Raw genomic sequence first — 228,536 nt, 5'->3', positions numbered from 1 at the left:
CGAACAACCCTACAGCCCGACCGTCACCGACCTTGGCAACCGCCATCCCGTCACCGCCGGATTGGCCGAGGAATGGACCGGCGACTGGGGCCGGTGGCTGCGCCAGATCGACCTCGACGCCAGCCAGGGCGACGGAGAGGTCGTGATGTCCGGCGTCGATGACCGCCCGCTTCTGATCCTGGACCGTGTCGGGGAAGGGCGGGTGGCGCTGCTGGGGTCCGATCATGCCTGGCTGTGGAATCGCGGCTACGAAGGCGGCGGACCGCAACTGGAACTGCTGCGCCGCCTTGCCCATTGGATGATGAAGGAACCCGAGCTTGAGGAAGAGGCGCTGACCGCCACCGCCACCGGCCAGTCCATGCAGATCATCCGCCGTACGCTGGAAGACAGCATCGGCCCGCTGACCATCACCCGCCCCGATGGCGAGACCGAGGAGATGACGCTGACCGAAACCCGCCCGGGCCTCTGGACGGGCGACTACACCGGGCCGGACATCGGGCTCTATCGCCTGTCGGAAGGCGACCTGGAGTCGGTCATCGGTCTGGGCCCGTCGGCCCCGCGCGAGTTCGAGGAAACCATCGCCGACGGCAGCGCGCTTGCGCCGCTGGTCGACAGCACCCGGGGTGGCGTGCGCGCGCTGACGGACGGTCTGCCGACGATCCGTGACGTGCGCCCTGGCCGCCCGGCTGCCGGACGTGGCTGGATCGGCCTGACCCCGCGCGACGCCTACGAGACGCGCGACGTGCGCCAGATCCCGCTGCTGCCGGAGTGGCTGGTGCTGCTCGTGGCTTCGGCGCTGATCCTGGGCGGCTGGCTGCGCGAAGGGCGCCGCTAGGGCCGGTTCACGCGATTGTTGGCTGATGTCATGGCCCGGTGGCCTCGTGCGCCTTGGGCGACCTCAGGGATCGCGCTACCATCGATAGCATCGATATGATCGGAGGACGCAGCATGACGACCCTCACCCGACGCAGCCTTTTGACCACCGCAAGCGCCGCACTTATTGCCGCCCCCGGCCTGATCCGTCCGGCGCGGGCACAGGGCCTTACGCCCACGCCAACCATGCGCGGCGGCGCCAATAACTATCGCGCCGGGGCTCCGATCGTTGACAAGATCGGCGGCGGCGGCTTCTGGATGTCGGGCACCGTCCGACGGGCCGGGGATGGCACTCCGCTGCCCGGTCAACGCATCCAGATCTGGGCCCATACTACCGAAGGACGCGAAAGCGATTGGCACAGCCATGGCGCCACGCTGACCGACGACAACGGCATTTTCCGGCTTGAGATGCCCCAGATCGTGCCGACCTTCGGCCAGCCGCACGGGCACCTTGCCTATGACAGTGAAGAGTACGAGACCGTTTTCCTTCGCCCGGTCATGCCAAGCCCGTCGGATCAAAGTCTCGAAGCGCATTTCGTCCTGCAACCGGCCTGACGTGCGCCGTCTGCCGACCTGGGTCATCTGGGCAATTCTGTCCGCCGTCATGGTCGCACCAACCCTTGCAGCCACACAAAGCCCGCTGCTGGCTTGGCGGGATCCCGTGCACATCACTGCCGGTCTGGCGGGCGTCGTGGCGCTGGTATTGCTGGTCGTCCAGCCGCTGTTCGGATCAGCCGACCTGCCAGGCCTGACAACCCTGCGGTCGCGCCGCCTGCACCGTTGGACGGGTGCCACGATACTGGCTGCGCTGGCAATCCACGTCGGCGGGCTTTGGATGACCAGTCCGCCCGACATCATCGACGCGCTGCTGTTTCGCGCACCGACACCTTTTTCGGTCTGGGGTGTGATCGCCATGGCGGCCGTCATAGTGACCGCCGCGCTTGCGCTCGGACGGCGCAGACTGGCCCCCCGCCACTGGCGGATCGCGCACGCTGTCCTGGCCCTGATTATCGTAGGCGGCAGCGTCGCCCACGCATGGCTGATCATTGGCACGATGGCAACGGTGACCAAAGGCGTGTTGTGCTGTGCGGTGGTCTTGGTGACGGCACGGGCGCTGTCGGGAATGCGCCTGCGCGCATCCCGAAACGGCAAACCCTAGGCGCAGACCTCGGCGATGGCGCGGGCAAGGCGCGGGATGTCTTCCTTGGACAGGCCCGCCATGTTCATACGGCCATCGCCGATGATGTAGATCCCGTGGTCGTCGCGCAGCGTCCGGATCTGGTCCGGCGTCGCGGTCAACCGCGAGAACATGCCGCGCTGCACCGCAAGAAAGGCATATTGATCCGACCCGGTCTCAGCCTGAAGTGCCGCGGCAAGTTCGCCGCGAAGGCTGTTGATCCGGCCCCGCATTTCCGACAGCTCGGTCGCCCATTCGGCGCGCAGCGCGCTTGAATTCAGGATCATCTCGACCACGCGGGCGCCGTGATCGGCGGGGAAGGAATAGGCAAGCCGGTTCAGCGTCGCGAGATTGCCCTGCACCACGGCCCGCGCGTCTGCATCGGCGGCGGTCACCAGGACCACACCGGCCCGTTCACGATAAAGGCCAAAGTTCTTGGAACAGCTGACGGCCACGATGACTTCGCCCAGTTCCTGCACCATGAGACGGGTCGAGAACGCATCCTCCGCGATCCCGTCGCCGAAGCCGAGGTAGGCCAGGTCGATCAGTGCCGTCACCTGCGCCGCCTTGAGGGTCGCCACGATCTCTTGCCACTGCGCGTCGCTCGGGTCGGCGCCGGTCGGGTTGTGGCAGCAGCCGTGCAGCAGCACCACGTCGCCCGCAGGCACGGCGCGCAGGTCTTCCAGCAGGCCGGTCATGTCCAACCCGTTCGCCTCGGCGTCGAAGTAGCGGTAGGTCTTCACGGCCATGCCCATGGCCTGCAGGATCGCCCGGTGGTTGGGCCAGCTGGGGTCGGGGATGTGCACGGTCACGCCGGGCCGGGCGAGCCGGATCAGCTCAAGCCCCTGCCGCACCGCGCCGGTGCCACCCACGGTGCCCGCCCCCGCCACGCGGTCCGCCGCCACCACGTCACCCAGCACCAGTTCGGCCATGGCGTCGATGAAGGCCGGATCACCGGCCAGCCCGGTGTAGCCCTTGCTGTCCTGTCCATCGACCAACTGCCGCTCGGCGGTCTTCACCGCCTGCATCACCGGGGTCACGCCCTGGCTGTTGCGATAGACGCCGACGCCCAGGTCGATCTTGTCGGTGCGGGGATCGGCGCGATACCGGTCCATGAGGGCGAGGATGGGGTCTTCGGGCTGCGGACGCAGATGTTCGAACACTTGGGGTAGCCTCAGGCGCCGGTGGCCACGGGAAGCGTGGGGAAGGCGCCCCATTCAGACCAGCTTCCGTCATACAGCGCGTGATTGTGATGCCCGCTGCGCTCCAGCGCAAGGCTCAGCACGGCGGCGGTCACGCCCGATCCGCAGGTGGTGATGACCGGCTTGCGCCCTTCCACACCACGCTCGGCCAAAATGGCCTTCAGCACCTCGGGGTCCTTCATCGTGCCATCTTCGTTCAGCACCTCGGTAAACGGCAGGCTGACCGATCCGGGGATATGCCCCTTGCGCAGGCCCGGGCGCGGTTCGTCTGCCTCGCCGCGGAACCGTTCACCGGACCGTGCGTCAAGGATCACCGTATCCGCCAGCTTGGACGCGGCCGAGACCTGCGTCACGTCCTTCACAAGGTGGTTCTGACGGCGCACGGTCATGTGGCGGTCGCGCACGACCGGCGGCATGTCTTCGACCGGATGCCCTTCGGCCTGCCATTTTGGCAGCCCGCCATCCAGCACGGCGATATCGTCCTGCCCCATCAGGCGGAACAGCCACCAGACACGCGCGGCGGAAAAGATCCCCGCGCCATCGTAGACCACGACCTGATGACCATCGCCCACACCCATGGCCCGCATCCGAGACATGAACTTTTCGACCGGCGGCGCCATATGCGGCAGATCCGATCGCAGGTCCGAGATTTCGTCGATGTCGAAGAACCGCGCCCCGGGAATATGCGCCGCGTCGTATTCGGCCTTGGGGTCGCGCCCGGCCGACGGCAGGTACCAGCTGGCATCCAGAATGCGCAGATCCGGATCCTCAAGATGGGCCGCCAGCCAGTCGGTGGAAACAAGCGTCTTCGGATCGTCCTGCATCTGGTCCTCTCCTCTCGGGTCTGGAAAATCCCTACAGGCGCCGGACCTTGCAGGCAAGGAGAATGCCCTTTTGCACCCCTTAACCGGCCTGTTTCAGCAGCCTTTGCTTCTGCCGGTTCCAATCCCGCTTGGCCGAGGTATCGCGCTTGTCGTGGTTCTTTTTGCCCTTGGCGATGCCGACCTTCATCTTCGCGATGCCGCGATGGTTGAAGTACAGGACCAGCGGCACGATCGTCATGCCCTTGCGCGCGGTGGCATTCCACAGGCGCGACATCTCTTTCCGGGACACCAGCAGCTTGCGGCGGCGGCGTTCGTCATGCTTGAACATCTTCGCCTGCTCGTAGGGCGCGATATAGCTGTTCACCAGCCACAGCTCGCCCTCTTCGACCGAGGCATAGCTTTCCGCGATGTTCGACCCGCCCTGGCGCAGCGACTTGACCTCGGACCCCTCAAGCACGATTCCGACCTCGAGATCCTCCTCGATCGCGTAATCGTACCGTGCCCGCCGGTTTTCGGCGATCACCTTGTAGTTCGGGTCTGATTTAGCCTGTGCCATGATCCGGCCTTCCTAGCCGCGTTGTTCCGTTGAGTCCATCTGGTCGATTGGCTCTTGGATTCAAGTCCTCAAAGGATATTCTGCATGTCGGACATATTTTCCACATCATTACGGAAGGAGACCGAAATGTTGGATACCATGAAACGCATCGTGCTGGCCAAGCGCCCCGAGGGCTTTCCCAAGGACGAGAACTTCCGCCTCGAGGACTCCGCGCTGCCGACCCCGGGCGAAGGCGAGGTCCTTGTCGCGTTGAAGTACATGTCGCTTGACCCCTACATGCGCGGCCGCATGGACGACGGCCCCAGCTATGCCGCCCCGGTGCCGATCGACGGCACGATGGAGGCCGGCGCCGTGGGCGAGGTCATCGCCTCGAACCACCCGAAATTCGCCGTCGGCGACCATGCGTTCGGCATGTTCGGCTGGGCCACGCACGGTTGCCTGCCGGGCGACCAGCTGCGCAAGGTGAACCCCGATCAGGCGCCAATCCAGACCTCGCTTGGCGTGCTGGGCATGCCGGGCTTTACCGCCTGGGCCGGGATGACCGCCTATTCGAAGATGAAGGCAGGCGAGACGCTGGTCGTCGGTGCCGCCACCGGCCCGGTCGGGTCGATGGTCGGCCAGCTGGCCAAGCAGGCCGGTTTGCGCGTCATCGGCGTCGCGGGTGGTGAAGAGAAGTGCAAGATGGCGGTCGAGACCTTCGGCTTCGACGCCTGCATCGATCACCGCGGCAAGGATGCAAAGGCCATGCGCGATGCGCTGGCGGCCGAATGCCCCGACGGGATCGACATCTATTTCGAAAACGTCGGCGGCCCGACCCTGGGCGGGGTCATCCCCCTGCTGAACCTGCACGCGCGGGTCATCATCTGTGGCATGATCGCCTGGTATTCCGGCGAAACGGACGAGACCGGGTCGATGGCCCTGCAGAAGCTGTGGCGCTATTCGCTGGTCAAGCGTCTGACCATCCAGGGCCTGCTGCAGACCGACCACGTCAGCCGGTTCGGCGAGTTCCTGAAAGAGGTCGGTCCCAAGGTCGGCGCAGGAGAGATCGCCTATGCCGAGGATGTCGCCGAAGGGCTGGAAAACGCCCCGCAAGCCTTCATGGGTCTGCTGAAAGGCAAGAACTTGGGCAAGCTGGTCGTCAAGGTCGGCTGAGATCGGGACGGGGGGCTCTGCCCCCCGGGCCCTGCGGGCCTCCCCCCGAGGTATTTCAGACCAGAAGAACTTCGGGCGGGAAGGTCAGGGCGCAGCCCTTACAGGAACAGTGCGACCATCTGCTGGGCCGAGGCCACGAGGCTGCCATCGGTGTCGCGCAATTCCATGTCCTGCACCGAATAGCCCTCGGCCGCCTGTTTCGACGTCGTGCGCGTCCAGAGCCAGTCCGTCCTGGCGGGCATCCGCGCCACATCCAGCGACCAGGTGATGGTCGAGATCGGCGCGCGTTCGGTGAAGGTCGTCATGGCGGCGGGCGGCATGCTGTCGGCGTTGCAGATCAGGGCGACCTCGGTCGACACGCCTTCGGTTTCGGTTAGCCGCGACCAGACGATCAGCTCGGGCCGGTCGGACCCCGAGATCAACTGATCGCCTTCGATGATCGTCGCATCGAAATTGCCGAAGAAGCTGGGAGCATTGGATCGGCGGACCAGCGGCACACAGCTGACGGGATCGGGCGTGGCGGGAACGGGCGCGTAGTCATGCACGACCTGGCTGGGGCGCGCGGCGCCAAAGACGAAGGTGATGCGCGCGCCAAGCGCGTCATCGCTGATGCAATCAACCTGAACGAAGCTGGCGGTGCGGCCCGCACGGATCAGCGTGACCTCGAAGCTCACCTCTTGCAGGATCGGGCGCAGGAAGGCGACCTGCATCGATCGCAGGTCGGGCAGGTCGGGCAGCGACTTGCGCGCGGCCGCAAGGGCCAGCGCCGCCGTGATGCCGCCAAAGGCCGTCCGCCCCTGCATCCAGGACGGTGTCAGGTGGGCTGTCAGGCGCGGCGCGGTGCCGGTCATGCCATCGATCAGCTGGGCCAGGGTGGGGGTGTCTGAGGTCATCGGGCTCTCTCATGCAAAAGGGCCGGGGTGCTGCCCCGGCCCTGATGGTCGTTCACTGGATCAGGCGGCCTGCGCCACGCGGGCGAGGTGATAATCGGTATCCCCCAGCTGCGCGTCGATCATGATGATCCGCTTGGCGTAATGCGATCCGGGGTATTCCCAGGTCATCGCGATGCCGCCGTGCATCTGGATCGCCTCTTCGGCCACCAGGCGACCGGCGCGGCCGATCAGGTTCTTGGCCATCGAGCAGTAGCGCGATGCATTCGGACCACCCAGTTCCGCCGCCGCCTTGATGACGATCGACCGGCTCTGTTCGATTTCCGTCAGCATGTCGACCGCGCGATGCTGCAACACCTGGAAGGTGCCGATCGGGCGACCGAACTGCTTGCGCTGACCAAGGTAGTCGACGGTCATCTTGTGCAGCACGTCCATCGCGCCCACGGCTTCGGAACAGAGCGCCACGATACCCGCGTTCACCGCGTCTTCGATGGCGGCCTCGGCCCCCTCGATCAGCAGCGTGGCGGGGGCGTCGTCCAGCACGACTTCGGCCGCGCCGGCACCGTCCATCAGCGCATAGCCGGTGACAGACGCATCCGCCGCCTTGACTTCGTAGACGTTCAGGCTGTCGCCGTCCTTGGCCGCGATCAGGAAGACATCCGCCGCCTGCCCGCCGTAGACGATGGACTTGCGGCCCGTCAGCTTGCCACCCTTGGCGGTGGTCGTCAGGCCCGACATGTCATAAGGCGCGTCCAGTTCCCCCAGGCCCACGGCGTATTTCGTGGCACCGGACAGAAGCTCTTCCTGATCCGCGCCAGCCGCGGTCATCAGGCGCGACGCCATCAACGCGCCCAGAACAGGTTCGGGGCAGATCACGCGACCCAGTTCTTCGAACACCACCGAGATGTCGAAACCTGCGCCGCCCATGCCGCCGGCCTCTTCTGGCGCGAGGGCAAAGAGCGCGCCAAGTTCGGTCAGCTCGGTCCATTTGGCGTCGTCATGGAAGGGGTCTTCGTAGGCGACCTTGTTGCGGTGTTCCACGGTGTACTTGTCGGCCAGGTAGCGCCGCAGGCTGTCCTGCAGCATCTGGCGGTCTTCGGTCAGATCAAAATTCATGGATCACAGCCCCAGCATGGTCTTGGTCAGGATGTTTCGCTGGATCTCGTTCGAGCCACCGAAAATCGACGTCTTGCGGTTGTTGAAGTAGCGCGCGGCGTTGTTGGCATGGCCGTCCGGCGCGACATCAAGGTTGGTGCCCGCCAGCGAGCCGGGGAAGGGTGCGGCGTTCGGGCCAAGCGCCCGACGTCCCAGATCCTTGAGCTCCTGGTTGATGACCGTGCCCTTGATCTTGAGGATCGAGGTTTCCGGCCCCGGCGCACCGTTCTTCTGCGCAGTGAACAGCATCCGCAGGTTGGTCAGCTTCATCGCCTCAAGGTCGATCTCGGCCTGGGCGACGCGGGCGGCAAACAGCGGATCCTCGGCCAGCGGCTTGCCGTTGCGGATGACCTTCTTGGCCAGTTCCTTGACCTCTTCAAGTTCCAGCATCGAGAAGCCGACACCCGCGATCCCGGTACGCTCGTGCGTCAGCAGGTACTTGGCGATCGTCCAGCCCTTGTTCTCTTCGCCGACGAGGTTGCCATAGGGCACGCGCACGTCGGTGAAGAAGACCTCGTTCACCTCGTGACCGCCTTCGATCAGCTTGATCGGGCGCACTTCGACACCCGGCGTCGACATGTCCACGAGGATGAAGGAAATGCCTTCCTGCTGCTTCACGTCCGGATCGGTCCGGCACAGGCAGAAGATCCAGTCGGCGTGCTGGCCAAGCGTGGTCCAGGTCTTCTGGCCATTGATCACCCATTCGTCCCCGTCACGCACGGCGCGGGTCTTCAGCGAGGCAAGGTCAGACCCGGCACCCGGTTCCGAATAGCCCTGGCACCACCAGTCGTCGCCGTTGAGGATGCGGGGCAGATAGTAATCCTTCTGCTCCTGCGTCCCGAATTTCTGCAGCACGGGACCCAGCATACCAAGGCCGAAGGGCACGATGCGCGGGGCATAGGCGGCACAGGATTCCTCGTCGAAGATGTGCCGTTCGACCGGACCCCAGCCGGGGCCGCCGTATTCCTTGGGCCAGGTGGTGCCCAGCCAGCCCTTCTTGTTCAGGATCGCATGATAGCGCTCCATGATCTCCTTGGTCAGTTCGCCACCGCGACGCACGGCATCGCGGATGTCGTCCGGCAGGTTTTCGGCAAAGAAATCCCGGACTTCCTGGCGGAAGGCCTCTTCTTCGGGGGTGAAGTTCAGATCCATTGCAACCTCCTCACTTATTCATGTCAGCGAATGTTGTGCCGTCTTCGGCCATCTTGCGCAACAGGTCGGGGACCTGCCAGTAGTTCGGGTCTTCCTTGGCGTAGGCTTCGATCCGGGCAACCAGTTCCTTCGCGCCGATGGAGTCCGCATAGTGCAGCGGGCCACCGCGATGACGCGGGAAACCGTAGCCGAAGAGGAAGACCATATCGACGTCGACGGGCCGCTTGGCGGTGCCGTCTTCGACCACGCGCGCCGCTTCGGAGATGAAGGCGGTCATGTAGCGGTCGACGATGTCCTGATCGCTGAAGGTCTTGGGCGTGATGCCCTTGTCGGCGCGAACCTCGTTGATGATCTCTTCGACCGCCGGGTTCGGCACCGGCGCGCCGGTTTCGTACAGGTAGTACCCCTTGCCGGTCTTGCGACCATAGCCTTCGCGTTCACAGATCAGGTCGGCGATGTCGCCGCCATAGCGTTCATTGGCGGGCAGACCTTCTTCCTTGCGGCGCTGGCGCGTCATGTAGCCGATGTCGAGCCCCGCGAGGTCGCCCACCTTGTGCGGCCCCATGGCCATGCCGAAGCCTTCCAGCGCGCGGTCCACGTCGGCGGGCGAGGCCCCGTCCAGAACGAGGTAGGAGATCACCTTGCCGTAGTGACCAAGGATCCGGTTGCCGATGAAGCCATCGCAGACCTGCGCCAGAACGCCGACCTTCTTGAGCTTCTTGGCCAGGGCAAAACCGGTCGCCAGCGCGTCGGGCGCGGTTTTTTCGCCCTGCACGATTTCCAGCAGGCGCATCACGTGGGCCGGGCTGAAGAAGTGCAGGCCCAGCACGTCCTGCGGACGGTTGGTCATGTTGGCGATGGCGTTGATATCAAGGTACGAGGTGTTCGACGCCAGGATCGCGCCCGGCTTGCAGATGGTGTCGAGCTTGCCGAAGATGTCCTTCTTGATCTCCATCTTCTCGAAGACCGCCTCGATCACCAGGTCGACATCCGACAGGTCTTCCATCGCCAGCGACGGCTCCAGCATGGCGAGCGCGGCATCGCGCTTGTCCTGGCTCATCTTGCCGCGCGACACGGCCCCGTCGAGGTTCTTGGTGATGGTCGCGACGCCACGGTCCAGACCTTCCTGCTGCACCTCGATCAGGCGCACAGGGATGCCCGCCATCAGGCACGAGGTGGTGATGCCCGACCCCATGGTGCCGCCGCCGATCACGCCGATCTTGTCCAGCGCCCGGGTTTCGCCCTTGGCCTCGGGGATGTTCGACACGGCGCGTTCACCGAAGAAGGCGTGGATCAGGCCGGACCGCTGCGGGGATTCGATGCAGCGCATGATGCGCTCGCGCTCTTCCGCCAGACCTTCCATCAGCGGCTTGGTCGAGGCCGCGATGGCCTTGACGCATTCCGCGAGGTTGATCAGGTGCGGGTTCTTCTTCTCGACCATGGCGAGGGTCGAATTGATCGCCGCCTCGTCCGGGGTCACGTCGATGTCGCCGGTGCGACGGGTCGGCAGGGTGCCCGCGATGACCTCCTGCCCCATGGCGATCGCGATGTCGCGCGGATCACCGGCCTCGACCACGCGGTCGATGGCGCCCTTGTCGACGCCCTCTTCGACCTTGGCGTGCCGGCCCGACACGGCGATGTCCAGCGTGAAGGGAATGCCCGACAGGCGCGGCAGGCGCTGCGTGCCGCCGGCGCCGGGGATGATGCCCAGCAGCACTTCGGGCAGGCCGAACTTGGCCCCCTTGAGCGCCACGCGGGCGTGGGTGGCCAGCGCCACCTCGTAACCGCCGCCAAGCGCGGTGCCGTGGATCACCGATACGGTCGGAATGGCCGAGGCCTCGAGCGCATTGCAGACCTCGGGCAGCGACGGATCCTTGCGCGGCTGGCCGAATTCGCGGATGTCGGCCCCCGCGATGAAGGTCCGCCCGGCACAATACAGCGCGATCGCCTTGGCCTTGCCTTCGTCGTTGATCGCCTTGAAGGCATCGACCAAGCCCTGCCGCACGGCGATCCCGGTGGCGTTCACCGGCGGGTTGTCGACACAGACCAGCGCGACCTCCCCTTCGTATCCGTAGCTGACGACGTCGCTGGTTGCGTTGGATTCGGCCATGGTAGTCCCCTCGGGCAAAACGGGTTTACATCAACGGGGGACCACCGCGCGCCTTGCGGCCGCCGGTTCCATCCTCCCTCATCGGGCCGAAAGGTAAGGGCCGCATCCCCTGAGGTCAATCCAGTGGAAAAGTGTTTTGCAGAGCAGAATTGCAAAACGCCGCTGCGTCACCCGGGGATGATTTCGAACTTCACCACGTCGACCATGCCGCGATCGGTGATCTTCAGCGCAGGGATCACCGGCAGCGCAAGGAAGGCCAGTTGCAGGAAGGGTTCGTCCAGCGTGACGCCCAGGGATTTCGCGGCCTTGCGCAGGTCGATCAGGCGGTCGTGCACCTCTTCGAACGGGCGGTCCGACATCAGGCCCGCCACCGGAAGCGCGAGTTCTGCCAGCACGGTCCCGTCCCGCACCACGACGAACCCGCCCTGCAGTTCGGCCAGCCGGTTGGCCGCAAACGCCATGTCCGCGTAATCCGCCCCCACCACCGCGATATTGTGGTGATCGTGACAGACGGTCGAGGCGATGGCCCCACCTTTCAGCCCGAAGCCTTTCACGAACCCCGTGGCGACATTGCCGTTCACCCCGTGCCGTTCGATCACTGCGATCTTCACCAGGTCACGGTCCAGATCGGGGCGCTTGTCGCCATCGGTGATCGCGATCTCTTCGCTCAGATGTTCGGTGATGATCTTGCCGGGGAGGATGCCGATCACGTCGGTCTTCGTCCGATTGCCCCCGGTGCGGAACTGGTCGGCACTGATCCGCGCGATCTTGACCGATCCCTGTCCGACCGGCGGCGTGATCCTGCGCGCCGCAAAGGCCGCATCATCCATCACGACCCCGCCCGACAACACCATCTGCGCCCGGCAATCCGTCACGTCGGACAGGCAGACGATATCGGCCCTCTTGCCCGGCGCAATCTGGCCGCGATCTTTCAGTCCGAAGGCCTCGGCCGCCGACAGAGACGCCGCGCGATAGACGGCCAGCGGCGACCGGCCCAGCCGGATGAGTTCGCGGATCATGTAATCCAGGTGCCCGTGTTCGGCGATGTCCAGCGGGTTCCGGTCGTCGGTGCACAGGCACATGTAGGCGGATGTCACATCCGTCAGCAATTCCTGAAGCGCGTGAAGATCCTTCGACACCGATCCCTCGCGGATCAGAACGCGCATCCCCTTCTGCAGCTTCTCCCGCGCCTCTTCGGCCGTGGTCGCCTCGTGTTCGGTCCGGATGCCGGCGCTGACATAGGCGTTCAGGCCCTTGCCGATCAGCTGTGGACAGTGCCCGTCGATGTGACGGCCGCGAAAGGCCTCAAGCTTGGCCATGCAAACGGGGTCCTGAAAGATAACCCCCGGATAATTCATGAACTCTGCCAGTCCGATAACCTGAGGATGATCCATCATCGGCACCAGATCCTCGGCCTCGATCCGCGTCCCGGCGGTTTCCATGTGCGACGACGGCACGCAGGACGAAAGGTTGACCCGGATGTCCATCACCGTTTCCGTTGCAGAATTCAGAAAATACTGAATGCCTTCGACGCCGATCACGTTGGCAATCTCGTGCGGGTCGCAGATTGCCGTCGTCACGCCACGCGGCCCGACGCAGCGGTCGAATTCATGCGGCGTCACCAGAGAGCTTTCGATATGCAGATGCGTGTCGATGAACCCAGGGACCAGCGTAAGACCGGCGACATCCAGAACGCGCCGACCCTCGTAGTCCGCGCCGATCCCGACAATCGTATCACCGCAGATCGCCACGTCGCCGTCGATCATGTCGCCCGTGACCATGTCCCAGACCCTGCCGCCGCGCAGCACCAGGTCGGCAGGCGCATCGCCACGCCCTTGCGAGATGAGATCGGACAGGGGTTGGGTCATAACGGGCCTCGCAGGTTGTGTCCCCGAATCCGACCGCACCGGCCCCTGATTGTCCAGCCGGAAGTCTCCCGTCACGCCGCGCCGGGTCACGAGACCTTTACCGCCCCGCGCCACAGGCCCATAACACGCTCAAAGGAGACACGAATGCCCCTCTTCGACATCCCCCCCTTCCCGACCGTTCCCGTGAACGGCGAAACCCAAGCCTACGCCGTTCGCCGGATTTTCTGCGTCGGGCGCAACTATGCGGATCACGCCAAGGAAATGGGCCACCAGCCGGACATGGAGGCGCCCTTTTTCTTCTGCAAGACGCCCTCGGCCATCTGCCTGGCGCCCGCGACGATCCCCTACGCGCTTGGCACCAACGACCTGCACCACGAGATGGAGCTGGTCGTGGCCCTTGGCACGCCCGCCTTCCGCGCCACCCGGGAGGAGGCCGAAAACGCCGTCTATGCCTATGCCTGCGGGCTGGACATGACGCGCCGCGACCGGCAGCAGGACGGCAAGGACAAACGCCGCCCCTGGGATTTCGGCAAGGATTTTGAACAGTCCGCCGTCATCGCCCCCCTGACCAAGGCCGCTGATTTCGGCCCGGTCGGCGGCCAGCGCATCAACCTGACCGTCAACGGAGAGATCCGGCAGGACGCCACGCTCGACCAATTGCTGCACGATATTCCGGCAGTGATCGCCTATCTGTCGACCTTCTATCACCTGGCACCGGGCGACCTGATCTACACCGGCACGCCTGCGGGTGTCGGCCCGGTCGTCGAAGGGGATGTCCTGCGGGGCGAGATCGAGGGGCTGTCGCCGCTCGACCTGACGATCGGTCCGAAGGAATAAGCGTCAGGCAGGCACGCGCAGCACGCGCGGCACCTTGAACTCGACGTTCTCCTGCGCGGTTTCGACGACCTCGACGGTCACGTCGAACCGCGCCTTCAGGGCATCGATCACCTCGCTCACCAGCACTTCGGGGGCCGAGGCGCCTGCGGTGATGCCGATGGACCGGATGCCTTCAAGCGCCCGCCAATCGATGTCGTCAGCCCGCTGCACGAGCTGTGCATAACCACAGCCGTTCTTCGCCGCGACCTCGACCAGACGGCGAGAGTTCGAGGAATTCGGCGCGCCGACCACCAGCATCGCGTCGATCTTGCCGGCCATGGCCTTCACGGCCTCCTGCCGGTTGGTGGTGGCGTAGCAGATGTCTTCCTTGTGCGGGCCGATGATGGCCGGGAACCGCGCCTGCAGCGCCGCGACGATGCCCTTCGTGTCATCGACCGACAGGGTCGTCTGGGTGACAAACGCCAGCCGCGTCTCGTCGCGCACCTGCAAACCCGGCACATCGGCCTCGGTTTCCACCAGCAGCACCTCGCCCTGCGGCAGCTGGCCCATGGTGCCGACGGTTTCGGGATGGCCCGCGTGACCGATCATGATGATCTGCAGCCCGGCCTCATGGTGCCGTTCGGCCTCGATATGCACCTTCGAGACCAGAGGGCAGGTGGCATCCACATAGATCATCTCACGCCGGGCAGCTTCGGCCGGGACGGTCTTGGGCACGCCATGGGCGGAAAAGATCACCGGGCGGTCATCGGGGCAATCGTCCAGCTCCTCGACAAAGACCGCGCCCTGATCGCGCAGGGCATCCACGACGAACTTGTTGTGCACGATCTCGTGCCGGACATAGACCGGCGCACCCCATTTCTTCAGCGCCATCTCGACGATCTTGATGGCGCGATCGACCCCGGCGCAGAATCCGCGCGGGGCAGCAAGATGCAGGGTGAGGGGCGGCTTGGTCATGGCGGTCTCCTTGACCCCGACCTAAGCCTTCGCACCGCCTGCGTCCAGATCAGCCGGGCCATGCAGGATCAGGAAGTCGTGCATCGCGGCTTTCGTGCGCGCCGCGATCCAGTCGGCCGTCGGCTCCGTTATGGCCCCGGTCACCCGCCGCACCTGCGCGTCGCCGATCAGCAGACTGAAATACCGTTCGGTCATCTGGCGCGGGTCATGATCGCCCAGCTGACCCTCCGCAATCCCGCGCTGCATCACCCCGGCGATCCACGGCCCGACGACCCCGCGCCCGGTTTCGGCCAGTAGCGCCCCAAGCACACCTGATCCATCCGCCGCCGCCGCTCGGTTCAACGCGACCGCCCGAGGCCCAAGCAGCATCGCCAGCAGGACCTGCCCGACCCGGTCAAGCGTCTGCGCGGCCGAGGCCCCCTTGCATTCATTCAACTGCGCCAGCACACCTTCGGTATTGCGGCGGATCAGGGCCTCGAACAAGCCGGACTTGTCGCCGTACCAGCGATACAGCGTCTCGTTCGATGCCTTCGCCGCCTTTGCCACCGCCAGCATGGTCAGGCCGTCATAGCCCTTGGCCTCAAGCACCGCATAGGCGGCGTCTTCGATTTCGGCGGCACGCCGGGCCCGTCGATCTTCGCGCATGATGAAAAACTCCTTGACCAAATCCGTAACGAATCTTACGGATATGTCAAAGCGTAACATTAATTACGGATTTGACATGACCATCGCAGCTTCCCGCCCCGCCCTTTTGACCGGACTGTCCCTGACGTCCCTGGTGCTGAACGGAGCGATCTTCGGTTTCTTCTATGCCTGGGTCTGTTCGACCATGTGGGGGCTGGACGCGGCCGACCCCCGGATCGCGATCGGCGCCATGCAGGCGATGAACGCCAGTGTGCGCAACGCCGTGTTCTTTCCGGCGTTCTTCCTGACTGGCCCGGTGCTGCTGATTACAGCCGTCATCGCGGCGCGCGCTGGACGGCGTGCATCTGCGCAGCTTTTTGCGGCGGCGGGGCTGCTGTACGTGCTGGGAGGAACGATCCTGACCATGGCCGTCAATGTCCCGATGAACGAGGCACTGGCGCTGGTCGATGTCCCCGCGACCCTGGAGCAGGCGCGGGCGGTCTGGGCGGACTATTCCGGCCCGTGGCAGGTCTTCAACCAGATCCGCACCGTCGCCTCCGGCGTGGCGCTTGGCCTGACCGGACTGGCGTTGCTGCGCCTGTGACCTGCGATGCAAAAGGGCCGGAGATCACTCCGGCCCTTTCAGTCATGTCTTCGACGGTCAGTCATTTGATGCCGACTCACGCACCCGCGGCTCGGCCGAGGGTTCGCGGGGCGGGCGGCCGATCACGTCGCGCAGGTCTTCCAACTCGATGAAGTTGTCGGCCTGGCGGCGCAGTTCGTCCGCGATCATCGGGGGCTGGCTGCGAATCGTGGACACCACGGAGACGCGCACACCCTGCCGCTGAAGGCTTTCCACCAGCGGCCGGAAATCGCCATCGCCCGAAAAAAGAACGATGTGATCGACACGCGGTGCAAGCTCCATGGCATCGACGGTAAGTTCGATATCCATGTTGCCCTTGACCTTACGACGGCCCTGGCTGTCGGTGTATTCCTTGGCTGGCTTGGTGACCATCGAGAAGCCGTTGTAGTGCAGCCAGTCCACCAAGGGGCGGATGGGGGAATATTCGTCGTTCTCCAGCAGTGCGGTATAATAAAACGCACGAACCAGTTTACCACGACGCATGAATTCCTGGCGCAACAGCTTGTAGTCAATATCGAATCCAAGTGACTTGGCGGCCGCATACAGATTCGATCCATCGATGAACAGCGCCAGCCGTTCGTCTTTGTAGAACATCTAAAACCTTTCCGAGTGCTGCGCCCGGAACCGTGAGTGTGAAAAAATAAATCGGACGCAATCACCGCTAGGATAGATGCAATTTGCGGGTGTATCAAGAACTTAGGCGGCCGCAAAAGAATAGGTATGACCCATAGTGACCTACCATCACCTCGTTGCCCTGGGGGGAAATCTGCCAAGCAACGGATTGAAAAGCGAAAATTTACTTCAATCTGTGGTTGAGGAAGTCCGCCGTCGACTAGGACCTGAGGTTGCAATGTCACACTGGTACCGCACCCCCGCCTTTCCGGCAGGCAGCGGGCCCGATTTCGTCAACGGCGCCCTCAGCCATGCCAGCACGCTGAATCCGGTCGACTTTCTGGCCGAACTGCACGGAATCGAACAGCACTTCGGGCGCATACGCCAAGACAGATGGGGACCGCGTACGGTCGATCTTGACCTGATCGCCTCTGGTAACGTGATTTTGCCCGACCGCGCCACCTGGCAGCACTGGCACGACCTGCCGCATGCGCGACAAACCGCTGAGACGCCCGACACGCTGATCCTGCCGCACCCCCGGATGCAGGACCGCGGCTTCGTGCTGGTGCCGCTGATGGACATCGCCCCCGATTGGCGCCACCCAGTCCTGGGGCGGACCATCGCCGAGATGCACGCGGATTTGACCGAAGATGACCTTGCCGGCGTGGAAAGACTGGCGGATTCGGGTTGTCAATAACGCACCTTGCGCGTATGAGAGCCTTTCATCCCCGATAACCCGGAGTGCCCTATGGCCCGTGTGACCGTTGAAGATTGCGTTGATAAAGTCCCGAACCGGTTCGAGCTCGTCCTGCTTGCCGCACATCGTGCGCGTGAAGTGTCGGCCGGCGCACCGATCACCGTGGACCGCGACAACGACAAGAACCCGGTCGTCAGCCTGCGCGAAATCGCCGAGGAAACCCAGTCCGCTGACGAACTTCGCGAACGTCTGATCGAAGCCAACCAGGCCCAGATCGAAGTGGACGAGCCCGAAGAAGACAGCATGGCGCTGCTGATGGGGTCCGAAGCGGCGGACAAACCGGCCGACGACGACATGAGCGAAGAGAAACTGCTTCGCGCACTGATGGAGGCGCAGGGCGGCCAGGGCTGACCTGCTTCGGGAAGGCGCGACCACGTGGATCTGAAGCCTGCCGATGATCTTATCACGCTGGTCCGCGCCTATAACCCCCGGACGAACGAACAACTGATTCGCGATGCCTACGACTTCGGCCGCGACATGCATGAAGGGCAGTACCGGAAATCCGGTGAGCCCTACTTCTCGCACCCCATAGAAGTCGCGTCGATCCTCGCGCAGCAGCACCTTGACGATGCCACCATCGTCACCGCCCTGCTGCACGACACCATCGAAGACACCAAGGCCAGCTATCAGATCGTGGCCGAGAAGTTCGGCACCGATATTGCCGAACTGGTCAACGGCGTCACCAAGCTGACCAACCTGCAGCTGAACTCGACCGAGACGAAGCAGGCCGAAAACTTCCGCAAGCTCTTCATGGCGATGTCGCGCGACCTGCGCGTGCTTCTGGTCAAGCTGGCCGACCGGCTGCACAACATGCGCACGATCCGGTCGATGCGTGCCGAAAAGCAGGTGCAGAAGGCCCGCGAAACCATGGACATCTTCGCGCCCCTTGCCGGGCGCATGGGGATGCAATGGATGCGCGAAGAGCTTGAGGACCTGTCCTTCAAGGTGCTCAACCCCGAAGCGCGCAATTCGATCATCCGCCGCTTCGTCATGCTGCAGCAGGAAACCGGCGACGTCATCGAACGGATCACCACCGACATGCGCGCCGAACTGACCCGCGTGGGAATCGGCGGCACCGTCACGGGCCGCGCAAAACGCCCCTACTCCATCTGGCGCAAGATGGAGGAAAAGGACCAAAGCTTCTCGCGCCTGTCCGACATCTACGGCTTCCGCATCATCACCGGGTCCGAAGACGACTGTTACCGCGTGCTGGGCGCGATCCATCGCCGCTGGCGATCGGTGCCGGGCCGGTTCAAGGACTACATCAGCCAGCCCAAGTCGAACGGCTATCGGTCGATCCACACCACCGTGTCCGGTCGCGACGGCAAGCGGGTCGAGGTGCAGATCCGCACCAAGGAAATGCACGAGGTCGCCGAAGCCGGGGTCGCCGCGCACTGGTCGTACCGCGATGGCGTGCCGTCGGAAAACCCCTTCGCCGTCGATCCCGCCCGCTGGATCACCACCCTGTCCGAACAGTTCCAGAACGAAGACGACCACGAGGATTTCCTCGAGGCCGTGAAGCTGGAAATGTATTCGGACAAGGTCTTTTGCTTCACGCCCAAGGGCGAGGTCGTCAAGCTGCCCAAGGGTGCGACGCCCATTGACTTCGCCTACGCCATCCACACCCGGATCGGGTCGGCCTGTGTCGGCGCCAAGATCGACGGCATGCGCGTGCCGCTCTGGACCCGCGTGAAGAACGGCCAGTCGATCGAGATCATCACCGCCGAGGGGCAGGAGCCGCAGGCGACCTGGCTCGACATCGCCACCACCGGCAAGGCCAAGACCGCGATCCGCCGCGCCCTGCGCGAGGTCGACCGCGAACGGTTCATCAAGCTGGGCTGGGAACTGGCCCGGTCCGCCTTCGAACACATCGGCAAGAAGGCCACCGACAAGGCACTGGAAACCGCTGCGGAAAAGCTGCGGCTCGACAGCCGCGACACCCTGCTGGCCCGGCTCGGCTCGGCCGAGCTTAGCGCCAGCCAGGTCGTTCTGACGCTTTATCCCAAACTCGTGCCGGATGATGGCGAAGGCGTCGCCCGTGACCGTGCGGTGATCGGCCTTGCCCCCGGCCAGAAATTCGAACGCGCCGCCTGCTGCCAGCCGCTGCCCGGCGAACGCATCGTCGGCATCACCTGGAAGGGGCGGGGCGTGGTGGTCCATGCCATCGACTGCCCGGTGCTGGGCGATTATGAGGATCAGCCCGAACGCTGGCTGGACCTGCATTGGCACGCGGGCAAGCACGCCGCGGTGAACCCCGTCACCCTGGCCGTGACAATGGGCAACGACGCAGGTGTCCTTGGTCGGATTTGCACATTGATCGGAGAGCAGAAGGCCAATATCTCGGATCTCAAGTTCATCGACCGGAAACCTGACTTCTATAGGATCCTGGTCGACATCGAATTGCGCGACGCGGAACATCTGCACAATGTGACCTCGGCCCTTGAGGCCGAGTCGGATATTGCTGCCCTGTCGCGCCACAGAAACCCGTCGGCGGCCAGGCCCCCAGCGCCCGCCCCGGCAGAGATCGGAGAGACCGTTGGTCTTCAAACGTCGCGATAGACGTCCTCTCTGGCAAATGGCTTTGGAGTTCATCTGGCCGCGCGGCGGCTGGGCCCGGGCGTTTCACTACGTCAAACACCGGATGCGGCGCCTTCCCGACAGCCCCGAAAAGATCGCGCGCGGCATCTTCGCCGGGATCGTCACGATCTTCACCCCCTTCTACGGTCTGCACTTCCTGACCGCCGCGATCATCGCCTTCATCGTGCGCGGCAATATCCTGGCCGCCCTGCTGGCCACCTTTGTCGGCAATCCGCTGACCTTCGTGCCGATCGCCATCATCTCGGTCCAGACGGGGCTGTTCCTGCTGGGCCGGCATCCGCATTCGGCCGGGCACGAAGATACCTTCACGCAGAAATTCTTCTATGCGGCACAGGATCTGAAAGACAATGTCTGGGCGCTGTTCACCGACAAGGACGCCGACTGGACCGCGTTGCAGGTCTTCTATCACGACATCTTCTATCCCTTCATGATCGGCGGAATCATCCCCGGGATCGTGGCCGGTCTGGCGGCCTACTACTTGTCCGTGCCGATCATCCGCGCCTATCAACACCGCAGGCGCGGCGCGCTGAAAGCCAAGCTCGCCGCGATCCGTGCCAAGGCCGACGCGGCCAAGCGCGCGAAAAACGACAAGGTCGACAAGGGACGGGAGACAGGGACATGACGGACGGCAAGCTGCGCCTCGGGGTGAACATCGATCACGTGGCCACCGTGCGCAACGCGCGCGGATCGGCCTATCCCGATCCCCTGCGGGCCGCCAAGATCGCGGAAGAGGCCGGGGCCGACGGCATCACTGCCCACCTGCGCGAAGACCGCCGCCACATCTCGGACGCGGATATCGAAGCCCTGATGGATGGCCTGACGCTGCCGCTGAATTTCGAAATGGCGGCGACCGACGAAATGCAGAAGATCGCCCTGCGCCACAAGCCGCACGCCGTCTGCATCGTGCCCGAAAAGCGCGAGGAACGGACAACCGAAGGCGGGCTTGAAGTCGCGCGCGAGGAAAACAAGCTGGCGCACTTCATCGCCCCGCTGCGCGAGGCCGGCTGCCGCGTCTCGATCTTCATCGCCGCCGACCAGCGCCAGATCGAAGCCGCGCACCGCATCGGCGCCGAGGTCATCGAACTGCACACCGGCGCCTACTGCGACTTCCATGCCGAAGGGGCCTTTGACAAGCGCGACGCCGAACTGGCCCGCCTGACCGACATGGCCACCTTCGGCCATTCCCTCGGGCTTGAGGTACACGCAGGACACGGGCTGACCTACGACACCGTGAAACCCGTCGCCGCCCTGCCGCAGGTGATGGAGCTCAACATCGGTCACTTCCTGATCGGTGAGGCGATCTTCCGCGGCCTCGACCCGGCGATCCGCGAAATGCGCAGGTTGATGGACGAGGCCCGCGAAACGGCCTGACCCGGCGTAGGGTGCGTGCTTGCACGCACCGCGCGCAGCGGCCCTACCGCGCCCCCGGCACCTCGGCCACGCCCAGCCCCTCGGCCTCGATCGCGCCCTTCAACCACGCGCGAAACCGCCTTTGCGGCACGCTCAGCGACCGGTCCTGCGCCGAGATCAGCCAATAGGCCGCGCCGGTTTCGCGCCAGATCGGGAAGGGCGCCACGATCTGGCCGCGCCGCAGCGCATCGGCGCACAGCGTTTCAAACCCAAGGAAAACGCCGGCGCCGGTCATCGCGGCATCAAGGCACAGCGATCCTTCCCCGAACTCAGGCCCGTCCGGCAGGTCGGATGCCGTGATCCCCTGCCCCGTCAGCCAATCCGACCAGCCGAACATCGCCTTCACGTCGCGGATGATCGGAACGCTGCGCAGATCGGCGGGCGTCCTCAGCCCCTCGGCCAGCTCGGCGCTGCAAACCGGCAGGATACGCTGCGGGAACAGCCGTTCGGCCTCAACCCCGGGATAGGGACCGTTGCCGATGCGGATCGCGAAATCCGCTGATCCGTCGCTTGGGTCGATCAGCCGGGTGTCGCTGTCGATGCGGATCCGGATATCGGGGTGCGCCCGGGTGAAATCGCGCAGCCGCCAGATCAGCCAGCGCGCCGCAAAGATCGGGGCACAGGACACGGTCAACGCGGTCTGGCGATCCTTGCGCGTTTCCTCAACAGCCGCAGACAGCCGTTCGAACCCTTGCCGCAAAAGGCGAAAGACCTCTTCCTGTCCCTCGGCGGCGATCATGCCACCGGGACGGCGATCAAACAGGCGCAGGCCAAGCGCGCCCTCCAGCCGACCGATCTGCTGGCTCACCGCGCCGGCCGACACGCCAAGTTCGCGGCCCGCAGCGGACAGGGACCCAAGGCGATGCACGGCCTCGGCGGCGCGCAATCCGTTCAGGGGGGCTCGGCTCAGCTCATCCATTCACAAAACCTAAAGCCATATGAAGATCCGCTGCAATTCATTCAGGCCGTGCAGCGACCATATACCACAATATCTTAAACACAGGAGAAAACCATGACCAACTGGTTCACAGCGCTTTTCACCCCCGCCGTGCATCCCGCGCCCGGCGATCCCTTCGCCCATCCCGACATCGCGCGCATGTCTCAGCGCGATCTGGCCGACCTGCCGCTGACCCCGCCGCCCGCACCCGGCGCAGGCCCCGCCGCGCGGCAGGCCACCCTGCCCCATGCCCGCGCGATCTTGACCTGACGCCGGACCGCCACAGCTTTCCCGCAACCCGGAGAAAGCACCATGACCAACCAGCCGACCCAAGCCGAACGCGACGTGATGCGCGATCTGATCGACCGCGCCCTGGACGAGGCCAAGGATGGCGGCAAGGCCGGGATCGCCGCCGCCGTGATGCGGGGCGACACGCTGATCGCGCGCGGCCTCAACGAGGTGCACCTGCGCCATGACCCCACCCGTCATGCCGAAATCGTGGCGATCTCTGCCGCGACCCGGGCGTTGTCGGACCCGGACCTGAGCGGCTGCACGCTGCTGACCACCCTGCAACCCTGCGAGATGTGCCTGTCCGCCATGCGCTTTGCCGGCATCCGGCGGGTGATCTATGCGGCCGGGCGGCCGGATGTGGTCGAAACCAAGTATTTCGCCTTCCCCGGACTGACGATCCCCGATTTCCGCCGCGCCGATCACGACGACTTCACCGCCATCGGCGGCGTCGACGAAGACCGCATCCGCCACATCTATGCCATGGGCGCCGACTGAGCCCCCGCTGACAAGCCCCGGCAAAGCCTGTAAGCGGGGACGGCAACAGGCAATGGACACCCCGCAATGATCCTTGGAATCGGCACCGATCTGGCAAACATCGACCGGATTCAGGCGACGCTCGACCGGTTCGGCGACCGGTTCCGCAACCGCGTGTTCACCGAAACCGAACAGGCCAAGGCCGAACGCCGCGCCGATGTCGCGGGCACCTATGCCAAGAGATGGGCCGCAAAAGAGGCGTGTTCAAAGGCACTTGGCACCGGGCTGCGCATGGGGATCTCGTGGAAGGACATGGCGGTGACCAACCTGCGCACCGGCCAGCCGGTGATGCATGTGACCGGCTGGGCCGCCGAACGGCTGGCGCAGATGACCCCCGCAGGGCATGAGGCCATCATTCACGTCACCCTCACCGACGACCACCCCTGGGCGCAGGCCTTTGTCGTGATCGAGGCGCGCCCCCTCTCCGACGGTTGATCAGCGCAGGCGGGCTGCTGCCTTGACACCCCCCGGCCCCGGACGCATGAACCCATCAGGCGTCGAGCAGAAGGACATCCGCAATGGCTGACGAAAACCAGGGCTTCATGGGGGCCGTCTGGGAAACCATCAAGACGATCTTCTGGGCGTTGATCATCGCCGGGGTCTTCCGCACGCTGTTCTTCCAGCCCTTCTGGATCCCCTCGTCCTCGATGAAGGACACGCTGCTGGTCGGCGATTTCCTTTTCGTGAACAAGATGGCCTACGGCTATTCCTACGCCTCCTGCCCGAACATCAAGATCGCGCGCTTCGGCATCGACATCGACGCGGACGACATCTGTGGCTTCCTTGACGGTGACAACACGCGCGTGCTGGCGGGTGAACCCGAACGCGGCGACGTCGTGGTCTTTCGCCACCCGGTCACGCACCAGGATTACATCAAGCGCCTGATCGGCCTGCCGGGTGACCGCGTGCAGGTCAAGGAAGGCCTGATCTACATCAACGATGAACCCGTCAAGGTCGAGGACGGCGGCACCTTCACCGAGGTGAAGGAAGCGCAAGGCCCCGAACGCCGTTTCCCCCGGTGTTCCAACGACCCCGTCGGCGAAGGCGGTCAGTGCGTCAAGGAACGCCAGATCGAGACCCTGCCCAACGGCGTGACCCATTCGACCCTGAACATCACCGACCGTGGTGACCTGGACACCACCAAGGTCTTCACCGTGCCCGAAGGCGAATACTTCTTCATGGGCGACAACCGCGACAACTCCACCGACAGCCGGGTCGCGCAGACCTCGTTCGGGGTGGGCTTCGTGCCCTACGAAAATCTGATCGGCCGCGCGGATCGGATCATGTTCTCCTCCGCCGGACGGTCGATGCTGTTCTTCTGGACCTGGCGCAGCGACCGGTTCTTCAAGGGTATCGAATAATCCCGCAGGCGACGCACCTGTTGGCACGGGGCGTCGCGGTGCTAGGATGCGCGGACGCTTCGGGGGACTGTGGTGAAACTGTCGGCTGAATTGAAAGAGTTCCAGCGCCGGATCGGGCATGACTTTGCCCGGCCCGAACTGCTTGTGCGTGCGGTGACGCATTCCTCGGTCTCCTCGCCGACGCGCGGCGACAACCAGCGTCTGGAATTCCTGGGCGACCGGGTGCTGGGCCTGGTCATGGCCGAGGCGCTGTTTGCCAAGGACATGGATGCCAGCGAAGGCCAGATGGCCCCGCGCTTCAACGCTCTGGTCCGGAAAGAGGCCTGCGCTGACGTGGCCCGCCAGGTCGATCTGGGCACGGTGCTGAAACTGGGCCGATCCGAACAGCTGTCGGGCGGACGTCGCAAGCAGGCGCTTCTGGGCGACGCGATGGAGGCGGTGATCGCCGCCGTATACCGCGACGCCGGGTTCGAGGCCGCGCGCGACCTGATCCTGCGTCTCTGGGGGGACCGCATCGACCAGGTCGAGGAAGACGCCCGCGACGCCAAGACCGCCCTTCAGGAATGGGCACAGGCGCGCGGCCTCCCGCCGCCCAGCTACGCCGAACTGGAACGGAAAGGCCCCGACCACGCCCCCGAATTCCGGATCGAGGCGCGGCTGAAATCCGGTCAGTCCGCCACCGCGACCGCCGGGTCGAAACGCGCCGCCGAACAGGCCGCCGCACAAGCGCTTTTGAAAAGCATCGGCCCGTCATGAAGATCGTCAGCCTGAACGCCTGGGGTGGGCGCCTGTTCGAACAGATGTCCGACTGGCTGGCCCACGAACAGCCTGATGTCCTTTGCCTGCAAGAGGTCGTCTATGCCCCCGGCAGCCCTTCAGCCTGGCTGGATTACCGCGATGACGGCCAGAACCTGCCGCAGCGCGCCGACATGCTCCGCGATATCCTGCGGGTGCTTCCCGATCACGGGGTGACCTTCTGCCCGGCGGCCTGCGGCACGCTCTGGCTGGGCGAACGGCCGATCCCGGCGCTTTGGGGGCTGGCGACCTTCCTGGGGCCGGAACTCACGGTGGTGGGCCAGCACCAGGGCTTTGTGCATGGCGATTTCTCACCCGCCGGGTTCGGCGCGCACCCCCGGTCGCGCACCGCCCATGTCGTGCGCGTCTTTCACCCCGAAGAAGGCGGTGTCACCATCGGCCACATGCACGGTCTGCGCGATCTGAACGGCAAGATGGACACGCCCGTGCGGGGCGAACAGGCCCGCAAGTTCGCGACCATGATCCAGGCCGTGCAGCAGCCCGGCGATCCGGTCGTGGCCTGTGGCGATTTCAACGTCCTGCCGGGGTCCGAGACCTTCCGCGTCATGACCCGTGTCGCGCCCTATAACCTTGTCACCCTGCGCGGCTATGACGGCACCCGCACGTCCTACTATCCGAAACCGCAGAGATGGGCGGACTACATGCTGGTCAACGGCCCGCTCAAGGACGCGGCCTTCGAGGTGGTGCAGACGCCCGAGATCTCGGACCACTGCCCGCTGGTGCTTCATACGGCCTGACAGTCCTGTGCTGCGCCCCTTACGACGGGCGCGGATCCCTGTCAGTGGTCGCCCCGGACCGTTTCCGCGCCGACGGATCATAGGGCGTCGACCAAAGATCCTGCCGCCCCTTCTGCCGGGCATCGGCCCGCCAATGCCGCTTACGCACCCCTTCGGGTTCGAATTGCAGATAGACCCCGCCCGAGAATTTCGGCCAATCGATCGCCATCCCCCGTCGCACCATTTCGGCCGACAGGTCCGTCCCGTCAGGCAGCAGGCATTTTGCAACGATCCGATCATAGGACAGCTGATCCTGCGGCTCGACGCGGATTTCCTTGCCTTTGCAAAGACCGATCAAGGTCCACTTCGATTTCTTGCCCCAAGGGTGCTCCATTTCCGGCGCATCGATCCCGAACAGGCGAATGCGCTGTTTCTTCACGATGATGGTATCCCCGTCGATCACCGTGCACCTGCCTGAAAATGCTGCGGGTTTCGTCGGCTCGGACACCGGAGGTCCAAGTGGGACACAGGGCGCAGGCCGTGGACCGGTCGGCCGTGATATCTCTTTCGGCAGGTCGATCGAGGTCGGCCTCCGCGTGGATCTGCGATCCCGTGGCGCCAAGAGTGCCACCACGCAAACCACCGCAAGCAATAATAAAATGAATTCCAAATCGATTCTCCCTAATGTCATTTTTGAAATGGCCTTATTGGGAGTCAATAAATCCACACGGAAACACCAAGTTTCCGGGATTATTCCTTGAAGCCGATGTCCCGGTTGGGGCTCTGCCCCCGGCCCTGCGGGCCTCCCCCGAGGTATTTCGGACCAGAAGAAGCAGCGTCAGGGGCGGCGCGCGTCGGGGTTCTGGCTTTGGTCACCGGAATCCTCTATGAGGCCCGGAAACCACCCAAGGATCGCCCATGAGCACCCGCGCCGGATTCGTCGCCCTGATCGGAGAGCCCAATGCGGGCAAGTCCACCCTGACCAACCGACTGGTCGGGGCCAAGGTCTCTATCGTCACGCACAAGGTGCAGACCACCCGCGCCCGCATTCGCGGCGTGGCGCTGGAAGGCGAGAGCCAGATCGTCATCGTCGACACCCCCGGCCTGTTCCAGCCGCGCCGCCGCCTGGATCGCGCGATGGTCGCCGCCGCATGGGGCGGCGTGGCCGATGCCGATATCACCGTCCTGCTGATCGAGGCGCATCGCGGCGTCACCTCGGGCGTGGAACGCATTCTCGATGTCCTGCAGGAGATGCCCAAGCATCGCCGCATCGCCCTGGCCATCAACAAGATCGACCGGGTCGAGGCGCCGCAACTGCTGGAGCTGACCGAGAAGCTGAACGCCGCCTACGATTTCGAACAGACCTTCATGATCTCGGCCGAAAAGGGCCACGGCGTGCAACATCTGAAGGAATGGCTGGCGGGCGAGATGCCGGAAAGCCCCTGGCTTTATCCCGAAGACCAGATCGCCGACCTGCCCCTGCGCATGATCGCGGCCGAGATGACGCGCGAAAAGCTGACCCTGCGCCTGCACCAGGAACTGCCCTACCAGCTGACCGTGGAAACCGAGGCCTGGGAGGAACGCGAGGACGGATCGGCCCGCATCGACCAGATCGTCTATGTGGCCCGTGACGGCCACAAGGGCATCGTGCTGGGCAACAAGGGCGAGACGATCAAGGCAGTCGGCAAGCTGGCGCGCGAAGAGCTTGAGGAATTCCTCGGCCGCCGCGTGCATCTTTTCCTTCAGGTCAAGGTCCGCACCAACTGGCTTGAGGAAAAGGAACGCTATTCCGAGATGGGGCTCGATTTCCGCGACGGGAACAAATGAGGCTGACGGCGCGGGTCTGGGTCGACGCCTACCTGACCCGCCTGCGCCTGCAGGACATCCCCGCCTTCGTGGTGGCCCATGGCGACGACACCGGTGGCGCGGTCCTGGTCAAGCTCGCGACGCTTGATGGCAAGGCGCAGGCCTTTCAGCGCAGTTTCGACATCATGACCGGTGCACGCCAGTGGATGACGCTGGCCGAAGGGGATGAGTCCGAGGTCGACGCGGCCATCACCCGCCAGCGCGGCTATGACCCCGATCTCTGGGTGATCGAAGTCGAGGATCGGCAGGGTCGTCACCTTCTGGACGAACCCGGGCTGTCGGACTGACGCGACCGCTATCTCGGCCGCACGAGCCGGGCGAGCGCGATCTGCATCAGCCCCGCGATCAGGAAAGCCACGGCAAGGATCACCGTCCAGCGCAGCACGCCATCCCAGCCGACCTGAACGGGGCTGGTGAAGAAATAGGGGTATTCCCCGTCGATCGCCCCCCGGCCCAGCGCGTAGCACACGTAGACGAGGGGCCAGAGCATCCACAAAAGCGCCGCCCGCACCCCCAGCCCGTCGCGCGGACCGAAGGCCAGCCACCACAGGGCCACCACCCCCGGCACGCTGCCATGCAGGCCGAGGTTGGCCCACCAGTCGAGCCCCGCCTTCGCGCCGTCCGTTTCGGCCAGGAGCAGGTGATAGACCACCCCCGTGATCGCGATCCAAAGCGTCACACCACCCAGCCAGACCGGCGCACGGACCCGACCCCGCACCGCCAGCACGGCATAGGTCACGGCAACCATCAGGTTCGTCAGGATCGTGAAGAACCGCGCCAGCCGCCACAGCGTGGCCAGACCACCATCCTCCGGGTTCTCGGCTTGGGTGACCAGCACCTGCGCACCAAGGCTGGCAAAGGCCATCACGGCGACCACAAGGGCAAGGAACCGGGCAAGGGGCGAAAGCGTCATGGCGGCAGGATTGCGCCAACTTGCCCTGCCGCGCAAGGGCACGGATAAAGGCGCATGGACTGGCGAGACGAAGGCATATTGCTGTCGGTGAAACGGCACGGGGAATCGGCGGTGATCGCCGAGGTCTTCACCCCCGCGCAGGGGCGTCACGCGGGCATCGTGCGCGGCGGCGCGTCGCGTCGGATGGCGCCGTTTCTGCAACCCGGGGCGCAGATGGACATCGCCTGGAATGCCCGTTTGCAGGAACACCTGGGTACCTTCGTGCTGGAACCGCTCAGATCACGCGCGGCGGTGGTGATGTCGAACCGCATGGCCCTGGCCGGGCTGAACGCGGTCACGGCGCTGTTGTGTTTCGCCCTGCCCGATCGCGAACCGCACCCCCGGCTGTATGCCCGGACCGAACAGCTGCTTGATCTGCTGGACCAGACCGACCTCTGGCCGCTGGCCTACCTGCATTGGGAACTGGCGCTGCTGGAAGATCTGGGCTTCGGGCTGGATCTGACCTCCTGCGCCGTGACCGGGGCGACCGACGGGCTGACCCATATCTCGCCACGCACGGGGCGGGCCGTGACGCGGGCGGGCGCGGGGGACTATGCCGACCGGCTGCTGCCTTTGCCGCCGTGCCTGTTGCGTCAGGGCGATGCACCCGACAGCGAAATCGCCGAAGGTTACCGGGTCACGGGCCATTTCCTGAACCAGCATCTTGCGCCCGATCTGGGAAGCAAGCCGCTGCCCGAGGCGCGGCAAAGGTTCGTCGATCTGTTCATGCGGGGGGTGGCGGCCTGATCCCGCTCAGCGCAGGGCGAGCACCAGATCAACCAGCGTTTTCAATGCCCTGTCATCAGCCACGTCGTCCGACAGCAGGCCCATGCCGACCTTGGCAGCATAGAGCGTGCGCGCGATGTCAGGGTTGGTCACGCCAAGTTCCCGCAGCACCGCCGACAGGTGCGCCAAACGCGCGGCGTCCAGTTTCGCCAGCTTCACGGCCGCCGCCGGGTCGGTGGCCGCCCAGCTGCGCATCGCGGCTTCTGTATCCGGATCACCGCCGAATCCCGTCTCCATCATGGTCTGCAGCTGCGCGACGGCTTCGGACTTCTCGGACGGGGTGGCGGGCAGCTTGGCCGTCAGGTCATGCCAGAAATCCAGCAGCGCCTGCCGATAGCCGGGAACATCATCGAAATGCCAGTAGAACGACCCCTTGGTGGTATCGAGCGCCCGCGCCAAGGGTTCGGCTTTCAGCGCCTCGGGCCCGGAGGCCGCGAGAGCGGACAGACCAGCCTGCAGCCAGTCATCGGCAGTAAGGCGTTGCTTGCGACTCATGCCCCCATGTTACCTCATCAACGCTGCCATGCAGCATTTTTCTGCGCCTGCAAAGAAAAGTGATCACATCGCCCCGATCATACAGAAATGTTGGCGGTTGACGAACCCTGCCGCGACCGGCCCAATTGCCGCCAAAGGAATTGTGCCCATGAGTTATGAATATTTCATTGCCAACTTGATCGTCTGCATCGCGCCGGGCCTTGGGGTGATCTACACTCTGTCGACATCGCTTGGCTCGGGCCTGCGCGCCGGGTTGTGGGCCGCGCTTGGCTGCACGCTGGCGACCGTCGTGCACCTGGCCGTCGCTCTGGCAGGGCTGGCGGCAGTTCTGCATACCTCGGCCGTTCTGTTCCAGACCATCAAGTTCGCCGGCGCGGCCTATCTTCTCTGGATGGCCTGGACGACGCTGCGGGCGACCGGCACGCTGGCGGTCGATCCGGACACCCGCGCCCGGGCTGACAGGCCTTGGCGGATCGTCCGGCGCGGCGTGCTGCTGAACCTTCTCAACCCCAAGCTGCCGCTCTTCTTCCTCGCCTTCCTGCCGCAGTTCCTGCCCGCGGGCACCCCCGACCCGACGCGCGACCTGATGCTGCTTGGCGCGGTGTTCGTCGCCACGACCGGCGGCGTCATGATGACCTATGCGCTCGCCGCCGGAACGATGCGCCGGTACATCGTCGGCTCCGAACGCGCCATGACCTGGCTGCGCCGGATCTTCGCCGCAAGTTTCGCGGCCCTCGGGCTGAGACTGGCGGCCGAACGGGCATGACCGCCGATGCGCGGACCCTGGCCGTCTATGACGAGGCCGCCCGGAAATACGGTCAAAGGCGCGGGCTCGATTGGGAGAACGATGCGCTCGACGCCTTCCTCGCTCGCCTGCCGCCAGACGCCCTCGTGCTGGATCTGGGCTGTGGTCCCGGCCATCATGCCCTGCGGATGATGGCCTCGGGTCGCAGCGTCGATGCGGTGGATGCCTCACCCGGGATGGTGGCCCGTGCCATCGACAGCGGGGTGCCCGCCCGCCTGGCCCGCTTTGACCAGATCGACGGCGATGCCCTCTATGATGGGGCCTGGGCCAACTTCACCCTGTTGCACGCCCCGCGCGATGCGGTGCCCGGACACCTGCAGCGCCTGCACCGCGCGCTGAAACCCGGCGGGGTGATCCATATCGGCTTCAAGGTCGGCACGGGCGAAGGGCGCGACAGCCTGGACCGGTTCTACACCTACTGGGAGGTCGCAGAGATGCATCGCGCTCTGGACCTCGCGGGCGTCATCGTGGATGAGGAGGTACGGCGGGGCAAAGGCACCGGCCTGGACAGCAGCCCCTTCGGATGGGCGCTGATGACAGGTGTCAAACGCCCCTGACCCGCGACGCGACATTGAACCGAGGACGGACATTTGGCCGACTATTTTGCCTTCACCGACGGAGCCTGCTCCGGCAATCCCGGCCCCGGAGGCTGGGGCGTGCTTCTTCAGGCGAAAGAGGGCGACACCGTCCTCAAGGAACGCGACCTGAAGGGCGGAGAGGCCGAAACGACCAACAACCGGATGGAACTGCTCGCGGCGATCAGCGCCTTGGAAACGCTAGGCAAATCAACCGCCATCACGGTCGTGACCGATAGCGCCTACGTCAAGAACGGCGTCACCGGCTGGATCCACGGCTGGAAGCGGAACGGGTGGAAGACCTCGAACAAGAAGCCTGTGAAGAACGTCGACCTGTGGCAGCGGCTGGACGAGGCGCAGGCGCGCCACCAGGTGACCTGGAAGTGGGTCAAGGGCCACGCCGGGCACCCCGAAAACGAACGCGCGGACGAACTGGCCCGCGCCGGCATGGCGCCCTTCAAGGGCTGAGACCTATCCCTTCAGCCCCCGCCAGAGGCTGAGCGCCAGATCCGACAGGTCCCCGGCGCGGGCCAGCAGGTGTTCGCGTTCGACCCCGCCGCTGTCAGCCCGGTCCATCCGCTCAAGCATCCGCATCAGCCGCCGCCGGTGCGTGCCCGTCGCCACCTGCACCGGATCCGCCAGCACCCCTGCAAAGGTCGTCACGATCGCCCCGATGACGGCAAGTGCCACCCCGGTCGCGACCACCTGCCAGACCGGCAGCGCGACCGGAAAGACCCCGTAGTAGAGCCCGCCAAGCGCTTGGCCCAGAGGAAACTCTGCCACCGCCTGAGCTTCGGCCCGCCGTTCGGCCATCGGCCCGGCCAGAGAGATCATGCCCGGCGTCGCCGTTCCGAACAGCAGCGCCCCGGTCCCAAGCACGAACAGCGTCGTCACCATCTCGGACACCGCGCTGCGGGTGGTGACGTAGGCGTCGATCGCCGTGCGTTCGGCCTCGACCGACGCGGTCACCAAGCCCTGCCCGCGCAAATCGGCCACCAGATCCGTCACCGCATCGGCCACCTTCACCGCCACGGCCGTCCGGAAAAACACCTGCCGCCGCCGCAACCATGACGCCAGCCCGGGCATCCGTCCCCATCCGGCCAGCAGGGCCATGAGGCGCGACAGCAGGAACGCCGGCGCCAGCACCACGTTGACCGGGGCCTTCACCAGATCCCAGCCAAGCGCGGCCCGATGCAGCCGCAGCGTGCCGCGCGCCCCGAACACCCGGCGCACGAAGGCGCGCACAAGATCGACCCGGGGATCGCGCACCTGGGACCTTACTTGGGACCGTAGGTCTGCCATAGCCAGATCAGCAGCAATGCGCCCAGAACCGCCCCGATGAGACCGGCAAACAGCCCCATGACCGACAGCAGAACCCGCACGACCAGCCCGCCGATCAGCGCGCCGCCCATGCCGATGGCGATGGTGACCGGGATCGACGCCTCGATCCGCATCATTCGCGTGGCCAGAAACCCTGCCGCCGCGCCCACGATCAGAAGCCAGATCACACCCATGCCGCACCCTCCGTTGACAGATCCAGAATGGGCACCTGCCCCGATGCTTTCAAGCACGGCGGCTCATTTCGTCTGAATTGCATCGCCCGAAACCCGACAGCTGCCCGCGCCAGACCAACGCCGACGATCCCGGCCCTGCCCGCCCTTAACAGCCTGCCTAAAGCCGAACGCCAGCAGGAATCGGATTGCCCCGCAGGAAATCCGCCGCGGATTGCGCGCCCTTGCCCGCCCGCTGCAGCCGCAGAAGCTGCACGGCGCCATCGCCGCAGGCCACGGTCAGCGCATCGTCCAGAACCTCGCCCGGCGCGCCCTGCCCGGCCCCCAGTCGCGAGCCCAGCAGCTTCACCCGCTGCCCCTCGACCTCGCACCAGGCGCCAGGGAAGGGCGACAGCCCCCGGATCAGCCGGTCGACCTCATCCGCCGGACGGGTCCAGTCGACCCGCGCCTCGGCCTTGTCTATCTTGCTGGCATAGGTCACGCCGTCCTCGGGCTGCACCTCCGCCTCCAGCTCGTCCAGCCGCGCCAGCGCCTCGACGATCAGACGCGACCCAAGCACCGACAGCCGGTCGTGCAGCTGATCCGTGGTCTCCTCCGCCCCGATCGACAGCGCCTCACGCAGCAGCACCGGACCTGTGTCCAGCCCTGCCTCCATCTGCATGATGCAGACGCCGGTTTCGGCATCTCCGGCCATGATCGCCCGGTGGATCGGCGCTGCCCCGCGCCAGCGCGGCAGAAGCGAGGCGTGGATGTTCAGGCACCCCCGCGCGGGCGCATCCAGCACGGCCTGCGGCAGGATCAGACCATAGGCCACGACCACCGCCACCTCGGCCTGAAGCGCGGCGAACTCGGCCTGCGCCTCGGCCCCCTTCAGCGACACCGGATGCCGGACATCCAGACCCATCTCGACCGCGCGCGCATGCACCGGGGTCGGTCGGTCCTTCTTGCCGCGCCCCGCAGGCCGGGGCGGCTGACAGTAGACGCAGGCGATCTCGTGCCCGGCATCGACCAGCGCCTCAAGCACCGGCACCGAAAACTCGGGCGTTCCCATGAATATGACGCGCATCCCGTCTCCCTTCATCTTGCCGGAAATACTCCGGGGAGCGCGAGGGGCAGCGCCCCTCGCCGCCGTCAGCCGAATTTCTTCGCCTTCCGCAGCAGCATGTCCCGCTTCATCTTGCTCAGCCGATCGAAATACATCCGGCCGGCCAGGTGATCGATCTGATGCTGCACCGATGTCGCCCAGAGCCCGACGAAATCACGCTCCTCGATCTCTCCGGCCTCGTTCAGGAACCGCACGGTCACCGCGCGCGGGCGTTCGATCTTGGCCGACACCCCCGGCAGGCAGGGCGAGGCCTCCTCATGCTCGCGCGGCTGCACGCTGGCATGCAGGACCTGCGGATTGGCCATCCGGACGGCCTGCCCCCGGCTTTCCGAGGCATCGACGACCGCCAGCCGCTGCATGACACCGATCTGCACGGCGGCCAGCCCGACGCCCGGCATCGCCTCCATCGTGTCGATCATGTCGGTCCAGATCGCGCGGATGTCGTCGGTCACCTCGGTGACCTCGGCCGCAGCAGTGCGCAGCCGCTTGTCGGGCCAGCGCAGGATCGGTCGGACGGTCATCGCAAGGCCCCGTAATCCGCCATCAGGGCGCTTCGGGCGACCAGCGGCACCCGGTCGAAGATGACCTTGCCGTCCAGGTGATCGGCTTCATGCTGGGCGCAGACGGCGTGGAAACCTCCAAGCTCGGCCTCCTGCGGCTGCCAGTCCGCATCGAACCAGCGCAACCGGATCCGCGACGGCCGCGACACCCGCGCCGACACGCCGGGGATCGACAGGCAGGCCTCTTCGTTGACCGAGGTTTCCTCGCCAAGCGGTTCGATCACCGGGTTCAGGCAGGCCACGGGGGTCTTCGCCCCTTCTTTCCAGGTCACATCCATGACGAACACCCGCTTCATCACACCGACCTGCGGCCCCGCCAGACCGCGACCGGGGGCGGCATACATCGTGTCGAACATGTCGGCGATCAGGCCGCGCAGATCCTCGCCCTCGGGCACGGGGGTGCAGACCTCGGACAGGCGCGGGTCAGGCCACTTCAGGATCGGCAGTACCGCCATGGCTCAGGCCCGGGCCCGTTCGCGTTTCATCTTCTGCGACTTGCGCGTCATCATCTGCCGCTTCATCGGCGACAGGTAGTCGATGAAAAGCTTGCCATCGAGATGGTCGATCTCGTGCTGCACGCAGGTCGCCCACAGCTTGTCGAAGGTTTCCGACTGCGGGTTGCCGTCACGGTCCATCCATTCGACGGTCACCTCGGCCGGGCGTTCGACCTCGGCGTATTGTTCGGGGATCGACAGGCAGCCTTCCTCGTACACCGATCGTTCATCCGATGCGGCGATAACCCTGGGATTGAACATCACCAGCGGACGCGGGCTCTCATTCTCTTCCTTGACGCAATCCAGCACAATCAGACGCGACATCAGGCCGATCTGCGGCCCGGCCAGGCCGATCCCGGGGGCATCGTACATGGTTTCCAGCATGTCGTCGGCCACCCGGCGCAGTTCGTCGGTGATGTCCGCGACCGGATCGACCACCTTCTTCAGGCGTGGATCGGGATGGATGAGGATGGGTCTGATCATGCCGGTCATGTAAGCGATGCCGCGCGGTCGCGCAATCTCTCCGGCACGCTGTCCATATATGCACAGACGGGTGTGACGCCGCGACCTTGCCCCCACCCCCAGAATGGCTAGCGTGCCACCAAGCCAACACAGGAAACCCCATGACGACCCACGACTTCGACACCATCATCGACCGCCGCGGCACCCACTCGGCCAAGTGGGACAAGATGGAGGCCTTTTGCGGCGTGTCGCCCGACGACGGGCTGGCCATGTGGGTGGCCGACATGGATTTCCGCCCCCCCGAAGCGGTGATCGACGCGGTGCGCGCCACGGCCAAGCTGGGCATCTTCGGCTATTTCGGCGACGACACCGAATACTTGGATGCGATCACCTGGTGGATGAAGACCCGCCACAACTGGGAGGTCGACCCGGGCCACATCTTTTCGACCCACGGGCTGGTCAACGGGGCGGGCCTGTGCGTCGACGCCTTCACCGCGCCCGGTGACAACGTGGTGATGTTCACGCCCATCTACCACGCCTTCTTCCGCGTGATCCGCGCCGCCGGGCGGGGCGTCACCGAACTGCCCATGGCGCTGACCGACAACCGTTACACGCTAGATTTCGCCAGCTATGACGCGATGCTGACCGGCAAGGAAAAGCTGCTGATCCTGTGTTCGCCGCACAACCCCGGCGGCCGTGTCTGGACCCGCGACGAATTGCAGGGCGTGCTGGACTTCGCGAAAAAGCACGACCTGATCGTCGTCTCCGACGAAATCCACCACGACCTGATCCTGCCCGGCCAGACGCATACGCCCATGGCAGTGCTGGACGGCGCGGCCGAGCGGCTGGTCATGATGACCGCCGCCACCAAGACCTTCAACCTGGCGGGCATGCACACCGGCAACGTCATCATCTCGGACCCCGACCTGCGGCGTCGGTTCGAAGACCGGATGGGGGCCCTCGGCATCTCTCCGAACGCCTTCGGCAAGCACATGGTGCCCGCAGCCTATTCGCCCGAGGGCGCAGCCTGGGTCGACGCATTGATGGAGTATATCGACGGCAACCGCCGGATCTTCGACGCAGGCATCGCCGCGATCCCCGGCGTGCAGTCCATGCCCCTGGAAGGCACCTACCTGTCCTGGGTCGACTTCGCCAACACCGGCATGTCCCCGACCGAGGTGCAGCGCCGCATCCAGAAGGACGCGAGGATCGCCGTGAACCAGGGCGAGACATTCGGCCTTGGCGGCGACACCTTCCAGCGCTTCAACCTCGCCACGCCCCGTGCCCGCGTCGAAGAGGCGGTTGAGCGGATGCAAAAGGCCTTTGCCGACCTGCAGTGATCACCCCAGGATCACCGCGATCACCCCGGCGACCGAGATCAGCGACCCGGCCAGCCCCCGCGGGCCGAGGCTGCGGTCGCCGTGGATCACCCGGTTCAGCCCGATGGTGATCAGCGGATAGGTTGCGACCACCGGCGACACCAGCACCACCTCGCCCATGCCGAGCGCGAGGTAGAGCATCACAAGCGCCGTCCCGTTGCACAACCCGATCAGCACGAACCACCCGATCCCCGCGCGCGCGCCGGGCGGGGTCTTCTGGCCCGACGCCAGTCGCGCGATCCAGACCACGGTCGAGGACATGAGGTAGGCGATCAGCGCCGCCCCGAAGGCCGACGGCCACATCAGCAACCCCAGTTTGACCACCGGCTGCACTGCGCCGCGCAGGAAAGCCCCCGCCAGGGGCAGCACCAGAAGCCGCAGGTTGGTCGACGGAATGCGCCGCGCCCGGTCCAGAGCCAGGAAGACCAGCCCGGCGCAGACGCCGAGGATGCCGATCCACTGTTGCGCCGACGGCAGCTCGCCCAGCAGCAGGATCGCCAGCCCGATCGCGAAGATCGGGGACAGGTTGCCCAACCCGCCCGTCAGGTTCGGGCCAAGCGCGCGGTTCGACACGAAGTTCAGCAGCGACACGAAGGCCGGATAGAATACACCGGCGGCGGCAAAGATCGCCACAGCCCGCCAGTCCAGCGTCGTGAAATCCACCGTCACAGGCGTCAGGATCAGGAACAGCAGGAACGATGACGGCACGCTGAACGACGCGCCCACCAGCGGCGACAGGGTCCGCAGCCCGAAGGTCGTCAGCACCAGACCAAGCGCCAGGAACACCGCCGCCCCGATCGACAGAAGAAAGATGACGATGTCCAAACGGCGGCTCCGGCTTTTCCGACAGGTTACTGATTCCCCCGTCCGCCGCGAGGCCAAAGCGCGGATGCAGCCCCGCCCGTGCAGCCGCGGTGCAGCACCAAGCGTTTGCGATTTCAGAAAAAAGAAACCCGGGCCGAAGCCCGGGCAAGTCCAACAGGGAGGTGCATATCAAACCCGGATATGCGCGGGATAGTTCCCGAAGGAATGTGAAAGCATGATATCATCATTCATCCGGCAAGAATAAGGCTGGAATTCCTTACCCGAATTCTCCTAATGGTTGTGGCTATTATGCCACCAGCCGATACCCTCCGCTTTCGGTGACCAGCAGGCGGGCGTTCGAGGGATCGGGTTCGATCTTCTGCCGCAGGCGGTAGATGTGGGTTTCCAGCGTGTGGGTGGTCACGCCGGCATTGTAGCCCCAGACCTCGTGCAGCAGCACGTCCCGCGCAACCACACCATCATTCGACCGGTAGAGGAACTTGAGAATGTTCGTCTCTTTCTCGGTCAGGCGGATCTTCTTTTCGTCCTCGGTGATGAGCATCTTCATCGACGGACGGAAGGTATACGGCCCAAGCTGGAACACCGCGTCTTCGGATTGTTCGTGCTGCCGCAGCTGCGCCCGGATCCGGGCCAGCAGAACGGGAAACTTGAATGGCTTGGTGACATAGTCGTTCGCACCGGCATCAAGGCCAAGGATCGTGTCGGCGTCGCTGTCATGGCCGGTCAGCATGATGACCGGCGCCTTCAGGCCCTGCTTGCGCAGCACTCGGCACAGCTCTCGCCCGTCGGTGTCGGGCAGGCCAACGTCGAGGATCACGAGGTCGAACAGGCTTTCCTTGACCTTCTGGGTCGCGCAGCTGCCATTGTTGGCTTCGAGGACGTCGAAATCCTCGGTCATGACCAGCTGTTCGCTCAGCGCCTCGCGCAGGTCATCATCGTCATCGACAAGCAGAATTCGTTTCAACTGTGCCATCGGGTACTCCTTCCACCGGCCGGGGGTGCCGGTGTCGATCACATGTGCGCGCTTCACGGCACCGGCAAGTTTTGCAACCATGCTCTCACGCCCTCGTGTCCCCCTGCATGGTTTTGTTTCAACTTTGCAATCCGGCGCATTACATAGGGGCTGACTGCAAAGGAAGCCCCATGTCCCTGATCCCCGACGATACCGAACGCCTGGCCCGCGCCCGCGCCGACCTGCGGATCGGCCTGCCTGTCGTGCTGCGCGATCAGGACCGGATGCTGCTGGTGCTGGCGGTGGAAACCCTGTCGCCGGAACGGCTGGCCGCACTGGCCCCCCTTGGCGGTACACCGCATCTTGCGATCACCGATCGCCGCGCCGGGACGCTCAAGGCGCGCGCCTATGACGGCGATCTGGCCCGGGTGGTCCTGCCCCGCGATGCGGATCTTGGCTGGCTGAAATCCGTCGCCGACCCGGCCGACGACCTGCGGATGCCCATGAAGGGCCCGCTGAACGCCCTGCGCGACGGTCCTGCGGATCTGGATCGCCTGTCCCTGCGCATTTTGAAAAGCGCGCGACTGCTGCCGGCCGCGCTGAACATGACCATCGACAGCGCGCCCGCCGACCTGACTGTCCTGAATGCAGCCGCCACCCGCGCGATCCTGGGCGAGGCCAGCCCCCTGCACCCTGCGATCTCGGCCCGGGTGCCGCTGGCAAGCTCCGAAAACGCACGCGTGCATGTCTTCCGCCCCGAGGATGGCGGCGAAGACCACTATGCGATCGAGATCGGGCGCCCCCCGCGCAATCAGCCCGTGCTCGCCCGCCTGCATTCGGCCTGTTTCACCGGCGATATCCTGGGGTCTCTCAAATGCGACTGCGGACCGCAGCTGCACGGCGCGCTGAACCAGATGGGCACCGAAGGGGCCGGCGTGCTGCTTTACCTGAACCAGGAGGGGCGCGGCATCGGCCTTGCCAACAAGATGCGCGCCTATTCGCTTCAGGATCAGGGCTTTGACACCGTCGAGGCCAACCACCGCCTTGGCTTTGAAGACGATGAACGTGACTTCCGGCTGGGCGCCGCGCTGCTGAGAGAGATGGGCTTCACCTCTGCCCGGCTGCTGACCAACAACCCCCGGAAAATCGCCATGATGGAACGCGCGGGCATCGCGGTTACCGAACGTGTGCCCTTGAAGGTCGGGCTGAACCCGCACAACGCCAATTACCTGGCCACGAAGGCGAAGAAGTCGGGGCACCTGCTGTGATGCGCCTGACGCCGCAAGGGCTGGCCTTTGCCGGGCGCGTGATTCCCTGCACCCACGGTCGTGGCGGCATCCGGGCGGACAAGCGCGAAGGCGACGGGGCCACACCGCGCGGGCTGCATCACATCGTCGGCTGCCTCTACCGGCCCGATCGCCTGCCCGCGCCCGCCCCATGGGCACTGCCGATTCGGCCGGGGATGCTCTGGTCGGACGCATCCAAGGATACGGCCTACAACCAACTGGTCCGCGCCCCCTACGCCCCCAGCCACGAAGTCCTGCGGCGGTCCGATCCGCTCTATGACATCATCCTGCTGACGGACTGGAATTGGCCCGAGGCCATCCCGGGCGCCGGTTCCGCGATCTTCCTGCACCAGTGGCGGCGCCCCGGCTTTCCGACCGAAGGCTGCCTGGCCTTCACACGCGCCGACATCCGCTGGATTGCCGAACGCGCGGCGCCCGGCACGCCGCTGCTGATCTAGTCGCGCGCGCCGAAGATTGCGGACCCGACCCGGACATGGGTCGCCCCAAGCGCCACCGCCTGTTCGAAATCGCCCGACATCCCCATCGACAGCCCCGTCAGCCCGTTGCGCGCCGCGATCTTCGCCAGAAGCGCAAAGTGCAGTGACGGCGTTTCCTCGACCGGCGGGATGCACATCAGACCCTTCAGCGGCAGGCCAAGATCCCGCACCTCGGCAATAAAGGCGTCGGCCTCGGTCGGCAGGATACCGGCCTTCTGCGGCTCCTCTCCGGTGTTCACCTGGATGAACAGGTCCGGGCACGACCCGATCTCGTCCGCGATCCGTGCGATGGTGGTGGCCAGTTTGGGGCGGTCTACCGAATGGATCGCCTGCGCCAGCTCCATCGCCTGCCGCACCTTGTTGGATTGCAGCGGGCCGATGATATGCAGGTCGATCCCGTCGAAATCCTCACGGAAGCCGGGCCACTTGCCCGCCGCTTCCTGAACCCGGTTTTCCCCGAACACGCGGTGCCCTTGCTCCAACACGGCCCGGACACGGTCGTCGGGCTGCATCTTCGAGACGGCAATCAGCGTCACGTCAGACGGATCCGGTCCGGCGTCGGTGGCGGCTTTGGCGATGCGGGTGGTGATATCAGACAGCGACATGGGCCAGAGATGCCACTTTGCCGGTGCGTCGTCCAGAATCGAAACGGGCAGAAACGAAATGGGCAGGCCCGAAGGCCTGCCCACGTAATCCTCTCAGGTGAGAAGATTAGAAGTTGAAGCGGACACCCAGGTCAGCTTTGGTGTCGCCGTAGGACTTCTCGACACCACCGCGGACGGATGCGCCGCCGCCGAGGCCGTAGACGAAGCCAACACCGTATGCAGTGTCTTCTGCGTATGCGTTGGTGTTGTTGTCGTCCTTCATGAAGTACGCCTGAACCGTGGTGGACGGTGCGACTTCGATGTTGGCGCCCAGACCGTAAACGGTGCCGGTGGTTTCGTTTTCAGCAACTTTCAGCGCCAGGGTGGCCGGGCCGAAGGTGCCGCCTGCGGTCACAACCCACTTGGTGTCGGTTGCGGCAGGGTTGGTGTTGTCAACAAATGCAGCCGCGAGGGTGTAGTTGTTGAAGGTGTAGGAAGCAGCAACTTGGGTCTGCTTCGCGCCAGCTGCGCCACCGTAGGACACGTGCAGGCCGAGACCGTTTGCGGAGTAGATGATTTCCGCACCCTGGGTCAGGCCAGCGCCGCCGCCGGAGTAGGCGTGGTTGTCACCGATGATCGCCGGGTTAGCAGCGAAGGACAGACCGGTCAGGCCGACTGCGCCGGTGTACAGGTTCGGCATCGAGTCAACAGCGCCGAGGATGTTGCCGACGGCAACGGTCAGGCCGTTGGATTCTGCGTACAGACGAGCGCCGTTGAATGCGCCGGTGCCGTTGGCCGGGTTTGCAGCCATTGCAGCGTTACGAGCGAACGCGGAACCGGTGGATGCGCGCATACGGATGCGGGCACCGAAGGTGACGCCAGCGTCGGACTCGGTTTCGATGTCGAAGTTCAGGTCCAGACGGTGGTGAAGGACGGTGGTGCCGCCAACTGCGCCAGCCGGATCAGCGTACAGCAGACCGAAGCGGCCCATACCGTTCATGTTGACGTTGGCGGAGTCTGCCGCTGCAACGCCTGCCGTCGCGATGATCGCGGTCGTGGCGAAGAGAATCTTTTTCATGGGTTTTCCCTCGATTTCACAAGTCAGCCCAGCCCGGTCCCCCGTCTGGGTATGACAGTCCTTTCGCTCTTTTGGCCCTTCCAATGCAAGCGATCCAAAATGGCCTCGATGTTTCCTCTGTCAGATGGTGCACGTTTGCCACAGTCGCTCGATCCGGCAAATCGCCTGAAACTGCGGGAACTTCTGCAGGCACACTTTGGAAATAAACAGGTACGTATATAGCGAAACAGTTGCGGCCCCTCCGCGTGTCGACTAGGAAACTTTGGACTGATTAACGGATGGGGACGGATATGTTCGCGAAGCCGATGACGAAATTTGCCCTGATTGCCGTGCTGGCCGTTTCCGTGGCCGCCTGCAGCCGCAACCGCGTCGCGACCCCGACACCGGACGCCCCAAGCTCGAACGGTGTCTTCTATGAAAACAGCGACACCAACCCCGGCACCACCATCTGGGAAGCCCTGCGCAAGGAAACCGACGACGGGTCCCGCGTGGCGGTCAACCGCTATCTCTGGAATGCCTCGCTCGAGGTTCTCGACTTTCTTCCCGTCCAGTCGGTCGATCCGTTTTCCGGCGTGATCGTAACCGGTTACGGCACCCCTCCGGGGGGTGGCCGCGCCTATCGCGCGACCATCTACGTCAAGGATCCCGCGCTGGACGCGCGGTCGCTGAACGTGTCGATCATGACCCGCGGCGGCCCCGTGGCCGAAGGCACGCAGCGCGCCGTCGAAGATGCGATTCTGACCCGCGCGCGTCAGCTGCGCGTGGCCGACAAGCGTCTCTGATCCACGACCAGGGGGGTCAAAGCGGCGCGCTGGCCAGCCGCTCGACCCACTCAAGCTGACGTGGCAGACAGGCCGAGGTAAGATCGTAGTTCCGCACGATGCAATCGCGTGCGGTGATCCCCAGCCGGTCGCGCATGTCCGCATCTTCCAACAACCGCACCGTTTCCTCGACCAACGCGTCGGGATCGAAAAAGTCCACCAGCCGCGCGTTCAGATCATGCCGCAGCGCGTCGACGACCGGCGCGGTCGAGGACGCCACGATCGCCGCCTCGCAGGCCATCGCCTCGAACAGCGACCACGACAGCACGAACGGATAGGTCAAATACAGGTGCGCCCGTGACAGCTGCAGCAGCGGCACGAACTGGGTGTAGGGAATCCGCCCCAGGAAATGCACCCGCGCCCAGTCTTCGTCCGAAATCCGGCCCCGTACCTCGTCGATGTAGATCTGTTTCCAGGTCTTCCCCTTGGGTGGATGGGCACCATAGCTGACCCCGTCACCGCCCACGACCAGAACCTGCGCCCCGGGGCGTTCCTTCAGCAGACGCGGCAGCGCCCGCATGAAGATGTGATACCCACGGTAGGGTTCGAGGTTGCGATTCACGAAGGTGATGACCTCGTCTTCGCGGGTCAGGACCTGTCCGTTCGGCAGCGGAAAGGCCACGTCGTCGTTCCGCACCAGTTGCCGCGTGTTGATCCCGTCGTGGATCACGTCGATCTTGTCGCGGAACGGCTGCGGAAAGGTGTCGGCCTGGAACCGCGTCGGGCTAAGTCCCATCTGCGCAACATCGAAGTGCAGATGGTTGTTGATGTTCTTCAGCCGGATCCGCAGCCCCTCTGATTCCTCGTCGCGCGACGGAAACTCGGGATCGAAGTTGATGTGCGGATAGTCGGTCAGATGGTAGAATTCGCAATACAGCCCCATCCGCGCCGACGGCCAGACATCCCGAAGGAACATCGACTCGCCCCAGCCGTGGTGCGCGATGATGATGTCGGGGGTATATCCCGCCTCTTTCATCTTGCGCGCTGCCCGGTAGCAGGATTCGCCCCGCGTCACCTTGCTGTCGAGATCCAGAACCCAGGGGTGCGTGCTTTGTTCGGACCGCTTGAGGATGCCATAGGGGATCAGATCGACCCCCTTCCAGCTTGTCCGTTCCTTCACGCGCAGGGTCAGCGCGGTGACCGAATGGCCCTGCGACGCCAGCGCGACCGAAAGATGTTTGAACTGCCCGGGGAAATTCTGGTGGATAAAGAGGATATTCATACGACCCGACAGCTTATTTCCCGGCATTATAATCTTGCGCCGGACCCTGCGCCAAGCGCGCGCCGCTCGCAAGCCTCTGGACCCTTGGGGCCGGGCCGCATATCACCCACGCCCAAGTAGATGCACAAATGACGCATGAGAGGACCGGCATGACGCGCTATTCCGCCGCCGAGATCGAACCGAAATGGCAAGAGGCCTGGGACGAGGCCGGGATTTTTCAGGCCCGCCGCGACGAGGCCAAGCCCAAGTACTACGTGCTTGAGATGTTCCCCTACCCCTCGGGCCGCATCCACATCGGGCATGTGCGCAACTACACCATGGGCGACGTGGTCGCGCGCTACAAGCGCGCCACCGGCCACAACGTGCTGCACCCCATGGGCTTCGACGCCTTCGGGATGCCTGCCGAAAACGCGGCGATGGCGAACGGCGGCCACCCCAAGGACTGGACCTATTCCAACATCGACACGATGGTCGGCCAGATGAAGCCGCTTGGCTTTTCGCTCGACTGGACGCGGATGTTCGCGACCTGCGACCCGGAATACTACGGTCAGCAGCAGGCGCTGTTCCTGGATTTCCTCGAAAAGGGCCTCGTCTACCGCAAGAACGCCGTGGTGAACTGGGACCCGGTCGACATGACCGTTCTGGCGAACGAACAGGTCGAGGACGGGCGCGGCTGGCGGTCGGGCGCGCTGGTCGAACGGCGCGAACTGACGCAGTGGTTCTTCAAGATCTCTGACTATTCGGACGAGCTGCTCTCCGCGCTCGATACGCTCGACCAGTGGCCCGCCAAGGTGAAGACCATGCAGGCCAACTGGATCGGCAAGTCGCGCGGTTTGCAATTCGCCTTCGGTCTGATCGACGCGCCGCACGGCTTTGACCGGGTCGAGGTCTATACCACCCGCCCCGACACGCTGATGGGCGCGTCCTTTGTCGGCATCTCGCCGGACCATCCGCTGGCGAAAGAGCTGGAGAAGGCCAACCCCGAGGTCGCGGCATTTTGCGAAAAGGCCCGTCAGGGCGGCACAACCGAGGAAGCCATCGAAAAGGCCGAAAAGCTCGGCTTCGACACCGGCCTCAAGGTGCGTCATCCCTTTGATACCGCGTGGGAACTGCCCGTCTATATCGCGAACTTCATCCTGATGGATTACGGCACCGGCGCGATCTTCGGCTGCCCCGGCCATGACGAACGCGACCACGAATTCGCAACGAAATACGGCCTGCCGATCATCGACACCTTCCTGCCGGTCGACGGCGATCATGACATCCAGTCCGCCCCCTTCGTGCCCGCCAAGTCGGAAAAGGTCCGCTACACACGCCTGATCGCGGGCGCGGAAATCCAGACCGGCGAAGAGGCCGTCAACGCCGCCGTCGACTTCTGCGAAAAGAACGGCGTCGGCCATGGCGTGACCAAGTTCCGGCTGCGGGACTGGGGCCTGTCGCGCCAGCGCTACTGGGGCTGCCCGATTCCTGTCGTGCACTGCGACGCCTGCGGCGTGGTGCCCGAGAAAAAGGAAAACCTGCCCGTCCAGCTGCCCGACGACGTCAGCTTCGACATTCCCGGCAATCCGCTCGACCGTCACCCGACGTGGCGCGACTGCGCCTGCCCGTCCTGCGGTGCGCCCGCGAAACGCGAAACCGACACGATGGACACCTTCGTCGATTCGTCGTGGTACTTCGCCCGCTTTACCGCGCCGCGCGCCGACACCCCCACGGTGAAGGAGGATGCGGAATACTGGATGAACGTCGATCAGTACATCGGCGGCATCGAACACGCGATCCTGCACCTGCTCTATTCGCGCTTCTTCGCCCGGGCGATGCACATCACCGGCCACCTGCCCGACAGCGCCAAGGAACCCTTTGACGCGCTCTTCACGCAGGGCATGGTGACCCACGCGATCTACCAGACGAAGGGCAAGGATGGCCGACCGGTCTATCACTACCCCGAGGATGTCGACCTGCGCGACGGCAAGGGCTTCCTGACGGACGGCACAGAGGTCGAAATTATCCCCTCGGCCAAGATGTCGAAATCCAAGAACAACGTCGTCGATCCGGTCGCGATCATCAGCCAGTACGGCGCCGACACCGCGCGCTGGTTCGTCCTGTCCGACAGCCCGCCGGAACGTGACGTGGAATGGACCGCCGCCGGGGCCGAGGCCGCGTCCAAGCACCTTGCCCGGGTCTGGCGCCTGGCCGCCGAACTGGACGACACCCCCGAGAACGAGGCCGAAGACACCGCCCTGCTGCGCGAGATGCACAAGGCGATCAACGACGTCACCGGCGGCATCGACAGTTTTGGCTTCAACGCCTCCATCGCAAAGCTTTACGGCTTCACCAACACCATCGCCAAGTCCAAGGCGGGCGCGGTGGCCAAGCGCATGGCCCTGAAAACATTGGCGCAGCTGATGTCACCCATGACCCCGCACCTGTCGGAAGAGGTCTGGGCGATCCTCGGCGGGGAAGGCCTGATCGCCGAAGCCCCCTGGCCGGTCGCGGACGAGGTCATGCTGGTCGACGACACGGTCACCCTGCCCATCCAGGTCAACGGCAAGCGGCGCGGCGAAATCACCGTGCCCAAGGACATGGACAAGGCAGAGGTTGAAAAGCTCGCGCTTGCGGATGAAGGTGTCCTCAGGACGCTGGACGGGGCCCAGCCCAAGAAGGTCATCGTTGTCCCCGGGCGGATCGTGAACGTTGTCATGTGATCGACGAACAGTGCTGATGATGCTGGCCGCCACACCGCTGGCGGCCTGCGGATTCGCACCGGCCTACGGGCCGCAGGGCGGGGCTCAGGCCCTGACCCGCGCGATCGAGGTCAAGGCACCGGTGACCCGGACCGACTACCTCATGACCCGCCAGCTCGAAGACCGGCTGGGGCGGACGGACGCGGGCGACTACCTGCTCGACTACACGCTGACGCTGGAAGAAGAGCGGATCGCGATCACCGCCAACAACATCACCCGCCGCTTCAACCTGATCGGGTCGGCCGACTATCGGCTGACCACGCCCGACGGCACCTTGATCACCAAGGGCAACGTCGAATCCTTCGTCGGCTATTCCACCACCGGGTCGACCGTGGCCACCCGCGCCGCCCGCGCGGACGCCGAAGAGCGGCTGACAACCATCCTCGCCGACCGCATCGTCACCCGCCTGATCGCCGCCGCCCCAACCCTGCCGATTCCCGGCGCATGAAGCTCTCTCCGCGCGACGCGAACGGCTATTTCGCCCGGCCCGACACCGACAGGATGGGCCTGCTGATCTATGGCATGGACGCCATGCGGATTGCGCTGAAACGGCAAGAGGTCATCGCCGCCCTCGTCGGCCCCAAGGGCGAAGAGGAAATGCGCCTGACCCGCCTGCCCGCCGCCGAGGTCCGCCGCGACCCGGCGATCCTGACCGATGCGATCAAGGCCGTCGGCTTTTTCCCCGGCCCGCGTGTCGTCTTTGTCGAGGACGCGAATGAAACCCACGCCGCCGCGATCCTGCCCGCGCTCGACGACTGGCGCGACGGGGATGCGCAGGTCGTGGTCACCGCCGGAAACCTGAAAAAGACCTCCTCGATCCGCAAGCACTTCGAGAACCACAAGAACGCCTACGCCGCCGCGATCTACGACAACCCGCCCACGCGCGGAGAGATCGAGGCCGAACTGCAGCGCGCGGGCCTGAAGAACCTCGGACAGGAGGCGCTGCGCGATCTGACCGCGCTTGCCACCGCGCTCGACCCCGGCGATTTCCGCCAGACGCTGGAAAAGCTGGTGCTCTACAAGCACGGCGATGACACCCCCGCCACGCCCGAAGACGTCGCCGCCATCGCCCCCGTGACGATCGAGGCCGAGGTCGACGACATGCTGGATATCGTCGCCGAATCGCGCACCGCCGAAATCGGCCCGCTGATGCAGCGCCTGCGCGGTCAGGGGATCGCACCGGTCACGCTCTGCATCGGGCTGATGCGCCATTTCCGCACGCTCTATGCCGTGGCCGCCGCGCCCGGTGGCCCGGGCGAAGGCATCAACAAGGTCCGCCCGCCCGTTTTCGGCCCCCGCCGCGACCGAATCCTTCGACAGGCCCAGACCTGGGGCGTGCACAAATCCCAGGCCGCTCTGACGGTGATCACCGAAACCGACCTGGCCCTGCGCTCTGCCGCGCAGACGGCCCCCGCCGGCGCGCTGGTCGAACGCGCGATGATCCGGCTGGCAATGATGGGGCGGCGCTGATCCCCTTCCCCCCGGTCCGGGCTTCCTCTGGTCCCATATCCTGGGGGGCGGCGCAGCGCGCCGGGGGGCAAGGCCCCCCTCTGACTTTGCCGCCAGCGCCGCAGATCCGCTGTAGCAATCGCGCCGGATTTCCTGTTGGCTGTCGTCAATCACCGGCCCCACGGCCGACACAGGGAGAGAGATCATGTACACCGTCATCGGCGCCCCGCGAAACCGCACCTTCCGCGTCATCTGGATGCTGGAAGAACTGGGCGAAGCCTACGACCGCAACCTCGCGAAACAGCACAGCCCCGACGTCTTGGAACATTCGGTCATCGGCAAGCTGCCGATCCTCGTCGACCAGGGCCATGGCATCAGCGACAGCGCGGCGATCCTGACCTACCTCGCCGACAAGCACGGGCGCTTCACTGCCCCCGCCGGCACCATCGACCGGGCCAAGCAGGACGCGGTCACCTTCCAGGTGCTCGACGATCTGGAAAGCATCATCTGGATCGCCACCCGGCACGGCTTCATCCTGCCCGAGGAACGCCGCTGCGCTGATCTGAAGGACAGCGCGAAATGGGAATGGGCCAGGAACCTGCAGGGGGTCGAGAAACGCTTCAAGGGTCCCTTCGTCATGGGGGATGACTTCACCCTCACCGACATCCTGCTGACCCATACGCTCAGCTGGGGCATGGGCGCGAAATTCCCCGTCGAAAGCGATGTGCTGACAGACTACGTCAAGCGCATGTCCGAACGCCCCGCCTATCAGCGCGCGGTCGAATCCGAAAAGGGCGGGGTCGCGGCGGCGTAATCCGCAGCCGCCCGCCCGGCCCACAGGCCCGTCGCAAGGCAGGCGGTCAGCAGGTAGCCGCCCGTGGGCGCCTCCCAATCCAGCATCTCCCCGGCGGCAAAGACGCCGGGGCGGTCGCGCAGCATCAGGCCCTGATCCAGATCGGCGAAGCGCAGGCCGCCCGCCGTGGAAATCGCCTGATCCATCGGCAGCGTGCCGTCATAGCGCACCGGCAGGGCCTTGAGCACGGGGGCCAGGTCATCCGGCAGGGGTCGCCCGAATTCCATCAGCAACGCCCGCTTCACCGGGTCCAGCCGGATTGCCCGCCGCAGATGCGACGACAGGCTGTCGCCCCGCCGCCGCCGCGCCAGTTTCTCGCGCAGCTTCTCCAAGGGCACGTCAGGCATCAGGTCCAGGGTCAGGGTCGCGCCCGCCCGCAGGGCCCGCGACACCGCGTAGACGCCTGCGCCTTCCAGCCCCCGGGCCGAGATCACGCATTCCCCGCGCGACGTGCGCCCACCCGCGCTTAGCGCCACGGCCTTCAGCGGCTGGCCGAACTGATCGGCCATCTTGTCGCTCCAGCCGACGGCGATCCCGACATTGGCGGGCTGGAACGGCGCGGAATCGAAGTGATCCGCCCAGGCCCCGTCCGACCCCAGGCGCGCCCAGCTGGCCCCGCCCATGGCCAGGACAGTGACATCCGGCGCGATGCGCTGCGTGCCGTCGGGCGTCTCGAAGACCGCCGCCGCACCGTCCCATCCGGTCCAGCGCCAGCGGGTCCGGACCTCGACCCCCGTCTCGGCCAACCGGCGCAGCCAGGACCGCAAGAGGGGCGAGGCCTTCATCACCTTGGGAAATACCCGCCCGGTCGACCCGGTGAAAAGCGATTGCCCCAGATCCTCGGCCCAGCCCTGCACTTCCGCGGGCCCGAAGGCCGCCAGCATCGGCGCCAGCGCGGGCGCGGCGTCCTCGAAGGCGGCCAGGAAGGTCGCCGGATCCTCGTCCTTGGTCAGGTTCAACCCGGATTTGCCCGCCATCAGCACCTTGCGCCCGAGGCTTGGCTTGGCGTCGGTGACAATGACCGACAGCCCGGCGCGGGCCATTGCCTCTGCCGCCATCAGGCCCGCCGGGCCGCCACCGATCACTAGTCCTGTCGCCATGCCGTTCTACCTGCGCAATGGGGCCGGGAATGACAAGGCCCACGCCGCCTGCCAGGATGCCCGCGATGTCCGAAGACCCGATCTGCCCGCTTTGCCTGCGCCCGATCCCGCATGGGGCGAAATCCTCGCTCCATCATCTCGTGCCCAAGCTGAAGGGCGGCAAGCACGGGCCGACGGTGCTGTTGCATCAGATCTGTCACAACGAAATCCACGCCACCCTGACCGAAGCCGAACTGGCCCGCGATTACGACACGCCGGAAAAACTCCGCAGTCATCCGAGGCTGGCGAAATTCGCGGCATGGGTGGCCAAGCGTCCGCCGACCTTCCATTCGAAGACGCCGGGGCGCAGACGATTGCGCTAGCCCCGGTAGCCCCGGCAGATCAGCTGCACATCCCCTTGATGCCCGCTGCGATCTCGGGCTTGGCGGCCAGCGTATCGGCACAGATGTCCCACGCGGTGTCCATCAGTGCGTCGGGTTCGACGATGCGGTCGACCAGACCAAAGGCCAGCGCTTCTTCGACCGGGATCTTCTGGCCACCCATCAGCATCAGCTTGGCCCGCGCGGGTCCGACAAGCGCCGCCAGACGCCCCGGATCCGACGGCTGCGGCAGATAGCCCAGCTTCATCACCGGATAGAAGAACTTGGAGCCCGGCACGGCCAGGCGCACGTCACAGGCCAGCGCCATTCCCATGGATCCGCCCGCCAACGTGCCGTTCAGCGCCGCCACCGACAGACCCGGCAGCGCGGCAATCGCCGTCGACAGCCGTTCCCACAGCGGCGACACGGCCAACCCGGCCCGCGCCTCGTCCAGATCGGCGCCCGCCGAAAACACCTTGCCCCGCCCGGTCAGGATCACGCAGCGCGCCGCCTGCGCGGCCTCGAAGGCCTCGGCCAATTCCTCCAGCATCACGCCGGTCAGCGAATTGGCCTTGTCGGGCCGGTTGATCGTGACGGTCCAGAGGTCGCCGTCCTGCGCGACCTCGATCATGCGATCACGCCGACAGCGCGGCGCACACCTTCGTCGCGCAGCGCGATTTCCTCGCCCAGATGCGCGTCGCCCTCGGGGCCGCACATCCACAGCAGGCACTTCGCGGGCCATTCGGGCGGGATGTGATCTTCCCACTCCAGCTGGCTGACCGGGTTCACGCCGCTGGCCTTGATATCGCGCTGCATCTGCGTCGCGACCGTGCCGGGCGACAGGCCCATGATCCGCAGCCCCTTGTCGGCGTTTTCCAGATGCGCCGCGCGGGTCAGCATCGCCGCCCCGGCCTTCGAGGTGCAATAGGCGCTCCAGCCCTCCAGCGGGCTATGTGCCGCGCCCGAGGAGATCGTGATGATCGTGCCGCCGCCCTGCGCCGCCATCACCGGGATCGCCGCGCGCATGCCGTTGAACACGCCCTTGATGTTGACGTCGATGACCTGCCCCCATTCGTCGGGGTCGGCTTCGGCCAGCGGGGTGATCGGCTTCAGCACGCCCGCGTTGCCGACCAGGATGTCGAGCCGCCCGAAGGTTTCGACCGCCGCGTTCACCGCCGCCTCGACTTCCCAGAAGCGCGAGATGTCGCAAGGCACGGCGATCGCCGCCTCGCCGATCTCTCCGGCCAGTTCCGCGATGGCGTCGCCGCTGCGGGCCAGCAGCACCACCTTCGCCCCCGCCTCGGCAAAGGCCCGCGCCGTCGCCGCGCCGATGCCCCGGCTTGCCCCGGTAATCATCGCCACTTTTCCGCTCAGATCCGTCATGACCTTTTCCTTCTCAATTCTGCGTCTTGTTGGTAGCCCTCGTCAGGCACCAAGGTAAAGATGTCCTGACCTTGACGGCGGGATCACTTGTCCCGATTCTACGCCCGACCGAGCTGAGGAGCGATTTCCGATGACGAAACCTTTCCGACGGGGCGCATTGGCCCTGCCCGCCACGATGATGACCCTGACCGGGACGGCCTGGGCGGATGTCACGCCACAGGATGTCTGGGCCCAATGGACGGCCTACATGGCCTCGTTCGGGTACGAACTGGAAAATGATCCGATCGTGGATGGCGCCAACCTGCGCCTGCCCGATTTCAGCATGGCCATGCCGGTACCTGCCGATCCGTCGACGGGCAAGGAAGGCGGCATCGTGCGCTTCCGGATGGGCGACATCGCCCTGATCGACCAGGGTGACGGCACCGTGTCGGTCGAGGTGCCTGCCAGCACGCCGATTTCGATCATCGGTGAAAGCGTCGGCGCCGAGAATTTCGTGGTGCGCGGCACAATGACATCCGCCGGCTATCGCACCGTCGCCTCGGGTCAGCCCGGCGACATCCTTTATGACTTCAACGCCGGGTCGATCACCTTCACGCTGGATGACCTGACCGAAGCGGACGGCCAGACCAAGACCCCCGGGGAATTCGAACTGTCGCTGCAGGGCGCGGCGGGGCAAAGCCGGATGAACACGCTTGGCGGTCCGACGCAGATGGATCAGACCCTGACACTGGCGCGGGTCACCTATGCCTTCGACATCCCCGAAATCGATGGCGCGGACACCGGCCACCTGAAGGCCGAAGGCGAACTGATGGGCGTGACCACCACGACCACCGGCACCATCCCCGCCACCTTCGACCCGGCCGCCGTGCCGCAGGCGCTGTCCGAAGGCTATGCCATGAAGGCCGACATGGGGTATACCACCGGCCGCTCCAGCTTCGATTTCGCCGAAGACGGCAAGGCGATGCGCTTTGCCTCGACCAGCGAGGGCGGGACGTTCACCGTCGGCATGGCAGCTGCAGGACTGGTCTATGAAATCGCCGCGCGGGGCATTGATTTCTCGCTCGAGGGCAGCGACATCCCCTTCCCGATCGCCACGACGCTTGCCGGGTTCGACCTTGGCGTCGACCTGCCGGTCCTGAAGGGTGACGCGCCGCAGGACTTTACTGCGCGGCTCAAGCTGACCGACCTGACCGTGCCGGAACCGCTGTGGATGATGATCGACGCGGCCGGGGCCCTGCCGCACGATCCTCTGACCGCCGAGATCGAGACAAGCGGCAAGGCCCGCCTGTTCGTCGACGTCTTTGATGAAGATGCCACCGCCGCACTGGTCGAAAACGGCCGCAAGCCGGGCGAGGTCACGACCCTGAACCTCGACAGCCTGCTGCTGAAGGCCGGCGGCGCGACCATCGCCGCGACCGGCGCCTTCGATGTCGACAACAACGCCCAAAGCGCCTTCAACCCCAAGATGCCTGCCTTCGCGGGGCAGGTCGACCTGCGCCTGACCGGCGTGACGACCCTGATCAGTACGCTGTCGCAGATGGGCCTGATCCCGGCGCCTCAGGCCATGATGGCCTCGGGGATGATCCAGCAGCTGGGCAAGCCCGAAACCGGGCCCGACGACGTGTCGGCCCTGATCGAAGTGTCCAAGGAATCGCGGATCACGATCAACGGCGCGCCGCTGCCGTTCTGATCCTGCACGACCTTTCTTGCAGGCGCGGGCCGGTCCTTCGGGATCGGCCCGCGGCCGTTTCCGCCCCCCTGCTCCGCACCCCCCGGAACACCCCCGGCCCTTGTGCGAGGGGGCATTCACCGCTACCTCAGTCGGACTGTCCAAGGATGTGCCGATGACCCAGACCCTCGCCGACCTGACCGCCCGCCTGCTTGATGCCGCCCGAAAGGCCGGCGCGGACGAGGCAGACGCCATGGCCCGGGACGGGTCCTCGATCTCGATCGGGGTGCGCGAGGCCAAGCTGGAAGAGGCCGAACGATCGGAAGGGGCCGAGATTGGGCTGCGCGTCATCCTGGGCCGCAAGCAGGCCTGCGTATCGTCGTCGGACCTGCGCGACACCGCACTTGAAGACATGGCCGCCCGCGCCGTCGCCATGGCGCGCGAAGCCCCCGACGATCCCAACATCGGCCTCGCCGCGCCCGACCAGCTGTCGTCGCTGCGCGATGCCGCATCGCTGGACCTGCACGACCCGACCGACGCCCCCAGCCCCGATGCCCTGATGCAGGATGCGCTGCGGGCCGAGGCCGCCGCGCGCGACGTCGAAGGCGTCAGCCAGGTGCAATCCGCCGGGGCATCCTATGGTGAAACGCGGATCTGGCTGGCCGCCACCAACGGCTTTGCCGGGGGCTACGCCCGCACGCACCGGCAGACCTATTGCACCGCCATCGCCGGGTCCGGCACCAGGATGGAGCGTGACAGCGACGGCGACATGCGCCTGCACCAGTCCGACCTGCGCAGCCCCGAGGAGATCGGCCAGCGTGCCGGCGACCGGGCCGTGTCGCGGCTGGGTGCGGTGCAGCCAAAGACCGGACGCTACCCGGTGCTTTACGACGAACGCATCAGCGGCGGCCTGATCGGCCACCTGCTGGGCGCGGTGAACGGATCCGCCATCGCGCGCGGGTCGTCCTTCCTGCGCGACAAGCTGGGCCAGCAGGTCCTGCCCCGCGGGCTGTCGGTGATCGAAGACCCGCACCGCCCGCGCACCAACGGGTCGCGCCCCTTCGATGCCGAAGGCCTGCCGACCGCCCGGCGCACCATCGTCGAGGACGGCCTGCTGACCGGCTGGACGCTGGATCTGGCCACCGCGCGCAAGCTGGGCATGACCGCGACCGGCAATGCGGCGCGCGGGTTGTCGGCCCCGCCCTCTCCGTCGAACTGGAACATCGAACTGACCGAAGGCACCGCCACCCGCGAGGACCTGATCGACCAGATGGGCACCGGCTTTCTTGTGACCTCGCTGATCGGGTCGACCATCAACCCCAACACCGGGGATTATTCGCGCGGCGCCTCGGGCTTCTGGGTCGAGAACGGCGAAATCGCCTATCCGGTGGCCGAGGCGACGATCGCGGGCAACCTGATCGACATGCTGGCCCGCATCATTCCCGCCAACGACGCCCGCCGACACCTGAGCCACGTCGTCCCGTCGATCCTGATCGAGGACATGTCCGTTGCCGGTCAGTGACACCGCGTCAGACCCGGCGCATGACCCGGCCGACGACCTTGCGCTGCTGATCGACGCCGCCCGCCGGGCCGGGCGCATCGCGCTGCAGTTCACCGGCACGACCGCGCGCCGGTGGGACAAGCCTGGCGACCTGGGTCCGGTGACCGAAGCCGACATCGCAGTCGACACCGACCTGCGCGAAAGCCTGACCGCCGCGCGGCCCGGCTATGGCTGGCTGTCCGAGGAAACGCCGGATGACGCGGCCCGCCTGTCCCGCGACCGCGTCTTCATCGTCGACCCGATCGACGGCACCCGAAGCTTCATCGAAGGCAACGACACCTGGGCGCATTCGCTGGCCGTGGTCGAAGGCGGCGTGACCGTCGCCGCCGCGATCTACCTGCCGGTGAAGGGCAAGCTCTATTCTGCCGCCACCGGGCGCGGGGCGCAGCTGAACGGCCGCCCGATCCGCGTGTCGCCGCGTGACCGGCTGACCGGTGCCAACGTGATCTCGGCCAAGCCGAACTATGACCCGCGCCACTGGCCGGGCGGGGTGCCGGACGTGCACCGCCACTATCGCCCCTCGCTGGCCTATCGCATGGCGCTGGTGGCCGAAGGCCGGTTCGACGCCATGCTGACCTTCCGCGACAGCTGGGAATGGGACATCGCCGCGGGCGATCTGATCCTGCGCGAAGCCGGTGCGCGGATCACTGACCGCCACGGCGCGCCGCTGCGCTTCAACAACGCGCACCCGCAGGTCGACGGGGTGGTCGCCGCCGGCCCCGGCCTGCATGACCACATTCGCACCGCCATGGGCCAGACGTAAGCCCTTCGGCAACCACGAAACCCCACGCTGCTTGACGCAACAGGCCAAATTCCGCAGGTTGCCCGCAAGCCCGACCGCCCTTTCAGGAGATGACACATGACGCAACGCCTGCACCTTGTCTTTGGCGGCGAACTCGTCGACCCCACGAAGAACGTGTTCAAGGACGTCGAAGACATCCACATCGTCGGCATGTACCCCAACTATGCCAGCGCCTATGACGCCTGGAAGGCCGAAGCGCAGCGCACCGTCGACAATGCCCACATGCGCTACTACATCGCGCATATCCACCGCCTGCGGGACGAAGAGGCCGCGGCATCCTCGACCGAAGAACTGGGGTAACACCACGTGCCATCCGCCGCGCGCAAGGCTGAAGGCGGCGCGATCGACAGACCTCCGCGCCCCCGCGGCCCGCTGATCTGGGCCCATGCCGCCGATCCCGACCGCGTTCAGGCGCTGATCCAGCTTGCCATCCGGGCCGAGGCACAGCGCCCCGGCCTGAACATGCTGATCACCGTGGCCGAGGACCGCGACCTGCCCGTCGGCCTGCCCCCGCATGTCCTGACAGCCGTCGCGCCGCGTGACCAGACCACCGACTGCACCGACTTCATGGCGCATTGGCGGCCCGATGTCGGCGTCTGGCACACCGGCCACCTGCGCCCCTCGCTGCTTGGCGTCGCGCGCCATGCGGACCTGCCGATGATCCTGGTGGACGCGACCGAGGAAGGCTTTGCCGAACCCCGCATGTCCTGGCTGCGCCGCAAGGACCGCTCGGCCCTGTCGGTGTTCGAGGTGATCTACGTGACCTCCGGCAACGCCGGGCGCCTGCTGACCCGCATCGGCGCCCCCGCCGACCGGATCGAGGTGACGGGCCACCTGCAGGAGGGCACCGCCGCCCTGCCCTGCAACGAAGACACGCGCACCGACATGGCCGAAACCCTGGCGACCCGCCCGATCTGGCTGGCCGCGATGGTCCAGCCCGACGAATTCCCGACCGTGATCGAAGCGCACCGGCAGGCGATCCGCGCCGCGCACCGTCTGATGCTGATCCTCGTGCCGCTACGCCCTGAAGACGGGGATGTCATGTGCACCTCTCTCACCGATCAGGGACTGCGCCACATCCGCTGGTCCGATGGTGGCTATCCCGAGGAAACGACCCAGGTCCTGATCGCCGACACCTTCGGCGAGATGGGGCTGTGGTACCGCCTGTCGCCGGTCACCTTCATGGGGTCGTCGCTGACCGCAGGCCATGGCGGGCGCGATCCGTACGAACCCGCCGCGCTTGGATCCGCGATCCTTTATGGCCCCAATGTCAGCCGCCATATCCAAAGCTATTCGCGTTTTGCCCGCGCCGGTGCCGCCCGGATGGTCAAGGACGCCGCGACCCTGTCGGCCGCCGTGCTGCGGCTCAACGCGCCCGACCAGGCCGCCGTCATGGCCCAGGCCGCGTGGGAGGTCGCGACCGAAGGCGCCGAGGTCACCGACAAGGTGCTCGAGCGGCTGGAAACCATCCTCGACCGAAGGCCGCAGCGCCATGCAAGCCCCTGACTTCTGGTACCACCCGCCCGGGCTGCGCGCCCGCCTGCTGTCCCCGCTTGGCGCGCTCTATGCCGCTGCCACGGCGCGCAGGCTTGCCCGCACCACGCCGCAGCGCGTCGGCGTTCCGGTGATCTGTGTCGGCAACCTGAACGCAGGCGGCACGGGCAAGACCCCGACGGTGATCGACCTGATGATGCGGCTGTCGTCGCGCGGCATCGCGGCGCATGTCGTGTCACGCGGCCACGGCGGGTCGCTGGAAGGCCCGATACAGGTCAACGAACGCAACCATACGGCAGCGGATGTTGGAGATGAGCCTTTGTTGCTGGCCGCCTTCGGGCCTGCGTGGATCGCACGCGACAGGCTGGCCGGGGCGCAGGCCGCCGTCGCCGCCGGGGCGCAGGCGATCATCTTGGATGACGGGTTTCAGAACCCCGCGCTGGCCAAAGATCTGTCGATCATCACGGTGGATGCGGCCAAGGGGTTTGGCAACCGGCTTTGCCTGCCCGCCGGCCCGCTGCGCGAACCGGTCGAGGTCGGACTGGCCCGGGCTGATCTGGTCCTGTCGATCGGAAACCCTCAATCACAGCAAAGCTTTGCCGCCGCCAACCCCACCATGCCCCTGCCCCATCTGACGGCCTCTCTCGATCCCTTGCAGACGGGGATGGACTGGACGGCAACGCCGTTCCTGGCCTTCGCGGGCATCGGCCACCCAGAGAAATTCTTTGCCACCCTGCGCGGCCTTGGCGCGTCCCTTGTGCACGCCGAGCCGCTGACAGACCACCAGCCCCTGACACCCGCGCTGATGACGCGGTTGGAAGCCGACGCCGCCCGCCTTGGCGCCCAGCTTGTCACGACCGAAAAGGACGCGACGCGCCTTCCTGCGGCCTTCCGACAGAAGGTGCTGACGCTGCCCGTACGCTTGCGTATTGACGATGACTCCGCGCTGGTCGCGGCATTGGATCGGCTCTTCCCCGCTTGACCCTGCGATGCCACGGGGCCAACTCTGCCGCATGACAAAGACGCTTCTCTCTCTCGGGCACGGGTATTCCGCCCGCGCGCTCGCTCCGCTTCTGCTGGCCGACGGCTGGACGATCCATGGAACCACCCGGTCACCCGACAAGGCCGAGGCGCTGCGGGCCGAAGGCGTGATCCCGCATGTCACCCCCGGCGATCTCTCCGCCCCGCTGGCGGTGGCGACGCACCTGCTGATTTCGGCCGGGCCGGATGCCGAGGGCGATCCGATGCTGCGGGACCTGCGCGATCAGATCACTGCAATCGCCCCGCGGCTCGACTGGGCGGGCTATCTGTCGACCACCGGTGTTTATGGCGACCATCAGGGCGGCTGGGTCGACGAGGACACGCCCCTCACCCCCTCGACCCGGCGCGGGCAGTGGCGTGTCGCGGCCGAGGCCGAATGGCGGGCAATCCCCGGCCTGCCGCTGCACATCTTCCGCCTTGCCGGCATCTACGGCCCCGGACGCGGCCCCTTTGCCAAGGTGCGCAACGGCACCGCCCGCCGCATCGTGAAACCCGGCCAGGTCTTTTCGCGCATCCACGTCGAAGACATCGCCCAGACCCTCGCCGCATCGATCGCGCGGCCCGATCCGGGTGCGGTCTACAACCTGTGTGACGACGACCCGGCCCCGCCACAGGACGTCATCGCCCACGCCGCCGCCCTTCTTGGTCGCCCCCTGCCCCCCGAGGAGGACTTTGCCACCGCCGAGATGACCCCCATGGCCCGGAGTTTTTATGCCGAAAGCAAGCGGGTCCGGAACGATCGCATCAAGCGGGATCTGGACGTCACGCTGAAATACCCCACCTATCGGGAAGGGCTGGCAGATCTGCTGACCCGCGAGACAGAATAAAGCGATGGAAGGGCTGAACCCGATGACCGCATCAGGCGTTACCCGGGTATGAGCACGATGGCCATGACCCAGCCCCCCACGCCGCACCGCCTTGGCCCGCCCGAGTCGATCCGCAGCCTTTCCGACATCCTTGACGCGCTGGACGACGCCGGAACGGGCGACACCGTGACCATCCGCGAGATCCTGGAAGAAATCGGCGTGCGGTCCTTCGCCCCGATGATCCTTGTCCCCGCGCTGATCCTCGTGTCGCCGCTGTCGGGGATCTTTGGCCTGCCCACCATTGGCGCGACCTTCATGCTGCTGGTCACGCTGCAGAAGCTTCTGGGGCGGCGCCACGTTTGGCTTCCCGAATTCCTGAAGCGTCGGAAAATTGCGACACATCGTCTGAAGAAAGCGGTCAGCTGGCTGCGCAAGCCCTGCCGCTGGATCGACAACCGCACCCACAAACGCCTGACGATGCTGGTATCCCGGCCCGCGAACATCGCGACACTGCTGACCATCGTGGCGATCTGTTCAGTGATCCCCTTTCTCGAGGTGCTGCCGATGGTGACCTCGATCTTCGCCGGCGCGATCTCGATGTTCTCGATCGGATTGCTGGCGCGCGACGGGCTGTTCATCGTGCTGGGCTACGCCCAGACAGCCGCCAGCGCCACGCTGGTCCTGTGGCTGCTGACGACCGCAGCGGGCGGCTGAGGGGCGCTGCCCCTCTTGGCCTGCGGCCAATTCACCCCGAGGTATTTGCAACCAGAAGAAGCCGGTCAGGCCTTGCGCTTGACCTGCGCGACGCCCAGCACATCCAGCACCTTGGCTTCGATGTCCGAGGCATTCATGCCCGCCACCGCGTACATGTCCGCCGGGCTGGCCTGGTCGATGAAGATGTCCGGCAGGACCATCGACCGGAACTTCAGCCCCGCATCGAAGATGCCTTCGTCGGACAGAAGCTGCGCGACATGGCTGCCGAAACCGCCAATGGCGCCTTCCTCGATGGTGATCAGCGCCTCGTGATCGGCGGCCAGCTGCAGGATCAGGTCGCGGTCCAGCGGCTTGGCAAATCGCGCGTCGGCCACCGTCGGGCGGATGCCCTTGGCCTCGAGCGCCTCGGAGGCGGTCATGACTTCGGACAGGCGGGTGCCGAAGGACAGGATCGCGACGCGCGCGCCGTCTTGCACCATGCGACCCTTGCCGATCTCAAGCGGGGTGCCCTTTTCGGGCAGTTCGACGCCCACGCCTTCGCCGCGTGGATAGCGGAAGGCGATCGGGCCATCGTCGTGGGCATGGGCCGTGGCAACCATGTGCTTCAGCTCGGCCTCGTCGGCGGCGGCCATGACGACCATGCCCGGCAGGTTGGCCATGTAGGCGATGTCGAAAGATCCGGCATGGGTCGCGCCATCCGCGCCCACCAGCCCGGCGCGATCGATCGCGAAACGGACGGGCAGACGCTGGATCGCCACGTCATGAACCACCTGGTCATAGCCGCGCTGCAGGAAGGTCGAATAGATCGCGCAGAAGGGCTTCATCCCGCCTGCCGCCAGACCGGCGGCAAAGGTCACGCCATGCTGTTCCGCGATACCCACGTCGAAGGTGCGCGACGGATAGCGTTCGGCCATGAGGTTGAGCCCCGTGCCATCCGGCATCGCCGCCGTCACGGCGACAACCTTGGGGTCTTCCGCCGCCAGCCGCACCAGTTCCTTGCCGAAAACCGAGGTATAGGAGGGCGCGTTCGACGGCGCCTTCTGCTGCTTGCCCGAGACGAGGTCGAACTTGGCCGTGGCGTGGCCGCCATCCTTGGCCTGTTCGGCGGGGCCATAGCCCTTGCCCTTCTTGGTCTGGACGTGGATCAGCACCGGCCCATTAGCCCGCGCCTTGACCGTGCGCAGCAGCGGCAGCAGCTGGGTCATGTCGTGCCCGTCGATCGGGCCGATGTAGGAAAATCCCAGCTCTTCGAACAGGGTGCCGCCGACGGTCATGCCCTTGAGCATCTCTTTCGCGCGCTTCGCCCCTTCCTGGAACGGCGAAGGCAGCAGGCTGACCGCGCCCTTGGCGGCGGCCTTGAACTCCTGGAACGGCTCACCCGCATAAAGGCGCGACAGGTAGGACGACAGGGCGCCCACGGGCGGGGCAATCGACATGTCGTTGTCGTTCAGAATGACGATCAGGCGCTTTTTCAGGTGGCCCGCGTTGTTCATCGCCTCGAACGCCATGCCGCCGGACATGGCGCCGTCGCCGATGATGGCGATGGCGTCGCCCAGACCCTCGGGCGGGGTGCCGCCCAGATCGCGCGCCGCGGCAAAGCCGAGCGCGGCCGAGATCGAGGTTGAACTGTGCGCGGCACCAAAGGGGTCGTAGGGCGACTCGGACCGCTTGGTGAACCCCGACAGCCCGCCCTTCTGACGGATCGTGCGGATGCGGTCGCGGCGTCCGGTCAGGATCTTGTGCGGATAGCTTTGATGGCTGACGTCCCAGATGATCTTGTCGCGGGGCGCGTCCCACAGGGCATGCAACGCGACGGTCAGTTCGACCACGCCCAGGCCCGCGCCAAGGTGGCCGCCGGTTTCCGACACGGCGGCGATGGTTTCGGCCCGCAGCTCGTGCGCGACCTGGCGCAATTCGGCGTCCGAGAACCGCTTGAGGTCCGCCGGGCTCTGGACCGTGTCCAGCAGGGGGGTATCGGGTTTCTGGCTCATCCTGCCCTCCCGGGCGCCGCTAGCTTTGCCGCGAGATAACGAAGCGGGCCGCCTCTCGCAAGCATTCGGCGTCCTTGCCATAGACAGATAGGGCGTCACAGGCCGAGGTCACCAAGCGGTCGGCTTCGGCCTTGGCCCCATCAAGTCCCAGCAGTGACACGAAGGTCGCCTTGCCGGCCTCACCATCCTTGCGCAGCCTTTTGCCGGTCTCGGCCTCGTCCCCTTCGACATCCAGGATGTCGTCGGCGATCTGGAAGGCAAGGCCAAGCGCGCGGGCATAGGCGCCAAGCGCCGCCGTGTCGTCCCCCGCCATGACCGGCCCGGCCTGCGCCGACCATTCGATCAGCGCGCCGGTCTTCTTGGCCTGAAGGTCGGTGATCTGCGGCAGGGTCAGCGGCACCGGCGCAGTTTCGGCGGCGATGTCCATCGCCTGCCCCTGCACCATGCCCTGCCCGCCCGCGGCCCGCGCCATCCCGGCGGTCAAGGCGACAACCCGGTCGGCGGCCAGCGGCATATGCGCCAGCAGATCGAAGGTCAGCGTCTGCAGCGCGTCACCGACCAGCACGGCCGTCGCCTCGTCCCATTTCACATGCACGGTCGGCAGACCCCGGCGCAGGTCGTCGTCGTCCATGCAGGGCAGGTCGTCATGCACCAGCGAATAGGCGTGCATCGCCTCGATCGCCGCCGCCGCATCCAGGGCCGCGCTTGGGTCCACCCCGTGCAGCGCCGCCCCCTCACAGACCAGGAACGCCCGCAGCCGCTTCCCGCCCGAGGACGCATGACGCATCGCATCGCCGATCCGCCCGTCCATCGGGGCCAGGGCAGCATCCAGCCGGGCGGTCACATCCGCCGCAACCTCGGCAATCCGCCGTTCGAACATGTCAGAGCCCTGCGGCAGGCCGGGTGCCCGTGGCGGTGCCATCGGCGTCCGCGGTGATCGCCTCGACCTTCTCTTCGGCGGCCTTCAGGCGGTCCTCGCAGCGCTTCTTCAGGGCCGCGCCGCGTTCGTAAAGCTTGATCGACTGTTCCAGCGGCACGTCGCCGCGCTCCAGCTGGCCGACGACCTGCTCAAGCTCGCGCATCGCCTCTTCAAAGGTCATCTCTTCGACGGGTTTCTGATCGCTCATCGCGCGGCTCCTCAGGCTCGGGTCGGGCGCACCATAGTGCGGCGCGCGGCGGGGTTCAACGCGCCGCGGCGATCAGTTCGTCGACATGCACCGAAGCCGAGGCCGCAAGGGCCGGAAGGTTGTATCCCCCCTCGAGGCAGGAGACGATCCGCCCGTCGCAGACCCGGTCCGCCAGCGCGGTCAATTCGCGCGTGATCCAGGCGAAATCTTCGGTTTCCAGCGACACCGAGGCCAGCGGATCGTCCTTGTGCGCATCGAACCCGGCCGAGATGAACAGCATCTGCGGCGCGAACTTCTCGATCATCGGCAGGATCCGGCCGGTCATCAGTTTCCGGTACAGATCGCCGTCGGTTCCGGCCGACAGCGGGATGTTGGTGATCTGCCCATGCGCGCCGCGTTCATGCTGCGCCCCCGTGCCCGGATACAGCGGCATCTGGTGGGTCGAGATGAAGAGCGCCCGGCTTTCGTCCCACAGCAGATCCTGCGTGCCGTTGCCGTGGTGGACGTCGAAATCCAGGATCGCCACCCGGTCGAGGCCGTGGACCTCAAGCGCGTGACGGGCTGCGATGGCGACGTTGCCGAACAGGCAGAACCCCATGGGCGCCTCTTTCTCGGCGTGGTGCCCCGGCGGGCGGGTGGCGACGAAGGCATTGCCGACCTCGCCCGACATCACCATGTCGACGGCCCGCACCGCGCCGCCGACTGCGCGATAGGCGGCGGTCAGCGACCCCGGCGACATCCAGGTGTCGGCATCCAGCTGCACCGTCCCGTCCGAGGGCGCGGCGCCCTTGATCCGGTCCAGATGCGCCTGCGGATGGCACAGCAGGATCGCGGCATCCTCGCCCATGGGCGCCTCGACCCGCATCAGGTCCTTGCCCTCAAGCGCCTTGAGCACCTCGTGCAGGCGCGCCACCTGTTCGGGGTGGCCGTCGGGGGTCACGTGACCATGGCAATCGATATGGGTGATCAGGGCAGTGGTCATGGGGTCCTCCGGTCTGTCGGGCGCTCAGTCGTGCACCAGCATGTAGCCTTCGCCGCGCACGGTCTGAAGATAGCGGGGCTGTTTCGGGTCGGCTTCGATCTTGCGGCGCAGCCGGGTGATCTGGACGTCCACCGCACGTTCCTGCGCCTGCCCATCCTTGCCGGCACCCCGCCCCAGTTCCTCGACCAAGCGGGTGCGCGACAGCGGCTCTCCGGGATTGGCGGCAAAGATGCGCATCAGCTGCACCTCGGTCCCGGTCAGGCGGACCGGATCGCCCGCGTCGAACATTTCACCCCGGTCGATGTCATACCGGACCTCGCCCATGGTCAGCACCTTGGGCGCGACCTTTTCCGGCTGCGGCTCGGGCATACGGCGCAGGATGGCGTTGATCCGCAGCAGCAATTCCTTGGGTTCGAACGGCTTGGCCAGGTAATCGTCCGCCCCGGCCTCAAGCCCCGCGATCCGGTCGCTCGTCTCGTCCCGCGCGGTCAGCAGAAGGATCGGCGTGCTCATCCCCTCGCGCAGCGACCGGGTCAGCGACAGACCATCCTCGCCCGGCATCATCACGTCCAGCACGATCAGGTCAAACTCCAGCCCCGCCAGCAGTCGCCGCGCATGGGCCGCGTCGCGGGCAGCCGAGACAAGGAAACCGCTTTTCTTCAGATACCGCGCCAGCAGGTCGCGGATCCGTTCGTCGTCGTCGACGATCAGCAGATGCGGCATCGGATCGGACAAGCTCACCCCTCCCTCAGGGCGGTATATAGCCGTCGCAGCTCCGGGTCCATCATCGCCTCCAGCACCGTACGGAAGCCCGCGACCGCCTCGGGCCCAGCCTTGCGATAGGCCGCGCGCATCTGCGCCCGCTGCGCTTCGGACAGTTGTGTCTCAAGCGCAGCGCCGTCTTCGGTCAGGTAGAGGTGACGTTCACGCTTGTCGGCCTTGCCGACCCGGCTTTCCACCAGCCCATCGTCGATCAGCGTCCGCAGCACCCGGTTCAAGGACTGCTTGGTCACGCCAAGGATCGCCAGCAGGCGGTTCACGTTCATCCCCGGCGACCGGCTGATGAAATGCAACGCCCGGTGATGCGCCCGGCCATAGGAAATCCCTTCGAGGATCTGGTCAGGCGCCGCCGTAAACCCCCGGTACGCAAAGAACATTCCCTCGATCCCCTGCCGCAGCTGTTCGTCGGTCAGAAACAGAAGGCTCTCGCCTGTGTGGGTGTCGCTCATTCTTTCCCCCGGCGGTCAGGATCACGTTTCCGGCCACATTACGTCAGCCTTGTTGACATTCCAAGGACCAACTGTTAGCGAGTCGGCAGTTTAGGCGCAACAAAATGTCCAGATCGGCCATTTCAAGCGCAACAAATGGAAAGGTGAGGAAGATGGAAGGCGCTTACGACGATCGCGACGGCAAGATCTGGATGGACGGCAAACTGGTCGAATGGCGGGATGCCAACGTCCACCTGCTGACCCACGGCCTGCACTACGCGTCCTCCGTGTTCGAAGGCGAACGCTGCTACAACGGCAAGATCTTCAAGGGCGTGCAGCATTCCGAACGGCTGAAGAAATCCGCCCAGTGGCTGGATTTCGAGATCCCCTACACGGTCGAGGAAATCGAAGCCGCGAAATACTCCATGCTGGAAGCCAACGGCTGGACCGACGCCTATGTGCGCGCGGTCGCCTGGCGCGGTGCCGGGGAAGACATGGGGGTCAGCGCCCGCCGCAACCCCGTCCGCCTGGCCATCGCAGGCTGGGAATGGGGCAACTACTACGGCGACGCCAAGATGAAGGGTGCCAAGCTCGACATCGCGAAATGGAAGCGCCCCTCGCCCGAGACCATCCCCGTGCACGCCAAGGCCGCCGGTCTTTACATGATCTGCACCATGTCCAAGCACGAGGCCGAGGCCAAGGGCTGCTCGGACGCGCTCTTCATGGATTACCGCGGCTACGTGGCCGAAGCGACCGGCGCCAACATCTTCTTCGTCAAGGACGGCGAAGTGCACACGCCCAAGCCTGACTGCTTCCTCAACGGGCTGACCCGCCAGACGGTGATCGGCATGCTGGAAGACAAGCAGATCAAGGTCCACGAACGCCACATCATGCCGGAAGAGCTGGAAAGCTTCGAACAGTGCTGGCTGACCGGCACCGCGGCCGAGGTCACCCCCGTCGGCCAGATCGGCACCTACAACTTCGAAGTGGGCGCGCTGGCCAAGGACATGGTCCAAAGCTACGAAAAGCTGGTGCGGGAATAACCTGCACCCGCCACACCGACTAAGCGAAAGGCGCGGGAGACCCCCGCGCCTTTTCCGTATCATCTGCGGCGACTGCTCAGCCTACGCTGATCTCGACATCCACATTTCCGCGCACGGCGTTGGAATAGGGGCAGACCGCATGGGCGGCGTCAGCCAGCGCCTGCACCACGTCCCGTTCCAGCCCCGGCGCCGTCACCTTCAACGCAACGGTCAGGCCAAAGCCCCCGGCCTCGGTCTTGCCGATGCCAACAGTGGCGGCAACGGTCGTGCCTTCGGGCAGCTTGCCGACAGACTTGTCCTGCCGGGCCACCAGCCCAAGCGCGCTTGAAAAACAGCTGGCATAGCCGGCCGCGAACAGCTGTTCGGGGTTGTGGCCCGCACCGCTGCCGCCAAGTTCCTTGGGCATGGCAAGATCCAGCACCAGCGCGCCATCAGCGGCCGTGACCTTGCCGTCGCGACCACCGGTTGCGGTGGCTTCGGTGGAATAGAGGGGGGTGATGGACATGGGGTTCTCCTTTTAATCGCTCACGTTTATATCGTGTACGATATATTTGGTCCGCAGGCGCCCTGGTCAACCCTTGCGATCATATCGCGCACGATTTATTTTCGACAGATGGACGACACACCTCTCGGCACCCAGGACCTGATCTGCTTCGCGCTCTATTCCGCGAACAATGCGATGAACCGGCTGTACCGCCCGCTTCTGGCGCAGCTGGGCCTGACCTATCCGCAGTATCTTGTGCTGGTGTCGCTATGGGATCGGGACGGCAAGACCGTCGGCCAGCTTGGCGCCGAACTGGGGCTGGAATCGAACACGCTGACCCCCCTGCTCAAACGCATGGCCGAGGCTGGGCTGGTCACCCGCACCCGCGCAGATGCCGACGAACGGGTCGTGGTGATCGCGCTGACCGACAAGGCGAACGGGCTGAAAGCCGAGGTCGCGGACCTAGCCGCCTGCGTGTTCGAGGCAACGGGCCTGACGCTGAAGGATGCCCGCCGCCTGCGCGATCAGGTCTTTGCCCTGCGGGACGCGATCGAACATCGCGATACGCGCGCGGACTGACCCACCCCCAAAAACGACACCGCCCGGTGAGGACACCGGGCGGGACTGATGTTGGGATGGCAAGGCCGATCAGCCGGGCGACATGCCCCGCAGCCGTTCGCTCCGCCGCCGCAGCAGTTCGACCGTCGCCAGCAGCATGATCGAAATCACCACGAGGATCGTCGCCACCGCCAGGATCGTCGGAGAGATCTGTTCACGCAGGCCGATGAACATCTGCCAGGGCAGCGTCTTCTGCGCGGCCGAGCCGACGAACAGCACCACGACCACCTCGTCGAACGAGGTGATGAATGCGAACAGGCCCCCGGAAATCACGCCCGGCAGGATCAGCGGCATCTGCACCCGGAAGAAGGTCGTCACCGGGTCCGCCCCCATGTTCGCCGCAGCGCGGGTCAGCGACCGGTCGAACCCGACCAGGGTCGCCGTCACGGTGATGATGACGAAGGGAATGCCCAGCACCGCGTGCGCCAGGATCACCTTGATGTAGCCGACCAGGCTTTTCGACATGCCGACCGTCTCTTCCAGGAAGTTGCCGAGCGTCGAGTAGAAGAAGAACATCCCCGTGGCCGAGATGATCAGCGGCACGATCATCGGAGAGATCAGGATCGCCATGATCGCGCGACGGCCCGGCACGTGGCTTTGCGACAGGCCGATCGCCGCCAGCGTACCCAGGGACACCGACAGGATGGTCGCGATCGGCGCGATGACCAGCGAATTCTTCAGCGCCAGCTGCCAGTCCGAGGTCTCGAAGAAGTCCCGGTAATGCTTCAGCGAATAGCCTTCGGGATCCAGCCGCAGCATCTCGGGCGTGAAGGTGAAGAAGTCCTCGGCATTGAACGACAGCGGCATCACGACAAGGATCGGCGTGATCAGGAAGATGAAGATCGCCCCGCAGATGAACAGGAAGAAATTCCACCACAGCGTCTGCCCCGGCGTCGCGTAGATCGGCACGTCATCGCGATAGGCCCCGCGCCCGATCCAGTAGGCGAACCACGAGATGATCGCGCCGATGATCACGCCCCCGACGGCACCGCCCAGCCCTCCGAACAGGAAGCCGATCACCGCAAAGCCGATGATCACCACCCAACGGCCCGTGGCCTTGGACGGCACCATGGTGTTCAGGACGTATCCAAGCACGGCCCCGATCACGGTGCCCAGCAGCAACCCGATCCACGGGGATCCGACGACATTTCCTGTCAGGAAGCCAAGGATCAGACCCAGCCCGGCCACCATGGGCAGGGTGAAGGTCATCATGTTGGGCGTACCCTTTTCGACGGTAAGTTCGCTCATCTCTCTTACCCCAGCTTCACGTTGTCGATGCCGACGATCCGGTCGTAGGCCCAGTAAAGCACCAGCACGACCACCAGCAGGATGGTCCCCAGTGCCGCCGCCAGACCCCAGTTGAGCGACGACGAAATATGATAGGCGATCCGGTTCGAAATGAACGTGCCCGTGTTACCGCCGACGATTTCCGGCGTGATGTAATAGCCGATGGCCAGGATGAAGACGAGGATCGACCCCGCCCCGATGCCCGGCACCGACTGCGGGAAATAGACCCGCCAGAAGGCCGTCCAGTTGGTCGCGCCCAGGGATTTCGCCGCGCGCAGGTAGCTGGGCGGGATGGTCTGCATCACCGAATACATCGGCAGGATCATGAACGGCAGCAGGATGTGCGTCATCGCGACGATCGTGCCGAACTGGTTGTTGATCATGGTCAGGCGCGCGTCATCCGCCACCAGCCCCAGCCAGACCAGCACGTCGTTCACCACGCCCTGTTGCTGCAGCATGACCTTCCAGGCAGATGTCCGCACCAGAAGCGATGTCCAGAAGGGCAGCAGCACCAGGATCATCAGCAGGTTCGCGACCCGCATCGGCAGGTTCGCCAGCAGCCAGGCCACCGGATACCCCAGAAGGATGCACGACCCTGTGATGACCAGCGACATGAACAGCGTCCGCTTGAACAGCACGCCATAGATCTGCTGGTTCTCGGGGCGCGATTCCAAACCCTCGGGCGTCACCTGCATGTCCGCCGCATTGGCGAAATAGCCCGGTGTCACGCGCGGGGAATAAAGCTGGATGGTCTTCCAGACCTCCGGGTCCAGCCAGTCCTCGTCGGCATCGGCGAATTGGTCACGCAGCGACACGGTCTCGAATTCGCCCACGGCCGCCGCGGCGGCGCGCAGCCGTTCCGAGGCTCCGGTGACCTCGGCCCCCTGGCTCAGTTCGTAGTGAAGCGCGGTGTAGACGAAATCCGGCACGTCCTCTTCCAGGACGGCATCGCCTTCCTCGACGTTGAACTCTTTCCAGCGCGCCCAGGCGTCGGCGGTCAGCGGCAGCTCATCGGCGGCCGGGCCGTCCAGCATGGCGGCGAAGGTCTGCGGTGCCTCCCATTCGGGGTTCAGCGCGACGAACTGGTCAGCGTAGATGTCGGTGTCGAACCGATCGACCCGGCGCCCGGTCTTGCGGAACAGCGACGACACGCCGGTCAGCTCATAGTTCAGACGCGTGCCCAGCCGGGTGTGCTCCTTGCGCTCGGCGGCGAACCACATGTCGACGTAGAAGGCCGTCCAGACGTCGTCGCCCGGCAGCTCCTGCGCGTCATGGTCCCAGTCGCCCAGCACCTCGACCGTGGCGGGCAGCGTGTCGGCGACGATGTCATTCTTTACCGACCGCAACAGCATGTCCCCGATCGGGATCACGAAGGTGACCAGCACGAAGATCAGCAGTGGCGCGATCAGCATCAGCGCGCGCAGTTTCTGGCGACGCAGAGCGCGGGCCAGGGATTTCTTCAGCGGCGTGCCGTCCGCGGCCAGCATCGGGCCTGCATTTGTCTCGGCCATGTCAGACCCCCTCCACGAGGATGATGTCACTTTGGGCGGTGGCGTGACGGATCTTCACCACCTCCTGGTATGCGTCGGAATGATAGGCGCGCTTGGCGTCCTCGAAGCTGGGGAATTCGATGACCACGTGGCGGTCCTTCATCGGACCTTCGGGCGCTTCCGAGGCTCCGCCGCGAACGATGAATCGTCCGCCGTAGCCTTCGAGGATGGGCGTATCCCGTTCCACGTATTCCTTGTAGGCCTCAGGGTCTGTCACCGTGATATGGCCAATGATGTAGCCTTTCGGCATGGATCGTCCCCGTTGTCTGCCGCGTTGTCGCGGTCGTTATAGGTGTGGTCCGGCGACAGGGCCGCCGGACCGGTAGGGCGGGGGGTCACCCCGCCGCTACGACCTTATTGTGCCAGCCAGGCCTGGAACTTCGCGTCGATGTCGTCGCGATAGTCAGCCCAGAACTCGTAGTTGTAGAGGAACGTGTTCGTGGCGTTGTTCGGATCGGTCGGCATGTGCGGCGCCATGTCGATCCCCAGTTCGGCGTGCTGGCCGACCAGCGGTGCGGAAGACGCACGTGCCGGACCGTAGGAGATGTACTTGGCCTGGTCCGCCAGACGCTGCGTGTCGGTCGCGAACTTCACGAAGTCCTTGACACGGGCCAGACGCTCTTCGCTCAGACCGGCGGGAATGATCCAGCCGTCAAGGTCGAACACCTGCGCGTCCCACAGCATGGCAACCGGCTGGTCCTGCTCTTCGATGACCGAGAACAGACGCCCGTTGTAGGTCGACCCCATGACGATTTCGCCATCGGCCAGCAGCTGCGGCGTGTCGGCACCGGCGGACCACCAGATCACGTCGTCCTTGATGGTGTCGAGCTTGGCCAGAGCGCGGTCCTGACCTTCTGCGGTCTCAAGCACGTCATAGACTTCGTCCTTCGCGACACCGTCGCAAAGCAGGGCCCATTCCATGTTGTTGATCGGACGCTTTTCCAGCGCGCGCTTGCCCGGGTAGGTTTCGGTGTCGAACACCGCGCAGACCGAGGTCGGCGGCGTGTCACCGACCATGTCGGTGCGGTAGCCGAAGGTGGTCGAATAGACGATCTGCGGAATGAAGCAGTCAGACACGAGCAGGTCGCCGAAGTCGTCGGACGCCTTGGAGCCGTCGTCGCCGTCGGCCAGCACTTCGTCCGCGTCGATTTCCATCGCCAGGCCTTCGTCGCACAGGCGGATGGCGTCGGATGCCACCACGTCAACGAGGTCCCAGGTGATGTTGCCGGCTTCGTTCATCGCGCGCAGTTTCGCCACGGCTTCGGCCGAGGATTCGTCCCACACCACGTTCACGCCTTCGTTCGCGGCCTGGTAGGGCTCGACATAGGCTTTCTGCTGCGACGACTGGTAGGCACCGCCCCAGGACACGAGCGTCATGTCGGATGCCATGTGGCTTTCGGCAAAGGCTGCGCCTGCGGCAACCGTCAGCGCAGTCGAAGCCAGAAGGGTCTTGGTCAGTTTCATACTGGTCTCCCTGTATTTATCCCGTTTCGGGTTTGCTTAGCCCTGCGCCACGGGTCGGACGCATAGGCTACCGTGATCGGCGCCAAGGGGCACCGAAACTCGATCTCAGGCGTCCAGCGCGCGGCAGTCTTCGGGCATCCACCCGATCTCGATCTGCTCGCCGGGCTTCAGACGCCGCTGGTCGGGGGCATTCCGTGTCTTGATCACGAAATCCTCGCGACCCGCCACGCGCAGACGCGTGCGGAAAATATCGCCCATGTAAATGAATTCCAGAACCTCGGCCTTCAGCGTATGGGCATCGGGGTTCAGCCGGTCGCGGTTCATCTCCACCCGCTCGGGTCGGATCGACACCAGCGTCTTCTCGCCAGGCTGCGACACGTTCACCGGCTTGGCGTCGATGATCGACCCGTCTTCCAGCTTGACGGTGCAATGATCGCCACGGATCTCCTGCACCACGCCGTCCAGCGTGTTGTTCTCGCCGATGAACTGCGCGACGAAACTGTTCTGCGGGCTTTCATACAGCTGATCCGGCGGCGCCAGCTGCTGGATCCGCCCGTCGTTGAACACCGCCACCCGGTCCGACATGGTCAGCGCCTCGGTCTGGTCGTGCGTCACGTAGACCGTGGTGATGCCCAGGTCATGGGCAATGCGGGTGATTTCGAACTGCATGTGTTCGCGCAGCTGCTTGTCCAGCGCGCCAAGCGGTTCGTCCATCAGCACCAGTTCAGGCTCGAACACCAGCGCCCGCGCCAGGGCGATCCGCTGCTGCTGGCCGCCCGAAAGCTGCGCCGGACGCCGCCCACCGAACTCGCCCATCTGGACCATGTCCAGCGCGCGTTTCACCTTGGCTTCGCGATCCGACTTGCCCATCCGCCGGACTTCCAGCGGGAAGGCAAGGTTCTCGGCCACCGTCATGTGCGGAAACAGCGCGTAGTTCTGGAAGACCATGCCGATCCCGCGCTTGTGCGGCGGGATATTGTTGATCGGCCGGCCGTCCAGCTTGATCTCGCCGTGCGTCGCGGTTTCGAACCCCGCAAGCATCATGAGGCAGGTGGTCTTGCCCGATCCGGACGGTCCCAGCATGGTCAGGAACTCGCCCTTCGGCAGGCTCAGGTTGAGGTCTTTGACGACGAGCGTCTCGCCATCATAGCTCTTCTGGACGCGTTCGAATTCAACGAACGCGTCAGCGCTTTGTGTGTCAGCCAAAACTGGCTCCCCGTTGTCGTGCCGCGGCTTTTGCCGCTGTTCTTCCTCCAGTAAAGACCGCGCACATGCGGCCTTGCAACCGGAACACGGCACTTTTTTCGCGTTTTGCGACTTATTTCTGCGCCGTGCAGGGCCTTAGCTAGCCCGACGGCGCAGAAAGTCACGTCAGCCAAGAACCTCTTTCACGGCCTTGGCCGTCTTCTCGGCCACTTCCGCGGCCTCCGACTCGCTCAGGCAGAAGGGCGGTGCAAAGCCCAGGATGTCGCCCTGCGGCATCGCCCGGCCGATCACGCCCTGTTCCAGCAGCGCGGCCGCAACCCGGGGCCCGACTTTCTCGGACGGATCAAAGAAATCGCCCGCCTCGACGTCCTTCTGGAATTCGACCGCCGCGATCATGCCTTCGCCGCGCACTTCGGCGACATGGGCGTGCCCGCCGACCGCATCCTGCAGCATGGCGTTGAACTGACCACCGACACGTCCGGCAGCCTCGACCAGATTCAGCTCGTCGATCAGCCGCAGGTTCGCGACACCCGCCGCCGCCCCGATCGGATGCGCCGAATAGGTCCAGCCATGGCCGATCGGCCCGTTCTCGTCGGTGCCCTGTTCCAGCACCTTCCACATCTTCTCGCCCACGATCGATCCCGAAAGCGGCGCATAGGCCGAGGTCAGGCCCTTCGCGATGGTGATCAGATCGGGCCGCATCCCATAGTGATCCGACCCGAACATCGTGCCCAACCGGCCAAACCCGGTGACGACCTCGTCCGCGATCAGCAGGATGTCGTGCTTGTCCAGCACCGCCTGGATCGCCGGCCAATAGCCTGCGGGCGGCGGAACGATCCCCCCGGTGCCCATCAGCGGCTCGCCGATGAAGGCCGCGATCGTGTCCGCGCCCTCGCGCTCGATCAGCGCCTCAAGCTCGGCCACCAGGTGCGCGACGAAAGCCTCCTCGCTCATGCCCTTGTTGGGGCGGCGCAGGTAATAGGGTGCCTCGGTGTGCACCACCTGCGCCAGCGGCAGGTCGAATTTCTTGTGAAACAGCTCAAGCCCGGTCAGTGACCCGGTCATCAGGCCCGACCCATGATAGCCGCGCCAGCGCGAGATGATCTTCTTCTTTTCCGGCCGACCAAGGATGTTGTTGTAGTACCAGACCAGCTTCACGTTGGTCTCGTTCGCGTCCGACCCGCCCAGGCCAAAGTAGACCTTGCTCATGTTGGCGGGCGCGCGCTCCAGCACCATATGCGCCAGCGTGATCGAAGCCTCGGTGCCATGCCCGACATAGGCGTGGTAATAGGCCAGCTCCTTCGCCTGCTCGGCGATGGCATCCGCGATCTCGGGGCGACCATACCCGACGTTGACGCAGTAAAGCCCGGCAAAGGCATCCAGCAGCTTCGTGCCGTCGCGGTCCTCGATATGACACCCGCTCGCGGTGCGGATCACCCGGTTCGCCGCCTCGCCGCGCGCATGTTGCGCAAGGTGGGTCGAGGGGTGAAAGAAGGCCTCGCGATCCCATTGATCCAGTTGGTCGTTCCGCAGCATTTCCGGCTCCTTTCGCTTCATCTTGCCCGAAATACTCCCGCCGGAGGCACGCTTGCCATGGCGGGATTTCGGTCAATTCTTGCCCCAACACCTCGCATTCCAGCGCCGGGACTGCAACTCACCCGCCCCGAACCGCCCGCATCCCTTGACGTGGACGACCCGCGATGGTCGGGTTCGGACAACCGCTGCCCCGGCATACGGGCCAGTATGCAGCGAATCGAAAGGCCCCCGCATGATCCCCAAGACCATCCCCTTCTCTGCCGCCGAATATGACCGCCGCCTTCAGAAGACCCGCGCCGCGATGGAGAAAGCGGGGATCGAGGTGCTTTGCGTCACCGACCCGTCGAACATGGCCTGGCTGACGGGCTATGACGGGTGGAGCTTTTATGTCCATCAGGGCGTCGTCGTCTTCCTGGACGCCGAACCCTGGTGGTGGGGCCGGTCGCAGGACCGCAACGGGGCCATCCGCACGGTGTGGATGGAGGACAGCCGCTGCTATGGTTATGCCGACAACTTCGTCCAGTCGACGGAACGCCACCCGATGGAGGACCTGGCCGCCCAGCTGCGTGCCATGGGTGTCGCGACCTCCCGCATCGGGGTCGAGATGGAGAATTACTACTACACCGCAAAGGCCCACGCGGTGCTGACCCACGAACTGCCCGACGCGACCTTCATCGACGGCACCGCGCTGGTGAACTGGTGCCGCACCGTGAAATCGGCCGAGGAACTTGCCTTCATGCGAAAGGCCGCGCGGATCTCCGAAAAGATCGTCGACGGCTGGCTCGACCGGGTCGAACCGGGCGTGGCCAAGAACGCCGTGGTGGCCGAGATCATGCGCGACGCGATCCTCGGCGTGGATGACGCATGGGGCGATTACGCCGCCATCGTGCCGCTGCTGCCCTCGGGCACCGACGCCGCCGCCCCGCACCTGACCTGGGATGGTCGCCCCTTCCAGGAAGGCGAAGCGACGTTCTTCGAGATCTCCGGCTGTTACCGCCGCTATCACATCCCCTTCTGCCGCACCGTCTTTCTTGGCGAACCGCCGGAGCTCTTCAAACACGCCGAGGCCGCGCTGGTCGAAGGGCTGGAGGCCGGTCTGGAAATGGCCCGCCCCGGCAACCGCGCCTGTGACGTGGCCAACGCCCTTGCCGCGCCGCTCGAGGCCGCCGGGATCACCCGGGGCGCCCGCTGCGGCTATCCGATCGGCCTCAGCTATCCGCCCGACTGGGGCGAACGCACGATTTCGCTGCGGGCCGAGGACGAGACGATCCTTGAGCCTGACATGACCTTCCACTTCATGCCCGGCCTCTGGATGGCGAACTGGGGGCTCGAGATCACCGAATCCATCCGCATCACCGACGACGGCCCCGCCGAATGCTTCTGCGACCGCCCGCGCGAGATGTTCGTGAAGAAATGACCGACCTGAAGACCACGACGGACCTGCTGGGCGACCTGATCGCCCTGCCCACCATCTCGGCCGACAGCAACCTGGAAATGATCGCCCTGCTGGCCAACCGGCTGGGCGATCTGGGCGCGCATATCGACATCCAGACCGACGCGACCGGCACCAAGGCCAACCTGCTGGCCCGCATCGGACCCGAGGAACCCGGCGGCATCATGCTGTCCGGCCACACCGATGTGGTCCCGGTCGAGGATCAGGACTGGAGCTCGGACCCGTTTGCCATGCGCGAAGCCGACGGGCTTCTTTATGGCCGTGGCACCTGCGACATGAAGGGCTTCATCGCCGCCTGTGTCGCCATGGCCCCCCGCTTTGCCGATCAGGACCTACGCCGCCCGGTCACCTTTGCCTTCACCCACGACGAAGAGGTCGGCTGTCTTGGCGCGCGCAACCTGCAGGACATCCTGCGCAACAGCGACACGCGGCCCAGCCTCGCCATCATCGGTGAACCGACCGAAATGCGGATCATCGAAGGGCACAAAGGCTGCTGCGAATACACCACCCGCTTCACCGGGCTGGAAGGGCACGGCTCGCGGCCCGAACTGGGGGTGAACGCCGTCGAATACGCCACGCGCTATATCACTCGGCTTCTCGACCTGCGCGATGCGCTGCGCCACCGCGCCCCGCCGGGATCGCTCTTCGAACCGCCCTGGACTACGATCAACGTCGGCCGTCTGCACGGGGGCCATGTGCACAACGTCATCCCCGGACTGGCCGAGGTCGATTGGGAAATGCGCCCCGTTGCCGACGCCGACCAGACCTTCGTGAAAGAGGAAATGGCCCGCTACGTGGCGGACACGCTGCTGCCCGCGATGCGCCGGGTCGACCCCGACGCCGACATCGTGACCGAGGTGATCGGAGAGGTCGCGGGGCTGGAGCCGATGGAGCCCAATGCCGCCCGCGATCTCGTGGCGCGCCTGACCGGATCGAACGGCACCGACCTCGTGTCCTTCAGCACCGAGGCGGGGCTCTTCCAGCAGCTGGGCATGTCGGCGGTCATCTGCGGCCCGGGGTCCATCGCGCAGGCGCACAAGCCCGACGAATTCATCGCGCTGGACCAGATGGCGCAATGCCTGACGATGCTGGACCGGCTGGCGGATCAGATCGCGGCATAGACACGCGACGCGAGCCGTGCATCGCCGGGTCGCGGCAGGGCGATGCAACCGATCGATAGCAGCGCTTTATCCTGGCCAAGGTAGCACACCGATCGAGCGGGACCGCCAATGGCTGCCAATCGCCGTGCCGGGGGGCGGCCCGGCGATGCACGGCGGGGCATGCGCCCCTTGGCTCCGTGCGAGTACGACCCTCAGGGCAACGCAATCTCACCCACGACCGCAACGATGCCTTCGGCGAACAGCCCTGCGAGGACCGGCAGGATCAGGCTCGACCCCATGCGCAGGGCGATGAACTTCCAGCCCATGATCGGGGCCTCGTAGGCCAGCATCCGGTGCATCGCGAAGACCGACCAGCCCGCCACCAGCGCCACCATCTGCGGCACCCCCGCGCCTGCGTGCATGAAGACGATCGCAATCGGAAAGGAGGTCATCGGCCCGCCCGGCAGCAACCCTCCGACCAGCGCGGCGGTGATGATCCCCGCAAGCCCCGAGGTCGGGCCGATCAGCCGCGTCATCTGTTCGACCGGGATAATGTGGATCAGGAAGGACGCGGTCAGCAAGGCCAGCGGCAGCCGCAGCGACAGGGTCTTGGCGATGCCAAGCGCCGACACGCCGCCCTCTTTCAAGCCGACGACGCCCTCGCGCCGCCAGACCATCACCGCCAGCACGATGACCGCCAGCCAGACAAGGATCAGCGGTCCGTTCATTCCGCCCGCCCCGCAGGATCATCCAGCCGGAAGGCCGACCACCGCCCCAGCCGCCTTGCGATCAGACCTGCGATCACCGGCAAGGGCAGGCAGACCACGAACCGCAACATGGTGAACTCAACACCCAGCAGGGGCAGTTCCCAGACGATCAGCCGGTTGAACCCCAGAAGCGACCAGGCCGAGATGAAGGCGATCAGCGCGCCGGCATCCGCCCCGGCGATCCACAGCGCATAGACCATCGGGAAAGAGGTGAACGGCCCGCCCGGCGTCAGCAGCCCGGCGAGCGACGCCAGAAGAAGGCCGGTCATCCCCGACGACCCGCCCAGCCAGCGCGCCACTTTCTCGCGGCTGACCAGTCGCGTGACCAGCCCGCCGATCAGCAGACCCGCCGCCAGCTGTGGCAGCACCACCAGCAGCAGCGTTCCGGCCCGTTCGACCGACTCCCAGACCGCACCGCCGCCGAAACGGGCATAGGTGATGCCGCCGGTGATGGCGGCCAGGGCGGCAAAGACGATATCTGTTCTGGCGATCTTCATGGCTGTCCGTCATGGCCCGGGGATAGGCCCCGCCATGGTCCGGCCAACCTGTCAAAGCCCGGGGCGGAATTCAATGACTCAGTCATGCAATTCCGCAGGGCGACATCCCCTTCCCGGTCACGGGCCCGGTCACGGGCCCGCATCCGGGAAGGGGCAAGGGTATCTAGAGGATCAGGCCGACGCCCAAAGCCCGGCGTCCTTCACCGCCTTCATGCCCTCGTCCAGCGACTGCACGGCGCGGTCGATCAGCACGTCGATCTCACCCTTCGAGATCACCAGCGGCGGAGAGATGATCATCCGGTCGCCCACGTGCCGCATCACCAGGTTGTTGGCGAAACACCGTTCCCGCACCATGTAGCCGACGGTGCCGGCATCGGCTGCAAAGGCCGCCCGCGCGCCCTTGTCGGGGGTCAGGGCGATGGATCCCATCATGCCGACGATCTTGGCCTCACCGACCATCGGGTGATCGACCAGCGCCTCGAACTTCTCTTTCAGATAGGGGCCCGTCTCTTCGCGGACGCGATCGACGATCTTTTCCTCTTCCAGGATCCGCAGGTTTTCCAGCGCCACGGCCGAGGCCACGGGATGCCCGGAATAGGTGTAGCCGTGGTTGAATTCGGTCGCGCCGATCACCGCCGCGATCTCGTCCGACACGATCGACCCGCCGATCGGCTGATAGCCCGACGACAGGCCCTTGGCGATGGTCATGATGTCGGGCGTCAGGTCCAGCGTCTGCGACCCGAACCACTGGCCCGTCCGGCCAAACCCGCAGATCACCTCGTCCGCGATGAACAGGATGTCCCGCTCGCGGCAGATGCGCATGACCTCGGGCCAGTAGGTTTCGGGCGCGACGATCACGCCACCCGCACCCTGCACGGGTTCCGCGATGAAGGCCGCGACATTGTCTTCGCCCAGCTCGTCGATCTTGCGCTCAAGCTGGCGGGCGCGTTCCAGCCCGAAGTCTTCAGGGGACATGTCGCCGCCCTCGGCCCACCAGTTGGGCTGGTCGATATGTTCGATGCCGGGGATCGGCAGACCGCCCTGCGCATGAATGCCCTTCATCCCGCCAAGCGACCCGGACCCGACGGACGACCCGTGATAGGCGTTCCAGCGCGAAATCACGATCTGCTTGTTGGGCTTGCCCTTTTCGGCCCAGTAGGTGCGCACCATCCGCAGGTTGGTGTCGTTCGCCTCGGACCCGGACCCGGCAAAGAACACGTGGTTCAGGTTGCCCGGCGCCAGTTCGGCCAGCTTCGCCGACAGGGCGATGACCGGCACATGCGAGGTCTTGAAGAAGGTGTTGTAGTAGGGCAGCTCGCGCATCTGGCGCGCCGCGACTTCGGCCAGCTCGTCCCGGCCGTATCCGATGTTGACGCACCACAGGCCCGCCATCGCATCCAGGATTTCCTCGCCTTCGCTGTCTCGCAGCATCACCCCCTTGGCCGAGGTGATGATCCGCACGCCCGATTGCGCCAGATCGTCCTGAGTCGAGAAGGGGTGCATGTGATACGCAGCATCCAGCGCCTGCAATTCGGCGGTCGGAAGGTGGTTGGTGATCTGCTGCATGAAAATCTCCCGTTTTGCGATTTGCGGCGACGCTACGCCCGGAAACCGGAAAACGCCATATTGCCAGATGTCGAATTTGTTGATTGGATCGGCCCCCGAGGACGCTACCTCTTTGACGTCCAAGGGAGATCAAAATGACAAAATCACTCATCGCGCTGACCGCCGCCATGACCCTCGCCACCGGGGCCATCGCGGAAGAGGTGCATGTCTACAACTGGTCCGACTACATCGACGAAGAACTTCTGACGAAATTCGAGGAAGAAACCGGCATCGATCTGGTCTACGACGTCTTCGACAGCAACGAACTGCTGGAAACCAAGATGCTGGCAGGCGGGTCGGGCTATGACGTCGTCGTGCCGACCGGCACCTTCCTGCAGCGCCAGATCATGGCCGGGTCGTTCCAGCCGCTCGACAAGTCGAAGCTGCCGAACCTGGAAAACATGTGGGACGTGATCCAGAAGCGGACCGACACCTACGATCCGAACGGCGATTATTCGATCAACTACATGTGGGGCACCACCGGCATCGGCGCCAACGTCGGCAAGGTGAAGGAGATCCTGGGCGACGACGCACCGCTGAATTCGCTGGCACTGATCTTCGATCCGGCCATCGCCGAAAAGCTGTCGTCCTGCGGCATCCACCTGCTTGATGCCCCGACCGAGGTCATCCCCGCCGCGCTGACCTACGCCGGCTGGGAAGGCGGCCCGGACGATCACTCGCCCGAGGCGCTCGCCAAGGCAGAAGAGGTCGTCGCGGCCGTTCGCCCCTACATCCAGAAGTTCCACTCGTCGGAATACATCAACGCGCTGGCCAACGGCGACATCTGCGTCGCGCTCGGCTGGTCCGGTGACGTGCTGCAGGCCCGCGACCGCGCGGCCGAGGCCGACAACGGCGTGGAAATCACCTACGAAGTGCCATCGGAAGGTGCACTGATGTGGTTCGACCAGATGGCGATCCCCGTCGACGCCCCGAACCCCGAGGCCGCGCATACCTTCCTGAACTTCATCATGGATGCGCAGAACATGGCGGCGGCGTCGAACTACGTCTACTACGCCAACGGCAACAAGGCCTCGCAGGATCACCTGATCGAGGACGTGATCGGCGACACGGCGATCTACCCGGACGCGGCGACGCTCGACAACCTCTACACCGTCACGCCGTTCGACGTTAAGGATCAGCGGAACCTCACCCGCAGCTGGACCAAGATCAAGTCCGGCACCTGATCCGATCCGACGACAAGACCGGCCCGCGCGACCAACCGCGCGGGCCAATTCCAGACCCGAGTCCCCATGCCCCAAACTGTCTTCGCCCCCTGGGACGATCCCGCCGAAAAACCTCTGATCCAGTTCAAGGGGGTGACCAAGAGGTTCGGCGACTTCACCGCCATCGACAACATCGACCTCGACATCTACGCACGCGAATTCTTTGCCCTTCTCGGCCCCTCGGGCTGCGGCAAGACCACGCTGATGCGGATGCTTGCGGGGTTCGAGACCCCGACCGAAGGCAAGATCCTTCTGTCCGGCCAGGATATCGGCCCCGTGCCGCCCAACCAGCGCGCCGTGAACATGATGTTCCAAAGCTATGCGCTGTTCCCGCACCTGACGATCTGGGACAACATCGCCTTCGGCCTGCGCCGCGAAGGCCGCGACAAGGCGGCGATCGAGGCCCGCGTCGAAGAGATGCTGAAGCTGACCCGCCTGGCCAAGTTCGCCAAGCGCAAGCCGCACCAGATTTCCGGCGGCCAGCGCCAGCGCGTCGCGCTGGCCCGCAGCCTCGCCAAGGCCCCGAAACTCCTCCTCCTCGACGAACCGCTCGGCGCGCTCGACAGGAAACTGCGCGAGGAAACGCAGTTCGAACTGATGGACATCCAGGAAAAGACCGGCACCACCTTCGTCATCGTCACCCACGACCAGGAAGAGGCGATGACCGTCGCCTCCCGCGTGGCGGTGATGGACGAGGGCAAGCTGATGCAGGTCTCGACCCCCGACGCGATCTACGAGGCGCCCAGTTCGGTCTACGTCGCGGATTTCATCGGCGACGTGAACATCATCGAGGGCAAGGCACACCAGACCGGCACCAAACTGCAGATCGACTGGGCCGAAGGCCAGCCGGCGCTGTCGGCCACCACCACCAAGAACTTCGACCTGGGCCAGACCTGCTACATGGCGATCCGGCCCGAAAAGATCGCCATCTCGGCCGACCGCCCTTCCGGGGCCAACGTCCTGCAGGGCGAAATCCTCGACATTGCCTATCTCGGCAACATCTCGACCTATCACGTCAAACTGCCGACCGGTCACGTGATCAAGGCCCAGCAGGCCAACACCCGCCGCATCTCGCGCCGGGAATTTACCTGGGAAGACAAGGTCTGGATCAGCTGGACCGACACCGCCGCCGTGGTGTTGGCGCAATGATCGGGCCGACCACAGGACCCCGGAGGCCGCGATGCGCCGCCTGATCCTCATCGCCATTCCCTACCTCTGGCTGCTTGCGCTGTTCCTGATCCCCTTCCTGATCGTGGTGAAGATCAGCCTCTCCGACACCGCGCTGGCCCGGCCCCCATATTTCCCGCAGCTGGATCTCGCGACCGGCTGGCAGGGCTTCGTCGATTTCCTGCGCGAGCTGGATTTTGAAAACTTCACCTTCCTCACCACCGACGACCTCTACTGGAAGGCCTACCTCTCCTCGCTCAAGATCGCGCTGATCTCGACCGCCCTGACGCTGCTGGTGGGCTTCCCCATCGCCTATGCCATGGCCCGCGCACCCGAGGAATGGCGCCCCACGCTAATGATGCTGGTGATCCTGCCCTTCTGGACCTCCTTCCTGATCCGCGTCTATTCGTGGATGGGAATCCTCAGCCAGGGCGGTCTGCTGAACTCATTCCTGCTCTGGCTCGGACTGATCAGCGAACCGCTGACGATCCTGAACACCGACACCGCCGTCTACATCGGCATCGTCTACACCTACCTGCCCTTCATGATCCTGCCGGTCTACGCCGCGCTGGAAAAACTCGACGGCTCCCTGCTCGAGGCCGCCGAGGACCTGGGCTGTTCGCGCACCTCGGCCTTCTGGCTGATCACCGTGCCGCTGTCGAAACAGGGCGTGATCGCGGGCTGTTTCCTGGTCTTCATCCCCGCCATGGGCGAATTCGTGATCCCCTCGCTTCTGGGCGGATCGCAGACTCTGATGATCGGCAAGGTCCTGTACGAGGAGTTCTTCTCGAACCGCGACTGGCCCGTGGCCTCGGCCGTGGCCGTTGTCCTGCTGCTGATCCTGATCATCCCGATCGTGCTGTTCCAGCGCAACGAACAGAAACAGCGGGAGTCCGAAGGATGAGACGTCTTTCCGGTTTCAACGTGGTCTCCCTGACCCTGGGGTTCACCTTCCTCTACCTGCCCATGGTCATCCTGGTGATCTATTCGTTCAACGAATCCAAACTGGTGACCGTCTGGGCCGGCTTTTCGACCAAGTGGTACGGAGAGCTGATGCGCAACGAGGCCTTCCTCGACGCCGCATTGGTGACCCTCAAGGTCGCGGTGATGACCTCGACACTTGCCACGATCCTCGGCACCTGTGCCGCCTACGTTCTGGTGCGCATCCACCGCTTTCCCGGCCGCACGCTTTTCGCCGGCATGACCTATGCCCCGCTGGTGATGCCCGACGTGATCCTGGGCCTGTCGCTGCTGTTGCTCTTCATCGGCATCGGGCTGGATCGCGGCGTGCTGACCATCGTGCTGGCCCATACGACCTTTGCGATGTGCTATGTCTCGGTCGTCGTGACCTCGCGCCTCGTGGCCTTCGACGAAAGCCTCGAAGAGGCCGCGCTCGACCTCGGCGCCACCCAGTGGGAAACCTTCCGCCTGATCACCCTGCCCATCATCGCGCCCGCCGTGATCTCGGGCTGGCTGCTGTCCTTCACCCTGTCGCTGGATGACCTGGTGATCGCCTCGTTCACCGCGGGCCCGTCCTCGACCACCCTGCCGATGAAGATCTTCTCGGCCGTGCGGCTGGGCGTCTCGCCGGAAATCAACGCGCTGTCGACCATCATGATCGCGCTGGTGACCGTCGGCGTCATCACCGCCTCGCTCATGTCGAAAAGCGCCGCGATCCGGAAGGCCAAGGACGAAAAGGCCGCCGCCCGCGCGTGACCTGGCGCGCCTAACCTAAGGGGCCGGTCGATCCGGCCCCGCACCCCGCCGCCAGGCCATTTCGCCCAAAAAATCGGCACCCCGACCCCCTGACACAATCTGATGCCTTGAATGAGGGCAACCCCGCCCCTGCCTTGACTTGCACACAGGTCCGGGTTCCCACTGGTATCCGGACACCCGTCGGCCCGGGCCGACTCGCCTTCTCAAGACAGGTCACGCGACATGAAACACACCCTCTCCCTCTCTGCCCTGGCGCTGGCCGCCACGGCCGCCACAGCCCAGGCCGAAACGCTCGTCGTCTCCTGGTGGGGCTACAACGGCGAAAAGCTCAACGCGAACATCGTCGAACCCTTCAAGGCAATGTGCGGCTGCGACATCGTCTTTGAAACCGGCAACAACTCGGACCGCCTGGGCAAGCTGACCGCGCGCGGCGGCAAGGGCGTCGACGTGATCTTCCTGACCGACAGCTACAGCCAGGTCGGCATCGAAAACGGCGTCTTCCAGGAATTCGACCGCTCCAAGCTGTCCAACATCGGCGACCTCTACGACATCGCCCAGGACCCGCAGGGCGGCTATGGCCCGGCCTATACCGTGGGGCGCATCGGCATCGTCTACGACAGCGCCAAGCTTGAACCGATCACCTCCTGGGGCGACCTGTGGCGCGAAGACCTGGCCGGCCAGATCTCCCTGCCGAACATCACCACCACCGCAGGCCCGATGTTCGTCGTGCAGGCGGGCAAGCAGGCCGGTGTGAACGCCTATGAAGACGCCGACGCCACCTTCGCCAAGATCGAAGAGATCAAGCCGAACACGGTCAAGAACTACAACACCGGCTCCGAAATGGTGAACCTCGCCTCGACCGGCGAAATCACCGTGACGATGACGCAGGACTTCACCCTGCGCTCGCTGAAAGAAGCCGTGCCGACCATGACCTGGGCCAAGCTTGAAGACGGCGACATCGCCGTGCTCAACACGCTCAACATCCCCACGGGCGCCGAAAACGTCGACCTGGCCTACAAGTTCATCGACTTCGTCCTGTCCAAGGACGTGCAGCAGATCCAGGCCGAACAGGGCGTCGACGCGCCGATCAACAAGACGGTCGAACTGTCGGCCGAAGACGCGGCCAACTGGACCTACGGCCAGGACCAGATCGACGCGCTCAACACCATGGACTACGCCAAGATGAACACGGCCAAGACCGACTGGATCGACCGCTGGAACGAAATCTTCGGCATGTAAGCGACCCGGGGGCGCGGCCCGCCTGCGCCCCCACCCCCGGCTTCATCTTGCCATAAATACTCACGGCGCTTCCGTCGCCATCCCGGACGACTATCCAGACTGATGACTCCCCGCCTCCGTGCCTGGGCGCTTTCCGCCCCCGCCCTGTTCCTCGTTGCCCTGTTCCTCGGCCTGCCAGTGCTGTCGACGCTGGCCACGACCTTCGGCGACCCCAAGGGCCCCTTCGCCCAATACGCCGCCTTCTTCGACTCGCGCTTCCGCATGACCGTCCTGTGGCGCACGATGGAGGTCGCGGTCATCACCACCACGATCTCGGTCATCGTCGGCTTCATGACCGCCTGGGTCGTCGCCAAGTCGCCCGCGCGGATCAAATCGCTGCTGATCATCGCCGCCGTCTTCCCGTTGCTGACCGGCGTGGTCGTGCGGTCCTTTGCCTGGCTCATCATCCTCGGCAAGAACGGCATCCTGAACGACACGCTCCTCTGGCTCGGCCTGATCTCGGAACCGCTGTCAATGCTCTACACGCAGTTCTCGGTGACCATCGCCATGGTCTACCTTTTCGTGCCGCTGATGATCCTCACCCTCGTCGGCGTGCTTGAAGCCATCCCGCAGGACCTGACCGAAGCCGCCGCCTCGCTTGGCGCGACGCCCGCCGCGGCCTTCCGGCAGGTGGTGCTGCCCATGGCCGTGCCCGGGCTGATCGTGGGCTCGGTGCTGGTCTTCACCGGCTCCTTCACCTCCTACGCCACGCCGCAACTCCTGGGCGGAGAGCGTCAGATGATGATGGGCACCTTCCTGTACCAGCGCGCCATGGTGACCTTCGACTGGGTGGGGGCCTCGACCATCGCCGCCGTCATGGTCGTCGTGACGCTGACCACGGTGCTTGTGATGTCGAAACTCGCCCGCAGACTGAACCCGGTGGCCGGCTGATGAAAACGCATCCCCTTCTGATCGCCTTCGCGGTCCTGACCTTCGCCTTCCTGATCGGCCCGCTGATCATCATCATCGGCACGTCGCTCTCGAACACCTCCTACCTGACCTTCCCGCCCGAAGGCCTGTCGCTGAAGTGGTACGAGAACATCTTCGAAATCTCGGCCTTCCGCCGCACCATGGTCACGTCGTTCATGCTGGCGGTCGGCGGCACGGCGCTGTCGATGCTGATCGGCATCCCGGCGGCCTATGCCATGGCGCGCTACCGCTATGAACTGCCCGCCTTCCTCGGCAACATCTACGTCCTGCCGATCCTGATCCCGGAAATCGTGCTGGGCTTTTCGCTGATGAAATCCGTCGCCGTCGGCATGGACTTTCCGATCATGGCGGCGCTGCTGGTCGGGCACGCCCTGCTGGTCCTGCCCTACTGCGTCCGCGTGGTTGGCGCCTCGCTCAACGCCTTCGACTTCTCGATCGAAGAGGCCGCCGTGTCCCTCGGCTGTCCCCGGTGGAAGGCCTTCTTCACCGTGGTCCTGCCGAACGTGCGTGCCGGCATCATCGCGGGTTTCATCCTTGCCTTCATCACCTCGCTCAACGACGTGTCGATCTCGATCTTCCTGACCGGGCCCGGCGTCTCGACCCTTCCCATCCAGCTGCTGGCCCATATGGAGCAGTTCTTCGACCCCACCATCGCCTCTGTCTCGGTCCTTCTGATGTTCGTGACCGTCGGCGTGATGGCCATCGTCGAACGCACCCTCGGCCTCACCTTCCTGACGAAATAGCCATGACAGTTTCCCTCTCCCTCTCGGGCATCACCGCCCACTACGGCACGACCAAGGTGCTCGAAGATCTCGACCTGCACGTCGGCGAAGGCGAACTGGTGTCGCTGCTCGGCTCGTCCGGCTGTGGCAAGACGACGACGCTGCGGCTGGTCGCGGGGTTTCTTGAACCGACCACCGGGTCGATCAAGCTGGGCGATCGCGACCTGACCCGCCTGCCCGCCCATGCCCGCAACATCGGGCTGGTCTTCCAGACCTATGCGCTTTTCCCGCATCTCACCGTGCGCGACAACGTGGCCTTCGGGCTGAAACAGCGCGGCATCGGCGGGGCCGAACGTCGCAAGCGCGCCGACACGATGATCGACCGCGTTGGCCTTGGCGACTTTGCCGACCGCTATCCCGCCAATCTGTCCGGCGGGCAGCGTCAGCGCGTCGCGCTGGCGCGCGCGCTGGTCATCGAACCGCCGCTTCTGATGTTCGACGAACCCCTGTCGAACCTCGACGCGAAACTGCGCGTCGACATGCGGGTCGAAATCCGCCGGTTGCAACAGGCCAATGGCACCACCGCGGTTTATGTCACCCACGACCAGGAAGAAGCCTTCAGCATCTCGGACCGAGTGGCGATCATGAATGCGGGCCGGATCATGCAGCTCGACACGCCCGAGGTGCTCTATTCCCGCCCCGCCAATGCTTTCGTCGCGGATTTCGTCGGGTTCGAAAACATGATCCCCCTGCGCGCCGTGGCCGAAGCGGGCGACGCCGTGCGCGCCGAAATGCCCGGCGGCGGTGTGCTGACCCTGCCCAAGGAACACTTCACCGTGCCGTCGAAGGAGTTCATCCTCGCCACCCGGCCCGAAGGGCTGCTGGTCGCGCCTGCGGGCGACGGCATCCCGACGACGCTAGGCTTGCGCACCTACCTTGGCCGCGCCTACCAATACCAGTGTGATACCCCGGGCGGAGAGATCAAGGCCAACGGTCCCCTCGCCCAGCCCTTTGAAAGCGGCACGAACGCCGTGCTGATCCCGCAACCCGAACAATGTTGTCTGCTGCCCGCGTGAGTGACCCCCTGATCCTTCACAACTGCCGCCTGCTGACCATGGACGCAGAGCTGACCGATTTCTCGGGCGGCTGGATCGAGATCACGGGCGACACCATCACGCGGCTCGGCATGGGCACGCCCCCGCCGGGCAACCGGATGGACATGGGTGGCGACCTGATCATGCCCGGCATGGTCAACCCGCACTGCCACATGTCGATGACCCTGTTCCGGGGTCTGGGCGAAGACGTGGATGACCGGTTGTTCCGCTACATCCTGCCGCTGGAACGGGGGCTGATGACCGCCGATCTGGCCGAGGCCGGCGCGACGCTGGCCGCGGTCGAGATGATCCGCGGCGGCGTCACCACCGTGGCGGACATGTATTATTTCGAAGACCGGATCGGGCAGGTGATCGACCGCGCGGGCATGCGCGGCATCGTCGGTCAGACGCTGGCCAACTTCGAGGCCCCCGACCACAAGACGATGGACGAAGGCTTCGCCCGGCTCGACGCCTTGGCGGATCTCTACAAGGATCACCCCCGCATCACCGCCTCGGCCGCGCCGCATGCGCCCTATTCGACCGGCATCGAGGTGATGGAGAGGGTCGCCGCATGGTCCGACGCCCACCCCGATAGCCCCGTCCAGATGCACCTGGCCGAAACCAAGCCCGAACTGGACTGGGCCGCCGAACAGGGCGCCACCACGGTTGAACTGACCGACCGCGCGGGCCTGCTGACCGACCGCCTGATCGCCGCCCATGTCATGTACCCGACCGAGGACGACATGGACCTGATCGCGGAATCCGGCACCCATGTCGCCTATAATGCGCGATCAAACGGCAAGGCCGGGCGCGGCGTCGCCCCGATCACGGCCCTGCGCGCGCGCGGCGTACAGGTCGGCATCGCCACCGATGGCCCGATGTCCGGCAACACGCTTGATCTGTTCAGCCAGTTCGCCCCGGCGGTGATGTTCCAGAACATTGCGCAGGGCACCCGATCGGCACTGTTGGCGCAAGACGTGGTCAGGATGGCCACGATCGAAGGCGCCGCGACCCTGCGGATGGACGACCGCATCGGATCGCTGGAACCCGGCAAGCAGGCCGACCTGATCCGCGTTTCGATCCGCGACCCGCGCCAGCAGCCGATCTACGACATCTATTCGATGCTGGTCTACGCCACCATGCCGACGGACGTGCAGGCCACCATGGTCGCGGGCCATTGGCTGATGCAGGACCGCACCGTCGCCACGCTCGACGTCGACAAGACGCTCGCCGATTTCCTCCAGACCGCGCGCCTGTTCAAGATCAACATGGCCAAGCTCGACATCGGATCCTGACATGACCTCCAAGACCACCGCCATCATCGACACCGACCCCGGCATCGACGATGCCATCGCGATCCTCTACGCCCTGCGTCACCCCGACCTCGACATCGCCGCCATGACGACGGTTGCCGGCAACATCGGGCTGAAGGTCACCACCACCAACGCGCTCAGGATCGCCACCCTCGCCGGGGTGCCCACGCCCGTGCACTCCGGCGCCGCCGCACCTCTTGGCCGCGACCCCCGGCCCGAGATCGGCATTCACGGCAACGACGGGCTGGGCGGCGTGACCTTCCCCGACCCGGCCACCGGCCCCGCCAGCAGCTATGCCGTGCCCTATATGGTCGACGCGCTGATGACCGCGCCGGAAAAGACCATCGACCTCTTCTGCCTCGCCCCGCTGACCAACATCGCCACGCTGATGACCATGGCGCCCGAGGCCCTGCCCCGCGCCCGTCGCATCATCGCCATGGGCGGCGCGGTGGACGAACCCGGCAACATGGGGCGTGGAGAGTTCAACCTGGCCCATGACCCCGAAGCCGCCGCGATGGTCCTGCACGCGGGCCTCGACCTGACGCTGATCCCGCTGGATGCCACCCGCCAGTTCCGCGCCGGGGCCGACTTCCTGGCCGACCTGCGCGCCACCGGCAAGGCGGCCGCCGTGGCCTCCGCCGACCTGATCGACGCCTATTTCGTGCAGACCGAACACCAGGCCCGGGGGTCGGTCAGCCGCCCGCTGCACGACCCCTGCGTGCCGCTCTTCGCGCTGCACCCCGACCTGTTCCGCATCGAAACCCGCCACCTGGAGGTCGACCACGACGGCGCGCTGATCGAAGGCCCGCACCCGATCCAGGTCGCCATGGGCGTCGACGCCGACGCCCTGCGTGCGCGGCTTTGCGAAGGTCTGGCGTGTTAGGACAGCTCTTCTTCCACCACCGCGCGCCAGAAGGTCACGCCATGGGGAATACAGGTATCGTTGAAATCGTAGTTGGTGTTGTGGTGCGTGCCGTTCACCCGCGTCTCGCCCATGCCCAGCCAGACATAGCACCCCGGCACGCGGCTGCCGAATTCGGCAAAGTCATCCCCGGCGGTCGAGGGCGCAAAGCTCTCCCTCAGATGCGCCTCACCCATACGCTTGCGTATGGCATCTCGCGCCACGGCCACCGGCCCGGCGGCGTTCACCACCGGCGGGATGCGTCGAATGAAGGTATAGTCGGCGTCGATCCCGAACCCCGCCGCCACGCCCCGCGCATGGCGTCCGATCGCCTCTTCCAGCTGGTCGCGCACCGCCACCGAATAGGCCCGCGCCGTGCCGCCCACCCGCACGACCTCGGGGATGACGTTCAGCGCGTTGAAATTGCCGGCCTCAAGCGCACAGGCCGACACCACCGCCGGTTCCAGCGGATCGACCTCGCGCGCGACGACGCCATGGACCTGCGCCAGGAACACCCCCGCCGCCGTCACCGCGTCGCGCCCCTGATGCGGCTTGGCCCCGTGCGACCCGATCCCGCGGAAGTTCACCGTCCAGCTGTCCGAACTGGCCAGCTGCGGCCCTTCGACCGCCGCAACGACGCCCAGATCCAGCCCCGGCATGTTGTGCAACCCATAGGCCGCATCCACCGGGAACTGATCGAAAAATCCGTCCGCGATCATCCTGGCCCCGCCGCCGCGCCCCTCTTCGGCCGGCTGGAACACGAAATGCACGGTGCCGGAAAAATCGCCATCCCGCGCCAGCGCCTCGGCCGCGCCCAACAGCATCACGGTATGCCCATCATGCCCGCAGGCATGCATCTTTCCCGGCACGGTCGAGGCATAGTCCAATCCCGTCTCCTCGGGCATGGCCAGCGCATCCATGTCCGCCCGCAGCATCACCGCCCGGTTGCCCGATCCGCGCCGCAGCGTGCCGACAACCCCCGTGCCACCCAGCCCCCGCGTGACCTCGATCCCCGCCGCCGCCAACCGGTCGGCCACGATGGAGGAGGTCCGCTCTTCCTCGAACCCAAGCTCGGGGTGGGCGTGCAGGTCGCGGCGCAGGGCGGTCAGCTCGGCCAGCGTGTCGGGGGTCATTTCGGTCATGGGGGATCCTTCGGAATGGGACGCCCAAGGCCTAGCCTGTCTGACCCGCGCGGTCCACGCACACCGGCGCTTGCACGGCGCAACGCCCAAAACATCCGCAGTCATCCCCGGAATCCGCTCACATGAGAACCGACGTCTGGCAAACCCTCCACACCGATCTGACCCCCGGCGTGCAACCGGATCAGGAAACCTATGCCGTGCCCTTTGGCCCGCATCAGATCCTTCTGCCGATCCGCCAACTGGCCGACGGGCGCGGCGTGGCCTCCCTGATCGTCAACCAGGCCAGCTTTGCCGTCCTCGACGCCCTTGCCGACACACTGACCGCGAAACTCGCCGCGCACCGGCCCGACATCATCATCGGCGTGCCCACCCTTGGCCTGACCCTGGCCGAAGCCATCGCCCGCCGTCTGGGTCACACCCGCATGGTACCGCTCGGCACCTCGCGGAAGTTCTGGTACGACGACGCGCTGTCGGTCGATCTGAAATCCATCACCACGCCCGGCGGCGGCAAGCGGCTTTATGTCGATCCCCGGATGCTGCCGCTTCTGTCGGGGCGCCGTGTTGCCGTGGTCGATGACGTGCTGTCCTCGGGCGCCTCCATCGCCGCGACCCTTCGGCTGCTGTCGTTGATCGACGTGACGCCGGTCGCCATCGGCGCCGCGATGCTTCAGGGCGAGGGCTGGCGCGAGCGCGTCGGCACCACCCCGGTCGAAGGCGCCTTTGCCACGCCGACCCTGACGAAATCCGCCCAAGGCTGGTCATGACTGAAATTACTGCAAAATCAGAAACCATTATCCGACAGGATCTTATCGACGTCGCCCTGGGCCGCACCCCTGCCGATACGCTGCTACGGATCGGCCGGTTGCTGGACACCAACACCGGGCTCTGGCGCAGCGATGTCGAGGTCGCGATCCACGGCACCCGCATCGCCTATGTCGGCCCGCGCGGAACCTTCCCCGGCACCGCGCACCGCACCGTGGACAAGCCCGACCTCGCCGCCGTGCCCGGCCTGGGCGAAGTGCACAAGCACATCGAATCGAGCCACGTCACCCCGGAATACGAGGCCGCCCTGGTCATTCCCCACGGCAACACCTGGACCTGCGAGGCGTCGCACGAACTTTCCAACGTCCTGCCCGACCGCACACTCGATTTCTGGCTGGCCCCCGCCCGCGCGGGATCGCCGCTCAAGATCTTTCCGCTGCCCGGCTCGGCCGTGCCGCCGACCGCCTGGGAACACGGCGCGCACCTGGACGGCAGCGATCAGGCGCGGTTCCTGACCGAAAGCCTGATGACCGCCGGCCTGGACGAGGTCATGGACTGGCCCGCCGTGCGCGACCGCGACAACCCCGCGCATGACCGGCTCTGGTGGATGATCGAGGCAACCTGGAACGCCCGCGCCGTTGTCGAAGGCCACGCCGCCGGCATCCGCGATCTGCCCAATATCAACGCCTTCGCCGCCTTCGCCGCCTCGGATCACGAGGCATGGACGGCGGAAGAGGCCTTTGACAAGCTGCAAGCCGGCCTCTTCGTCGAAATCCGCATCCATACCGGGGCCGAGATCATCAAGGGCCTGCTGGACCGGGGCCTGAAAGATTGGTCGCAGGTCGCGCTCGCCACCGACGACCGCCCAGCGCAAGAGGTTCTGGCCCAGGGCGCCACCGACCGCAACGTCCGCATGGCGATCGACGCGGGCCTGCCGCCCGAGGTCGCGATCCAGCTGGCCACGATCAACCCCGCCCGCCACATGCGCCTGACCCCCTGGGTCGGATCGATCGCGCCGGGCCGCTTTGCCGATCTGGTGCTGCTGTCGGACGTGGCGAGGTTCGAGATTGCCGAGGTCTGGGCCAACGGCCAACACGCCGCGACGGGTAATGCCTACCTGCTTGACGTGCCGCAGATCGACTGGCCCGATTGGGCGCGTCAGACCGTGAACATCGGCCGCGTGCTGGTGGCTGATGACTTCGCCATCCCCGCCGCCGAGGGGCGCGACACCATGACCGCCGCCGTCCTGCGCCCCTTCCATTGGACCGACGATTTCCTGACCTTCGACCTTTCCGTACGTGACCGTATGGTTCAGCGCGACCCGACCCGCAACATCACCAAGTTCGCCATCGTCGACCGCTTTTCCGGCACCGGAGCGGTGTCCAAAATGTTCTGGCTTGGCTGCGGCCCGCAGGACGACGACACCGCGCTGTGTTGCTCAATGGCGCATGACAAACACAACATCTGGTGTGTTGGATCCTCGGACGCCGCCATGGCCCTCGCCGTCAACACCTGCGCCGGGATGCAGGGCGGCTGGGTCCTTGTCCATCGCGGAAAGGTCACCGCCACCGTCCCCTACGAGATCGCAGGCCTGATGACCGCGCGCCCCGCACAGTCCCTCGCCGCAGACATGGAAGCACTCTATGCCGCAGGTGCAAAGGTCACCTGGATGTATGAGCCAAGCTTTCACCCCCGATGGTCCGAAGGCTTCCCCGAACGGCTGGGCTTTGCCACGCTGACCTGTTCGCCCTGGCGCTGGAACCTCGTCGCCCCCTCGGCCCACGCACCGCAGGGGCTGGTGCAGGTCCAGACCGGCGAAACGCACCCGGTGGTGTGGTAACCCGCCCCGCAGCGCCGCCTAGCCGAACACCGCCGAATATTCCTCGCGCAGGGCCTTTTTCTGCACCTTGCCCATGGTGTTGCGTGGCAGCTCGGCCACCACGACCACCCGCTTGGGCTGCTTGAATTTCGCCACCCGGTCGGACAGCGCCGCGCTCACGGCCTCGGCCGTGGTATCGCCCACGACAACCGCCACGACACCTTCGCCGAAGTCCGGGTGCGGCACGCCGATCACCGCGCTTTCCACCACACCGGGCAGGTCGTCGATGACCTCTTCGATCTCTTTCGGATAGACGTTGAACCCGCCCGAGATGATCAGATCCTTGGCCCGGCCGACGATGGTCACATACCCCTCGGCGTCCCGCGTGGCGAGATCGCCGGTGATGAACCAACCGTCCGCGCCCAGCTCCTCCGCCGTCTTCTCTGGCATCTGCCAATAGCCCTGGAACACGTTCGGCCCGCGCACCTCGATCACGCCGATCTCGCCGGTGGCGACCTCCGCGCCGCCCTCCATGATCCGCAACTCGACCCCCGGCAACGGGAAGCCCACGGTGCCCATCCGCCGTTCACCATCATAGGGGTTCGAACAGGACATGTTCGTTTCCGTCATGCCGTAGCGTTCCAGCACCCGATGGCCCGTCCGCGCCAACCACTGCTCGTGCGTGTCCACCAGCATCGGGGCCGAGCCCGAGATGAACAGCCGCATGTTCGCGGCCAGTTCGGGCGTCAGCCGGTCGTCGGCCAGCAGCCGGGTGTAGAAGGTCGGCACCCCCATCATCGCGGTCGAGGACGCCATGGCGGCGATGATCGCATCCGGGTCGAACTTCGGCAGGAAGACCGTCGACGCCCCGGCAAACAGCGCCACGTTCGTCGCCACGAAAAGCCCGTGCGTGTGAAAGATCGGCAGCGCATGGATCAGCACGTCTTCGCGGGTGAAGCGCCAGTAATCCCGCAGCATGTCCGAGTTTGACGCCAGGTTGCCGTGGCTCAGCATGGCGCCCTTCGACCGCCCCGTCGTGCCCGAGGTATAAAGGATCGCGGCAAGGTCGTCGTCGCCGCGCGGCACGGCGGCAAAGCCGGGGTCCACCGGCAAAAGGTCGATCAGCGTGCCGGTGCCGTCGCCGCCCAGGGTCAGGCAGCGGGCCGATGACAGCGGCGCGATCTCGGCCTCGCGCGCCGGGTCGCAGACCACCACGCGCGGGGTCGCGTCGCCCAGGAAATAGGCAACCTCGGGGCCGGTGTAGGCCGTGTTCAACGGCAGGAAGACCCCGCCAGCCAGTACCGTGCCGATATACAGCTGGATCGCCTCGATCGACTTGTCGACCTGCACCGCCACCCGGTCGCCCGGCTGCACACCCTGCGCCACCAGCGCCGCGGCCATCTGCTCTGCCCCGTCGAACAAGGCCTGGTAGGTGACGTTCGGCAGGCCCGGGCGATAGGCGAAGACATGATCCGGGGTCAGAACGGCGTGACGGGCCAGCAACCCGCACAGGTGGTTTTCTTGATACATCGCGGCCTCCGCTCGGGTGCGTTCGGGCGCATAAATGACCCCGGGTGGGGGAAATGCAAGACCGCACTGGCGATTGACCCGGGCAGTGCAGCGTGCGCAAGAAGGGGCACCAAACGGACCGGACCCAGATGCAACCCCTACGCGGCATTGCCTATAAACTCACGGCGGTGATGTGCTTCATCGTCATGCAAGCCCTTGTGAAATGGGTGTCCACGGACATCCCGGCGGGTGAGGCCGTGTTCTTTCGGTCGCTTCTGGCGCTTCCCATCATCATCGTCTGGCTCGCCATGCGCGGTGATCTGCGCACCGGTCTGCGCGTCGCCAACCCGATGAGCCATGTCTGGCGCGGGTTCATCGGAACCATCGCCATGGGATCGATGTTCGCAGGCCTCGCCTTTCTGCCGTTGCCCGAGGTCACGGCGCTGACCTACGCCATGCCGCTGCTGGTGGTCATCTTCGCCGCCATGTTCCTGGACGAACGGGTCGGCGTCTTTCGTCTTGGCGCGGTTGCCCTGGGCCTTTTCGGCGTGCTGATCATCCTTGCGCCGCGCCTGACCGCACTGGAAGGCGACACTGTCAAGACGATGGAGGCCATCGGGGCCATGATCGTGCTGTTCGGCGCGGTCTGCGGCGCGCTGGCCCAGATCTTCATCCGCAAGATGGTCCAGACCGAAGAAGTCTCGGCCATTGTTTTCTGGTTCTCCTGCACCTCCACGTTGATGGCGCTGCTGACGATTCCCTTCGGCTGGGCAATGCCCACGCCCATGCAGTTCGCCGCCCTGATCCTGACCGGGCTGGTCGGCGGGATCGGGCAGATCTTCCTGACCTCCAGCTACCGATACGCCGACGCCAGCCTTGTTGCGCCGTTCGATTATGCCTCCATGCTGTTTGCGATCCTCATCGGGTATTTCATCTTTGCCGAGGTCCCGACGCTTCAGATGCTGCTAGGCGCGGCGCTGATCATCCTGGCGGGCATTGCGATCATCCTGCGCGAACGTCACCTTGGCATCCGGCGGGAAAAGGCGCGGCAGGCCAAGCTGCCGGGCGGTTGAAACCGACCGGGTCCCTACAGATACCCCTCTGATCTAAAGCTGAATTCACAGCCCTTCCCGACCACCAGGTGGTCGTGCACGGTGATGCCCAGAACGCCGGTCGCCTCGACGATCTGACGGGTCATGTCCACATCGGCCTGGCTTGGCGTCGGATCCCCCGACGGATGGTTGTGCACCAGGATCAAGGCCGAAGCGTTCAGCTCAAGCGCGCGCTTCACGACCTCGCGCGGGTAGACGGGGACGTGATCCACCGTCCCCTTCGCCTGCGGTTCATCTGCGATCAGCACGTTCTTGCGGTCCAGGAAAAGGATACGAAACTGCTCGGTCTCTCGATGGGCCATGGCGGTCTGGCAATAATCTAGCAGCGCCTGCCACGAGGACAGGACCTGTTTCCCGATCACCCGGTCGCGCAGAAGCCGTTGCGCCGCAGCCTCGATCAGCTTCAGTTCGGCCACGATGGATGGACCGACGCCTTTGACCTTCCGCAATTCGGCCTCGGGCGCGGTGATCACGCCGTTGAAGGTGCCGAACCTGTCCAGCAGCGCGCGGCCAAGCGGTTTCATGTCACGGCGGGCGTTGGCGCGGAACAGGACCATCTCAAGCAGCTCATAGTCCGGCATGGCATCCGCCCCGCCCGTCAGGAACCGGTCGCGCAAACGCGAGCGGTGATCACCGATATAGGACGGCACCCGGGCAGGCGGCGCCGCAGCTTGCGCCCCCGCGAAAAGCGGCATCGGCGATTCCTGCATTGAGCGATGGCGTGACATGCGCCCACATTCGGACACAGAACTTAAGAACGCCCTAACAGCGGCCAGATAAGTAGAACTTATGGAAATCAAAATGGATCATAAAATCTGATCCAATTGATAAACAAAAGAAAAAGGGCCGCGCCCAAGCGCAGCCCTTTCAATGCCGTCCGCAGCAGATCGCGGCCTCAGCCCTTCATGGAATCCCAGAACCCGCGCACGGATTTCAGGAAATCCTTGTTCTCGGGACTGTTGTTTTCCGACTGGTCCTCGAACTCTCGCAGCAGTTCCTTCTGGCGCGATGTCAGGTTGACCGGCGTCTCGACCGCGAGTTCGATCATCATGTCGCCCGCCGCACCGCCACGCAGCGCAGGCATCCCCTTGCCGCGTAGGCGCATCTGCCTACCGGATTGAGATCCCTCGGGAATTTTGACCCGGCTGCGGCCGCCGTCGATCGTCGGCACCTCGATATCGCCACCAAGCGCGGCGGTCGTCATCGACACCGGCACGCGGCAATAGAGGTTCGGCCCGTCCCGTTCAAAGATCTTGTGCGGCTCGACCTCGATGAAGATATAGAGATCGCCCGCAGGACCCCCGCGCATCCCCGCCTCGCCCTCACCGCCAAGACGGATGCGGGTCCCGGTTTCGACCCCGGCCGGGATGTTCACCGACAGCGACCGGTCGCGTTCCACACGTCCCTGGCCACCGCATCCCTTACAGGGATTCTTGATGATCTGGCCCGCGCCGGAACAGGTCGGGCAGGTGCGTTCGACCGTGAAAAAACCCTGCTGCGCCCGCACCTTGCCCATACCGGAGCAGGTCGGACAGGTGGCCGGTTCGGACCCGCCTTCGGCACCCGATCCGTTGCACTGGGTACAGGCGACCGAGGTCGGAACCTGGATGGTTTTCTGCAGGCCTTCATGCGCCTCTTCCAGCGTCACGCGCAGGTTGTAGCGCAGGTCGGACCCACGGGTTGCCCGGCGACGTCCACCGCCGCCCGGTCCGCCCCGTTGCCCCATGAAGTCGCCGAACAGGTCGTCGAAGACGTCCGAGAAGGCCGAGGCAAAGTCGCCCTGCTGGCCGCCCCGCGGGCCGCCGCCGCCCATCCCGCCTTCGAAGGCCGCATGACCGAACCGGTCATAGGCCGCCTTCTTGTCGGCATCCTTCAGGCATTCATAGGCTTCGTTTGCTTCCTTGAACTGCTCTTCCGCGGCCGGATTGTCCTTGTTCCGATCGGGGTGCAGTTCCTTGGCCTTCTTGCGATAGGCCTTCTTGATCTCGTCGTCGCTGGAGCCCTTGGGCACGCCCAACACGTCGTAGTAGTCACGTTTTGCCATGTGGGTGGTCTCCCCCTAGGAACGGATAGGGCCGGCCCGCCCGAAGGTGAGCCGGCCCCAGAGGTTCCCGCGTGCGATATTACGCACGCTTGTTGTCATCCAGATCCTCGAAATCGGCGTCGACGATATCGTCGTCGTTCGAAGGACCATCGGCAGGCGCGGGTTCGTCGTCACCGTCTTCCGACTGCGCCTTGTAGATCGCCTCGCCCAGCTTCATGGCCGCTTCGGTCACGTTCTGGATGCCGGACTTGATCTTGTCGGCGTTGTCCGACTCGAGCTCGTCCTTGAGGGCGGCGATGGCCAGTTCGATCGCCTCGATGGTCGACGGATCCACCTTGTCCGCATGCTCTTCCATCGACTTCTCGGTCGAATGGATGAGGCTTTCGGCCTGGTTTTTCGCCTCGACCAGTTCGCGGCGGCCCTTGTCGGCCTCTGCGTTCTCTTCGGCGTCCTTGACCATCTGTTCGATGTCCGCATCGGACAGACCGCCAGAGGCCTGGATCGTGATCTTCTGTTCCTTGTTCGTGCCCTTGTCCTTGGCCGAAACAGACACGATGCCGTTGGCGTCGATGTCGAAGGTCACTTCGATCTGCGGCAGACCACGCGGCGCCGGCGGGATGTCCTCGAGGTTGAACTGACCGAGCATCTTGTTGTCGGCCGCCATCTCGCGTTCACCCTGGAAGACCCGGATGGTCACGGCGTTCTGGTTGTCCTCGGCGGTCGAGAAGACCTGGGACTTCTTGGTCGGGATCGTCGTGTTGCGGTCGATCAGCCGGGTGAACACGCCACCAAGCGTTTCGATGCCAAGCGACAGCGGGGTCACGTCCAGAAGAACGACGTCCTTCACGTCACCCTGCAGAACACCGGCCTGGATGGCGGCGCCAAGCGCGACCACTTCGTCCGGGTTCACACCCTTGTGCGGCTCTTTCCCGAAGAACTTGGTCACCTCTTCGATGACCTTCGGCATCCGGGTCATACCGCCGACCAGAACCACTTCGTCGATGTCCGAGGTCGACAGCCCGGCGTCTTTCAGCGCGGCCTGGCACGGCTTCATCGAGGATTTGATCAGGTCGCCGACCAGCTGTTCCAGCTTGGAGCGGGTCAGCTTCATGACCATGTGCAGCGGCTGGCCGTTGGAGCCCATGGAGATGAACGGCTGGTTGATCTCGGTCGACTGCGAGGACGACAGTTCGATCTTCGCCTTCTCGGCCGCTTCCTTGAGACGCTGCAGCGCCATCTTGTCCTGAGTCAGGTCGACCGAGTGCTCTTTCTTGAACTCGTCCGCCAGGTAGTTGACGATCCGCATGTCAAAGTCTTCACCGCCAAGGAAAGTGTCGCCGTTGGTGGATTTCACTTCGAACAGGCCGTCGTCGATTTCCAGGATGGTCACGTCAAAGGTACCGCCGCCAAGGTCATAGACCGCGATGGTGTGGCTTTCCTGCTTGTCGAGACCATAGGCCAGCGCGGCAGCCGTCGGTTCGTTGATGATCCGCAGAACTTCCAGACCGGCGATCTTGCCGGCGTCCTTGGTGGCCTGACGCTGCGCGTCGTTGAAGTACGCAGGCACCGTGATGACGGCCTGGGTCACTTCCTCACCGAGGTAGGATTCAGCGGTTTCCTTCATCTTGCCGAGGATGAAGGCCGAGATTTGCGACGGCGAGTATTTCTCGCCTTTGGCTTCCACCCAGGCGTCGCCGTTGCCGCCATCGATGACGTTGAACGGCAGGTTCTTCTTGTCCTTGGCCAGATCCGCGTCGTCCGAACGACGGCCGATCAGGCGCTTGACGCCGAAGACGGTGTTGGTGGAGTTCGTGACAGCCTGCCGCTTGGCAGACTGGCCGACAAGGCGTTCCTCGTCGGTGAAGGCCACGATCGACGGCGTCGTGCGCGCACCTTCAGAGTTTTCGATGACCTTCGGCTGCGAGCCGTCCATGATGGCCACGCAGGAGTTGGTGGTGCCAAGGTCGATACCGATCACTTTGGACATGTTTTCAATCCCTTTCACTTAAGGCGATACAACCGGAGACGGACCCGTTACGGCATCCGCCACCGTCCGAGGGACGGCGGCCAGCTGCCTGTCCGCCGCGCTTCTGGGCGTATATAGGTAGGGGTAGGAAGGCCTGCAAGCGGCCTGTTGACCCCCATTTGGTAAAAATCGAAGCTTGCGACCGCCACACAACAAGGCCACGACACCCCCATGCCAGCCCCAACCCTCCGCCTGCGCGGGTTCGACATTCACAAGCAGTATCTTGATCCTGCGGCGCAAAAGGCGCTGATCGACGCGCTGCGCCCGGTGCTGAAGGCGGCCCCGCTGTTTTCGCCAACGACGCGCTTTGGAAAACAGATGTCGGTACGGATGACCTCGGCCGGAAAATACGGCTGGTATTCGGATGCGCGGGGCTATCGCTATGAATCGCACCATCCGAACGGCCAGCCCTGGCCCGCCATTCCCGACCCGGTGCTGGCGATCTGGCACGATGTCACCGGCCACGACCGCACCCCGGATTGCTGCCTGATCAACTACTACGGCGACGGGGCGCGCATGGGCATGCACCAGGACCGGGACGAGGCCGATTTCACCTGGCCGGTGCTGTCGGTGTCCCTGGGCGACGACGGCCTGTTTCGCATCGGCAACGAAGAGCGCGGCGGCAAGACCGAGTCGATCTGGCTGGAATCCGGTGACGTGGTTCTGATGGGCGGCGCCGCGCGCCTGATCCACCACGGCGTCGACCGCATCCGCGCCGGATCGTCGCGCCTTCTGCCCAAGGGCGGGCGGATCAACCTGACCTGTCGCGTGGTGGATTAGCGCTTCGCGTTCCAGCTGACCGAGGCGTGGCGGCGCGTGAAAAATTCGCCCATCAGCCCCAGCATGATCAGGCCCAGCCCGACGAAGAACGGGTACTCCAGCGACGAATTGTGCGGCGTGTAGTTCAGGAAGACATAGCCCCGGCACTGGTCGATGGCGTGGAACAGCGGATTCCAGTCGAACATGTTCACCATGTAGGCGGGCAGCGCGTTGGCCACGAACATCTTGCCCGAGGCGATCATGTTCGCCCGCTGGTAGATCTGGGTGAAGATGCCGACGAACTGCGGCGCCCAGGGCTTGGCCGCCAGCAGTACAAGGCCGATGCCGATGCCGGTGAACCAGGCCATCAGCAGCATACCGAAGGCATAGACCGGCTGGTCGATGGTGATCTGCACGAAGACCACGTCGTAGACGAACAGGATCAGCACCAGCGTCAGCACCTGGATATACAGCGTCGACAGCGCCGCCGCCCCGATGGTGACGGCGGTGTTCATCGGCGCGTGCTTCATCATGCCGGATGTTGAATTCTCGGCCCCTGCTACCGCGCCAAGCGTCTTGACGTGTGTCATGAACAGGAAGACGCCCGACATGATGTACAGCAGGAAATCCCCCCGGATCGTATTGCCGCGCATCCCGAGGATTTCGAACATCAGGTAGAAGGTCAGGACGAAGACAACCGCCTGCACCATATTGATCGCGATCGAGGCCAGCGCATTCTGATGCGTCTTGCGCACCGAATGGACGGCGGCGTGATAGACCAGCTCTGCTATGGCAACGGCCGAGGACAGACGCGACCGGTGAACCCTCTGCTCAAACATTTCGATGCCTAACTGAAGATTGCCCGAGGATTGCAGGGAATTCTTGCCGATCCCTTTCCCACGCAGCATAACGTTGCGCGTCACTCATGGCAATTCACACGAACCGGGCCGACCCGGCAGGAGCAGACCTTGGATTACGCGAAACTTGAAACCGTCATGCGGCGGCTGGCCCTCGAGGCCGGCGACAAGATCATGGAGATCTACAACTCGGACGATTTCGAGGTGAAGACCAAGTCGGACCAGAGCCCGGTGACCGAAGCCGACGAAGCCGCCGACGCGCTGATTTCCGCCGGCCTTCGCGCGGCCTTCCCCGATGTGACCCTGATCACCGAGGAACAGGCCGCGACCCACAGCGAAAAAGCCAAGGATTTCCTGATCGTGGACCCGCTGGACGGCACCAATGAATTCGTCAACCGGCGCGGCGATTTCACCGTCAACATCGCCTGGGTCGAAGGCGGCGTGCCGGTGCGCGGCGTGGTCTATGCCCCGGCCCGCGACCGCATGTTCTATACCCGCGCCGACGGATCCTCGGTCGAGGAAAGCGCGCCCTTCGACCATGACGCCCCCGGCGCCCTGACCCCGATCCGCGTGGCCGAGGCCGACAACAGCGCCCTGCGGGTCGTGGCGTCGAAATCGCACCGCGATCAGGCGACCGACGACTACATCAACCGCTATGCCACCGCCGAGGCGAAAAGCGCCGGCTCGTCGCTCAAGTTCTGTCTTGTCGCAACGGGCGAGGCGGACCTTTACCCCCGCATCGGCCGCACCATGGAATGGGATACCGCCGCCGGCCATGCGGTCGTCACCGGCGCGGGCGGCCAGGTTCTGAACTTCGACACGCTGGAACCGCTGGCCTATGGCAAGGACGGCTACGCCAACCCCTTCTTCATCGTGACGGCCCCTTCGGTCGACCTGAAGCAGGGCTGATCCCGGGGCTGATCGGATGACCACACCTCCGGTCAGTGTCATCGTCGTCAGCCGGGGCCGGGGCGAAAGCCTTGGCCTCACCCTTACCGGGCTGAGCCGCCTGTTCCACGACCATTACGAGATCGTGGTGGTCGCCGATGCCGAGGGGCAGGACGCCGTGCGCCGCGCGGGCCTGCAGGACGAGGTCAAGGTCGTGCCCTTCGCCGACCCCAACATCTCGGCCGCGCGCAACCGGGGCATCATGCAGGCCGCCGGAGAGATCATCGCCTTCATCGACGACGACGCCGTGCCCGAGCCCTCGTGGCTCAGCTATCTGACCGCGCCGTTTACCGACCCCGAGGTCGCCGCCGTCGGAGGCTTTGTCATCGGGCGCAACGGGATCAGCTTTCAGTGGAAAGCGTCCAGCGTCGATCACACCGGATCCGCGACGCCCCTTGCCGTCGACGAAACCCGCGCCACGGCCCTGACCCCGCCCGCCGGTCGCGCCATCAAGACCGAGGGCACCAACATGGCCTTCCGCCGGTCGGTGCTGGCCGGGTTGGGCGGTTTCGATCCGGCGTATCGGTTCTTTCTTGACGAAACCGACCTGAACATGCGGCTGGCCAAGGCGGGATACGTGACGGCGATCGCACCGATGGCCCGCGTCCATCACGCCTTCGCCGCCTCGCCGCGCCGGGCGGCATCGCGGGCGCCGACGGACCTGTTCGAAATCGGCGCCAGCCTCTCGGTCTACCTGCGCCGCCACTGCCCGGTGGCCGATCGCGCCCATGTCGTGGCAGCCTTCACCAAGGCGCGCGACCGGTCCCTGATCGATCACATGGTGGTCGGTCGGCTGGAACCCCGCGATGTCAGAAGGCTGCGGCGACGGTTGGCCGAAGGCATCGCCGCAGGGCAACAACGCCCCCTGACACCGCTGCCGGACCTGGGCCATTCCGCCGCCGCGTTCCGCCCCTTTGAAACGCGCATCCGTCAACCCTCCGTCACGATCGCCGGCCGCATCTGGCAGGGCCGTCGCCTGCGGGCGCAGGCCGCGGCCAAGGCGGCGCAGGGCGCCTGCGTCAGCCTTTTCCTGCTAAGCCACACGACACGTCGTCATCGGGTCCGGATGCGCCCGGATGGGGTCTGGGAACAGACCGGCGGACTCTGGGGTCGCAGCGACAGACGTACAAAAATCATGCGATTGACCACGTTCAGGAAACGCATAAGTAAAGAAATACAAAGAATATCCCTACTTCGCGGCTTGTGACCGGAAAATACGTTGAAAACGGCCATAATCGTGCCTTTGTTTGCCCCCGGAAAGAGAATTTCCGCTGCATACGGAAGAAACCGTCGCAAACGACTGACATCTATTGGTCCATGTCATACAGTCGCCTACATAGCAGAATGAGTTGGACATGAAGAACAAGATCACCAAAGCCATCTTCCCGGTTGCCGGCATGGGAACGCGGTTCCTGCCCGCGACCAAGTCCGTTCCGAAAGAGATCATGTCCCTCGTCGACCGGCCGCTGATCCAGTACGCGATCGACGAAGCCCGCGCCGCCGGCATCAAGGAATTCATCTTCGTGACCTCGCGCGGCAAGGGCGCGCTTGAGGACTACTTCGACCACGCACCGCAGCTGGAAGCCGAGCTCAAGCGCAAGGGCAAGAAGGACCTCCTCGAAGAGGTCAAGAACACCAACATGGACAGCGGCGCCATCGCCTACATCCGCCAGCACAAGCCGCTTGGCCTGGGCCATGCGGTCTGGTGTGCGCGGCGTCTTGTCGGCAACGAACCCTTCGCGGTCATCCTGCCCGACGACATCATCGCAGCCGAGAAGCCCTGCCTGCAGCAGATGGTCGAAGCCTTCGCCGAAAATCCCGGCTGCATGGTCGCCGCGATGGAGGTTCCGAAGGACCGGGTCAGTTCCTACGGCGTGCTCGACCTCAAGGAAGATCACGGGTCGCTGGTGTCGGTCAAAGGCATGGTCGAAAAGCCTGCGCCGGGCGAGGAGCCTTCGAACCTTGCCGTCATCGGCCGCTACCTTCTGACGCCGCAGATCTTCAAGAACCTGAACTCCAAGCAGACGGGCGCCGGCGGGGAAATCCAGCTGACCGACGCCATCGCGCAAGAGATCACCGAAGGCCGCGACGTCTATGGCTACCGTTTCCAGGGCCAGCGGTTCGACTGCGGCTCCAAGTCCGGCTACCTGCAGGCGACCGTGTCCTTTGCCCTGTCGCGCCCCGATCTGCGGGATGACCTGATGGGCTTCCTGCACGAAGTCGTCGCCATGGACAAAGCCGCGCAGTAAGGGCGGATCATGAAGAAGGTTCTGGTCACTGGCGGTGCGGGCTATATCGGGTCGCACGCCTGCAAGGCCCTGCGCGCCGCCGGGTTCGAGCCCGTCACCTACGACAACCTTGCCACGGGCTGGCAGGACGCGGTCAAGTTCGGGCCGTTCGAACAGGGCGACCTGCTGGACCGCGCCCGCCTGGACGAGGTCTTTGCCACCCATCAACCCGTCGCCGTCATGCATTTCGCCGCGCTCAGCCAGGTCGGCGAAAGCATGAAGGAACCCGGGCTTTACTGGCGCAACAACGTGCAGGGGTCACTGACCCTGTTCGAAGCTGCCGTGGCCGCCGGGTGCCTGAACGTCGTCTTCTCGTCGACCTGCGCAACCTATGGCGATCAGGACAACGTGGTTCTGGACGAAGACAGCGCCCAGTATCCGATCAACGCCTACGGCGCCTCGAAACGCGCGATCGAGGACATCCTGCGCGACTTCGAAGCCGCACATGGCCTACGCCACGTCATCTTCCGCTATTTCAACGTCGCCGGCGCCGACCCCGAGGGTGAGGTGGGCGAATTCCACCAGCCCGAAACCCACCTTATCCCCCTGATGCTGGACGCGATTGACGGCAAACGTGACGCGCTGACGATCTTCGGCACGGACTACGCGACGCCGGATGGCACCTGCATCCGCGATTATGTCCACGTTTGTGATCTGGTCGATGCACATGTTCTTGGGGTAAACTGGATCATGGACGGCAAGCCGAGCCGGGTGTTCAATCTGGGCACCGGGTCCGGGTTTTCGGTCCGCGAAGTTATCGACCATTCCCGCGCGGTCACCAACAGGGCCGTGCCCTACAAGGAAGGACCGCGCAGACCCGGGGATTGCACCAAGCTGGTATCGGGATCGACCCGCGCCGAGGCCGAACTGGGCTGGCGTCCGACCCGATCAACGCTTGAAACCATGATCACCGACGCCTGGCGGTGGCATCAGACTGGCCACTACGACAAATAGCATCCCGCCGACCCGCCTGATCGATGTGACCCGCCTTGCCAGTCGGCCGGGGCGGCAGTTGACCGGTATCGACCGGGTCGAACTGGCCTACCTGCGCCATCTGGTCGAACTCGAGGCTCCGATCATGGGGCTGGCCCGGGTGTCGATCGGCTATGTGCTGCTGGATCGTGGCGGGCTTCTGTCCTTCCTGCATCGCCTGCAGGGGCGCACGCAATGGGGCAGCACCCGGTTCATCTTCCGCTTTGCCCGTCGCCTGTCGCCCCTTCAGCGCCGGGTGCATAGCGACCTGTGGCGGCTGGCCGCGCACCGCGTCGTGGGGCGCAAGCTGCCGCGACTGCTCGACACCCTGTCGGACGAAGTCGCCTATATCAACGTCGGCCATTCGAACCTGACCGAACACACCCTGTCGTCGATGGATGCCCGTCCGCAGACGAAGATCACCGTGATGATCCACGACACGATCCCGCTGGATCACCCGGAGTACACCCGTGTCGAGGCCGTCGACAGGTTTCGCGGGCTGCTGCGCCGGTGCCTGCACCACGCCGACCTGATCCTGTGCAACAGCCTGCACACCCGCGAAAACGTGCAGCGCCACATGGCCGAACTGGCCCGGGAAGATGCCGAGATCGCGGGCGACACCGACCCGAGCGACGAGGCCGTGACCGCCGCCCTGCCCCGGATGATCGTCGCACCGCTGGCTATCGACGCCCCGCGCCCCGACGCCGTGGCCCTGCCGCCCGACCTGCCGGAAAACCGGCCGCTGTTCCTGATCCTCGGCACGATCGAACCGCGCAAGAACCACAAGCTGCTTCTGGATATCTGGGAAGGCTGGGACGAGGCCGAGGACGGACCCCGCCCGGTGCTGGGCATCGTCGGCGCGCGCGGCTGGCAGAACGAAGACCTGTTCCACCGGCTGAACACCACGCCGCTGCGCAACGTCGACGTCTTTGAATGGCCCGACCTCAGCGACAAGGCCGCCAGCGCCCTGATGGCCCGCGCCAATGCTCTGCTGTTTCCCAGCTTTGCCGAAGGCTATGGCCTGCCCCCGGTCGAGGCCGCCGCGCTTCAGACCCCGGTGATCAGCGCCGACCTGCCTTCGGTCCGGGAAGCGCTTGGGGATTTCCCAGTTTACCTTGACGCGAACGACAGCTACTCTTGGAAAAAGGCCATAAAGAGCCGTGTAGAGGTTGGACGGTCAGTGACCGAGGGGATGCGGGGGCATATCACCCCCTACTGGGAAGAGCACTTCAAGGTCGCCTTAAGGATGACCTGATAGCCTGACCCCGGACCCGACGGCTCTGGTCTGGAAGGGCGGGCGTTGAGCATCGTTTCGTCATATCGCCTGAGGCTCCAGCGGCGACGCTGGCTGATCCGCGCCGTGCGCAAACGGCGGGAGCTGTCTTCTGTCGCCAATCGCACCCGGCAGATCCGCAAGTCCGACGTGCTGCTGTTCTGCACCTTGCGCAACGAACGCATCCGCCTGCCCTATTTCCTGGACTACTACCGCCAGCTTGGGGTGACGCATTTCCTGTTCGTCGACAACGACAGCAGTGACGGCAGCCGTGATTACCTGGCCGCTCAGGACGACTGTTCGGTCTGGTACACCCGGCGCAGCTACAAGCGCGCGCGCTTTGGCATGGACTGGATGAACTGGCTGCTGTTGCGCCATGGCCACGGCCACTGGTGCCTGACGGTGGATCCCGATGAATTCTTCGTCTTCCCCTTCTGCGACACCCGGCCCATCCAGGCGCTGACCGACTGGTTGGACGCATCGTCGATCAAGTCGTTCTCGGCCATGATCCTGGACATGTATCCCAAGGGCCGCATCGACGCCCAACCCTACCGCGAAGGCCAGAACCCGCTGGAAATCGCCGCCTGGTTCGACAGCGGCAACTACGTGATCGAAAAGAACCCCCGCTACGGCAACCTGTGGATCCAGGGCGGCCCGCGCCAGCGCGTCTTCTTCCCCGACCAGCCCGAGCTGGCCCCGGCGCTGAACAAGATCCCGCTGGTGAAATGGGAACGCAAGAACGCCTATGCCTCGTCGACGCACATGCTGCTGCCGCGCGGGCTGAACCTGACCTATGACGAATTCGGGGGCGAAAAGGCCTCGGGCCTGCTGCTGCACACCAAGTTCCTGAACACCTTTGCCGACAAGGCCAAAGAAGAACTGACACGCGGCCAGCATTACTGTGCCTCGGTCGAATACAAGGCCTATGCCGACCTGATCGGCGACGATCCTGAACTGTGGTGCAAGTGGTCCGAGAAATACATCAACTGGCGCCAGCTTGAGATCCTTGGCCTCATGTCCAAAGGAAACTGGGCATGAGCGTCGGGATCGTCATGCTGGTCCACGCCGATCTGGACCGGGCCGAACAGGTGGCGCGCCACTGGTCCGCGGCCGGCTGCCCGGTGGTGATCCACGCCGACGCCAACGTCCCCGCCCGGACGTTCCGCAAGTTCGTCAAGGCGCTGTCGGATATAGACACGATCCAGTTTTCGCCCCGCCATCGCTGCGAATGGGGCACCTGGGGCATCGTCGCCGCAACCCAGTCGGCGTCGGAACAGATGCTGCGGTCGTTTCCCGACGTGCGGCACGTCTACCTTGCCTCTGGGTCGTGCCTGCCGCTTCGCCCGGTGCAGGAGCTGATCGACTACCTCGCCGCCCGCCCCCGCACCGATTTCATCGAAAGCGCGACGACCTCGGACGTGCCCTGGACCGTGGGGGGGCTGGACAGCGAACGCTTCACCCTGCGCTTTCCCTTCTCATGGAAGAAACACCGCCGCCTGTTCGACGGTTATGTCCGACTCCAGCGTCGCATCGGGCTGAAGCGGAAGATGCCGAACGGGATCGTGCCGCACCTGGGGTCACAGTGGTGGTGCCTGACCCGGCAGACCCTGTCGGCCATCCTGCAAGATCCCGAACGCGACACCTATGACCGGTTCTTCAAACGCGTCTGGATCCCGGACGAAAGCTATTTCCAGACCCTCGCGCGGCTGTATTCGGGGCATATCGAAAGCCGGTCCCTGACCCTGTCCAAATTCGATTTCCAGGGCAAGCCACACATCTTCTATGATGATCACCTTCAGCTTCTGCGACGGTCGGACTGCTTTGTCGCCCGCAAGATCTGGCCCCGTGCCGACCGCCTGTACGAAGCGTTCCTGACGGATGAAGCCCATGCGATGAAGCGGACCGAACCCAATCCGGGCAAGATCGACCGCATCTTTTCCAAAGCCGTCGAACGCCGCACGCGCGGCCGTCCCGGGCTTTACATGCAAAGCCGCTTCCCCCGGAAGAACTGGGAAAACGGCATGACCGGGGCCAAGTATTCGGTCTTCCAGGGCTTTACCGAACTGTTCAGCGATTTCGAACCCTGGCTGGCCCGCGCCACCGGCTGCAAGGTGCACGGGCACCTGTTCGCGCCCGACCGCGCGCAGTTCTCGTCCGATCAGAAGGTGATCAACGGGGCGCTGTCGAACAGCGCCGCGATCCGCGACTACCGTCCGCAAGCCTTTCTGACCAACCTGATCTGGAACACCCGTGGTGAACGCCAGTGCTTCCAGCACGGCCCGGTGGACAGGCAGGGCGCCGCGATGGCGATGGCGCGCGATCCCAATGCGCAGATCTCGGTCATCTCGGGCGCCTGGGCCGTGCCACTGTTCACGTCCAACCGCGATTTCGCCGACCTGAGGACCGAAGCCGCGCGGCTGCAGAAGATCGAATCCGAATTCCTCGACAAGCTGCGGTCTCCACTGGCGAAGGCACGCATCCGGATCTGGACCATGGCCGAGTTTGTCGAAAACCCGATGGAGCCGCTGCAGCTGATCATCGACGAACTGGGCGCCAAGAACGCCCGCCGCCTGACCGAAGCCCCGAAGATGGTGAACCTGCAGGGCTTTGGCCAGTTCCTCCAGAACCTCAAGAACCAGGGAATGCACCCCTACCTGATGGGCGATTTCCCGACCGACCCGGCGACGCACCGCCCGGGCCGGACCAACCAGCGCAAACCCTATCTGGTGAAGAAATAGATGCCTCAGTTCGACTACTTCGTTGTCTTCGCCGAAATGCGCACCGGGTCGAACTTTCTCGAGGCGAACCTGAACGCCTTCCCCGGCCTCGCCTGCGTCGGAGAGGCCTTCAACCCGCATTTTCCCGGCTATCCCAACAAGTCCGACTGCCTGGGTATCACGCTGGATCAGCGCGAGGCCGATCCGCACGCACTGATCGACGCGGTCCGGGCGCAGGACAGCCTGACCGGGTTCCGGTTCTTCCACGACCACGACCCGCGCGTGCTGGACCCGATCCTGACCGACCCGCGCTGCGGCAAGATCATCCTGACCCGCAATCCGGTCGACAGCTATGTCAGCTGGAAGATCGCGCAGGACACGGGCCAGTGGAAACTGACCGACGTGCGCCGCCGCAAGGACACCGCCGCCGTCGCCTTCGATGCCGACGAATTCGAAGCGCATATGCAGCAGCTGCAGGACTTCCAGGTCCGCCTGCTGAACGCCATGCAGGTGACCGGGCAGACGCCCTTCTATGTCGCCTACGAAGACCTGCAGGACGTGGCCGTGATGAACGGCCTGGCGCGCTGGCTGGGGCAGGTCGATCAGCTGGACAGGCTGGACGACAAGCTGAAACGCCAGAACCCTGCGCCGATTTCCGAAAAGGTCGCGGATTTCGACGGGATGCAACAGGCGCTGGCCCGGCTTGACCGCTTCAACCTGAACCGCACGCCGAATTTCGAACCGCGCCGGGGGCCGAACGTGCCGTCGTATCAGGCCGCCGCGAAAACGCCGCTGCTCTACATGCCGGTGCGCGCAGAGATCGACCGCCAGGTCTCGGACTGGCTGGCCGGGCTGGACGGTGTCGACAAATCCGATCTGCCGGGCAAGTTCACCCAGAAGACCCTGCGCCAGTGGATGCGGCGCAACCCCGGGTTCCGCAGCTTTGCCGTGATCCGCCATCCCGTGGCACGCGCGCATTCGGTCTTCTGCAACCGCATCGTCAAGACCGGCCGTGGCGCCTATGGCGAAATCCGCCAGACCCTGCGCCAGAAGTACAAGCTGCCGATCCCCGGCCGCAACGGCGATGACCCCTACCCGGTCGAGGATCACCGCGACGCGTTCAAGCTGTTCCTCGATTTCGTGAAGGCGAACCTGAGCGGCCAGACCTCGATCCGCATCGATCAAAGCTGGGCCACGCAAGCCAGCGTCATCGAAGGCATGTCCGCCTTCTGCCTGCCCGACATGATCCTGCGCGAGGACGAACTGTCCGACGCCCTGCCGGCTCTCGCCCGCAAGGTCGGCCACCCGGACCCGGCACGGCCCAGGGCGGCGCCCGAAGACCAGCCCCATACGCTGGCGTCCATTTACGACGCCGAGATCGAACAGAAGGCCGCCGACGCCTATCAGCGCGACTATCTGCTGTTCGGGTTCAAGGGGTGGGCTTAGGCGGTCAGGCCGCCTGGGTGTTCTGATCCGAGGTCAGAAGCGCATAAAGCGTGGCGGCGTCCTTGTTGGCGCGCAGCTTCTTGCAAAGGTCGGGATTGCGCAGCGTCCGCGACACCAGTGCCAGCGCCTTGAGGTGTTCGACCCCGGCTTCCTGCGGCGCGAACAGCGCCATGACGATGTCGACGGGCTGCCGATCGACCGAATCGAAATCCACCGGCTTTTCCAGCAGGATGAAGGCAGCGGTCATGTCCGTCACATCGGACAGCCGCGCATGCGGCAGGGCCACGCCGTGGCCCACGCCGGTCGGTCCAAGGGATTCCCGTTCCATCAGCGCTTCGATGACCGCCGAGGAATCGTAGTCGTAGGTCGACTGTGCCAGGTCACCGATGTCGTGCAGAAGACGCTTCTTTGACGAAGCCGAGGCGATAACCTTTACCGCCTCGGGCTTGAGGATCTCAGATAGGGCCATTGTGTCCTTACGCTCGGCGCGGGCAGCCCCGCGACCTCAATTCCTGGGGTCTATCCAGCCAATGTTGCCGTCGTCGCGACGATACACGACATTGACCCCGTCCTTACCCTCATTTCGGAAGACGAGAACCGGCACTCCGGCCAGTTCCATCTGCATCACCGCCTCGCCAACGGAGAGAGAGGGGATCTTGGCCTCCATCTCTGCCACGATGATCGGCTGCAGGGATTCGGCTTCTGATTCCTCGTCGTCCTTCTCAGCGGCGAGGATATACGAGGACGCGCCAAAAACTTCAACCGGCTCGGCCCGCTGTTTGTGGTGGTCTTTCAGACGCCGCTTGTAGCGCCGCAGCTGCTTGTCCATCTTTTCGCAGGCTTCGTCAAAAGCGGAATAGATTTCAGTGGCATGCGCCTTGGCCGAGGCATTCAGACCGGAACTGAGATGCACCGTGGCCTCGCAGACGAATTCGTGGCCCGACTTGGAAAAGACGACGGCGGCATCGGTTGGTCGCTGCGAATACTTCTCCATGACCGACCCGAGTTCGGTCTTCACATGGGTCTGCAGGGATTCTCCAACATCAATGTGTTTGCCAGTGACTTCGTAACGCATTCCGTATCCTTTCATCACAAGTCGCGCAGGCGCTACCGGGGCCAGGGGCCCCGGACGTCAGCGTCGAATGCATCGGAAAGACACTTGCGGCTCCTTGATCTCGCGCAAGAAACGCAAGGATGTTTCAGAACGGACCAAGAGGTTCGCGAGTGTCATACTTTATATGAAAGTACGCCAGCCTTCCCTGTCAATGGGCTCGCTATGTCGTGGTTGTCAAAGGCTTGCGACCGCCGGGGCGGTTTCACGAAATCCGGAAACTGTCGCCAAGATAGACGCGGCGGACGTTTTCGTTCTGCACGACCTCTTGCGGGGTGCCCGACATCAGCACCTTGCCGTCATGCAGGATATAGGCGCGGTCCACGATCTCGAGCGTTTCGCGGACATTGTGGTCGGTGATCAGCACGCCGATACCGCGCGTCTTCAGGTCGGCGACAAGATGCCGGATATCCGAGACCGAGATCGGGTCGACCCCGGCAAAGGGTTCGTCCAGCAGCAGGTACTTGGGATCGGCCGCAAGGCAGCGCGCGATTTCCACCCGCCGCCGTTCCCCGCCCGACAGCGCCATCGCGGGCGCGCGGCGCAGGTGTTCGATGGAAAATTCCGACAGCAGTTCTTCAAGCCGTTCGCGCCGCTTGTGGCGGTCGCTGTGCGTGATGTCGAGGATGGCCGAGATGTTGTCCTCGACCGACAGCCCGCGAAAGATCGACATCTCCTGCGGCAGGTATCCGATGCCCAGCCGCGCGCGCCGGTACATCGGCAGGCCCGTCACGTCGCGGCCGTCGATCTTCACATGCCCGCCCTCGGGCGTGACCAGCCCGGCGATCGCGTAGAAGGTCGTCGTCTTGCCCGACCCGTTCGGCCCCAGCAGGCCCGCGACCTCGCCCTGCGCCACCGACATCGACACGTCGCGGATCACGACGCGCTTCTTGTAGGATTTGCGCAGGTTCTCGATGCGAAGTCCGCCGGACGACTTGTCGCCGTCGTGGATCTGAAGGTCGGGTGCAGCCAAGGCCTAGTCTTTCTTCTGGTTGAGGATCGTGCGCACACGTCCCTCCATCTGCGCGGTGCCGGAGGTCAGGTTCACCACCATCCGCTGGCCCGACAGGGTCGACTGACCCTGCACCAACAGAACGTCGCCCTGCATCACCACGTTCCCCGCGTCGATGTCGTAATCCGCCTGCTGCGCTTCGGCCGCGTCCTCTCCGGACACCAGCGTGACACCGCCGGTCGCCTGCATCTTGCTGATCCGTTCACCGTCCTCGTCGTAGACGACCAGAACGCGCGGCGCGGCCAGGCGCATGTCGCCCTGCACGATCACCACGTTGCCCAGAAACTCGGCCGTGCCGTCGGCTTCGCTGACCTTCAACTCGTCGCTCTCCACCTCGACCGGGGCTTCCGGGTCGGTGGTGCCGGACCCGAAGGCCGTTTGCTGCGCGGCCGCCAGCACGGGCAGCAGCGACAGAAGCGCAATCGCCAGAAGTCTGAAAAGGGTCATCTCAAATATCCTCATTCGGATCGGGGGAGGTATACCAGCTTGACGCCATCGGTGAAGTGCAATTGCGCATCGCCGCCCTGCTCGCTTGCCCGCAGCACCATGCGACCGGCAACAAAGCGCCCCGGCGGTCCCTCTCCGTGCACCTCGCCTTCGGTTTCGGCATATAGCTCGTCCATCCCGGCGGTCAGCTTCTCGGTCTCGACGCGGTAGCCCTGCGACGACACGATGACGACGCCGCCCTGCAGCTCGGCCTCGCCGCGGGTCTGCGCCATGGTGGCGGTGTCGGACCGGAACGTGATCGTCCCGCCCGAGGTCAGGTCGATCCGCGCGCGCACGTCATCGGCCTGCACCGATCCCAGCCCTTCACCGATCGGCCGGGCGGTTTCGGCGACGAAGGCGATCAGGTCGCCATCCTCGGTGGCCCCGGCAAAGGTCGGCCGCAGCACCCGTTCGCGCAGCCCGTCCTCGCCCGGCTGGATATCGGCAAAGGGCAGGTCCTGACGCACCTCCTGGGTGCGCGACAGAAGGAATACGGTGGACAGCAGGCCAAGCGCCGCCAGCGGCAGGATGATCTTCAACCCGCCGACCAGTCGCGAATAGCGATCGCCCGCCAAGGCGGCCTAGCCCCGCAGCGGGCGGTATGCCGCCCGGACCATCATGAATGCGCGAAGATGTCGGTGTCGGGCCAGCCCATCAGGTCCAGCTTGGCCCGCATCGGCAGGAAATCGAAACAGGCCTGCGCGACCTCGGTCCGGCCTTCGCGGGCCAGCCGCGTGTTCAGCTCGTCCCGCAGGCGGTGCAGGTACAGCACGTCGGACGCGGCATAATCCAGCTGGGCGGGGGTCAGATCTTCGGCCCCCCAGTCCGAGGATTGCTGGACCTTCGACAGGTCCACGCCGATCAGTTCCTGCGTCAGGTTCTTGAGCCCGTGGCGATCCGTGTAGGTCCGCACCAGCCGCGAGGCGATCTTGGTGCAGTAGACCGGCGCGGCCAGCGCCCCGAAGGCGTTGAACATGGCGGCGATGTCGAACCGCCCGAAATGAAACAGCTTGAGCACGTTCGGATCTTCCAGCATCCGGCACAGGTTCGGCGCGTCAGTCTGGCCAAGCGCGACCTGCACGATATGCGAATGCCCGTCGCCGCCCGACATCTGCACGACGCACAGCCGGTCCCGATGCGGGTTCAGGCCCATGGTTTCGCAGTCGATGGCGACAACCGGACCCAGATCCAGCCCGTCGGGCAGATCGCCCTTGTAAAGATGATTGGTCACATGAAGCTCCGTCACGGTCTGCGCCGGGTCTAGCGCCAGTATGACACGGTTGCAATTCACCCTGCCGTCACATTCCATGTCCCCGCGCGGAGGAGCGCCATTCATAAGGCAACCTTATCAAAACCATCAGGCGACTGCGGGTTAAACTGATACAACACCCCTGATAGGGTCTGCGCGACGGCCGGATACCCGGCCAGGACCAAGCCAGTTTTCAGCTAAGGGAGAGACAGCAATGGACGGCAACGACATCTCAGGCGGCAAGTGCCCCGTCATGCACGGGGGCAATACCACGACCAAGGTCTCCGTGACGGACTGGTGGCCGAAGACGCTCAACCTCGACATCCTGCACCAGCATGACGCCAAGACCGACCCCATGGGCCAAGACTTCGACTACCACGAAGCGCTCAAGTCGCTCGACATCGACGCGCTCAAGCAGGACATGCACGCGCTGATGACCGACAGCCAGGACTGGTGGCCGGCTGACTGGGGTCACTATGGCGGGTTGATGATCCGCATGGCCTGGCACGCGGCCGGGTCCTACCGTCTGGCCGATGGCCGTGGTGGCGGCGGCACCGGCAACCAGCGGTTCGCCCCCCTGAACTCCTGGCCCGACAACGCGTCGCTCGACAAGGCGCGGCGTCTGCTGTGGCCGATCAAGAAGAAGTACGGCAACGCCATCTCCTGGGCCGACCTCTTCATCCTCGCGGGCAACATCGCCTACGAATCCATGGGCCTGAAGACCTTCGGCTTCGGCTTTGGCCGGGCTGACATCTGGGGCCCCGAGATCGACATCTACTGGGGCGCCGAACGCGAATGGCTGGCCCCGTCAGATGAACGGTACGAAGACGTCGGCAAGCCCGACACGATGGAAAACCCGCTGGCCGCCGTGCAGATGGGCCTGATCTACGTGAACCCCGAAGGCGTGAACGGCAATTCCGACCCGCTGGCGACTGCCGCGCAGGTCCGCGAAACCTTTGCCCGCATGGCCATGAACGACGAGGAAACCGCGGCCCTGACCGTCGGCGGCCACACCGTCGGCAAATGCCACGGCAACGGCGATGCAGGCGCGCTTGGCCCCGATCCCGAGGGCGGCGATTTCCACCTGCAGGGCTTCGGCTGGGACAACCCGGCGATGGATGGCAAGGCGGCAAACGCCGTGACCTCGGGGCTTGAAGGCGCCTGGACGACCGAACCGACCAAGTTCGACGACGGCTATCTCAAGCTGCTCTTCGGCTATGAGTGGGAGCTCAGGAAATCCCCCGCAGGCGCCAACCAGTGGGAACCGATCGACATCCGCGAAGAGGACAAGCCGGTCGATGCCAGCAACCCGTCGATCCGTCACAACCCGATCATGACCGACGCGGACATGGCGATGAAGATGGACCCGACCTACCGCGCCATCTGCGAAAAGTTCGCCGCCGATCCGGCCTACTTCCGCGACACCTTTGCCCGCGCCTGGTTCAAGCTGACGCACCGCGACATGGGCCCCAAGGTCAACTACATCGGCCCCGACGTTCCGGCCGAGGACCTGATCTGGCAGGATCCGATCCCGGCGGGATCGACCGGCTATGACGTCGCGGCCGCCAAGGCCAAGATCGCGGCATCGGGCCTCAGCCAGTACGACATGGTCACCGTGGCCTGGGACAGCGCCCGCACCTATCGCGGGTCGGACATGCGCGGCGGCGCCAACGGTGCCCGCATCCGCCTGGCCCCGCAGAAGGACTGGGTCGCCAACGAGCCCGAGAAACTGGCCCGCGTGCTGTCGGTGCTTGAGCCGATCGCATCCGAGGTCGGGGCATCGCTGGCCGACATCATCGTGCTGGCCGGTGTCGTGGGTGTCGAACAGGCGGTGAAGGCCGCCGGTTTCGCGGTCGAGGTGCCCTTTGCCCCCGGTCGCGGCGATGCCACCGCGGAACAGACCGACGCCGACAGCTTCGACGTGCTTGAACCGCTGGCCGACGGGTTCCGCAACTTCCAGAAGAAGGACTACGTGGTCAGCGCGGAAGAGCTGCTGCTGGACCGTGCCCAGCTTCTGGGGCTGACCGGACCCGAGATGATCGTGCTGATCGGCGGGATGCGCGCCATGGGCGCCACCTACGGCGAAGGCGATCTGGGTCTGCTGACCGACCGCAAGGGTGCGCTGACCACCGACTTCTTCGTCAACCTGATGGACATGGCGTACAAGTGGGTTCCGGCCGAGGGCGACACCTACGAGATCCGCGATCGCAAGACGGGTGATCTGAAGTGGACCGCCTCGCGCGTGGACGTGGTGCTTGGATCGAACTCGATCCTGCGCGCCTACTGCGAGGTCTACGCCCAGGACGACAACGCCGAGAAGTTCGTGAAGGACTTTGTGGCGGCCTGGACCAAGGTGATGAACGCCGACCGCTTCGACCTGTGATCCCGGCTTGATCCGACACACTGACGCCGCCCTTCGGGGCGGCGTTTTTCGTAGGCTGCAGGGCATCGGCTTTGCGCCCCGGCCCCGAGACGGCTACGACTAGCTGCATCGCCATCAAGGACAGGCCCATGACCCCCGACGCCAGCACCTCTTCACAAAGCTATGTCGCCGACCCGCGCAACAACCGCGTGCACATCTACGTCAACGGTCAGTTCTGCAAACGTGACGAGGCGAAGGTGTCGATCTTTGACGCGGGGTTTGTCCTTGGTGACGGTGTGTGGGAAGGGCTTCGCCTGATCAACGGCAAGCTGCTAGCGCTGGATGACCACATGGACCGCCTGTACGAGGGCGCCAATGCGATCCAGCTGGATATCGGCATGGACCGCGAAACGCTGATCCGCGAAATCCGCCGCACGCTCGACCATCACGGCATGACCGACGGCGTGCACATCCGCCTGATGATCACCCGCGGGCTGAAATCCACGGTCAACCAGGACCCCCGGTTCATCACCGGCGGGCCGACCGTGGTGATCGTGGCAGAATACAAGCAGCCCAACCCCGAGCTGAAGGCGCGCGGGCTGAAGCTGATGACCTCGACCATCCGCTGTTCGACCCCGGATGTGTTTGACCTGCGGCTGAACTCCCATTCCCGGCTGAACTTCATCCAGGCGTTGATCCAGGCGATCAACATGGGCGCGGACGAGGCGCTGATGCTGGACGACCGCGGGTTCGTCGCCTCGTGCAATTCCACCAACTTCTTCGTCTTCCGGGGGGACGAGCTTTGGACTTCTTCCGGCGCGTGCTGCTTCAACGGCATCACCCGCAAGACCGTCATCCGCCTGTGGCGCGAGGCCGGCTTTACCGTGCGCGAAGGCGATTTCACCCTGGCCGAAACCTATGCCGCCGACGAAGCCTTTGTCACCGGCACGCTCGGCGGCATCACGCCCGTGTCGATGATCGACGGCCGCCCGGTCGGGCAGGGCTTGCCCGGGGCGATGACAACGCGGCTGATGGACCTTTACGACGCCTACCTGGCCGCCTGATCCAGCCAGGCCTCGATCGCTGTCACCTCGGCCTCGACCTCGGTCTCGACCCCGCCGGCAAAGGCGCGGAAAGCATCGAGGTTCAGCGGGTTCACCACCGTCAGCACCGGCACGCCACGGTCCAGCGCCAGCGCGATGGTTTCGGCAAAGCCCCGGCCCTGCGCCTCTTGCGCGCCGAACTTGTTGAGGATGAAGATATCCGCCCCTCCCCGCACCTGGTCGGTCACATAGGCAACACCGCCTTCCAGCGCATCCAGGTCCATCCGGCAGCCGCGCGATCCGCGCCCCAACTTCTGCGCAATGGGAAAGGTCGGCCCGTCAGGCAGGCAGTGCAGATCCATGTCGCAGGGATGCGCCCCGTCCTCGGGCGCGCGCACCTGCACAAGGCCCACAACACGCAGCCCCCGCGCCTGCAACCGCGCCGCCAGATCGGCCAGCACCGCGTTCGGCACGCCGCGATCCGCGCTATGGATGTATCCCAACATGCTGTTCCCCGTCATGTCGGCCACCTTCCCCCCGACGCCGGGCGGGTGCAAGGGGCGTCTGCGGGGACGTCGCACCCCGGCCTTGCCGCCCATCAGCGCGGCGTTTTCAGCACATCGCCCAGAACCATCGCCACCGCGCGGTCACGCAACCGCGCCTGCCCGTCCTTCGAATAGATCGTCTTGCCGAACAGCGCGGAAAACGTGGCCTTGTTGGACACGTTGAACACCGACAGGGCCGAGATCTGCCAATGCAGTTCGGTGGCGTCGATGTCATCGCGAAACACACCCGAGGCCTGCCCCCGCGCGATCAGCGCCTCGAGCCGGGTGATGGCCTCTCGGTTCACGTCCCGGACGACGTCCGAGGCCCTGAGATACCGCGCGTGGTGCACGTTCTCGATCATCACCATGCGGATGAAGTCCGCGTTTTTGCGGTGATGGTCGAAGGTGAAGGCCACCAGTTTTTCCAGTGCCTCGACCGGCGACAGGTCGGCAAGATCCAGCTTTTCCTCCAGCGCGCGCACCTTGGCATAGGCGGCCTCCAGCGCGCGGACATACAGCCCTTCCTTGTCGGTGAAGTAGTAATAGATCATCCGCTTCGACGTGTCGGTCCGCGCCGATATGTCGTCGATCTTTGCGCCCTCCAGCCCGCTCTTGGCGAACTCTGCCATGGCGGCCGTCAGGATATCGCGCTTGACCCTCTCGGGGTCCTGCTTCCACCCCGACTTCACTTTAGAACTTTTTCCCAAGGACTTGCACAAGCCTCACCATCGCAACCCTCATGGGTGGCGATGCGGACCTTACCTGAAAATTTCACAACGTGTGAAATATGTGCAGCAAAACACTGCCACAGCGCACGGCCCGGATCGGACCCAGGGGCGCGACGTCACCGGGCCCTTGCGCCCGAACCACGCCCGCCCGGTGCCGCGATGATCCGTCGGGGGTGGCCACACTCAGCCACCCCAGGACCATGTCAGTTCGACAGACCGGCCTTCAGCGCGGTCATCCCCTCGGTCACGCCGTCGAAGTTCAGGCGAAAGACCAGCGGTTCGGCCCCAAGGCGTGGGCGGTACCCGGCAAAGACCTCGGCCCCGTCTTCCAGCGCGCCAAGCGCCTCCATGTCCACCGGCAGCAGACCTTCGCACAGTTCGCGCGAACAGCTTTGCCAGACAAAGCTCTGCCGCTCTTCGCTGTCCTCGGGCTTGAAGGCAAAACCCGACGGGAAGAACACGCCGTTCGGCACCCGCGCGGCCATGTAGCTGGTGCTGCCGTCGCCCGACCAGAAGGCCAGGATTTCGGCAAGAAACTGGTTGTCCGCGCTACGCACCAGCGTCTGGCTCAGCACGCAGGCGGTTTCGTTGACGCCAAGCGCCTCGCAAGTGACGGTCCAGGCGCCATAACGCGCGCCGTTGCGCACCGGTGCCGGGGTTGCGACCGCTGTCTCCTGGGTCGCGGCGGTCGTGTCGGCTTCCTGCGCCGGCAGGACGGTGGCGCCAAGCGCCAGTGCAAGGGAAAGGCCAAGGGTTCGAAGGTGGGACACGGGAAATTCTCCGTTCTGGGTCAAAAGGTCATGGAAAGCGAAGCGCCGATCACCAGATCGCGGCTGGGATTGGCCCAGCCGGTGATCCCGGTCTTCAACGGCTTCGCGACGTAGATGTCGCCGAACACGGTCTGCTCGGCGACGAAGCTGACACCAAGGCCGACGCTGGCGGCCATGCCCAGACCGACATCATTGCGGTCATAGGCCTGCCCGGCATCGAAGAAGGCAAAGGGCCGAAGCCTGATCCCCTGCCCAAGGTCAAAGGGGGTCAGCGTCTCGATCTGCGTGCGCAGGTAATAGCCGCTGTCGCCCGAACTCAGGCTGGTGGGATAGCCGCGCACCGCCGACGGGCTGGTCACGGTGAACTTGCGCTGTGACGGCATCACCCCGCTCAGCCGTTTCTGCCCCGAGGCCGTGACCGACGCGACAAGGTCTTCACCGATCGCGACAGAGGCGAAGATCGTCGACTGAACCGCCGAATATCCGATGTTCGACGCCGGGGTCACCGCATCGTCGTACCGGCCCGCCAGAAACCTTGGCGACAGGGTCAGGCTCCAGCCCTCGCCCGCGCGGTAGTAGGACGCGCCGATCGATACCTCGGTGCCGCGATGGCCCAGGGTCTGCACGCCAGCCAGCCGCGCGATTTCCTCATAGCCCGACAGCCCGAAGGTCAGCGACAGGCGGCGCGCCGGCTCCACGATCAGCGGCTGGGTATAGGTCATATCCGCCGTCGTCTGCTGGCCGGTCAGCGGGGCGCCGGTGACGTCTTCAGTCACCGTGTGGCTGAAGCTGAAGCCCAGCAGCCCGCCGCCCGGCGTGATCGTGCGGGCATAGCCGATGGTCCCGGCCTTCGATCCTTCGCGCAGTTGCAGCGTCAGCGACAGCGGGTCGTTCCAGCCGGTCAGGGACCGCACCGTATGCGCCAGGCTCAGCTGCGGCCGCCCCGACGAGACCGAACCATAGTTGTCCAGCGTCACGACCGTCGTGTGACGTGGCTGATCCGGCTGCAGGACCGTGATGTCGGTGGTGCCATAGCTGGCCCCGGGCGCGAACCCCAGCTGCAGGGGCAGGCTGTCGGTCAGGCTCATCCGCTGGACCTGCGCTTCCAGAACCCGGTTGTCCGCCAGATCACCCGGCGCGGCCGCCATACGGAAGCGGATGTAGTCATCCGACAGAAGACCGGGCGAGGCACCGATCTGGCCGACCCGCGCCTCCAGCAGCTCGACCGTGGCCCGGCCGCCATCCACCCGGCGCAGCACGGCCTGCGCCGTGGATATCCCCCGCTCGGCATAAAGTTGGTTGAAGGCCTGCGGGATCGCGGCCAACCCCTGAAGGGAATAGCGCCGCCCGATCAGCCCGGCCTCGACCCGCGCCAGATCGTCAGGTGACAGGTAGGCCGAGCCATTGGCAAGCACGACGTCCCGCACCACGTATCCGCGCGCCACGGCCTGCCGGGCGGGTTGCGCAGTCGGGGTCCTATCCCGCGCCTGTGCGGCCGCTTCGGCGGCAGCCGCGGCCTGACCCGCATCGGACGGCGCGGCGGTTGCGCCCTCGGGCTGCGCGTCGACCGCGCTGCCGGGGTCAAGCGTGACCCCCTGCGCCAGGGCCGGGGCCGCACCCAGGGCGATCAGGGCCGCGAGGCACGCGGATAGTTGCACTGAACGTGTCATGTGGCGGGGTCGTCCGATACCTGTCTTCACCCCAGACCTAGCAAACCACGGGTCGTTTTCTTGAACGTTTGCAGCCCCTTCCGGGATTGACGCACGAGATGCGGCAATTCCGCCACATGCGTTGCGACCAAAGGCGTGACCGGATCTCACGTCGCGTCGTCCTGTCCGTCACTGCGCTCGCCCTCTTCATCCTTCTCTTCGTCGTCCTCGTCGCTGTCATCTGCCTGATCATTGATCACGCTGGCCGGATCCGCCGCAGGATCGATGCCTGCATCCTCCTCCGTCGCGCCACGGACCGGAGCCGGAGTCGCACCCGGACGCGAGAGCACCCCACGCGGGCTCAGCCCCTTCGGCGCGAACGGGTTGCTGAACCCTTGCCGCGTGATGCCCTGCGCCACCGGCAGTTTGGCCACGACACCATTTCCACCAGAGTTGTCACCGCCGACCGATCCACCGGTGTTGCCCGCGCCAGACCCGTTGTCCCCGACGGAATTGTCTCCACCGTCAGACCCACCGTCCCCGCCGGAGTTGTCACCACCGTCAGAGCCACCATCCCCGCCGGAGTTATCGCCACCATCAGACCCGCCGTCCCCGCCGGAGTTGTCACCACCGTCAGACCCGCCGTCCCCGCCGGAGTTGTCTCCACCGTCAGACCCGCCGTCCCCACCGGAATTGTCTCCACCGTCAGACCCACCGTCCCCGCCGGAGTTATCGCCGCCATCGGATCCGCCGTCGCCACCAGAGTTATCGCCACCGTCAGACCCACCGTCCCCGCCGGAGTTATCACCGCCATCGGAACCACCGTCGCCACCGGAGTTGTCACCGCCGTCAGACCCGCCGTCGCCGCCAGAGTTATCGCCGCCGTCAGAGCCACCATCCCCGCCGGAGTGGTCTCCGCCGTCAGACCCACCGTCCCCGCCGGAGTTATCTCCGCCGTCAGAGCCACCATCCCCGCCGGAGTTATCACCGCCATCGGACCCACCGTCCCCGCCGGAGTTGTCACCACCGTCAGAGCCACCATCCCCGCCGGAGTTGTCTCCACCATCAGACCCGCCGTCGCCACCGGAGTTATCACCGCCGTCAGACCCGCCGTCCCCGCCGGAGTTATCTCCGCCGTCAGAGCCACCATCCCCGCCGGAGTTATCACCGCCATCGGACCCACCGTCCCCGCCGGAGTTGTCACCACCGTCGGACCCGCCGTCCCCGCCGGAGTTGTCACCGCCATCGGACCCGCCGTTTCCACCAGAGTTATCTCCACCGTCGGACCCACCATCACCGCCGGAGTTGTCTCCGCCGTCAGACCCACCGTCCCCGCCGGAGTTGTCTCCGCCGTCGGACCCGCCGTCCCCGCCGGAGTTGTCTCCACCGTCGGACCCGGCGTCTCCGCCGGAGCCGCCGCCCGTGCTGCCGTCATAGGCTGCCACGTTGAAGGTCGGATAGAGCGCGCGGCTCTGCAGGTCCTTGCCAAGCGTCGGATGGGTGTCGAGGGGAGCATCCCGGCCCCATTCGCCGACGTTTTCACTACCCGCGTCGATATCGACGTCAACAGGGGTGCCCAGCAGGGCGATGTCGAGCGCACCGGTGGCCGTCACCGCAACCGATCCCGTGTCCGAGACAAGGTAGCCGAAGGTCAGATCGCCGTCAGCGGCGACCGCGATATCACTCCGCGCGGCCATGTCGATCCGGCTGGACGCCTGCGTCTTGAGCTGCAGCGGACCGTCCATGCCAATCCCGCCGGCGAAGGAAGTGAGGGTGACGTGCCCGCCCTCCGCGATCTCGATCGCGGCGTTCGTGTTGATGTCACCCGAAATCGTGCTGACCACGGTCAGCGCCCCGCCACGGCGGCTGATCGGACCCGACAGGATGACATCGCCGTCCGCCAGGATATCCAGTACCTCGCCGCTACCGCCGAGGTCGCCAAGAACGATCTGCTCGCCCAGCGCGCGGATATGTCCGGTGCCGCCGTCCGCGGTCACCGACAGGGTCCCGGCCTTGACCTGAACCGGGGTGTCGGCCGAACCGATGGACTTGCCGGCCCGCAGGGCGATGGTGCCGTCCGCGATGATGCTGTCGATCTGCAGATCCTGGCTGGCCGCAAAGCTCAGGTCCGCGCCATTGACGCCGATGAAGCGGACCGCGCTGCCGTTCAGGCCCTTGATGGATCCGGCCTCGGAAGAGCCTGCCGTCAGGCTGGCCGTTCCGGCAAATGTCAGGACGGCGTCGTCCCCGGCCAGGATGTCGCGTGCGGCGTCTAGCGTCACGCCGACACCCGCGCCGAACCCGGCACTGGTCAGGATCCGGATATCCGCCGGACGCCCGCTGTTGCGGGTGGTCAGCGACAGGTCCGAGACATCGACGACGGAGGCATCGAGGCTCAGGTGGTCGCGCCCCAGCACGTGCACCATCCCGCCGGTCTTCAGCCGGGACAGGCGCATGTCGCGGTCGGCCTCAAGATAGCTGTGCAGCACCGTTGCGTCCTGCGCGGTCAACCTGAGGTCGGCCGCGTCGATCCGTAGGCTTTCGACGTCCGTGCCGATGCGCCCCTGTGCGGTGATGTCGGCCGTCGCGTCGGTGTCGAAGGACAGCCAGTCCGACCCGCCGGTGATCCCGCCCGCGATGTCCAGCGTCAGGCCGGCCCGGCCCTGAAGATGCGTCTTGGTCAGGCCGTCATCCAGCCCGAGGGTTTCGACCAGCGTCAGACCGCTGCCATGGGTGGTCAGATGGGTGATCGATCCGGTCGAGGCGATGCGCCCGACTTTGATATCGGTGCCGGTCAGGCCAAGCGCGACCGGACCGCTGGCAAGCGCATTGACGGTCCCGCCAGCCTGGGTCAGGCGGATGTCGAAGGTCGCGCCGGACTGACCGCCGATGCCGGAGGCGCGCAGATCGACCGAACCGGCCAGGATCTCGTCATTGTCGCGACCGTCGGCGTCCCCGATGTGACTGTTGGCGGCGTCGATGGACAGGTGGCCCGGCGTATAGATTTCGGCAATCGCGATGTCGTTTTTCCCGGCGCCGAGGTAGATGTCGCCAAGGGCCCGGGCCGCCAGCGTCCCGCCCTGCGCCACTTCGACCTGAAGCGCGGTCTGCGCCGACCCGATGCCGCCACCCGCGGCTTCGAGGTTGATGTCCCGGCCGCTGACACCCGCCGCGCCGGTCACACCAAGGATCGCACCCGAGCTTTTCAGCGTCGCGTCCAGTCCGGCGGACAATTCGGTCAGCGTCACATCGGTTTCGCTGCCCAGGTAGACGTTGTTGACGGCCCGCGCGATCACCTGCCCGGTGGCCTCGATATCAAGGTCATCGTTGCGTTCGATCACGACCCGGTCGTCCTGCAGATGCACATCCGCCTTCGAGGCCGAGAAGAGCCAGAGCCGTTCCTGCGTCGTCAGCTTGCTGCCTGCCATCTTCACCAGCGGAGCCACCGCCTCTCCGATGTCGCGGGCGGAGTTCAGGGTGATGTTGTGGCCGACGATGTTCGGCTCTTCGATGTTCAGCTGCGTGTCGGTGACCGGCAGGATCAGGTCGGCGCGGAATGCGGCTTCCAGTTCGGTCGTCGTGAAATAGGCCGACTTCTTTAGCGCCTCGATATCGTCCAGCGTCATGGCATAGGTGTAGTCGGCGTCGAACTCGGCATCCGTGTACCGTGCGGCGTTGTCGTGGAACCAGCGGTTGCGGGCCTCTTCCTGCGCGGCGATGGCGTTTTCGGTCATGCCGTTGGCGATCATCGCGTCGACCTGCGCCTCGGTATAGGCGAAGGGGTTGGTATCCTTGTTGTAATCCTTGTGGCTGGTGTCGCCGTTCTCGGTGACGGCCAGCATCGCCCACCAGTCGAAATACTGCTGCGTCCGCAGGTCTGTTTCGCGTTGGACGATCGGGTTGGTCGACGCCTTGTCCAGCGCCATCGCGGTCTGGATCTGGGTCCGGGCGGCGTCGGACAGGGTATGTGCATAATCGCGGTCATAGCCCAGACCCGCGAAACGGGCCGCATCGCTGTGGAAGGCGGCGGTGCGGTCATCGACGATGGACTGGATCTTGGCGTCGTCCGCCCCCTTGGCCCGCAGTTCCCGTTCTTCCAGGCGCGACAGGCTCAGCACGATGGCGGGGTCATAATCCTTGACCTCCACGACCTTGCCGAACTCGTTCCGCACGACAAGGTTTTCCCAGAAGGCAAAGTAGCCAGCGTCGAAATCTGCTTCCACCGCGGCCACGGCGGCGTTCAGTTCTGCCTTGGTCACGTCTGTCAGGCTGGCGTCGTCGATCAGCTGCAGTTCTTCCCACAGCGCCGCCAGAAGCGCGGCCTGCGCGCGGCGGTCGGCGGTTTCGCGGCGGTCTTCGTCGTGGATCGACAGCGCTTCGGTCGTCAGGGTCACGTCGCCCGTCGTCGACACGATGCTTTCGACGTTCATCTGACCCGAGGTGCTGACCAGGTCGATATCGCCGTATGCCTCGGCGCGAAGCTCATCTGTCGCGGTGATGTCCAGCTGGGCCAGCGGGTTGCGGCTGACCGGGTCAAACCCGATGACGCCGGTTTCGGCCAGCAGGTCAACGCGGCCCCCGTCGATGGTCCCGAGGGTCGCGATGGCCAGGCTGTTCGGGATGATCGACCCCTGCGCCTCAAGCTGGACATCGCCCTGCGCTGCGGCGGTCACGTTGTTGATCCGCAGGTTGCCGGTGCCGTTGCGCAGGCGAATGTCGCCCTGCGCGGTGACCGAGACACTGACGTCATCCCCCGACAGCAGCGCCACGGTATCGCCGATGGCGGGCGTCGCCGCGCCGATCAGTTCGTTCCGATAGACTGTCTGGCCGGGTTCCAGATCGGCGCCGGTGACGCGGCCAAAGATGTCGCGCGCCGCGACGGGGCCGGTGATGCGATAATTGCGCGGCTGGAACGAGGACGGAGAGGCGCCGCCGACGGATCCGCCGGCCGTGATGCCCAGGCTGCCCGCCGTCAGTGTCACGTCGGGGCCAAGCGTCAGCACGTCACCGCCCGCATGCACCTGCACCGATCCGGTGCCGACGCGCACGGCTTCGCCGAACAGCACCGAAGCGGGGGTATCCACCGTCACCCGCGCCGACGGACGGCCCGAGATCGCGATTTCGACCGGGTAATCGGCGCGCAGGCGGTGCGTGTAGGTCCGGCGTTCGACAAAGGTCTCGATCGCGCGGTATTCGCGCTCACGCTCTGCGTGGGTCACCCACCAGAGAGCGCCGTTGTGATCCCACTCGGGATCCTGATCCCCGACGGGCGTGTAGACATAGTCAAGGATGTCGCGATCGGACGAGAACTTGTACTGGTTCGCCGTCAGATCGACGTTCTGGTTCGCCAGCTGGACATAGCCGACCTCGGGCTTGTCCTCGAGGAAGACGGTCGTGATGTCGTCGTCGCTGATGGCCCCGACGCTGTAGACCTCGGTCACGATGGCATTGTCCTGGTTGGTCAGGCGGCGCTGCACTTCGCGGATGGTCCGGGTGCGGGTGACGTTGGTGTCGGTTGCATAGGTGTAGAACCAGGCCAGGTCATCCATCGGGTTGTAGACCGACGGATCGGCGTTCGGATCCGAAAGGACCAGCCCGCTACCGGTCGAGCCGAGGGTCTTCTGCAACTGGCCATCCTGACCGATCTTGAAGGTGGTGACCGTGTAGCCGCCGAAAGCCCCCGTGATCGGGTGGGTCTGTTCCTTGAACCGGTCGATGATCCGCACGACCCCTTCGACACCGCCTTCGGGCCCGAGGTCGATCTTGGCAAATTCCAGATCCCGCGCCGACGTGCTTGTGACCGTAAGGCGGCCATAGCCATGCGCCGCTTCGATCCGGCCGTTCCCGGTCGAGGCGATCTTGCCCGAGATCTCGATATAGCCACCGCGGGTCTCGACGCCGCGCAACTCAAGCCGGTCGGTCGCGGCGTTGTAATCCACCGACACGTTGCCGGTGATATGCCCTTCGCCGTCCAGCCCATGGACGGGGTGGTTGGCCACGACATCGACGTTGGTGTCGTCGTCACTGCCGACCGCCGTGCCACGCAGCGGACGGTACAGTTCGGTCAGGCCGGGGCCCGCGTTGTCCAGCACCGTGTCGATCGAGGCGTCGATGTTCACGGTCCAGTCGGTGATGCCCGACTTGATCAGCCCGTCGATGTTCAGCGTTTCCGCATAGATGAAGATCGACCCGACTGCCGTGACCGATCCACCCGGCTCGGCCAGGTCATAGGCTTCGTACTGCGGAATGATATTGGCAAAGAGAAGGGCATTGCGCGCCTCCTGCTCGGTCATGTCCGGATTGCGCCGCATCAGGTTGTAGATCAGGTTCTGATAGGACTCGTAGCTGTCGAACAGGTCCGAATAGGCATTGACCGGGTTCTGCGGCAGGTGCGTCAGCGGATCGGACGGCGCGAGGAAGAAGTCACCGCCCGAGTCGATGTTGATCGAATGCGCGTTGATGTTGCCGCCGAAGACATAGACCGACCCCTCTTCGGTGCGCAGGGTGACATCGCCCATCAGGTTGTCGACGTCGCCCCGGACATAAAGATCGGCGGTCGGACCGCTCGACACGGCATGGTTGTTGCGCAGGTTGATCTGCGGCGGGGTGATGTCGGTCGGGCTGGCCGCGATCTGGGCGAAGGTCGGCTGCGTTGCCCCCCCGGCCAGCGGATTGCGCGATGCGCCCCGGGCGATCAGGTCCGCATTCGTGAAGACCGAGGCGTTGTTGTACAGGATCTCGCCCGCCGTGACGAAGGGGATCTCCATGTCGTGCACGTCAAGGCTGAGGCCCGTGTTGTTGATCACCTCGATCAGCGCATCGCCCACGGCGCGCAGGTTGCCCGTGCCGACCAGGTAATCGCCGGTGATGTCGATGTTGCCGCCCCGGGCGTAGACGTTGTTCAAAACGGCAAAGTCGGTTTCAACCAACCCGTTGGTCGACTGCAGGTAGGCCAACCGCGCGTTCAGCGCCGCGATCTGGGTATCCAGCGTGTCGTAGGTGTCCGATCCGGCGGCATAGGCGTTCCGCAACGCGGTCAGCTCGGCGATATAGGACTGAAGGCGCTGACCGATGTTGCGGTCGAAATCGAAGGTGACCTCGATATCGCCGTCGATATCTAGAAGCAGATCGTCCTCATCCGCCACTTCTCCGTCCCCGATGCCGGGCGCATAGTCGATCACCAGGCGTTGCGAGGCAAAGGCGCCGGCCGTGATGCTGCCGTCGACCTGGACGCCGGCTGACCCGGTCTCGATGACCTCGCCGCCTTCGCGGGCCAGCGAAACGTCGTCGGCCCCGATCAGATCGCCAAAGAAGTTCGCCACGGCCTCGGCCGCCTCGGAATAGGCGTCGATGGCATAGCTGTAGGCATAGGCATCGGTCAGGCCGTCTCCGGCCCGCAGCGCCACGTCGCCCGCTGCCTTCAGCAGCATGCCGTTGCGCACGCGGATCGCATTGGTCTGGTCCGTCTGCGCCAGCGCGACCGGGTCCGAGGCCAGCGGGATCGCCGTCCGATTGTGAACCCGCGCCTCGGCGTGCTGTTGAACCGTCTGGACGCCGTTCAGGCTTTCACCCGACAGCACCGCGATGGACCCGCGCCGCGACACGATCTGGCCCGACGCAAGGTCGATTTCGTTTGCGTGGCGGAAGGTCGTCGTGGCGTCGACCTGCCCATGCCCGGCCGCGCCATAGGTGCGGATATACCCTTCCGACACCATCAACGCGTCGGACCGGTTCGACACCGTCACATCGCCGTTGGCCGCGATGGTCACACCGTCCAGCGCGATCCGCCCGGTCGACCGGGTGGCCGCATCGGACAGGTCGCCGACGACCAGTTCGCTGACCAGCTTGGGCAGGGCCACCAGCCCGCCCATGTCACCGGTCAGGCGGTCGGTCAGGTCATAGCTGTTGCCCATGGCGATCGTGACGAAGCCCTGGTCCTGCGTCGGATCATCGCTGGTCGGCACCTGCGTGATGGTGACCCCCGGCCCAAGGTCGATCAGCGCCGTGTTGGTCACGCCGGTGCGCGACGACAGGGCCGACACCCCGATCGCCCCGTAGGTGCCCGTCGTGCCGTTGAAGTCGATCGCCCGCTTGAAGACCGAGGTATCGGACGAAATCGTCACCCGCTTGGCGATCAGGTTCGACCCGACCTCAAGCAGGCTGTCGGAGGTCACGAGGTTCCGCTGGCTGGTCGCGCCGAAATCCGCGAGCGACACGGCAAGGCTGTCCGAGTTGCTTTCGAAATCGACGTTGCGGTCGGTGCGCAGGATGATTTCCTCGGCCTCGATACCGGCCCCGCTAAGGTCAAGCCGGGTGACCGTGTCGATGTTCAGCCGCAGCAGCGACCCGAAGGCCGTGACGATACCGCCCTTGCCCGCCACCGCGTTGCCGAACAGGTAGGCATCGCCGCCCGCCACGGCCTCGAACCGGCCACCGACCACCGCAGTGCTTGTCAGGCGGATGTCCATCAACGCCTCTGAGGTGTCATCGGCCCGCGCGATATTGCCGCCGATGCCGACTCCGCCGAAGAACTTGCCCTTGGACAGGTATTCCAGATCGCTGGCGTTGCGTGTCTCGGCGACGAAATCACCGGTCAGCGCGACCTCGCCCAGGTTGAGGAACGTGCGCACCGAACTGTCGTTCAGCGCGTCCGCATTGGCCCCACCAAAAGCCCCGGCCGCTACGGTCGTCGACCGGGTCGAGGCCACGACCCGCGACCGGTCGCCATCAGGATCATTGTCGGTATTGAGCAGCGTGAACCCCGCCCCCGCCAGCTGCAGCGCGGTCGAGGTGATCAGCGTATTGCTTTCACGGTTGGCCCGGGCGTTGTTCACCCCCGTCGTGCCACCGCCACCGACGTTGCCCTTGGCATCGGCCATGACGTTGCCCGCATTGATCGCCGTCACGCTGACGTCGCCCGACAGCACGGCCGCGCCAAGCGACACCTGCACGTTCGACCGGTCGCGCGCGACCGCGTTGGTCGCGCCGATGGCGATGGCCCCGGCGGCCAGCAGATCGACGTCGGATTTGACCTCTCCGTAACGGCGGGCCGCGACCTCGACCGTGTCACCCGACAGGGACGAGGCGCCCTGCAGCGTGACCCCGATCGAGGAGTCGCGGAAGGCGTTCGACACCGCCACCCCCGCACCGATCCCGGCGACGGCCACGGCTGTGACCTTGGCCCGGGTTGCGGAATTTTCCTCGGCAAAGACCGACAGCGCACCGCCCGCCCGCAATGTGACGTTGGGCGCGACGGTCACGGCCAGTTGCCGACCGATCCGGATATCGGCGACGCCCGCGCCGCTGGCGATCAGCCCGCCCGACCCGGCGATGGCTTCGGGATTGCCGTCGTCCACGGTGGCGGTCGCTCCGACCGAGAGATCCCCCTGGGTCTGCAGCACGCTGCGGCTGCCGATCAGCGTTTCGATCTTGGTCCCGCGCCGCACCAGCGCGACACCGTGGGTCGCCGAAATCGCACCGCCCGACACGCCGCCCGCCAGCAACTCGAGCGTGCCGCCTTCGTCTGCAGTGACTGCGGCGCTGTTGGCGCGGATGGTGACATTGTCGCCGATGCGGGCCTGGATCACGTCATCGCCCGGGCCGTTGAATTCGTCGTCGAGGCTCAGCGCCTGCTGTTCGCTCACGACCTCACCCAGCAGCGCGTCGATCAGGCTGTCGCCCAGGCCGACGGAATAGCTGGGCTCGTCCTCGGCCGTGGCCGGATCATTGCTGCTCTCGAAGGGGTTGTCGGCCAGTGCCGCATCCGCATCATCGATGGCTGACTGCGCATCTTCGATGTTCTCGGCATCGTCGGTGACACGGATCGGCTTGCCATAGGTCAGCAGGATCCCCGACCCCTGGAAGCTGAAGGCGCCGCCACCACCCGAAACCACGGCCCCCTTGAAGCTGCGGTCGCCATAGGCGTCGACGGTCAGCGCGCCGGTGATGTCGATCTGCGCCTGATCGGCGATCTCGGCCTTCACCTCGTTCCGCATGGAGGTGATCGCCGCCGCCGCGCCCACGGCCGCGAACCCGCCGCTCTGGGTCATGACGAAAACGTCCTGCCCATAGCTCTGGCGGGCCTTCACGTTCAGATCGACGGTGTTGCGGCTGTCGACCCGGGTGAAGGCGCCAAGGCGGGCGATGACCTTCTGCCGCGACGCGGTGTAAAGCCCCGCACCCGCGACGCCCACCAGTCCGCCACCCGATCCGACGATCGCCTGGTTGACGGGAACCAGCCCATTGCCCGAAGGCGCCTGGACACGGTTCGGACGGTCTTCGAACGGCAGCATCTCGGCCTCGGCCAGCACGTCGACGGTGCGGCCGGCATCCAGCACCACGGCATCCGCCGTGCTGGTACCGTCCAGCGTTCCGGCCCGGACCTCGTCCCGGCTGTTGAGGATCACGAGCGTGGACCCGACCCCGACCAGACCGATGCCGGCCGATCCGGCGTTCTGCTGCATCTTGCGCGGTGCCCGCGCGCGAATGGCGATGTCGCGGTCCGCACTCAGGTCGCTGTCGCGGATCCAGGCATCGGTGGTCGACCGGGTGATACCCAGCTGCCAGACCCCCGCGATGCCCGCGTAGATCCCCGCCCCAAGCGCACCGCTGGCGGTCACGATGGATTCGGGCGTCACGGCCTCGACAGTGATATCGCGCCCGGCGGTGACCTCTGCACGGTCGATGAAGGCCTCGGTCGTCTTCTCGATCAGCATCAGTTCGTGCAGGGCACCGACACCGGCGGTCAGACCGCCGCCAAGCGCAAGGTTCACGGTGCGCAGCGCGGTGGCGTTGCCGGCAAAGACCTCGACATCGGCGTTGGTGCTGGAAACCTCGGGCGTCCGCGGCCCCTCTGCGGCGATCTTGGCCGTCACGGTGTCCTGCACCAGCATGAAGGGCAGCTGCAGCCCCATGCCAAAGCCGCTCGACAGGCCGCCGACGAAGGCGACGGTGTTGAATTCGGTCGCATTGTCCGCAACCACGGCCACGCCTTTGCGGTTCTCGGTCCGCCGCGTCAGGTAGTGGTCGGGATATTCGTCATCCACGGCGTTGTTGCGGCCCACGGTGTTGAACCCGTTGCCGTTGCCATGACCCGCCACGGTGCTGTTGCCCCGGATGATCGCCACCACGGTCGACCGCGACCGGATCGCCCCGATCGACACCCCGATACCGGCCGATCCACCATAGGTCAGCCCGCCGCCGACCTGATCGAAGTTCCCGAAGAAGCTTTCGTTGCCGCCGCCCACGGTATCCAGACGACCGCCGTTCAGCGCCTCGACGACGACGGTGTCCTCCGCCGTGACGGTGCTGTCGGCGATTTCCGCCAGCACTGTGTCTTCCTTGAGGGTCATCGCCGCCGAGCCGACCACCCCGACCGTCATGCCGATCGATCCGCCAACCGCGCTGGTGACCACCTTGGTGGTGTTGCGCGCGGCGACCTGCGCGTCGGACCCGGCGCTCAGGGCCGCGTCCTCGACCTGCGCGGTCGTGATCCCGCGATCCCAGGCCAGCGCAAGCCCGCCGCTGACCGCAACCGTATCCGCCACCGACACGGTGTAGGCGAGGCCCGCGAGTTCCTGGCTTCGGGTGGCCAGCAGGGTCGCCCGACCGCCGGCCTCAAGCGATGAATTCCCGCGCAGGCGCGTTTCCACTGCTGCACGGCTGAACATCAGCCCGTTCGCCGCCGCCACCGCCGTGCTGCCGGTGGACCCCCCGGCCGAGATCGACACCGACAGCGCGCGGGTGTCATCGCGCGACGACAGGCTGGCCGCCCCGCCCGCCGCGATGACGGCACCGTCTTCGATCAGGGTCGAGGTGCGGGCATGCAGTTCGCTCAGCCCGATGGTCGCGCCAAGGGCCACGTCTTCGCCGATCGCCAGCGCGCCGCCGATGGCCCACATCCGGTTGTCCGACAGGCTGTCCATCGACAGCGATCCGGTCCGCAACGTACCGCCGCCATGGATACGCGACCGTACCCACTGGGCCTGCCGCGACACGGCCCCGCCTGCGCCCACGGCGTTGCCAAGGAAGGCCGCCCCGGCCGATCCGGTCATCGTCGCCGTGGTCGACCCTGCCGACAGCTGCGTCGCGCCGGATACGCCGATCGACTGCGTGCGGCTCAGGTCAAGGTCGGCCTCGACCATGCCGCCGACGCGCACCCAGCTCAGGCCGACGCCGATGGAATAGCTGCTGTCGCCTTCGCCGTCCCCGTCACCGCTGTCGCCATCCGCGCTGTCACCCGCACCGTCAAAGGCATCGCCCCCGGCACTGTCATCGGGCGCATCGACTTCATTCTCGCTCTCCGCGTCATCACCGGCGGCCTCGTCGGCCTTGGGCAGGATGTCGCGTTTGACGATCTTGAATTTGCCGGTCTCCTCGTTCCGGGAAATCGTCCACTTGTCGATGATCCCCGATACGAACCCGATATCGAGCCCAAGCGACATCGCACCCGTCACCGCATCGGCCTTGCGCGCATCCAGTGCGGTCAGGCTCAGGTCGCCACCGATGGTCAGCTCGTCCGCCGTGACGGCCAGACGCGCCACGATCGACGTCTCGCGGGTCAGATCCAGCTGCGGCAGGCCGATCCCGGTCGTGTCGTCCACCCAGTCGCGCACCGTGCCATAGCCCGTCTCGATCGCGTCGCGCAGCAGCAGGCCGCGCTCGTCACCGTCGATCTGCGGCAGGTCGTCGGGGCGCTGGCCGTAATCGACATAGGCAAAGCTGCCGACGCCGCCAAAGCTGCCGCCGACGGTGACGCCGATGCCCACGGTCAGGACCTTGGTCGAATTCCGCGCCGTCAGCGCCAGGTCGCCGCCGGTCGAAATCGCCGAAACCCCGGTGATCCGTGCGGCCGTGGTGCCGTGGAACTTGAAGATCCCCGCACCCAGACCCACGCTCGACGATGCCCGGTTGTCACTGCCCTGCGCCGCGAAGAACTGATCGTCGCGCGTGGCCGTCAACGCCAGGTTTCCGCTGCCGTCAAACTGGCTTGCGACCAGTTCGGCTACCACGTCGCGGGCATCGGTGATCCAGCTGACATTCGCCTGGAAGGCATTGTCCGACGACCCGCCGTTGCGCCCGATGACCACGTTCGACGCCTTGGTCGCCGACAGCGCGCGGACGGCCGTGTCACCCGCGCCGCCAAGCGACGACCGCAGCGCCCGGGCAATCACGTCCCGCTTGTAGAGGTCCAGCGACACACCGCCCGACACGCCCGTGCCCTCGTTGATCGCATTGCCGTTGACCAGCAGGTCGCGCTGCGTGGCATCCGTGGCGGTCAGCCCAAGCCCGCCGCGCACGGTGGCATCGGTCACCTGGGCCCGCGTTTCGCCAACCGCGTCCAGCAGGGCGAAGAGCGTCGCGGCGGTATCCTCGGCCTCGCCGTCGCGCAGGGCGATGACGTGGTGCAGCGTTTCGCTGGTGGCACTGGCAGAGGACCCGGCGGCGCGGATCTCTCCGCCTTCGACCAGGGCCAGCACCGACGACGCGTGCCGCGTGATCGCATTGCCGAAGGTGCCCGCGCTGTCGGCATAGGTCTTGGCGTCCTGACGGTTGTCGACCGTTGCGGCCTCGCGCGCCGTGATGTCGACACTGTCGAATTCCAGAAGCCGGGATTCCTCGACCTTGGCGGTGGTGGTCCAGCTGTTCGCGATTACCCCGACCGGAACGTTGGCCGCCATGTCCGAAGACCGCTGCCCCGCCACGATCAGCGACCGCACGTCGCCGGTCTGCGCCGCCGTGACATGTGCCGTACCGCGCGCAGTGTGGTGGTCGATGATGCTGTCGACGATCCAGGCCGTCGTCGTCCGGCGATCCACCTGCGCGGTGACCGACAGGCCCAGCCCGAAATCACCGGCCGACGTGCCCAGGAACCCGACCTGCGCCAGGTTCGTCGTGGCGTTCTTCGCTTCGACCGTGATGTCGTCCAGGCTGTTGCCCTGCCATTCGACGGCTTCGTAGATCGCCTGCGTCGTCTGGGTCAGCAGGTTCACCACGACCGAGGCATTCAGCTGGATCGTGAAATCGCCGCCGGTCGAGGCCGCGACGGACAGCACGTTGCGCTTGGTCTCGGCCTCGATCTCGAACGCATCGCCCGAAATCACACCGCCGGTGTGCCGCGCCGTGACGGTTTCCGCGCGCAGGGTCGAGGCATAGGAGATCCCGATGCCGAAGGCACTGTTGTCTTCGCCACCCGACCCGTCGCCGGAGTCGTCACCCGCATCGCCGCCTTCATCCGCCGCCTCGTCCGGGATCGGCGTGTCGCTCATGTCGAGATCATTGAGAAGCGACGACGCATCTTCTTTCGTATCGTCCCCGGTGGCCTCGGCCTTGGCTTCGTCCACCGCCTCGACCGACAGGGACCCCGCGATGGCGGCGGTATGGCCCTTGAGCTGCGCGCCAAGCGCCGCATCGCCCACGCCGAACAGTCCCGAGGTCTGAAGCGCCGACACGTCCGATCGACCCAGATGCAGCGCGGCCGCGCCGACAAAGCTGAAGTCGTTGCCCGACCCGCCGCGCCCCGCCGCCGTGGCGATCAGATCACCGCTGTCCTGCGCCACGACCTGCGCGTCGCCGTCGTTCATCACCCGGTCCGACCCGATGTTCAGCGCCGTGACGGAGGTCTTGATCCCCGAAATCGAGGCCGACCCGGCCAGCCCGACGCTGCCACCCGCCCCGACGCTCGCCCCCGAGGCCAGCCGCGCCGCGGCCGTGTTGCTGGCGGTGACGGTCAGCCCGTCCAGATCCAGCGCGCCGGTCGTGGTCAGCCCGGCGGCGGACCGATTCGTGCCGAAGACCCCAGCGAAATCTGCGGCGAAGGCCAGCCCGAAGGATTTGTCCGACACCTCGTCCTTGTCGGTCTCGTCGCTGGTTGTCTGCTCGCCCAGACCCTCGGCATGCTCGGCCTCGCGATCAGCGGTCAGGTTGCCCGGCAGGCTGATTTTCTCAGGCGACTTGTCCTCCGGATCGGCATCGGGATCCTCGGGAGCCTCTGGCGTCTTGCGCGCCTCGCGTTCGGCCTCAAGCCCGCTTGCACCGGCCGTGGCGCCTGCCGCGCTCCAGCCGGCGGTGGTCGAGGTCACGGTGGCGGTCCCCAGATCCATGGCGACCCCGGTTGTCGCGGCGGGGCTGTCCGCCAGCGCTTCCCCCGACTGATCCCCGACATTGGCGGTGGCCAGCCGGTCGGCAAAGACCAGTCCAAGGCCAAGGCCAAAGCCGACCTTGCCCGCCTGCGTGCCCGCCCCGCCAAGCGCCAGCAACTTGGCACTGTCCGTGGCGGCGATCTGCGTGGTGCCCGTGACGGTCAGCGGCGTGTCGTCGTCCAGCCGCGCGATGGCGCTGCCCTTGTGGTCGATGATCGCGACGCCCGCGTTGAAGGCGAACCCGTCCGCTCCGCCGAAGGACTTGGCCGTCGTCAGGGCGGTAATGTCGTTCACAGCCGAAATGGACAGGCTGCCCAGGGTCAGCGGGGCGGCGGTGGCGTTGACCTCGGCCCGGGTATCGACGCGCGACCGCACGTATTGCAGCGCACCGCCCAGCCCGAACTTGCCCACGTCCTGCGCGGTCTCTTCGCGCTTGTCGTCCTGGGTCTTGTCGGGATCATCCTCGGCCTCGTCCTCCGGGGCCTTCGCGGCGGCGGCGGGAATATCGCGCAGGGTGATCACGCCGCCGCTGGTCTGGGCCGTGACCGACAGGCTCCCGGTCGACTGGGCCAGCGCACCGTCGGCAACGCGCGCCGTGGTGGTCAGGTCATAGCTCTGCAGCCCGACGTCGAAGACGAACCCGACGTTGGCCTCGCCCTCTGTCCGGTTGGTCACGTTCCAGGCGTCACGATCCAGCGTCAGGGCCGGATCCGGCATCAGGTCGTCGGCCAGCAGCCCCGCCGCATCGACGGTCCCGACGATGCTGTCGCCGCTGTCGGTCAGCGCCTGCTCAAGCGGCGCGATGGCCGGATCGGGCAGCCGCGTGCGTGCATCGAGCGTGAGGCTCTGCGCCGTGCCACCGGCCTTGGTCGTGCCGAGTTCGGCCAGCGTTTCCATCTTGCCGAAACCAAGCGACACCGACGCCATGAACCCGAACGACGTGCCGTCGACCGATCCCGCCCGGGTCATCGTCAGCTTGTTGTAGGCCTGCACCTGGTTCAGCGCCGACAGCGTGGCGCCTGTCGCCCCGCCGAACAGCTGCGCGCCCCGCAGGTCATAGGCCCGGTCGGTCCCGGCATCCACGCCGGCCCCACCGATCAGCGCCCGCACCGTGCTGTCGTGCCGGTCGATGTTGACGGCGACGGCAAAGGTCGGCGCGGTCCGGGCCTTCTTGTCGTCGTCCGGCGCATCGCCCGCGTCGGGCGCGTCGCCTTGGGCCGGGGCGGTGATGTCTTCGTTGGCGCTGTCGGTCACGTCGGCCAGCGCGTTCATCAGGCCCGCGTTGTCGACCCCGGCGGGACGCCCCTGCCGTCCGACGGTCTTGGGTTCGCGTTCACCCTTGGCACCGGCCGGGGTGTCGGTGTCGCCGCCTTCTGCCGCCTCGTCCTCGGCGATCTTCGCGTCCAGGTCTTCGGGCGTGAAGGCGCCTGTTGTCGTCACCGCCGTCGCGCTGAATCGTTCAAAGACGTCCGACGCCCCAAGCGTCGCCGCGCCCGATGCGGTCGTGCCGACCGACCCGCCGAACAGCAACGCCGTGTCCGACTGTGCCAGCGACACGATCCCGGCCCCCGCCAGGATCAGCGACGAACTGTCCGAGGCGATCGCCGACAGTTGCACGTCATGGGTCGTATCCGCCTTGATCGCCACACCGGCCCCGCCCGTCAGGACCGACACAGCTTGGTCATGATCGGTGTCGACCTCGACCCGGTTCAGCGCATCGCGCAGCGACAGCACGCCCGCCACCTTGAACCGGCTCTGGTTGTCGACCCGCGCCGCGACCTCCTGCACCTCCTGCACGCGCGAGGTCACGTTGATGCTGCCGTTACCCGAGGCAGTGACGACGCTGCGATCCAGCTTGACCAGACCGCTGGTCCGACTTTGCGCAAAGCTCAGCCCGACCGTCCCCGAGGACGCGTCGACCACGGCCTGGGTGCGCGCAAGGCTGGTGATGTCGATGCGCCCGGCGGTGAATTCGCCGTCGGCTTTCACCGTATCCGCATCGCGATCCACCAGCAGAAGACTGTCGCGGATCAGGGTGCGGCTGTCGGCCTCGACCAGGGACGGGGCGATCGCGATATCGACCCCCTTGAAGCCCTGCCCCTTCTCTTTCTGGTCCGGGGCGTCGCCGCCGGATCCGTCGCCCGCGTCGGGGGCCTGATCCGGCACCGTCCCGGGATCCTTGGCCTGATCGGCGGCATCGGTGAACTGGTTCGACACCTTGTCCATCTGCTGCCCGCCGCTCGATTCCGCACCGACCGCATCGCGTGCCGCCAGAACCGTCACCGACGAGGTCGCATTCGCCTCGGACGCGATTTCAAGAACCCGGCCGCGCGTGTTGTCGGAACAGATGCCATCGATGCAGAAGTCGTCGTCCCCGCCGCCTTCGCCCTCGCCTTCACCACCGCCAAGGTCCAGTTCGAATTCGCCTTCGCCGAAACCGCCCTCCAGCTCGCCCAGATCACCTTCCCCGCCTTCGCCGAAGCCGCCATCGCCACCGCCTGTGCCGGGCGTGCCCCAGAACATGCCGTTGGTGATCGAACTGTCGGCGACCTCGGTTTCCGCATCGATGCGCATCCGGTTGAAGCTGGCGCTGACCGCCACGCCCCAGCCGTCTTCGGCATGGCTGCTGCGGCCGGTGACGATGACGTCGAAGACGCTTTGATCCCGGGCGCTCAGCCGCGACAGGGCCGGGTCCGTTCCGTCGAACTCCTCAAGACCGCTTTCGTAGAAATAGAGCGCCGACCCCAGCATCCGTGCCGTGGTCGAATGATCGACGAAGGCAAGCCCAAAGCTGCCCGCGATCCCGACACCGTCCACCGCCACAGCATTGACGGCCGAGGCCTGCCCGTACTGGACGTTGGTCAGCGCATCGAACGTCGCGGTCGCGCCAAAGCCCGTGGCCACGTCGGCGCCTTCCATCAGCAGACTGGTCGTCGTCTTGCCGAAGGTGCCCGCGAAATCGCCCGAGAAACTGAAGGTGCGCTTCGCATCACCGCCACCCGAACCTCCGCCCGTCCCATCATCGCCATTGCCCGCCGCCGCCGCGATGGCATCCGCCTGATCGCCCAGCAGGTCTTCCCCGATGTCGACGCTTTCGGCCTTTTCGGTGTTCGCGTCGGTTTCCTCGGGCGCCTCGGCCTCGGGCGCGTCCGGGTCCGTGGGCGCGTCTTCCGGCTCTTCCGGCGCCTCGCGATCCTGCGACGACGCCGTGCCTGCCGCGAGAACCGAGCCGCTGGTTTCCGCCAGCACGCTGATGTCGCCGTCGACATTGACCCGCGAACTGGTCAGCGTCGCCCGCGTCGTGCGGTCGGTCAGGTTGATCGCGACGCCGATCGCAAGGTTGTTCTTCGCCCCCTTTGTACCCGATCCGGCCAGCGTCACGACGCTGGATCCGTCGACCGCGGCAATCGACACGGACTTGTCCGAAAAGGCGATCTCGTCAGCGTGGTTGAAGGCCTGCGTCACCGCCTTGTAGCGCGTGATGGCAAGGCCCGCGTTCAGGCCGGACCCGCCGTCGTCGTTCATCGAATGCGCCCGGGCGGTGTTCACCACCAGCAGGTCCTGATCCGACCGCTGTTCGACCTCGTGCATCCACAGCCGGGCTGCGTCGCTGACCGTGGTCTTCGCCTCGGCATTGATGATGGCCAGCCCGATGGCCGCCCCAAAGCCCGCCTTCTCACCGCCGGTCGAGGTGCCGGGCGCCCCGGCGCCCAGGACGATGTCGCCCCGGTTGGCCGCGTGGATGCGGATCGCGGCGTCGGCGTTCAGATCCGACAGGCTGCCTTCCGGACGATAATAGTCTTCCTGTTCCAGCGTCGCGGCATTCACGGTCACATCGGCGGCAAGCTTCATCCGCACGAGGAAGCCGTTGACGCCGATCCCGATTTCCTTGCCCCGCCCGGTGGTTTCGGACACGAACATGCGCGCGTCCGTCGGACTGGCCGCGACCTCGTCCTCGGCGCTGTCGGGGTCTTCGGGGGCGTCGCTTGCATCGGGGGCGGCTTCGGGCTTGCCGTCGTCGTCGCCGTCCACGGCATCGCCGGTCAGGGACGCCCGACGGCCATCCGCGATCCCGCCGATCCGACCCTTGCGGCCCTGTTCGCCCTCGGCTTCGTCGTCCTCGGCCTCGGCATCCCCGGCGTCGCCCTCGCCCGCATCGCCTTCACCGCCGGCACCTTCACCCGCATCCGGCGCGGGCTCGGCATCGGCGCCCTCGGGGTTGGCTTCGGTTTCGACCAGCGCCTCGCGATAATCGCCCCACCAGTCGCCCACGTCGGCGCGGCCCTCTGTCTCGGCAAAGCGGTTCTCGGCGATCACCTCGATATCCGACACGGCGCGGATCTCGGCGCCGTATTGATCAAGGCCACCGTCGTCCAGAAGCACCTCGGCCTGCGACTGCCAGTCGGCATAGCCAAGTGCGATCAGGATCGCAGTCTCGCCGCTCTGCGCCAGGTCCTCTTCGCTCTCTCCGGTCAGCTCGCCCGGGGTCTCGGGATCGCTTTCCGGCACCGACCCAAGCTGGGTGATCGTCTCGACCCGGATGTCTTCGAAGACATTGCGCGCCGCGACCACCACCGTCGGATCAGAGGCCAGGTCGACCTTGGTGTGATCGCCGTAGAACTGGCCGCCTGACCGGCCATAGGACCCGTCAGCGATGGCTTCCACCTTGGGCGCATGCAGCGACCGAAGGGTGCCGTCCGGCGCCTCGTACTGGAAGGTCGTGCTGCCGAAGTTGACCGTGGTCTGCGTCCGGTGACCGGACAGGTTGACCGACACGCCAAGCCGACCGTCATTGGAATCCCCGCCCGAACCCGCGCCGCCGCCGGACAGGGCATTCAGCACCGCGCTCGACGGATCCATCGCCGCCGCGATGTCCAGCGCCAGATCGACCGCCACATCCTGCTGCGCCTGCTGCTCTTCCGGCGTGATCTCCTGATCTGCCGCATCCGGGGAAACCGCCGCCACGGCATACCGCCCGCCGCTGACCCGCGCCCGCGACCCGAAGGTTTCATAGGTGGTGGTTGCGGTGATGCTGGCGTGACCGGCCTCTCCGGCGATGACGCCGCCGAAATGGGTTTCGGTCTTGGTGTCGTCGATCGACAGGCTCAGCGCGATGGCGCGGGTCTGATCGTTGGTCACCGCGTCCGATTTCAGCACGATGTTCTTGACGGTCTCCGACGCGATCTCAAGCCCGCCCTGCGACACCAGAAGCGCATATTCCCCCTGATCGAAGTTGGGCGACCACGGCAGATAACGGTTCACATCCGGATCGCGGCTGGCGTTTTCGTCAAAGCCAAGCGCCGGGCGCGCGCCATTCACGATCACCGTCGCCCGCGACCGCCGGATCGAGGCCGCGATGGCCAGGTTCATCGCCGCGACCTCGGCACTGTCGGCATCGCCCTGCAGGCCCGACTTGGCGACCATCCGGTGATCTTCGTTCACCACCGCCTTCACCTTGATGTCGCCCGCGTCGATGGCGCTGTCCTGGAAGATCGTCGTGGCCACCGTGTTGCTGGCCCCGATGGCCAGCGCGAGGTTGGAATTGGCCGGCTCGATATGCAGGACGGTGGTCGCCTCTGCGATCACCTCGGCCTCGTTGAGGGCGCGGATATAGCTGCCGTCGATCTCGATCAAGGCCTTGGCCTGCTGGAAACTGGGCAGGACGGAGAAATCGATATCCGGCAGCAGGTCGACAAGCCCGTCGACCACGCTTTTGGCCATGGCGTTCAGATCCGCCGCACCGGGAATATTGCCGTTCGGATCGATCAGCCCGTTCACATAGGCATCCGCCGCCGTTTCGATGTCGACAAGGTTGTCCTTCAGCGCGACTGCCGTCAGCCGGACGTTCGCCCCCATGATCAGCGCCCCGGTGGCCGAGATCCGCGCCGACCCGAGAGGTGAGGCATTGCCCGCGCTGTCGCCCGAAGCATCGTCCTGCCCCGACAGGCTGTCATTGCGGCTGGCCAGAATCAGAACATCGCCCCCCGACTTTCCGTCGGCGGCGAGCGCGATGATCTCGCTTCCCTCTTCCAATATGATGTGTGGCGCCGTCATCGTCAGGTTGCCGACACTGTCGCTGCCAACCAGGTCGATCCGCGATCCGGCGGTCAGGGTGATCGTTTCGGTCGCCGTCAGGATCAGGTCGCCGCCGTTGGTGTCGCGATCGTTGATCGTCAGGGTCAGCGGATCGATCAGGACCGTGCCGCCGTCACCGGCCTGCGACCAGACGTCCAGCTCGCCCAGGGCCTCGACATGGTTGTGCGCGCTGAATTCGATGAACCCGCCGTCGCCCGTGCCATGCGCCACCGCGCTGACCACCGCGCCCTCGTCCAGAACCGCCGCGTCGCCGCCGAAGATGATGATCGTGCCGCCCTGGCCCGCCCCTTCGCCATCCGCCCGGATCCGCGCGCCCGGACGCAGTTCGATCCGGTCGGAATTGCGCACCGAAATCGACCCGCCGGATGCCCCGTTGCGCGCCGTGACCTGCGCGCCGCTGCCAAAGATCACGCCACGATGGCCTTCGATGTCGATGGCGCCCTGACCACCGTTGATGATCTCTCCGGCCGACAGGGTGCCGCCGACGATGACCTGACCACCTGCGCGCAGCCCGATGCGGCTGCCCGCCTCGACCCGGCCCTGGATGTCGATCGATCCGTCGCCAAGCGGCGCGGTGCCGCTGACGATCCCCTGGACATGGCTGCCGCTGATCCCGCCCGACAGCGCGCCGTCCATGAACCCCTGGCTCGGGGTGCTCATCGACACCGATCCGCCGCGCACGACACCGTTCGGCCCGACGACGAATCCCTGCGGGTTGGCCAGGTACATGTTGCCGCCGACCTGCCCGCCCTGCATCGACTGGACCACGCCGTTGATCTGGCTTTGCGACCCGTTGATCAGGTTGACGGTCCCCGCCGTGCCCGTCGGCGCATGCAGGTTCACCGTCTGGCCGGACCCGACATTGAACGACGAGAACGAATTGACGCCGTGCCCCTGGCTGATCGTCTGCGTGGTGACGTTGGTTGTGGTGCCAGTGACGGACACGCCGGTCTGCGTTTGTCCGTCACTGACGACCTGTGCCGCGACCGGTTGAATACTGGACGAGGCAATGATCAAAGCAGCCAGGTACCCCCGAAGAGGCCGACCAATGGATTTTCCCGCGCCAATGGCTTGGGTCAAATGTCCCGGTTGCTTCATAAATGCATAACTTCAAATACAGGTTCACACCCAGACAAGGTGCGTGGCAGCGCCGCGTCCGGTCAATCAAGCCGCGCTCTCAATTGGTTAACCAACGCAGGTTTTCACGATTTTTCTTGAGCTTCCGCAGTCATGTACCACAAATGGTGTATGACCATTTCAGACCAGGCCAGCCATTCTGCGGCCGAACGCAAAGACCAATTGATCGAAGCGATCTACCGTATCGCCCTTGATTCGCAGAGCTACGACACCTTCATGGATCGTTGGGACGCCTACGTCGCGGAACGGATCGAATCCCGCACCGAAGACGGCGTGGCCGAGCTTGAATCACACTTCGCCATCGCCTCGCGACTGCTTGAGGAAACCATGCCCCCGCCCACGGCGGACGGACATTCAACCCTCGCCCCCGGTGACAACCGCAGCGCCCCGCGCTTCCTGATCGACGGGCGCGGCATCGTGGTCTGGTACAATGCCGCTGCCGAACGGCTGTTCCGGTTCCGCCGGGGCGACACGCTCGACCGGCTGGACCTGCCCGAGGACCGGTTGCAGGGCCTGCGCGACATGGCCGCCGCCGTGGCCAGTCCCGCCGGCGGGCGGACGCTGCGGCCGCAGGTCTTCCCGATGCCCTCGGGCAAAAGCGACCGGCCGATGCATTTCCAGGCGCGCGTGATCACGGAAGGCACCGGCGACGAGCTGATCATGGTCTCCAAGCTGTCGACCGTCTGGCCTGCCGGCACGGTGCCCCTGCTGCGCGAAAACTTCGGACTGACCCAGGCCGAGATCGACGTTTGCGAAGGCATCGCCGACGGCAATTCCGCGGCCGAGATCGCCGAGATGCGCGGCGCCTCGCTGGCCACGGTGCGCACCCAGATCAAGAAGATCATGGCCAAGACCCGCACCACCGCGCAGCCCGAACTGGTCCGGCTGCTGCACCTGCTGGCGCGGATCGCGGTAGACAACCCCGACCGTGCGCCGCTGATGCCGCAGGGCGCGGGCCTGCGCCGGATCACCCTGCCCGACGGCCGCGTCATGCCGGTCGAAATTCACGGGCCCGACACCGGGACGCCGGTGATCTTCTTTCACGGCATGCTGGATGGTAACGCCATCACCGATCACTGCCGCGACCTGCTGTATGAACACGGCCTGCGGTTTCTCTGCCCGGTGCGCCCCTGGTTCGGCGCCGCCGATCCCGATCACGGCGACATCACCACCAGCCCCGACCGCTTTGCCGCCGACGTGCTTGAGATGATCCGCCAGACCGGGCTGGACCGGCCGATCCTGCTGGGCCACATGGGCGGCGCGCTTTATGCCTATGCGACGGCCGCTGCCGCCGAACCCGGCCAGATCGCCGGGATCGTGTCGGTGGCCGGCGGCGTCCCGATCCTGGGTCCGGGGCAATTCGCCACCATGTCGGCCCGCCAGCGCGTCGTGGCCTATACCGCCCGCTACACCCCGCGCGTCCTGCCCTTCATGCTGCGCGCCGGCATCCGCCAGATGCGCAGCGGGGGCGAACGCAAGTTCCTGATGTCATTGTACGAAAATTCGCCCGACGACCTGCCGTCCGTGGTCGATCCCGAGGTGCAGGAGATCGTGCTGAACGGCTATCGCTTCACCACCGCGCGCGGCCACCGCGCCTTCGAGATCGACAGCCGCCACGTCGTCACCGACTGGTCACGCTACATGGTGGGCTCGGACGTGCCGATCCGGATCGTGCATGGCGAAACCGACCCCGTGGTGTCGTCCGACTCGGTCCGCGCCTTTGCCGAACGACATGCGGATCGGGTGGTGCTGAACATGTTGCCCTCGACCGGGCAGCTGCTGTTCTACCGGCGCCCGGACCAGGTCGTGCAGGCCATCCGCGCGCTGCGCAATCAATCGCAGGCCTGAACCGCGTCCCAGCTTCGGGTGAACCCCATCAGCGATACCGGCAGGATCAGCGCCCGCGATCCCGGCAGGGGCCGGAAGGCAAGGAACACCCGCTCGCCCCGCTGCAACCGCGCGATCTCGGTCGCCGACACGGCGCCGCTGGCCAGGCACGTCCGGTCATCGCAGAACTGCCACGCCAGACCGACCGCATCGTCGCGACCGGCATGGGTATAGGCAATATCGCTGGCCAGATCCGCGCCAAGCGGCACCCGGACCGTCACGGTGGCAGGCACCGCCGCATCGTTCCGGTCATAGAACGCCAGCGTCGCCAGCCCGGATCCCGGTTCCTTCAGCCCGACGCTGGTGGTCGCCACGCACCCGCCCTGCCCCTTCAGAACGGACCAGTCCCGATGCGTCTGCACTTCTTGCGACAGGGCGGGGGCGGCGGCGAAACAGGCGATCAGGGCAAGGCGTCTCATGGCCGGACTGTCGTCACGACGGGGCACATGTGTCAAGCTGCAGCTGCGCGGCGGCATCTGGCGTAAGTCTTGGAATATCGGGGGAGTTTTGCGAACTGCGAAGATCCTGAGATCTCCGCAGTTGGTGCCCAGAAGAGGACTCGAACCTCCACGGCCTTGCGGCCACTGGCACCTGAAGCCAGCGCGTCTACCAATTCCGCCATCTGGGCACGAAACTGCGTGAGGCCGCGATGTAGACTGAGCCGAAGGGGGTGTCAACGGCCATTTGCGGCTTTTTTACCCCGAAAGTCATATCGCCTTGCCCGAGTGCCATCAGAGGGGTAGGTACAGGGTCACAAGACGAAGGATAGCAGGGGTTTGCGCATGACCGGGCTTGTCACCATCTTCGGCGGATCGGGCTTCCTCGGGCGATATATCGCCCGCCGCATGGCGAAACAGGGCTGGCGCGTGCGCGTCGCGACCCGCCATCCCAACGATTCCATGTTCGTTCGGACCTACGGTGCCGTCGGACAGGTCGAACCGATCTTCTGCAACATCCGCGACGACGCCTCGGTGCGGGCGGCGCTGACCGGCGCGCAGGCCGTGGTGAACTGCGTCGGCATCTTGTCAGAGAAGGGCAAGAACGGCTTCGACGCCGTGCAGACCGAAGGCGCGGGCCGCATCGCGCGCCTTGCCGCGGCGGCCGGAATCACCCGGATGGTCCAGATCTCGGCCATCGGCGCGGATGCCGACAGCGACAGCGATTATGCCCGCACCAAGGCCGAAGGCGAAGCCGCCGTGCTGGATCACATGCCCGGCGCGATGATCCTGCGCCCCTCGATCCTGTTCGGGGCCGAGGACGAATTCTTCAACCGGTTCGCCGGCATGGCGCGCATGACCCCGATCCTGCCGATGGTCGGCGGCAATACCAGGTTTCAGCCGGTCTACGTCGACGACGTGGCAGCCGTGGCCGAGATGGGCGTGCTGGGCACCGCACCGGGCGGCATCTACGAACTTGGCGGGCCCGAGGTCCGCACCTTCCGCGAGCTCATGCAAGACATGCTGGCCGTGGTCCACCGCCGCCGCATCCTGCTGAACCTGCCGGTGTTCGTCGCGCGGATCATGGCGTTCGGCCTCAGCCTCGTGCAGGCGGTGACCTTCGGGCTGATCCACAACAACACCCTGACCGCCGACCAGATCGTGAACCTGCAAAGGGACAACGTGGTGTCCGGCGACCACAAGGGGTTTGCCGACGTTGGCATCACCCCCGTCGCGGCCGAGGCAATGCTCGACAGCTATCTCTGGCGGTTCCGCCCCTCGGGCCAGTACGACGCGATCAAGGATTCGGCAAAGAACCTGCGGGCATAATTGGCGCGAGCCGCGCAGCGTCTGCCCAAGGGGAGGCGCTGGCGCGGTATGGCCTCTCGATTTATGGCACCGTGATAGCGCGCCGCCCAAGATCTTTACTGCGGTGAAGAAGCGCCTGCCCTGGGGGCGGGCAGACGCTGCGCGGCGGCTTCGCCGCTGCTTCGCGCGGAAACAAGAGCCAGTTGGTCGATACGCACTCGGCCCTACGGCCAGGCCCACCAGATCAGCCCCACGCCCAGCACCACGCGGTAGATCACGTAGGGCGTGAAGCTGACCGACCGCAGCAGCCGCATCATCAGCGTCAGCGCCAGAAGCGCCGACACGAAAGCCAGCGCCGTCGCGATCGCCAGATCCGACAGCTTGCCCAGATCATGTTCCTTCACCACGTCCACGCCCAGCAGCGCGGCCGAGGCCAGGATCACCGGGATCGACATCAGCATCGACACCTTGGCCGCATCCGTCCGCCTGTAGCCCATGAACCGCGCGCCGGTGATCGTGATGCCCGACCGCGACGTGCCGGGGATCAGCGCCACCGCCTGCCACAGGCCCAGCAGCCAGGCTTCGCGCAGGGTCCAGTCCTGCGCCTCCTTCACCTCGGCGCCCTTCTGGTCGGCCCACCACAGCACCACGCCGAAGATCAGCATGGTCCAGCCGATCACGAAGGCCGAGCGCATCAGGTCTATCGCGCCCGTGGCCTTGAGGATGAAGCCGATGACCACCGCCGGGATCGTCGCGACGATCAGCAGGAAGGCCAGCCGCGCGCCCGGCGTGTCCAGCCTGCCGCGCAGCAGCCGCGGCAGGCCCGCCACGGCCTCGCGCACGTCGGACCAGAAGTACAGAATCACCGCGCCCAGGGTCCCCACATGCACCGAGACATCCAGCGCCTGACCCTGATCCGCCAGCGAAGTAAGCTGGGGAAGAAGAATCAGGTGCCCCGAGGACGAAATCGGCAGAAACTCCGTGACGCCCTGGATGACGGCCAGCAGGATCAGTTGAAACAGGGGCATGGGGACACCTTTCGCCTTTGCTGCCGTGTTTAAGCCTTTGATGGGATATGGGAAGAGAGATGTAAGGTCCGGTTCGGACCAAAAATCGACCGCGACTCATTCGTTTTTCGGGGATGCCGCGTCGAATTCAGAAAAATAAGTCAGCACTTATGACTTTTCTTTTCCCCAGGCTTCCTCTAAGAACCCCTCAGCAAGCAGAAGCGAGGGATTCCGCGTGGCCAAGCAACCGATGTTGAAATTCGTGACCGTGAACCGCGACATGCCTGAAAAGCGTGACGCCGAGGCCCGGAACAAGGACTTCAACGAAATCTATGCAGAATACGCGGCCACCAAGGCGGAAGAGCAGGCCTCGCGCTGTTCCCAGTGCGGTGTGCCTTACTGCCAGTCGCACTGCCCGCTGCACAACAACATCCCCGATTGGCTGCGCCTGACCGCGACCAATCGCCTGGAAGAGGCCTACCAGGTCAGCCAGGCGACCAACACCTTCCCGGAAATCTGCGGCCGCATCTGCCCGCAGGACCGTCTGTGCGAAGGCAACTGCGTCATCGAACAATCCGGCCACGGCACCGTCACCATCGGCGCGGTTGAAAAGTACATCACCGACACGGCCTGGGAAAATGGCTGGGTCAAACCGGTGACCCCCTCGATCGAGCGCAAGGAATCGGTCGGCATCATCGGCGCGGGCCCCGGTGGCCTTGCCGCCGCCGACATGCTGCGCCGCGCCGGCGTGCAGGTGACCGTCTATGACCGTTACGACCGTGGCGGCGGGCTGCTGACCTACGGCATCCCCGGCTTCAAGCTGGAAAAGGACGTCGTGATGCGGCGCATCGACCAGCTGGAACAGTCGGGCGTCGAATTTATCATGAACACGACCGTGGGCGAGGATATCTCTTTCGCCGACATCCGCGCCAAGCACGACAAGGTCATCATCGCCACCGGTGTCTACAAGACCCGCGAACTGACCCAGCCCGGTAGTGATGCCAAGGGGATCGTCCGCGCAATCGACTACCTCACCGCTTCGAACAAGGCGTCGAACTTTGGCGACAAGGTCCCCGAGTTCGAAAGCGGAGAGCTGAACGCCAACGGCAAGAAGGTCGTCGTGGTCGGCGGTGGCGACACCGCGATGGACTGCGTGCGCACCGCGATCCGCCAGGGCGCGACCAGTGTGAAGTGCCTCTATCGCCGTGACCGCGCCAACATGCCGGGATCGCAGCGCGAAGTGCAGAACGCCGAGGAAGAGGGCGTCGAATTTGTCTGGCTGTCCAACCCGCTGGATTTCTCGGGCGATGCGGTGTCCAGCCTGACCATCCAGAAGATGCGCCTTGGCGCGCCGGATTCCTCGGGACGCCAGTCCCCCGAACTGATCGAAGGCTCGGACTACGTCGAAGAGGCCGACCTGGTCATCAAGGCGCTTGGGTTCGAACCCGAGGATCTGCCGACGCTGTGGGATCAGCCGGAACTGGCCGTGACCCGTTGGGGCACCATCCGCGCCGAATTCGGCACCGGCAAGACCAGCCTCGATGGTGTCTATGCAATTGGGGACATCGTCCGCGGCGCCTCGCTCGTCGTGTGGGCGATTCGCGACGGCCGGGACTGCGTGGCGGCCCTGCTGGACGATCTGACCGCCGAAAAGGCGGTCGCGGCCGAATAAAAAGCCTGCGCTTTCAGGCGCAAGCAAAGAAATCTCACCGCGCGGTGGCCGCCGACAGGCAACACCCCGCATCCCCGTAGTAATGTGATCCCAGCAAGAAGGCCCGGATCAATGGCTCAGGAAAAGACAGGACAGTGCATGTGCGGCGCGGTGAAATTCACCGCGCTGACCGACGCGCTCACGTTCCAGATCTGCCATTGCGAGATGTGCCGCCGCTGGACCGGATCGGCCTTCATGGGCGTCTCTGTTCCCAATGACGGGCTGCGGTTCCAAGGGGTTGCACATATCCGAACGCTGCAAAGCTCGGACTGGGCCGAACGGGCCTGGTGCGGGCGCTGCGGATCGACCCTCTACTACCGGCTCACCGGCGATACGGCCACGACGACGGAACTGTCGCTTGGCCTGTTCGACACCCCTTCGGATTTCACGCTCGAGGAAGAGATCTTCATCGACCAGAAGCCCGGATCCTACGCCTTTTCGGGCGACCATCCCCGCGCCACACGCGCCGAGGTGATGGCAAAGCATGGCGTAAGCCTCGATTGATTTTCCGCCCCCCGGGGCCCCGTTTCGAAAGGAACCTCGCATGACCAAGTATGATGCCGACTGGGTGCGCGCCGAAGAGGCCAAGCGCAAGTGGATGGCCGAAAACGGCATGTATTCCGAGACCGAGGAACATTCGTCCTGCGGCGTCGGCCTCGTCGTGTCCATCGACGGCAAGGCCAGCCGCAAGGTTGTCGAAGCCGGGATCAAGGCGCTCAAGGCGATCTGGCACCGGGGCGCGGTCGACGCGGACGGCAAGACGGGCGACGGCGCGGGCATCCACGTCCAGATCCCCGTCCCCTTCTTCTATGACCAGATCAAGCGCACCGGCCACGAACCCCGCGCCAACGAACTGATGGCCGTGGGCCAGGTCTTCCTGCCCCGCACCGATTTCGGCGCGCAGGAAGTCTGCCGGACCATCGTCGAATCCGAAGTGCTGCGGATGGGCTATTACATCTACGGCTGGCGCCATGTGCCGGTCGATGTGACCTGCCTGGGCGACAAGGCCAACGCGACCCGGCCCGAGATCGAACAGATCCTGATCTCGAACTCCAAGGGCGTGGACGAGGAAACCTTCGAACGCGAGCTCTACGTGATCCGCCGCCGGATCGAGAAAGCCGCCGCCGCCGCGCATGTCGATGGCCTCTACATCGCGTCGCTGTCCTGCCGGTCGATCATCTACAAGGGCATGATGCTGGCCGAACAGGTCGCCGTCTTCTACCCCGACCTTCAGGACGACCGGTTCGAATCCGCCTTCGCCGTCTATCACCAGCGCTATTCCACCAACACCTTCCCGCAGTGGTGGCTGGCCCAGCCCTTCCGGATGCTCGCCCACAACGGCGAGATCAACACGATCAAGGGCAACATCAACTGGATGAAGTCGCACGAAATCCGCATGGCCTCCGGCACGTTCGGAGAGCTGGCGGAAGACATCAAGCCGATCATCCCGTCGGGCTCGTCCGACTCGGCCGCTCTGGATGCTGTTTTCGAGGTTCTGGTGCGCGCAGGCCGGTCCGCGCCGATGGCGAAGACCATGCTGGTGCCCGAATCCTGGTCCAAGCAGGCGATCGAACTGCCGCAGGCCTGGCGCGACATGTATTCCTACTGCAACGGCGTGATGGAGCCCTGGGACGGCCCCGCCGCGCTGGCCATGACCGACGGTCGTTGGGTCTGTGGCGGTCTGGACCGCAACGGCCTGCGCCCGATGCGCTATGTCGTGACCGGGGACAACCTGCTGATCGCGGGGTCCGAGGCCGGCATGGTTCCGACCAACGAAGGCACCGTGCGCGAAAAGGGCGCGCTTGGCCCGGGTCAGATGATCGCCGTCGACATGAAGGTCGGCAAGCTCTACCACGACGTTGAAATCAAGGACAAACTGGCGGCCTCTCAGCCCTTCGGCGAATGGGTCGGCAAGATCACCGACCTTGAGGAAGAGCTGTCCAAGATCGACGAAAAGGCGCTGTTCGAAGGCGCCGACCTGCGCAAGCGGCAGATCGCGGCCGGCTACACGATCGAGGAAATCGAAAACGTCCTCATCCCGATGGCCGAAGACCGGAAAGAGGCACTGGCGTCGATGGGCGATGACACGCCCTCGGCCGTGCTGTCGAACAAGTACCGCAACCTCAGCCACTTCTTCCGGCAGAACTTTTCCCAGGTGACCAACCCGCCGATCGACTCGCTTCGCGAATTCCGCGTCATGTCGCTGAAGACCCGGTTCGGCAACCTGAAAAACGTGCTGGATGAATCCTCGGCCCAGACCGAGATCTTCGTGCTGGACAGCCCCTTTGTCGGCAACGCCCAGTTTGAAGAGCTCAAGACCCACTTCAACGCTGGCCTGTCGGAAATCGACTGTACCTTCCCCGTCGATGGCGGCCCCGAGGCGCTGCGCACCGCGCTGAACCGCATCCGCGCCGAGGCCGAAGAGGCCGTGCGCTCGGGCGGCGGTCACATCATCCTGACGGATACCCTGCAGGACGAGGGCAAGGTGCCCATGCCGATGATCCTGGCGACCTCGGCCGTGCACAGCTGGCTGACCCAGAAGGGCCTGCGGACCTTCTGTTCGCTTGGCGTCCGGTCTGCCGAATGCATCGACCCGCATTACTTCGCGGTGCTGATCGGCTGTGGCGCGACCATCGTGAACCCCTACCTTGCCGAGGACACGCTGGCCGACCGCATCAGCCGCGGCCTGCTGGACATGTCCCTGACCGAGGCCGTCGCGGCCTATCGCGAAGCCATCGACCAGGGCATGCTGAAGATCATGTCCAAGATGGGCATTTCGGTCGTGTCGTCCTATCGCGGCGGCCTGAACTTCGAAGCCGTGGGCCTCAGCCGCGCCATGGTTGCCGAATTCTTCCCCGGCATGACCTCGCGCATCTCGGGCATCGGCGTCTGGGGCATCCAGAAGAAGGTCGCGGGCATTCACCAGAAGGGCTGGCTGTCGGGTCTCGACGTCCTCCCGATCGGTGGCTTCTACAAGGCGCGCAAGTCCGGTGAGACGCACGCCTGGGAAGCGCAGACCATGCACATGATGCAGACGGCCTGTAACCGCGCGTCCTATGAGATCTGGAAGCAGTACAGCGCCCGGATGCAGGCGAACCCGCCGATCCACCTGCGCGACCTGCTGGCGATCAAGCCGCTTGGCAACGCGATCCCGCTGGAAGAGGTCGAATCCATCACCTCGATCCGCAAGCGGTTCGTGACGCCGGGCATGTCCCTTGGTGCTCTCAGCCCCGAAGCGCACAAGCTGCTGAACGTCGCGATGAACCGCATCGGCGCGAAATCCGACAGCGGTGAGGGCGGCGAGGATCCGGCACACTTCGTGCCCGAACCCAACGGCGACAACCCGTCGGCGAAGATCAAGCAGGTGGCGTCGGGCCGGTTCGGCGTGACCGCCGAATACCTGAACCAGTGCGAAGAGCTTGAGATCAAGGTCGCCCAGGGTGCCAAGCCCGGCGAGGGCGGCCAGCTGCCCGGCATGAAGGTCACCGACCTGATCGCCCGTCTGCGTCATTCGACCAAGGGCGTGACGCTGATCTCCCCTCCGCCGCACCACGACATCTATTCGATCGAGGATCTGGCACAGCTGATCTACGACCTCAAGCAGATCAACCCGACCGTGAAAGTCACCGTGAAACTGGTGGCCTCCTCGGGCGTGGGCACGATTGCGGCGGGCGTGGCGAAGGCCAAGGCCGACATCATCCTGATCTCGGGCCACAACGGCGGCACGGGGGCCTCCCCGGGCACGTCGATCAAGTTCGCGGGTCTGCCGTGGGAAATGGGCCTGACCGAAGCGCATCAGGTTCTTGCCATGAACCACCTGCGCGACCGCGTGACGCTCAGGACCGATGGCGGCCTGCGCACCGGTCGTGACATCGTCATGGCCGCGATGATGGGGGCCGAGGAATACGGCATCGGCACCGCAGCCCTGATCGCCATGGGCTGCATCATGGTGCGTCAGTGCCAGTCGAACACCTGCCCCGTCGGCGTCTGTACCCAGGACCCGGCGCTGCGCGAAAAGTTCACCGGCACGGCGGACAAGGTCGTGAACCTCATCACCTTCTATGCGCAGGAAGTGCGGGAAATCCTTGCCTCGATCGGCGCACGGACGCTGGACGAGGTCATCGGCCGCGCCGATCTGCTGAGCCAGGTCAGCCGTGGGGCGGATCACCTGGACGATCTGGATCTCAACCCGCTGCTGATCACGGTCGATGGGTCGAAGAACATCGTCTACAACCGCGACAAGCCGCGCAACGTGGTGCCCGACACGCTGGACGTTGAAATCGTGCGCGACGCCGCACGGTTCCTGAAGGACGGCGAAAAGATGCAGCTGTCCTACGCGGTGCAGAACACGCACCGGTCCGTCGGCACGCGCACCGCATCGCACATCGTCCGCAACTTCGGCATGCGCAACGCGCTTCAGCCCGACCACCTGACGGTCAAGCTGAGCGGGTCCGCCGGTCAGTCGCTTGGCGCCTTCGCGGCCCCGGGGCTGAAGATCGAGGTGATGGGCGAGGCCAACGATTATGTCGGCAAGGGCCTGTCGGGTGGCATCGTGGTGGTGCGCCCGCCGATGGAAAGCCCGCTGACCGCCGCCGACAACACGATCATCGGCAACACGGTTCTGTACGGCGCGACCGACGGGTACCTCTTTGCCGCCGGACGTGCGGGCGAACGCTTCGCCGTCCGCAACTCGGGCGCGAAAGTGGTGATCGAGGGCTGCGGATCGAACGGCTGTGAATACATGACCGGCGGCACCGCGGTGATCCTCGGGTCGATCGGGCCGAACTTTGGCGCGGGCATGACCGGCGGCATGGCGTATCTCTATGATCCCGAGGGCAAGACGCCCGACATGATGAACATGGAAACGCTGGTCACCTGCCCGGTCACGGTCGAGCACTGGGAAACCCAGCTGCGCGGCATGATCGAACGCCACGTCGCGGAAACCGGAAGCCGCAAGGCCACCGACATCCTGCAGAACTGGGACATCGAGAAGGCGAACTTTGTCCAGGTCTGCCCGAAGGAAATGCTGGTCCACATCCCGCATCCCCTGACGATCGAGGAAAAGGCCGTTCCGGCAGAGTGATCGGACCGGAACCTGCCGAAGGGCCCGTCAGAGCGATCTGGCGGGCCCTTTGCCTTGCGGGTCACTGCATCCCCCGGCCCGCCACAGGTCGCAACCCACTGTCGCCACCTGCCGAAATCGCGCTAGGCTGAGGGGGACGACAGCCGGATCCCCCATGCGCCTGCTTTATGAACATCGAAACCCGCCCCGGACCGGGCTGAAGGCCGCGCTGATCCTTGCGGGGATCGGCATCGTGGCCATGCAGGTGATCGCGCCGACCGAAGGGCTTTGGCGAACATGGGGGCTCTGGGCGCTGGCCTCGTCCCTGATGCTGGCGGGGGTGGCGCTGTTGATGCTGCCGCCGATCATCCACATCTGGATCACCCAGCGCGAGGTGATCCTGCATCCCCTGCGCCTGCATCGCCGCATCCCGGTGCAGCACATCCATGACCTGAGCCTGTCCGACGCCTCCTCTGACGGGCCTGTCCTGACGCTGAACCTGCGCAACGGTGAACAGGTCGAACTGGAAAGCTGGGCCGGCGACCTGAAGCGGATTGCCGCGATCCTGCAGTCGCTTGGCGCCATGGGGCCGCCGGACATGGACCTTGACCCCGCCGGTCAAAAGGCGGGATAGGGCGGGATGGCCAGACGCACCACCCGCAAACCCAGCCGCACGACCGGCCGCAAAAGCCCTACGCGCACCCGGCCCCGCCCGCTGCGCTGGCTGCGGCGCTGGATCCTGCGCCTTGTCCTGCTGGTTGCGGGACTCGTCCTGTTTGCGACGGGCCTTTACACGATCGTGAACCCGATCACCGGCCTTTACATGAAAACCGAAGAACTTCGCCTTGGGTCGATCGACCAGGAATGGGTGGATTTCGATCAGATCGCGCCGGTCATGGCCCGATCCGTCGTCGCTGCCGAAGATGCCAATTTCTGCACGCACTGGGGCTTTGACATGGCTGCGATCCGCAACGCCATCGACGCGGGCGGCAATCGCGGCGCCTCGACCCTGACGCAGCAGGTGGTCAAGAACGTCTACCTCTGGCACGGGCGCAACTGGACGCGGAAGGCGCTTGAGGCGCTGATGACTCCGGTGGTCGAACTGGTCTGGTCGAAACAGCGCATCCTCGAAGTCTATCTGAACATGGCCGAGTTCGACGAAGGCGTGTTCGGCGTGGATGCCGCGGCTCATCACTATTTCGGCATCGGGCCCGACGAGCTTTCGGCGCGACAGGCGGCGCTGCTGGCCGCGATCCTGCCTTCGCCCAAGCAGCGTTCGGCCAGCCGCCCCACGGATTTCGTCAGCAGGCGCGCTTCGGCGATCATGGACGGGGCCGCGACGATCCGCGCGGATGGCCGTGCAGCCTGCTTCGAGGATTGAAATCCACCCGCGCAGAAGGCTAAGTGACCCACAGCCATTTTAAAGATTGACCATGCTGACCCTGTACCACGTTCCCCTGTCCCCGTTCTGCCGCAAGGTTCGCCTCTCGCTTGGTGAGAAACGGGTCGAAGTCCAGCTGGTCGAGGAACGCTACTGGGATCGCGACACCGATTTCCTGCGCCGCAACCCGGCCGGCAAGGTGCCGGTGCTGAAGACCGAAGGCCGTTACATGGCGGAAAGCGCGGCGATCTGCGAATGGGTCGAGGAAGTCTGGCCCGAGCCCGCCCTGATGCCCGCCCGCCCCGAAGACCGCGCCGAGGTGCGCCGCCTGATCGGCTGGTTCGACGACAAGTTCCACAAGGAGGTCACCGCGAACCTTCTGTACGAACGCGTCAACAAGAAGCTGATGAAATCGGGCTATCCGGAAAGCAAGAACATCAAGGCCGGTGCGCAGAAGATCAAGTTCCACCTGGATTACATGAGCTGGCTGCTGGACCACCGTCGTTGGCTGGCCGGCAATTCGATGACGCTGGCCGATTTCGCCGCCGCCGCGCAGCTGAGCTGCCTCGACTACATCTCGGACGTGGACTGGAACCGGTCGCAGAACGTCAAGGACTGGTACGCCAAGATCAAGTCGCGCCCGGCCTTCCGGTCGATCCTGGCCGATGTCGTGCCGGGTTTTCCGCCGCCCGCCCATTACGCCGATCTGGATTTCTGATCGCGGAGGCCCCGTGCTAGGACGGATGGGGGCGCTGCCCCCGTCGCCTGCGGCGACTCCCCCGGGATATTTCTGGCAAAAAGAACATGGGCGATCTGAAACAAAAGCTGGTGGATCAGGCGCAGGCCGAAGGCTTTGACGCCGCGCGGATCTGTCGGCCGACCGACATCCCCCTTGCCCCCGCGCGTCTGAAGACCTTTCTGGAGGCCGGGTACCACGGGCAGATGGGCTGGATGGCCGAGCGCACGCAGTGGCGCGGCGATCCGTCGGCGCTCTGGCCCGAGGCGCGATCGGTGATCATGCTGGCCGAGAATTACGGCCCCGAGGAAGATCCGCTGGCCCTGCTGGAAACGCCGGACCGCGCGGCGATTTCCGTCTATGCCCGCAACCGCGACTACCACGACGTGGTGAAGAAACGGTTGAAACGATTGGCGCGCTGGCTGCTGGCCGAAGCCGGATCGGGCGAGGTGAAGGTCTTTGTCGACACCGCCCCGGTGATGGAGAAACCCCTGGGCGCCGCCGCCGGGCTGGGCTGGCAGGGCAAGCATACGAACCTGGTGAGCCGCGATCTGGGCAGCTGGTTCTTTCTGGGCGCGATCTTCACCACGCTGGATCTGGCGCCCGATGCGGCCGAAGTCGATCACTGCGGTTCCTGCCGCCGCTGTCTGGATGCCTGTCCGACCGATGCCTTTCCCGCGCCCTATCAACTGGATGCGCGGCGCTGCATTTCCTACCTGACGATCGAACATGCCGGCCCCGTCGACCCCGACCTACGCGCAGGCCTGGGCAACCGCATCTATGGCTGCGACGACTGCCTGGCGGTCTGCCCCTGGAACAAGTTCGCCGAGGTCGCGCGCGAGGCGAAGTATCACGCGCGGGATGCGCTGGTGGCCCCCGCGCTGGCCGATCTGGCGGCACTGGACGACGCCGCGTTTCGTGCGATGTTCAGCGGATCGCCGATCAAGCGGATCGGGCGCAACCGCTTTGTCCGCAACGTGCTTTATGCCATCGGAAACAGCGGCGATCCGGCCCTGGCCGAGGCTGCCCGTCCGCATCTGAACGACCCGGACCCGGTGGTGGCGGACGCCGCGTCCTGGGCGCTTGGCCGTCTTGCCCCCCTTTGAAACCGTGCCTGCACGGTCCATATCTGTGCTCAAGGCAACCGGAGGACCCCATGCCAACATATGCCAAGACCGACGAGGCGCTGGCGCGTCTCACGCCCGAAGAGTATCGGGTCACACAGGAAAACGGCACGGAGCGCCCGGGCACCGGCCCCCTGCTGAACGAAAAGCGCCCCGGGATCTTCGTGGACGTCGTGTCCGGTGAGCCGCTGTTCGCCTCGGCCGACAAGTATGACAGCGGCTGTGGCTGGCCCAGCTTTACCAAGCCGATCGAACCGGCGCATGTCGCGGAACTGCGCGATACCTCGCACGGGATGATCCGGGTCGAGGTGCGGTCGACCCATGGTGACAGCCACCTCGGTCATGTCTTTCCCGACGGGCCTGTCGATCGCGGCGGGCTGCGCTATTGCATCAACTCGGCCTCGCTGCGCTTTGTCCCGAAAGAGGAGATGGAGGCCGAAGGCTATGGCGATTACATCGACCAGGTGGAGGACATCCGATGACTGAAGCACGTGCTGTTCTGGCGGGGGGCTGTTTTTGGGGCATGCAGGACCTGATCCGCAAGCTTCCCGGCGTTCTGCGCACCCGCGTGGGCTATACCGGCGGGGACGTGGCCAATGCCACCTATCGCAACCATGGCACCCATGCCGAGGGGATCGAGGTGATCTTCGATCCGGCAAGGATCACCTATCGCCAGCTGCTTGAGGTGTTCTTCCAGATCCACGATCCGACCACGCTGAACCGGCAGGGCAACGACATCGGGCTCAGCTATCGGTCGGCGATCTACTATGTCGACGAGGATCAGAAACAGGTCGCCGAAGACACGATCGCCGACGTCAATGCCTCGGGTCTCTGGCCCGGCCGGGTGGTGACCGAGGTGGAACCCGTCGGTGAGTTCTGGGAAGCCGAGCCCGAGCATCAGGACTACCTGGAGCGCATTCCCAATGGCTATACCTGCCACTTCCCGCGTCCCGACTGGGTGCTGCCGCGCCGCGCGGCGGAATGATCCAGGACCCGGGCCAGATCGGCCCGGGTCTTTTCGTATCGGGACCTAGAACTCGGTCCAGTCCGCATCCGACCCGCCAGATATCGACGCGCCATTGGCAACCTGCCGCGCTGGTGTGGCGACGGGCATCGCCGTCGGCGGGGTTATGGGGGCGACCATGGCCGCCGGGCTGCGGGCCCGGCCGATGTGGAACCGGCTGACCGCGGCGTTCAGCGACGCGGCCTCGTTCGACAGCGACACGCTGGCGGCCGAGGTTTCTTCGAACATCGCCGCGTTCTGCTGTGTCACCGCGTCCAGTTCCTGCATGGTCGTCTCGATCGCGGTGATCGTCGTTGCCTGTTCGGCCGCAGAGCCCGCGATGGCGGATATGTGGTTCGCCACTTCGGACACCGAGGTTGTGATCCGCGACAGGGCCTCTCCGGTTTCGCGGACAAGCGAGACACCGTTGACCACGTGGCCATTCGATTCCTCGATCAGCTGCTTGATTTCACGGGCGCTGTCCGACGACCGGGCCGCCAGTGCCCGCACCTCTGTCGCCACGACCGAAAAACCGCGCCCGTTTTCACCCGCCCGCGCGGCTTCGACCCCCGCGTTCAGCGCCAGCAGGTTGGTCTGGAAGGCGATTTCATCGATGACTTCGGTGATCCGCGAAATGGCGAGGGACGATTGTTCGATGGCCGACATCGCCTCGGTCGCGCGGCCGACCACCGTGCCCGAATCCGTCGCATGCGTGCCCGCTTCGGCGACCACGCGCTTTGCGTCCACCGCCGCCTCGGCCGAGGACCGGACGGCGGCCGAGATCTCCTGCATGGCGGCAACGGCCTCTTCGAGGCTGGCGGCCTGGCGTTCGGTGCGCGCCGCCAAATCATTGGCCGCGGCCGAGATCGACTGGCTTTCCGACGACACCAGCGCGGCGTTGTCGGTCACGCTGCCCACGGTTTCGCGAAGTTCACCCACGGCAGAGTTGAAGTCCTGTCGCAGCTGGTCGTGTTCCGCGCCGAAGCTTTCCGTGATCGACACGGTCAGATCACGCCGGGCCAGCCGGGCCGCGGCGTCGCGCATGTGCTGCACGATCTCGCGCTGAGCATCGAGGATGCGACGGCGTTGTGCCATTTCGGCGTCCCCGACGCGCTTCGCCTCGGCGTTGGAGCGGGCCACTTCGGCGTCCATGTCGACCCGCTGCCGGATCGCGATGTAGAGCACCGCGGCCTCCATCACCACGATGGCGCCGTGCAGGGCGGTTCGTTCCAGGTTTTCCAGCACGTCGGTCGACGGATAGATCATGCCGGGCAGGGCAACCGAGAGCACGCCGTGATGCAGCGCGATCACGCCCGCCGAGGCCAGGATCACCCGCTGATCCGCCATCGCCATGGTCACGGCCAGCAGCGCGAAGAACAGCATGTGGCTGTCGATCTGCCAGGGGTGGCCGGTCAGCGCGGCGGTAAAGGCCATGGCCTGCCCGATCAGGCCAAGCGCCGCCGCAACCCGGGCGGACGACCCCGCCCCCAGTGATCCCGCATGGCCGCCAGCCGCGGCGATCACCGCGAAGATCAGCACCGGCACAGGCGCATTGCCCGCCAGAAAGGCCGAGATCGGCGCCAGCGGCACAAGGACCCAGGCGGCCAGGGCGATCCGTCGCTTGGCCTGATCCTGCGCCACGGCAAAGGCGTTGTCTGTCATGTCACCTCCCACCCGCAGAGCGCGGATATGGCTTCTCCGTCAAGAACGACCCAAGCCCCGGCGGCACGCAGGCGGTCGGGGAAGTCCGGGGTATCGGATGTGGCGAACTGACCCAGAACAGAGGCCTCGGGCCCGATCGGCCGCCCCCCGGCGTCCCCTATCACGGCCAGGGCATCGCGCCAGGGCGGGGTCACGACCAGCAGCATGCCATCCGCACCCGCAGGCAGGGTCAGCAGCGACAGGAAGGGGCCCACGAGGGCCATCGACAGCCCAAGGGTCCAGGCCAGATATGTGCGCCAGTTCATCACGCCGACCGGCATAGCGCCGAAAAATTGCCACCCGGTTAAGCCGAACGCGCAGGAAACGGACTTGCCCCGCCCCCTTGCCATGCTAGGCAGGACCGGCACAAAGACCGGAGCCGCCCATGTCCTTCACCCTCGCCACCTGGAACATCAACTCCGTCCGCCTGCGCGAACCGCTGGTTCTGCGCCTGCTGCAGGAAGAAAGCCCCGACATCCTGTGCCTGCAGGAATGCAAGTCGCCGGTCGACAAGATCCCGGTCGAAGGATTCCGCGCGCTTGGCTACACCCACATGATCGCGCGCGGCCAGAAGGGCTATAATGGTGTGGCGATCCTGTCGAAACTGCCGATCGAAGACGCAGGCGACCGCGATTTCGCCGCGCTTGGCCATGCCCGCCACATCGCCGGCCGGCTGGAAAACGGCGTCACGATCCACAATTTCTACGTCCCCGCCGGCGGCGACAAGCCGGACCGCGAGATCAACGTGAAGTTCGGTCAGAAGCTCGATTACCTGACCGAGATGCGCGACTGGTTCCATGGCGAGAAACCGGAAAAGGCGATCCTCGTGGGGGACCTGAACATCGCCCCGCGCGAAGACGATGTCTGGGATCACAAGAAGTTGCTGAAGATCGTCAGCCACACGCCGATCGAGGTCGATCACCTGGGCGCGGTGCAGGACGCGGGCGGCTGGGTCGACGTGACCCGGCAGGACATTCCCGAGGGTAACCTCTATTCCTGGTGGTCCTACCGTTCGCCCGACTGGGACGCGGCGGACAAGGGGCGGCGGCTGGATCACGTCTGGGCCACGCCAGACATTTCGAACGCCGCCCACGGCTCGCGCGTGCTGCGGCATGTGCGCGGCTATGACCAGCCTTCGGACCACGCACCGGTGCTGGCGACGTTCGACCTCTGACCGCGCGGTGGCGTCCGGGCCGGAAGCCTCCGGCGGGAGTATTTTCGGCAAGATGAAGCAACGGCGCGGTCCGGCTTCCTCTGGTCCCATATCCCGGGGGCGTCCGCAGGACGGGGGCAGAGCCCCCTGACAGCGACGCCTTGGAAACCGGCGTCCTGCGGTCCATATAGGGGGCAACGACGGAATTCAGCCGGGAGACGGACGATGATCGAACTGGGCGGCGCGCAACAGACACCCCCCGCAGGCGACCTTATCAAGGACGTCACCGAAGCAAACTTCATGGCCGATGTCGTCGATGCCTCGAACGAGGTGCCGGTGATCGTCGATTTCTGGGCGACCTGGTGTGGCCCCTGCAAGACGCTTGGGCCGATGCTGGAAAAGGCCGTGACTGCCGCGAAGGGCGCGGTGAAGATGGCCAAGATCGACGTCGACCAGAACCAGCGGCTGGCGCAGGCGCTGGCGCAACAGGGTCTGCCGCTGCAGTCGATCCCGACCGTCGTGGCCTTTGTCAAAGGACGGCCCGTGGACATGTTCCAGGGCGCGGTGCCTGCGTCGGAAATCGACGCCTTCATCAAGCGGGCGATCGAAGCCGGGGGCGGCGATTCCTCGAACGGGCTGGATGACGCGGTCGCCGCCGCGGAAGAGATGCTGGAGCAGGGTGCTGCCTCGGACGCCGCCGAAACCTTCGCCGCGATCCTGCAGGAAGACCCGATGCACGCCCGCGCCTATGCCGGGCTGGTCAAAAGCTATATCGCGCTTGACCAGGTCGACCAGGCCGAGGCCGTGCTGAACGGCGCGCCCGCCGAGATCAGCAAGACGCCCGAACTGGAAGGCGCGCACGCGCAGATCCAGCTGGCCCGGCAGTCCGCAAACGCAGGCCCGGTGGCCGAGCTTCAGGCGCAGGTCGAAGCAGAGCCGGACAATCACCAGGCCCGGTTCGACCTGGCCCAGGCGCTGCAGGCCAGTGGCGACACCGCGGGCGCGGTTGATCAGCTTCTGGACCTCTTCCGCCGCGATCGCGAGTGGAACGAGGCCGCCGCCAAGGCGCAGCTTCTGACCATTTTCGACGCGCTGGATGCCAAGGATCCGGTGGCGCTCGCGGGGCGGCGGAAACTGTCTTCGATGATATTTGCCTGAACCGGGTGGGGCGCTAGATGTCGGGAATGATCAGACCTTCGGATCTTCCTGACGTCATCCCCGTCTTCCCGCTGCCCGGAGCCCTGCTGCTGCCCCGGGCGCGGCTGCCGCTGCACATCTTCGAACCGCGATACCTGGCGATGCTGGAGGACGTTCTGAAGACGCCCGAGCGGTTGATCGGCATGATCCAGCCCGATCCGAACCCCAAGGCCACCGCCCCCGCCGACGGACCTGCCCTGCAAAAGATCGGCTGTGCCGGGCGGCTGACGCAGTTTTCCGAAACCGAGGATGGCCGGTATTTCATCACCCTTTCTGGCCTGTCGCGGTTCCGGATCCAGAACGAAGTCGACGGCTTCCCGCCCTATCGCCGCGCCGCCGTGTCCTGGGCCGGGTTCGAGGGCGACCTGGGCCAGCCGATCGCCGATACCGACTTTGACCGGGACCGCTTTTTCGCCCTTCTGTCGCGCTATTTCGTCGCCAAGTCACTCGATACCGACTGGGACACGCTGAAAGATGCCGACGACGAGATGCTGATCAATTCGCTGTCGATGCTTCTGAACTTCGACCCCGAGGACAAGCAGGCCCTGCTTGAGGCACCGTCGCTGACCACGCGGCGCGAAACCCTTGTCACCCTGATCGAATATGCCCTACGAGGGGGCGACGATCACGGGATGATGCAATGACCGACCAGACAGAAACGCCACTGTTCGACCGCCGCATGCTTGAGGCGCTGGTCTGTCCGCGTTCGAACGCCACGCTGCGCTATGACGCCGAGGCGCAGGAACTGATCTCGCCCACGGCGAACCTGGCCTATCCGATCCGCAACGGCATTCCGGTGATGTTGGTGGACGAGGCCCGCGTTCTGGACGACTGATCCGGCCTATCGCATCAGGTCGGGCAGATCCCCGGTCAGGCCGGCGGCTTCGCGGATGAAGGTCCGGCGCAGGCGCGGCATGGCGTTGATCGCCCCCATCCCGATATCCCGCGCCGCCCGCAGCAGCGGATTGTCCGACGAAAAGAGCTTGTTCGACATGTCTGTCGCCAGCGCCAGCGAGGCCGTGTCGAAGCGCCGCCATTCCTGATAGCGGCGCAGCACCGTCAGCGCGCCGATGTCTTCGCCCCGCGCCCGCGCCTCGGACAGGACCTGCGCCAGCGCACCGATGTCGCGCAGCCCGGCGTTCAGACCCTGCCCCGCGATCGGATGCATCCCATGCGCCGCGTCGCCCACCAGCGCCAGCCGCGCGGCGATGAAGTCGTTCGCCACAGTCAGGCTGAGCGGATAGGTAAACCGTTTGCCCGCCAATGAAATCTCGCCCAGGAAATCCCCGAAGCGGGGCCGCAGCACCTGCAGGTAGCTCACGTCATCCAGCGCCTGGATCTGCGCCGCGCGGTCCTTGGATTCGGTCCAGACGATCGAACTGCGATTACCGGGCAGCGGCAGGATCGCCAGCGGGCCGGGCGGCATGAAATACTGATGCGCGACACCGCCGTGGGGCTTTTCATGGTCGATCGCGCAGACCAGCGCGGTCTGTCCGTAATCCCACCCGGTGCGCTTGATCCCGGCCCGTTCCGCCGTACCGCTGCGGCGCCCGTCGCAGCCGATCAGCAGCGCGCCGGTCAATGTCCGGCCCGAGGCAAGCGTGACCCGCGCCCCCGTGTCGTCGACCGCCTGCGCCACGACCGTTTCACCGCCCAGCACGGTTATCAGGTCGCTCTCGGCCATGGCCTCTGTCAGGGCGCGACGCAGGTAGCGGTCCTCGACCATGTGACCCATGGGGCCTTCCTCGATCTCGGCGTGGTCGAAATGCAGGAAGAAGGGCGAGGGCGCCTCTCCGGCGCGGCCGTCGGTGACCTTGATTTCAAGCATCGGCTGGCTGTGCGCCGCCACGCGATCCCAGACCCCGATGCGCCGCAGCAACCGGACCGAGGCCAGCGCCAGCGCATAGCCCCGCCCGTCGAACCCGTCGTCGCCGCGTGTTTCGGCCGGCAAGGCATCGATCACGGTGACGCGCAGCCCCGACAGGGCCAGCGCAAGCGCCGTGGCCGGGCCGTTCAGCCCGCCACCGACGATCAGGATATCGCTGTCATGGTCCATGGCGTGGAATATGCCCCAAGGCGCGGGATTGTCCATGCGCCGCACTGCCGCTACCGTCGCGCAAAATATCCGGAGGGATCTTCATGGACGACTGGCGGTGGATGAGCGCGGCAGACCTGGGCCGCGCAATCGGGGCGGGCACGATCGACCCGGTGGATCTGACCGAGGTCTACCTCTCTGCCATCGATGCCCATGAACACCGCGACCGGATCTATGCCCGCGTGACCCACGACCGCGCCCGCGCCGAAGCCCGCGCCGCCAGTGCCCGCGCCAAGGCCGGGACGCGCAAATCGCTGCTGGATGGCGTGCCGGTGTCTTGGAAGGACTTGTTCGACACCGCGGGCATCGCGACCGAGGCCGGGTCCGCCCTGCTGAAGGGGCGCACGCCCGAGGCCGACGCGCGGGTTCTGGCGGTCGCCACCGCCTTTGGCCTGGTCTGCCTGGGCAAGACGCATATGTCGGAACTGGCCTTCAGTGGCATCGGCATCAACCCGGTCACGGCCACGCCGCCCAACCGCCACAACCCCGACTGGGTGCCGGGCGGATCATCGTCGGGCGCGGCGGCGTCGGCGGCCTTCGGGCTGGCGGCGGCAGGCATCGGCAGCGACACCGGCGGATCGGTGCGCGTGCCCTCGGCCTGGAACGACCTCGTGGGGCTCAAGACGACCTCGGGTCGGCTGTCGCTGGACGGCGTGGTGCCGCTGTGCCTGTCGTTCGACACCATCGGCCCGCTGTCCCGGTCGGTCGAAGACTGCGCGCAGCTGCTGGCATTGATGGAGGGCACGACGCCCGTGGACCTGTCGGGCGCGTCGCTTGCCGGGCGGCGGTTCGGGCTGCTCAACACCATCGCGATGGACGGTGTGCGCGACGACCCGCGCCGGGCCTTTGACGCAGCCGTCGACAAGCTGCGCGCCAAGGGGGCCGAGATCGTGTCGGTCGACGCGCCCGAGGTCACGCTGGCCATGGACCAGACGCCGCTGTTCGCCGCCGAAGGCTACGGGCTGTGGAAGGACACCATCGAAAGCGCGCCTGAAAAGATGTTTGACGAGATCCTGGCCCGGTTCCGCAACGGTCAATCCATGCTGGCATCGGAGTTCGTCAGCCGCTGGCAACTGCTGCACCAGGCCCGCGCCAAGTGGACCGCGCGGGTCGCCGGGCTGGACGCGGTGCTTTTGCCGACCTCGCCCATTCTGCCGCCGGATCGCGACCGCATGATGACCGACAGCGCCTATTACGTGCAGGAAAACCTGCTGGCCCTGCGCAACACCCGCATCGGCAACGTGCTGGGCCTGTCGGCGCTGACCCTGCCCACGGGCACGCCCGCCTGCGGGCTGATGATGATGGGACGTCCGGGGGGCGAAGACGCGCTTTTGCGCCTTGGTGCCGCGGCCGAGAAGGCATTGGCGTAAATGCCACAAAGCCCTCTGTGGGTGGGTTCTGCTCTGGACTGGGACACCAGATTTGGATTATCCTGATCCAAACGGGGCGTGAATGATCCCGATCCAGAGGCAGTATTGATGTTCCCCGAGCGGTTTTCGAACCTTCCGGCTTATGCGTTCCCGCGCCTTCGTGCGCTATTGGAGAGCCATGCCCCGGGCGGTGATATCACCAACATGACGATTGGGGAGCCCAAGCACCCCTTCCCCGACTGGCTGCCGCAGGTGCTGGCCGACAACGTCGCCGACTTTGCCGTCTATCCGCCGAACGACGGTTCGCCCGAACTGTTGCAGGCGATTTCCGACTGGATCGCACGCCGCTATGACGTCACGGTGGTGCCCGACCGGATCATGACGCTGAACGGATCGCGCGAGGGGCTATACAACGCCGCCATGGCGCTTTTGCCGGAAACCAAGCGCGGCAAGACCCCGACCGTCCTGATCCCCAATCCCTTCTACCAGGTCTACATGATCGGCGCGCTGTCGGCCGGGGCCGAACCGGTCTTTGTGCCCGCGCTGCGCCAGACCGGGTTCCTGCCCGACTACGGCAGCCTGCCGACCGAGGTGCTGGACCGCGCCACCGCCGCCTACATCTGTTCGCCCGCCAACCCGCAGGGCGTGGTGGCGGACCGGACCTATTGGAAAGACCTGATCGCGCTGGCCGAAAAGCACGATTTCACCATATTCAGTGACGAATGCTATTCGGAAATCTACCGCGACACGCCCCCCACGGGCATCCTTGAGGTCGCGCAGGAAATGGGCGCCGACCCCGAGAAGATCGTGATCTTCCAGTCGCTGTCCAAACGGTCGAACGTGCCGGGCCTGCGGTCGGGCTTCATCGCGGCCGGCCCCGAAAGCATCAAGCGCCTGCGGCAGCTGCGCGCCTATTCCGGCGCGCCACTGCCCCTGCCGTTGCAGCGGGTGGCCGAAAAGTTGTGGGCGGACGAAGACCACGTGGTCAGCAACCGCGCGCTCTACCAGGAGAAATTCACCGAGGCCGACCGCATTTTCAGCGGCGTGCCCGGTTACCAGGGTCCGGAGGGGGGATTTTTCCTCTGGCTGCCCGTGAAGGACGGCGAACAGGCAACGCTGGACCTTTGGACCAAGACGGGGATCCGGGTGCTGCCCGGCGCCTACCTCGCCCGCGAGGTCGACGGCGAAAACCCCGGAAAACCCTTTATCAGGGTCGCAATGGTGACCCCAAAAGAAGAGATGGCGCAGGCGCTGATCACGCTCCGCGATCATCTGTACCAGTGAGGACGAGGCAACATGGCATTTCAGACACGCGGCGGCGATCCCCTGTTCGATAGCGACATGCAGGCATCGATCGAAAAACGCGGCAAGGAACTGGCGGGACTGGTCCTGCTGCTTGTCGGTGTCATGGCCGTGCTGCTGATCGCCAGCTACACGCCCGACGATCCGTCGTGGCTGTCCGCCCATGATGCGCCGGTGCAGAACTGGATGGGCCGTTTCGGCGCCGCCATCGCCGCGCCGATGTACATGGTCATCGGTGGCGGCAGCTGGGGTGTTGCCATCGTCATCCTGGCCTGGGGCCTGCGCCTTGCACTGCACCAGGGCGCGGACCGTGCCGTCGGGCGGCTGATCTTCGCCCCGATCTGGATCGCCCTGCTGTCGATCTATGCCTCGACCATGGTCCCCGATCAGGACTGGTCGCACCGCTTCGGCATGGGCGGCCTGTTCGGTGACACCGTGCTGGGCACTGTTCTGGGCGTCGTGCCGGTCGGCCCGTCCCTGACGCTCAAGATGATCGCGCTGGCGCTGGCCGGGCCGGTCATCGCGCTTGGCCTTTATGTCACCGGCTTCTCGGGTCCCGAACTGCGTCGGATCGGGCGCTACCTGCTTGTTGGCGTGATCATGATCTACGCCTTTCTGATGCGGGCCGCCGGCAAAGGCGCCGTGGGGGCCTTCCAGACCGCCGCGCACCTGCGCCAGATGAACCGCGACCGCAGCGAACGCCGCCGCGCCGCCGCCGCCGCAAATGCCTATGCCACGGCCTATGAGGACGACGACGCGCAGCCCTGGTCGGACGCGGACGAGGAACACTGGGCCGCCCCTGACCCGTCGATGGAACGGCCGCGGATGCGCGACCGGATCCCGTCCCTGATCCGCCGTGCAGAGCCCGAACCCGCGCATCAGCCGATGCCCGAGCCCGAGCTGCTGGAGCTGGAACCGCTGGCCTATGAGCCCGAAGCGCCGGGCAGCGACCGCATCCGCGCCCGCATCGCCGAGGTCGTCCGGTCGCGTGGCGGTGCCGCCCAGCCCGACCCGCAGCCCGCGCCGCCCGCGCAGGACAAGCCGCTGACCCGTGGTCGTGGTCATGGCCCCCGCCCGCTGATCGCCAATACCCTGCGTCGCAGCGAACCACCGCTGACGGCCGCGCCCGCCGCAATGCCCGCCGAACCGCCGCTGACCGCGACGCGCAGCGCTGCACCGGCCCAGCCCGCGCCCGCGCAGGCCACAGCCGCCCCGACCCCGAAACCGGCGCCCGCGCCGATGCAGGCCCAGCCTGTGGCCCAACCGGCGGTCCCGGCAACGCCCCCTGCCCCCCCTGCCCCGCCGCAGGCCGACCCCGTCGCATGGCAGGACGAGGCCGAGACCTATGCCGACGACGGCTACACCTACGACGATGACGCCTATGGGCATGAAAACATGTTCGTCGAAGAGGACAGCCCCGCGCCGCAGCCCGCATCGACCCCCGTTCAGCGCGTGGCCCAGCCCGCCGCCGAACGGCGCAGCGTTGTCCAGCACCAGCCGCGCAAGGCCATCGTGCCTTCGACCCGCGCCAAGCTGGAATCGCAGCCGAGCCTGCAGTTCGACGATCCGCAGACCGATTACGAACTGCCGCCGCTGAACCTGCTGAGCGATCCAAAGAATGTCGAACGCCACGTGCTGTCCGACGAGGCGCTGGAAGAAAACGCGCGGATGCTGGAAAACGTGCTGGATGACTATGGCGTGAAGGGCGAAATCGTCAGCGTCCGCCCCGGCCCCGTCGTCACCATGTACGAACTGGAACCTGCGCCGGGCCTCAAGGCCAGCCGTGTCATCGGCCTGGCCGACGACATCGCGCGGTCCATGTCGGCCCTGTCGGCCCGCGTGTCGACCGTGCCGGGCCGGTCCGTCATCGGGATCGAACTGCCCAACGAAAAACGCGAGATGGTGTCCTTCCGCGAAATCCTGTCGACCCGCGATTATGGCGACGGCAACCAGAAGCTGCCGCTGGCGCTTGGCAAGGACATCGGCGGCGACCCGGTCGTCGCGAACCTGGCCAAGATGCCCCACCTTCTGATCGCCGGGACCACCGGGTCGGGTAAATCCGTGGCCATCAACACGATGATCCTGTCGCTGCTGTACAAGCTGACGCCCGACGACCTGCGTCTGGTCATGATCGACCCCAAGATGCTGGAACTGTCGGTCTACGACGGCATCCCGCACCTTCTGTCGCCCGTTGTGACAGACCCTAAAAAGGCGGTTGTCGCCCTGAAATGGGTCGTGGGCGAGATGGAAGAGCGGTATCGCAAGATGTCCAAGATGGGCGTCCGCAACATCGACGGCTACAACGGCCGCGTCGCGGATGCGTTGTCGAAGGGCGAGATGTTCTCGCGCACGGTGCAGACCGGGTTCGACGACGACACCGGCGATCCCGTGTTCGAGACCGAAGAATTCGCGCCCAAGAAGATGCCCTATATCGTCGTCATCGTCGACGAGATGGCCGACCTGATGATGGTCGCGGGCAAGGAAATCGAGGCCTGCATCCAGCGTCTGGCGCAGATGGCGCGGGCCTCCGGCATCCATCTTGTCATGGCGACGCAGCGCCCCTCGGTCGACGTGATCACCGGTACGATCAAGGCGAACTTCCCCACCCGGATTTCCTTCCAGGTCACGTCCAAGATCGACAGTCGGACGATCCTGGGCGAAATGGGCGCCGAGCAGCTGCTGGGCATGGGCGACATGCTGTACATGGCCGGCGGGTCCAAGATCACCCGCTGCCACGGCCCCTTTGTCAGCGACGAAGAGGTCGAGGAGGTCGTGAACCACCTCAAGGCCTTTGGCCCGCCCGACTATGTCGGCGGCGTGGTTGAAGGGCCCGACGACGACAAGGCGGACGACATCGACCTGGTGCTGGGCCTCAACACCGGCGGCAATACCGACGGTGAGGATGCGCTGTACGATCAGGCGGTTGCGATCGTGGCCAAGGACCGCAAGTGCTCGACCTCCTACATCCAGCGGAAACTGGGCATCGGCTACAACAAGGCCGCGCGCCTGGTCGAGCAGATGGAGGACAACGGCCTCGTCACCCCTGCGAACCACGTCGGCAAGCGCGAGATCCTGGTGCCCGAGCAGTAAGCTGCTTCTGAGCAGACCATAGAGGACGCCCGGCGACACCGCCGGGCCGCCCCCCCCCTGCCCCACTGTTACGGAACACTGACCGCAATGTGAGAGTTGGCCTCTGGTACGTGACACGACCAAGGCCTAATTTCATCGCATGAAACCGCTTCGCATCCTGGCCGCTTCGGCCCTGACCCTTGCCCTCGCCGCGCCTGCCGCCTGGGCCGAGAAACTGTCGCTGAACGATCTGTCGGCCTATCTGAACGGCATCAAGACGGCGCAGGCCAAGTTCACCCAGATTGCCGATGATGGCACCGTGGCGACCGGCACGCTGTATATCGCGCGGCCCGGGCAGATGCGGTTCGAATACGATCCGCCGAACGAATCCTACGTGATCGCCGACCACGGCGCGGTCGGGATATTCGACGCCAAGGGCGACCCCCAGCCCGAGCAATACCCGCTGAACCGGACCCCGCTCAGCATCATCCTCGACAAGACCGTGAACCTGGGCCGCGCCAACATGGTGACCGGCCACCGCGAAGACGGCCCGTCGACCATCGTGACGGCGCAGGACCCGAAGAACCCCGAGTACGGCTATATCGAGCTGGTCTTCACCGGCAACCCGACGCAGCTGCGCCAGTGGGTCGTGCATGACGACAGCGGCACGGCGACGACGGTTGTTCTGGGGGACATGAAGACAGGCGTGCGGCTTGCGCAGAACCTGTTTGATTTCAACATCCAGCGCGATCTCAACCGCTAGGACGGTGTCAACGGGGCAGGCCTTCCCTGCCCCGGCGACGGTTTAACGGTGACGACAGGTCGCCAGCTGGCCCGCGTACATGTAGGACCGCGCCTCGACCCGCTGCGACACGTCGACAAGCCAGGCCTTGGATTTCCAGGTACCGCGGGCATAGCCGGTGTGACCGTCGTGATAGGCCAGGTACTGGTTGCGCGCATCACTCATCGGGATGCCAAGGCGGTCGCGGGTCTTGGTCATGTACCAGCCCATGAAGTCCGTCGCGTCGTTGATGTTGTTGCGCCGGGCGCCACGGTTGCCGGTTTCCTGGCGGTATTCATCCCAGGTGCCGTCCAGCGCCTGGCTGTAGCCATAGGCCGAGGACTGCCGCCCCATGGGAATGACCCCAAGCGCATAGCGATGCGGGGTGCGGGCGTTGCCGTCGAATTTGCTCTCCTGGTGGATCATCGCCATGATGACATGCGTCGGCACGCCCCATTTGCGATGCACGCGCTGGAAGGCCCGGGCATAGGGCTTTCTCTCCTGCAACAGGAGACAGGCGTTGTCCAAATTGCGCGGCGTGCCTTTCGGCCCACCACAGGATGCCACGATCATAAGGATCAGGACGGCGCTCAGCGCTCGTTTCATCTGCTCTTGCCTCGTTCCGATGTGTCTGACGCACGTTTTGCCGGACCATAGCAAATTCGCCCAAAAGGGTGAATCACATTTTGGCAAGGTCAGAGCAGAACCGCCAGCAACAGCGGCAGGTAGGCCACCGACAACAGGGTCGAGGCCACGACCAGCCCCGCCACCGCCTGGCTGTCCGCGCCGTACTTTTCTGCCAGCAGGTACGAGGTCACGGCGATCGGCGTCGCGATCTGCAGGACCAGCACCGCGAAGGCCACGTCATCCAGCTGGAAATACAGGCCGACGCCCCAGGCCACCGCCACGCAGATCACCATCTTGGCCACCGACATGACCACCGCGATCGCCATGCTGCCCGGGGTCAGACGGGCCACCGCGACGCCCAGGGTGATCAGCATCAGCGGAATCGCCATCTGACCGATCAGGTCCAGCGTGTTGGTCAGGAACACCGGCGTCTGCCAACCCTGCCACAGGAACAGCCCGCCCAACACCGTGCCCCAGACCAGCGGTTCCTTCAGCGCCTTGAGAGCGGATCCGCCGCCCGACACGATCCAGATGCCGTAGGTGAAGGACCAGATCGCCATGACCGCAAAGACCACGACCGCATAGCTCAGCCCCGTCTCGCCAAAGGCGAACAGCGCCAGCGGCAGGCCAAGGTTGCCCGTGTTGCCAAAGACCAGCGGCGCCTGGTAGGTCCGCTGGCTGCGTCCCGTCGCCCAAAGCACCAGCGCCACGATCACAGTCAGCGCGCCGTAGGCCACGACCGAGGCCAGCGACAGCGCGGTCAGCGCCTTGGGATCGATCTTGGCCTGCATCAGCGCGACGAAGATCAGGCAGGGCACCGACAGCGTCATCGCAAGGCGCGTGACGAACTCCACCCTGTATTCGAAGCCGGCCTTGACCCAGACAAACCCGATCGCCGCCAAAAGGAAGACTGGCGCGACAATTTCAAGCACTGTAAAGGCGAGTTCCACAGAGTGTTTCCTTAATTTCCGGTTACTTTGTTGGACTCTTACCCGGTCCTGTTGGTATTAACACACTCAAGGGGCTGAATTTATGATGCTGAAGACTCGCGCCAAATATCATTTGGGCCAAGTGGTCCGCCACAAGAAACATCCCTTCCGGGGTGTAGTCTTCGATGTGGACCCGGAATTCAACAACACTGAGGAGTGGTACGACGCCATTCCCGAAGATGCGCGCCCGTCGCGCGAACAGCCCTTCTATCACCTGCTGGCCGAAAACGACCAAAGCTACTACGTCGCCTACGTGTCGGAACAGAACCTGGTGGCCGATTATTCCGGCGAACCGGTCGACCATCCCGACATCCCCGATCTGTTCGGCCCGTTCCAGGACGGGGCCTATCCGCTGCACTTCCAGCTGAACTGATAGAAAAAGGGGCCCCGCAGGGCCCCGTTTCATTAGTACCCGATGGCACAGCCATCCTTGCGATGGTCCGACCCGGCCTCGAGAAAGCCGTTGTCGTGGATCCGGATCGCCTGGCTGCCGCCGATCGGCGTGCCCGGGTCTTCGACCTTGTGGCCCATGTCGGCCAGGGCCTGCCGCACCTCGGGCGCATAGCCGCGTTCGACGGTCAGGGTGTCACCTTCGGCAAACAGGCGCGGGCAGTCCATCGCCTCCTGCGGGTCCATGCCGAAATCGACGATGTTGGACAGGAACCGCGCGTGGCCGGTCGCCTGGTAGGCCCCGCCCATGACGCCGAAGGGCATGATGACCTTGCCACCCTGCTTGAGCATGCCCGGAATGATCGTGTGCATTGGACGCTTGCCCGGCGCCATCTCGTTCTCGTGGCCGGGGGTCAGACTGAAACCGGCGCCCCGGTTCTGCAGCATGATGCCGAACTTGTCGGAACAGATGCCCGAGCCAAAGCCATGAAAGACCGAATAGATCAGCGATACGGACATGCGGTCGCGATCGACCACGGTGATATAGACCGTGTCCTTGTGCACCGCCTCGGCGCCCTGGATCAGGGTCGCGGTGGCCTTTTTCCGGTCGATCAGCGCGGCCAGTTTCCGTGCCGTGTCCAGATCGAGCATGTAGTCGAGCTGCGTCATGTGGTCGGGATCGGCGACAAAGCGGTTGCGCGCGTCATAGGCCAGGCGCGTCGCCTCGGCCTCGATATGCGCGCGTTCGGCCCCACGCGGATCCATCGCGGCGATATCGAACTGCGCCAGCATGTTGGCCAGCAGGATCGCGGTGGCGCCCTGCCCGTTCGGCGGGTGCTCCCACAGCTCAGTCCCGTGGTAGTCGCCATGGATCGGGTCGGTCTGCATGCCGGCGTGCTGGGCCAGGTCGTCCAGCTCGTGCGGGCCGCCCAGTTTCTTGAGCGCGTCGATGATGTCCTCGGCCACCTCGCCCTCGTAAAAGGCCTTGGCGCCGTCCTTGGCCAGTCGCCGCAGCACCTCGGCCTGGCCCGGCATTGCCAGCCGGTCACCGGGTTTCGGCGCCCGCCCCCAGGGCAGGAAATGCCTGCGCGCGGTGTCGGTCATCTTGTCGGCAAGCTGCGCGTAATCCGCCGTCACGCGGGACGCCATTGCCACACCCTGATCGAAATAGCGGATCGCGGGGGCCAGCACCTCGTCCATGCCCTTGCGACCCCAAAGGGCGTTCATCCGGAAGAACCCGTCGACCGCGCCCGGCACCGTAACGGCCAGAGGGTCGGTCAGCGGCACGGTGGCGTGGCCCTGATCGCGCAGCACCTGCGGGTCGGCCTTGGCCACGGCGCGGCCAGATCCGTTGAAGGCATGGATGTCGTCGGTTCCGGCAGGCGAGATCAGCGCAAAGCAATCGCCGCCCAGCCCGCACATATGCGGTTCGGTCACACCCAACAGGACCGCGCCTGCGATGGCCGCGTCCAGCGCATTGCCACCGTCCTTGAGCATCTGGACCGCAGCCTCGGCTGCAATGGGGGACGATGTGGCGCAGACGCCGTGTTCTGCCCAGACGGGCGAACGGCCCGGAAGTTGAAGATCGCGCATGGTGCCTCCCTCGAAGTTGTGGGGACCATAGGCGTTTCCGATTTGGGGGGGAAGTAGACCTCGGCGCCGCGTACTGGGTGGGGGCTGAATTGACGCGACGCCGAGGGAAGCCATGCAGCTACCCTTACTGTATCGCGGTCAACTCGGGCGCTCATGCGGAGCGTTTCGGGCCATTTTGAGAATTCTCGAGGATCTTTGACCTTACCCGCGCCACATTCCTTTCACGCAACCTGACGCGGATGCGATTCCCCGGCCTGATCGCGACAATCCTGCGATTTTCGGACGATTGACCCGGAATGGAGATCAATTCAGGCAATCAGGTCAATCGCCCGGCGAATCCCCGCCGCCGACCACCATGCGGAAGGTCAGCACGTTCATCCCGCGTTCGCGCCGGTAGACGATGTTGTGCGCCAGCCCCACGATCAGGAACCAGCCGAATCCGCCCTCGGGCACCATGGCGGCATGGTCTGAGGCCCTGCGTTCCAGCGTCAGGGGAATCTTGCCATCAGGCATGGCGCGCCCCGCATCGGCGATGCGCACGTGCAAACCGCTGCGCCCCAGGGTCCACCACAGCTGGATTTCACCCGACGCATCGCCCAGGTAGGCATGTTCGACGATATTGTTCAGCACCTCGGCCAGGACCAGTTCGACCGATCCAAGTTCCTCGACCGTAAGGCCCTGTTCGCCCAGATCGCCCACGACGGTTCCCAGGGCATCGCGCACGGCCATCAGGTCGGCCCGCAGGATCAGTGCCGGGGCAAGCCCCCGCACCATCGGTTGACTGGACACCGTCCCGCCGTCGCGGGTCATGGGGTCAACAGGCATGGTCGCGTTTGGCCTCCGCCGCCGTGTCGTGAATGGTGAAGACCGAATCCATCCGGGTCAGCCGGAACACCCGGTCCACATTGGGCATCAGGTCGGCCAGTTCCAGAACCGCCCCATCGGGCAGTTGCTTCATCGCCGTGACGATCGCGCCAAGCCCGCTGGAATCGATGAATTCGACCCCCGCGAGGTTCAACACCACCCGACCCGTCGCGCCATCTGTCAGGTCGCGCATCCGGTCCTTGAACCGGATCGCCACGGCGGCGTCGATACGTGGTTCATCCACATGGATCAGCAGGACATCCTGCGTCATTTCGGCATTCAGTTTCATAGCGTCCACTCCACACTCCTCAGGCGGACCCTAGACGCCAATCCTTACCATCCGGTATTCAGTCCCCGACAAGGGAGGATCATCATGCAGGATGTCGTGATCGCGGGCGCCGCCCGCACAGCCATGGGCGGCTTTCAGGGCGCCTTCGACGGGGTCGAGGCCGCAACGCTTGGCGGCACCGCCATCCGCGCGGCCCTGGACGGGGCAGGCAACCCGAAGGTGGACGAGGTCCTGATGGGCTGCGTCCTGCCTGCAGGCCAGGGGCAGGCCCCGGCACGGCAGGCCGGCTTTGCCGCCGGTCTGGGTGAAGAGGTCCCCGCCACCACGCTGAACAAGATGTGCGGGTCCGGCATGAAAGCCGCGATGATGGCCTGGGATCGGCTGGCGCTTGGTCAGGCCGAGGTGATGGTCGCGGGCGGCATGGAATCGATGTCGAACGCCCCCTACCTGCTGCCCAAGATGCGCGGCGGCGCGCGGCTGGGCCATGCCGAGGTCAAAGATCACATGTTCCTCGACGGGCTTGAGGACGCATATGACAAGGGCCGCCTGATGGGCACCTTCGCCGAAGACTGCGCCGAGGCCTTCCAGTTCACCCGCGAAGCGCAGGACGACTATGCCCTGCGGTCGCTGCAGAACGCGCTGGACGCGCAGAAATCCGGTGCCTTCGACGGTGAAATCGCCGCCGTGACCGTGAAGACCCGCAAGGGAGAGGTCGTGGTGGGCGAAGATGAACAGCCCGGCACCGCGCGCCCCGAGAAGATCCCGCATCTGAAACCCGCCTTCCGCAAGGACGGCACGGTGACGCCTGCCAATTCCTCGTCCATCTCGGACGGGGCGGCGGCGCTGATCCTGGCCACTCGCGACGCGGCCGAAGCACAGGGCCTGCCGATCCGCGCCCGCATCCTGGGCCACGCCAGCCACGCCCAGGCCCCGGCCCTGTTCCCAACCGCCCCCGTCCCTGCGGCGCAGAAGCTGCTGGACCGGATTGGCTGGACCAAGGACGACGTCGACCTGTGGGAGGTGAACGAGGCCTTCGCGGTCGTGCCCATGGCCTTCATGCACGAGATGGGGCTGTCGCGCGACGTGGTGAACGTCAACGGCGGCGCCTGTGCCCTTGGCCACCCGATCGGCGCCTCGGGCGCGCGGATCATGGTCACCCTGCTGAACGCGCTGGAAAAGCGTGGGCTGAAACGCGGGATCGCCGCCATCTGCATCGGAGGGGGTGAGGGCACCGCCATCGCCATCGAACGTGTCTGATCCGGCCCCGATTCACCTGCCCGCACGCGGCGGACGCAGCTATGACTGCGGCCGCCTGACCGCGCATTTCAAGGCCGACGGAGCCGAGACCGGCGACCGCTATGCCGTGTCCGAGTGGGTGATGCAGCCCGGGTTCACCGGCGTCGGTGCCCATTCGCACGACGCCAATGACGAGCTGTTCTTCGGCACCGAAGGCACCTTCGAGATCCTCGTTGGGGAAGACTGGCGCCCGATGAAGCCCGGTGATTTCATCCGCGTCCCCGCCGGGGTCACCCATGATTTTCGCAACCTCGGCGACGCCCCGGCCGCGCTTCAGAACGTCTTTCTGCCCGGTGGATTCGAACCGATGATGCCGCAGATCGTGCAATGGTTCGCCGACAATCCGGAGGGGCCCTGAATGCCCGACTATCCCGCCCTTGCCCGCACCATCGCCTCGCTGACCGAGGGCGAGACCGACACCGTCGCGCTGATGGCCACGCTGGCCTGCGAATTGCACCACAGCGACGATCGTTTTGACTGGACTGGGTTCTACCGCGTGACCGAACCCGGGCTGCTGAAGATCGGCCCCTATCAGGGCGGGCACGGCTGCCTTGTCATCCCGTTTTCGCGTGGGGTCTGCGGCGCGGCGGCGCGCACTGGCGAAACGCAGTTGGTGCCGGATGTTGATGCCTTCCCGGGCCATATCGCCTGCGCGTCCTCGACCCGGTCCGAACTGGTGATCCCGGTGCGCGATGCCTCGGGCGCCGTGATCGCCGTGCTGGACATCGACAGCGACCAGCCCGACGCCTTCACCGAAACCGATGCGACTGAGCTTACCGCGATCCTCGACGCGACCTTCGCGGCGCGCGACATCCAGTGAGGACTGGATCCTGCCTGTGCGGCGCCTGCACCTTTCGGGTCGACGGCCCGGTGCGGGGTGCCTCGGTCTGTCACTGCAGCCAGTGCCGCAAGATGTCGGGCCATACCTGGTCGTCGGCCTTCGCCCCGGAAACGGCGGTGACCATCAGCGGGCCGGTCAGCTGGTTCGAAGCCTCGGCCACGGCCCGGCGCGGGTTCTGCCCGACCTGCGGATCCTTCCTGTTCTGGAAAGCGCATGATGAGGACACGCTGAGCTTTGCGCTTGGCGCGCTGGACGGCCCGACGGGCCTGCGGTTGGAAAAGCACATCTTCACAGCCGACAAGGGCGATTATTACGACATCACCGACGGGCTGCCGCAGACGCCCTGACCCCTGTCCCGGATCGAGGCCCGGCTTTCCCTTGCCCCGCGCAAAGGGTAAGAGCCCGCATGACCGACTATTGCCCGCCCGACACCCCGCTTGAGGTGATCCACGAGGATCACGAGATCCTGCTGGTCGACAAACCGGCGGGGCTGTTGTCGGTGCCCGGCAAGGGCGACCATCTGGCCGACTGTCTGCTGACCCGCATCCAGGCCGCCTTTCCGACCGCGCTGCTGGTGCACCGGCTCGACCGCGACACCTCGGGCATCATGGTCTTTGCGCTGACGCCCCATGCGCAGCGCCATCTGGGCCTGCAGTTCGAACACCGCCGCACCAAGAAGACCTATGTCGCGCGCGTCGCCGGGCGGTTGGAGCCGCGCACGGGGACGGTCGACCTGCCGCTGAACGTCGACTGGCCGAACCGGCCCAGGCAGATGGTGGATCACGAAAACGGCCGGGCCGCACAGACCGACTGGCGTGTGCAGCGGTATGGCGAGGACGAGACGCGCGTGCGGCTGATGCCCAAGACCGGCCGGTCGCACCAGCTGCGCGTGCACATGCTGGCGCTTGGGCATCCGATCCTGGGCGATCCCTTCTATGCGACGGGCGCGGCGCTGGATCACCCCCGGCTGATGCTGCATTCGGAAGAGCTGCGCCTGCTGCATCCCGACGGTGGCGTCGGCATGACTTTCAAGGCGCCGGTCCCGTTTTAAGCGTCGAGGGGGGCGTTGCCCCCCGCCTGCGGCCCCCCCAGGATATGAAACCAGGGGAAGTCAGGGACGCAGGTAGCGATCGGTGAGGTTGCGGCGGCTGGCAAGGATCGGATCAGCCTGGGGCCGCAGATCGGGATGGGCGGTCAGGTGCGCCTCGACCTCGTCAATGCGGTTGGCGGCGATGAGCGCCAGCAGCGCCTCGTCGACGCGGCCATCCTGACGGGGCAGCGCGGCGACCGGATGCAGGTGATCAGGCAGCCCGTCGGGAAGGGGCCCGCGCAGGGTCGCTTCGTCCAGATCAGTCTCTGCAAAGGTATATAGACCCACGCCCTTGCCCGGCAGCGAGAAGGTGCAGGTGACGTATCCCGTGACCTCGGGCCGGTCGAGCGCGCGGGCGATCACCGGGCCATCGCGGTCGATCCGGTCCTCGGTGCCTTCACCATCGGACCAGTTCATCAGGCGCCGCGTGATGAAATTGTAAAGCGGCTTGGCCGTGGCCATCCAGATCCGCGCGGGCAGCGCCTTGCGGTTGAGCATGGCGATTTCCGAGGGCGTCAGGGCCGATGGCAGGTAGGCGCGTTTCTGTTTCAGCAGGTGGCGCAGATCCTCGCGCGCCATGGTGCGGAAAAGTGGCCCGCGCCGTCGGTGCACGGAGGCCAGCTGAAAGTCGATCACGGCCGCGCGTCCGTCTGGCGTCATCAGCCAGTTCTGCGGTTTCGCGATGTCGTTGTGGGTCACGCCTCGCCGCCGCATGTCACGCAGCAGCCGCCGGGCATCGCGGTAGAAGGCCGGATCGGCAGGTTTCGCCAGGTGCAGCGGCGTGCCATCGGACCAGTCGCGCAGGATGCCGCGCCGGTCGGCGCGCAGCAGCACCGGGCAGCCCTCGATCCCCTGCACGGCCCGCAACGCCCGCGCCTCGCGCCGCGCCAGGAACTGGGCGATCGGCTGCGACCAGAGCGGCAGGCCCTCGAGCCGACGGTAGGCGACGCGCTGGTCCGGCCGGTCGGACATATGACCCGACACAGTTTCGGAAAAGGCATCCCGTTTCAGCACGGTGACGGCAATGAAGGTGGGATCGGACACGCGGGCACCCCTTTTGGCACTGGCGCCGTTTAGCAGGCCTGCGCGCCCGGTGGCAATGTCGGGTCAGACCGAGAGGATGTCGTCATCATCCGCTAGCACCGCATCGCTATTCAGCTGGATGACAAGCTGGGCCGCGAAAAGCACGGTGAAGAGCGTCGAGGTGTGCAGCGACAGGTACTGCAGCGTCGGGATCGCATTGATCTCCCACGGGAGGAGGGCGATCAGAACCGTGGCGCAGAGGAAATAGACCAACCCGAGAAAAGCCGCCGTCACGCCAAGACCCGACAGGCGCTGGAAGACCCGCAACCGGACCAGCGGTGTGATCGCCGCCAGCAGGGCCCCGGCCTGTGAGGCCAGGGAGAACCCGTCGCCGAGACGCGGCGGAAAGACCAGCCAGCCATTGGCCGGCATATGGGCCAGAAGCGCCGGAAGGCCCACGGCAACCACGAAGATCAGCGCCAGGATCACCGCGCCAATCTGCACCAGCGCCACCCGTTCGGACAGGATCGGAAGCGAGGCAAAGGAAAGAAGCGCCAGCACCAGCGCAGACCCGGGAACAAGTGCATTTGCCCCGGGCCCCGGGCGCACCAGGGCCGCGACGTTGAAGCCCCAGCCGACCGTCAGGATCAGCAGGGCCGCGCAAAACACGCTGCCGGCCAATGCGAAGCCGAAGCGATCAGTGATGATTGCAGGTGCCATGCCCCGATCCCTTTCCCCTTCGCGAATCTTACCTAACGGAACCAGATTAGACCGCAACCGCGCTGTTGCAAAAAACTTCGGGCGCAGCAATGCCGCGCCCGAACCAATAGTAAAACTGGATTGCCTGATCAGGCGGTTTTTGCATCCCAACCGGACACGGCCTTCACTTCCATGAAGTCCTCAAGCCCCCAGACGCCGCCTTCACGGCCCCGCCCCGACATCTTCATGCCGCCGAACGGCGCGCCCGCGCCACGCGACTGGCCGTTCATTTCCACCATGCCGGACCGCAGCGACAGCGCCATGCGGTTCGCCTTGTCGCCGTCGGTGGTCTGGACATAGTTCGTCAGGCCATAGGGGGTGTCGTTCGCGATCTCGATCGCCTCTTCTTCGGTGTCGAAGGGCATGATCGTCAGGACCGGGCCAAAGATTTCCTCGCGCGCGATGGTCATCTGGTTGTTGGCGTCGGCAAAGACGGTCGGCTTGACGAAGAAGCCGCGGTTCAGACCTTCGGGGCGGCCCGTGCCGCCGGCGACCAGGCGGGCGCCTTCGTCGATGCCCTTCTGGATCAGGTCCTGGATCTTGTTGAACTGCGTCTCGTTCACGACCGGGCCGATGTGGCGGCCCGAGTCGTGCGCCGACCCGACGGTCACGGCATTGGCGACCGCCGCCGCTTCCTCGACCGCCGCGTCATAGCGTTCGCGCTGCACCAGCATCCGCGAGGGCGCGTTGCACGACTGGCCCGAGTTGTTCATCATGTGCAGCACGCCGCGCTTCACCGCCTTGTCGTCGGCATCGGCGAAGATCACGTTGGCGCCCTTGCCGCCAAGCTCAAGATGCACCTTCTTCAGCGTTTTCGCGGCGTTCTGCGAAATCGCGATACCGGCACGGGTCGAGCCGGTGAAGCTGACCATGTCGACGTCCTTGTGGCCGGTCAGCGCGGTGCCGACCCCGGCGCCGTCGCCGTTGATCAGGTTGAAGACGCCCGCGGGCACGCCGGCCTCGTCCATCATCTCGGCAAAAAGCAGCGCGTTCAGCGGGCTTTCCTCGGAGGGTTTCAGCACCATGGTGCAGCCGGCGATCAGGCCCGCGATCACCTTGAGCGTGACCTGGTTCATCGGCCAGTTCCAGGGCGTGATCATCGCGCAGACCCCGAAAGCCTCGTACACAATGCGGGTGTTCGGCGCGTGATCGCCAAGCGGGCGGACAAAGGCGAACTCCTTGGCGGCCTTGATGAAGTCCTTGGTGTGACCGTAGCCCGCGCCCCACTGCTGCTGCTTGGACATGTCGATCGGCGCACCCATCTCCATCGAGATCGCGGCGCCCATGTCATCCTGACGCGAGGCGTAGATTTCCAGGAACTTCTCGCACAGCGCGATCCGCTCCTCGGGGGAGGTCTTCATCCACGCGGGGAAGGCCGCCTTGGCCGCCGCAACCGCCTTGTCGACATCCGCCTCGGACCCGAGGGAGATCACCGCGCAGGGCTCTTCCGTCGACGGGTCGATCACATTGTGGTCGTTCGGGGTGACGGGATCGACCCATTCCCCGTTGATGTAAAACTGGCGTTTCTCGATCATCGTTCTCTCCCAGATCTGGGCGCCATTCCGCAATGCGGACGGCGGTCCCGAAAATTACGCGCCACTCTGTCACCCCACCCCCGACCTTGCAAGGCGAGGGGGTGCAAATCAGATGTGCGGTATCTAGATAAGTCTCAAAGTGGTTTGACCAAGGAGGCACACATGGCACTTCGCATTAACGACACCATCCCCGACCTGACCGTTGAAACCGATCAGGGCACCCTGTCCCTGCATGACTGGATCGGCGACAGCTGGGCGATCCTGTTTTCCCACCCCAAGGATTTCACCCCCGTCTGCACCACCGAATTCGGCGCCGTCGCGCAGCTGGCCGACGAATGGGACAAGCGCGGCACCAAGGTGATGGGCATTTCCGTCGACAGCGTCGAGGACCACAAGAAGTGGAAAGGTGACATCGAAAGCTTTGCCGGATCCAAGGCGGGCTTCCCGATCATCGCCGACAAGGGGCTCGAGGTGGCCAAGGCCTTCGACATGCTGCCAGCCGAGGCCTACCTGCCCGACAGCCCGACGCCCGCCGACAGCGCCACCGTGCGGTCCGTCTTCATCATCGGCCCGGACAAGAAGTTGAAGCTGATGATGACCTACCCGATGACCATCGGCCGCAACTTCGCCGAGGTGCTGCGCGCACTGGACGCGCTGCAGGCGACCTACAACGTGCCGCTGGCCGCGCCCGCCAACTGGGTGCCCGGCGACGACGTGATCGTGGCCCTGTCGCTGAACGACGAACAGGCCGAGGAAAAATACGGCGCACTGGACAAGAAGCTGCCCTACCTGCGGTTTGCCAAAAGCCCGTCCTGATCCGATTTTCAGTCTCTGAATCACAGAAATGCGCGTCCCCGTGGCGCGCATTTCGCGTTTGTGCTTAGGTCAGATCAGGAGGCCCCATGCTGCAATCCTTCGGACCCGGGATCTGGATGAACGACGGCCCCGTAGTGGACGGCATGGCCGGGTTTCACTATCCCACCCGCATGGCCGTGATCCGGCTTGGTGCCGACGATCTGGTGATCTGGTCCCCGACCGCGCTGGACGGGGCGCTGAAAGCCGAGGTCACCGCCCTTGGCCCTGTCCGCCACATCATCGCGCCGAACGCCTTGCATCACATGTCCCTGCCGGACTGGCACACCGCCTTTCCCGACGCGCTGGTCCACGCGATGCCGGGCGTTGCCGCGAAACGGCCCGAGGTTCGGTTCGCCTCGGATCTGACCGGCACCCCGCACCTGGCCTGGGGCGGTGAGATCGACCAGGTGATCCTGCCCAACTCGATCGCGGACGAGCTTGTGCTGTTTCACCGCGCCAGCGGCACGGTGATCTTCACGGACCTGCTGCAGAACCTCGCCCCCGACTGGTTCACCGGCTGGCGGAGGATCGTGGCGCGGCTGGATCTGATGACCGGCACCGAACCGCAGGTGCCGCGCAAGTTCCGCATGGCGCTGCGCCCGCGCGCGGCCGTGCGCCCCCAGGTGGATCAGATCCTGGACTGGCCTGCGCAACGCGTGCTGATGGCCCATGGCACGCCGGTCACCACCCACGCGCGGGATTTCCTGCGGCGCGCCTTTGGCTGGCTGACATAGACCCTGATCAGGGGAAAAGCGCCTCGGCCCGGAAGTCGTCGGGGATGGCGTCCTGCCCATTCAGCACCAGATCGGCCATGACTTCGGACACCTTGGGGGTCATGCCGAACCCGATCTTGAAACCGCCGTTGGCGATGAAATGCCCGGGCCGCTCCGGCCAGTTGCCCAGCATCGGCGCCCGGCTTCGCGACCGGGGGCGCACCCCGGCCCAACGCTGGATCACGGGGGCGTCTGCCAGCGCGGGCACCGCCGCCCGCGCGGCCGCGATCACCGCGTCCAGCTGCGCATCGGTCGAGGTCGGGTCGTCATAATCGCGTTCGCTGGTCGATCCGATGGCGACCGTCCCGTCCGCATGGGGCACCACGTGCACCCCACCCGCGAACACCTGCGGCACCGCCCCCGCATCATGGGCCAGAAGCGCCGCCTGTCCCTTCACGCCGACCCCGATCTTGCGCCCGGCCTGGGTGCTCATCTCCTCCAGCCCCGGGGTACCGGTGGCGTGGATCACCGCGCCCTCTTCGGGGGCGTCCGTCACGATCTCTCCGCCAGCGCGCCGGATCGCCTCGGCCAGCGCAAGGCAGGCTTTGCGCGGATGCATGCGGGCCGACAGCGTGTCATGCACGAAAAGCCCCGTCGGGCTGACCGGCGCAAAGGCCCCGCCATCGTCGACCACCCGCCATGTCGCATGATCGCCCCACAGGTCAGCCGCCGTGACTTCGCGCCCCCGGGCAAGGGCGACGGCCTTGTCATCGGCCAGCGGCTGGATGCGGCCCAGGCGTCCATAACCGGCACTAAGCTGCGACTTAGTCTCGATTTCGGCCCACCAATCCGCCGCCATCAACAGGCTCTCCAGCTGGAACTGCTTTTTCGCATTCCAGTTCTCGGGCACATGCGGCGCCAGCGCGCCGACCACCCCGCCGGACGATCCCGCCGCCACGCCGAAGGGGTCGATCACCCGCACCTTCGCACCGCGTTTCGCACAGGCCCAGGCACAGCCCAGGCCAAAGGCCCCGGCCCCCCGTATGGTCACGTCGATCCTTGTCATCCCCCGGCCCTCGCTGCATTCTGCGCCCGCCCGCGCCCCGCGGTTTCTAGAGGTTTCCAGCATGTCCGGCCAGACCAACGGCCCCCAAGAGCCCGACCTGACGTGGCGCGAGGGCAAGACCCCCGTGTCGACACGGTTCGACGACCCCTATTTCAGCCTGGAAAACGGGCTGGCGGAAACCGGCCATGTCTTTCTGACCGGCAACGACCTGCCCGCCCGCTTCGCCCCCGGGTTCCACATTGCCGAACTGGGCTTCGGCACCGGGCTGAACCTGCTGGCCGCGCTGCGGGCCTGGCGGTTATCGGGTACCGAAGGCCCGCTGCGCTTCACCACGTTCGAGGCCTATCTCATGGCCCCCGATGACATGATCCGCGCCCAGACCGCCTTTCCCGAGGTGGCCGATCTGGTCACCGAACTGGGCCCCTACTGGGGCCCCAACGAGATCACGCTGCCCGATCTGCACCTGACCATCGTCACCGGCGATGCGCGCGCCACCCTGCCCGCCTGGGACGGCGCGGCGGATGCCTGGTTCCTTGATGGGTTCGCCCCCGCCAAGAACCCGGAACTCTGGGACCCCGCGCTGATGCAGGCCGTGCATGACCACACCGCGTCCGGTGGCACGGCGGCCACCTATACCGCCGCTGGCCACGTGCGCCGTGCCCTGGCCGAGGCCGGGTTCACCGTGGACCGCATCGCAGGCTTCGGCCGCAAAAGACACATGACGAAAGCCACCCGCCCATGACCGAACAGAACACGCGCCTTGGCATCACGCTTATGATCGCGACCACCATGGTCTTTGCGGCGCAGGACGGCATTTCGCGCCTGCTGGCCGAAAACTATCCCGTCCTGATGATCGTGATGATCCGCTACTGGTTCTTCGCGGTCTTCGTCATGGCACTGGCGTCGCGAAAGGCGGGCGGACTGGCGCAGGCGGCCCGGACCACCCAGCTGCCGTTGCAGGTCTTCCGGGGCGTACTGCTGGCCGCCGAGATCTGCGTGATGGTCGTCGCCTTCCATCGTCTCGGGCTGGTCGAGACCCACGCCGTCTTCGTGTCCTACCCGCTGCTGGTTGCCGCGCTTTCAGGCCCTATCCTTGGCGAATCCGTCGGCTGGCGCCGCTGGACCGCGATCGGGATCGGCTTTGTCGGCGTCATGATCGTGCTGAAGCCGGGCTTCGGTGTCTTCGCGCTGGATGCACTGCTGCCCTTCGCCGCCGCGCTGATGTTTGCGGTCTATGGCCTGCTGACCCGCTACGTGTCGCGCAAGGACAGTTCGGCCACCTCGTTCTTCTGGACTGGTGTCACCGGCGGCGTGATGATGACCCTGGTCGGCATCTGGAGCTGGACACCCATGACGCTGACGGATTCGCTCTGGATGGGGACGCTGTGCATGACCGGGGCGCTTGGGCACTACCTGCTGATCCGCACCTACGAGGTCGCCGAGGCCAGCGCCGTGCAGCCCTTCGCCTATTTCCAGCTGGTCTTCGTGGCGATCATCGGGATGACCTTCTTCGGCGAAACCATCCGCGCCAACGTCGCCCTTGGGGCCGTGATCGTCTGCGGCGCGGGCCTATTCACCCTGTGGCGCGAACGTCGTCAGCGTTGATCCCATCAATTCGGTCGTGAAGGGCACCGGCAGGGGCGGCTTGCCCAGCCGCGCGCGGTAGATCGGCAGGCTTTCCGCCACCCGCTGCACGTAGTTGCGCGTTTCGCGGAAGGGGATGTGTTCGACCCAGTCGACAGGATCGACGCCGCCCAAACTCGGGTCGCCGTTGATCGCGCGCCAGCTTTCGGCGCGACTGGGACCGGCGTTGTAGCCAACCGACACCAGCATGACGTTGCCGTTGAAGTCGCGCGCCAGCTGCGCCAGGTAGGCCGACCCGAGCCGCGCGTTGTAGGGCCATTGCCCCAGCCGCGCGGCCACGTCTTCGCTGTCGCCGATCTTCTGCGCCATGGCCTGCGCGGTGCGCGGCATCAGCTGCATCAGGCCGCGTGCGCCGACCTGCGAGGTGACCGACGGATCGAATTCGCTTTCGCGCCGGGCGATCGCAAGCGCCATCTCGGTGGCGATCGGAAGCTTCTGTTCCACCATCGGATGCAGGGCGTAGTAGTGGCGCGGCAGGACGATGCCACGCTGCGCGGCCTCTTTGCCCAGCATCACCTCAAGATGCGGATCCCCGGCCTCTTCGACCATGCGACCGAGGCTCAGAAGTTCCTCCATCGTCGCGGTTTCCGCCATGTGCCGCAGGAAACGTTCGGCTTCGAAATTCACTCCGGCGGCCCGCAGCATCATCACCGCCGCCCGAAGGTCGCTGCGCGCCAGCGTCGTCTCTTGCCAGCGCTTGCCCTGCATCTGCCCCGCAAGGCTCTGATCAAAGGGAATACCGGCCTTTTCAGCGGCCAGAAGCCCGTAGAAGGTCGTCTGCTGATCCCCCCCGGCGCGGTAGGCCGCGCCCGCCTCGTCCTGCCGACCCAAGGCTTCAAGCGCCCGGCCGCGCCAGTACCCCGCCCGACCAAGGGAAATCGGCGTCTGCACCCTGGCCTGCAACCGGACGAAATGGGTCAGCGCCACCTCGGGCTGCTTGAGGTACCGCAGCGCAATGTACCCGGCCAGCCATTCAAGGTCGGCAAAGCTGCCGCCTTCGGTCAGCTGGTGGTTCGCCGCCATCTCATAGGCCCGCTCGGCGCTGCCGGTGCGCATTTCCTCGCGGGCGTAGGACCGACGGTGGTTCGCCCAGTCCTCGGGATAGCCCAGACCGTTCGGAATGCGGCTCTGTTCCAGCAGAAGTTGCTTGGCATCGTCGCGCAGCCCCTTGGCAACGCGCCAGGTGAACCGGTCATAGGCCAGCCCGGGATCGTCCTTCATCGCCTCGGGCAGAGCATCGATCAGCGCATCGACACCGGCGTCCTGCCCCTTCAGCGCCAGTCGCGCGCGGGCCAGCCGGGCCTGATCGCCGCCGACGATTTCGATCATCCGGGTGATGTCGCCGCTGCGGCCTTCCCAGATCGACTGTGACAGGCGCGCGGCGTGATGCGGCTGCAACAGGGTCCCGTAGCGCGCGATGAAGGCGTCGTGTTCGGCGGCGTCCAGATCCAGCGTCCGCCAGGCCAGCACGATGGTCGCCTCGGCCTCGCCCACCTGCCCGGTTTCAGCCAGCGCCAGCGCATGGCGCAAGGCGCCCTTTCCGGTCTGCGGGGTCCGGCCGTCGAAGAACTCAAGCACCTGCGCGTCACTGGCGGTGTCGAAGGCGGGTTCGCTTTGGCGGCGCAGGTAATCAAGACCGGGCCAATGGGCGTTGCTGTCAAGAAATGCCAGGATTTCGTCCGGCCTGCCCGCGCCCGAACGAAGCCGGGTCCAGAGGATCAGATCCTCGGCCACCTTGCCGTCGCGCGCCGCGATCGACGCCGCCTTGTCCCAGTCCCCCGACCGCGCGGCCGACAGGGCCGAGGCCAGCGGACGCGGCACGATATCGCGGATCAGGTGGTCCATGGCCTGCGCGCCCGGCACCGTCACGGTACCAAGCCAACCCAACCCCAAGAGCAGCCCGCCAAGGCGCAGTATTGCTTGCATTTCCGATGCAGACCCCGGATAGACACCAGACGAATGTAACCTAGCCCCGCGACGCATCAAGGACTGTGACGATCACAGGCGGGGATCCGCAACCGGGACGGCCTCAGCCTACCCGCCACACGAAAGGAGCGTGTCATGTTTCACGGGTCACTTCCCGCCCTCGTCACGCCGTTCAAGGACGGCGAGTTGGATCTTGAGTGCCTTAAAAAGCTGGTCGACTGGCATGTGGAACAGGGGTCCAACGGACTGGTTCCCGTCGGCACCACCGGCGAATCGCCGACCCTGTCGCTGCGCGAACACGAGATCGTCGTCGAAAAGGTCGTGGAATTCGCCGCCGGTCGCATTCCGGTCATCGCCGGCGCGGGCGCGAACAACACCAAGGAAGGCGTGCGTCTGATCAAGCATGCCGCCGACGTGGGCGCCGATGGCGCGCTGGTGGTCACGCCCTATTACAACAAGCCGACACAGCGCGGTCTGATCGCCCATTTCACCGCGATGCACGACGCCTGTGACCTGCCGATCATCATCTACAACATCCCGCCCCGGTCGGTCATCGACATGACCCCCGAAACCATGGGCGAACTGGCGAAGCTGCCGCGCATCGTCGGGGTCAAGGATGCCACCGCCAAACTGGATCGCGTCGCCCTGCAGCGCATGACCTGCGGCGCCGAATTCATCCAGCTGTCCGGAGAGGACGCCACCGCCGTCGGCTTCAACGCCATGGGCGGGGTTGGCTGCATTTCGGTCACCGCGAACGTCGCGCCCAAGCTCTGCGCCGAGATGCAGGCGGCCTGCGCCGCGGGCGACTACAAGACCGCGCTGGATTACCAGGACCGGCTGATGCCGCTGCACGAGGCCGTGTTCACCGAACCGGGCCTCTGCGGGGTCAAATTCGCCATGTCCGAACTGGGCCTGTGTTCCGACGAAGTGCGCCTGCCGCTGATGACGGTGACGGACGACACCAAGGAAAAGCTGCGCGCCGGTCTGCGCCACGCGGGTCTGTTGAACTGAAAATCCCCCGGATTGAGAGATGAGAAAAGCCAGCGGATCCCGCTGGCTTTTTTGTTGGGTGGTCGATCCCGGCCCGATGCGGCCGCGCAGCGGCCCGGGCAGCGCCCGACCGCCCCCCGGGCGGGCGCTATTTCACCGTTAGCGCGGGGTTAGACCGAACGGGTGAAGGCGACATAAAGCGAAGACCGGAACCGGACGACGCCCACCCGCGGTCGGGCGCCGCCCTCTGTCTGTTTCGACCCTATACCGGGCCAATCACGCGCCAGACGGGTTCGCCAGACCTCGCAGCAGGTCGTCCTTCGACAGCTCTCCGATCACGGCGCCGTTTTCGACCACACCGATCGGACCGGTCGATCCGATCATCTGTTCCATGCTGTCGCGGATCAGCCCGTCGGCCTCGATCGTCATCACCGGGGTTCCCGCCGCAGGCCGCATCAGATCCCGTGCACGCAGCACGCCAAGCGGGTTCATATGCTGCACGAAATCCTTGACGTAGTCGTTCTTCGGATCGCGGAAGATATCCTGCGGGGTGCCCATCTGCACGATGCGGCCGCCCTCCATGATGGCGATCTTGTTGCCCAGCTTGAACGCCTCGTCGAGGTCGTGGGACACGAAGATCAGCGTGCGCTTCAACTTCTGCTGCAGTTCCAGAAGTTCGTCCTGCAGCTTGGTCCGGATCAGCGGGTCGAGCGCCGAGAACGGTTCGTCCATCAGCAGGATCGGCGCCTGCGTGACGAACGCCCGCGCCAGGCCGACGCGCTGCTGCATGCCGCCCGACAGCTCGCCCACCTTGCGTTCGGCCCAGTCCGACAGGCCGACCAGCGCCAGTTGTTCGTCGATCTTGGCGTCGGCCTCCTTGGTGGACATCCCTGCCAATTCCAGCGGCAGCCCGACGTTTTCACGCACGGTCCGCCAGGGCAGCAGGCCGAACTGCTGGAACACCATGGCGATGTGATGCATCCGCAGCCGCCGCAGGGTCGCGGGGTCGGAATGGGTCACATCGACCATGCCGTTGCCGTCGTTGACCTTCACCGCACCGCGCACGACGGGGTTCAGGCCGTTAACAGCCCGCAACAGGGTCGATTTGCCGGACCCGGACAGACCCATGAGCACGAGGATCTCGCCCTCTTCGACCTGCAGGGTGCAGTCATGCACGCCCAGAACCTGGCCGGTAGAAGCCTGGATTTCCCCACGCTCCTGCCCCTTGTCCATCAGGGGCAGCGCCTTGTCGGGTTCCTTCCCGAAGACGATCGAGACGTTATCGATATCGACGGCGACGCTCATTTCCGGCCTCCAAGGTTCAGGATGCGGTCCAGCATGATCGCGACCACCACGATGACGAAGCCCGATTCAAAGCCGAGCGCCGTGTTCACCTGGTTCAGCGCCCGCACGACCGGCACGCCAAGCCCGTTGGCGCCGACCAGCGCGGCGACCACGACCATCGACAGCGACAGCATGATGGTCTGGTTCAGACCCGCCATGATCTGCGGCAGCGCATAGGGCAGTTCGACCTTGTAGAGCGTCTGGCGGGGCGTCGCGCCAAAGGCCCGCGCAGCCTCTAACAGCGCCTGCGGGGTCGAGGACACGCCCAGATGCGTCAGCCGGATCGGTGCGGGCAGCACGAAGATCACCGTCGCGATCAGGCCCGGGACCATCCCGATGCCGAAGAACACGATTGCGGGGATCAGGTAGACGAAGGTGGGCAACGTCTGCATCAGGTCGAGGATCGGCCGCACGTAGGTATAGGCCCGGGGCCGGTGCGCGGTGAAGATGCCGATCGGCACCCCGATGGCCATGCAGACCACGCAGGCCGACAGCACCAGCGTCAGCGATTCCGTGGTTTCGTCCCAGTAGCCCTGGTTCAGAATGAACAGGAAGCCCAGCAGGACAAACAGCGCGACCTTCCAGCTGCGCTGCAGGTAATAGGTGAGGGCGACGAAGACCGCGACGACGATCATCGGATGCGGTCCCTGCAGGACGAAGAGGATGCCGTCGATCAGCGCCTCCATCACCATGGAGAGGAAATCAAGGAACCATTCCCCGTTGTCGCGCACCCATTCGAAGATCGACGCTGCCGCCTTGCCGACAGGTATCTTGTTATCCGTGAGCCAATCCAATGGCACTATCCCCTGTGTTGGACCCTCTTTTCGGGGTCGTTGTCGTCTTGTCCGGGCACGCCGGCCCAGAAATGCGAACCCCGCCGGCCTTGCGGCGGCGGGGTTCTGGATGCCGGATCAGAGACCCAGCTTTTCCTTCACGGCGGCGGCGCCTTCGGCACCGTCAACGGTGGTGACACCGTCGACCCAGCCCATCACGGTGTCCGGGTTCGCCTTGATCCACTCCATCGTGGCGTCGTCCGGATCGGCGCCGTCATCCAGGATCTGACCCATGATGCCGTTCTCCATCTCGAGCGAGAAGTCCATCTGGCCGAACAGCTTGCCGAGGTTCGGGCATTCTTCCGAGAAGCCCTTGCGGGTCACAGTGTGCACGACACCTTCACCGCCGAAGAAATCTTCGCCGCCCGGCAGGTACTTGAGCGAGAAGTTGGCGTTCATCGGGTGCGGTTCCCAGCCAAGGAAGACGACCGCTTCCTCTTTCTTGTAGAAACGCGACACCTGCGCCAGCATGCCCTGCTCCGAGGACTCGACGACTTCGAAACCTTCGAGGTCGAACTTGTTCTCTTCGGTCAGCGACACGAGGTAGGCGTTGCCTTCGTTGCCGGGCTCGATCCCGTAGATCTTGCCGTCCAGCTCGTCCTTGAACTTGTGGATGTCGGCGTAAGACTGCAGGCCTTTGTCGTAGAGGTAGGTCGGCACGGCCAGCGTGTACTTGGTGCCTTCGAGGTTGGTGTTGATCGATTCGATCTCACCGGACTCGAGGTAGGGACCGATGGCGCCGGATTGCGCGGGCATCCAGTTGCCCAGGAACACGTCAACGTCGTCGGATTCAAGCGACGCGAAGGTCACCGGAACGGACAGGATCTTGACGTCGACATCATAACCCAACGCTTCCAGCACGTGCTTGGCGGCCGAGGTGGTGGTGGTGATGTCGGTCCAGCCGACATCGGACATCGCAACGCTGTCGCACTCGGCCATTGCCGCACCGGCAAGGCAGAGGGACAGGGCGGAAACTGTGGAAAGTAGGCGCATGTGAACTCCCTGTGGTTTTTGGTTTCGTGTTTTTGATTGACCAGTCAATCAATCCACGGCTACCAGAACATTGCAACATGTTTCTGTAAGCGATGGAACCCCGGTCATGGCCACCACTGCCGAAAGAAAGCAGCAGCTTGTCGAAGCGACGATCCACGAAATCGGCGCAACCGGCACCCTGAACGTGACCGTAGGGCAGATTGCAAAGCGGGCCGGCGTGTCGTCGGCCCTGGCGTTTCACTATTTCGGCGACAAGGAACGGCTGTTCCTCGCGGCCATGCGGTACGTGCTGACGATCTACGGGGCCGAGGTGCGCGGCGCACTGGCCGCCGCTGATTCGCACACCGATCGCCTGCGCGGCGTGATCCGGGCCAGCTTCAGCCCGTCGAACTTCCGCGCCGATACCGTCGCCGCCTGGCTGAACTTTTACGTCCTGGCCCAGACCTCGGACGAGGCGCGGCGCCTGCTGTCGGTCTATCACCGTCGGCTGCAATCCAACCTGACCGCCGATCTGCGCCCGCTGGTCCACGACCGCGCCCCCGCCATTGCCGAACGGCTGGGCGGCCTGATCGACGGCATCTACCTGCGCTTTGCCGTGAACCCCCATGACATGACCGGCCAGAACGCCGCCGACCATGTCCTTGCCACCCTCGACTCCGAACTGAAGGCCGTATCGTGACCAAGCCAAATATCCTCATCATCATGGTCGACCAGTTGAACGGGACGCTGTTCCCCGATGGCCCGGCTGACTGGCTACACGCCCCCAACATGAAGAAACTGGCCGCGAAATCCGCCCGGTTTAGTCACTGTTACACCGCCTCGCCGCTTTGTGCGCCGGGTCGTGCGTCCTTCATGTCGGGCCAGTTGCCGTCGGTCACCGGGGTCTATGACAACGCCGCCGAATTTCCGTCGGACCTGCCGACCTATGCCCACCACCTGCGCCGCGCGGGATACCAGACCTGCCTGTCGGGCAAGATGCATTTCGTCGGCCCCGACCAGATGCACGGGTTCGAGGAACGGCTGACCACCGACATCTACCCGGCCGATTTCGGCTGGACCCCGGACTATCGCAAGCCGGGTGAACGCATCGACTGGTGGTATCACAACATGGGGTCGGTCACCGGGGCCGGGGTCGCCGAGATCTCGAACCAGATGGAGTACGATGACGAGGTCGCCTATAACGCGACCCGCAAGCTGTACGATCTGGCGCGCGGCCACGACGACCGCCCCTGGTGCCTGACCGTCAGCTTCACCCACCCGCACGATCCCTATGTCGCCCGCAAGGAATTCTGGGACCTCTACGAAGATTGCGAACATCTTGAGCCCGAGATCGGCGCGATCCCCTACGACGAACAGGACAACCATTCCAAACGGATCTTCGACGCCAACGACTGGCGGTCCTTCGACATCACGCGCGAAGACATCCGCCGCTCGCGCCGTGCCTATTTCGCCAACATCTCTTACCTCGACCAGAAGGTCGGAGAGATCCTGGATGTGCTCGACCGCACGAGGCAGGAAGCCACGATCCTGTTTGTGTCGGACCACGGCGACATGCTGGGCGAGCGCGGGCTGTGGTTCAAGATGACCTTCTATGAAGGGTCGTCGCGCGTTCCGATGATGATCTCGGGCCAGGGGATCACGCCCGGTCTGGTCACGGATCCGGTGTCCAACATCGACGTCTGCCCGACGCTTTGCGATCTGGCCGGCATCTCGATGGAGGAGGTTGCCCCCTGGACCGCCGGTGAATCGCTCGTGCCCTACGCAAACGGTGTCAGCCGCGAAACGCCCGTGCGCATGGAATACGCGGCCGAGGCCTCCTATGCCCCCATGGTTTCCCTTGTTCAGGGTCGATACAAGTACAACCGCTGCACGCTGGACCCCGATCAGCTGTTCGATCTGGCCGCCGATCCGCACGAACTGACGAACCTTGCCGATGACCCGGCCCATGCCGACACGCTGGCGCGGTTCCAGGCCGAGGCCGACGCCCGCTGGAACCTTGAACGTTTTGACGATGAGGTCCGCCGCAGCCAGGCCCGCCGCTGGATCGTCTACGAGGCGCTGCGCAACGGCGCCTACTATCCCTGGGATTACCAGCCGCTCCAGAAAGCCTCCGACCGGTACATGCGCAACCACATGGACCTGAACGTCGTCGAGGAAAACCAACGCTTCCCGCGCGGAGAATAAGATGCCCTATGCCACCCAGCCGACCGCCAGCCATTTCATCAACGGTCAGTACGTCGAAGACACCGCCGGTGACGCGATCCCGGTGATCTATCCGGCGACCGGTGCCGAAATCGCCCGGGTCCATGCAGGCACCCCGTCGATCGTCGATCAGGCGCTCGCCGCCGCCAAGGCCGCGCAGCCAGCCTGGGCCGCGCTGACCCCGCGCGACCGGGGCCGGATCCTGACCCGCGCGGCGCAGATCATCCGCGAACGCAATCACGATCTGTCCGTATTAGAGACTTATGATACCGGCAAACCGCTGCAGGAAACGCTGGTCGCCGACGCGACCTCGGCCGCCGATGCGCTGGAATATTTCGGCGGTCTGGCGGGCACGCTGACCGGCGAACACATCCCGCTTGGTGAGGACTGGGTCTATACGGTGCGCGAGGCGCTTGGCGTCTGCGTCGGCATCGGGGCTTGGAACTATCCCACCCAGATCGCCTGCTGGAAGGCCGCGCCCGCGCTGGCCTGCGGCAACACCATGGTCTTCAAACCGTCCGAAACCACGCCGCTCTGCGCGCTCAAGATCGCCGAGATCATGATCGAAGCCGGCGCGCCTGCGGGCGTCTTCAACGTGGTGCAGGGCATGGGCGAAACCGGCGCGCAGCTGGTCACCGATCCGCGCGTCGCCAAGGTGTCGCTGACCGGGTCAGTTCCGACCGGAAAGCGGGTCTATTCCGCCGCGGCGAGCCACATGAAGCACGTCACGATGGAGCTGGGCGGCAAGTCCCCCCTGATCATCTTTGACGACGCCGATATCGACAATGCGGTTGGCGGCGCGATCAACGGCAACTTCTATTCAACGGGGCAGGTCTGTTCCAACGGCACCCGTGTCTTCGTGCACAAGGCGATCAAGCAGCAGTTCCTTGACCGAATGAAGGACCGGCTGGCCAACGCCGTGATCGGCGACCCGCTGAACGAGGCGACGTCGTTCGGCCCGATGGTCAGCGAACGTCAGCTGGATATCGTCATGGGCTACATCGAAAAGGGCCAGTCCGAGGGCGCGACCCTTGTCACCGGCGGCAAGCGGATCGATGGCAACGGGTTCTATATCGAACCGACGGTCTTTGCCGATGTGACCGACGACATGACCATCGCCCGGGAAGAGATCTTTGGCCCCGTGCTGTCGGTCCTCGATTTTGAGGACGAGGAAGAGGTGATCGCCCGCGCCAACGACACCGAATTCGGCCTGTCGGCCGGCGTCTTCACCCGCGACCTTGCGCGCGCACACCGCGTGATCGCGCGGCTCGAGGCCGGGACCTGCTTCATCAATTCCTACAACGACGCGCCGGTCGAAGCGCCCTTTGGCGGGGTGAAGGCCTCGGGCGTGGGGCGTGAGAATTCGAAGGCGGCGATCGAACACTACAGCCAGCTGAAAACCGTCTATGTCCGCATGGGCGACGTGGAGGCACCGTTCTGATGCAGGCCGACTACGTCATCGTCGGCGCGGGCAGCGCGGGCTGCGCCATGGCCTATCGCCTCGCCGAAGCGGGCAAGCGGGTGCTGGTGATCGAACACGGCGGTACCGATGCGGGTCCGTTCATCCAGATGCCCGGCGCGCTGTCCTACCCGATGAACATGAAGCGCTATGACTGGGGCTATCAGACCGAACCGGAACCGCACCTGGGCGGTCGGCGGCTGGTCACCCCGCGCGGCAAGGTCATCGGCGGGTCGTCCTCGATCAACGGGATGATCTACGTGCGCGGCCATGCCCGCGATTTCGACACCTGGCGCGACATGGGGGCCGAGGGCTGGGGCTATGCCGACGTGCTGCCCTATTACAAGCGGTTGGAACACTGGCACGACGGCGGCCACGGCGGCGACCCGGACTGGCGCGGCAAGAGCGGCCCGCTGCACGTCACGCGCGGCCCGCGCCGCAACCCCCTGACACGCGCCTTTGTCGAGGCCGGGCGGCAGGCGGGTTATCCGGTCACCGGTGATTACAACGGTCAGCAGCAGGAAGGCTTCGGCCCCTTCGACATGACCGTCTGGAAAGGCCGCCGCTGGTCCGCGGCCTCGGCCTATCTGAAACCGGCTCTGAAACGGGCGAATTGCGACCTGATCCGCGCCCTGGCCCGCCGTGTGGTGATCGAAAACGGCCGTGCCGTCGGCGTTGAAATTGAACGTGGCGGCAAGGTCGAGGTGATCCGCGCGGAGGTCGAGGTCATCCTCGCCGCGTCCTCGCTCAATTCGCCCAAGCTGCTGATGCTGTCGGGGATCGGACCCGGTGCGCACCTGGCCGAGCACGGGATCGAGGTCGTCGCCGACCGTGCCGGTGTGGGCCAGAACCTGCAAGACCACCTGGAGCTTTACATCCAGGCCGCTGCGTCGCAGCCGATCAGTCTCTATTCCTACTGGAATCTGCTGGGCAAGGCCTATGTCGGTGCCCGCTGGCTGTTGACGAAAACCGGCCCCGGCGCGTCGAACCAGTTCGAAAGCGCGGGCTTCATCCGGTCCGAGGCGGGCGTGGAATACCCCGACATCCAGTACCATTTCCTGCCGATCGCCATCCGCTACGACGGCCAGGCCACGCCCGAAGGCCACGGCTTCCAGGCGCACACCGGCCCGATGCGCAGCCCGTCGCGCGGGTCCGTCACCCTGCGGTCTGCGGATCCCAAGGACGACCCGGTGATCCGCTTCAACTACATGAGCCACGAGAAGGACTGGTCGGATTTCCGCAAGTGCATCCGCCTGACGCGCGAGATCTTTGCCCAGGAGGCCTTTGCCCCCTACTACAAGCACGAGATCCAGCCGGGCGCCGATGTCCAGACCGATGACGAGCTGAACGGGTTCATCCGCGAACATGTCGAATCGGCCTACCACCCCTGCGGCACGGCCCGCATGGGGCGGCGCGACGATCCCTTGGCGGTGGTCGATCCAGAGGCCCGGGTGATCGGCGTCGACGGGCTTCGCCTGGCGGACAGTTCGGTCTTTCCGCTGATCCCCAACGGCAACCTCAACGCGCCGTCGATCATGGTGGGCGAAAAGGCGGCGGATCACATCCTAGGCAAGACACCCCTGCCCGCCGACAATGCCGAACCCTGGATCAATCCGACCTGGCGGACCGCACAAAGGTAGGCGGGGACAGGGGGCTGTCTGCCCCCTCTGACGCCCTGCGGGCGCCATTCACCCCCGAGGATACGCGAACCAGGGGAAGCAGGCGGTCGCGCCTATTTCAGCTTGAGAAGGTAGACCTGGTCGCCCCAACCGTCGGCTTTGCAGCGCGCGCGGATCTGCACCTTGCGTGTCCCGTCGGGGATCATCACCGAGGGCAGAGAGCGCGTGAAGGGCCTGTCGGGCGTGTGCGGATGCATCAGTTCGCGAAAACCAAGCCGGTTGCCGGCCATGTCCAGCACCTCCCACCCGTCGGCGAAGTTTTCCCAGCTTTCGTCGCCGTGCATCAGGGTGACGCTGATCTTCCATCCCATGCCGGATCGTTCGGCGGTGGCGCCCACGATTTCGGGCGCCCCGGCAAGGGCGGCAGGGGTTGTGAGCATCAGGGACAGGACGGCGGCGCGGATCATGCAGCGGTTATACGCCGCGCCGCGCGCAATGGAAGTCGCGGGCCATCACACTGACGTGCGGTCCGACGGATCCAGCAGCGCCGCCCGCGATTGCGACGTGAATTCGCGCCGCCAAAGCACGGCGAAGACCAGAAGCGACGCCGCGATCAGTGCGCCCGCGCCCAGCAGCCAGGCCGCCGCGCCCATGGCGAAATAGATCGACCGCAGGCCGCGGTTGAAGCTGCGTGCGGCGGTGATGTTGATCGTCGCGGCCTTGGCTGCGCGGGGCAGCGCGGCGGGGTCCTTGGGGTCGTTCGGCACGGCGGCCATCAGCACGCCGCAATAACCGAACAGCCGGTTGGACCAGACGAATTTCAGGAAGGCGTTGATCAGGAAGGTCAGGACGACCAGCATCTTGATCTCCCACACGATGGCGGGATCGGATTCCAGCGTGATCTGGTTCGCCAGCCCCATCAGCCGTTCCCCATTGGCGATGGCCGCCAGCACGCCACCGATCGCGATCATCGTGGCCGAGGCGAAGAACGACGTGCTTTCGCGCAGGGTCGCCAGCGTCTGGCTGTCGAAGATCCGGGGCTGCCGCGTCACCATCTGGCGCATCCATTCGCGCCGGTATTCCGCCATCAGGATCGACACCGACGGGCGTTTCGACCCGGGGTTTTCGATCCGCCAACCCGCCAGCAGCCAGGTGGCATAGATCAGGGCCACGGCGCAAAGGTCCAGCGGGGTGAAGAGCGAAAGGCGGTCCATCCAGGTCATGCGCCCCCTTAGCCCATCCCCCCGCCGCTTGCCAATCGGCCATGATCGGCGCTAGGAAAACATCCGGAACGGGAGGTCCGCCATGCAGATGCCACAGCCAGATCCCGGCGCCCTGTCGCAGAAAGAGGCGCTTGCCGCCGCGCTGCGCAAGGTCCTGCCCGCGGATGCCGTGATTTCCGACCCCGCCGAAACCCGCGCTTATGAATGCGACGCGCTGACCGCCTATCGCTGTCCGCCGATGCTGGCCGTGCTGCCCGCGACCACGGATGAGGTGTCGGACGTCCTGCGCCTGTGCCACCAGTTCGGCGTGCCGGTCGTGCCGCGCGGATCGGGCACCTCGCTGGCGGGCGGCGCGCTGCCCACGGCGGATTGCGTGATCCTTGGCGTGGCGCGGATGAACGCGGTGCTGGAACGGAACTACGACGACCGTTTCATCCGCGTGCAGACCGGCATCACCAACCTGCGCGTGACCGGAGAGGTCGAGGCCGACGGGTTCTTCTACGCCCCCGATCCGTCGTCGCAGCTGGCCTGTGCCATTGCCGGCAACATCGCGATGAATTCCGGCGGCGCGCATTGCCTGAAATACGGTGTGACAACGAACAACCTGCTGGGCGTCACCATGGTCATGATGGACGGCGAGGTCATCGAGGTCGGCGGCCCCTATCTGGACGCGGGCGGGCTGGATCTGCTGGGGCTGATCTGCGGGTCCGAAGGGCAGCTTGGCGTCGTGACCGAAGCCACCCTGCGCATCCTGCCGAAACCTGAAGGTGCGCGGCCGGTCCTCATGGGCTTTGACAGCAACGAGGTCGCCGGCGCCTGTGTGCGCGACATCATCGAGGCCGGTGTTCTGCCCGTCGCCATCGAGTTCATGGATCGACCTTGTATCGAGGCGACCGAGGCCTTTGCCGGGGCTGGTTACCCCGATTGCGAGGCGCTGCTTATCGTCGAGGTCGAAGGATCGCCCGCCGAGATCGACGAACAGCTGTCGGTCATCACCGCCATCGCGCAGCGTCACAACCCGGTCGAGATCCGCGAAAGCCGGTCTGCGGATGAAAGCGCGCGGATCTGGCTGGGCCGAAAATCCGCCTTTGGCGCCATGGGGCAGATCAACGACTACATCTGCCTCGACGGCACGATCCCGATCAGCGAACTGCCAGAGGTGCTCAAGCGGATGGGAGAGCTGTCGGACCAGTATGGCCTGAAGGTCGCCAATGTCTTTCACGCGGGTGACGGCAACCTGCATCCACTGATCCTGTTCGACGCCAACAAGGACGGCGATCTGGAAACCTGCGAAGCCATGGGGGCCGAGATCCTCAAGCTTTGTGTCGATGTCGGCGGCTGCCTGTCGGGCGAACACGGCGTCGGCGTGGAAAAGCGGGATCTGATGACCCATCAATATGATCCTTCCGATCTGGAACTGCAGATGGCGGTGAAGGATGTGTTTGACCCCAAGTGGCTGCTGAACCCGGCCAAGGTCTTTCCGCTGGCCACCAGCGAAACGCGGCGGGGGTAGATCATGGCACGACCCGAGACCGAGGCCGCGCTGGCCGACCTGATCCGTGGCGCCAATGCGCCGCTGGCCATTCGTGGCGGCGGCACCCGTGGCCTGACCGGCGCGGGCGAGGTCGTCGAGACGACCGGCCTGCACGGCATCCGCCTCTATGAACCCGGCGCGCTGACACTTGTCGCAGGCGCAGGCACGCCGCTGGCGGAAATCGACACTATTCTGGGCGAAAAGGGTCAAAGACTGGCGTTTGAGCCGATGGACCACCGCGCACTTCTGGGGATCGAGGGCGAGCCGACCATCGGCGGCGTGGCGGCTGCCAATATCTCGGGTCCGCGTCGGCTTCAGGTCGGGGCGGCGCGCGATCACATGCTGGGCATCCGCATGGTTACCGGCAGCGGCGAGGTCGTGAAAAACGGCGGCCGCGTGATGAAGAACGTGACCGGCTATGACCTGGTCAAGCTGATGGCGGGCAGCCACGGCACCCTTGGCGTGCTGACCGAGGTGAGCCTCAAGGTGCAGGCCATCCCCGAGGCCGAGCGCACCCTGATCCTGCGTGGCCAGGACATGGGCGCGGCGATCACCGACCTGACCCGCGCCATGGGCACGCCGTTCGACGTGTCGGGCGCGGCCTGGCTGGCGGATGTGAATGGCCAGTCGGAACGGCGGATTAGGGTCGAGGGCATGGCGGGCAGCACCGCCTACCGGGCCGAGAAACTGGCGGATCTGCTGGGCGCCGATACGGTGGTCGAGGGGGCGGAAAGCGCCGCGCTGTGGCGCGAGCTGCGCGATGTGACGCCTTTTGCCGACAAGGCCGGCGCGGTCTGGAAGGTTTCGACCCGCCCGACCTCCGCCGCGCCTCTGGTCGACGCACTGACCGCGCAGGGCATCACCGCCGATGTCATCGCGGACTGGAGCGGCGGGCTGCTCTGGCTTCGGGTGCCCGACACCGGCGATGCCGGCGGCTCTGCGATCCGGGCCGAGGTCACCCGCCACGCCGGACATGCGACCCTGATCCGGGCGAATGATGCCACCCGCGCGAAGATTGCGACCTTCCATCCGCAGCCCGCACCGCTGGAAAAGATCGCCGCGGGACTGCGACAGAAATTCGACCCCCGGGGCATCCTGAACCCCGGCCTCATGGGACCCGCCTTGTCATGATGATCCTGTCTCTCGTTCTGGTCACCCTCGTGGGCCTCGGCCTTTACGCCCTGCTTGTCCGGGGCGAGGCGAACCGCGCCTTCCTGCCCATGCTCGGCCCAGGCGTGGTGCTGCTGGCCATCGCGGGCATCGGGATCCTGCGGCTTCTGCCGACCGACAGCGATGCGATCTCGGCCCGGACCTACATCGCGCTCGCCATGCTGTGGATCGGCTGGATCGGCTTTGCCGCGCTTGTCGCCCAGATGCTGATGCGCCGAATGCCCGACCTCACCCCCGTCCCCGCCCTGACCGGAGCCCTGGCCACCCTGGCGCCGGTCGCAGGCTTCCTCGTGACGAAGACCCTGTCCTGATGCGCACCGAATTCACGCCCGATCAGTTGAAAGACCCCGGCACCGCCCGCGCGAACGAAATCCTGCGCGCCTGTGTGCACTGCGGCTTCTGCACCGCGACCTGCCCGACCTACCAGGTTCTGGGCGACGAATTGGACAGCCCGCGCGGCCGCATCTACCTGATCAAGGACATGCTGGAAAACGAACGTGTGCCGGACGAAAAGACCGTCAAGCACGTGGATCGCTGCCTGTCCTGCCTTGCCTGCATGACGACCTGCCCGTCGGGCGTGCATTACATGCACCTCGTCGACCATGCCCGCGCCTATATCGACAAGAATTACAAACGCCGTTGGGATGACCGCGCCCTGCGCTGGATCCTGGCCCGGATCATTCCCTATCCCACGCGGTTCAGGCTGGCGTTGTTTGCTGCCGGCCTCGCCCGGCCCTTTGCCCGGCTGATGCCCGACAAGCGCCTGCGCGCGATGATCGGCATGGCCCCGCGTCGCCTGCCCACGCCGTCGCTGAACGACAGCCCGCAGACCCACGCGGCGAAAGGCCAAAGGGTCGAGGGGCAAAAGATCAAGCGCGTCGCGCTGATGACCGGTTGCGCGCAGAAGGCGCTGAACACCGACATCAACGACGCCACCATCCGCCTGCTGACCCGGCTCGGGGTCGAGGTCGTGATCCCCAAGGGCGAAGGCTGCTGCGGATCGCTGACCCACCACATGGGGAAAGAAGACCTCGCCCACGGATCCGCCGCCAACAACATCCGCGCCTGGACGCGCGAGATGGACGGCGAGGGGCTGGACGCCATCGTCATCAACACGAGCGGCTGCGGCACCACGGTCAAGGATTACGGCCACATGTTCCGCAACGACCCGCTGGCCGCCGACGCCGCCCGCGTGTCCGCCATCGCCAAGGATATCACCGAGGTGCTGGCCGACCTGGCGATCGAGGCCAAGGCACCCGAACCGCTGCGCGTCGGCTATCATTCGGCCTGTTCGCTGCAACACGGCCAGAAGATCCGCGAAACCCCCAAGGATCTGCTGACCCGCGCCGGGTTCGAGGTCGCCACGCCGTCCGATCCTCACCTCTGCTGCGGTTCTGCCGGGACTTACAACCTGATGCAGCCCGAAATCTCGGCCAAGCTGAAGGACCGGAAGGTCAGGACGCTCGAGGCGATCCGGCCCGACGTGATCTCGGCCGGGAACATCGGCTGCATGATGCAGATCGGCTCGGGCATCGGCGTGCCGGTGGTCCACACGGTCGAACTGCTGGATTGGGCGACCGGCGGACCGAAACCGCCCAGCCTGTCGAAAACCTGATCCACGGCCCTAATTCCGCCCCATCCCGCCGCTAAGGTTTGGGAAACCATACATGCTGGCGGATGACGATGTATCGACTGATCCCGGGCCTTGCCCTGATCCTGACCCTTGTCCTGTCCCTGACCCGCGCGGCGCTTGCGCAGGACGGGGACCTGCGGATGCTCAACACCGGCGAAGACGGCAAGGGATGGGAGGCCGTCGGACGGCTGGATCTGGACGGGCGCGGGTTCTGCACCGGGGCGCTGATCAGCGAAACCATCGTGCTGACCGCCGCGCATTGCCTGTTCGACAAACACCGGGGCGACCGCTTCGATCCCTCGCGCATCGAATTCCTCGCCGGGTGGCGCAATGGCCGGGCCTCGGCCTATCGGGACGTGCGCCGCGCCGTGATCCCCAAGGGCTATGACTTCAACGCCCCCGTCACCTCGGACCGGGTGCGCAACGACATTGCCCTGCTTGAACTGTACCAGCCGGTGCGCAGCACCACGGTCGTGCCCTTCGCGCTGGCGCATCAGCCCTACCCCGGCGATCCGCTGGCCGTGGTGTCCTATGCCCATGACCGCCCCGAAGCCCCCAGCCTGCAAGAGATGTGCGGCGTCATCACCACGCAAGAAGGCGTTCTGGTGATGTCCTGCGACGTCGACTTCGGATCTTCCGGCGCGCCGGTCTTCTCGATGCAGGGCGGCATTCCCCGCATCGTGTCGGTGGTGTCGGCCAAGGCCGAGGTCGCGGGCGAACAGGTGTCTCTCGGGACCGGCCTGACGGGGATCGAAGCGCTGATGGCCGACCTGCACGGCGGCGGCACGCCCCTTGCCGCAGGCCCCGCCCCACGCATCACCATCGGCAAAAGCGTCACGCCATCCCGCCCCGGGATCGGCGCAAAATTCGTACGCCCCGGCGGCTGACCGCCACCCCTCTTGAAAACGACACGGACGCTTCCCAGATCTGCTGGGTCAGGGCGCCATTCCGGGCCCTGTATCCCCGCCTGTCCCCGTCGGGAAGGCACAACCTGTTGTTATCGCTCAAAGAGGATGACCCATGCGTAACTTTGATCTTGCTCCGCTCTACCGTGCAACCGTCGGCTTCGACCAGCTCGCCGACATGATGGACCGGGTGTTGAGCACGGACGGCACCGCGCCGACCTACCCCCCCTACAACATCGAAAAGCTTGACCAGGACAGCTATCGCATCACCGTTGCCGTCGCCGGGTTCACCGACGAAGAACTGGCGATCGAGGTGAAGGACCATGCCCTGATCGTGTCGGCCAAGAAGGCCGAAGAAGACAAGCGCACCTACCTGCACCGCGGCATCGCGACTCGCGCCTTCGAACGCCGCTTCCAGCTGGCGGACCACGTGAAGGTGACCGGGGCGACCCATGCCGACGGCATGCTGCACATCGACCTGGTGCGCGAGGTTCCCGAGGCCCTGAAGCCCCGCCGGATCGCCATCACCAACGCGAAGGGTGAAACGGTCGAGGCGAAGGCCCTGGAAACCACGGAAACCGTCCAGTAAGGGCGGGTTGAACCCAGAACCGAAGATTTACCCTCGATTTCACTGGGCCCGGCCGTTGCCGGGCCCTTTTCTTGTGCCAGCATCGGATAATGGAACGGGGCGCGGCATCCCTGCCCGCCCCGGTCTTCTCAATTCCGCCGAAACAGAGACTGTTTTGGCTCAGCCCATCCGTTCCGACGCATAAGCCCCCGGCGACGCCGGGAACACGACTGTCTTGTTGCCGTTCAGGAACGCGCGGCGGTGCGCATGGGCGTGGATCGCGCGGGCCAGCACGGATGCTTCGACGTCGCGGCCAAGGGACACGTAGTCCTCGGCCGATTGCGCATGGGTCACGCGCACGGTGTCCTGTTCGATGATCGGCCCCTCGTCGAGGTCGGCGGTGACGTAGTGCGAGGTCGCGCCGATCAGCTTCACACCCCGTTCAAACGCCTGCTTGTAGGGGTTGGCCCCCTTGAAGGACGGCAGGAAGGAATGGTGGATGTTGATGATCCGGCCGGACATCTTCTGGCACATGTCATCGCTCAGGATCTGCATGTAGCGGGCCAGCACGACCAGTTCCGCGCCGGTGTCCTCGACCACCTGCATGATCTGCGCCTCGGCCTGCGGCTTGTTGGCAGGCGTGACCTTGATGCAGTGGAAGGGGATGTCGTGGTTCACGACGACCTTCTGGTAATCCATGTGGTTCGAGATCACCGCCACGATGTCGATCGGCAGCGCGCCGATGCGCCAGCGATAGAGCAGGTCGTTCAGGCAGTGACCAAAGCGCGACACCATGATCACGACCTTCATCTTCACCTCTTCGTCGTGGAAGCCGAAGGTCATGTCGAAGGTCCCGGCGACCTTGGCAAAGGCGTCTTCGAGGCCGGCAAGGTCTTCGCCCTTTTCCGACAGGAACGAGATCCGCATGAAGAACTGCCCGGTTTCCAGGTCGTCGAACTGCGAGCTGTCGACGATGTTGCACCCTCGGTCGGACAGGAAGGTGGCGATGGCAGCCACGATCCCGCGAGAGGTGGGGCAGGCGACGGTAAGGCAATATTTCTTCATGGGCGGACGATACCTTGGACGGGTCTGGGGATGCCGCAACGCGGCGTGATCTGGATACGTTTGCTGCACGAGAGCGCCCCCGAGCGCAAGTTGCAGTCGCGGCGGAGTGGCGATCGAAACCGACGCGGCGCGATTTTCGGGGGCTTCCGGGGCGGTTGGAGTGTCCTAGCGGAGGATGACCTCGCGCCCGTCCACGGTGATCCGCGCCTCAAGCGCCAGGGGTCCGGTGCGATAGGTGATGCGCGGGTCGTCCAGGTGCGGGGCCAGTGTCTCGTGGATCATGTCGGCCTGCGGATGGGTGATGGTGAACGCCGTCAGATCGGCGTCGGCCCCCGCCATCTGCGTCGGCGGCAACGGATCGGCCTGCCACTCAAGCAGGCTGGGCAGCGCGCCGTCCATCGGCAGCTGCCCGTCGTCCGGCACCGTCAGCAGCCAGTTCAGCGACCCACGGGTCAGCGACAGGGCCGGCCCCAGGGTGTCGGGCAAAAGGGCGCGTGCCTTGGCCATGTCATCGCAGCGCACCACCCAATGCGCCAGCCGGGGCTGCGGCACCGGTGCATCCAGCCCGAACCAGCGCGGGCGGTCCGGCGCGGGCGCGTCGGGATTGACCGCAATCACTTCCAGAAACGTGTCGGACCCCAGCCGCAGCAGGTGGTTGTGCGTGCCCATGTGGGGATGTTCGCCGCCCTTGGGCATGTCCAGCCCGGTCAGGTCGCGAACATGGGCCACCCCTTCGGCAAGCGAGGGCGCGGCGACGACGATATGATCAAGGGTCAGCATGGCCTGTCATAGCCCGACGCCGTGCCCCGGTCCATCGCGTGACACGAAAAACGGGCCGCAGTGATCTGCAGCCCGATAGTCTCTGTCACGCGGGTCGGTGCCTCTTGCGGGCCTTCAGTGCCCCGTGATCGCGTGAAGCCCGGCCTGCGCCACTTCACGATCCTGATCCGGCGTGCCCGAGGACACGCCGATGCCGCCAACGCATTGGCCATTGACCATGACCGGCAGACCGCCGCCCACCACCATCAGCCGACCGCCAATGGCCGCCGCGATGCCATAGGCCGGTTTGCCCGGCTGGCTGGCGTCGCCATATTCATGCGTCGCCTTCTTGGCCCCCGAGGCGGTGAAGCTCTTGTCGATGGCGATGGTGATCGAGGTCACCTTGCCGCCATCCATCCGTTCGAACGCGATCAGGTTGCCGCTGGTGTCGGTGATCGCGATGCACATGGGCACCCCGATCTCTTCGGCCTTGGCCTTGGAAGCCGCCAGCATTTGCTGTGCGTCCGCCAGATCGAGTGTCTGCAGCGTCATCATGCCTGCATCTCCTTTGCCTTGCGCCGCCATGCATGCAGCAACGGTTCCGTGTAGCCCGAGGGCTGGCTGACCCCTTGGAAGATCAGGTCGCGCGCCGCCTGGAAGGCCGGGCCATCGGGGTTCTCGACCAGCGAGGTATAGGCCGGATCGCCCGCGTTCTGGGCATCGACCTTGGCGGCCATCCGCATCAGGGCGGCGTCGACCTCTGCCTCGGTGATCAACCCGTGTTCCAGCCAGTTCGCCAAGTATTGGGACGAAATCCGCAGCGTCGCGCGGTCTTCCATCAGGCCGACGTCGTTGATGTCGGGCACCTTGGAACAGCCGACACCCTGATCGACCCAACGCACCACGTAGCCCAGGATCCCCTGGCAGTTGTTGTCGAGGTCACGGCGGACCTCGTCTTCGGTCAGGTTGCGCCCGCCAAGCACCGGCGGCGTCAACAGATCGTCAAGCGAGGCGCGGTCGCGCTTGGTCAGCTCATCCTGCCGATCCGAGACACTGATCTGATGATAATGCGTCGCGTGCAGCGTCGCGGCCGTGGGTGACGGCACCCAGGCGGTGTTCGCACCGGCCATGGGGTGGTTCGTCTTGGCCTGCAGCATCTCGGCCATCATGTCGGGCTTGGCCCACATGCCTTTGCCGATCTGGCCGCGCCCGCGCAATTCAAGCGCCAGGCCCGCGTCGACATTGCCGTTCTCATAGGCCGACAGCCACAGCGATCCGGCCATTTCGCCTTTGGGAATGAACGGCCCCATCTGCATCGAGGTGTGGATTTCGTCGCCCGTCCGGTCAAGGAACCCGGTGTTGATGAACACCAGCCGGTCCTTCACCGCCCGCATGCATTCGCGCAGGTTGGCCGAGGTGCGGCGCTCTTCGTCCATCACGCCCAGCTTCACGGTGTTCAGCGGCAGGCCAAGGATCGCCTCGACCGTGGCGTACATGCGATCGGCAAAGGCGACCTCTTCGGGGCCGTGCATCTTGGGCTTGACCACATAGACCGACCCGGCACGCGAATTGCGCGGGCCGTCGGTCTTGTTCAGATCGTGCATCGCGGCGGCGCCGGTGATCAGCGCGTCCAGCATCCCCTCGGGGGTTTCTTCGCCCTCGAACAGCACGGCGTCGGTGGTCATCAGGTGGCCGACGTTGCGCACCAGCAAAAGCGCGCGACCGGGCAGCGTGACCTCGGACCCGTCGGGCGCGGTCAGCACCTTGTCGGGGTTCAGGGTGCGGGTCATCTGCTGACCGCCCTTGTCGAAGGTTTCCGACAGGTCACCCGTCATCAGGCCCAGCCAGTTGCCATAGACCTCGGCCTTGTCGGCGGCGTCGACGGCGGCGACTGAATCCTCGCAGTCCTGGATCGCAGTCAGAGCCGATTCCAGCTGAACATCGCGCAGACCGGAGGGCGAGGCCGCGCCGACCGGGTGCGACGGGTCGATCACAAGCTCGATGTGCAGCCCATTGTGGCGCAGCATGAAGGTGCCGGTATCGCCGTCTTCGGTATAGCCGACGAAGGCGTCGGGGTCGGCAAAGTCATGGGCGGTATCCCCGACCATCGCCAACAGCTTGGCCCCGTCGCGGACATAGGCCGTGACATCCTTGTGCGACGCGCCATCCAGCGGCACGGCCCCGTCCAGGAATTCAGCGGCCCAGGCCACAGCCTGCGCGCCGCGCTTGGGGTCATACCCCTTGCCCTCGGGCGCGCCGGGCAGCGCGTCGGTGCCGTAGAGCGCATCATAGAGCGACCCCCAACGGGCGTTCGCGGCGTTCAGCGCAAACCGCGCGTTCATCACCGGCACGACCAGCTGCGGCCCCGCGATCGTCGCGATTTCGGGATCGACGTTTTCGGTGCCGATCTGGAACTCCGGTCCCTCGGGGACGAGGTACCCGATCTCTTCCAGGAACGCGCGATAGGCGGCGGCGTCCCAGGGCTGACCCTTGCGATCCGTCAGCCATGCGTCGATCTTGGCCTGCAATTCATCCCGCACGTTCAGCAGGCGCAGGTTCTCGGGCACCAGGTCCGCCAGCATGGCGGCATACCCGGCCCAGAAGGCCTCGGCTTCGATGTCCAGCCCGGGCAGGACGCGGGTTTCCACCAGATCTGCCAGAACCTCGGCCACCTGAAGACCGGCGCGGTCGACGTAGTTCGTCATGTCACGACTCCTCTTGTTGCGGCAACTATAGACCACCGGATTGGGGTGTTGCGTGCGTACGGTGAACTTTTCCGTATCGTGGAAAGGTGCTAGGTCTGGCGCATGACCACCGCCGTTCAATCCGTCGACCGGGCCCTGTCCCTGCTGGAACTTATCGCCAAGGATCCCGAGGGCACCCGCCTGTCGGATCTGGCGCGGGCGGCCGGGTTGGCGCCGTCGACGACGCATCGGTTATTGATGGCGCTGGAACAGCGTGGATTTGCGCAGGCCGACGCCGCGACCGGGCGCTGGCACATCGGACGGCGGGCGCACACCGTCGGCGCGGCCTGGGGCACGGCGCGAACCCTGCTGGCCCCCGCGATGCCCTATCTGCGCCGGTTGCGCGACGCGACGCGGGAAACCGCGAACCTTGGCGTGATCGAGGACGGCCATGTCATCACCGTGGCGCAGGCCGAAAGCCGGGAAATCATGCGCGCGATTTCGACGCCCGGCGGGGGCACCCCGATCTTCTGTTCTGGCATGGGAAAGGCGATTGTCGCGACATGGGACGACAGCCAGATCGACCAGCTGATCGACCTTTACGGGCTGACCGCCGCGACCGCGCGCAGCCTGACCGCCCGCGCTGCTGTCCACAGGGAAATCGCCCGGATCCGGACGGAAGGCACGGCGCTTGATGACGAGGAATACGTGATCGGTCTGCGCTGCGTCGCTGCCGCAATCATGGGCCCGGAGGGAGAGGCGGTGGCGGCTTTGTCGGTGTCAGGTCTTGCCGCCCGCATGACGCCTGACAAAGTGACCCGATGCGCCCATTTAGTGTCGAAAATGGCCGAGGAGATGTCGGGCCAGATGCGGCTTTAGCGCACCCAGACCTCGACCCGGCGATTGACCTGCCGCCCCCAGGCGCTGTCGTCGCAGGCCATCGGCATCGCCTCGCCAAAGGCGGCCACGTCGATGTCGATCCGGTCCATGTCGGCGGTGCGCGCGGCGGCCACCACGGCGCGCCGCACCGCCTGCGCCCGGGTCATCGCGATGCGCCGGTTTGCACTGGCCGAACCCTCCCCGTCGGAAAAGCCCACGAAGGTCAACTCGCGCCCGTCATACATCCCGCTTTCCAGCGCCGTGGCCAGCTGTTCGACGTTCGACCGCGACTGCGCGTCCAGCAGGCTCGACCCCGCTTCGAACCGGAAAGATGTCGTCATCCGGCTGAACGGCATCAACGTCGCGACCATACGTTGCAGGTCGCCCAGGCTGACCTCGTCCCCGGCCTGCGCGATGGCATTGGCAAACCGCGCGCCCTGTTCGTCGATCGGGATCTCCTCGGGCAGCTGGTCGACGAAGCCCGCGCGGCGGATCACCATCTGCGCCGCCGGGGTGCGGGTATAGGCGAGGAATTCGCGCACAAGTTTCGGCATCCGCCGCGCGGGCATGTAAAGAAACACCGGCGCGGTCAGCGGGTAGTCTTCGGCCTTGGCGTTGCGGCGGCTGGCGGTCAGGGCAAAGCCGCATTCGCCCGACAGCGCCACCTGCCGCGCAGCGCCGGTTTCCGACGCCGTGGTCAGCCCGATGGCAAAGGGATCCGCTTCGACCGCGGCGACGATGGCGCGGTCGGTGGCGTGGCGCACCGCGGTATCGGCCAGCGTCGCGTCCACGGGGCGCAGCAGCCGATCCTCGACCGCCTGACCCAGCCCGGTGGTCGCATCCAGCAGATGCATGGCGATCGGCGCATCCGGCCCGCCAAGCGTCTGCCAATTGTCAATTTGCCCGGAATAGACACTGGCCAGCTGCGGCATCGTGATCTCGGTCACCGGGTTGTCCGGCGCGACGATCGGCACCAGCGCGTCCAGCGCCAGCACACGGTTCCGCCCCGCCGCACGCAGGTTGCCCATGCCGGCATCCAAGGCGCGGCGCAGTTCATTGGGGCGGATTTCACGCAGCGCCATGACGATATCGGCCTCGTTGGCCAGCAGGTCGGCAAAGCCTTCGTCGGTATTGGTCGACCGCACGGTGAAACGCCCGATCGCCTGATCGGCCCCGCGTTCGGACAGCACGAAGGTCACGGCGTCGGGCTGGTCATCCTCGCGGTCGATCGCATAGCCATTTCGGCGGCCGAAGCCTTCGATCAGCGCGGGCAGCAGCACCTCGCCGGTCGTGGCCGCGCCCGAGATCACGAGCTCGGCGACGAAGGCCTGCAGGTTCGGACAGGCCGGGCCATCGCAGGTCACGCCCGACCCGTCGACCGTCAGTTCGCCGTATTCGGTGTCGACCCGGTAGAATTCGCCGTCAAAGCTCAGCAGCATGCCACGGATCGTCACGCTGCCGTCGCGCGACGACAGCGTCACGTCCTGCGCTCCTGCAAGACTGCCCGTAAGAATGAAAAGTGCGGCGCAGAACGCCGCACGAAGGATCGCCATGCCACCCTCGAAATCGCCAGTTATCTCGCGGCGATTTTCAGGTCACTGACGAGGTTTTTCAACTGGATAAAGTCACCCACGGCGTCGCAGCCCGGAACGGCCAGCGACAGCTTGCCGGGGGTGCCGACACGGCCGTCGTCCACTTCGATCACCTCGGCCCCGATATCCTTGCCACAGTTGGCGGCCGTCACTTCGACATCCACGCTTAGCGTGACATCCCCGGCGATTTTCGCGGTGCCAGTCGGGAAGGTATAGACCTCGGCCACGCGGGCGCCGGGCAGGCTGTCGTCGCCCAGGCGGGTCAGGAACCCGCCTTCGCCCCGCGCCGCAACGGCGGCGTCGCGTGGGGCGCCCGACCAGACGTGGCCGTCGCCCGCCCAATCGGCGCCGAATTCGAAGGCGTGCAATTCGATGCCCGCATTGCCCTGCCATTGCACGACGGACCGGTCATAGAAGCCAAGGGTATCGACCTCCATCTCGACGGCGGCGCCGTTGCCGTCATCCAGCATGGCCAGGAAGGTAGCCGTTTCGGACAGGGCGGGCACCGTGACGTCGATCACGCCATCGGCGTCGGTCACCTTGGTGAAGATCATGCCGTCATGGCGGAAGGTGACGGTCGTGTCGGGATTGCAGGGCGCGACCAGGTGCAGCGCGACCATGGCGGCGGCGCGGCTTTCGCCGGTCATGTCGACAAGGCAGGCGGTGCCGGTGGCCTCATCCTCGGTCCCGGTATCAACGGCCGTGACCGGCGCGGGCGACTCGGTCAGGGGAACCTCCTGGAGCTGATCTTCTGCCGTCTCCATCACCTCGACCGAGGCGAGGATGGGCGCAACCGCGTCCGAGGGCGCCGTGATCTCGGGCAGAGCCATCTCGGGCTTGGAGACCTCGGCCGTGACCGGTGCCGCAATTTCGGACGAAGTCAGTTCGATTTCACTCAGGGAAACAGCATCTTCCGCCTCGGGCGGCGTGGCCTCGACCACCGTGGTGGTAACCGTCGGCGCGGTTGAGAGAGCGGCCATCTGGGGTTGTTCGGGGGTGCCACCGGTCATCTGCATGTAGAATCCGGCGCCCGCCGCAAGAAGAAGCGACCCGGCTGCGATACCGACCGTACTGACCTTGACCATGACATTCTCCGATCACGTGTTAACCAATTGTGACCGAAAAAAGGGGCAATCTTGTGGCAAAGGCCGTTATTTCAACGAACCTTTGCCGAAAGACTGTCAGACCAGCGCACCATGGCAGTGCTTGAACTTCTTGCCCGACCCGCAGGGGCAGGCCGCGTTCCGGCTGGGGTTGCCCCAGGTCGACTGGTCATTTTCATCAAAGCCCGCGACGGCCTCGCCCGCCACCGGGGCGGGTGACTCGGCGGGGGCCGGTGCTGCTGCATCCGGCGCAGGGGCGGCGGGCGCTGCAGATTGCAGGTTCATCATCCGAAGCTGCTGTTCGCGTTCCTCATCGCTCAGCGGGCGGATGCGCGACAGGGTCTTGGTGACGTCTTCACGCAGGCTGTCCAGCATCGACTGGAACAGCTGGAAGGCTTCGGTCTTGTATTCGTTCAGCGGATCGCGCTGCGCATAGCCACGGAAGCCCACGACCGACCGCAGGTGTTCCAGTGTCAGCAGGTGTTCGCGCCATTTCGCGTCGATCGTCTGCAGCAGAACCTGCTTTTCGATCATGCGCATCGACTCTTCACCGAAGGCTTCGGACTTGGAGGCCATGAATTCGTCGGCCTTTTCCTCAAGACGTTCGGCGATGACCTCGTCATCCACGCCTTCTTCCTGCACCCAGTCGATCACCGGAACGTCGATGTTCAGGTTTTCCAGTACGGCGGCATAAAGCCCATGTCCGTCCCACTGGTCGGCATAGGTCTTGGGCGGGATATAGGTTTCGACCATCTCGTCGATGACCTGGCTGCGCATATCGGCGACGATTTCGGCCAGATCCTTCGACTCCATGATCTCCATACGCTGCTTGAACACCAGTTTCCGCTGGTCGTTCATCACGTCGTCGAACTTGAGAACCTGCTTGCGCATGTCGAAGTTGCGGCCTTCGACCTTGGCCTGGGCGCGTTCCAGCGACTTGTTCACCCAGGGGTGAATGATCGCCTCGCCTTCCTTCATGCCAAGCGACGACAACACCTTGTCGAGCCGTTCGGAGCCGAAGATGCGCATCAGGTCGTCTTCCAGCGACAGGAAGAATGCCGACCGGCCCGGGTCGCCCTGACGGCCCGACCGGCCACGCAGCTGGTTGTCGATCCGGCGCGATTCGTGGCGTTCGGTGGCCAGCACGAAAAGGCCCCCGGCGTCCTTGACTGCCTGTTCGTCGGTCTCGTGTTCCTTTTCGATCCGGGCGCGGATGTCCTCGGGGTCGGCTTCGGGATCGGCGGCGATGGCCTCCATGATCTTGAATTCGACGTTACCGCCCAGTTTGATGTCGGTGCCGCGGCCCGCCATGTTCGTGGCAATCGTGACGGCGCCCAGCTTGCCCGCGTCGGCGACGATCTGCGCCTCTTGCTCATGCTGGCGCGCGTTCAGAACGTTGTGCGGCAGTCCCGCCTTGGTCAGCAGAAGCGACAGGATCTCCGACTTCTCGATCGAGGTGGTGCCGACCAGGATCGGCTGACCCTTTTCGTGCGCTTCCTTCACGATGCCCACGATGGCGTCGTATTTTTCCTGCGTTGTCCGATAGACGGCGTCGTCTTCGTCCTTGCGCGCGATCGGCCGGTTGGTCGGAACCTCGACCACGCCCAGACCGTAGATTTCCATGAATTCCTCGGCCTCGGTCGTCGCCGTGCCGGTCATGCCGCCCAGCTTGTCATAGAGGCGGAAGTAGTTCTGGAAGGTCACCTGCGCCAGCGTCACGTTCTCGGGCTGGATCTTGACGCCTTCCTTGGCTTCGATCGCCTGGTGCAGACCTTCGGACAGGCGGCGTCCGGCCATCATCCGGCCGGTGAATTCGTCGATCAGCACGACCTCGTCGTTGCGGACGATATAGTCCTTGTCCTTCTGGAACAGCACGTGCGCGCGCAGCGCCTGGTTCACGTGGTGCACGACAGTGGTCGATTCCGGATCGTACAGCGACTGCCCCTCGGGCAGCAGGTCGCGGGCGTGCAGCTGGTCTTCAAGGTATTCGTTGCCCGCGTCGGTGAAGGTCACCTGACGCTGCTTTTCGTCCTTGGTGTAATGCTCTTCGGTCATGTCCGGAATGATCCGGTCGATGGCGACGTACAGGTCTGATCGATCCTGCGCCGGGCCCGAGATGATCAGAGGCGTCCGCGCTTCGTCGATCAGGATCGAGTCGACCTCGTCCACGATCGCGAAGTTGTGCCCGCGCTGCGACATCTCGGACAGGTCCGACTTCATGTTGTCGCGCAGGTAGTCAAAGCCCAGCTCGTTGTTCGTCGCATAGGTGATGTCGCAGCGATAGGCGGCCTTCTTCTCGGCCTCGGGTTGCTGCGGGTAGATCACGCCGGTGGTCAGGCCAAGCGCGGTAAAGACGTTCGACATCCATTCGGCGTCCCGCTTGGCGAGGTAGTCGTTCACCGTGACGACATGCACACCCTTGCCGGACAGCGCGTTCAGGTAGGCCGGGAAGGTCGCGACCAGCGTCTTGCCCTCGCCCGTCTTCATTTCCGAGATATTGCCCTGGTGCAGGAAGATCCCACCCATCAGCTGAACGTCGAAGGCGCGCAGGCCAAGGGCCCGCTTGGCGGCTTCGCGGCAGTTGGCGAAGGCTTCGGGCAGCAGCGCGTCCAGGCTTTCACCGCCCATGGCGCGCTTGGCCAGCTCTTCCGTCTTGTCCTTCAGCTGATCATCGCTCAGCTTTTCGAACTCGGGCTCAAGATCGTTGATCTTCTGAACGATAGGCCGGGTCGCCTTGACTTTCCGGTCGTTCGGCGTGCCGAACACCTTTTTGGCGAGAGTACCCATTCCCAGCATGATGCGATCCGTTCCGGTTATTGACGTCGATGTGTTGGCAGGTGTCCTTGTACCCCCACACCGCAGCCCATAGAACAGGCGCCAAGCGGGGGCCCCGCCAAGCCATAGTGCGATGTAAGGGGACGCCCCTACCCTGTCAACGCTGCGCCCCGTCGCAGCCCAATAAAGGTTGGAAAATGACGCATCATTTCACCCGCATGGCCGCTTTTGCCATCGCCCTTTCCGTGGCGTCGCCCCTGGTCGCCCAGGACACGCCGGACGCCGATACCGTGGTCGCCACGGTTGACGGCAAGGACATCACGCTAGGTCACATGATCCTGACCCGGCAGGCTCTGCCGCCGCAATACGGCCAGCTTCCGCCCGAAGTTCTGTTCAAGGGCATCCTGGATCAGCTGGTGCAGCAATCCGCCCTCGCCGACGCTTATGAAGGCGACGCGCCCCGCCGTGTCCGCCTGGCGATGGAGAACGAGGAACGGTCGCTGATCGCCGCTGAAGAAGTCGGCAAGGTCCTGGAAAACGGCGTGACCGACGCCGCCATCGAACAGGCCTACAAGGACACCTACGCCAGCGCCGAGGCCGAAACCGAATACAAGGCCGCGCATATCCTGGTCGAAACCGAAGACGAGGCGAAGGCGCTTGTCACCGAACTGGAAGGCGGGGCGGATTTCGCCACGCTCGCGAAAGAGAAATCCACCGGCCCCTCGGGTCCCAACGGCGGTGATCTGGGTTGGTTCGGCAAGGGCATGATGGTGCCCGAGTTCGAAAACGCCGTGGTCGACATGGAAAGCGGCGCGATCTCAGCCCCGGTGCAGACCCAGTTCGGCTGGCACGTGATCAAGCTGGAAGAAACCCGCGTGAAAGAAGCCCCGACCCTAGACGAAGTGCGTGACGAACTGCGCGCCAAGGTCGAACAGGACGTCGTGAAGGCACATATTGACGCGCTCGTCGAAAACGCGAATGTCGATACCAGCGGGTCCGAAGGCATCGACCCCGCACTTCTGATGAACCTCGACCTGCTGGAGTGATCCCATGGGTGGCACCCCCCCTCTTTCCCCCCTGGCCCCCGCGGCCTTTCCCGACCTGCCGGTGATTGACGGCGTCGACTTCGCAACCGCGCAGGCGGGCGTGAAATACAAGGGGCGGACCGACGTGCTTCTGGTGCGGCTCGCGCCCGGCACGTCGATGGCGGGGGTGTTCACCCGGTCGGCCACCCGGTCGGCCCCGGTGCTGGACTGCCAGTCCAAGATCGGTGGTGACGGCGACGGCCCGGCGGGCATCGTCGTCAACTCCGGCAACTCCAACGCCTTCACCGGCAAGAACGGGGTCGAATCCGTGCGCCGCGTGACCGAAGCGGCCGCAGCCGCGCTTGGCATCGACGAAACGCGCGTCTTCACCTCTTCGACCGGCGTGATCGGCGAACCGCTTCCGCACGACCGGATCGTCGCCAAGATGGAAGAACTGAACGCCGCGCTCAAACCCGGTGGCATCGCCGAGGCCGCGAAGGCCATCATGACCACCGACACCTATCCCAAGGGTGCATCCGCCTCGGTCGACATCGGCGGCAAGACCGTCAAGATCGCCGGCATCGCCAAGGGATCCGGCATGATCGCGCCCGACATGGCGACGATGCTGGTCTATATCTTCACCGACGCCAAGGTTGATCGCGCGGTGCTGCAGAACATGGTCTCGGCCAATGCCGACCTGACCTTCAACTGCATCACCGTCGACAGCGACACCTCGACCTCGGACACGCTTCTGTGCGCCGCCACAGGTGCCTCGGGCGTCGAGGTGACCGCACAGGACACCGCCTTCATCGAAGCCCTTCACGGCGTCATGCTGGACCTGGCCCATCAGGTCGTCCGCGACGGCGAAGGGGCCACGAAATTCGTCCAGATCCAGGTGACGGGCGCCGCCAGCGACGCCGATGCCAAGGTGCATGGGCTGTCGATCGCGAACTCTCCTCTGGTGAAGACCGCGATCGCGGGCGAAGACGCGAACTGGGGCCGCATCGTCATGGCCGTCGGCAAGTCCGGCGCCGCGGCGGACCGCGACAAGCTGTCGATCTGGTTCGGCAACGAACAGGTCGCCGACAAGGGCTGGCGCGCCCCGGGCTACAGCGAAGAGGCCTGTTCGCAGCACATGAAAGGCGAAACAATCGACATCCGTGTCGATCTTGGCCTTGGCGGCGGCACCGCGACCGTCTGGACCTGCGACCTGACCCACGGCTACATCTCGATCAATGCCGATTATCGTTCTTGATCGATCCCTCCGGACCATCCGGGGGCGTTCCGCATGACCAGGGTGATCCTTGTTTCGGCCGTCGCATTGATCGACACGGACGGGCGCGTGCTTCTGGCGCAGCGCCCGGAAGGCAAATCCATGGCGGGCCTTTGGGAATTCCCGGGCGGCAAGGTTGAACCGGGCGAAAGCCCGGAACACGCATTGATCCGGGAATTGCACGAAGAGCTGGGGATCGAGACCTGGAATTCCTGTCTCGCCCCCCTCACATTCGCATCCCACGCCTACGACGATTTCCATTTGCTGATGCCGCTTTTTGCCTGTCGCAAATGGGACGGCACACCGCAGCCGAAAGAGGGTCAGGTGCTGAAGTGGGTCCGCCCGCAGGCCTTGCGGGACTACCCCATGCCGCCAGCAGACATTCCTTTGATTCCCATCCTTCGGGACTGGTTGTAACTGATTCGCTGCATCGCAACATTCTGCGTTGCAGCGGGCCGGGAAGCGCTTTAAAGGCCATTTTGCTCAGAAATGATTCAGAAATTCTTCATATTCGGCCTCCATTGTGTGTAACAAATGGTAGCCCGTCATGTTGGATTCCTGTATTATGGAAACAATTCTTGTGGGGAGAATGATACTATGCTGAGAACGATAACGGTTGGCTCCTGCGTTTCGGTGCAGGGCACATATGTGGGAACCACATCCGACGGACGTGTCGAAGTCCGCGTCGGCAACCAAATCTTCCGTGGCGTACCGGTATCGGGCGAAGCAGCCGCCTGATCCGGCATCGTTTCGGTCAATCGAGTTTAAAGACGGACGGGAAGGCAACTTCCCGTCCGTCTTTCTTTTGCCCGCACCGATGCCAAGACACCCGATCGACACCCCTGAAACGAAAAACGCGCCCCGATTTGGGGCGCGTTTTGTTTCCGAATGAGAAACAGATCAGAGCGACCGTTCGACCTCTTCGCGTTCGAAGATTTCGATCACGTCGTTCGGACGAATGTCTTCGTAGTTCTCGAAGGCCATACCGCATTCCTGGCCCGAAATGACCTCGGCCACCTCGTCCTTGAACCGCTTGAGCGTCTTCAGCGTGCCTTCGTGGATCACCACGTCGTCGCGCAGCAGGCGCACACCGGCCGACCGGCGGGCGACACCTTCGGTGACGATACAGCCCGCGACGCGACCCACGTTGGAGACCTTGAAGACCTCCTTGATCTGGGCGTAGCCGATGAACCGTTCGCGGATCTCGTTGGACAGCAGGCCCGAGGCCGCCGCCTTCACGTCGTCGACGAGGTCGTAGATCACCGAATAGTACCGGATCTCGACGCCCTTCTGGTTCGCCGCCTGCCGTGCAGGCGCGTTGGCGCGGACGTTGAAGCCGAAGACCGGTGCGCCGGAGGCTTCCGACAGGCCGATGTCCGATTCCGTGATCGCACCGACGCCCGAGTGAAGAACCCGCACGCGCACCTCGTCGTTGCCGATCTTTTCCATCGCCTGGACGATGGCTTCGGCCGACCCCTGCACGTCCGCCTTCACGACGATCGGCAGTTCGGTGACGTTTTCGTCTTCCTTCGCGCGCTGCATCAGCTGTTCCAGCGTCGTTGCAGCACCGGCGGCGGCACGTTTGTCCTTGGCCAGCTGCGCACGGTATTCCGCGATCTCGCGGGCCTGCGCTTCGGTCGAGGTCACGTTCAGAACGTCACCCGCTTCGGGCGTCCCGTTAAGGCCAAGCACCTCGACCGGAACCGAAGGACCGGCTTCCTTGACGCGTTCGCCCTTGTCGTTCACCAGCGCACGGACCTTGCCGTACTGTTCGCCGACAACGAAGATGTCGCCCTGGCGCAGCGTGCCGTTCTGAACCAGAACGGTCGCGACGGGGCCACGGCCCACGTCCAGCTGCGCTTCGATGACGGCACCCTGTGCGGCGCGATCGGGGTTGGCCTTCAGTTCCAGAAGTTCGGACTGCAGCGCGATGGCTTCCAGCAGTTCATCCAGGCCCTGACCCGTGTGGGCCGAAACCTCGACGTCCTGAACCTCACCCGACATGGCTTCGACGATCACTTCGTGCTGAAGCAGATCCGTGCGGACCTTCTGGGGATTGGCTTCGGGCTTGTCGACCTTGTTGATCGCCACGATCATCGGCACTTCGGCGGCCTTGGCGTGGGCGATGGCTTCGATCGTCTGGGGCATCACGGCGTCATCCGCCGCAACCACCAGAACAACGATATCCGTCACCTGCGCACCGCGCGACCGCATCGACGTGAACGCGGCGTGGCCGGGCGTGTCGAGGAAGGTCAGCGTCTGGCCGCTGTCGGTGGTCACCTGGTACGCACCGATGTGCTGGGTGATCCCGCCGGCTTCGCCCGCGACAACCTTGGCGTTCCGGATCGCATCCAGAAGCGAGGTCTTGCCGTGGTCGACGTGGCCCATGATGGTCACGACCGGGGCACGCGGCTTCAGATCTTCGGCAGCGTCTTCCTTCTGCTCGATGACCTGTTCCACGTCGGAATCAGACACGCGGACGATCCGGTGGCCGAATTCCTCGATGATCAGTTCGGCGGTATCCGCGTCGATCGTCTGGTTCTGCGTGACCATCATGCCCATCTGCATGAGCGATTTGACCACGTCCGCCACACGTTCTGCCATCCGGTTGGCCAGTTCGCCAACCATGATCGCCTCGGGCACCTGCACGTCGCGCACGACCTTTTCGCGGCTGACGGGGCCACCCATGGCTTTCTGGCGCGCGCGCTCTTGCTTGCGCTTCATCGACGCGAGCGATTTCTGACGGCCACCTTCGCCACCGGACAGGGCCTGGTTCAGCGTCAGCTTGCCGGACCGGCGGCCATCGTCGCGGCCACCTTTGCCGCGCGAATTGCGGTCGTCGTTGTCGTTGCGCGTGTTGCGTTCGGGGCGATCCGGCGTCGTGCTGCGGGCCGGGCCCTTGGCAGCGCGATCGGCGGCAGGCTGGTCGGACGGGGTCGGCGCCGCAGCAGCACGCTTGGCGGCCTCTTCGGCCTCGCGCTTCTGGCGTTCTTCTTCCTCGGCCTTGGCCTTCAGAGCCTCTTCACGCTCTTTTTCCTCGCGGGCCTTCTGTTCGGCTTCCTCGCGGCGGCGCTCACGCTCTTCTTCGCGGGCCTTTTCGTCGGCTGCGCGGCGTGCCTCTTCCTCGGCCTCGCGGGCCTTGGCGGCCTGCACGGCCTTCAGGCGGCGCTCCATCTCGGCATCAGTGATGCCGGCGGGCCGCTTCGAGGGATCGCCAAGCGTTGCACCTCCGGCGCCGCCCTTTCCGGCAGCACCAGGCTTGGGCACCATGACCCGCTTACGCTTGGTTTCCACCACGACGTTCTTGGTGCGGCCATGGCTGAAGCTCTGCTTCACGTTCCCCGACCGGGGACCACCGCCTCGTACACCCAGAGTTTTCTTTCCGTCGCTGTCGCTCATATGGCTCATAATCCTTCCGGGCGGGACCCTCCCGCCACTTTCAGCCGCGCAGACCTTTCAGTCTTGCGGCTTCCTCTACAACTCTTTTGCTCAGACCGCCAGTTCCTAAGGCGGCGTGTATGACAGTTTCCCGACCGAAGGCCAAGCCCAGCTCATCCGCCGTCAACCAGCCGATGAAAGTGCCCCCATAAGGGGTGGAAAGCTTGTTCTTTCCGCGTTCGGAACCGTCACTGGCCTGAACAAGGACATCTGCATAGTCCTTCCCAAGCCAGTCCTTCACCTTCTCATAGCCGGCGACGGCATCGCCGGACTTCCGCGCCATGGCCAGCAGGCTTGTCACCCGTCCGACCAGCGCGGTTTCGACCTGGCCCACCAGGTCGTCCGGCACCTTGACCGGCTTTCGGGCCGCCCGCGCAAAGTGCTTCTTCGAAGCCTCGTTCAGCGCGTCGCGGTCCGCCTTTACCCATATACCCCTGCCCGGAAGCTTTTCCAGGATGTCGGGGACAATCGTGTCATCCGGACCGACCACGAAACGGACCAGCCCGGACGCGGGCTGGACCTCGCCAGTGACGATGCACTTGCGTTCGGGACCGTCGGACCGGTCTTTGTCTGCGCCGCCTCGCGTCATCGCGGCCCCCTTCCGGTTCAGGCGTCCGCCTGAACCTCAACCTCTTCAGATGCCTCTTCCGCTTCCAGTTCGGCGGGATCGACCCAGCCCAGCATGACGCGTGCGTTCATGACCATGTGCTGTGCTTCTTCCAGCGAAACGTCGAAGGGTTCGAGAATGCCGTCGTCCTTGACCCGCTCGCCTTCGACGGTGGTCCAGCCACCGGCAAGCTCCCAGTCGGCGCAGGTGGCGAAGTCTTCCAGCGTCTTCACGCCGTCTTCCGCCAGTGCCTGTACCATCTGGGGTGTCAGACCTTCGAATTCAATAAGGCTGTCTTCGGCACCCAGTTCGCGGGCACGGTCCAGCGCGGCCTTGGCCTGGGCCTCCAGCACGTCGCGGGCACGGGCCTGCAGTTCGTTGGCGGTGTCTTCGTCGACGCCGTCGATGACCAGCAGTTCGTCCACTTCGACGTAGGCGACTTCTTCCAGGTTGGTGAAGCCTTCGGACACCAGCAGCTGGGCAAAGAATTCGTCGAGGTCGAGGTTATCCATGAAGAGCTTCGTGCGCTCTTCGAATTCTTTCTGACGGCGGGCCGATTCTTCTTCTTCGGTCATGATGTCGATGTCGAGGTTGGTCAGCTGCGACGCCAGGCGCACGTTCTGACCACGGCGGCCGATGGCCAGCGAAAGCTGTTCCTCGGGCACCACGACTTCGATCTTCCCGGCTTCTTCGTCCAGAACCACCTTGGACACTTCTGCAGGCTGCAGCGCGTTCACAAGGAAGGTCGGCTGGTCTTCGTTCCAGGGGATGATGTCGATCTTTTCGCCCTGCAGTTCGTTCACCACGGCCTGCACACGGCTACCACGCATACCAACACAGGCACCGACCGGGTCGATCGAGCCATCGTAGGAGATCACGGCGATCTTTGCGCGCGAACCCGGGTCACGGGCCACGGCCTTGATTTCGATGATGCCGTCGTAGATTTCCGGCACTTCCATCTTGAAGAGCTCGGCCATGAATTGCGGATCAGTGCGCGACAGGAAGATCTGCGGGCCGCGCTGTTCGCGGCGCACGTCCTTGACGTAGCAGCGGATGCGGTCGTTCGGGCGATAGCTTTCGCGGCCGATCTTTTCGTTGCGGCGCAGGATGCCTTCGCCGGCGCCCACGTCGACGATGACGTTGCCGTATTCCTCGCGCTTGACGACACCGTTGATGATGGTGCCGGCGCGGTCCTTGAATTCTTCGTACTGGCGGTCACGCTCGGCTTCGCGGACCTTCTGCAGGATGACCTGCTTGGCCGACTGCGCGGCGATCCGGCCCAGTTCAACCGGCGGGACCTCTTCGACATAGGTGTCGCCGATCTGCGGATCGGCCATGTACTGCTTGGCCTGCTGGACGGTCATTTCCGCCTGGTAGTTCTCAAGCTCTTCATCCTCGACCACGGTGCGGACGCGGGTAAAGGTCGCGCGGCCGGTCTTGCGGTCGATCGAGACGCGGATGTCCATTTCGGCGCCGTAGCGGGATTTCGCGGCCCGGGCGAGCGATTCTTCCATCGCTTCGACCACGAGACCGGGGTCGATCATCTTTTCGCGCGCAACGGCTTCGGCGGTTTGCAGCAGCTCAAGCTGGTTTGCAGAGGTAATCGCCATTCTCAGTCCTCCTCGGAACCTGTCTCTGTCTCGATGTCGTCAAACTGGGTTTCGTCAAGCTCGCCTGAGGCTTTGCGGCCCTTCAGCATTTCCTTGATAAGATCGTCGGTCAGGACCAGCTTGGCATCCGCCAGCCAGTCGAATTGCAGACCCACGGTGCCTTCGTCGATGTTGATCAGAACTTCGCCACCCTCGACGCCGGCCAGCACGCCCTTGAAACGTTTCCGGCCGTCGATCAGTTCGGCGGTCTCGACCTTGGCCTCATAGCCTTCGTAGGTGTCGAAATCCTTCAGCCGGGTCAGCGGCCGGTCGATGCCGGGGCTGGATACCTCAAGCGTGTAGGGGTCCGTCACCGGATCCTCGACATCGAGGACGGCACTGACGGCCGTGGAAATTTCCGCACATTCATCAACCTCGATCCCGCCACCGGGACGTTCGGCCATGATTTGCAGCGTCTTGGTCTGTCCGCCCATCAGGCGCAGCCGCACGAGTTCGAACCCCATGTCTTCGACGACGGGTTGCACGATCTCGGCCAGGCGGCGGTCGATGGCGGTCTTGGCGATAAGGTCCATGCGGGACGTGATCTCCGGGCACAAAAAAACGGGCGCGCGGCCCGTTGAAACTTCCGGTGGAGCGTCAGACCGAAGCCTCAGCGCGCCGCTGTTGATCGGGGATATAGGCGCCTGTCGCGCGAATCGCAAGGGTATTCTCGCCCTCCCCCTCCGGCGGGGGCCATGCTATCAGCGTCCGACCGCCCACAAGACCAAAGGCCCAAGGATGCGCGACACGCTTCTGCCCCCCGACGACAGCTGGCACCCCGTTGAAGATGCTGGATTCATCGATCACGTCGGCCCGATCTACTATCGCGACAACGGTGACGCGCCGCAGTGGATCGGATTTCGTGCAGGCGACCATCACCGCAACCTCAATGGCGTCGTGCAGGGCGGGATGCTGATGACCCTCTCGGACCGGGGACTTGGCCGGATCGCCCGTCAGCAGCACGGCGGGCCGGTGGCCACGATCAACTTCAACTACGATTTCATCGGCGCAGGCCGGATCGGCACCTTCATCGAGATCCACCCGAACGTGGTCAAGGAAACCGGCAGCCTGGTCTTCATGGAGGGTGAGGTCCTGTCGGACGGCGACCTGATCGGGCGCGCGCATGGACTTTGGAAAAAGCTCAAGCGAAAGCCGGTCTGAGGGGGCGCTACCCCCGGCGCTCCGCGGCTACTCTGGGCATTTCGGGCCCGGAGTATTTTCGGAAAGGTGAAGATCAGCCCTGGCGGATCTTCTTTGCGATGTCGCGGTCGGCGTGGGCCTTGGCGCGATGCGCCGCCATCTCTTCGGCCGTGCGGGTCGCGATATTGGAATAATTCAGTTTCCACGACGGATCGTCCGACCAGCGTTGCGGGTTCTGGACCATGGTGCGCGCGGCGGGCGCCGTTTCGAGCACCCTGAGCGCCAGCGCCAGCGTGTCAGCCTGAGACTGCGGGTCGTGCGGCTTGCCTGCAGCGTTGCCAAGCGGGAAATCCGAGAAAAGGAATCGCGGCGCGCCGACGTGATCGACGACGTCCCGGGCGCATCCCATGACGACCGTCGGGATTCCGTTGGCCTCAAGATGCCGGGCGATCAGCGTCACGGACTGGTGACAGACCGGGCAGTTGGGCACCAGAAGCGCGGCCTCGGCGCCGTCTTCACGGCAGCGGCGCAGGATCTCGGGGGCATCCACGGCCTCGGTATGGCGGATCGAGCGGTTTGTCGGCAGCCCGTGGAAACGCGGGGTCAGGGACCCGAAAAGCCGCCCTTCGACCGCGCGCAGGGCAGGCAGGGGAAACCAGCTGTTCGGATCCTCCATCGTGGTGTTGTCGCGGTCGATCGCGACGTGAGAG

General features: G+C 65.4%; 207 protein-coding genes and 1 tRNA gene (2 of these 208 only partly in view). 113 read left to right on the top strand and 95 right to left on the bottom strand.

Annotation, left to right across the window (positions count from 1 at the left end; genetic code table 11):
- The 3 genes from E4S58_RS10320 to E4S58_RS10310 form a co-directional block, all read left to right on the top strand.
- Positions 1–835 carry the 3' end of a hypothetical protein gene (locus tag E4S58_RS10320; RefSeq protein WP_136636327.1) on the top strand. 1,223 nt of this gene lie to the left of the window's left edge, so the window shows 835 of its 2,058 coding nt (coding positions 1,224–2,058); its start codon lies beyond the left edge, outside the window; its stop codon occupies positions 833–835.
- Positions 836–948: 113 nt separating this feature from the next.
- The gene (locus tag E4S58_RS10315; RefSeq protein WP_136636326.1) at positions 949–1,428 is read left to right on the top strand and encodes a peptidase associated/transthyretin-like domain-containing protein; all 480 of its coding nucleotides are present in this window, start codon (positions 949–951) and stop codon (positions 1,426–1,428) included.
- A 106-nt stretch (positions 1,429–1,534) separates the two neighbouring features.
- Positions 1,535–2,032: a ferric reductase-like transmembrane domain-containing protein gene (locus tag E4S58_RS10310; RefSeq protein ID WP_338101526.1), complete on the top strand. Its 498-nt coding sequence runs from the start codon at positions 1,535–1,537 to the stop codon at positions 2,030–2,032.
- Here E4S58_RS10310 and E4S58_RS10305 read toward each other — a convergent pair.
- From E4S58_RS10305 to smpB, 3 genes are all read right to left on the bottom strand, one after another.
- Complete coding sequence (locus E4S58_RS10305) at positions 2,029–3,213, bottom strand: amino acid aminotransferase (RefSeq protein WP_136636324.1); 1,185 nt, start codon at positions 3,211–3,213, stop codon at positions 2,029–2,031. The genes E4S58_RS10310 and E4S58_RS10305 overlap by 4 nt on opposite strands.
- Positions 3,214–3,224: 11 nt before the next feature.
- Positions 3,225–4,076 carry a 3-mercaptopyruvate sulfurtransferase gene (sseA, locus tag E4S58_RS10300; protein WP_136636323.1) on the bottom strand — a complete coding sequence of 284 codons (852 nt, stop codon included), beginning with the start codon at positions 4,074–4,076 and terminating at the stop codon, positions 3,225–3,227.
- Positions 4,077–4,155: 79 nt separating this feature from the next.
- On the bottom strand, positions 4,156–4,632 hold the full coding sequence (smpB, locus tag E4S58_RS10295; RefSeq protein WP_136636322.1) for an SsrA-binding protein SmpB: 477 nt from the start codon (positions 4,630–4,632) through the stop codon (positions 4,156–4,158).
- 126 nt (positions 4,633–4,758) lie between these two features.
- Here smpB and E4S58_RS10290 point away from each other — a divergent pair, with 126 nt between their 5' ends.
- A complete protein-coding gene (locus tag E4S58_RS10290; RefSeq protein ID WP_136636321.1) occupies positions 4,759–5,784 on the top strand; it encodes an NADP-dependent oxidoreductase in 1,026 nt (341 codons plus the stop codon).
- Between the two features lie 98 nt (positions 5,785–5,882).
- Here E4S58_RS10290 and E4S58_RS10285 read toward each other — a convergent pair whose 3' ends face one another.
- The 5 genes from E4S58_RS10285 to ade all read right to left on the bottom strand — a co-directional run bounded on the left by E4S58_RS10285 (position 5,883) and on the right by ade (position 12,959).
- Positions 5,883–6,677, bottom strand: a complete 795-nt coding sequence (locus E4S58_RS10285) for a thioesterase family protein (RefSeq protein WP_136636320.1) — start codon at positions 6,675–6,677, stop codon at positions 5,883–5,885.
- A gap of 60 nt (positions 6,678–6,737) precedes the next feature.
- A complete protein-coding gene (locus tag E4S58_RS10280; RefSeq protein ID WP_136636319.1) occupies positions 6,738–7,790 on the bottom strand; it encodes an acyl-CoA dehydrogenase family protein in 1,053 nt (350 codons plus the stop codon).
- Positions 7,791–7,793: 3 nt separating this feature from the next.
- Entirely contained in the window at positions 7,794–8,981 is a 1,188-nt protein-coding gene (locus tag E4S58_RS10275; RefSeq protein ID WP_136636318.1) for an acyl-CoA dehydrogenase family protein, read from the bottom strand.
- Positions 8,982–8,991: 10 nt separating this feature from the next.
- The gene (locus tag E4S58_RS10270; protein WP_136636317.1) at positions 8,992–11,091 is read right to left on the bottom strand and encodes a 3-hydroxyacyl-CoA dehydrogenase NAD-binding domain-containing protein; all 2,100 of its coding nucleotides are present in this window, start codon (positions 11,089–11,091) and stop codon (positions 8,992–8,994) included.
- 167 nt (positions 11,092–11,258) lie between these two features.
- Positions 11,259–12,959 carry an adenine deaminase gene (ade, locus tag E4S58_RS10265; protein ID WP_136636316.1) on the bottom strand — a complete coding sequence of 567 codons (1,701 nt, stop codon included), beginning with the start codon at positions 12,957–12,959 and terminating at the stop codon, positions 11,259–11,261.
- 144 nt (positions 12,960–13,103) lie between these two features.
- Here ade and E4S58_RS10260 point away from each other — a divergent pair, with 144 nt between their 5' ends.
- Positions 13,104–13,796: a fumarylacetoacetate hydrolase family protein gene (locus tag E4S58_RS10260; protein ID WP_136636315.1), complete on the top strand. Its 693-nt coding sequence runs from the start codon at positions 13,104–13,106 to the stop codon at positions 13,794–13,796.
- A 3-nt stretch (positions 13,797–13,799) separates the two neighbouring features.
- Here the strand turns inward: E4S58_RS10260 and ispH are convergent, their stop codons facing one another.
- Positions 13,800–14,750 (bottom strand): 4-hydroxy-3-methylbut-2-enyl diphosphate reductase, encoded by a 951-nt coding sequence (gene ispH, locus E4S58_RS10255; RefSeq protein ID WP_136636314.1) that lies wholly within the window; start codon positions 14,748–14,750, stop codon positions 13,800–13,802.
- 21 nt (positions 14,751–14,771) lie between these two features.
- Positions 14,772–15,395 (bottom strand): TetR/AcrR family transcriptional regulator, encoded by a 624-nt coding sequence (locus E4S58_RS10250; protein WP_136636313.1) that lies wholly within the window; start codon positions 15,393–15,395, stop codon positions 14,772–14,774.
- 76 nt (positions 15,396–15,471) lie between these two features.
- Here E4S58_RS10250 and E4S58_RS10245 point away from each other — a divergent pair, with 76 nt between their 5' ends.
- Positions 15,472–15,978 carry an anthrone oxygenase family protein gene (locus E4S58_RS10245; protein WP_136636312.1) on the top strand — a complete coding sequence of 169 codons (507 nt, stop codon included), beginning with the start codon at positions 15,472–15,474 and terminating at the stop codon, positions 15,976–15,978.
- A gap of 57 nt (positions 15,979–16,035) precedes the next feature.
- Here E4S58_RS10245 and E4S58_RS10240 read toward each other — a convergent pair whose 3' ends face one another.
- Positions 16,036–16,611, bottom strand: a complete 576-nt coding sequence (locus E4S58_RS10240) for a LabA-like NYN domain-containing protein (RefSeq protein WP_136636311.1) — start codon at positions 16,609–16,611, stop codon at positions 16,036–16,038.
- Positions 16,612–16,747: 136 nt separating this feature from the next.
- On the opposite strand from E4S58_RS10240, the gene folK reads away from it, so the two are divergent.
- From folK to E4S58_RS10215, 5 genes are read left to right on the top strand one after another with little or no spacing between them, the layout of a single operon-like run.
- Positions 16,748–17,326 carry a 2-amino-4-hydroxy-6-hydroxymethyldihydropteridine diphosphokinase gene (folK, locus tag E4S58_RS10235; RefSeq protein WP_338101525.1) on the top strand — a complete coding sequence of 193 codons (579 nt, stop codon included), beginning with the start codon at positions 16,748–16,750 and terminating at the stop codon, positions 17,324–17,326.
- A 51-nt stretch (positions 17,327–17,377) separates the two neighbouring features.
- Entirely contained in the window at positions 17,378–17,737 is a 360-nt protein-coding gene (gene rpoZ, locus E4S58_RS10230) for a DNA-directed RNA polymerase subunit omega (protein WP_136636309.1), read from the top strand.
- 30 nt (positions 17,738–17,767) lie between these two features.
- Positions 17,768–19,945, top strand: a complete 2,178-nt coding sequence (locus E4S58_RS10225) for a RelA/SpoT family protein (protein ID WP_136636815.1) — start codon at positions 17,768–17,770, stop codon at positions 19,943–19,945.
- Positions 19,923–20,606: a DUF2062 domain-containing protein gene (locus E4S58_RS10220; RefSeq protein WP_169052651.1), complete on the top strand. Its 684-nt coding sequence runs from the start codon at positions 19,923–19,925 to the stop codon at positions 20,604–20,606. Before E4S58_RS10225 ends, E4S58_RS10220 begins: the two co-directional genes overlap by 23 nt.
- Positions 20,603–21,355 (top strand): pyridoxine 5'-phosphate synthase, encoded by a 753-nt coding sequence (locus E4S58_RS10215; RefSeq protein WP_136636307.1) that lies wholly within the window; start codon positions 20,603–20,605, stop codon positions 21,353–21,355. Before E4S58_RS10220 ends, E4S58_RS10215 begins: the two co-directional genes overlap by 4 nt.
- A gap of 43 nt (positions 21,356–21,398) precedes the next feature.
- Here E4S58_RS10215 and E4S58_RS10210 read toward each other — a convergent pair whose 3' ends face one another.
- A complete protein-coding gene (locus E4S58_RS10210) occupies positions 21,399–22,313 on the bottom strand; it encodes a LysR substrate-binding domain-containing protein (protein WP_136636306.1) in 915 nt (304 codons plus the stop codon).
- Positions 22,314–22,406: 93 nt separating this feature from the next.
- On the opposite strand from E4S58_RS10210, the gene E4S58_RS10205 reads away from it, so the two are divergent.
- From E4S58_RS10205 to E4S58_RS10180, 6 genes are all read left to right on the top strand, one after another.
- On the top strand, positions 22,407–22,601 hold the full coding sequence (locus E4S58_RS10205) for a hypothetical protein (protein ID WP_136636305.1): 195 nt from the start codon (positions 22,407–22,409) through the stop codon (positions 22,599–22,601).
- Between the two features lie 42 nt (positions 22,602–22,643).
- The gene (locus tag E4S58_RS10200) at positions 22,644–23,117 is read left to right on the top strand and encodes a nucleoside deaminase (protein WP_136636304.1); all 474 of its coding nucleotides are present in this window, start codon (positions 22,644–22,646) and stop codon (positions 23,115–23,117) included.
- Positions 23,118–23,183: 66 nt separating this feature from the next.
- Positions 23,184–23,591: a holo-ACP synthase gene (gene acpS / locus E4S58_RS10195; RefSeq protein ID WP_136636303.1), complete on the top strand. Its 408-nt coding sequence runs from the start codon at positions 23,184–23,186 to the stop codon at positions 23,589–23,591.
- Positions 23,592–23,674: 83 nt separating this feature from the next.
- Positions 23,675–24,517: a signal peptidase I gene (gene lepB, locus E4S58_RS10190; RefSeq protein WP_136636302.1), complete on the top strand. Its 843-nt coding sequence runs from the start codon at positions 23,675–23,677 to the stop codon at positions 24,515–24,517.
- 72 nt (positions 24,518–24,589) lie between these two features.
- Positions 24,590–25,273 carry a ribonuclease III gene (gene rnc, locus E4S58_RS10185; protein ID WP_136636301.1) on the top strand — a complete coding sequence of 228 codons (684 nt, stop codon included), beginning with the start codon at positions 24,590–24,592 and terminating at the stop codon, positions 25,271–25,273.
- Entirely contained in the window at positions 25,270–26,070 is an 801-nt protein-coding gene (locus tag E4S58_RS10180; protein ID WP_136636300.1) for an endonuclease/exonuclease/phosphatase family protein, read from the top strand. The genes rnc and E4S58_RS10180 overlap by 4 nt, the downstream gene beginning before the upstream one ends.
- 19 nt (positions 26,071–26,089) lie before the next feature.
- Here the strand turns inward: E4S58_RS10180 and E4S58_RS18025 are convergent, their stop codons facing one another.
- Complete coding sequence (locus tag E4S58_RS18025) at positions 26,090–26,512, bottom strand: thermonuclease family protein (protein ID WP_240789521.1); 423 nt, start codon at positions 26,510–26,512, stop codon at positions 26,090–26,092.
- Between the two features lie 455 nt (positions 26,513–26,967).
- On the opposite strand from E4S58_RS18025, the gene era reads away from it, so the two are divergent.
- Positions 26,968–27,876 (top strand): GTPase Era, encoded by a 909-nt coding sequence (gene era / locus E4S58_RS10170; protein WP_136636299.1) that lies wholly within the window; start codon positions 26,968–26,970, stop codon positions 27,874–27,876.
- Positions 27,873–28,202 (top strand): DUF1491 family protein, encoded by a 330-nt coding sequence (locus E4S58_RS10165; RefSeq protein WP_136636298.1) that lies wholly within the window; start codon positions 27,873–27,875, stop codon positions 28,200–28,202. Before era ends, E4S58_RS10165 begins: the two co-directional genes overlap by 4 nt.
- A gap of 8 nt (positions 28,203–28,210) precedes the next feature.
- On the opposite strand, the gene E4S58_RS10160 is transcribed toward E4S58_RS10165, so the two are convergent.
- Positions 28,211–28,828 (bottom strand): Pr6Pr family membrane protein, encoded by a 618-nt coding sequence (locus E4S58_RS10160; protein WP_136636297.1) that lies wholly within the window; start codon positions 28,826–28,828, stop codon positions 28,211–28,213.
- A 54-nt stretch (positions 28,829–28,882) separates the two neighbouring features.
- On the opposite strand from E4S58_RS10160, the gene recO reads away from it, so the two are divergent.
- Positions 28,883–29,614: a DNA repair protein RecO gene (recO, locus tag E4S58_RS10155; protein WP_136636296.1), complete on the top strand. Its 732-nt coding sequence runs from the start codon at positions 28,883–28,885 to the stop codon at positions 29,612–29,614.
- 6 nt (positions 29,615–29,620) lie between these two features.
- On the opposite strand, the gene E4S58_RS10150 is transcribed toward recO, so the two are convergent.
- Positions 29,621–30,148: a TetR/AcrR family transcriptional regulator gene (locus tag E4S58_RS10150; RefSeq protein WP_136636295.1), complete on the bottom strand. Its 528-nt coding sequence runs from the start codon at positions 30,146–30,148 to the stop codon at positions 29,621–29,623.
- Positions 30,149–30,296: 148 nt separating this feature from the next.
- Here E4S58_RS10150 and E4S58_RS10145 point away from each other — a divergent pair, with 148 nt between their 5' ends.
- From E4S58_RS10145 to rnhA, 3 genes are read left to right on the top strand one after another with little or no spacing between them, the layout of a single operon-like run.
- Complete coding sequence (locus tag E4S58_RS10145; protein WP_136636294.1) at positions 30,297–30,914, top strand: LysE family translocator; 618 nt, start codon at positions 30,297–30,299, stop codon at positions 30,912–30,914.
- Complete coding sequence (locus E4S58_RS10140) at positions 30,911–31,510, top strand: class I SAM-dependent DNA methyltransferase (RefSeq protein ID WP_136636293.1); 600 nt, start codon at positions 30,911–30,913, stop codon at positions 31,508–31,510. Before E4S58_RS10145 ends, E4S58_RS10140 begins: the two co-directional genes overlap by 4 nt.
- Positions 31,511–31,543: 33 nt before the next feature.
- A complete protein-coding gene (gene rnhA, locus E4S58_RS10135; RefSeq protein ID WP_136636292.1) occupies positions 31,544–31,996 on the top strand; it encodes a ribonuclease HI in 453 nt (150 codons plus the stop codon).
- A 3-nt stretch (positions 31,997–31,999) separates the two neighbouring features.
- On the opposite strand, the gene E4S58_RS10130 is transcribed toward rnhA, so the two are convergent.
- The 6 genes from E4S58_RS10130 to def (E4S58_RS10105) form a co-directional block, all read right to left on the bottom strand.
- Positions 32,000–32,797: a DUF6635 family protein gene (locus E4S58_RS10130; RefSeq protein WP_240789520.1), complete on the bottom strand. Its 798-nt coding sequence runs from the start codon at positions 32,795–32,797 to the stop codon at positions 32,000–32,002.
- Positions 32,798–32,805: 8 nt separating this feature from the next.
- Entirely contained in the window at positions 32,806–33,042 is a 237-nt protein-coding gene (locus E4S58_RS10125) for a GlsB/YeaQ/YmgE family stress response membrane protein (protein ID WP_136636290.1), read from the bottom strand.
- Between the two features lie 157 nt (positions 33,043–33,199).
- The gene (fmt, locus tag E4S58_RS10120) at positions 33,200–34,105 is read right to left on the bottom strand and encodes a methionyl-tRNA formyltransferase (RefSeq protein ID WP_136636289.1); all 906 of its coding nucleotides are present in this window, start codon (positions 34,103–34,105) and stop codon (positions 33,200–33,202) included.
- 65 nt (positions 34,106–34,170) lie between these two features.
- Positions 34,171–34,665 (bottom strand): peptide deformylase, encoded by a 495-nt coding sequence (gene def, locus E4S58_RS10115; protein ID WP_136636288.1) that lies wholly within the window; start codon positions 34,663–34,665, stop codon positions 34,171–34,173.
- Positions 34,662–35,159 carry a peptide deformylase gene (gene def / locus E4S58_RS10110; protein WP_136636287.1) on the bottom strand — a complete coding sequence of 166 codons (498 nt, stop codon included), beginning with the start codon at positions 35,157–35,159 and terminating at the stop codon, positions 34,662–34,664. Before def (E4S58_RS10110) ends, def (E4S58_RS10115) begins: the two co-directional genes overlap by 4 nt.
- Positions 35,160–35,162: 3 nt before the next feature.
- A complete protein-coding gene (gene def / locus E4S58_RS10105) occupies positions 35,163–35,681 on the bottom strand; it encodes a peptide deformylase (protein WP_136636286.1) in 519 nt (172 codons plus the stop codon).
- A 140-nt stretch (positions 35,682–35,821) separates the two neighbouring features.
- Between def (E4S58_RS10105) and E4S58_RS10100 the strand changes: the two genes are divergently transcribed.
- Positions 35,822–37,000: a MalY/PatB family protein gene (locus E4S58_RS10100; protein WP_136636285.1), complete on the top strand. Its 1,179-nt coding sequence runs from the start codon at positions 35,822–35,824 to the stop codon at positions 36,998–37,000.
- Here the strand turns inward: E4S58_RS10100 and E4S58_RS10095 are convergent, their stop codons facing one another.
- The gene (locus tag E4S58_RS10095; RefSeq protein ID WP_169052650.1) at positions 37,001–37,864 is read right to left on the bottom strand and encodes a DMT family transporter; all 864 of its coding nucleotides are present in this window, start codon (positions 37,862–37,864) and stop codon (positions 37,001–37,003) included.
- A gap of 286 nt (positions 37,865–38,150) precedes the next feature.
- Positions 38,151–38,837 carry a response regulator transcription factor gene (locus E4S58_RS10090; protein WP_136636813.1) on the bottom strand — a complete coding sequence of 229 codons (687 nt, stop codon included), beginning with the start codon at positions 38,835–38,837 and terminating at the stop codon, positions 38,151–38,153.
- 170 nt (positions 38,838–39,007) lie between these two features.
- Between E4S58_RS10090 and ribA the strand changes: the two genes are divergently transcribed.
- Together ribA and E4S58_RS10080 are read left to right on the top strand one after the other, a co-directional pair.
- Complete coding sequence (ribA, locus tag E4S58_RS10085) at positions 39,008–40,084, top strand: GTP cyclohydrolase II (protein WP_136636283.1); 1,077 nt, start codon at positions 39,008–39,010, stop codon at positions 40,082–40,084.
- Positions 40,084–40,560, top strand: a complete 477-nt coding sequence (locus E4S58_RS10080; RefSeq protein WP_136636282.1) for a L,D-transpeptidase family protein — start codon at positions 40,084–40,086, stop codon at positions 40,558–40,560. Before ribA ends, E4S58_RS10080 begins: the two co-directional genes overlap by 1 nt.
- Here E4S58_RS10080 and E4S58_RS10075 read toward each other — a convergent pair.
- Entirely contained in the window at positions 40,557–41,204 is a 648-nt protein-coding gene (locus tag E4S58_RS10075) for a YggS family pyridoxal phosphate-dependent enzyme (RefSeq protein ID WP_136636281.1), read from the bottom strand. The genes E4S58_RS10080 and E4S58_RS10075 overlap by 4 nt on opposite strands.
- A 106-nt stretch (positions 41,205–41,310) precedes the next feature.
- Positions 41,311–42,261 (bottom strand): porin, encoded by a 951-nt coding sequence (locus tag E4S58_RS10070; RefSeq protein ID WP_136636280.1) that lies wholly within the window; start codon positions 42,259–42,261, stop codon positions 41,311–41,313.
- Positions 42,262–42,566: 305 nt separating this feature from the next.
- Here E4S58_RS10070 and E4S58_RS10065 point away from each other — a divergent pair, with 305 nt between their 5' ends.
- Positions 42,567–43,043 (top strand): DUF3576 domain-containing protein, encoded by a 477-nt coding sequence (locus tag E4S58_RS10065; protein WP_240789519.1) that lies wholly within the window; start codon positions 42,567–42,569, stop codon positions 43,041–43,043.
- A 16-nt stretch (positions 43,044–43,059) separates the two neighbouring features.
- Here the strand turns inward: E4S58_RS10065 and E4S58_RS10060 are convergent, their stop codons facing one another.
- A complete protein-coding gene (locus E4S58_RS10060) occupies positions 43,060–44,304 on the bottom strand; it encodes a glycosyltransferase (protein WP_136636278.1) in 1,245 nt (414 codons plus the stop codon).
- 149 nt (positions 44,305–44,453) lie between these two features.
- Between E4S58_RS10060 and leuS the strand changes: the two genes are divergently transcribed.
- The 4 genes from leuS (at position 44,454) to E4S58_RS10040 (ending at position 49,308) form a co-directional block, all read left to right on the top strand.
- Entirely contained in the window at positions 44,454–47,006 is a 2,553-nt protein-coding gene (leuS, locus tag E4S58_RS10055; protein WP_136636277.1) for a leucine--tRNA ligase, read from the top strand.
- Positions 47,007–47,022: 16 nt separating this feature from the next.
- Positions 47,023–47,493 carry an LPS assembly lipoprotein LptE gene (lptE, locus tag E4S58_RS10050; protein WP_240789518.1) on the top strand — a complete coding sequence of 157 codons (471 nt, stop codon included), beginning with the start codon at positions 47,023–47,025 and terminating at the stop codon, positions 47,491–47,493.
- On the top strand, positions 47,490–48,515 hold the full coding sequence (gene holA, locus E4S58_RS10045; RefSeq protein WP_136636276.1) for a DNA polymerase III subunit delta: 1,026 nt from the start codon (positions 47,490–47,492) through the stop codon (positions 48,513–48,515). Before lptE ends, holA begins: the two co-directional genes overlap by 4 nt.
- Before the next feature lie 184 nt (positions 48,516–48,699).
- Entirely contained in the window at positions 48,700–49,308 is a 609-nt protein-coding gene (locus E4S58_RS10040) for a glutathione S-transferase family protein (RefSeq protein WP_136636275.1), read from the top strand.
- Here E4S58_RS10040 and E4S58_RS10035 read toward each other — a convergent pair.
- Positions 49,263–50,447 carry a TIGR03862 family flavoprotein gene (locus tag E4S58_RS10035; protein ID WP_136636274.1) on the bottom strand — a complete coding sequence of 395 codons (1,185 nt, stop codon included), beginning with the start codon at positions 50,445–50,447 and terminating at the stop codon, positions 49,263–49,265. The genes E4S58_RS10040 and E4S58_RS10035 overlap by 46 nt on opposite strands.
- 65 nt (positions 50,448–50,512) lie before the next feature.
- Here E4S58_RS10035 and E4S58_RS10030 point away from each other — a divergent pair, with 65 nt between their 5' ends.
- Positions 50,513–50,809, top strand: coding sequence for an HNH endonuclease (locus E4S58_RS10030; protein ID WP_136636273.1), 297 nt, complete (start codon positions 50,513–50,515; stop codon positions 50,807–50,809).
- A gap of 19 nt (positions 50,810–50,828) precedes the next feature.
- Here the strand turns inward: E4S58_RS10030 and E4S58_RS10025 are convergent, their stop codons facing one another.
- Both E4S58_RS10025 and E4S58_RS10020 read right to left on the bottom strand, forming a co-directional pair.
- Positions 50,829–51,437: an enoyl-CoA hydratase/isomerase family protein gene (locus E4S58_RS10025; protein ID WP_136636272.1), complete on the bottom strand. Its 609-nt coding sequence runs from the start codon at positions 51,435–51,437 to the stop codon at positions 50,829–50,831.
- Positions 51,434–52,189: an SDR family oxidoreductase gene (locus E4S58_RS10020; protein ID WP_136636271.1), complete on the bottom strand. Its 756-nt coding sequence runs from the start codon at positions 52,187–52,189 to the stop codon at positions 51,434–51,436. The genes E4S58_RS10025 and E4S58_RS10020 overlap by 4 nt, the downstream gene beginning before the upstream one ends.
- 130 nt (positions 52,190–52,319) lie before the next feature.
- Here E4S58_RS10020 and E4S58_RS10015 point away from each other — a divergent pair, with 130 nt between their 5' ends.
- The 8 genes from E4S58_RS10015 (at position 52,320) to E4S58_RS09980 (ending at position 60,276) form a co-directional block, all read left to right on the top strand.
- Positions 52,320–53,879 carry a DUF2125 domain-containing protein gene (locus E4S58_RS10015; RefSeq protein WP_136636270.1) on the top strand — a complete coding sequence of 520 codons (1,560 nt, stop codon included), beginning with the start codon at positions 52,320–52,322 and terminating at the stop codon, positions 53,877–53,879.
- A gap of 154 nt (positions 53,880–54,033) precedes the next feature.
- Positions 54,034–55,380, top strand: coding sequence for a TldD/PmbA family protein (locus E4S58_RS10010; RefSeq protein WP_136636269.1), 1,347 nt, complete (start codon positions 54,034–54,036; stop codon positions 55,378–55,380).
- Positions 55,367–56,182 carry a 3'(2'),5'-bisphosphate nucleotidase CysQ gene (locus tag E4S58_RS10005; protein ID WP_136636268.1) on the top strand — a complete coding sequence of 272 codons (816 nt, stop codon included), beginning with the start codon at positions 55,367–55,369 and terminating at the stop codon, positions 56,180–56,182. Before E4S58_RS10010 ends, E4S58_RS10005 begins: the two co-directional genes overlap by 14 nt.
- Positions 56,183–56,278: 96 nt before the next feature.
- Positions 56,279–56,521: a DUF4170 domain-containing protein gene (locus E4S58_RS10000; protein ID WP_136636267.1), complete on the top strand. Its 243-nt coding sequence runs from the start codon at positions 56,279–56,281 to the stop codon at positions 56,519–56,521.
- Between the two features lie 6 nt (positions 56,522–56,527).
- Complete coding sequence (locus E4S58_RS09995; protein WP_136636266.1) at positions 56,528–57,727, top strand: 3-deoxy-D-manno-octulosonic acid transferase; 1,200 nt, start codon at positions 56,528–56,530, stop codon at positions 57,725–57,727.
- Positions 57,714–58,697, top strand: coding sequence for a tetraacyldisaccharide 4'-kinase (lpxK, locus tag E4S58_RS09990; protein WP_136636265.1), 984 nt, complete (start codon positions 57,714–57,716; stop codon positions 58,695–58,697). The genes E4S58_RS09995 and lpxK overlap by 14 nt, the downstream gene beginning before the upstream one ends.
- A gap of 31 nt (positions 58,698–58,728) precedes the next feature.
- The gene (locus E4S58_RS09985) at positions 58,729–59,583 is read left to right on the top strand and encodes an SDR family oxidoreductase (protein ID WP_136636264.1); all 855 of its coding nucleotides are present in this window, start codon (positions 58,729–58,731) and stop codon (positions 59,581–59,583) included.
- Positions 59,584–59,646: 63 nt separating this feature from the next.
- Entirely contained in the window at positions 59,647–60,276 is a 630-nt protein-coding gene (locus E4S58_RS09980) for an exopolysaccharide biosynthesis protein (protein WP_136636263.1), read from the top strand.
- A gap of 65 nt (positions 60,277–60,341) precedes the next feature.
- Here the strand turns inward: E4S58_RS09980 and dxs are convergent, their stop codons facing one another.
- The 6 genes from dxs to E4S58_RS09950 are packed head-to-tail and all read right to left on the bottom strand — an operon-like array spanning position 60,342 to position 65,605.
- Positions 60,342–62,267 (bottom strand): 1-deoxy-D-xylulose-5-phosphate synthase, encoded by a 1,926-nt coding sequence (dxs, locus tag E4S58_RS09975; RefSeq protein WP_136636262.1) that lies wholly within the window; start codon positions 62,265–62,267, stop codon positions 60,342–60,344.
- 19 nt (positions 62,268–62,286) lie between these two features.
- Positions 62,287–63,147 carry a polyprenyl synthetase family protein gene (locus E4S58_RS09970; RefSeq protein ID WP_136636811.1) on the bottom strand — a complete coding sequence of 287 codons (861 nt, stop codon included), beginning with the start codon at positions 63,145–63,147 and terminating at the stop codon, positions 62,287–62,289.
- A gap of 1 nt (position 63,148) precedes the next feature.
- Positions 63,149–63,394: an exodeoxyribonuclease VII small subunit gene (locus E4S58_RS09965; protein WP_136636261.1), complete on the bottom strand. Its 246-nt coding sequence runs from the start codon at positions 63,392–63,394 to the stop codon at positions 63,149–63,151.
- 55 nt (positions 63,395–63,449) lie between these two features.
- Positions 63,450–64,376: a histone deacetylase family protein gene (locus E4S58_RS09960; RefSeq protein WP_136636260.1), complete on the bottom strand. Its 927-nt coding sequence runs from the start codon at positions 64,374–64,376 to the stop codon at positions 63,450–63,452.
- Positions 64,377–64,400: 24 nt separating this feature from the next.
- Entirely contained in the window at positions 64,401–65,111 is a 711-nt protein-coding gene (locus E4S58_RS09955) for a response regulator (protein ID WP_136636259.1), read from the bottom strand.
- 2 nt (positions 65,112–65,113) lie between these two features.
- On the bottom strand, positions 65,114–65,605 hold the full coding sequence (locus tag E4S58_RS09950) for a MarR family winged helix-turn-helix transcriptional regulator (RefSeq protein WP_136636258.1): 492 nt from the start codon (positions 65,603–65,605) through the stop codon (positions 65,114–65,116).
- 152 nt (positions 65,606–65,757) lie between these two features.
- On the opposite strand from E4S58_RS09950, the gene E4S58_RS09945 reads away from it, so the two are divergent.
- Positions 65,758–66,627 carry a branched-chain amino acid aminotransferase gene (locus E4S58_RS09945; protein ID WP_136636257.1) on the top strand — a complete coding sequence of 290 codons (870 nt, stop codon included), beginning with the start codon at positions 65,758–65,760 and terminating at the stop codon, positions 66,625–66,627.
- Between the two features lie 76 nt (positions 66,628–66,703).
- Here the strand turns inward: E4S58_RS09945 and E4S58_RS09940 are convergent, their stop codons facing one another.
- Positions 66,704–67,132, bottom strand: a complete 429-nt coding sequence (locus E4S58_RS09940) for an organic hydroperoxide resistance protein (RefSeq protein WP_136636256.1) — start codon at positions 67,130–67,132, stop codon at positions 66,704–66,706.
- Positions 67,133–67,240: 108 nt separating this feature from the next.
- Here E4S58_RS09940 and E4S58_RS09935 point away from each other — a divergent pair, with 108 nt between their 5' ends.
- Entirely contained in the window at positions 67,241–67,690 is a 450-nt protein-coding gene (locus tag E4S58_RS09935; protein WP_136636255.1) for a MarR family winged helix-turn-helix transcriptional regulator, read from the top strand.
- 69 nt (positions 67,691–67,759) lie between these two features.
- On the opposite strand, the gene E4S58_RS09930 is transcribed toward E4S58_RS09935, so the two are convergent.
- The 6 genes from E4S58_RS09930 to E4S58_RS09905 all read right to left on the bottom strand — a co-directional run bounded on the left by E4S58_RS09930 (position 67,760) and on the right by E4S58_RS09905 (position 74,772).
- Complete coding sequence (locus tag E4S58_RS09930) at positions 67,760–68,977, bottom strand: ABC transporter permease (protein ID WP_136636254.1); 1,218 nt, start codon at positions 68,975–68,977, stop codon at positions 67,760–67,762.
- A 5-nt stretch (positions 68,978–68,982) separates the two neighbouring features.
- Positions 68,983–70,527, bottom strand: coding sequence for an ABC transporter permease (locus tag E4S58_RS09925; protein ID WP_136636253.1), 1,545 nt, complete (start codon positions 70,525–70,527; stop codon positions 68,983–68,985).
- Position 70,528: 1 nt separating this feature from the next.
- Entirely contained in the window at positions 70,529–70,816 is a 288-nt protein-coding gene (locus E4S58_RS09920) for a DUF1330 domain-containing protein (RefSeq protein ID WP_136636252.1), read from the bottom strand.
- Positions 70,817–70,920: 104 nt separating this feature from the next.
- Complete coding sequence (locus E4S58_RS09915; RefSeq protein ID WP_136636251.1) at positions 70,921–72,030, bottom strand: extracellular solute-binding protein; 1,110 nt, start codon at positions 72,028–72,030, stop codon at positions 70,921–70,923.
- 105 nt (positions 72,031–72,135) lie between these two features.
- Complete coding sequence (locus E4S58_RS09910) at positions 72,136–73,236, bottom strand: ABC transporter ATP-binding protein (protein WP_136636250.1); 1,101 nt, start codon at positions 73,234–73,236, stop codon at positions 72,136–72,138.
- A 165-nt stretch (positions 73,237–73,401) separates the two neighbouring features.
- Positions 73,402–74,772 (bottom strand): aspartate aminotransferase family protein, encoded by a 1,371-nt coding sequence (locus tag E4S58_RS09905; RefSeq protein WP_136636249.1) that lies wholly within the window; start codon positions 74,770–74,772, stop codon positions 73,402–73,404.
- Positions 74,773–75,004: 232 nt separating this feature from the next.
- Between E4S58_RS09905 and E4S58_RS09900 the strand changes: the two genes are divergently transcribed.
- Positions 75,005–76,189, top strand: coding sequence for a M24 family metallopeptidase (locus tag E4S58_RS09900; protein WP_136636248.1), 1,185 nt, complete (start codon positions 75,005–75,007; stop codon positions 76,187–76,189).
- Positions 76,186–77,346: an acetylornithine deacetylase gene (gene argE / locus E4S58_RS09895; protein ID WP_136636247.1), complete on the top strand. Its 1,161-nt coding sequence runs from the start codon at positions 76,186–76,188 to the stop codon at positions 77,344–77,346. The genes E4S58_RS09900 and argE overlap by 4 nt, the downstream gene beginning before the upstream one ends.
- 191 nt (positions 77,347–77,537) lie before the next feature.
- On the opposite strand, the gene E4S58_RS09890 is transcribed toward argE, so the two are convergent.
- The 3 genes from E4S58_RS09890 to E4S58_RS09880 form a co-directional block, all read right to left on the bottom strand.
- Positions 77,538–78,053, bottom strand: coding sequence for a hypothetical protein (locus tag E4S58_RS09890; RefSeq protein WP_136636246.1), 516 nt, complete (start codon positions 78,051–78,053; stop codon positions 77,538–77,540).
- A complete protein-coding gene (locus E4S58_RS09885; RefSeq protein WP_136636245.1) occupies positions 78,050–78,589 on the bottom strand; it encodes a permease in 540 nt (179 codons plus the stop codon). The genes E4S58_RS09890 and E4S58_RS09885 overlap by 4 nt, the downstream gene beginning before the upstream one ends.
- Before the next feature lie 171 nt (positions 78,590–78,760).
- On the bottom strand, positions 78,761–80,155 hold the full coding sequence (locus E4S58_RS09880; RefSeq protein ID WP_136636244.1) for an aspartate aminotransferase family protein: 1,395 nt from the start codon (positions 80,153–80,155) through the stop codon (positions 78,761–78,763).
- A 134-nt stretch (positions 80,156–80,289) separates the two neighbouring features.
- On the opposite strand from E4S58_RS09880, the gene E4S58_RS09875 reads away from it, so the two are divergent.
- The 10 genes from E4S58_RS09875 to E4S58_RS09830 all read left to right on the top strand — a co-directional run bounded on the left by E4S58_RS09875 (position 80,290) and on the right by E4S58_RS09830 (position 90,520).
- The gene (locus E4S58_RS09875; protein ID WP_136636243.1) at positions 80,290–81,378 is read left to right on the top strand and encodes a polyamine ABC transporter substrate-binding protein; all 1,089 of its coding nucleotides are present in this window, start codon (positions 80,290–80,292) and stop codon (positions 81,376–81,378) included.
- Between the two features lie 66 nt (positions 81,379–81,444).
- Positions 81,445–82,566: an ABC transporter ATP-binding protein gene (locus tag E4S58_RS09870; protein ID WP_136636242.1), complete on the top strand. Its 1,122-nt coding sequence runs from the start codon at positions 81,445–81,447 to the stop codon at positions 82,564–82,566.
- A 31-nt stretch (positions 82,567–82,597) separates the two neighbouring features.
- The gene (locus E4S58_RS09865; protein ID WP_136636241.1) at positions 82,598–83,488 is read left to right on the top strand and encodes an ABC transporter permease subunit; all 891 of its coding nucleotides are present in this window, start codon (positions 82,598–82,600) and stop codon (positions 83,486–83,488) included.
- Positions 83,485–84,300 carry an ABC transporter permease gene (locus E4S58_RS09860; RefSeq protein ID WP_136636240.1) on the top strand — a complete coding sequence of 272 codons (816 nt, stop codon included), beginning with the start codon at positions 83,485–83,487 and terminating at the stop codon, positions 84,298–84,300. Before E4S58_RS09865 ends, E4S58_RS09860 begins: the two co-directional genes overlap by 4 nt.
- Positions 84,301–84,522: 222 nt before the next feature.
- The gene (locus E4S58_RS09855; protein ID WP_136636239.1) at positions 84,523–85,539 is read left to right on the top strand and encodes a polyamine ABC transporter substrate-binding protein; all 1,017 of its coding nucleotides are present in this window, start codon (positions 84,523–84,525) and stop codon (positions 85,537–85,539) included.
- Positions 85,540–85,641: 102 nt separating this feature from the next.
- Positions 85,642–86,469, top strand: coding sequence for an ABC transporter permease (locus E4S58_RS09850; RefSeq protein WP_136636238.1), 828 nt, complete (start codon positions 85,642–85,644; stop codon positions 86,467–86,469).
- Entirely contained in the window at positions 86,469–87,251 is a 783-nt protein-coding gene (locus tag E4S58_RS09845) for an ABC transporter permease (RefSeq protein ID WP_205965375.1), read from the top strand. Before E4S58_RS09850 ends, E4S58_RS09845 begins: the two co-directional genes overlap by 1 nt.
- A gap of 2 nt (positions 87,252–87,253) precedes the next feature.
- A complete protein-coding gene (locus tag E4S58_RS09840) occupies positions 87,254–88,306 on the top strand; it encodes an ABC transporter ATP-binding protein (RefSeq protein WP_136636236.1) in 1,053 nt (350 codons plus the stop codon).
- Entirely contained in the window at positions 88,303–89,619 is a 1,317-nt protein-coding gene (locus E4S58_RS09835) for an amidohydrolase family protein (RefSeq protein WP_169052649.1), read from the top strand. Before E4S58_RS09840 ends, E4S58_RS09835 begins: the two co-directional genes overlap by 4 nt.
- A 1-nt stretch (position 89,620) precedes the next feature.
- Positions 89,621–90,520 (top strand): nucleoside hydrolase, encoded by a 900-nt coding sequence (locus tag E4S58_RS09830; RefSeq protein WP_136636234.1) that lies wholly within the window; start codon positions 89,621–89,623, stop codon positions 90,518–90,520.
- On the opposite strand, the gene E4S58_RS09825 is transcribed toward E4S58_RS09830, so the two are convergent.
- Positions 90,517–91,680 (bottom strand): amidohydrolase, encoded by a 1,164-nt coding sequence (locus E4S58_RS09825; RefSeq protein ID WP_136636233.1) that lies wholly within the window; start codon positions 91,678–91,680, stop codon positions 90,517–90,519. The genes E4S58_RS09830 and E4S58_RS09825 overlap by 4 nt on opposite strands.
- Before the next feature lie 122 nt (positions 91,681–91,802).
- Between E4S58_RS09825 and E4S58_RS09820 the strand changes: the two genes are divergently transcribed.
- Both E4S58_RS09820 and E4S58_RS09815 read left to right on the top strand, forming a co-directional pair.
- The gene (locus E4S58_RS09820) at positions 91,803–92,444 is read left to right on the top strand and encodes a phosphoribosyltransferase (RefSeq protein ID WP_136636232.1); all 642 of its coding nucleotides are present in this window, start codon (positions 91,803–91,805) and stop codon (positions 92,442–92,444) included.
- Positions 92,441–94,282 (top strand): adenine deaminase, encoded by a 1,842-nt coding sequence (locus E4S58_RS09815; protein WP_136636231.1) that lies wholly within the window; start codon positions 92,441–92,443, stop codon positions 94,280–94,282. The genes E4S58_RS09820 and E4S58_RS09815 overlap by 4 nt, the downstream gene beginning before the upstream one ends.
- Before the next feature lie 18 nt (positions 94,283–94,300).
- Here the strand turns inward: E4S58_RS09815 and E4S58_RS09810 are convergent, their stop codons facing one another.
- Entirely contained in the window at positions 94,301–95,791 is a 1,491-nt protein-coding gene (locus E4S58_RS09810; protein WP_136636230.1) for a malonate--CoA ligase, read from the bottom strand.
- Positions 95,792–95,919: 128 nt separating this feature from the next.
- On the opposite strand from E4S58_RS09810, the gene E4S58_RS09805 reads away from it, so the two are divergent.
- The gene (locus E4S58_RS09805; protein WP_136636229.1) at positions 95,920–96,843 is read left to right on the top strand and encodes a DMT family transporter; all 924 of its coding nucleotides are present in this window, start codon (positions 95,920–95,922) and stop codon (positions 96,841–96,843) included.
- A gap of 14 nt (positions 96,844–96,857) precedes the next feature.
- Here E4S58_RS09805 and radC read toward each other — a convergent pair whose 3' ends face one another.
- From radC to dnaK, 3 genes are all read right to left on the bottom strand, one after another.
- Positions 96,858–97,610 (bottom strand): RadC family protein, encoded by a 753-nt coding sequence (gene radC / locus E4S58_RS09800; protein WP_136636228.1) that lies wholly within the window; start codon positions 97,608–97,610, stop codon positions 96,858–96,860.
- Positions 97,611–97,777: 167 nt separating this feature from the next.
- The gene (gene dnaJ / locus E4S58_RS09795; protein WP_136636227.1) at positions 97,778–98,926 is read right to left on the bottom strand and encodes a molecular chaperone DnaJ; all 1,149 of its coding nucleotides are present in this window, start codon (positions 98,924–98,926) and stop codon (positions 97,778–97,780) included.
- A gap of 79 nt (positions 98,927–99,005) precedes the next feature.
- On the bottom strand, positions 99,006–100,913 hold the full coding sequence (gene dnaK / locus E4S58_RS09790) for a molecular chaperone DnaK (RefSeq protein WP_136636226.1): 1,908 nt from the start codon (positions 100,911–100,913) through the stop codon (positions 99,006–99,008).
- Positions 100,914–101,123: 210 nt separating this feature from the next.
- On the opposite strand from dnaK, the gene E4S58_RS09785 reads away from it, so the two are divergent.
- Complete coding sequence (locus E4S58_RS09785) at positions 101,124–101,732, top strand: alpha-ketoglutarate-dependent dioxygenase AlkB family protein (RefSeq protein ID WP_136636225.1); 609 nt, start codon at positions 101,124–101,126, stop codon at positions 101,730–101,732.
- Here E4S58_RS09785 and E4S58_RS09780 read toward each other — a convergent pair.
- Complete coding sequence (locus E4S58_RS09780; RefSeq protein WP_136636224.1) at positions 101,729–102,550, bottom strand: ABC transporter permease; 822 nt, start codon at positions 102,548–102,550, stop codon at positions 101,729–101,731. The two genes, E4S58_RS09785 and E4S58_RS09780, sit on opposite strands and share 4 nt — an antisense overlap.
- A 129-nt stretch (positions 102,551–102,679) precedes the next feature.
- On the opposite strand from E4S58_RS09780, the gene cysQ reads away from it, so the two are divergent.
- The 8 genes from cysQ to E4S58_RS09740 all read left to right on the top strand — a co-directional run bounded on the left by cysQ (position 102,680) and on the right by E4S58_RS09740 (position 112,212).
- Positions 102,680–103,477, top strand: a complete 798-nt coding sequence (cysQ, locus tag E4S58_RS09775) for a 3'(2'),5'-bisphosphate nucleotidase CysQ (RefSeq protein ID WP_240789517.1) — start codon at positions 102,680–102,682, stop codon at positions 103,475–103,477.
- 16 nt (positions 103,478–103,493) lie between these two features.
- A complete protein-coding gene (locus E4S58_RS09770; RefSeq protein WP_136636223.1) occupies positions 103,494–104,723 on the top strand; it encodes a glycosyltransferase family 2 protein in 1,230 nt (409 codons plus the stop codon).
- Positions 104,724–104,871: 148 nt separating this feature from the next.
- Complete coding sequence (galU, locus tag E4S58_RS09765) at positions 104,872–105,765, top strand: UTP--glucose-1-phosphate uridylyltransferase GalU (protein WP_136636222.1); 894 nt, start codon at positions 104,872–104,874, stop codon at positions 105,763–105,765.
- A gap of 9 nt (positions 105,766–105,774) precedes the next feature.
- Positions 105,775–106,758: a UDP-glucose 4-epimerase GalE gene (gene galE, locus E4S58_RS09760; RefSeq protein WP_136636221.1), complete on the top strand. Its 984-nt coding sequence runs from the start codon at positions 105,775–105,777 to the stop codon at positions 106,756–106,758.
- Positions 106,759–106,816: 58 nt separating this feature from the next.
- Complete coding sequence (locus tag E4S58_RS09755; protein ID WP_169052648.1) at positions 106,817–108,031, top strand: glycosyltransferase family 4 protein; 1,215 nt, start codon at positions 106,817–106,819, stop codon at positions 108,029–108,031.
- 45 nt (positions 108,032–108,076) lie between these two features.
- On the top strand, positions 108,077–109,087 hold the full coding sequence (locus tag E4S58_RS09750) for a glycosyltransferase family 2 protein (RefSeq protein WP_240789516.1): 1,011 nt from the start codon (positions 108,077–108,079) through the stop codon (positions 109,085–109,087).
- The gene (locus E4S58_RS09745; RefSeq protein WP_136636219.1) at positions 109,084–110,787 is read left to right on the top strand and encodes a DUF5927 domain-containing protein; all 1,704 of its coding nucleotides are present in this window, start codon (positions 109,084–109,086) and stop codon (positions 110,785–110,787) included. The genes E4S58_RS09750 and E4S58_RS09745 overlap by 4 nt, the downstream gene beginning before the upstream one ends.
- Positions 110,788–112,212, top strand: coding sequence for a sulfotransferase family 2 domain-containing protein (locus tag E4S58_RS09740; protein WP_136636218.1), 1,425 nt, complete (start codon positions 110,788–110,790; stop codon positions 112,210–112,212).
- A 4-nt stretch (positions 112,213–112,216) separates the two neighbouring features.
- Here E4S58_RS09740 and E4S58_RS09735 read toward each other — a convergent pair whose 3' ends face one another.
- The 6 genes from E4S58_RS09735 to E4S58_RS09710 all read right to left on the bottom strand — a co-directional run bounded on the left by E4S58_RS09735 (position 112,217) and on the right by E4S58_RS09710 (position 116,052).
- Positions 112,217–112,681 (bottom strand): PTS sugar transporter subunit IIA, encoded by a 465-nt coding sequence (locus E4S58_RS09735; protein ID WP_136636217.1) that lies wholly within the window; start codon positions 112,679–112,681, stop codon positions 112,217–112,219.
- A 36-nt stretch (positions 112,682–112,717) separates the two neighbouring features.
- A complete protein-coding gene (gene hpf, locus E4S58_RS09730; protein WP_136636216.1) occupies positions 112,718–113,287 on the bottom strand; it encodes a ribosome hibernation-promoting factor, HPF/YfiA family in 570 nt (189 codons plus the stop codon).
- A 241-nt stretch (positions 113,288–113,528) separates the two neighbouring features.
- Positions 113,529–114,296 carry an LPS export ABC transporter ATP-binding protein gene (lptB, locus tag E4S58_RS09725; RefSeq protein ID WP_136636215.1) on the bottom strand — a complete coding sequence of 256 codons (768 nt, stop codon included), beginning with the start codon at positions 114,294–114,296 and terminating at the stop codon, positions 113,529–113,531.
- A 3-nt stretch (positions 114,297–114,299) separates the two neighbouring features.
- Positions 114,300–114,782, bottom strand: a complete 483-nt coding sequence (lptA, locus tag E4S58_RS09720) for a lipopolysaccharide transport periplasmic protein LptA (protein WP_136636214.1) — start codon at positions 114,780–114,782, stop codon at positions 114,300–114,302.
- Positions 114,783–114,793: 11 nt separating this feature from the next.
- Positions 114,794–115,396, bottom strand: coding sequence for an LPS export ABC transporter periplasmic protein LptC (gene lptC, locus E4S58_RS09715; RefSeq protein WP_136636213.1), 603 nt, complete (start codon positions 115,394–115,396; stop codon positions 114,794–114,796).
- Between the two features lie 41 nt (positions 115,397–115,437).
- Positions 115,438–116,052 (bottom strand): ribonuclease D, encoded by a 615-nt coding sequence (locus E4S58_RS09710; RefSeq protein ID WP_136636212.1) that lies wholly within the window; start codon positions 116,050–116,052, stop codon positions 115,438–115,440.
- 232 nt (positions 116,053–116,284) lie between these two features.
- On the opposite strand from E4S58_RS09710, the gene katG reads away from it, so the two are divergent.
- Entirely contained in the window at positions 116,285–118,453 is a 2,169-nt protein-coding gene (gene katG, locus E4S58_RS09705) for a catalase/peroxidase HPI (RefSeq protein WP_136636211.1), read from the top strand.
- 128 nt (positions 118,454–118,581) lie between these two features.
- Complete coding sequence (locus E4S58_RS09700) at positions 118,582–119,496, top strand: aminotransferase class IV (RefSeq protein WP_136636210.1); 915 nt, start codon at positions 118,582–118,584, stop codon at positions 119,494–119,496.
- Here E4S58_RS09700 and E4S58_RS09695 read toward each other — a convergent pair.
- The 5 genes from E4S58_RS09695 to E4S58_RS09675 form a co-directional block, all read right to left on the bottom strand.
- Entirely contained in the window at positions 119,481–119,981 is a 501-nt protein-coding gene (locus tag E4S58_RS09695; protein ID WP_136636209.1) for a DUF2478 domain-containing protein, read from the bottom strand. The genes E4S58_RS09700 and E4S58_RS09695 overlap by 16 nt on opposite strands.
- 92 nt (positions 119,982–120,073) lie before the next feature.
- Complete coding sequence (locus E4S58_RS09690; protein ID WP_276605907.1) at positions 120,074–120,709, bottom strand: TetR/AcrR family transcriptional regulator; 636 nt, start codon at positions 120,707–120,709, stop codon at positions 120,074–120,076.
- A gap of 242 nt (positions 120,710–120,951) precedes the next feature.
- Positions 120,952–121,518: an invasion associated locus B family protein gene (locus tag E4S58_RS09685; RefSeq protein WP_169052647.1), complete on the bottom strand. Its 567-nt coding sequence runs from the start codon at positions 121,516–121,518 to the stop codon at positions 120,952–120,954.
- A gap of 20 nt (positions 121,519–121,538) precedes the next feature.
- Complete coding sequence (locus E4S58_RS09680; protein ID WP_136636206.1) at positions 121,539–123,176, bottom strand: ShlB/FhaC/HecB family hemolysin secretion/activation protein; 1,638 nt, start codon at positions 123,174–123,176, stop codon at positions 121,539–121,541.
- A gap of 158 nt (positions 123,177–123,334) precedes the next feature.
- On the bottom strand, positions 123,335–145,501 hold the full coding sequence (locus E4S58_RS09675) for a leukotoxin LktA family filamentous adhesin (protein WP_136636205.1): 22,167 nt from the start codon (positions 145,499–145,501) through the stop codon (positions 123,335–123,337).
- A gap of 150 nt (positions 145,502–145,651) precedes the next feature.
- Between E4S58_RS09675 and E4S58_RS09670 the strand changes: the two genes are divergently transcribed.
- Complete coding sequence (locus E4S58_RS09670) at positions 145,652–147,388, top strand: bifunctional helix-turn-helix transcriptional regulator/alpha/beta hydrolase (RefSeq protein ID WP_169052645.1); 1,737 nt, start codon at positions 145,652–145,654, stop codon at positions 147,386–147,388.
- On the opposite strand, the gene E4S58_RS09665 is transcribed toward E4S58_RS09670, so the two are convergent.
- Together E4S58_RS09665 and E4S58_RS09660 are read right to left on the bottom strand one after the other, a co-directional pair.
- Positions 147,373–147,846: an invasion associated locus B family protein gene (locus tag E4S58_RS09665; protein ID WP_169052644.1), complete on the bottom strand. Its 474-nt coding sequence runs from the start codon at positions 147,844–147,846 to the stop codon at positions 147,373–147,375. The genes E4S58_RS09670 and E4S58_RS09665 overlap by 16 nt on opposite strands.
- Positions 147,847–147,968: 122 nt before the next feature.
- Positions 147,969–148,055: transfer RNA gene (locus tag E4S58_RS09660), tRNA-Leu, on the bottom strand.
- 154 nt (positions 148,056–148,209) lie between these two features.
- Here E4S58_RS09660 and E4S58_RS09655 point away from each other — a divergent pair.
- Positions 148,210–149,193 carry a complex I NDUFA9 subunit family protein gene (locus E4S58_RS09655; RefSeq protein ID WP_136636202.1) on the top strand — a complete coding sequence of 328 codons (984 nt, stop codon included), beginning with the start codon at positions 148,210–148,212 and terminating at the stop codon, positions 149,191–149,193.
- A 203-nt stretch (positions 149,194–149,396) separates the two neighbouring features.
- Here E4S58_RS09655 and E4S58_RS09650 read toward each other — a convergent pair whose 3' ends face one another.
- On the bottom strand, positions 149,397–150,200 hold the full coding sequence (locus tag E4S58_RS09650) for an undecaprenyl-diphosphate phosphatase (protein ID WP_136636201.1): 804 nt from the start codon (positions 150,198–150,200) through the stop codon (positions 149,397–149,399).
- A 214-nt stretch (positions 150,201–150,414) separates the two neighbouring features.
- On the opposite strand from E4S58_RS09650, the gene E4S58_RS09645 reads away from it, so the two are divergent.
- The 9 genes from E4S58_RS09645 to msrA all read left to right on the top strand — a co-directional run bounded on the left by E4S58_RS09645 (position 150,415) and on the right by msrA (position 161,178).
- On the top strand, positions 150,415–151,851 hold the full coding sequence (locus E4S58_RS09645; RefSeq protein ID WP_136636200.1) for an NAD(P)-dependent oxidoreductase: 1,437 nt from the start codon (positions 150,415–150,417) through the stop codon (positions 151,849–151,851).
- Between the two features lie 111 nt (positions 151,852–151,962).
- On the top strand, positions 151,963–152,394 hold the full coding sequence (locus tag E4S58_RS09640) for a GFA family protein (RefSeq protein WP_136636199.1): 432 nt from the start codon (positions 151,963–151,965) through the stop codon (positions 152,392–152,394).
- Between the two features lie 40 nt (positions 152,395–152,434).
- Entirely contained in the window at positions 152,435–156,973 is a 4,539-nt protein-coding gene (gene gltB / locus E4S58_RS09635) for a glutamate synthase large subunit (protein WP_136636198.1), read from the top strand.
- Positions 156,974–157,127: 154 nt separating this feature from the next.
- Positions 157,128–157,586 carry a hypothetical protein gene (locus E4S58_RS09630; RefSeq protein WP_136636197.1) on the top strand — a complete coding sequence of 153 codons (459 nt, stop codon included), beginning with the start codon at positions 157,128–157,130 and terminating at the stop codon, positions 157,584–157,586.
- Between the two features lie 6 nt (positions 157,587–157,592).
- Positions 157,593–158,333 carry a monofunctional biosynthetic peptidoglycan transglycosylase gene (gene mtgA / locus E4S58_RS09625; RefSeq protein WP_136636196.1) on the top strand — a complete coding sequence of 247 codons (741 nt, stop codon included), beginning with the start codon at positions 157,593–157,595 and terminating at the stop codon, positions 158,331–158,333.
- Between the two features lie 52 nt (positions 158,334–158,385).
- Positions 158,386–159,051 (top strand): FtsZ-binding protein FzlA, encoded by a 666-nt coding sequence (gene fzlA, locus E4S58_RS09620; RefSeq protein WP_136636808.1) that lies wholly within the window; start codon positions 158,386–158,388, stop codon positions 159,049–159,051.
- Between the two features lie 86 nt (positions 159,052–159,137).
- Positions 159,138–160,175 (top strand): tRNA epoxyqueuosine(34) reductase QueG, encoded by a 1,038-nt coding sequence (gene queG, locus E4S58_RS09615; RefSeq protein ID WP_136636195.1) that lies wholly within the window; start codon positions 159,138–159,140, stop codon positions 160,173–160,175.
- A 50-nt stretch (positions 160,176–160,225) separates the two neighbouring features.
- Positions 160,226–160,675 carry a peptide-methionine (R)-S-oxide reductase MsrB gene (msrB, locus tag E4S58_RS09610; protein WP_136636194.1) on the top strand — a complete coding sequence of 150 codons (450 nt, stop codon included), beginning with the start codon at positions 160,226–160,228 and terminating at the stop codon, positions 160,673–160,675.
- Positions 160,672–161,178, top strand: a complete 507-nt coding sequence (gene msrA / locus E4S58_RS09605) for a peptide-methionine (S)-S-oxide reductase MsrA (RefSeq protein WP_136636193.1) — start codon at positions 160,672–160,674, stop codon at positions 161,176–161,178. Before msrB ends, msrA begins: the two co-directional genes overlap by 4 nt.
- 45 nt (positions 161,179–161,223) lie before the next feature.
- Here the strand turns inward: msrA and E4S58_RS09600 are convergent, their stop codons facing one another.
- Both E4S58_RS09600 and E4S58_RS09595 read right to left on the bottom strand, forming a co-directional pair.
- Positions 161,224–162,858 carry a methyl-accepting chemotaxis protein gene (locus E4S58_RS09600; protein ID WP_136636192.1) on the bottom strand — a complete coding sequence of 545 codons (1,635 nt, stop codon included), beginning with the start codon at positions 162,856–162,858 and terminating at the stop codon, positions 161,224–161,226.
- The gene (locus E4S58_RS09595; protein WP_136636191.1) at positions 162,855–163,163 is read right to left on the bottom strand and encodes a hypothetical protein; all 309 of its coding nucleotides are present in this window, start codon (positions 163,161–163,163) and stop codon (positions 162,855–162,857) included. Before E4S58_RS09595 ends, E4S58_RS09600 begins: the two co-directional genes overlap by 4 nt.
- A gap of 119 nt (positions 163,164–163,282) precedes the next feature.
- Here E4S58_RS09595 and E4S58_RS09590 point away from each other — a divergent pair, with 119 nt between their 5' ends.
- The 4 genes from E4S58_RS09590 to E4S58_RS09575 all read left to right on the top strand — a co-directional run bounded on the left by E4S58_RS09590 (position 163,283) and on the right by E4S58_RS09575 (position 166,082).
- Entirely contained in the window at positions 163,283–164,071 is a 789-nt protein-coding gene (locus tag E4S58_RS09590) for an exodeoxyribonuclease III (protein WP_136636190.1), read from the top strand.
- A gap of 204 nt (positions 164,072–164,275) precedes the next feature.
- A complete protein-coding gene (locus E4S58_RS09585; protein ID WP_136636189.1) occupies positions 164,276–165,208 on the top strand; it encodes a tetratricopeptide repeat protein in 933 nt (310 codons plus the stop codon).
- 26 nt (positions 165,209–165,234) lie between these two features.
- On the top strand, positions 165,235–165,891 hold the full coding sequence (locus E4S58_RS09580; protein ID WP_136636188.1) for an LON peptidase substrate-binding domain-containing protein: 657 nt from the start codon (positions 165,235–165,237) through the stop codon (positions 165,889–165,891).
- A complete protein-coding gene (locus E4S58_RS09575) occupies positions 165,888–166,082 on the top strand; it encodes a Trm112 family protein (RefSeq protein WP_136636187.1) in 195 nt (64 codons plus the stop codon). Before E4S58_RS09580 ends, E4S58_RS09575 begins: the two co-directional genes overlap by 4 nt.
- Positions 166,083–166,088: 6 nt before the next feature.
- Here E4S58_RS09575 and E4S58_RS09570 read toward each other — a convergent pair whose 3' ends face one another.
- The gene (locus E4S58_RS09570) at positions 166,089–167,303 is read right to left on the bottom strand and encodes an FAD-dependent monooxygenase (RefSeq protein WP_136636186.1); all 1,215 of its coding nucleotides are present in this window, start codon (positions 167,301–167,303) and stop codon (positions 166,089–166,091) included.
- A gap of 83 nt (positions 167,304–167,386) precedes the next feature.
- Here E4S58_RS09570 and E4S58_RS09565 point away from each other — a divergent pair, with 83 nt between their 5' ends.
- From E4S58_RS09565 to E4S58_RS09550, 4 genes are all read left to right on the top strand, one after another.
- On the top strand, positions 167,387–168,712 hold the full coding sequence (locus E4S58_RS09565) for an amidase (protein ID WP_136636185.1): 1,326 nt from the start codon (positions 167,387–167,389) through the stop codon (positions 168,710–168,712).
- A 108-nt stretch (positions 168,713–168,820) separates the two neighbouring features.
- Positions 168,821–169,996, top strand: a complete 1,176-nt coding sequence (locus E4S58_RS09560) for an aminotransferase class I/II-fold pyridoxal phosphate-dependent enzyme (RefSeq protein WP_136636807.1) — start codon at positions 168,821–168,823, stop codon at positions 169,994–169,996.
- 12 nt (positions 169,997–170,008) lie between these two features.
- Positions 170,009–173,104, top strand: coding sequence for a DNA translocase FtsK (locus E4S58_RS09555; RefSeq protein ID WP_136636184.1), 3,096 nt, complete (start codon positions 170,009–170,011; stop codon positions 173,102–173,104).
- A gap of 139 nt (positions 173,105–173,243) precedes the next feature.
- Positions 173,244–173,846, top strand: coding sequence for a LolA family protein (locus E4S58_RS09550; protein ID WP_136636183.1), 603 nt, complete (start codon positions 173,244–173,246; stop codon positions 173,844–173,846).
- 42 nt (positions 173,847–173,888) lie between these two features.
- On the opposite strand, the gene E4S58_RS09545 is transcribed toward E4S58_RS09550, so the two are convergent.
- On the bottom strand, positions 173,889–174,470 hold the full coding sequence (locus E4S58_RS09545) for a transglycosylase SLT domain-containing protein (RefSeq protein ID WP_136636182.1): 582 nt from the start codon (positions 174,468–174,470) through the stop codon (positions 173,889–173,891).
- An 89-nt stretch (positions 174,471–174,559) separates the two neighbouring features.
- Positions 174,560–175,441, bottom strand: coding sequence for an AEC family transporter (locus E4S58_RS09540; RefSeq protein ID WP_136636181.1), 882 nt, complete (start codon positions 175,439–175,441; stop codon positions 174,560–174,562).
- An 85-nt stretch (positions 175,442–175,526) separates the two neighbouring features.
- Between E4S58_RS09540 and hspQ the strand changes: the two genes are divergently transcribed.
- Complete coding sequence (gene hspQ / locus E4S58_RS09535) at positions 175,527–175,853, top strand: heat shock protein HspQ (protein WP_136636806.1); 327 nt, start codon at positions 175,527–175,529, stop codon at positions 175,851–175,853.
- 32 nt (positions 175,854–175,885) lie between these two features.
- On the opposite strand, the gene ggt is transcribed toward hspQ, so the two are convergent.
- From ggt to E4S58_RS09520, 3 genes are all read right to left on the bottom strand, one after another.
- Complete coding sequence (gene ggt, locus E4S58_RS09530; RefSeq protein WP_136636180.1) at positions 175,886–177,463, bottom strand: gamma-glutamyltransferase; 1,578 nt, start codon at positions 177,461–177,463, stop codon at positions 175,886–175,888.
- A gap of 321 nt (positions 177,464–177,784) precedes the next feature.
- Positions 177,785–178,288 carry an ATP-binding protein gene (locus E4S58_RS09525; RefSeq protein ID WP_240789515.1) on the bottom strand — a complete coding sequence of 168 codons (504 nt, stop codon included), beginning with the start codon at positions 178,286–178,288 and terminating at the stop codon, positions 177,785–177,787.
- Positions 178,278–178,616 (bottom strand): STAS domain-containing protein, encoded by a 339-nt coding sequence (locus E4S58_RS09520; RefSeq protein ID WP_136636179.1) that lies wholly within the window; start codon positions 178,614–178,616, stop codon positions 178,278–178,280. Before E4S58_RS09520 ends, E4S58_RS09525 begins: the two co-directional genes overlap by 11 nt.
- Before the next feature lie 84 nt (positions 178,617–178,700).
- Here E4S58_RS09520 and E4S58_RS09515 point away from each other — a divergent pair, with 84 nt between their 5' ends.
- The 5 genes from E4S58_RS09515 to E4S58_RS09495 are packed head-to-tail and all read left to right on the top strand — an operon-like array spanning position 178,701 to position 181,804.
- On the top strand, positions 178,701–179,873 hold the full coding sequence (locus tag E4S58_RS09515; RefSeq protein ID WP_136636178.1) for a thiolase family protein: 1,173 nt from the start codon (positions 178,701–178,703) through the stop codon (positions 179,871–179,873).
- A complete protein-coding gene (locus E4S58_RS09510) occupies positions 179,866–180,270 on the top strand; it encodes a cupin domain-containing protein (RefSeq protein ID WP_136636177.1) in 405 nt (134 codons plus the stop codon). The genes E4S58_RS09515 and E4S58_RS09510 overlap by 8 nt, the downstream gene beginning before the upstream one ends.
- Entirely contained in the window at positions 180,271–180,732 is a 462-nt protein-coding gene (locus tag E4S58_RS09505; protein WP_136636176.1) for a GAF domain-containing protein, read from the top strand.
- Positions 180,729–181,100, top strand: coding sequence for a GFA family protein (locus E4S58_RS09500; protein ID WP_136636175.1), 372 nt, complete (start codon positions 180,729–180,731; stop codon positions 181,098–181,100). Before E4S58_RS09505 ends, E4S58_RS09500 begins: the two co-directional genes overlap by 4 nt.
- A 59-nt stretch (positions 181,101–181,159) precedes the next feature.
- Positions 181,160–181,804, top strand: a complete 645-nt coding sequence (locus E4S58_RS09495) for an RluA family pseudouridine synthase (RefSeq protein WP_136636174.1) — start codon at positions 181,160–181,162, stop codon at positions 181,802–181,804.
- Between the two features lie 60 nt (positions 181,805–181,864).
- Here the strand turns inward: E4S58_RS09495 and E4S58_RS09490 are convergent, their stop codons facing one another.
- The 3 genes from E4S58_RS09490 to E4S58_RS09480 form a co-directional block, all read right to left on the bottom strand.
- A complete protein-coding gene (locus E4S58_RS09490) occupies positions 181,865–182,887 on the bottom strand; it encodes a serine/threonine protein kinase (RefSeq protein ID WP_136636173.1) in 1,023 nt (340 codons plus the stop codon).
- 63 nt (positions 182,888–182,950) lie between these two features.
- On the bottom strand, positions 182,951–183,586 hold the full coding sequence (locus E4S58_RS09485; RefSeq protein ID WP_136636172.1) for a hypothetical protein: 636 nt from the start codon (positions 183,584–183,586) through the stop codon (positions 182,951–182,953).
- Positions 183,587–183,714: 128 nt separating this feature from the next.
- Positions 183,715–185,160 (bottom strand): aldehyde dehydrogenase family protein, encoded by a 1,446-nt coding sequence (locus E4S58_RS09480; protein WP_136636171.1) that lies wholly within the window; start codon positions 185,158–185,160, stop codon positions 183,715–183,717.
- A 162-nt stretch (positions 185,161–185,322) separates the two neighbouring features.
- On the opposite strand from E4S58_RS09480, the gene E4S58_RS09475 reads away from it, so the two are divergent.
- On the top strand, positions 185,323–185,976 hold the full coding sequence (locus E4S58_RS09475) for a peroxiredoxin (protein WP_136636170.1): 654 nt from the start codon (positions 185,323–185,325) through the stop codon (positions 185,974–185,976).
- A gap of 86 nt (positions 185,977–186,062) precedes the next feature.
- Positions 186,063–186,749 (top strand): DUF4336 domain-containing protein, encoded by a 687-nt coding sequence (locus E4S58_RS09470; RefSeq protein WP_136636169.1) that lies wholly within the window; start codon positions 186,063–186,065, stop codon positions 186,747–186,749.
- 7 nt (positions 186,750–186,756) lie between these two features.
- On the opposite strand, the gene E4S58_RS09465 is transcribed toward E4S58_RS09470, so the two are convergent.
- The gene (locus E4S58_RS09465) at positions 186,757–187,794 is read right to left on the bottom strand and encodes an NAD(P)/FAD-dependent oxidoreductase (protein ID WP_136636168.1); all 1,038 of its coding nucleotides are present in this window, start codon (positions 187,792–187,794) and stop codon (positions 186,757–186,759) included.
- Between the two features lie 61 nt (positions 187,795–187,855).
- Between E4S58_RS09465 and mnmC2 the strand changes: the two genes are divergently transcribed.
- Together mnmC2 and E4S58_RS09455 are read left to right on the top strand one after the other, a co-directional pair.
- Positions 187,856–188,536, top strand: coding sequence for a tRNA (5-methylaminomethyl-2-thiouridine)(34)-methyltransferase MnmC2 (mnmC2, locus tag E4S58_RS09460; protein WP_136636167.1), 681 nt, complete (start codon positions 187,856–187,858; stop codon positions 188,534–188,536).
- On the top strand, positions 188,533–189,399 hold the full coding sequence (locus tag E4S58_RS09455) for a DMT family transporter (RefSeq protein ID WP_136636166.1): 867 nt from the start codon (positions 188,533–188,535) through the stop codon (positions 189,397–189,399). Before mnmC2 ends, E4S58_RS09455 begins: the two co-directional genes overlap by 4 nt.
- Here E4S58_RS09455 and E4S58_RS09450 read toward each other — a convergent pair.
- The gene (locus E4S58_RS09450; RefSeq protein WP_136636165.1) at positions 189,364–191,364 is read right to left on the bottom strand and encodes a lytic transglycosylase domain-containing protein; all 2,001 of its coding nucleotides are present in this window, start codon (positions 191,362–191,364) and stop codon (positions 189,364–189,366) included. The genes E4S58_RS09455 and E4S58_RS09450 overlap by 36 nt on opposite strands.
- Positions 191,365–191,499: 135 nt before the next feature.
- On the opposite strand from E4S58_RS09450, the gene dapA reads away from it, so the two are divergent.
- Complete coding sequence (dapA, locus tag E4S58_RS09445; RefSeq protein WP_136636164.1) at positions 191,500–192,375, top strand: 4-hydroxy-tetrahydrodipicolinate synthase; 876 nt, start codon at positions 191,500–191,502, stop codon at positions 192,373–192,375.
- A gap of 255 nt (positions 192,376–192,630) precedes the next feature.
- On the opposite strand, the gene choV is transcribed toward dapA, so the two are convergent.
- From choV to choX, 3 genes are all read right to left on the bottom strand, one after another.
- Complete coding sequence (gene choV / locus E4S58_RS09440) at positions 192,631–193,659, bottom strand: choline ABC transporter ATP-binding protein (RefSeq protein WP_136636163.1); 1,029 nt, start codon at positions 193,657–193,659, stop codon at positions 192,631–192,633.
- Positions 193,656–194,492: a choline ABC transporter permease subunit gene (gene choW, locus E4S58_RS09435; RefSeq protein ID WP_136636162.1), complete on the bottom strand. Its 837-nt coding sequence runs from the start codon at positions 194,490–194,492 to the stop codon at positions 193,656–193,658. Before choW ends, choV begins: the two co-directional genes overlap by 4 nt.
- A gap of 117 nt (positions 194,493–194,609) precedes the next feature.
- Entirely contained in the window at positions 194,610–195,470 is an 861-nt protein-coding gene (gene choX / locus E4S58_RS09430) for a choline ABC transporter substrate-binding protein (protein ID WP_240789548.1), read from the bottom strand.
- A gap of 160 nt (positions 195,471–195,630) precedes the next feature.
- Here choX and betI point away from each other — a divergent pair, with 160 nt between their 5' ends.
- The 4 genes from betI to betA are packed head-to-tail and all read left to right on the top strand — an operon-like array spanning position 195,631 to position 200,825.
- Complete coding sequence (gene betI / locus E4S58_RS09425; RefSeq protein WP_136636160.1) at positions 195,631–196,203, top strand: transcriptional regulator BetI; 573 nt, start codon at positions 195,631–195,633, stop codon at positions 196,201–196,203.
- Positions 196,200–197,708 (top strand): choline-sulfatase, encoded by a 1,509-nt coding sequence (gene betC / locus E4S58_RS09420; protein WP_136636159.1) that lies wholly within the window; start codon positions 196,200–196,202, stop codon positions 197,706–197,708. The genes betI and betC overlap by 4 nt, the downstream gene beginning before the upstream one ends.
- 1 nt (position 197,709) lies before the next feature.
- A complete protein-coding gene (betB, locus tag E4S58_RS09415; RefSeq protein ID WP_136636158.1) occupies positions 197,710–199,167 on the top strand; it encodes a betaine-aldehyde dehydrogenase in 1,458 nt (485 codons plus the stop codon).
- On the top strand, positions 199,167–200,825 hold the full coding sequence (betA, locus tag E4S58_RS09410) for a choline dehydrogenase (protein ID WP_136636157.1): 1,659 nt from the start codon (positions 199,167–199,169) through the stop codon (positions 200,823–200,825). Before betB ends, betA begins: the two co-directional genes overlap by 1 nt.
- A gap of 92 nt (positions 200,826–200,917) precedes the next feature.
- On the opposite strand, the gene E4S58_RS09405 is transcribed toward betA, so the two are convergent.
- Together E4S58_RS09405 and E4S58_RS09400 are read right to left on the bottom strand one after the other, a co-directional pair.
- Entirely contained in the window at positions 200,918–201,271 is a 354-nt protein-coding gene (locus E4S58_RS09405) for a hypothetical protein (RefSeq protein WP_136636156.1), read from the bottom strand.
- 45 nt (positions 201,272–201,316) lie between these two features.
- Positions 201,317–202,027, bottom strand: coding sequence for a DUF599 domain-containing protein (locus E4S58_RS09400; RefSeq protein ID WP_136636155.1), 711 nt, complete (start codon positions 202,025–202,027; stop codon positions 201,317–201,319).
- 82 nt (positions 202,028–202,109) lie between these two features.
- On the opposite strand from E4S58_RS09400, the gene E4S58_RS09395 reads away from it, so the two are divergent.
- The 6 genes from E4S58_RS09395 to E4S58_RS09370 all read left to right on the top strand — a co-directional run bounded on the left by E4S58_RS09395 (position 202,110) and on the right by E4S58_RS09370 (position 207,858).
- Positions 202,110–203,540: an FAD-linked oxidase C-terminal domain-containing protein gene (locus tag E4S58_RS09395; RefSeq protein ID WP_136636154.1), complete on the top strand. Its 1,431-nt coding sequence runs from the start codon at positions 202,110–202,112 to the stop codon at positions 203,538–203,540.
- A gap of 3 nt (positions 203,541–203,543) precedes the next feature.
- Positions 203,544–204,692 carry an FAD-binding protein gene (locus tag E4S58_RS09390; protein ID WP_136636153.1) on the top strand — a complete coding sequence of 383 codons (1,149 nt, stop codon included), beginning with the start codon at positions 203,544–203,546 and terminating at the stop codon, positions 204,690–204,692.
- A complete protein-coding gene (locus E4S58_RS09385; protein ID WP_136636152.1) occupies positions 204,692–205,042 on the top strand; it encodes a hypothetical protein in 351 nt (116 codons plus the stop codon). Before E4S58_RS09390 ends, E4S58_RS09385 begins: the two co-directional genes overlap by 1 nt.
- Positions 205,042–206,346, top strand: a complete 1,305-nt coding sequence (gene glcF / locus E4S58_RS09380; protein WP_136636151.1) for a glycolate oxidase subunit GlcF — start codon at positions 205,042–205,044, stop codon at positions 206,344–206,346. Before E4S58_RS09385 ends, glcF begins: the two co-directional genes overlap by 1 nt.
- 68 nt (positions 206,347–206,414) lie before the next feature.
- Positions 206,415–207,251: a trypsin-like serine peptidase gene (locus E4S58_RS09375; RefSeq protein WP_136636150.1), complete on the top strand. Its 837-nt coding sequence runs from the start codon at positions 206,415–206,417 to the stop codon at positions 207,249–207,251.
- Positions 207,252–207,384: 133 nt separating this feature from the next.
- A complete protein-coding gene (locus E4S58_RS09370; protein ID WP_136636149.1) occupies positions 207,385–207,858 on the top strand; it encodes an Hsp20 family protein in 474 nt (157 codons plus the stop codon).
- A 159-nt stretch (positions 207,859–208,017) separates the two neighbouring features.
- Here E4S58_RS09370 and purU read toward each other — a convergent pair whose 3' ends face one another.
- The 4 genes from purU to E4S58_RS09350 all read right to left on the bottom strand — a co-directional run bounded on the left by purU (position 208,018) and on the right by E4S58_RS09350 (position 212,366).
- On the bottom strand, positions 208,018–208,902 hold the full coding sequence (purU, locus tag E4S58_RS09365; protein ID WP_136636148.1) for a formyltetrahydrofolate deformylase: 885 nt from the start codon (positions 208,900–208,902) through the stop codon (positions 208,018–208,020).
- A gap of 165 nt (positions 208,903–209,067) precedes the next feature.
- Positions 209,068–209,682: a VOC family protein gene (locus tag E4S58_RS09360; protein WP_136636147.1), complete on the bottom strand. Its 615-nt coding sequence runs from the start codon at positions 209,680–209,682 to the stop codon at positions 209,068–209,070.
- A 114-nt stretch (positions 209,683–209,796) separates the two neighbouring features.
- Entirely contained in the window at positions 209,797–210,216 is a 420-nt protein-coding gene (locus tag E4S58_RS09355; protein ID WP_136636146.1) for a GlcG/HbpS family heme-binding protein, read from the bottom strand.
- Entirely contained in the window at positions 210,213–212,366 is a 2,154-nt protein-coding gene (locus E4S58_RS09350) for a malate synthase G (protein ID WP_136636145.1), read from the bottom strand. Before E4S58_RS09350 ends, E4S58_RS09355 begins: the two co-directional genes overlap by 4 nt.
- A 102-nt stretch (positions 212,367–212,468) precedes the next feature.
- Here E4S58_RS09350 and E4S58_RS09345 point away from each other — a divergent pair, with 102 nt between their 5' ends.
- The gene (locus E4S58_RS09345; protein ID WP_136636144.1) at positions 212,469–213,224 is read left to right on the top strand and encodes an IclR family transcriptional regulator; all 756 of its coding nucleotides are present in this window, start codon (positions 212,469–212,471) and stop codon (positions 213,222–213,224) included.
- Here E4S58_RS09345 and E4S58_RS09340 read toward each other — a convergent pair.
- From E4S58_RS09340 to secA, 3 genes are all read right to left on the bottom strand, one after another.
- Positions 213,221–214,777, bottom strand: coding sequence for a substrate-binding domain-containing protein (locus E4S58_RS09340; protein ID WP_136636143.1), 1,557 nt, complete (start codon positions 214,775–214,777; stop codon positions 213,221–213,223). The genes E4S58_RS09345 and E4S58_RS09340 overlap by 4 nt on opposite strands.
- A gap of 20 nt (positions 214,778–214,797) precedes the next feature.
- Positions 214,798–215,901 (bottom strand): hypothetical protein, encoded by a 1,104-nt coding sequence (locus E4S58_RS09335; protein WP_136636142.1) that lies wholly within the window; start codon positions 215,899–215,901, stop codon positions 214,798–214,800.
- A 96-nt stretch (positions 215,902–215,997) separates the two neighbouring features.
- Positions 215,998–218,715: a preprotein translocase subunit SecA gene (secA, locus tag E4S58_RS09330; protein ID WP_136636141.1), complete on the bottom strand. Its 2,718-nt coding sequence runs from the start codon at positions 218,713–218,715 to the stop codon at positions 215,998–216,000.
- 176 nt (positions 218,716–218,891) lie between these two features.
- Here secA and E4S58_RS09325 point away from each other — a divergent pair, with 176 nt between their 5' ends.
- Genes E4S58_RS09325 through E4S58_RS09315 form a run of 3 tightly spaced genes read left to right on the top strand, consistent with a single transcriptional unit; the run spans position 218,892 to position 221,409 of the window.
- Positions 218,892–219,740: a peptidylprolyl isomerase gene (locus E4S58_RS09325; protein WP_136636140.1), complete on the top strand. Its 849-nt coding sequence runs from the start codon at positions 218,892–218,894 to the stop codon at positions 219,738–219,740.
- A gap of 4 nt (positions 219,741–219,744) precedes the next feature.
- Positions 219,745–220,974, top strand: a complete 1,230-nt coding sequence (gene argJ, locus E4S58_RS09320) for a bifunctional glutamate N-acetyltransferase/amino-acid acetyltransferase ArgJ (protein ID WP_136636139.1) — start codon at positions 219,745–219,747, stop codon at positions 220,972–220,974.
- 33 nt (positions 220,975–221,007) lie between these two features.
- Entirely contained in the window at positions 221,008–221,409 is a 402-nt protein-coding gene (locus E4S58_RS09315) for a (deoxy)nucleoside triphosphate pyrophosphohydrolase (RefSeq protein ID WP_136636138.1), read from the top strand.
- 483 nt (positions 221,410–221,892) lie between these two features.
- Here the strand turns inward: E4S58_RS09315 and infB are convergent, their stop codons facing one another.
- The 4 genes from infB to rimP are packed head-to-tail and all read right to left on the bottom strand — an operon-like array spanning position 221,893 to position 227,219.
- Positions 221,893–224,391 carry a translation initiation factor IF-2 gene (gene infB, locus E4S58_RS09310; RefSeq protein WP_136636804.1) on the bottom strand — a complete coding sequence of 833 codons (2,499 nt, stop codon included), beginning with the start codon at positions 224,389–224,391 and terminating at the stop codon, positions 221,893–221,895.
- A 40-nt stretch (positions 224,392–224,431) separates the two neighbouring features.
- Positions 224,432–225,019 (bottom strand): RNA-binding protein, encoded by a 588-nt coding sequence (locus E4S58_RS09305; RefSeq protein WP_136636137.1) that lies wholly within the window; start codon positions 225,017–225,019, stop codon positions 224,432–224,434.
- A gap of 17 nt (positions 225,020–225,036) precedes the next feature.
- Positions 225,037–226,647: a transcription termination factor NusA gene (gene nusA, locus E4S58_RS09300; RefSeq protein ID WP_136636136.1), complete on the bottom strand. Its 1,611-nt coding sequence runs from the start codon at positions 226,645–226,647 to the stop codon at positions 225,037–225,039.
- Positions 226,648–226,649: 2 nt separating this feature from the next.
- Positions 226,650–227,219 (bottom strand): ribosome maturation factor RimP, encoded by a 570-nt coding sequence (gene rimP / locus E4S58_RS09295; RefSeq protein WP_136636135.1) that lies wholly within the window; start codon positions 227,217–227,219, stop codon positions 226,650–226,652.
- A gap of 205 nt (positions 227,220–227,424) precedes the next feature.
- Here rimP and E4S58_RS09290 point away from each other — a divergent pair, with 205 nt between their 5' ends.
- A complete protein-coding gene (locus E4S58_RS09290) occupies positions 227,425–227,847 on the top strand; it encodes a PaaI family thioesterase (protein WP_136636134.1) in 423 nt (140 codons plus the stop codon).
- A gap of 73 nt (positions 227,848–227,920) precedes the next feature.
- Here the strand turns inward: E4S58_RS09290 and E4S58_RS09285 are convergent, their stop codons facing one another.
- Positions 227,921–228,536, bottom strand: partial view of a glycine reductase gene (locus E4S58_RS09285; protein WP_136636133.1) — the 3' portion only. Its footprint extends 284 nt past the window's final position; only the last 616 of its 900 coding nucleotides appear in the window; the start codon falls outside the window, past its right edge — the gene reads right to left on this strand; its stop codon occupies positions 227,921–227,923.

It is taken from the genome of Pseudooceanicola onchidii (genome assembly GCF_004959925.1).
In the GTDB taxonomy this organism is placed as follows: domain Bacteria; phylum Pseudomonadota; class Alphaproteobacteria; order Rhodobacterales; family Rhodobacteraceae; genus Pseudooceanicola; species Pseudooceanicola onchidii.
The sequence above is the reverse complement of the archived record's forward strand: the minus strand, read 5'-3'. Positions and strand labels throughout refer to the sequence as shown.

Bases quoted from the DNA above. Each gene is read 5' to 3' on its own strand.
- E4S58_RS10315 (WP_136636326.1), top strand. From the start codon at position 949: ATGACGACCCTCACCCGACGCAGCCTTTTGACCACCGCAAGCGCCGCA.
- sseA (WP_136636323.1), bottom strand. From the start codon at position 4,076: ATGCAGGACGATCCGAAGACGCTTGTTTCCACCGACTGGCTGGCGGCC.
- smpB (WP_136636322.1), bottom strand. From the start codon at position 4,632: ATGGCACAGGCTAAATCAGACCCGAACTACAAGGTGATCGCCGAAAAC.
- E4S58_RS10290 (WP_136636321.1), top strand. From the start codon at position 4,759: ATGTTGGATACCATGAAACGCATCGTGCTGGCCAAGCGCCCCGAGGGC.
- E4S58_RS10285 (WP_136636320.1), bottom strand. From the start codon at position 6,677: ATGACCTCAGACACCCCCACCCTGGCCCAGCTGATCGATGGCATGACC.
- E4S58_RS10280 (WP_136636319.1), bottom strand. From the start codon at position 7,790: ATGAATTTTGATCTGACCGAAGACCGCCAGATGCTGCAGGACAGCCTG.
- E4S58_RS10275 (WP_136636318.1), bottom strand. From the start codon at position 8,981: ATGGATCTGAACTTCACCCCCGAAGAAGAGGCCTTCCGCCAGGAAGTC.
- E4S58_RS10270 (WP_136636317.1), bottom strand. From the start codon at position 11,091: ATGGCCGAATCCAACGCAACCAGCGACGTCGTCAGCTACGGATACGAA.
- ade (WP_136636316.1), bottom strand. From the start codon at position 12,959: ATGACCCAACCCCTGTCCGATCTCATCTCGCAAGGGCGTGGCGATGCG.
- E4S58_RS10260 (WP_136636315.1), top strand. From the start codon at position 13,104: ATGCCCCTCTTCGACATCCCCCCCTTCCCGACCGTTCCCGTGAACGGC.
- ispH (WP_136636314.1), bottom strand. From the start codon at position 14,750: ATGACCAAGCCGCCCCTCACCCTGCATCTTGCTGCCCCGCGCGGATTC.
- E4S58_RS10250 (WP_136636313.1), bottom strand. From the start codon at position 15,395: ATGCGCGAAGATCGACGGGCCCGGCGTGCCGCCGAAATCGAAGACGCC.
- E4S58_RS10245 (WP_136636312.1), top strand. From the start codon at position 15,472: ATGACCATCGCAGCTTCCCGCCCCGCCCTTTTGACCGGACTGTCCCTG.
- E4S58_RS10240 (WP_136636311.1), bottom strand. From the start codon at position 16,611: ATGTTCTACAAAGACGAACGGCTGGCGCTGTTCATCGATGGATCGAAT.
- rpoZ (WP_136636309.1), top strand. From the start codon at position 17,378: ATGGCCCGTGTGACCGTTGAAGATTGCGTTGATAAAGTCCCGAACCGG.
- E4S58_RS10215 (WP_136636307.1), top strand. From the start codon at position 20,603: ATGACGGACGGCAAGCTGCGCCTCGGGGTGAACATCGATCACGTGGCC.
- E4S58_RS10210 (WP_136636306.1), bottom strand. From the start codon at position 22,313: ATGGATGAGCTGAGCCGAGCCCCCCTGAACGGATTGCGCGCCGCCGAG.
- E4S58_RS10205 (WP_136636305.1), top strand. From the start codon at position 22,407: ATGACCAACTGGTTCACAGCGCTTTTCACCCCCGCCGTGCATCCCGCG.
- E4S58_RS10200 (WP_136636304.1), top strand. From the start codon at position 22,644: ATGACCAACCAGCCGACCCAAGCCGAACGCGACGTGATGCGCGATCTG.
- acpS (WP_136636303.1), top strand. From the start codon at position 23,184: ATGATCCTTGGAATCGGCACCGATCTGGCAAACATCGACCGGATTCAG.
- lepB (WP_136636302.1), top strand. From the start codon at position 23,675: ATGGCTGACGAAAACCAGGGCTTCATGGGGGCCGTCTGGGAAACCATC.
- E4S58_RS10180 (WP_136636300.1), top strand. From the start codon at position 25,270: ATGAAGATCGTCAGCCTGAACGCCTGGGGTGGGCGCCTGTTCGAACAG.
- era (WP_136636299.1), top strand. From the start codon at position 26,968: ATGAGCACCCGCGCCGGATTCGTCGCCCTGATCGGAGAGCCCAATGCG.
- E4S58_RS10165 (WP_136636298.1), top strand. From the start codon at position 27,873: ATGAGGCTGACGGCGCGGGTCTGGGTCGACGCCTACCTGACCCGCCTG.
- E4S58_RS10160 (WP_136636297.1), bottom strand. From the start codon at position 28,828: ATGACGCTTTCGCCCCTTGCCCGGTTCCTTGCCCTTGTGGTCGCCGTG.
- recO (WP_136636296.1), top strand. From the start codon at position 28,883: ATGGACTGGCGAGACGAAGGCATATTGCTGTCGGTGAAACGGCACGGG.
- E4S58_RS10150 (WP_136636295.1), bottom strand. From the start codon at position 30,148: ATGAGTCGCAAGCAACGCCTTACTGCCGATGACTGGCTGCAGGCTGGT.
- E4S58_RS10145 (WP_136636294.1), top strand. From the start codon at position 30,297: ATGAGTTATGAATATTTCATTGCCAACTTGATCGTCTGCATCGCGCCG.
- E4S58_RS10140 (WP_136636293.1), top strand. From the start codon at position 30,911: ATGACCGCCGATGCGCGGACCCTGGCCGTCTATGACGAGGCCGCCCGG.
- E4S58_RS10125 (WP_136636290.1), bottom strand. From the start codon at position 33,042: ATGGGTGTGATCTGGCTTCTGATCGTGGGCGCGGCGGCAGGGTTTCTG.
- fmt (WP_136636289.1), bottom strand. From the start codon at position 34,105: ATGCGCGTCATATTCATGGGAACGCCCGAGTTTTCGGTGCCGGTGCTT.
- def (WP_136636288.1), bottom strand. From the start codon at position 34,665: ATGACCGTCCGACCGATCCTGCGCTGGCCCGACAAGCGGCTGCGCACT.
- def (WP_136636287.1), bottom strand. From the start codon at position 35,159: ATGGCGGTACTGCCGATCCTGAAGTGGCCTGACCCGCGCCTGTCCGAG.
- def (WP_136636286.1), bottom strand. From the start codon at position 35,681: ATGATCAGACCCATCCTCATCCATCCCGATCCACGCCTGAAGAAGGTG.
- E4S58_RS10100 (WP_136636285.1), top strand. From the start codon at position 35,822: ATGACGACCCACGACTTCGACACCATCATCGACCGCCGCGGCACCCAC.
- E4S58_RS10090 (WP_136636813.1), bottom strand. From the start codon at position 38,837: ATGGCACAGTTGAAACGAATTCTGCTTGTCGATGACGATGATGACCTG.
- ribA (WP_136636283.1), top strand. From the start codon at position 39,008: ATGTCCCTGATCCCCGACGATACCGAACGCCTGGCCCGCGCCCGCGCC.
- E4S58_RS10080 (WP_136636282.1), top strand. From the start codon at position 40,084: ATGCGCCTGACGCCGCAAGGGCTGGCCTTTGCCGGGCGCGTGATTCCC.
- E4S58_RS10075 (WP_136636281.1), bottom strand. From the start codon at position 41,204: ATGTCGCTGTCTGATATCACCACCCGCATCGCCAAAGCCGCCACCGAC.
- E4S58_RS10070 (WP_136636280.1), bottom strand. From the start codon at position 42,261: ATGAAAAAGATTCTCTTCGCCACGACCGCGATCATCGCGACGGCAGGC.
- E4S58_RS10065 (WP_240789519.1), top strand. From the start codon at position 42,567: ATGACGAAATTTGCCCTGATTGCCGTGCTGGCCGTTTCCGTGGCCGCC.
- E4S58_RS10060 (WP_136636278.1), bottom strand. From the start codon at position 44,304: ATGAATATCCTCTTTATCCACCAGAATTTCCCCGGGCAGTTCAAACAT.
- leuS (WP_136636277.1), top strand. From the start codon at position 44,454: ATGACGCGCTATTCCGCCGCCGAGATCGAACCGAAATGGCAAGAGGCC.
- lptE (WP_240789518.1), top strand. From the start codon at position 47,023: ATGATGCTGGCCGCCACACCGCTGGCGGCCTGCGGATTCGCACCGGCC.
- holA (WP_136636276.1), top strand. From the start codon at position 47,490: ATGAAGCTCTCTCCGCGCGACGCGAACGGCTATTTCGCCCGGCCCGAC.
- E4S58_RS10040 (WP_136636275.1), top strand. From the start codon at position 48,700: ATGTACACCGTCATCGGCGCCCCGCGAAACCGCACCTTCCGCGTCATC.
- E4S58_RS10035 (WP_136636274.1), bottom strand. From the start codon at position 50,447: ATGGCGACAGGACTAGTGATCGGTGGCGGCCCGGCGGGCCTGATGGCG.
- E4S58_RS10030 (WP_136636273.1), top strand. From the start codon at position 50,513: ATGTCCGAAGACCCGATCTGCCCGCTTTGCCTGCGCCCGATCCCGCAT.
- E4S58_RS10025 (WP_136636272.1), bottom strand. From the start codon at position 51,437: ATGATCGAGGTCGCGCAGGACGGCGACCTCTGGACCGTCACGATCAAC.
- E4S58_RS10020 (WP_136636271.1), bottom strand. From the start codon at position 52,189: ATGACGGATCTGAGCGGAAAAGTGGCGATGATTACCGGGGCAAGCCGG.
- E4S58_RS10015 (WP_136636270.1), top strand. From the start codon at position 52,320: ATGACGAAACCTTTCCGACGGGGCGCATTGGCCCTGCCCGCCACGATG.
- E4S58_RS10010 (WP_136636269.1), top strand. From the start codon at position 54,034: ATGACCCAGACCCTCGCCGACCTGACCGCCCGCCTGCTTGATGCCGCC.
- E4S58_RS10000 (WP_136636267.1), top strand. From the start codon at position 56,279: ATGACGCAACGCCTGCACCTTGTCTTTGGCGGCGAACTCGTCGACCCC.
- lpxK (WP_136636265.1), top strand. From the start codon at position 57,714: ATGCAAGCCCCTGACTTCTGGTACCACCCGCCCGGGCTGCGCGCCCGC.
- E4S58_RS09985 (WP_136636264.1), top strand. From the start codon at position 58,729: ATGACAAAGACGCTTCTCTCTCTCGGGCACGGGTATTCCGCCCGCGCG.
- E4S58_RS09980 (WP_136636263.1), top strand. From the start codon at position 59,647: ATGACCCAGCCCCCCACGCCGCACCGCCTTGGCCCGCCCGAGTCGATC.
- dxs (WP_136636262.1), bottom strand. From the start codon at position 62,267: ATGAGCCAGAAACCCGATACCCCCCTGCTGGACACGGTCCAGAGCCCG.
- E4S58_RS09970 (WP_136636811.1), bottom strand. From the start codon at position 63,147: ATGTTCGAACGGCGGATTGCCGAGGTTGCGGCGGATGTGACCGCCCGG.
- E4S58_RS09965 (WP_136636261.1), bottom strand. From the start codon at position 63,394: ATGAGCGATCAGAAACCCGTCGAAGAGATGACCTTTGAAGAGGCGATG.
- E4S58_RS09960 (WP_136636260.1), bottom strand. From the start codon at position 64,376: ATGACCACTGCCCTGATCACCCATATCGATTGCCATGGTCACGTGACC.
- E4S58_RS09950 (WP_136636258.1), bottom strand. From the start codon at position 65,605: ATGAGCGACACCCACACAGGCGAGAGCCTTCTGTTTCTGACCGACGAA.
- E4S58_RS09945 (WP_136636257.1), top strand. From the start codon at position 65,758: ATGGAAGGCGCTTACGACGATCGCGACGGCAAGATCTGGATGGACGGC.
- E4S58_RS09940 (WP_136636256.1), bottom strand. From the start codon at position 67,132: ATGTCCATCACCCCCCTCTATTCCACCGAAGCCACCGCAACCGGTGGT.
- E4S58_RS09935 (WP_136636255.1), top strand. From the start codon at position 67,241: ATGGACGACACACCTCTCGGCACCCAGGACCTGATCTGCTTCGCGCTC.
- E4S58_RS09930 (WP_136636254.1), bottom strand. From the start codon at position 68,977: ATGAGCGAACTTACCGTCGAAAAGGGTACGCCCAACATGATGACCTTC.
- E4S58_RS09925 (WP_136636253.1), bottom strand. From the start codon at position 70,527: ATGGCCGAGACAAATGCAGGCCCGATGCTGGCCGCGGACGGCACGCCG.
- E4S58_RS09920 (WP_136636252.1), bottom strand. From the start codon at position 70,816: ATGCCGAAAGGCTACATCATTGGCCATATCACGGTGACAGACCCTGAG.
- E4S58_RS09915 (WP_136636251.1), bottom strand. From the start codon at position 72,030: ATGAAACTGACCAAGACCCTTCTGGCTTCGACTGCGCTGACGGTTGCC.
- E4S58_RS09905 (WP_136636249.1), bottom strand. From the start codon at position 74,772: ATGCTGCGGAACGACCAACTGGATCAATGGGATCGCGAGGCCTTCTTT.
- E4S58_RS09900 (WP_136636248.1), top strand. From the start codon at position 75,005: ATGATCCCCAAGACCATCCCCTTCTCTGCCGCCGAATATGACCGCCGC.
- argE (WP_136636247.1), top strand. From the start codon at position 76,186: ATGACCGACCTGAAGACCACGACGGACCTGCTGGGCGACCTGATCGCC.
- E4S58_RS09890 (WP_136636246.1), bottom strand. From the start codon at position 78,053: ATGAACGGACCGCTGATCCTTGTCTGGCTGGCGGTCATCGTGCTGGCG.
- E4S58_RS09885 (WP_136636245.1), bottom strand. From the start codon at position 78,589: ATGAAGATCGCCAGAACAGATATCGTCTTTGCCGCCCTGGCCGCCATC.
- E4S58_RS09880 (WP_136636244.1), bottom strand. From the start codon at position 80,155: ATGCAGCAGATCACCAACCACCTTCCGACCGCCGAATTGCAGGCGCTG.
- E4S58_RS09875 (WP_136636243.1), top strand. From the start codon at position 80,290: ATGACAAAATCACTCATCGCGCTGACCGCCGCCATGACCCTCGCCACC.
- E4S58_RS09870 (WP_136636242.1), top strand. From the start codon at position 81,445: ATGCCCCAAACTGTCTTCGCCCCCTGGGACGATCCCGCCGAAAAACCT.
- E4S58_RS09865 (WP_136636241.1), top strand. From the start codon at position 82,598: ATGCGCCGCCTGATCCTCATCGCCATTCCCTACCTCTGGCTGCTTGCG.
- E4S58_RS09860 (WP_136636240.1), top strand. From the start codon at position 83,485: ATGAGACGTCTTTCCGGTTTCAACGTGGTCTCCCTGACCCTGGGGTTC.
- E4S58_RS09855 (WP_136636239.1), top strand. From the start codon at position 84,523: ATGAAACACACCCTCTCCCTCTCTGCCCTGGCGCTGGCCGCCACGGCC.
- E4S58_RS09850 (WP_136636238.1), top strand. From the start codon at position 85,642: ATGACTCCCCGCCTCCGTGCCTGGGCGCTTTCCGCCCCCGCCCTGTTC.
- E4S58_RS09845 (WP_205965375.1), top strand. From the start codon at position 86,469: ATGAAAACGCATCCCCTTCTGATCGCCTTCGCGGTCCTGACCTTCGCC.
- E4S58_RS09840 (WP_136636236.1), top strand. From the start codon at position 87,254: ATGACAGTTTCCCTCTCCCTCTCGGGCATCACCGCCCACTACGGCACG.
- E4S58_RS09830 (WP_136636234.1), top strand. From the start codon at position 89,621: ATGACCTCCAAGACCACCGCCATCATCGACACCGACCCCGGCATCGAC.
- E4S58_RS09825 (WP_136636233.1), bottom strand. From the start codon at position 91,680: ATGACCGAAATGACCCCCGACACGCTGGCCGAGCTGACCGCCCTGCGC.
- E4S58_RS09820 (WP_136636232.1), top strand. From the start codon at position 91,803: ATGAGAACCGACGTCTGGCAAACCCTCCACACCGATCTGACCCCCGGC.
- E4S58_RS09815 (WP_136636231.1), top strand. From the start codon at position 92,441: ATGACTGAAATTACTGCAAAATCAGAAACCATTATCCGACAGGATCTT.
- E4S58_RS09810 (WP_136636230.1), bottom strand. From the start codon at position 95,791: ATGTATCAAGAAAACCACCTGTGCGGGTTGCTGGCCCGTCACGCCGTT.
- E4S58_RS09805 (WP_136636229.1), top strand. From the start codon at position 95,920: ATGCAACCCCTACGCGGCATTGCCTATAAACTCACGGCGGTGATGTGC.
- radC (WP_136636228.1), bottom strand. From the start codon at position 97,610: ATGTCACGCCATCGCTCAATGCAGGAATCGCCGATGCCGCTTTTCGCG.
- dnaJ (WP_136636227.1), bottom strand. From the start codon at position 98,926: ATGGCAAAACGTGACTACTACGACGTGTTGGGCGTGCCCAAGGGCTCC.
- dnaK (WP_136636226.1), bottom strand. From the start codon at position 100,913: ATGTCCAAAGTGATCGGTATCGACCTTGGCACCACCAACTCCTGCGTG.
- E4S58_RS09785 (WP_136636225.1), top strand. From the start codon at position 101,124: ATGCCAGCCCCAACCCTCCGCCTGCGCGGGTTCGACATTCACAAGCAG.
- E4S58_RS09780 (WP_136636224.1), bottom strand. From the start codon at position 102,550: ATGTTTGAGCAGAGGGTTCACCGGTCGCGTCTGTCCTCGGCCGTTGCC.
- E4S58_RS09770 (WP_136636223.1), top strand. From the start codon at position 103,494: ATGACCACACCTCCGGTCAGTGTCATCGTCGTCAGCCGGGGCCGGGGC.
- galU (WP_136636222.1), top strand. From the start codon at position 104,872: ATGAAGAACAAGATCACCAAAGCCATCTTCCCGGTTGCCGGCATGGGA.
- galE (WP_136636221.1), top strand. From the start codon at position 105,775: ATGAAGAAGGTTCTGGTCACTGGCGGTGCGGGCTATATCGGGTCGCAC.
- E4S58_RS09745 (WP_136636219.1), top strand. From the start codon at position 109,084: ATGAGCGTCGGGATCGTCATGCTGGTCCACGCCGATCTGGACCGGGCC.
- E4S58_RS09740 (WP_136636218.1), top strand. From the start codon at position 110,788: ATGCCTCAGTTCGACTACTTCGTTGTCTTCGCCGAAATGCGCACCGGG.
- E4S58_RS09735 (WP_136636217.1), bottom strand. From the start codon at position 112,681: ATGGCCCTATCTGAGATCCTCAAGCCCGAGGCGGTAAAGGTTATCGCC.
- hpf (WP_136636216.1), bottom strand. From the start codon at position 113,287: ATGCGTTACGAAGTCACTGGCAAACACATTGATGTTGGAGAATCCCTG.
- lptA (WP_136636214.1), bottom strand. From the start codon at position 114,782: ATGACCCTTTTCAGACTTCTGGCGATTGCGCTTCTGTCGCTGCTGCCC.
- katG (WP_136636211.1), top strand. From the start codon at position 116,285: ATGGACGGCAACGACATCTCAGGCGGCAAGTGCCCCGTCATGCACGGG.
- E4S58_RS09700 (WP_136636210.1), top strand. From the start codon at position 118,582: ATGACCCCCGACGCCAGCACCTCTTCACAAAGCTATGTCGCCGACCCG.
- E4S58_RS09695 (WP_136636209.1), bottom strand. From the start codon at position 119,981: ATGTTGGGATACATCCATAGCGCGGATCGCGGCGTGCCGAACGCGGTG.
- E4S58_RS09675 (WP_136636205.1), bottom strand. From the start codon at position 145,501: ATGAAGCAACCGGGACATTTGACCCAAGCCATTGGCGCGGGAAAATCC.
- E4S58_RS09670 (WP_169052645.1), top strand. From the start codon at position 145,652: ATGACCATTTCAGACCAGGCCAGCCATTCTGCGGCCGAACGCAAAGAC.
- E4S58_RS09665 (WP_169052644.1), bottom strand. From the start codon at position 147,846: ATGAGACGCCTTGCCCTGATCGCCTGTTTCGCCGCCGCCCCCGCCCTG.
- E4S58_RS09655 (WP_136636202.1), top strand. From the start codon at position 148,210: ATGACCGGGCTTGTCACCATCTTCGGCGGATCGGGCTTCCTCGGGCGA.
- E4S58_RS09650 (WP_136636201.1), bottom strand. From the start codon at position 150,200: ATGCCCCTGTTTCAACTGATCCTGCTGGCCGTCATCCAGGGCGTCACG.
- E4S58_RS09640 (WP_136636199.1), top strand. From the start codon at position 151,963: ATGGCTCAGGAAAAGACAGGACAGTGCATGTGCGGCGCGGTGAAATTC.
- gltB (WP_136636198.1), top strand. From the start codon at position 152,435: ATGACCAAGTATGATGCCGACTGGGTGCGCGCCGAAGAGGCCAAGCGC.
- E4S58_RS09630 (WP_136636197.1), top strand. From the start codon at position 157,128: ATGCGCCTGCTTTATGAACATCGAAACCCGCCCCGGACCGGGCTGAAG.
- mtgA (WP_136636196.1), top strand. From the start codon at position 157,593: ATGGCCAGACGCACCACCCGCAAACCCAGCCGCACGACCGGCCGCAAA.
- fzlA (WP_136636808.1), top strand. From the start codon at position 158,386: ATGCTGACCCTGTACCACGTTCCCCTGTCCCCGTTCTGCCGCAAGGTT.
- queG (WP_136636195.1), top strand. From the start codon at position 159,138: ATGGGCGATCTGAAACAAAAGCTGGTGGATCAGGCGCAGGCCGAAGGC.
- msrB (WP_136636194.1), top strand. From the start codon at position 160,226: ATGCCAACATATGCCAAGACCGACGAGGCGCTGGCGCGTCTCACGCCC.
- msrA (WP_136636193.1), top strand. From the start codon at position 160,672: ATGACTGAAGCACGTGCTGTTCTGGCGGGGGGCTGTTTTTGGGGCATG.
- E4S58_RS09600 (WP_136636192.1), bottom strand. From the start codon at position 162,858: ATGACAGACAACGCCTTTGCCGTGGCGCAGGATCAGGCCAAGCGACGG.
- E4S58_RS09595 (WP_136636191.1), bottom strand. From the start codon at position 163,163: ATGAACTGGCGCACATATCTGGCCTGGACCCTTGGGCTGTCGATGGCC.
- E4S58_RS09590 (WP_136636190.1), top strand. From the start codon at position 163,283: ATGTCCTTCACCCTCGCCACCTGGAACATCAACTCCGTCCGCCTGCGC.
- E4S58_RS09585 (WP_136636189.1), top strand. From the start codon at position 164,276: ATGATCGAACTGGGCGGCGCGCAACAGACACCCCCCGCAGGCGACCTT.
- E4S58_RS09580 (WP_136636188.1), top strand. From the start codon at position 165,235: ATGATCAGACCTTCGGATCTTCCTGACGTCATCCCCGTCTTCCCGCTG.
- E4S58_RS09575 (WP_136636187.1), top strand. From the start codon at position 165,888: ATGACCGACCAGACAGAAACGCCACTGTTCGACCGCCGCATGCTTGAG.
- E4S58_RS09570 (WP_136636186.1), bottom strand. From the start codon at position 167,303: ATGGACCATGACAGCGATATCCTGATCGTCGGTGGCGGGCTGAACGGC.
- E4S58_RS09565 (WP_136636185.1), top strand. From the start codon at position 167,387: ATGGACGACTGGCGGTGGATGAGCGCGGCAGACCTGGGCCGCGCAATC.
- E4S58_RS09560 (WP_136636807.1), top strand. From the start codon at position 168,821: ATGTTCCCCGAGCGGTTTTCGAACCTTCCGGCTTATGCGTTCCCGCGC.
- E4S58_RS09555 (WP_136636184.1), top strand. From the start codon at position 170,009: ATGGCATTTCAGACACGCGGCGGCGATCCCCTGTTCGATAGCGACATG.
- E4S58_RS09550 (WP_136636183.1), top strand. From the start codon at position 173,244: ATGAAACCGCTTCGCATCCTGGCCGCTTCGGCCCTGACCCTTGCCCTC.
- E4S58_RS09545 (WP_136636182.1), bottom strand. From the start codon at position 174,470: ATGAAACGAGCGCTGAGCGCCGTCCTGATCCTTATGATCGTGGCATCC.
- hspQ (WP_136636806.1), top strand. From the start codon at position 175,527: ATGCTGAAGACTCGCGCCAAATATCATTTGGGCCAAGTGGTCCGCCAC.
- ggt (WP_136636180.1), bottom strand. From the start codon at position 177,463: ATGCGCGATCTTCAACTTCCGGGCCGTTCGCCCGTCTGGGCAGAACAC.
- E4S58_RS09525 (WP_240789515.1), bottom strand. From the start codon at position 178,288: ATGCCTGTTGACCCCATGACCCGCGACGGCGGGACGGTGTCCAGTCAA.
- E4S58_RS09520 (WP_136636179.1), bottom strand. From the start codon at position 178,616: ATGAAACTGAATGCCGAAATGACGCAGGATGTCCTGCTGATCCATGTG.
- E4S58_RS09515 (WP_136636178.1), top strand. From the start codon at position 178,701: ATGCAGGATGTCGTGATCGCGGGCGCCGCCCGCACAGCCATGGGCGGC.
- E4S58_RS09505 (WP_136636176.1), top strand. From the start codon at position 180,271: ATGCCCGACTATCCCGCCCTTGCCCGCACCATCGCCTCGCTGACCGAG.
- E4S58_RS09495 (WP_136636174.1), top strand. From the start codon at position 181,160: ATGACCGACTATTGCCCGCCCGACACCCCGCTTGAGGTGATCCACGAG.
- E4S58_RS09485 (WP_136636172.1), bottom strand. From the start codon at position 183,586: ATGGCACCTGCAATCATCACTGATCGCTTCGGCTTCGCATTGGCCGGC.
- E4S58_RS09480 (WP_136636171.1), bottom strand. From the start codon at position 185,160: ATGATCGAGAAACGCCAGTTTTACATCAACGGGGAATGGGTCGATCCC.
- E4S58_RS09475 (WP_136636170.1), top strand. From the start codon at position 185,323: ATGGCACTTCGCATTAACGACACCATCCCCGACCTGACCGTTGAAACC.
- E4S58_RS09470 (WP_136636169.1), top strand. From the start codon at position 186,063: ATGCTGCAATCCTTCGGACCCGGGATCTGGATGAACGACGGCCCCGTA.
- E4S58_RS09465 (WP_136636168.1), bottom strand. From the start codon at position 187,794: ATGACAAGGATCGACGTGACCATACGGGGGGCCGGGGCCTTTGGCCTG.
- mnmC2 (WP_136636167.1), top strand. From the start codon at position 187,856: ATGTCCGGCCAGACCAACGGCCCCCAAGAGCCCGACCTGACGTGGCGC.
- E4S58_RS09455 (WP_136636166.1), top strand. From the start codon at position 188,533: ATGACCGAACAGAACACGCGCCTTGGCATCACGCTTATGATCGCGACC.
- E4S58_RS09450 (WP_136636165.1), bottom strand. From the start codon at position 191,364: ATGCAAGCAATACTGCGCCTTGGCGGGCTGCTCTTGGGGTTGGGTTGG.
- dapA (WP_136636164.1), top strand. From the start codon at position 191,500: ATGTTTCACGGGTCACTTCCCGCCCTCGTCACGCCGTTCAAGGACGGC.
- choV (WP_136636163.1), bottom strand. From the start codon at position 193,659: ATGAGCGTCGCCGTCGATATCGATAACGTCTCGATCGTCTTCGGGAAG.
- choX (WP_240789548.1), bottom strand. From the start codon at position 195,470: ATGGCCGAGTGCGACAGCGTTGCGATGTCCGATGTCGGCTGGACCGAC.
- betI (WP_136636160.1), top strand. From the start codon at position 195,631: ATGGCCACCACTGCCGAAAGAAAGCAGCAGCTTGTCGAAGCGACGATC.
- betB (WP_136636158.1), top strand. From the start codon at position 197,710: ATGCCCTATGCCACCCAGCCGACCGCCAGCCATTTCATCAACGGTCAG.
- betA (WP_136636157.1), top strand. From the start codon at position 199,167: ATGCAGGCCGACTACGTCATCGTCGGCGCGGGCAGCGCGGGCTGCGCC.
- E4S58_RS09405 (WP_136636156.1), bottom strand. From the start codon at position 201,271: ATGATCCGCGCCGCCGTCCTGTCCCTGATGCTCACAACCCCTGCCGCC.
- E4S58_RS09400 (WP_136636155.1), bottom strand. From the start codon at position 202,027: ATGACCTGGATGGACCGCCTTTCGCTCTTCACCCCGCTGGACCTTTGC.
- E4S58_RS09395 (WP_136636154.1), top strand. From the start codon at position 202,110: ATGCAGATGCCACAGCCAGATCCCGGCGCCCTGTCGCAGAAAGAGGCG.
- E4S58_RS09390 (WP_136636153.1), top strand. From the start codon at position 203,544: ATGGCACGACCCGAGACCGAGGCCGCGCTGGCCGACCTGATCCGTGGC.
- E4S58_RS09385 (WP_136636152.1), top strand. From the start codon at position 204,692: ATGATCCTGTCTCTCGTTCTGGTCACCCTCGTGGGCCTCGGCCTTTAC.
- glcF (WP_136636151.1), top strand. From the start codon at position 205,042: ATGCGCACCGAATTCACGCCCGATCAGTTGAAAGACCCCGGCACCGCC.
- E4S58_RS09375 (WP_136636150.1), top strand. From the start codon at position 206,415: ATGTATCGACTGATCCCGGGCCTTGCCCTGATCCTGACCCTTGTCCTG.
- E4S58_RS09370 (WP_136636149.1), top strand. From the start codon at position 207,385: ATGCGTAACTTTGATCTTGCTCCGCTCTACCGTGCAACCGTCGGCTTC.
- purU (WP_136636148.1), bottom strand. From the start codon at position 208,902: ATGAAGAAATATTGCCTTACCGTCGCCTGCCCCACCTCTCGCGGGATC.
- E4S58_RS09360 (WP_136636147.1), bottom strand. From the start codon at position 209,682: ATGCTGACCCTTGATCATATCGTCGTCGCCGCGCCCTCGCTTGCCGAA.
- E4S58_RS09355 (WP_136636146.1), bottom strand. From the start codon at position 210,216: ATGATGACGCTGCAGACACTCGATCTGGCGGACGCACAGCAAATGCTG.
- E4S58_RS09350 (WP_136636145.1), bottom strand. From the start codon at position 212,366: ATGACGAACTACGTCGACCGCGCCGGTCTTCAGGTGGCCGAGGTTCTG.
- E4S58_RS09345 (WP_136636144.1), top strand. From the start codon at position 212,469: ATGACCACCGCCGTTCAATCCGTCGACCGGGCCCTGTCCCTGCTGGAA.
- E4S58_RS09340 (WP_136636143.1), bottom strand. From the start codon at position 214,777: ATGGCGATCCTTCGTGCGGCGTTCTGCGCCGCACTTTTCATTCTTACG.
- E4S58_RS09335 (WP_136636142.1), bottom strand. From the start codon at position 215,901: ATGGTCAAGGTCAGTACGGTCGGTATCGCAGCCGGGTCGCTTCTTCTT.
- secA (WP_136636141.1), bottom strand. From the start codon at position 218,715: ATGCTGGGAATGGGTACTCTCGCCAAAAAGGTGTTCGGCACGCCGAAC.
- E4S58_RS09325 (WP_136636140.1), top strand. From the start codon at position 218,892: ATGACGCATCATTTCACCCGCATGGCCGCTTTTGCCATCGCCCTTTCC.
- argJ (WP_136636139.1), top strand. From the start codon at position 219,745: ATGGGTGGCACCCCCCCTCTTTCCCCCCTGGCCCCCGCGGCCTTTCCC.
- E4S58_RS09315 (WP_136636138.1), top strand. From the start codon at position 221,008: ATGACCAGGGTGATCCTTGTTTCGGCCGTCGCATTGATCGACACGGAC.
- infB (WP_136636804.1), bottom strand. From the start codon at position 224,391: ATGAGCGACAGCGACGGAAAGAAAACTCTGGGTGTACGAGGCGGTGGT.
- E4S58_RS09305 (WP_136636137.1), bottom strand. From the start codon at position 225,019: ATGACGCGAGGCGGCGCAGACAAAGACCGGTCCGACGGTCCCGAACGC.
- nusA (WP_136636136.1), bottom strand. From the start codon at position 226,647: ATGGCGATTACCTCTGCAAACCAGCTTGAGCTGCTGCAAACCGCCGAA.
- rimP (WP_136636135.1), bottom strand. From the start codon at position 227,219: ATGGACCTTATCGCCAAGACCGCCATCGACCGCCGCCTGGCCGAGATC.
- E4S58_RS09290 (WP_136636134.1), top strand. From the start codon at position 227,425: ATGCGCGACACGCTTCTGCCCCCCGACGACAGCTGGCACCCCGTTGAA.